The organism is Magnetovibrio sp., assembly GCF_036568125.1.
Classification (GTDB): Bacteria; Pseudomonadota; Alphaproteobacteria; order Rhodospirillales; family Magnetovibrionaceae; genus Magnetovibrio.
The window spans coordinates 1-230686 of sequence record NZ_DATCTF010000011.1; the positions used below are offsets into that span (position 1 = coordinate 1).

At 57.4% G+C, this 230686-nt stretch carries 215 protein-coding genes and 2 tRNA genes (1 of these 217 cut by a window edge); 111 read left to right on the forward strand and 106 right to left on the reverse strand.

Annotated features, from left to right (window positions below):
• The coding region (locus VIN96_RS08375) for a substrate-binding domain-containing protein (protein ID WP_331895384.1) at positions 1-327 on the reverse strand (327 nt) is incomplete at its 3' end.
• Positions 328-484: 157 nt separating this feature from the next.
• Positions 485-1726: an ATP-binding protein gene (locus tag VIN96_RS08380; protein WP_331895386.1), complete on the reverse strand. Its 1242-nt coding sequence runs from the start codon at positions 1724-1726 to the stop codon at positions 485-487.
• A gap of 224 nt (positions 1727-1950) precedes the next feature.
• Between VIN96_RS08380 and VIN96_RS08385 the strand changes: the two genes are divergently transcribed.
• The 3 genes from VIN96_RS08385 to VIN96_RS08395 all read left to right on the forward strand — a co-directional run bounded on the left by VIN96_RS08385 (position 1951) and on the right by VIN96_RS08395 (position 3604).
• Positions 1951-2265 carry a metalloregulator ArsR/SmtB family transcription factor gene (locus VIN96_RS08385; RefSeq protein ID WP_331895388.1) on the forward strand — a complete coding sequence of 105 codons (315 nt, stop codon included), beginning with the start codon at positions 1951-1953 and terminating at the stop codon, positions 2263-2265.
• A 5-nt stretch (positions 2266-2270) separates the two neighbouring features.
• Positions 2271-2738 (forward strand): hypothetical protein, encoded by a 468-nt coding sequence (locus VIN96_RS08390; protein ID WP_331895390.1) that lies wholly within the window; start codon positions 2271-2273, stop codon positions 2736-2738.
• 224 nt (positions 2739-2962) lie between these two features.
• Positions 2963-3604, forward strand: a complete 642-nt coding sequence (locus VIN96_RS08395) for a phosphoadenosine phosphosulfate reductase family protein (protein WP_331895392.1) — start codon at positions 2963-2965, stop codon at positions 3602-3604.
• 62 nt (positions 3605-3666) lie between these two features.
• Here the strand turns inward: VIN96_RS08395 and VIN96_RS08400 are convergent, their stop codons facing one another.
• Both VIN96_RS08400 and VIN96_RS08405 read right to left on the reverse strand, forming a co-directional pair.
• Positions 3667-4302, reverse strand: coding sequence for a transglutaminase family protein (locus VIN96_RS08400; protein ID WP_331895394.1), 636 nt, complete (start codon positions 4300-4302; stop codon positions 3667-3669).
• Positions 4303-4422: 120 nt separating this feature from the next.
• Positions 4423-5199: a metallophosphoesterase family protein gene (locus VIN96_RS08405; RefSeq protein WP_331895396.1), complete on the reverse strand. Its 777-nt coding sequence runs from the start codon at positions 5197-5199 to the stop codon at positions 4423-4425.
• Between the two features lie 157 nt (positions 5200-5356).
• Between VIN96_RS08405 and VIN96_RS08410 the strand changes: the two genes are divergently transcribed.
• Together VIN96_RS08410 and VIN96_RS08415 are read left to right on the forward strand one after the other, a co-directional pair.
• Entirely contained in the window at positions 5357-5713 is a 357-nt protein-coding gene (locus VIN96_RS08410) for a nucleotide pyrophosphohydrolase (protein WP_331895398.1), read from the forward strand.
• A 102-nt stretch (positions 5714-5815) separates the two neighbouring features.
• Positions 5816-6256: a hypothetical protein gene (locus VIN96_RS08415; RefSeq protein ID WP_331895400.1), complete on the forward strand. Its 441-nt coding sequence runs from the start codon at positions 5816-5818 to the stop codon at positions 6254-6256.
• 213 nt (positions 6257-6469) lie between these two features.
• Here the strand turns inward: VIN96_RS08415 and sat are convergent, their stop codons facing one another.
• On the reverse strand, positions 6470-7651 hold the full coding sequence (sat, locus tag VIN96_RS08420; protein ID WP_331895402.1) for a sulfate adenylyltransferase: 1182 nt from the start codon (positions 7649-7651) through the stop codon (positions 6470-6472).
• 846 nt (positions 7652-8497) lie between these two features.
• Here sat and VIN96_RS08425 point away from each other — a divergent pair.
• Positions 8498-8725, forward strand: a complete 228-nt coding sequence (locus VIN96_RS08425) for a hypothetical protein (RefSeq protein ID WP_331895404.1) — start codon at positions 8498-8500, stop codon at positions 8723-8725.
• Between the two features lie 61 nt (positions 8726-8786).
• A complete protein-coding gene (locus VIN96_RS08430) occupies positions 8787-8984 on the forward strand; it encodes a hypothetical protein (protein ID WP_331895405.1) in 198 nt (65 codons plus the stop codon).
• Positions 8985-9065: 81 nt separating this feature from the next.
• On the opposite strand, the gene VIN96_RS08435 is transcribed toward VIN96_RS08430, so the two are convergent.
• Complete coding sequence (locus VIN96_RS08435) at positions 9066-10325, reverse strand: hypothetical protein (protein WP_331895406.1); 1260 nt, start codon at positions 10323-10325, stop codon at positions 9066-9068.
• Between the two features lie 141 nt (positions 10326-10466).
• Between VIN96_RS08435 and VIN96_RS08440 the strand changes: the two genes are divergently transcribed.
• Entirely contained in the window at positions 10467-12083 is a 1617-nt protein-coding gene (locus VIN96_RS08440) for an MBL fold metallo-hydrolase (RefSeq protein ID WP_331895407.1), read from the forward strand.
• Between the two features lies 1 nt (position 12084).
• On the opposite strand, the gene VIN96_RS08445 is transcribed toward VIN96_RS08440, so the two are convergent.
• Both VIN96_RS08445 and VIN96_RS08450 read right to left on the reverse strand, forming a co-directional pair.
• Positions 12085-12537 (reverse strand): NfeD family protein, encoded by a 453-nt coding sequence (locus VIN96_RS08445; protein WP_331895408.1) that lies wholly within the window; start codon positions 12535-12537, stop codon positions 12085-12087.
• Positions 12538-12580: 43 nt separating this feature from the next.
• Positions 12581-13552: an SPFH domain-containing protein gene (locus VIN96_RS08450; RefSeq protein ID WP_331895409.1), complete on the reverse strand. Its 972-nt coding sequence runs from the start codon at positions 13550-13552 to the stop codon at positions 12581-12583.
• 148 nt (positions 13553-13700) lie between these two features.
• Here VIN96_RS08450 and VIN96_RS08455 point away from each other — a divergent pair, with 148 nt between their 5' ends.
• Positions 13701-14750 carry a hypothetical protein gene (locus VIN96_RS08455; RefSeq protein WP_331895410.1) on the forward strand — a complete coding sequence of 350 codons (1050 nt, stop codon included), beginning with the start codon at positions 13701-13703 and terminating at the stop codon, positions 14748-14750.
• Between the two features lie 8 nt (positions 14751-14758).
• On the opposite strand, the gene VIN96_RS08460 is transcribed toward VIN96_RS08455, so the two are convergent.
• The 8 genes from VIN96_RS08460 to VIN96_RS08495 form a co-directional block, all read right to left on the reverse strand.
• Positions 14759-17545: a sensor histidine kinase gene (locus VIN96_RS08460; RefSeq protein WP_331895411.1), complete on the reverse strand. Its 2787-nt coding sequence runs from the start codon at positions 17543-17545 to the stop codon at positions 14759-14761.
• A 3-nt stretch (positions 17546-17548) separates the two neighbouring features.
• Positions 17549-17839, reverse strand: coding sequence for a hypothetical protein (locus VIN96_RS08465; protein WP_331895413.1), 291 nt, complete (start codon positions 17837-17839; stop codon positions 17549-17551).
• 30 nt (positions 17840-17869) lie between these two features.
• Positions 17870-18259 (reverse strand): response regulator transcription factor, encoded by a 390-nt coding sequence (locus tag VIN96_RS08470; protein ID WP_331895415.1) that lies wholly within the window; start codon positions 18257-18259, stop codon positions 17870-17872.
• A gap of 200 nt (positions 18260-18459) precedes the next feature.
• Positions 18460-19248 carry an ABC transporter ATP-binding protein gene (locus VIN96_RS08475; protein WP_331895417.1) on the reverse strand — a complete coding sequence of 263 codons (789 nt, stop codon included), beginning with the start codon at positions 19246-19248 and terminating at the stop codon, positions 18460-18462.
• On the reverse strand, positions 19245-20006 hold the full coding sequence (locus VIN96_RS08480) for an ABC transporter ATP-binding protein (RefSeq protein WP_331895418.1): 762 nt from the start codon (positions 20004-20006) through the stop codon (positions 19245-19247). The genes VIN96_RS08475 and VIN96_RS08480 overlap by 4 nt, the downstream gene beginning before the upstream one ends.
• A 13-nt stretch (positions 20007-20019) precedes the next feature.
• Positions 20020-21168, reverse strand: coding sequence for a branched-chain amino acid ABC transporter permease (locus tag VIN96_RS08485; RefSeq protein ID WP_331895419.1), 1149 nt, complete (start codon positions 21166-21168; stop codon positions 20020-20022).
• A 3-nt stretch (positions 21169-21171) separates the two neighbouring features.
• A complete protein-coding gene (locus VIN96_RS08490; protein WP_331895420.1) occupies positions 21172-22188 on the reverse strand; it encodes a branched-chain amino acid ABC transporter permease in 1017 nt (338 codons plus the stop codon).
• A 134-nt stretch (positions 22189-22322) separates the two neighbouring features.
• Complete coding sequence (locus tag VIN96_RS08495) at positions 22323-23672, reverse strand: substrate-binding protein (protein WP_331895421.1); 1350 nt, start codon at positions 23670-23672, stop codon at positions 22323-22325.
• A gap of 261 nt (positions 23673-23933) precedes the next feature.
• Between VIN96_RS08495 and VIN96_RS08500 the strand changes: the two genes are divergently transcribed.
• Positions 23934-25553 carry a helix-turn-helix domain-containing protein gene (locus VIN96_RS08500; RefSeq protein WP_331895422.1) on the forward strand — a complete coding sequence of 540 codons (1620 nt, stop codon included), beginning with the start codon at positions 23934-23936 and terminating at the stop codon, positions 25551-25553.
• Here VIN96_RS08500 and VIN96_RS08505 read toward each other — a convergent pair.
• The 12 genes from VIN96_RS08505 to napF form a co-directional block, all read right to left on the reverse strand.
• The gene (locus VIN96_RS08505; RefSeq protein WP_331895424.1) at positions 25550-26653 is read right to left on the reverse strand and encodes a hydrogenase maturation protein HypF; all 1104 of its coding nucleotides are present in this window, start codon (positions 26651-26653) and stop codon (positions 25550-25552) included. The two genes, VIN96_RS08500 and VIN96_RS08505, sit on opposite strands and share 4 nt — an antisense overlap.
• A gap of 1 nt (position 26654) precedes the next feature.
• Entirely contained in the window at positions 26655-26996 is a 342-nt protein-coding gene (gene hypA / locus VIN96_RS08510) for a hydrogenase maturation nickel metallochaperone HypA (protein WP_331895426.1), read from the reverse strand.
• Entirely contained in the window at positions 26989-28032 is a 1044-nt protein-coding gene (locus VIN96_RS08515; RefSeq protein WP_331895428.1) for a hypothetical protein, read from the reverse strand. Before VIN96_RS08515 ends, hypA begins: the two co-directional genes overlap by 8 nt.
• Positions 28029-28409: a hypothetical protein gene (locus VIN96_RS08520; RefSeq protein WP_331895430.1), complete on the reverse strand. Its 381-nt coding sequence runs from the start codon at positions 28407-28409 to the stop codon at positions 28029-28031. The genes VIN96_RS08515 and VIN96_RS08520 overlap by 4 nt, the downstream gene beginning before the upstream one ends.
• Positions 28399-29154, reverse strand: a complete 756-nt coding sequence (locus tag VIN96_RS08525) for a glycerophosphodiester phosphodiesterase family protein (RefSeq protein ID WP_331895432.1) — start codon at positions 29152-29154, stop codon at positions 28399-28401. The genes VIN96_RS08520 and VIN96_RS08525 overlap by 11 nt, the downstream gene beginning before the upstream one ends.
• A 162-nt stretch (positions 29155-29316) precedes the next feature.
• Positions 29317-29955 (reverse strand): NapC/NirT family cytochrome c, encoded by a 639-nt coding sequence (locus VIN96_RS08530; protein WP_331895434.1) that lies wholly within the window; start codon positions 29953-29955, stop codon positions 29317-29319.
• A 73-nt stretch (positions 29956-30028) separates the two neighbouring features.
• Entirely contained in the window at positions 30029-30484 is a 456-nt protein-coding gene (locus VIN96_RS08535) for a nitrate reductase cytochrome c-type subunit (protein WP_331895436.1), read from the reverse strand.
• A gap of 51 nt (positions 30485-30535) precedes the next feature.
• A complete protein-coding gene (napH, locus tag VIN96_RS08540; RefSeq protein WP_331895438.1) occupies positions 30536-31453 on the reverse strand; it encodes a quinol dehydrogenase ferredoxin subunit NapH in 918 nt (305 codons plus the stop codon).
• Positions 31450-32223 carry a ferredoxin-type protein NapG gene (gene napG, locus VIN96_RS08545; RefSeq protein ID WP_331895440.1) on the reverse strand — a complete coding sequence of 258 codons (774 nt, stop codon included), beginning with the start codon at positions 32221-32223 and terminating at the stop codon, positions 31450-31452. The genes napH and napG overlap by 4 nt, the downstream gene beginning before the upstream one ends.
• Positions 32224-32246: 23 nt before the next feature.
• Positions 32247-34757, reverse strand: a complete 2511-nt coding sequence (napA, locus tag VIN96_RS08550; protein ID WP_331895442.1) for a nitrate reductase catalytic subunit NapA — start codon at positions 34755-34757, stop codon at positions 32247-32249.
• The gene (locus tag VIN96_RS08555) at positions 34754-35011 is read right to left on the reverse strand and encodes a chaperone NapD (RefSeq protein ID WP_331895444.1); all 258 of its coding nucleotides are present in this window, start codon (positions 35009-35011) and stop codon (positions 34754-34756) included. Before VIN96_RS08555 ends, napA begins: the two co-directional genes overlap by 4 nt.
• A complete protein-coding gene (gene napF / locus VIN96_RS08560; RefSeq protein WP_331895445.1) occupies positions 35008-35523 on the reverse strand; it encodes a ferredoxin-type protein NapF in 516 nt (171 codons plus the stop codon). Before napF ends, VIN96_RS08555 begins: the two co-directional genes overlap by 4 nt.
• A 404-nt stretch (positions 35524-35927) precedes the next feature.
• Here napF and phnD point away from each other — a divergent pair, with 404 nt between their 5' ends.
• Together phnD and VIN96_RS08570 are read left to right on the forward strand one after the other, a co-directional pair.
• Positions 35928-36785, forward strand: a complete 858-nt coding sequence (gene phnD, locus VIN96_RS08565; protein ID WP_331895447.1) for a phosphate/phosphite/phosphonate ABC transporter substrate-binding protein — start codon at positions 35928-35930, stop codon at positions 36783-36785.
• Entirely contained in the window at positions 36782-38077 is a 1296-nt protein-coding gene (locus tag VIN96_RS08570) for a HAMP domain-containing sensor histidine kinase (RefSeq protein WP_331895448.1), read from the forward strand. The genes phnD and VIN96_RS08570 overlap by 4 nt, the downstream gene beginning before the upstream one ends.
• A gap of 18 nt (positions 38078-38095) precedes the next feature.
• Here VIN96_RS08570 and VIN96_RS08575 read toward each other — a convergent pair.
• A tRNA-Leu gene (locus VIN96_RS08575) sits at positions 38096-38182 on the reverse strand.
• A gap of 165 nt (positions 38183-38347) precedes the next feature.
• Here VIN96_RS08575 and VIN96_RS08580 point away from each other — a divergent pair.
• Positions 38348-38965, forward strand: coding sequence for a YqaA family protein (locus tag VIN96_RS08580; RefSeq protein ID WP_331895449.1), 618 nt, complete (start codon positions 38348-38350; stop codon positions 38963-38965).
• Here the strand turns inward: VIN96_RS08580 and VIN96_RS08585 are convergent.
• Positions 38962-40956: an ATP-binding protein gene (locus VIN96_RS08585; RefSeq protein ID WP_331895451.1), complete on the reverse strand. Its 1995-nt coding sequence runs from the start codon at positions 40954-40956 to the stop codon at positions 38962-38964. The genes VIN96_RS08580 and VIN96_RS08585 overlap by 4 nt on opposite strands.
• 164 nt (positions 40957-41120) lie before the next feature.
• Here VIN96_RS08585 and VIN96_RS08590 point away from each other — a divergent pair, with 164 nt between their 5' ends.
• Both VIN96_RS08590 and VIN96_RS08595 read left to right on the forward strand, forming a co-directional pair.
• Positions 41121-41600 (forward strand): disulfide bond formation protein B, encoded by a 480-nt coding sequence (locus VIN96_RS08590; RefSeq protein ID WP_331895453.1) that lies wholly within the window; start codon positions 41121-41123, stop codon positions 41598-41600.
• Between the two features lie 3 nt (positions 41601-41603).
• Positions 41604-42170, forward strand: a complete 567-nt coding sequence (locus tag VIN96_RS08595; RefSeq protein ID WP_331895455.1) for a demethoxyubiquinone hydroxylase family protein — start codon at positions 41604-41606, stop codon at positions 42168-42170.
• 45 nt (positions 42171-42215) lie between these two features.
• On the opposite strand, the gene msrA is transcribed toward VIN96_RS08595, so the two are convergent.
• The 3 genes from msrA to cimA form a co-directional block, all read right to left on the reverse strand.
• Positions 42216-42701 carry a peptide-methionine (S)-S-oxide reductase MsrA gene (gene msrA, locus VIN96_RS08600; RefSeq protein ID WP_331895456.1) on the reverse strand — a complete coding sequence of 162 codons (486 nt, stop codon included), beginning with the start codon at positions 42699-42701 and terminating at the stop codon, positions 42216-42218.
• A gap of 85 nt (positions 42702-42786) precedes the next feature.
• Positions 42787-43584: an RNA methyltransferase gene (locus VIN96_RS08605; protein WP_331895457.1), complete on the reverse strand. Its 798-nt coding sequence runs from the start codon at positions 43582-43584 to the stop codon at positions 42787-42789.
• Positions 43585-43590: 6 nt separating this feature from the next.
• Positions 43591-45201, reverse strand: coding sequence for a citramalate synthase (gene cimA / locus VIN96_RS08610; RefSeq protein WP_331895459.1), 1611 nt, complete (start codon positions 45199-45201; stop codon positions 43591-43593).
• 208 nt (positions 45202-45409) lie between these two features.
• Here cimA and VIN96_RS08615 point away from each other — a divergent pair, with 208 nt between their 5' ends.
• Positions 45410-45970 carry a hypothetical protein gene (locus VIN96_RS08615; protein ID WP_331895460.1) on the forward strand — a complete coding sequence of 187 codons (561 nt, stop codon included), beginning with the start codon at positions 45410-45412 and terminating at the stop codon, positions 45968-45970.
• On the opposite strand, the gene VIN96_RS08620 is transcribed toward VIN96_RS08615, so the two are convergent.
• The 4 genes from VIN96_RS08620 to VIN96_RS08635 all read right to left on the reverse strand — a co-directional run bounded on the left by VIN96_RS08620 (position 45967) and on the right by VIN96_RS08635 (position 53079).
• Positions 45967-48339, reverse strand: coding sequence for an EAL domain-containing protein (locus VIN96_RS08620; protein ID WP_331895461.1), 2373 nt, complete (start codon positions 48337-48339; stop codon positions 45967-45969). The two genes, VIN96_RS08615 and VIN96_RS08620, sit on opposite strands and share 4 nt — an antisense overlap.
• A gap of 362 nt (positions 48340-48701) precedes the next feature.
• The gene (cysS, locus tag VIN96_RS08625; protein ID WP_331895463.1) at positions 48702-50087 is read right to left on the reverse strand and encodes a cysteine--tRNA ligase; all 1386 of its coding nucleotides are present in this window, start codon (positions 50085-50087) and stop codon (positions 48702-48704) included.
• A gap of 13 nt (positions 50088-50100) precedes the next feature.
• Complete coding sequence (gltX, locus tag VIN96_RS08630; protein WP_331895465.1) at positions 50101-51420, reverse strand: glutamate--tRNA ligase; 1320 nt, start codon at positions 51418-51420, stop codon at positions 50101-50103.
• A gap of 3 nt (positions 51421-51423) precedes the next feature.
• The gene (locus VIN96_RS08635; RefSeq protein WP_331895466.1) at positions 51424-53079 is read right to left on the reverse strand and encodes an NAD+ synthase; all 1656 of its coding nucleotides are present in this window, start codon (positions 53077-53079) and stop codon (positions 51424-51426) included.
• A 259-nt stretch (positions 53080-53338) separates the two neighbouring features.
• On the opposite strand from VIN96_RS08635, the gene VIN96_RS08640 reads away from it, so the two are divergent.
• A complete protein-coding gene (locus VIN96_RS08640) occupies positions 53339-54139 on the forward strand; it encodes a hypothetical protein (protein WP_331895468.1) in 801 nt (266 codons plus the stop codon).
• A 75-nt stretch (positions 54140-54214) separates the two neighbouring features.
• Here VIN96_RS08640 and VIN96_RS08645 read toward each other — a convergent pair whose 3' ends face one another.
• The 5 genes from VIN96_RS08645 to VIN96_RS08665 form a co-directional block, all read right to left on the reverse strand.
• Positions 54215-55579, reverse strand: a complete 1365-nt coding sequence (locus VIN96_RS08645; RefSeq protein WP_331895469.1) for a class II 3-deoxy-7-phosphoheptulonate synthase — start codon at positions 55577-55579, stop codon at positions 54215-54217.
• Between the two features lie 194 nt (positions 55580-55773).
• Positions 55774-56151, reverse strand: a complete 378-nt coding sequence (locus VIN96_RS08650) for a hypothetical protein (protein WP_331895471.1) — start codon at positions 56149-56151, stop codon at positions 55774-55776.
• A 16-nt stretch (positions 56152-56167) separates the two neighbouring features.
• Positions 56168-57139, reverse strand: coding sequence for a hypothetical protein (locus tag VIN96_RS08655; protein WP_331895473.1), 972 nt, complete (start codon positions 57137-57139; stop codon positions 56168-56170).
• A gap of 65 nt (positions 57140-57204) precedes the next feature.
• Positions 57205-58572, reverse strand: a complete 1368-nt coding sequence (gene gor, locus VIN96_RS08660; RefSeq protein WP_331895475.1) for a glutathione-disulfide reductase — start codon at positions 58570-58572, stop codon at positions 57205-57207.
• A 66-nt stretch (positions 58573-58638) separates the two neighbouring features.
• Positions 58639-60090 carry an NAD-dependent succinate-semialdehyde dehydrogenase gene (locus VIN96_RS08665; RefSeq protein WP_331895476.1) on the reverse strand — a complete coding sequence of 484 codons (1452 nt, stop codon included), beginning with the start codon at positions 60088-60090 and terminating at the stop codon, positions 58639-58641.
• A 195-nt stretch (positions 60091-60285) separates the two neighbouring features.
• On the opposite strand from VIN96_RS08665, the gene VIN96_RS08670 reads away from it, so the two are divergent.
• Entirely contained in the window at positions 60286-61701 is a 1416-nt protein-coding gene (locus VIN96_RS08670) for a multicopper oxidase family protein (protein WP_331895478.1), read from the forward strand.
• A gap of 25 nt (positions 61702-61726) precedes the next feature.
• Positions 61727-62161, forward strand: coding sequence for a c-type cytochrome (locus tag VIN96_RS08675; protein ID WP_331895480.1), 435 nt, complete (start codon positions 61727-61729; stop codon positions 62159-62161).
• Between the two features lie 185 nt (positions 62162-62346).
• Here the strand turns inward: VIN96_RS08675 and VIN96_RS08680 are convergent, their stop codons facing one another.
• From VIN96_RS08680 to glmU, 3 genes are read right to left on the reverse strand one after another with little or no spacing between them, the layout of a single operon-like run.
• On the reverse strand, positions 62347-62598 hold the full coding sequence (locus VIN96_RS08680) for a GIY-YIG nuclease family protein (RefSeq protein WP_331895482.1): 252 nt from the start codon (positions 62596-62598) through the stop codon (positions 62347-62349).
• Between the two features lie 23 nt (positions 62599-62621).
• Entirely contained in the window at positions 62622-64445 is a 1824-nt protein-coding gene (gene glmS, locus VIN96_RS08685; protein ID WP_331895483.1) for a glutamine--fructose-6-phosphate transaminase (isomerizing), read from the reverse strand.
• Between the two features lie 9 nt (positions 64446-64454).
• Positions 64455-65825 (reverse strand): bifunctional UDP-N-acetylglucosamine diphosphorylase/glucosamine-1-phosphate N-acetyltransferase GlmU, encoded by a 1371-nt coding sequence (glmU, locus tag VIN96_RS08690; protein ID WP_331895485.1) that lies wholly within the window; start codon positions 65823-65825, stop codon positions 64455-64457.
• Between the two features lie 114 nt (positions 65826-65939).
• On the opposite strand from glmU, the gene gph reads away from it, so the two are divergent.
• On the forward strand, positions 65940-66626 hold the full coding sequence (gene gph, locus VIN96_RS08695) for a phosphoglycolate phosphatase (RefSeq protein WP_331895487.1): 687 nt from the start codon (positions 65940-65942) through the stop codon (positions 66624-66626).
• 80 nt (positions 66627-66706) lie between these two features.
• Positions 66707-66781 (forward strand) — tRNA-Val (locus tag VIN96_RS08700).
• Between the two features lie 68 nt (positions 66782-66849).
• Here the strand turns inward: VIN96_RS08700 and VIN96_RS08705 are convergent.
• The 9 genes from VIN96_RS08705 to galE form a co-directional block, all read right to left on the reverse strand.
• Complete coding sequence (locus tag VIN96_RS08705) at positions 66850-67869, reverse strand: M23 family metallopeptidase (RefSeq protein WP_331895489.1); 1020 nt, start codon at positions 67867-67869, stop codon at positions 66850-66852.
• Entirely contained in the window at positions 67866-68450 is a 585-nt protein-coding gene (locus tag VIN96_RS08710) for a CatB-related O-acetyltransferase (RefSeq protein WP_331895490.1), read from the reverse strand. The genes VIN96_RS08705 and VIN96_RS08710 overlap by 4 nt, the downstream gene beginning before the upstream one ends.
• Positions 68450-69364 carry an NAD(P)-dependent oxidoreductase gene (locus VIN96_RS08715; protein WP_331895491.1) on the reverse strand — a complete coding sequence of 305 codons (915 nt, stop codon included), beginning with the start codon at positions 69362-69364 and terminating at the stop codon, positions 68450-68452. Before VIN96_RS08715 ends, VIN96_RS08710 begins: the two co-directional genes overlap by 1 nt.
• Positions 69361-69897, reverse strand: a complete 537-nt coding sequence (gene rfbC / locus VIN96_RS08720; protein ID WP_331895720.1) for a dTDP-4-dehydrorhamnose 3,5-epimerase — start codon at positions 69895-69897, stop codon at positions 69361-69363. The genes VIN96_RS08715 and rfbC overlap by 4 nt, the downstream gene beginning before the upstream one ends.
• Positions 69897-71132 (reverse strand): class I SAM-dependent methyltransferase, encoded by a 1236-nt coding sequence (locus VIN96_RS08725; protein WP_331895492.1) that lies wholly within the window; start codon positions 71130-71132, stop codon positions 69897-69899. Before VIN96_RS08725 ends, rfbC begins: the two co-directional genes overlap by 1 nt.
• Positions 71129-72193, reverse strand: coding sequence for a CDP-glucose 4,6-dehydratase (rfbG, locus tag VIN96_RS08730; RefSeq protein WP_331895494.1), 1065 nt, complete (start codon positions 72191-72193; stop codon positions 71129-71131). The genes VIN96_RS08725 and rfbG overlap by 4 nt, the downstream gene beginning before the upstream one ends.
• Positions 72193-73122, reverse strand: a complete 930-nt coding sequence (locus VIN96_RS08735; RefSeq protein WP_331895496.1) for a glycosyltransferase family 2 protein — start codon at positions 73120-73122, stop codon at positions 72193-72195. The genes rfbG and VIN96_RS08735 overlap by 1 nt, the downstream gene beginning before the upstream one ends.
• Positions 73123-73125: 3 nt before the next feature.
• Positions 73126-73899 (reverse strand): glucose-1-phosphate cytidylyltransferase, encoded by a 774-nt coding sequence (gene rfbF, locus VIN96_RS08740; RefSeq protein ID WP_331895497.1) that lies wholly within the window; start codon positions 73897-73899, stop codon positions 73126-73128.
• A gap of 106 nt (positions 73900-74005) precedes the next feature.
• On the reverse strand, positions 74006-74992 hold the full coding sequence (galE, locus tag VIN96_RS08745) for a UDP-glucose 4-epimerase GalE (protein ID WP_331895499.1): 987 nt from the start codon (positions 74990-74992) through the stop codon (positions 74006-74008).
• A 237-nt stretch (positions 74993-75229) separates the two neighbouring features.
• On the opposite strand from galE, the gene pseC reads away from it, so the two are divergent.
• The 10 genes from pseC to VIN96_RS08795 all read left to right on the forward strand — a co-directional run bounded on the left by pseC (position 75230) and on the right by VIN96_RS08795 (position 85573).
• The gene (pseC, locus tag VIN96_RS08750) at positions 75230-76507 is read left to right on the forward strand and encodes a UDP-4-amino-4,6-dideoxy-N-acetyl-beta-L-altrosamine transaminase (RefSeq protein WP_331895501.1); all 1278 of its coding nucleotides are present in this window, start codon (positions 75230-75232) and stop codon (positions 76505-76507) included.
• A gap of 157 nt (positions 76508-76664) precedes the next feature.
• Entirely contained in the window at positions 76665-77348 is a 684-nt protein-coding gene (locus tag VIN96_RS08755; RefSeq protein WP_331895503.1) for a winged helix-turn-helix transcriptional regulator, read from the forward strand.
• Between the two features lies 1 nt (position 77349).
• Entirely contained in the window at positions 77350-77850 is a 501-nt protein-coding gene (gene rfaH, locus VIN96_RS08760) for a transcription/translation regulatory transformer protein RfaH (protein ID WP_331895504.1), read from the forward strand.
• A gap of 388 nt (positions 77851-78238) precedes the next feature.
• Positions 78239-79255, forward strand: a complete 1017-nt coding sequence (pseB, locus tag VIN96_RS08765) for a UDP-N-acetylglucosamine 4,6-dehydratase (inverting) (RefSeq protein WP_331895505.1) — start codon at positions 78239-78241, stop codon at positions 79253-79255.
• A 28-nt stretch (positions 79256-79283) separates the two neighbouring features.
• Positions 79284-80147, forward strand: a complete 864-nt coding sequence (locus tag VIN96_RS08770; protein ID WP_331895506.1) for an SDR family oxidoreductase — start codon at positions 79284-79286, stop codon at positions 80145-80147.
• Between the two features lie 19 nt (positions 80148-80166).
• A complete protein-coding gene (locus VIN96_RS08775) occupies positions 80167-81360 on the forward strand; it encodes an N-acetyl sugar amidotransferase (RefSeq protein ID WP_331895508.1) in 1194 nt (397 codons plus the stop codon).
• Positions 81360-81986: an imidazole glycerol phosphate synthase subunit HisH gene (gene hisH / locus VIN96_RS08780; RefSeq protein ID WP_331895510.1), complete on the forward strand. Its 627-nt coding sequence runs from the start codon at positions 81360-81362 to the stop codon at positions 81984-81986. The genes VIN96_RS08775 and hisH overlap by 1 nt, the downstream gene beginning before the upstream one ends.
• Complete coding sequence (locus VIN96_RS08785; RefSeq protein ID WP_331895512.1) at positions 81986-82783, forward strand: imidazole glycerol phosphate synthase cyclase subunit; 798 nt, start codon at positions 81986-81988, stop codon at positions 82781-82783. The genes hisH and VIN96_RS08785 overlap by 1 nt, the downstream gene beginning before the upstream one ends.
• A gap of 15 nt (positions 82784-82798) precedes the next feature.
• The gene (pseG, locus tag VIN96_RS08790) at positions 82799-83842 is read left to right on the forward strand and encodes a UDP-2,4-diacetamido-2,4,6-trideoxy-beta-L-altropyranose hydrolase (RefSeq protein ID WP_331895514.1); all 1044 of its coding nucleotides are present in this window, start codon (positions 82799-82801) and stop codon (positions 83840-83842) included.
• A 45-nt stretch (positions 83843-83887) separates the two neighbouring features.
• Entirely contained in the window at positions 83888-85573 is a 1686-nt protein-coding gene (locus VIN96_RS08795) for a carbamoyltransferase C-terminal domain-containing protein (RefSeq protein ID WP_331895516.1), read from the forward strand.
• Positions 85574-85576: 3 nt separating this feature from the next.
• Here VIN96_RS08795 and VIN96_RS08800 read toward each other — a convergent pair whose 3' ends face one another.
• On the reverse strand, positions 85577-86146 hold the full coding sequence (locus tag VIN96_RS08800; protein WP_331895518.1) for a GNAT family protein: 570 nt from the start codon (positions 86144-86146) through the stop codon (positions 85577-85579).
• 208 nt (positions 86147-86354) lie between these two features.
• Here VIN96_RS08800 and VIN96_RS08805 point away from each other — a divergent pair, with 208 nt between their 5' ends.
• The 33 genes from VIN96_RS08805 to asnB all read left to right on the forward strand — a co-directional run bounded on the left by VIN96_RS08805 (position 86355) and on the right by asnB (position 126147).
• Entirely contained in the window at positions 86355-87323 is a 969-nt protein-coding gene (locus VIN96_RS08805; protein WP_331895520.1) for a Gfo/Idh/MocA family oxidoreductase, read from the forward strand.
• On the forward strand, positions 87313-89364 hold the full coding sequence (locus VIN96_RS08810) for an aminotransferase class III-fold pyridoxal phosphate-dependent enzyme (RefSeq protein ID WP_331895522.1): 2052 nt from the start codon (positions 87313-87315) through the stop codon (positions 89362-89364). Before VIN96_RS08805 ends, VIN96_RS08810 begins: the two co-directional genes overlap by 11 nt.
• A 4-nt stretch (positions 89365-89368) precedes the next feature.
• Entirely contained in the window at positions 89369-90652 is a 1284-nt protein-coding gene (locus VIN96_RS08815; protein WP_331895523.1) for a DegT/DnrJ/EryC1/StrS family aminotransferase, read from the forward strand.
• Complete coding sequence (pseI, locus tag VIN96_RS08820; RefSeq protein WP_331895524.1) at positions 90649-91698, forward strand: pseudaminic acid synthase; 1050 nt, start codon at positions 90649-90651, stop codon at positions 91696-91698. Before VIN96_RS08815 ends, pseI begins: the two co-directional genes overlap by 4 nt.
• A complete protein-coding gene (locus tag VIN96_RS08825) occupies positions 91695-92438 on the forward strand; it encodes a glycosyltransferase family protein (RefSeq protein ID WP_331895525.1) in 744 nt (247 codons plus the stop codon). The genes pseI and VIN96_RS08825 overlap by 4 nt, the downstream gene beginning before the upstream one ends.
• Positions 92428-93396: a Gfo/Idh/MocA family oxidoreductase gene (locus VIN96_RS08830; RefSeq protein WP_331895527.1), complete on the forward strand. Its 969-nt coding sequence runs from the start codon at positions 92428-92430 to the stop codon at positions 93394-93396. The genes VIN96_RS08825 and VIN96_RS08830 overlap by 11 nt, the downstream gene beginning before the upstream one ends.
• 9 nt (positions 93397-93405) lie before the next feature.
• Positions 93406-94548 (forward strand): hypothetical protein, encoded by a 1143-nt coding sequence (locus VIN96_RS08835; RefSeq protein ID WP_331895529.1) that lies wholly within the window; start codon positions 93406-93408, stop codon positions 94546-94548.
• Positions 94545-95315, forward strand: a complete 771-nt coding sequence (locus VIN96_RS08840) for a formyltransferase family protein (protein WP_331895530.1) — start codon at positions 94545-94547, stop codon at positions 95313-95315. Before VIN96_RS08835 ends, VIN96_RS08840 begins: the two co-directional genes overlap by 4 nt.
• 6 nt (positions 95316-95321) lie before the next feature.
• Positions 95322-96992, forward strand: a complete 1671-nt coding sequence (locus VIN96_RS08845) for a hypothetical protein (RefSeq protein ID WP_331895531.1) — start codon at positions 95322-95324, stop codon at positions 96990-96992.
• A 130-nt stretch (positions 96993-97122) separates the two neighbouring features.
• A complete protein-coding gene (locus VIN96_RS08850; protein ID WP_331895532.1) occupies positions 97123-98862 on the forward strand; it encodes an ABC transporter ATP-binding protein in 1740 nt (579 codons plus the stop codon).
• 26 nt (positions 98863-98888) lie between these two features.
• Positions 98889-99914, forward strand: coding sequence for an N-acetylneuraminate synthase family protein (locus VIN96_RS08855; RefSeq protein WP_331895533.1), 1026 nt, complete (start codon positions 98889-98891; stop codon positions 99912-99914).
• The gene (gene neuC / locus VIN96_RS08860) at positions 99911-101059 is read left to right on the forward strand and encodes a UDP-N-acetylglucosamine 2-epimerase (RefSeq protein WP_331895535.1); all 1149 of its coding nucleotides are present in this window, start codon (positions 99911-99913) and stop codon (positions 101057-101059) included. Before VIN96_RS08855 ends, neuC begins: the two co-directional genes overlap by 4 nt.
• 16 nt (positions 101060-101075) lie before the next feature.
• Positions 101076-102035 (forward strand): D-isomer specific 2-hydroxyacid dehydrogenase family protein, encoded by a 960-nt coding sequence (locus tag VIN96_RS08865; protein ID WP_331895537.1) that lies wholly within the window; start codon positions 101076-101078, stop codon positions 102033-102035.
• Positions 102032-102757: an acylneuraminate cytidylyltransferase family protein gene (locus VIN96_RS08870; RefSeq protein WP_331895539.1), complete on the forward strand. Its 726-nt coding sequence runs from the start codon at positions 102032-102034 to the stop codon at positions 102755-102757. Before VIN96_RS08865 ends, VIN96_RS08870 begins: the two co-directional genes overlap by 4 nt.
• 47 nt (positions 102758-102804) lie before the next feature.
• Positions 102805-103962 carry an NAD-dependent epimerase/dehydratase family protein gene (locus VIN96_RS08875; RefSeq protein ID WP_331895541.1) on the forward strand — a complete coding sequence of 386 codons (1158 nt, stop codon included), beginning with the start codon at positions 102805-102807 and terminating at the stop codon, positions 103960-103962.
• Between the two features lie 16 nt (positions 103963-103978).
• Positions 103979-105379, forward strand: coding sequence for a hypothetical protein (locus VIN96_RS08880; RefSeq protein ID WP_331895543.1), 1401 nt, complete (start codon positions 103979-103981; stop codon positions 105377-105379).
• Positions 105380-105459: 80 nt separating this feature from the next.
• Positions 105460-106353, forward strand: coding sequence for a class I SAM-dependent methyltransferase (locus VIN96_RS08885; protein ID WP_331895545.1), 894 nt, complete (start codon positions 105460-105462; stop codon positions 106351-106353).
• Positions 106354-106391: 38 nt separating this feature from the next.
• On the forward strand, positions 106392-107093 hold the full coding sequence (locus tag VIN96_RS08890; protein WP_331895547.1) for a class I SAM-dependent methyltransferase: 702 nt from the start codon (positions 106392-106394) through the stop codon (positions 107091-107093).
• An 80-nt stretch (positions 107094-107173) separates the two neighbouring features.
• Positions 107174-108187 (forward strand): polysaccharide deacetylase family protein, encoded by a 1014-nt coding sequence (locus VIN96_RS08895; protein WP_331895549.1) that lies wholly within the window; start codon positions 107174-107176, stop codon positions 108185-108187.
• 108 nt (positions 108188-108295) lie between these two features.
• The gene (locus VIN96_RS08900; RefSeq protein WP_331895551.1) at positions 108296-110401 is read left to right on the forward strand and encodes a B12-binding domain-containing radical SAM protein; all 2106 of its coding nucleotides are present in this window, start codon (positions 108296-108298) and stop codon (positions 110399-110401) included.
• A 217-nt stretch (positions 110402-110618) separates the two neighbouring features.
• Positions 110619-111578, forward strand: coding sequence for a phytanoyl-CoA dioxygenase family protein (locus VIN96_RS08905; protein WP_331895552.1), 960 nt, complete (start codon positions 110619-110621; stop codon positions 111576-111578).
• A 99-nt stretch (positions 111579-111677) separates the two neighbouring features.
• Positions 111678-113081 carry a GSCFA domain-containing protein gene (locus VIN96_RS08910; protein WP_331895553.1) on the forward strand — a complete coding sequence of 468 codons (1404 nt, stop codon included), beginning with the start codon at positions 111678-111680 and terminating at the stop codon, positions 113079-113081.
• Positions 113082-113157: 76 nt separating this feature from the next.
• Positions 113158-114246, forward strand: coding sequence for a glycosyltransferase family 4 protein (locus tag VIN96_RS08915; protein ID WP_331895555.1), 1089 nt, complete (start codon positions 113158-113160; stop codon positions 114244-114246).
• Between the two features lie 64 nt (positions 114247-114310).
• Entirely contained in the window at positions 114311-115816 is a 1506-nt protein-coding gene (locus tag VIN96_RS08920) for a hypothetical protein (RefSeq protein WP_331895557.1), read from the forward strand.
• Between the two features lie 118 nt (positions 115817-115934).
• Complete coding sequence (locus VIN96_RS08925; protein WP_331895558.1) at positions 115935-117521, forward strand: B12-binding domain-containing radical SAM protein; 1587 nt, start codon at positions 115935-115937, stop codon at positions 117519-117521.
• Positions 117522-117556: 35 nt separating this feature from the next.
• Positions 117557-118546 (forward strand): glycosyltransferase, encoded by a 990-nt coding sequence (locus VIN96_RS08930; RefSeq protein ID WP_331895560.1) that lies wholly within the window; start codon positions 117557-117559, stop codon positions 118544-118546.
• A 50-nt stretch (positions 118547-118596) separates the two neighbouring features.
• Positions 118597-119346: a hypothetical protein gene (locus tag VIN96_RS08935; protein ID WP_331895561.1), complete on the forward strand. Its 750-nt coding sequence runs from the start codon at positions 118597-118599 to the stop codon at positions 119344-119346.
• Positions 119347-119394: 48 nt separating this feature from the next.
• Positions 119395-120423, forward strand: a complete 1029-nt coding sequence (locus tag VIN96_RS08940; RefSeq protein WP_331895563.1) for a hypothetical protein — start codon at positions 119395-119397, stop codon at positions 120421-120423.
• Between the two features lie 16 nt (positions 120424-120439).
• On the forward strand, positions 120440-121240 hold the full coding sequence (locus VIN96_RS08945; RefSeq protein ID WP_331895565.1) for a class I SAM-dependent methyltransferase: 801 nt from the start codon (positions 120440-120442) through the stop codon (positions 121238-121240).
• A 27-nt stretch (positions 121241-121267) separates the two neighbouring features.
• The gene (locus VIN96_RS08950; RefSeq protein ID WP_331895567.1) at positions 121268-122260 is read left to right on the forward strand and encodes a GDP-mannose 4,6-dehydratase; all 993 of its coding nucleotides are present in this window, start codon (positions 121268-121270) and stop codon (positions 122258-122260) included.
• Positions 122257-123378 carry a glycosyltransferase family 4 protein gene (locus tag VIN96_RS08955; RefSeq protein ID WP_331895568.1) on the forward strand — a complete coding sequence of 374 codons (1122 nt, stop codon included), beginning with the start codon at positions 122257-122259 and terminating at the stop codon, positions 123376-123378. The genes VIN96_RS08950 and VIN96_RS08955 overlap by 4 nt, the downstream gene beginning before the upstream one ends.
• Positions 123375-124223, forward strand: coding sequence for a class I SAM-dependent methyltransferase (locus VIN96_RS08960; RefSeq protein WP_331895569.1), 849 nt, complete (start codon positions 123375-123377; stop codon positions 124221-124223). Before VIN96_RS08955 ends, VIN96_RS08960 begins: the two co-directional genes overlap by 4 nt.
• 1 nt (position 124224) lies before the next feature.
• Complete coding sequence (gene asnB / locus VIN96_RS08965; protein WP_331895570.1) at positions 124225-126147, forward strand: asparagine synthase (glutamine-hydrolyzing); 1923 nt, start codon at positions 124225-124227, stop codon at positions 126145-126147.
• Here the strand turns inward: asnB and VIN96_RS08970 are convergent.
• Positions 126144-126899 carry a class I SAM-dependent methyltransferase gene (locus VIN96_RS08970; protein ID WP_331895572.1) on the reverse strand — a complete coding sequence of 252 codons (756 nt, stop codon included), beginning with the start codon at positions 126897-126899 and terminating at the stop codon, positions 126144-126146. The two genes, asnB and VIN96_RS08970, sit on opposite strands and share 4 nt — an antisense overlap.
• A 4-nt stretch (positions 126900-126903) precedes the next feature.
• Positions 126904-128019 carry a glycosyltransferase family 4 protein gene (locus tag VIN96_RS08975; RefSeq protein WP_331895573.1) on the reverse strand — a complete coding sequence of 372 codons (1116 nt, stop codon included), beginning with the start codon at positions 128017-128019 and terminating at the stop codon, positions 126904-126906.
• A gap of 151 nt (positions 128020-128170) precedes the next feature.
• Here VIN96_RS08975 and VIN96_RS08980 point away from each other — a divergent pair, with 151 nt between their 5' ends.
• The 4 genes from VIN96_RS08980 to VIN96_RS08995 are packed head-to-tail and all read left to right on the forward strand — an operon-like array spanning position 128171 to position 132356.
• Positions 128171-129076 carry a glycosyltransferase family A protein gene (locus tag VIN96_RS08980; RefSeq protein ID WP_331895574.1) on the forward strand — a complete coding sequence of 302 codons (906 nt, stop codon included), beginning with the start codon at positions 128171-128173 and terminating at the stop codon, positions 129074-129076.
• 30 nt (positions 129077-129106) lie between these two features.
• Positions 129107-130174, forward strand: coding sequence for a GDP-mannose 4,6-dehydratase (gene gmd, locus VIN96_RS08985; RefSeq protein WP_331895576.1), 1068 nt, complete (start codon positions 129107-129109; stop codon positions 130172-130174).
• Complete coding sequence (gene fcl / locus VIN96_RS08990; RefSeq protein ID WP_331895577.1) at positions 130167-131111, forward strand: GDP-L-fucose synthase; 945 nt, start codon at positions 130167-130169, stop codon at positions 131109-131111. Before gmd ends, fcl begins: the two co-directional genes overlap by 8 nt.
• Before the next feature lie 3 nt (positions 131112-131114).
• Complete coding sequence (locus tag VIN96_RS08995; RefSeq protein WP_331895578.1) at positions 131115-132356, forward strand: O-antigen ligase family protein; 1242 nt, start codon at positions 131115-131117, stop codon at positions 132354-132356.
• 3 nt (positions 132357-132359) lie between these two features.
• On the opposite strand, the gene VIN96_RS09000 is transcribed toward VIN96_RS08995, so the two are convergent.
• From VIN96_RS09000 to cobA, 10 genes are all read right to left on the reverse strand, one after another.
• Entirely contained in the window at positions 132360-133778 is a 1419-nt protein-coding gene (locus VIN96_RS09000) for a mannose-1-phosphate guanylyltransferase/mannose-6-phosphate isomerase (protein WP_331895579.1), read from the reverse strand.
• 86 nt (positions 133779-133864) lie between these two features.
• Positions 133865-135427 carry a cytochrome D1 domain-containing protein gene (locus VIN96_RS09005; RefSeq protein WP_331895580.1) on the reverse strand — a complete coding sequence of 521 codons (1563 nt, stop codon included), beginning with the start codon at positions 135425-135427 and terminating at the stop codon, positions 133865-133867.
• Positions 135427-136632 (reverse strand): heme d1 biosynthesis radical SAM protein NirJ, encoded by a 1206-nt coding sequence (gene nirJ, locus VIN96_RS09010; protein WP_331895581.1) that lies wholly within the window; start codon positions 136630-136632, stop codon positions 135427-135429. The genes VIN96_RS09005 and nirJ overlap by 1 nt, the downstream gene beginning before the upstream one ends.
• Before the next feature lie 12 nt (positions 136633-136644).
• Positions 136645-137136, reverse strand: a complete 492-nt coding sequence (locus VIN96_RS09015; protein WP_331895582.1) for an Lrp/AsnC family transcriptional regulator — start codon at positions 137134-137136, stop codon at positions 136645-136647.
• The gene (locus VIN96_RS09020) at positions 137133-137603 is read right to left on the reverse strand and encodes an Lrp/AsnC family transcriptional regulator (RefSeq protein ID WP_331895583.1); all 471 of its coding nucleotides are present in this window, start codon (positions 137601-137603) and stop codon (positions 137133-137135) included. The genes VIN96_RS09015 and VIN96_RS09020 overlap by 4 nt, the downstream gene beginning before the upstream one ends.
• Entirely contained in the window at positions 137578-138096 is a 519-nt protein-coding gene (locus VIN96_RS09025; protein ID WP_331895584.1) for an AsnC family protein, read from the reverse strand. The genes VIN96_RS09020 and VIN96_RS09025 overlap by 26 nt, the downstream gene beginning before the upstream one ends.
• Positions 138093-138542 (reverse strand): Lrp/AsnC family transcriptional regulator, encoded by a 450-nt coding sequence (locus VIN96_RS09030; protein ID WP_331895585.1) that lies wholly within the window; start codon positions 138540-138542, stop codon positions 138093-138095. Before VIN96_RS09030 ends, VIN96_RS09025 begins: the two co-directional genes overlap by 4 nt.
• 16 nt (positions 138543-138558) lie before the next feature.
• Positions 138559-139722, reverse strand: a complete 1164-nt coding sequence (locus VIN96_RS09035; RefSeq protein WP_331895587.1) for a cytochrome D1 domain-containing protein — start codon at positions 139720-139722, stop codon at positions 138559-138561.
• Positions 139719-140090, reverse strand: a complete 372-nt coding sequence (locus VIN96_RS09040; RefSeq protein ID WP_331895589.1) for a cytochrome c — start codon at positions 140088-140090, stop codon at positions 139719-139721. Before VIN96_RS09040 ends, VIN96_RS09035 begins: the two co-directional genes overlap by 4 nt.
• The gene (gene cobA / locus VIN96_RS09045; protein ID WP_331895591.1) at positions 140044-140844 is read right to left on the reverse strand and encodes a uroporphyrinogen-III C-methyltransferase; all 801 of its coding nucleotides are present in this window, start codon (positions 140842-140844) and stop codon (positions 140044-140046) included. The genes VIN96_RS09040 and cobA overlap by 47 nt, the downstream gene beginning before the upstream one ends.
• Positions 140845-141260: 416 nt before the next feature.
• On the opposite strand from cobA, the gene VIN96_RS09050 reads away from it, so the two are divergent.
• The 6 genes from VIN96_RS09050 (at position 141261) to VIN96_RS09075 (ending at position 146556) form a co-directional block, all read left to right on the forward strand.
• Positions 141261-142868 (forward strand): cytochrome D1 domain-containing protein, encoded by a 1608-nt coding sequence (locus tag VIN96_RS09050; protein WP_331895593.1) that lies wholly within the window; start codon positions 141261-141263, stop codon positions 142866-142868.
• A gap of 115 nt (positions 142869-142983) precedes the next feature.
• Positions 142984-143634 (forward strand): NapC/NirT family cytochrome c, encoded by a 651-nt coding sequence (locus tag VIN96_RS09055; protein ID WP_331895595.1) that lies wholly within the window; start codon positions 142984-142986, stop codon positions 143632-143634.
• 48 nt (positions 143635-143682) lie between these two features.
• Positions 143683-144558, forward strand: a complete 876-nt coding sequence (locus tag VIN96_RS09060; protein WP_331895596.1) for a c-type cytochrome domain-containing protein — start codon at positions 143683-143685, stop codon at positions 144556-144558.
• Between the two features lie 32 nt (positions 144559-144590).
• Positions 144591-145262 carry a c-type cytochrome gene (locus VIN96_RS09065; RefSeq protein WP_331895597.1) on the forward strand — a complete coding sequence of 224 codons (672 nt, stop codon included), beginning with the start codon at positions 144591-144593 and terminating at the stop codon, positions 145260-145262.
• Between the two features lie 5 nt (positions 145263-145267).
• The gene (locus tag VIN96_RS09070) at positions 145268-145708 is read left to right on the forward strand and encodes a cupredoxin domain-containing protein (protein WP_331895599.1); all 441 of its coding nucleotides are present in this window, start codon (positions 145268-145270) and stop codon (positions 145706-145708) included.
• Between the two features lie 446 nt (positions 145709-146154).
• The gene (locus tag VIN96_RS09075) at positions 146155-146556 is read left to right on the forward strand and encodes a bacteriohemerythrin (RefSeq protein WP_331895600.1); all 402 of its coding nucleotides are present in this window, start codon (positions 146155-146157) and stop codon (positions 146554-146556) included.
• A 2-nt stretch (positions 146557-146558) separates the two neighbouring features.
• Here VIN96_RS09075 and VIN96_RS09080 read toward each other — a convergent pair whose 3' ends face one another.
• The 5 genes from VIN96_RS09080 to VIN96_RS09100 all read right to left on the reverse strand — a co-directional run bounded on the left by VIN96_RS09080 (position 146559) and on the right by VIN96_RS09100 (position 152142).
• Positions 146559-147290: a hypothetical protein gene (locus tag VIN96_RS09080; protein WP_331895601.1), complete on the reverse strand. Its 732-nt coding sequence runs from the start codon at positions 147288-147290 to the stop codon at positions 146559-146561.
• A complete protein-coding gene (locus VIN96_RS09085) occupies positions 147283-148719 on the reverse strand; it encodes a hydrogenase iron-sulfur subunit (RefSeq protein WP_331895602.1) in 1437 nt (478 codons plus the stop codon). The genes VIN96_RS09080 and VIN96_RS09085 overlap by 8 nt, the downstream gene beginning before the upstream one ends.
• 141 nt (positions 148720-148860) lie before the next feature.
• Positions 148861-149760: an SCO family protein gene (locus tag VIN96_RS09090; RefSeq protein ID WP_331895603.1), complete on the reverse strand. Its 900-nt coding sequence runs from the start codon at positions 149758-149760 to the stop codon at positions 148861-148863.
• 137 nt (positions 149761-149897) lie between these two features.
• Entirely contained in the window at positions 149898-151589 is a 1692-nt protein-coding gene (locus tag VIN96_RS09095; protein ID WP_331895604.1) for a cbb3-type cytochrome c oxidase subunit I, read from the reverse strand.
• A 10-nt stretch (positions 151590-151599) separates the two neighbouring features.
• On the reverse strand, positions 151600-152142 hold the full coding sequence (locus VIN96_RS09100) for a cytochrome C oxidase subunit II (protein WP_331895606.1): 543 nt from the start codon (positions 152140-152142) through the stop codon (positions 151600-151602).
• A 435-nt stretch (positions 152143-152577) separates the two neighbouring features.
• Here VIN96_RS09100 and VIN96_RS09105 point away from each other — a divergent pair, with 435 nt between their 5' ends.
• Complete coding sequence (locus tag VIN96_RS09105; protein WP_331895608.1) at positions 152578-153159, forward strand: hemerythrin domain-containing protein; 582 nt, start codon at positions 152578-152580, stop codon at positions 153157-153159.
• Between the two features lie 13 nt (positions 153160-153172).
• Here VIN96_RS09105 and VIN96_RS09110 read toward each other — a convergent pair whose 3' ends face one another.
• Positions 153173-153910: a Crp/Fnr family transcriptional regulator gene (locus VIN96_RS09110; RefSeq protein WP_331895610.1), complete on the reverse strand. Its 738-nt coding sequence runs from the start codon at positions 153908-153910 to the stop codon at positions 153173-153175.
• A 241-nt stretch (positions 153911-154151) separates the two neighbouring features.
• Between VIN96_RS09110 and VIN96_RS09115 the strand changes: the two genes are divergently transcribed.
• Positions 154152-154718 (forward strand): cyclic nucleotide-binding domain-containing protein, encoded by a 567-nt coding sequence (locus VIN96_RS09115; RefSeq protein ID WP_331895612.1) that lies wholly within the window; start codon positions 154152-154154, stop codon positions 154716-154718.
• Positions 154719-154792: 74 nt separating this feature from the next.
• Here VIN96_RS09115 and nifJ read toward each other — a convergent pair whose 3' ends face one another.
• On the reverse strand, positions 154793-158377 hold the full coding sequence (nifJ, locus tag VIN96_RS09120) for a pyruvate:ferredoxin (flavodoxin) oxidoreductase (RefSeq protein WP_331895614.1): 3585 nt from the start codon (positions 158375-158377) through the stop codon (positions 154793-154795).
• A 180-nt stretch (positions 158378-158557) separates the two neighbouring features.
• Positions 158558-160411 (reverse strand): adenylate/guanylate cyclase domain-containing protein, encoded by a 1854-nt coding sequence (locus tag VIN96_RS09125; protein WP_331895616.1) that lies wholly within the window; start codon positions 160409-160411, stop codon positions 158558-158560.
• 272 nt (positions 160412-160683) lie between these two features.
• Between VIN96_RS09125 and queA the strand changes: the two genes are divergently transcribed.
• From queA to VIN96_RS09145, 4 genes are all read left to right on the forward strand, one after another.
• A complete protein-coding gene (gene queA / locus VIN96_RS09130; RefSeq protein WP_331895618.1) occupies positions 160684-161739 on the forward strand; it encodes a tRNA preQ1(34) S-adenosylmethionine ribosyltransferase-isomerase QueA in 1056 nt (351 codons plus the stop codon).
• Positions 161739-162866 (forward strand): tRNA guanosine(34) transglycosylase Tgt, encoded by a 1128-nt coding sequence (tgt, locus tag VIN96_RS09135; protein WP_331895620.1) that lies wholly within the window; start codon positions 161739-161741, stop codon positions 162864-162866. The genes queA and tgt overlap by 1 nt, the downstream gene beginning before the upstream one ends.
• A gap of 20 nt (positions 162867-162886) precedes the next feature.
• Positions 162887-163342: a preQ(1) synthase gene (queF, locus tag VIN96_RS09140; RefSeq protein ID WP_331895721.1), complete on the forward strand. Its 456-nt coding sequence runs from the start codon at positions 162887-162889 to the stop codon at positions 163340-163342.
• A gap of 88 nt (positions 163343-163430) precedes the next feature.
• The gene (locus VIN96_RS09145) at positions 163431-164126 is read left to right on the forward strand and encodes a glutathione S-transferase family protein (protein WP_331895622.1); all 696 of its coding nucleotides are present in this window, start codon (positions 163431-163433) and stop codon (positions 164124-164126) included.
• Here VIN96_RS09145 and queD read toward each other — a convergent pair.
• From queD to queC, 3 genes are read right to left on the reverse strand one after another with little or no spacing between them, the layout of a single operon-like run.
• Positions 164123-164488: a 6-carboxytetrahydropterin synthase QueD gene (gene queD / locus VIN96_RS09150; RefSeq protein WP_331895623.1), complete on the reverse strand. Its 366-nt coding sequence runs from the start codon at positions 164486-164488 to the stop codon at positions 164123-164125. The genes VIN96_RS09145 and queD overlap by 4 nt on opposite strands.
• Before the next feature lie 23 nt (positions 164489-164511).
• Positions 164512-165165 carry a 7-carboxy-7-deazaguanine synthase gene (gene queE / locus VIN96_RS09155; protein ID WP_331895625.1) on the reverse strand — a complete coding sequence of 218 codons (654 nt, stop codon included), beginning with the start codon at positions 165163-165165 and terminating at the stop codon, positions 164512-164514.
• Positions 165162-165884, reverse strand: coding sequence for a 7-cyano-7-deazaguanine synthase QueC (gene queC, locus VIN96_RS09160; RefSeq protein ID WP_331895627.1), 723 nt, complete (start codon positions 165882-165884; stop codon positions 165162-165164). Before queC ends, queE begins: the two co-directional genes overlap by 4 nt.
• Before the next feature lie 92 nt (positions 165885-165976).
• Between queC and queG the strand changes: the two genes are divergently transcribed.
• From queG to VIN96_RS09175, 3 genes are read left to right on the forward strand one after another with little or no spacing between them, the layout of a single operon-like run.
• Positions 165977-167017: a tRNA epoxyqueuosine(34) reductase QueG gene (gene queG, locus VIN96_RS09165; RefSeq protein WP_331895629.1), complete on the forward strand. Its 1041-nt coding sequence runs from the start codon at positions 165977-165979 to the stop codon at positions 167015-167017.
• Positions 167018-167048: 31 nt separating this feature from the next.
• Complete coding sequence (locus VIN96_RS09170; protein WP_331895631.1) at positions 167049-167864, forward strand: formylglycine-generating enzyme family protein; 816 nt, start codon at positions 167049-167051, stop codon at positions 167862-167864.
• Between the two features lie 30 nt (positions 167865-167894).
• Positions 167895-168734 carry a mechanosensitive ion channel family protein gene (locus VIN96_RS09175; protein ID WP_331895632.1) on the forward strand — a complete coding sequence of 280 codons (840 nt, stop codon included), beginning with the start codon at positions 167895-167897 and terminating at the stop codon, positions 168732-168734.
• 95 nt (positions 168735-168829) lie between these two features.
• On the opposite strand, the gene VIN96_RS09180 is transcribed toward VIN96_RS09175, so the two are convergent.
• Together VIN96_RS09180 and phaR are read right to left on the reverse strand one after the other, a co-directional pair.
• The gene (locus VIN96_RS09180) at positions 168830-169204 is read right to left on the reverse strand and encodes an Hsp20/alpha crystallin family protein (protein ID WP_331895634.1); all 375 of its coding nucleotides are present in this window, start codon (positions 169202-169204) and stop codon (positions 168830-168832) included.
• 278 nt (positions 169205-169482) lie between these two features.
• Complete coding sequence (gene phaR, locus VIN96_RS09185; protein WP_331895635.1) at positions 169483-170079, reverse strand: polyhydroxyalkanoate synthesis repressor PhaR; 597 nt, start codon at positions 170077-170079, stop codon at positions 169483-169485.
• Positions 170080-170304: 225 nt separating this feature from the next.
• Here phaR and VIN96_RS09190 point away from each other — a divergent pair, with 225 nt between their 5' ends.
• From VIN96_RS09190 to VIN96_RS09205, 4 genes are all read left to right on the forward strand, one after another.
• Positions 170305-171480 carry an acetyl-CoA C-acetyltransferase gene (locus tag VIN96_RS09190; RefSeq protein WP_331895637.1) on the forward strand — a complete coding sequence of 392 codons (1176 nt, stop codon included), beginning with the start codon at positions 170305-170307 and terminating at the stop codon, positions 171478-171480.
• Positions 171481-171508: 28 nt separating this feature from the next.
• Positions 171509-172237, forward strand: a complete 729-nt coding sequence (gene phbB / locus VIN96_RS09195; RefSeq protein ID WP_331895639.1) for an acetoacetyl-CoA reductase — start codon at positions 171509-171511, stop codon at positions 172235-172237.
• Between the two features lie 185 nt (positions 172238-172422).
• Positions 172423-175005 (forward strand): transporter substrate-binding domain-containing protein, encoded by a 2583-nt coding sequence (locus tag VIN96_RS09200; protein ID WP_331895641.1) that lies wholly within the window; start codon positions 172423-172425, stop codon positions 175003-175005.
• A gap of 38 nt (positions 175006-175043) precedes the next feature.
• Positions 175044-175967: a glutathione S-transferase family protein gene (locus VIN96_RS09205; RefSeq protein WP_331895642.1), complete on the forward strand. Its 924-nt coding sequence runs from the start codon at positions 175044-175046 to the stop codon at positions 175965-175967.
• Here the strand turns inward: VIN96_RS09205 and VIN96_RS09210 are convergent.
• From VIN96_RS09210 to gloB, 4 genes are read right to left on the reverse strand one after another with little or no spacing between them, the layout of a single operon-like run.
• Positions 175964-177934, reverse strand: coding sequence for a carbohydrate kinase family protein (locus tag VIN96_RS09210; protein WP_331895643.1), 1971 nt, complete (start codon positions 177932-177934; stop codon positions 175964-175966). The two genes, VIN96_RS09205 and VIN96_RS09210, sit on opposite strands and share 4 nt — an antisense overlap.
• A gap of 31 nt (positions 177935-177965) precedes the next feature.
• Positions 177966-178415, reverse strand: a complete 450-nt coding sequence (locus tag VIN96_RS09215; protein ID WP_331895645.1) for a cupin domain-containing protein — start codon at positions 178413-178415, stop codon at positions 177966-177968.
• A 1-nt stretch (position 178416) separates the two neighbouring features.
• Complete coding sequence (locus tag VIN96_RS09220; RefSeq protein WP_331895646.1) at positions 178417-179019, reverse strand: glutathione S-transferase N-terminal domain-containing protein; 603 nt, start codon at positions 179017-179019, stop codon at positions 178417-178419.
• The gene (gene gloB, locus VIN96_RS09225; protein ID WP_331895647.1) at positions 179019-179789 is read right to left on the reverse strand and encodes a hydroxyacylglutathione hydrolase; all 771 of its coding nucleotides are present in this window, start codon (positions 179787-179789) and stop codon (positions 179019-179021) included. Before gloB ends, VIN96_RS09220 begins: the two co-directional genes overlap by 1 nt.
• An 81-nt stretch (positions 179790-179870) precedes the next feature.
• Between gloB and VIN96_RS09230 the strand changes: the two genes are divergently transcribed.
• Positions 179871-180635 carry a class I SAM-dependent methyltransferase gene (locus VIN96_RS09230; RefSeq protein ID WP_331895649.1) on the forward strand — a complete coding sequence of 255 codons (765 nt, stop codon included), beginning with the start codon at positions 179871-179873 and terminating at the stop codon, positions 180633-180635.
• A 42-nt stretch (positions 180636-180677) separates the two neighbouring features.
• Entirely contained in the window at positions 180678-181757 is a 1080-nt protein-coding gene (locus tag VIN96_RS09235; protein ID WP_331895650.1) for a dipeptidase, read from the forward strand.
• Here the strand turns inward: VIN96_RS09235 and metW are convergent, their stop codons facing one another.
• Entirely contained in the window at positions 181758-182390 is a 633-nt protein-coding gene (gene metW / locus VIN96_RS09240) for a methionine biosynthesis protein MetW (protein WP_414675604.1), read from the reverse strand.
• Positions 182391-182392: 2 nt separating this feature from the next.
• The gene (gene metX, locus VIN96_RS09245; RefSeq protein WP_331895651.1) at positions 182393-183565 is read right to left on the reverse strand and encodes a homoserine O-acetyltransferase MetX; all 1173 of its coding nucleotides are present in this window, start codon (positions 183563-183565) and stop codon (positions 182393-182395) included.
• Positions 183566-183747: 182 nt separating this feature from the next.
• On the opposite strand from metX, the gene VIN96_RS09250 reads away from it, so the two are divergent.
• From VIN96_RS09250 to VIN96_RS09260, 3 genes are read left to right on the forward strand one after another with little or no spacing between them, the layout of a single operon-like run.
• Positions 183748-184605 (forward strand): chorismate mutase, encoded by an 858-nt coding sequence (locus tag VIN96_RS09250; RefSeq protein ID WP_331895652.1) that lies wholly within the window; start codon positions 183748-183750, stop codon positions 184603-184605.
• 26 nt (positions 184606-184631) lie between these two features.
• A complete protein-coding gene (gene hisC, locus VIN96_RS09255; protein ID WP_331895654.1) occupies positions 184632-185720 on the forward strand; it encodes a histidinol-phosphate transaminase in 1089 nt (362 codons plus the stop codon).
• Between the two features lie 3 nt (positions 185721-185723).
• Positions 185724-186650: a prephenate/arogenate dehydrogenase family protein gene (locus VIN96_RS09260; RefSeq protein ID WP_331895656.1), complete on the forward strand. Its 927-nt coding sequence runs from the start codon at positions 185724-185726 to the stop codon at positions 186648-186650.
• On the opposite strand, the gene VIN96_RS09265 is transcribed toward VIN96_RS09260, so the two are convergent.
• Positions 186644-187825 (reverse strand): DUF2125 domain-containing protein, encoded by a 1182-nt coding sequence (locus VIN96_RS09265; RefSeq protein WP_331895658.1) that lies wholly within the window; start codon positions 187823-187825, stop codon positions 186644-186646. The genes VIN96_RS09260 and VIN96_RS09265 overlap by 7 nt on opposite strands.
• 138 nt (positions 187826-187963) lie before the next feature.
• Here VIN96_RS09265 and VIN96_RS09270 point away from each other — a divergent pair, with 138 nt between their 5' ends.
• Positions 187964-188539 (forward strand): gamma-glutamylcyclotransferase, encoded by a 576-nt coding sequence (locus VIN96_RS09270; RefSeq protein ID WP_331895660.1) that lies wholly within the window; start codon positions 187964-187966, stop codon positions 188537-188539.
• 4 nt (positions 188540-188543) lie between these two features.
• Here VIN96_RS09270 and VIN96_RS09275 read toward each other — a convergent pair whose 3' ends face one another.
• The 5 genes from VIN96_RS09275 to ftsE all read right to left on the reverse strand — a co-directional run bounded on the left by VIN96_RS09275 (position 188544) and on the right by ftsE (position 194385).
• Positions 188544-190937, reverse strand: a complete 2394-nt coding sequence (locus VIN96_RS09275) for an adenosylcobalamin-dependent ribonucleoside-diphosphate reductase (protein WP_331895662.1) — start codon at positions 190935-190937, stop codon at positions 188544-188546.
• 398 nt (positions 190938-191335) lie between these two features.
• Positions 191336-192106 (reverse strand): lysophospholipid acyltransferase family protein, encoded by a 771-nt coding sequence (locus VIN96_RS09280; protein ID WP_331895664.1) that lies wholly within the window; start codon positions 192104-192106, stop codon positions 191336-191338.
• 38 nt (positions 192107-192144) lie between these two features.
• A complete protein-coding gene (locus VIN96_RS09285) occupies positions 192145-192759 on the reverse strand; it encodes a YdcF family protein (RefSeq protein WP_331895666.1) in 615 nt (204 codons plus the stop codon).
• Position 192760: 1 nt separating this feature from the next.
• Positions 192761-193645, reverse strand: coding sequence for a cell division protein FtsX (locus tag VIN96_RS09290; protein WP_331895724.1), 885 nt, complete (start codon positions 193643-193645; stop codon positions 192761-192763).
• A complete protein-coding gene (gene ftsE / locus VIN96_RS09295; protein ID WP_331895668.1) occupies positions 193645-194385 on the reverse strand; it encodes a cell division ATP-binding protein FtsE in 741 nt (246 codons plus the stop codon). Before ftsE ends, VIN96_RS09290 begins: the two co-directional genes overlap by 1 nt.
• 211 nt (positions 194386-194596) lie before the next feature.
• On the opposite strand from ftsE, the gene VIN96_RS09300 reads away from it, so the two are divergent.
• Positions 194597-195667, forward strand: a complete 1071-nt coding sequence (locus VIN96_RS09300) for a DUF3426 domain-containing protein (RefSeq protein WP_331895670.1) — start codon at positions 194597-194599, stop codon at positions 195665-195667.
• Positions 195668-195722: 55 nt separating this feature from the next.
• Here the strand turns inward: VIN96_RS09300 and lysA are convergent, their stop codons facing one another.
• Genes lysA through argH form a run of 3 tightly spaced genes read right to left on the reverse strand, consistent with a single transcriptional unit; the run spans position 195723 to position 198569 of the window.
• Complete coding sequence (gene lysA, locus VIN96_RS09305; RefSeq protein ID WP_331895671.1) at positions 195723-196997, reverse strand: diaminopimelate decarboxylase; 1275 nt, start codon at positions 196995-196997, stop codon at positions 195723-195725.
• 25 nt (positions 196998-197022) lie between these two features.
• A complete protein-coding gene (gene lptM, locus VIN96_RS09310; RefSeq protein ID WP_331895672.1) occupies positions 197023-197151 on the reverse strand; it encodes an LPS translocon maturation chaperone LptM in 129 nt (42 codons plus the stop codon).
• Positions 197148-198569 (reverse strand): argininosuccinate lyase, encoded by a 1422-nt coding sequence (gene argH, locus VIN96_RS09315; RefSeq protein WP_414675603.1) that lies wholly within the window; start codon positions 198567-198569, stop codon positions 197148-197150. Before argH ends, lptM begins: the two co-directional genes overlap by 4 nt.
• A gap of 67 nt (positions 198570-198636) precedes the next feature.
• Between argH and VIN96_RS09320 the strand changes: the two genes are divergently transcribed.
• The 3 genes from VIN96_RS09320 (at position 198637) to VIN96_RS09330 (ending at position 203156) form a co-directional block, all read left to right on the forward strand.
• Positions 198637-199200 (forward strand): TlpA disulfide reductase family protein, encoded by a 564-nt coding sequence (locus tag VIN96_RS09320; RefSeq protein WP_331895675.1) that lies wholly within the window; start codon positions 198637-198639, stop codon positions 199198-199200.
• A 162-nt stretch (positions 199201-199362) separates the two neighbouring features.
• A complete protein-coding gene (locus VIN96_RS09325) occupies positions 199363-202125 on the forward strand; it encodes a PAS domain S-box protein (protein WP_331895677.1) in 2763 nt (920 codons plus the stop codon).
• Between the two features lie 17 nt (positions 202126-202142).
• A complete protein-coding gene (locus tag VIN96_RS09330) occupies positions 202143-203156 on the forward strand; it encodes an endonuclease/exonuclease/phosphatase family protein (RefSeq protein ID WP_331895678.1) in 1014 nt (337 codons plus the stop codon).
• 72 nt (positions 203157-203228) lie between these two features.
• Here VIN96_RS09330 and VIN96_RS09335 read toward each other — a convergent pair whose 3' ends face one another.
• On the reverse strand, positions 203229-203372 hold the full coding sequence (locus VIN96_RS09335; RefSeq protein ID WP_331895680.1) for a hypothetical protein: 144 nt from the start codon (positions 203370-203372) through the stop codon (positions 203229-203231).
• A gap of 212 nt (positions 203373-203584) precedes the next feature.
• Between VIN96_RS09335 and VIN96_RS09340 the strand changes: the two genes are divergently transcribed.
• Positions 203585-205402 carry an aminopeptidase P family protein gene (locus VIN96_RS09340; RefSeq protein ID WP_331895681.1) on the forward strand — a complete coding sequence of 606 codons (1818 nt, stop codon included), beginning with the start codon at positions 203585-203587 and terminating at the stop codon, positions 205400-205402.
• Between the two features lie 135 nt (positions 205403-205537).
• Positions 205538-205978 (forward strand): hypothetical protein, encoded by a 441-nt coding sequence (locus VIN96_RS09345; protein WP_331895683.1) that lies wholly within the window; start codon positions 205538-205540, stop codon positions 205976-205978.
• A 13-nt stretch (positions 205979-205991) separates the two neighbouring features.
• On the opposite strand, the gene VIN96_RS09350 is transcribed toward VIN96_RS09345, so the two are convergent.
• On the reverse strand, positions 205992-207995 hold the full coding sequence (locus tag VIN96_RS09350; RefSeq protein ID WP_331895684.1) for a protein meaA: 2004 nt from the start codon (positions 207993-207995) through the stop codon (positions 205992-205994).
• A 242-nt stretch (positions 207996-208237) separates the two neighbouring features.
• On the opposite strand from VIN96_RS09350, the gene ccrA reads away from it, so the two are divergent.
• Both ccrA and VIN96_RS09360 read left to right on the forward strand, forming a co-directional pair.
• A complete protein-coding gene (gene ccrA / locus VIN96_RS09355; protein WP_331895685.1) occupies positions 208238-209539 on the forward strand; it encodes a crotonyl-CoA carboxylase/reductase in 1302 nt (433 codons plus the stop codon).
• Positions 209540-209549: 10 nt separating this feature from the next.
• Entirely contained in the window at positions 209550-211214 is a 1665-nt protein-coding gene (locus tag VIN96_RS09360; protein WP_331895686.1) for an acyl-CoA dehydrogenase family protein, read from the forward strand.
• Here VIN96_RS09360 and VIN96_RS09365 read toward each other — a convergent pair.
• Entirely contained in the window at positions 211211-214078 is a 2868-nt protein-coding gene (locus tag VIN96_RS09365) for a PAS domain S-box protein (protein WP_331895687.1), read from the reverse strand. The genes VIN96_RS09360 and VIN96_RS09365 overlap by 4 nt on opposite strands.
• A 277-nt stretch (positions 214079-214355) precedes the next feature.
• On the opposite strand from VIN96_RS09365, the gene VIN96_RS09370 reads away from it, so the two are divergent.
• From VIN96_RS09370 to VIN96_RS09385, 4 genes are all read left to right on the forward strand, one after another.
• On the forward strand, positions 214356-214916 hold the full coding sequence (locus tag VIN96_RS09370; protein ID WP_331895689.1) for a cob(I)yrinic acid a,c-diamide adenosyltransferase: 561 nt from the start codon (positions 214356-214358) through the stop codon (positions 214914-214916).
• Between the two features lie 166 nt (positions 214917-215082).
• A complete protein-coding gene (locus VIN96_RS09375) occupies positions 215083-215832 on the forward strand; it encodes an electron transfer flavoprotein subunit beta/FixA family protein (protein ID WP_331895691.1) in 750 nt (249 codons plus the stop codon).
• Positions 215832-216773, forward strand: coding sequence for an electron transfer flavoprotein subunit alpha/FixB family protein (locus VIN96_RS09380; RefSeq protein WP_331895692.1), 942 nt, complete (start codon positions 215832-215834; stop codon positions 216771-216773). Before VIN96_RS09375 ends, VIN96_RS09380 begins: the two co-directional genes overlap by 1 nt.
• A gap of 93 nt (positions 216774-216866) precedes the next feature.
• On the forward strand, positions 216867-217751 hold the full coding sequence (locus tag VIN96_RS09385) for a 3-hydroxybutyryl-CoA dehydrogenase (RefSeq protein WP_331895693.1): 885 nt from the start codon (positions 216867-216869) through the stop codon (positions 217749-217751).
• A 79-nt stretch (positions 217752-217830) separates the two neighbouring features.
• On the opposite strand, the gene VIN96_RS09390 is transcribed toward VIN96_RS09385, so the two are convergent.
• Positions 217831-218796, reverse strand: a complete 966-nt coding sequence (locus VIN96_RS09390; RefSeq protein ID WP_331895694.1) for an MBL fold metallo-hydrolase — start codon at positions 218794-218796, stop codon at positions 217831-217833.
• A gap of 136 nt (positions 218797-218932) precedes the next feature.
• On the opposite strand from VIN96_RS09390, the gene VIN96_RS09395 reads away from it, so the two are divergent.
• The 3 genes from VIN96_RS09395 to VIN96_RS09405 all read left to right on the forward strand — a co-directional run bounded on the left by VIN96_RS09395 (position 218933) and on the right by VIN96_RS09405 (position 221677).
• On the forward strand, positions 218933-219841 hold the full coding sequence (locus VIN96_RS09395) for a LysR family transcriptional regulator (RefSeq protein WP_331895695.1): 909 nt from the start codon (positions 218933-218935) through the stop codon (positions 219839-219841).
• A gap of 130 nt (positions 219842-219971) precedes the next feature.
• Positions 219972-220823 carry a GNAT family N-acetyltransferase gene (locus VIN96_RS09400; RefSeq protein ID WP_331895696.1) on the forward strand — a complete coding sequence of 284 codons (852 nt, stop codon included), beginning with the start codon at positions 219972-219974 and terminating at the stop codon, positions 220821-220823.
• Positions 220820-221677, forward strand: a complete 858-nt coding sequence (locus VIN96_RS09405; RefSeq protein WP_331895698.1) for a lysophospholipid acyltransferase family protein — start codon at positions 220820-220822, stop codon at positions 221675-221677. Before VIN96_RS09400 ends, VIN96_RS09405 begins: the two co-directional genes overlap by 4 nt.
• Here VIN96_RS09405 and VIN96_RS09410 read toward each other — a convergent pair whose 3' ends face one another.
• The 4 genes from VIN96_RS09410 to VIN96_RS09425 form a co-directional block, all read right to left on the reverse strand.
• Positions 221678-222163, reverse strand: a complete 486-nt coding sequence (locus VIN96_RS09410) for a dCMP deaminase family protein (protein ID WP_331895699.1) — start codon at positions 222161-222163, stop codon at positions 221678-221680.
• A 152-nt stretch (positions 222164-222315) separates the two neighbouring features.
• Positions 222316-223395: a site-specific DNA-methyltransferase gene (locus tag VIN96_RS09415; protein WP_331895701.1), complete on the reverse strand. Its 1080-nt coding sequence runs from the start codon at positions 223393-223395 to the stop codon at positions 222316-222318.
• Between the two features lie 90 nt (positions 223396-223485).
• Positions 223486-224106, reverse strand: a complete 621-nt coding sequence (locus tag VIN96_RS09420) for a ribonuclease HII (RefSeq protein ID WP_331895702.1) — start codon at positions 224104-224106, stop codon at positions 223486-223488.
• A gap of 117 nt (positions 224107-224223) precedes the next feature.
• Positions 224224-225318: a PA0069 family radical SAM protein gene (locus VIN96_RS09425; protein WP_331895704.1), complete on the reverse strand. Its 1095-nt coding sequence runs from the start codon at positions 225316-225318 to the stop codon at positions 224224-224226.
• 84 nt (positions 225319-225402) lie between these two features.
• Between VIN96_RS09425 and VIN96_RS09430 the strand changes: the two genes are divergently transcribed.
• Together VIN96_RS09430 and VIN96_RS09435 are read left to right on the forward strand one after the other, a co-directional pair.
• Entirely contained in the window at positions 225403-226080 is a 678-nt protein-coding gene (locus VIN96_RS09430; RefSeq protein WP_331895706.1) for a TIGR04283 family arsenosugar biosynthesis glycosyltransferase, read from the forward strand.
• The gene (locus tag VIN96_RS09435) at positions 226077-226658 is read left to right on the forward strand and encodes a TIGR04282 family arsenosugar biosynthesis glycosyltransferase (protein WP_331895708.1); all 582 of its coding nucleotides are present in this window, start codon (positions 226077-226079) and stop codon (positions 226656-226658) included. The genes VIN96_RS09430 and VIN96_RS09435 overlap by 4 nt, the downstream gene beginning before the upstream one ends.
• On the opposite strand, the gene moaB is transcribed toward VIN96_RS09435, so the two are convergent.
• From moaB to VIN96_RS09450, 3 genes are all read right to left on the reverse strand, one after another.
• Positions 226639-227175, reverse strand: a complete 537-nt coding sequence (gene moaB / locus VIN96_RS09440) for a molybdenum cofactor biosynthesis protein B (RefSeq protein ID WP_331895710.1) — start codon at positions 227173-227175, stop codon at positions 226639-226641. The genes VIN96_RS09435 and moaB overlap by 20 nt on opposite strands.
• The gene (locus VIN96_RS09445; RefSeq protein WP_331895712.1) at positions 227162-228994 is read right to left on the reverse strand and encodes a lytic transglycosylase domain-containing protein; all 1833 of its coding nucleotides are present in this window, start codon (positions 228992-228994) and stop codon (positions 227162-227164) included. The genes moaB and VIN96_RS09445 overlap by 14 nt, the downstream gene beginning before the upstream one ends.
• Positions 228995-229174: 180 nt before the next feature.
• Complete coding sequence (locus tag VIN96_RS09450; RefSeq protein ID WP_331895714.1) at positions 229175-230068, reverse strand: uracil-DNA glycosylase; 894 nt, start codon at positions 230066-230068, stop codon at positions 229175-229177.
• Between the two features lie 176 nt (positions 230069-230244).
• Here VIN96_RS09450 and VIN96_RS09455 point away from each other — a divergent pair, with 176 nt between their 5' ends.
• Positions 230245-230686 carry the 5' end (the start) of an electron transfer flavoprotein-ubiquinone oxidoreductase gene (locus VIN96_RS09455; RefSeq protein ID WP_331895715.1) on the forward strand. The gene runs 1193 nt beyond the window's last position, so the window shows 442 of its 1635 coding nt (coding positions 1-442); the start codon lies at positions 230245-230247; its stop codon lies off the right edge, out of view.

Here is a 230686-nt window from a genome sequence, read left to right on the forward strand (position 1 = left end):
ATAGCCGAGCTTCACTTCGGTGATCGAGGTCACGCCGTTCTTCGCGCACTTCTCGACTTCGCTCTTCTTGATACGGCGAGAGGCGTTGGTGATGTCGGGGTGTTCGTCGCCGGCGCCGGCGCAGAACAATTTCAAACCGCCGCCGGAGCCGGTCGACTCGACAACGGGGGTCTTGAAGCTGCTGGTCTTGCCGAACTGTTCGGCGACAGCGGTGGAAAACGGAAACACCGTCGACGAACCGACGATGCGGATCTGGTCGCGGGCCTGGGCGGCGCCGGCAACAAATACACCGGCAATCGCGGCAACCGTAAGGGTCTTCTTGAACATCGCGTTCAAACTCCTAATTAAGGGCTTTCAAATTCTCAAACACGGCAAAACGCCGTTTCGCGAGCAAGCTAGAGCCCTGGCGAGTCCCTTTTATGACTGTTGTGTTACAAGTATGTGACACCCAACAAATCTAGGATTTGTGCGGACTTCAGCAGTCCTAAATGGGCAGTTGAACGCGAAACTCAGAGCCTTTGCCCTGTTCGCTCGTCACAATCAGGCGGCCGCGGTGGCGATTGACGATGTGTTTGACGATCGCCAGCCCCAGTCCGGTGCCGCCCATCGAGCGCGAACGCCCTTTGTCGACACGGTAAAAGCGCTCGGTCAGGCGCGGAATGTGTTCGGCTTCGATACCATCACCTTGGTCCGCGACGGCAATTTCGACCCCCGGGGTCTTGGTTTCGACCAGTTCGTCCAAAAGGCGCGCCTTGATGCGCACTGTACTGCGCGGCGCACCGTATTTGATGGCGTTGTCGACGAGATTTTGGAACACCTCACGCAGTTCGTCCTCATCGCCCAAGACCTCAGGCAGGTCAGCCGGTAGATCGACATCGAGGACCACTTCCTTTTGCTCGGCCTTGATGTGCACCGAATCCACGACGCCGGAAATGAGCGCGGAAAGCGACGTGCGCGCTGTCGGGCGAATGTGTTCGTTGACTTCGATTCGCGACAAAGACAGCAAATCGTCGATCAGCCGCGCCATGCGTCCGGCTTCACCGTTCATAATGTTCAAGAACCGTTCTTGCGCCGCGGGATCGTCTTTGGCCGAGGTCTGCAGCGTTTCGATAAAACCGCTCAACGCCGACAGCGGCGAGCGCAACTCGTGGCTGACGTTGGCGACAAAATCGGCACGCATGGTTTCTGCATTTTTAAGTGCCGTCACTTCGTGCAGCGCCACCACGGCGCGCACCGACAGGGCCTCGCTGCGCGGCACGCCCATGACTTGCAACTGATAACTTCTGCGCACCGGCGTTTCGAACACCACGTCGGCTTCGGCGCGCGACGCATTTCCGGCAACCGTTTTCTGCAAGGCCTCCTGAGCGGCAGGTTGGCGCAGACTCAAAATGATGTCGCGGCCATGCATGCCGCGGCCCAACAACTCGTCCGCCGCACGATTGGCGGCAAGCACGCGACGGCGCTTGTCCAAAAGCATCACCGGATCGGGCAAGGCATCCAAAATAACCGATGCCAACGTGGTGTCGACCTTGGTCACCGTTTCGGGAAAGGCCTGCGCCTGCTTCAACCCGGCCCACGCCGCGCCCATTGCGATCACGCCTGCACTCATCAAGGCCTCGCTGGCGGTGACGCTTTTGTCGATGGCAAACGCCGCCAAAACCGTAAAGCCCGGTATCAACGCCAACAACGGCGCAAATGAAAAATCAGCAGGGGGAAACCGGCGCATTGATTAAAAACTCGCTTTCACACGACCGTTACATTGTCGTCAGCATACTGGTCCATGTCACATCGTGCCAATGCTTTGCACACCTGTAACGTTCTTTAACAAATAGCGATGTAGGCAATGGATAGCACGGGTTAGCGGTAGGTCTGCACGTTCACTTGGTGTAGGTTAGGCCCGAACAGCAGGTTATTTATCATACTTTTATCCGTGCAGGAAAGTTCATCGTGATGGGACACATTATCCCGAACAAGGATTGTCTGTGCCGCCCAAATTTGGCGGAAGAGGCATGCCAGCTTTTAAGTGATCTGGCCAACACGGAACGTCTGATGATCGTCGCCTTGCTTCACGAGGTGGGTGAAATGCACGTCAACGACATGGTCGCGAAATTGGGTGCAAACCGCGCCAGCCTGTCGCGACAATTGGGCCGCTTGCGTGAACAATCCATCGTCACCACGCGGCGCAAACACAACCGCATCTATTACGCCCTCAGCCACGGCAAAGCCGCCGCACTCATCAAGACCATCGGAAATATCGTCAGGTAAAGCCCATGTCAGACGATACCTTTACATCGTGTACCGGTCCTTACACCCGCATTCCCCTTGCCCGCCCGGACCTCAAACCGATCCAAATTCTGCTTGAGGGGCTGGCAGCCGCCAACGCCACCTTTACGGTGCGCGCCCGCCCGTCCGGCAATGGCGGCACCGACGATTTCGAATTGCATGTCGATCTGCGAGATCCCAAGGCCGCCGACACGGTGTGGGATGTGCGCGCGGCGAAGTTTCTCGGTCCCAAACGGTTTTTCGGTCGCGGACATATCTATGAAATCGCGGTGCGCAAGCGAAATGCCGATAATGCGGTGGTGTGGGAAGGCTACAGATTCGATGTAAAATTCAAGACCTTAGCCACGCGTTTTCCCCACGACTGGCAAGGCCTTGTCGATAGCGAACCGACGGACGATTGGCTGCCCGCCGACCGCGCGCAAGCGGAACGCATTCGTCTGTGTACCGGCGGCTAATCGTTGCGCATTCAAGATGCCCCGTTCCGGTAACATTCTTTCGCCGCGACGGGATTAAATATACAGCCCAATCAACAACTTAATATCATGCTACTACACCGCGCCCTTTTGAGGGAAACTTTGTTTTGTGCGCCCCACCTCTTTTGATCTAATATTTTTTCGGTTATGCGACTTACAGCGATCCAACATATAAAATCAGACCCGAAAAGGGGGGTATCATAACAATGGACGGATGTGCCGCGCTCGAATGCGGAGAAATCAAAGAAGCCTGCCAGGAAATGGCCTGTACGCAGCTTCTCGAATACCTCATCAAAGATAAGTTTGCCGGAAAAATTGCCGTTACCGCGTCGCTACGCGCGCGTTCGGTGATCGTCCAGCACATGCTGTCCGAAATCGACCCCAACATTCCGATCATCTATTGCAATGCCGGCAAGGTGTTCCCCGAAAGTGAAGAATACAAGCGCGACATCATCCAGCGCTTTGGCTTCACCAACGTTTTGGACCCCATCGGCGAAGATGAGACCCTGGTGCGTCCCGGCGACCTCGACCATATCGAATGGGTCAAAGCCCAATATGATCGCAACCACGGCGCCACCCAGGAAGCCATGCATCTGAACAAGACCTTGGCGAACTACGACTGTTGGATCAGCGCGGTCTACCATTACGACCAAGACAGCACCGTGCGCTCGCGGGTCGAACGCGAAGGCTTGTTGGTGCGCGTCAACCCGATCCTCGATTGGGATGCGGAACGCGTTCAGGAATTCATGGAGCAGTTCGACCTGCCCTACCACAAGCTAGCCAAGGTTCAGTTGAACATGGACGAAAAGCACGGCGATGGCACCGATGTGATGACCTTTGCGTTCTAAGACGCATCTTATCTCAAACGGAAGCGGCCCCTGGTTCGACCAGAGGGCCGTTTTTTGTGCGCTTATGCTTCGAAGCTGTCGGGAAGATGGGCCCGCACGTCTTGCCATGTCGCAGCACCGTTCAACAGATCGACCACCTGGGTCAAAGGCGTTGCCCAGATTTCGCGGGCATTGACTTCGCCGTCCCCTTTTCCGTCCCAGGGCAATCGTTCGCGGGGCGGCGTGAATTCGGCTTGAACGCCGTCCTTGTTGCCACGCGCATCGAGCCTGTACCAACCGATCTGCGGCAGATGCACGACGTTCAACCCATGTATGAGGTAGCCGCCGCTGCGCCGGCGCAAGCGCTGATAGGTCAGTCCCGCAGGCACCCCGTTGGCGCGCAGCAATGCTGCCAACAGGTGGCTTTTGGCGAAGCAAAAACCGGTTCTGTGCGCCAGCACGTCGGACGCCTTACAGGTTACCGGGCCGCGTTCGAAATCCACGCTGTGCTGAATTTCATCGCGCACCCATTCGAAGCAAGCTTTCGCGATGGCTTCATCGCTGAAAAGACCATGAGCCAGCAGCGCGGCGCGGTCTTGAACCAGCGGATGGCCACAATCGATAACCGGACAAGCGGCGAGAAACGGATCGTACTTCGCCACGTCCAAGGGCTTGGGATGCGGTCGGACGAAGGGCTGTGAAGTTGCCTGTAAGGTCATATCGCTCATCTCGAAAAAGGCTGTCGGTCATCTGACGACGGCAAACAACCACATTTCCGTGACAAGCGTATGAATCCGGTCACAAAACCAGTTCCGTCGTCAAGGCGACCCGACTTGGCTTTAGGCGCCATCCACCGCGTGCAGGCTGGTCTCAAACGCGCCCGTGTCCGGGTTCCAGCGGTGCAGCTCGAAGAGCGGCTTATCGCGGATCGCCGGGTCGAAGTCGCCCAAACGGTTGTCGGGAACCAACGATGGCGTGATCGTCGCCACGCACGTCGGCAGATCAACCCGATAACTGCGATGCATGTGCCCACAGAACATATGCACCACCTGTTTATGCTGCGTAATCAGATCCAAAAACGCATCCGCCAACAACTGGTCATTGAACTGGAACGGATATTTCGATGTGGTGACTTCGAACGGCGGGTGGTGCATGTAGAGTGCCGTTGGCTTGTTCGGCTCGGCTTTAAGCATGGCGTCCAACGCATCGAGGCGTTCCGAACAGGTCGTGCCGATGTTTTCGCCCCTGTTCTGGGTGTCCATGGCGATCATACGCACGGGATATTGATCGACGCTGTAGATCAGGAACTTGCCAATGGTGCTTGCGCTGCCCAAGTCGCCCAAACCGGCCACCAGGTTGTCCGCCTTATCGCGGTTGCCCAGCGCGAAGTAAACGGGGACGTCCAAAACGCTCATGATGGCTTTGACGGTTGCGTAGTATTCCGGTTCGCCGCCGTGGGTCACGTCGCCGGTATGGATGATCAAGTCCGGTTTTTCCGCCATCAGGTTGATGTGCTTCACGAACGCCGTCAGCGCCTGAATCCGTGCATTCGATTGCGGCAGATCCGGATCGTCGTGGGTGGTGATGTGCGTGTCGGAAATATGGGCGATCAGCATATGTGGTGTTCCTTAGGCGCGGTCTTTTTCATTCGGCGAGGTGCGGTGTATCTATATCCAGGACTGGGCGGAAGCCACGGGCTGCCTGGAATATTACGATTGCTTCATATATAGTCTGATTCCAATCTTGAGACCACTTCAAACACGGGCCTATTTCATGACCGATTCCGTACTCGATTTGACCGCCCGCCTGATGAAGTTCCGCGACGACCGCGACTGGCGGCAGTTTCACAGTCTTAAGGACCTAATCGTGTCCGCCGGCATCGAAACGGGGGAGCTGCTTGAACTGATCCAATGGAAGGACACCCAGGCGGTCGAAGACGCCGTCACCGATCCGGATTTCCGCGAGCGGCTTGGTGAAGAGGTCTCCGACGTGTTCCTCTACCTGCTTTTGATCGCCGAACGCGCCGGAATCGATCTGGTCGAAGAGGCACACCGCAAGATCGACCAAAACGACGCCAAATACCCCGTCGACAAGGCTCGCGGCAACGCGAAGAAATACACGGAATTATAAGAATATTATTGAACCCAGCCGTCCCACTGCCGACATACTATTATAACTTATTATTTTACAACGGTGCCCAGACGAACGACAGGGGGATGGGAAAGATAAGTCATGCATGACAAGAATGACGAGGCCATGCGGCATCCGTTGATTGTTGATTTCGTTGATTTGGTCGATTCATCGACAACCGATGGCATACCGACATTCTCGCTGATTGAAACCCGCCCATTTATTAAATTCTGGAAGCATTTCATCATCCATAAATGGATCGAGGGTCAGCAAGATTTTCTAACCGTATTTTACGGGTCTCATATCTGCGAAATTTATCAACGCGACTGCACCGGCTTGTTGATGTCCGAAATGGGTTTCGGCGAAGCCTTGAACTCGGTCAAGGCCATGAACAAAGAAGCTCTCGATTCAAAAAAGAGAATTTACGCCACCAATTCTCTTTATTGGAAGGACGAGAAACACAAAGTGTTCCATCAAGTCAAAATGCCATTGAGGCGCAACCACGATATCAATGAAGTTCTGGTCTGCATGACGTTTGACTAGGCGGTTAGCGTCAACCACAACATAATCTTTGCGATGTTTTCAACTTCACCGCCAAGACGCGGGGATATTGCCCATGAAGTGGTTTCGAAAAAATTAGCGTGTCCGCAATGGGCGAACATCGAAATCGTGCCTTTCGATTTTCCACATACGGTTCCAAACAAACAAAGGGGAGAGGTTGCCCCTCTCCCCTTTGCATGCAAAGCCTTATGAAGCTTACTTCAAGCCTGCATAGTAAGCCTGCAGAACCTTGACCACTTCCGGACGCGAGAATTCGGGCGGAATGTCGACGCCCGCGCTGAGCATCTCGCGCTGCTTGGTGCCGGAAATCGACACGTGGTGTTCCTTGTCATGCGGGCAGGTCTTGGCGGTCGCCATACCCATGCACTTGCCGCAATAGAAGGTGATGTCGATCTTCAGCGGCTGGGTTTCCAGCGCGCCGTCCCACAGCTTGTCGAAGATGTGCTGGGCATCGAACGGGCCGTAGTAATCGCCAACGCCGGCGTGATCGCGACCGACGATGAGGTGCGAGCAGCCATAGTTCTGACGGATCAACGCGTGGAACAAAGCTTCGCGCGGACCGGCGTAACGCATTTCGATCGGATAGCCCGCCTGAATGACGGTGCCCGGAACGAAATAGTTGTCGATCATCGCCTGGATCGCCTTGGTGCGCGTTTCGGCGGGGATGTCGCCCGGCTTCAACTTGCCGAGTACCTGGTGAATGTAGACGCCGTCGGTGACTTCGACCGCGATCTTCGCCAAGTGTTCGTGGCTACGGTGCATCGGGTTGCGGGTTTGGAACGCCGCGACCTTGGACCAACCCTTGTCGGCGAATGCCGCACGCGCTTCGGCGGGGCGCTGGTACAAGTCGCCGAACAGGCTCGGGAATTCACCTTCGTCGATGACGCTGATGGGACCGGCCAGACAGACGTCCTTTTGTTCGTTGACCTTTTGCACGCCGGGATGTTCGCCGTCCGTGGTGGTGTAGACGTGCTGAGCTTCGAAAGCCTTGTCGTCGGCGGACATGGCGAACTTTTCGTTGACCGTCATGATCGCCATGACGGTGCCGCTTTCGGCGTCGTACAGCGCCACTTCCTCGCCGTCGCTGATGCTGTCGGCCAGCGCTTGATCGGCGGAAAGCGTGATGGGAATCGGCCAGAACAAACCGTTCTTCAGTTTCATGTCGGCGCAGACGCCATGCCAGTCGTCACGTCCCATGAACCCGTCCAACGGCGTGTAGGCACCCATGGAAAACATCAAAACGTCAGACATTTCCTTGCTGGACATCGGAACTTGCTTGAGTTTCTTGGCGCGTTCGATTTCGTCGGCACGCTCCGTTTCCGGTGCCAGCAACGGTTTCAGACCTTCCCCCCCGTGGGGCTCAACCAAATGAGACATTTTTTTTCCTTCTATCTCGGCTTCAGGCGAGGCGATCCCTGGCCTGAATGTGTGTCACGAACGTTTTACATATTTACGCAATTTTATTGAAGTTTATTTTTTTATTACGAATTAAATATGTAAATGAAGACGTAATCGCTATGGAGCGGCCAGCACGGCAGCGCTTGAAACGACACCATTTTGACGGTGACAGATCCGCTCGATGGACCCTTGGCGGCAACACGTGTGATGCACTTCGCCCCTCTCTATTCTAGATTGGCTCTAAGCCACATAATTGCGTCTAAATGCTTTGTAGCAAAACATTCGCGACTTTTGCCATCGAAAATTATAAAAAGTGAATATATCACGATGCTGATATGGGTTTGGGTGTAGCCATACTGCCCATCAATCATCATGACCACGGATATAGAGACCGAACGCATAATGAGCATTCGCCCCCCCTACGGCTTTGTTTCGAAAGGGCCTGCGGTCCGACCCACCAAGTATCGGAATTGAATGCAAAGCCGTTCTCCTGGCTGGCGGAGCTTCGCCGGAGGCACGGCGACTGTCGAAGACATAAAACCGGCTATGAGCTCGTTCACCGCGAAAAAGAACCAAGCCCGGTCGGTTCCATGACCAATCTCAACCGATAATTCTCAAAATTCGGCATTGAAGCGACCATCTCTGTGTCCCTTATTAGCAATATGCAAAAAGGGAAAGGTTCATTTTGCAAAAATAACATGCCCCCAAACCGCCCCCCTCAACAGGACTCTGCATTATCAAAGGGTTAGAAACCCCGCCTCCTGGCATGGCCTTTGCTTTGATATGTTTACCATCCGAAACAAATCAAAGCAGAGAGACCCAACCATGAACACTCAAGAAACCGACATCATTGACCAAGGTGCGCGCATTGCCGCTGTGTACAGCCACATCGATGAAACCTCGTCGAACTGCCGGGCTTTTGACATCATGTTGGCGGCGGATGCCTTGATTTACGCCCTGGATCGCGGGCGCGGATTGGAACGCGACAACCTCCAGGTTTCGGCCCTGCTCAAACAAGTCGAAGAATTCCGTCATACCTTGGCGGAAATCTGACCCGCCTTCTACTCCACCGCCCTAAAGAGCATCTGACGACACCACATGAAGGAGACGCATCATGGCCTTTCGCGTCGGCATCCGCATGAAAACCACCTCGCCCATCAGCGAGCTTGAAAAAATCTTGGAAACACGCTGCCAAGGCGAGTGGGATGTCGAACTCGACACCGTAAATGCGAAACAGCGTCAAAAGACCGTGGCCATCTATTTTGAAACCCACCGAGACCGCGACGCTTTCTTATCTGCCTGCGCGCTATAATCTTATCAGGACGATTGAAGTTACCTCGGAAAGGCCTTCGCCGTTTATCCGGTTTTGTCGTTCATCTATGAATTCCGCCCCCTAACTTGGTCCGATGCGTATCATCAGCGAACCATCCGCGCCCAAAGCCAATGGTGACACGTTCACGCCGACACCGGACGAAACGTAGGATGGTCGCTCCCCCCCCTCAGGTGTAAAAACGGCATCGTCCAGCGTAGGTGTCGATGGATTCCCATCAACGACCCGTGCAATGGGGCGACCGGAATGCGCACCTTCGTTACCCGCCAAATCAATTTCCATGACCAGCATGCCCGATGCGGGAATAGCCTGATCGGTTTGCCCAACTTGGCGATTCTCAATCAATACAAAGCGGCTTTTTGACAGGGGAATGCGGATCGCCAAAAATCCCTTTCCGCTGGCCAAGGGGTTCAGTGTTATGTCACGCGTTTCACCAGGGTGAACCGTAGCGATCTGACTGTCGTCGATCCATCCCAGCTGGTGACGGATGAAGACCGACGGCATCGGCGGCGGCATTCGAAGCTCAACAAAATGTTGGCTCATAATATCCCAAGGGCCGACATGAATGGCATACAGCGCAGGATGAGGCTTGGCTTTGGGTGGCGCACTCTGTAAGTCGAAATCGTAAAGATCGGGAACCGCTCTCAGGCCATTGGTCGAACCGCCCAGGGCGTGCAAGAGATCGTGAACAACGTGACCGACATGCGCATTTTCGGCCGACACGACCCCGGCCCCGGAAAACACGCCACCACCCGTGAGGTGAACGGTTTTCAGTTCGGGGCCTTCTCGGTAAAAGTTGGACAACATGCCCGGATTGATGGCGTAGGCGATCATGCCGTAGCCAACTCCGAAATTTGTGTTTACCCCCACCACAATCCAGATCACCTTAAAATTATCTAGATCGTGACGGGCGCGCGCAACGCCGAGCGCATCGGCAACCAGCTTTGTGACGCGCCGCTTATCGACACTGTAATTGTGTGGGCTGACCGCATACGCGCTCAACGGATCGGGCAAATCTACCCAGTCAGCAATCGTGGTTTCCAACCACGCCTTACCATAGGACGCGACCTGGATGTATCGGTCGATGCGTTTTGATTTGTCGAGAATATCCGCAAGGCTCTTTCCCGGAGCCGTTCCGGGAAAGCGCACAGGCACCACCAAAACGGATTGGGCTCCGGACACAAGCACCGGTTCGCCAACCCCAGCCAGGGTGCTTGTTGGCGCAAATAAAAACATTCCCAACAGAGCTGGAATGATCATCCACACGAAGCGTCGGAAAACCTTGACCAACGCATACTGATTTGGGTTTTGCAGCATCGTCATCTAGGCACCTACTTTACTGTGAATCATAGCAGTGCCCGCCTTTCCAGAAAATCTCAAAACGGTTTTGCGACGGGACTATGGCCAGTTTCATTTGGCTACCCCTCTGAAAAGGCGTAAAATTATCAGACGGAGGGAACGGCCATGAACAAACAACTCTCCAAAAACGTCGAACTCAAATTCCTTGGCGCGGCGGGTACGGTTACCGGGTCGTGCTATCTCGTCACCCATCCAGGTGGTAAATTTCTGGTCGATTGCGGGCTGTTTCAAGGCTCGAAATCGCTGCGTGAGTTGAACTACGGCAACTTCACCTTCCTGCCCAAAGAAATCGATTTCGTGGTGCTGACCCATGCCCACGTCGACCATTCGGGACTGGTGCCCAAGCTGGTCAAAATGGGCTTCGAGGGCCCGGTCTACGCCACCCGCGGCACCCGCGATCTGCTCACCTACATGCTACCCGACAGCGGCTACATCCACGAGACCGAAGTCAAGCGCGTCAACCGGCGCAATCAACGTCGCGGTCTGCCGACCATCGAACCCGTCTACACCAAGGTCCAGGCCGAAATGGCACTGGACAGCATTGTCATCCGGCCCTTTGACGAATGGTTCGAAGCTTCGCCGGGGGTACGGGTGCGGCTGTGGAACGCCGGACACATCTTGGGCTCGGCTTCGGTCGAAGTTGAGATCGATACAGAAGAACGGCCGCTGAAGGTCCTCTTTTCCGGCGATATCGGTCCGCAGGAAAAATCCTTCCAAGAGGTCCCGGAAAGCCCTTCCGGTCTCGACTATCTATTCGTCGAGAGCACCTATGGCGATCGCGACCGCATCGATCTTACCTTGGAAGCGCGGCGAGAAGTTTTGAAGCGCGAAATTCTCGACGGCCTCAACGCGGGCGGCAACGTCTTGATCCCCGCGTTCGCGGTCGAACGCACCCAGGAACTCCTTTACGACATCGGGCTGTTGCTCAAGGACAAGGAACTGCCGCCGGTGTCGGTCTACCTCGACAGTCCGCTGGCGATCCGCGCCACAGAGGTGTTCGAAGGTCACGCAGAAGACCTCAACGATATCGAGGGGCGTGGCGGCCTGTTTCGCAATCCACGCTTTGAATTCATCAACCGCGCCGAAGACAGCATGGCGCTGGACCGCATCGCATCGGGCGCGATCATCATCGCCGCCAGTGGCATGTGCGACGCCGGCCGCATCCGCTATCACCTCAAGGCCAATCTGTGGCGACCGCAGGCCACCGTCTTGTTCGTCGGCTATCAGGTGCCCGGCAGTTTAGGCGCGATGCTGTTGGAGGGTAAAAAACTGGTGCGTATCCACGGCCAGGAAGTCGCAGTGCGCGCGCGCATCCGCATGATCGACCACTATTCGGCCCACGCCGATCAACAAGAGTTGGTAAAATGGGCATGCGATCGCATGCCGGTCAAGCGCGGCATTTTCCTCACCCATGGCGACGACCCGGCCTTGGCAACGTTGCGCGATCATCTGATCGCACACGGTTGCGAGGCGGCGCGGGTCTTCATTCCCCGTCTGGATGAGACCTTCGTGCTGAGCCTGAAAGGCAAGATCAATCACAGCGTGGTCAAGGCCCGCATCGAGCAATCAGAACTTTACAGCCGCGATTGGCACAACGACTATGCGTCGTTCCTGGTTAGCCTATCGGAAAAACTGCGCGACCAAGAAAGCGACCACATGCGCCATCGTGCGCTCAACAAGTTGCGCGATGTATTGGAGAAAATCGAAGTCGAAGGCCGCTAACTCAGTCGCGCGCTTCGACCTTCAGCACCACGCCGTCGACGGCGACGACTTCGACCTTGGCGCCTTGGGGCATGTCTTCGCCCGCGACTTTCCAGGTGCTGTCGTCGACCTTGATTTTGCCGAACCCACCGACGATGGGTTCCGACAGGGTGAAGTGGCGACCGACATATTGTTCGCCACGACGGTTGAGCTTGGGGTGATCCGATTGCAGTGGATGGCGTTTAAGATACGTCCGCCCCAGCACCACGCTGAGCACCGACAAGACCGCAAAGATGATCAGCAGCCATTCGAACGCCAGGTCGGGCGAGGCCCAGGCCACCCCACCGGTGATGATCGCGGCGATGCCGATCCACATAAACACCACGCCGGGCACCGCCATCTCGAGCGCAATCAAAATCACGCCCGCAATCAGCCAATGCCAAAAGGTGATTTCATCGAAAAACGTCACAGACATATCGAGTTGCCTTTCCGTCGGCCGCGGCGGGCTGATCAATACACTAGCGTACAGGGGGAACACTGCCGCCCCCACTGTCGCCGCCGCTGTCCTTGCCGCCGCCGAACGCGCCCTTGCCCAGCTCTGCGATGCCCGCCAGCGAGCTGAGGATGCCGGTGGCCTCCATCGGCATGAATAGAACCTTTTGATTGCGCGCCGATGCGATGTCCTTCAAGGCTTCGACATATTTCTGCGCGACGAAGTAATTGATGGCTTGCACGTCACCGCTGGCGATGGCGTCGGAAACCACCGCAGTAGCCTTGGCTTCAGCTTCGGCTTCGCGTTCACGGGCCTCGGCGTCGCGGTAGGCGGCTTCGCGACGGCCTTCGGCTTCCAAGATGGCGGACTGTTTTTCACCTTCGGCGCGCAAGATCGCGGACTGGCGCGAACCTTCGGCTTCCAAAATTTGTGCACGTTTTTCGCGTTCCGCCTTCATCTGACGGGCCATGGAATCGACCAGATCGCGCGGCGGCGAGATGTCCTTGATTTCGATGCGCGTCACTTTCACGCCCCAAGGCGAAGTGGCCTCGTCAACCACCATCAACAGTTTTGCGTTGATGTTGTCACGTTGGGACAATAGCTCGTCCAAGTCCATTGACCCCATCACGGTACGGATGTTGGTCATGGTCAGGTTCAAGATCGCGCGTTGCAGATCGCTGACTTCGTACGCCGCCGATGCGGCATCGAGAATTTGATAAAACACCACGCCATCGACCGTTACCATGGCGTTGTCCTTGGTGATGACTTCCTGGCTGGGTACGTCGAGGACCTGTTCCATCATATTCAGCTCGGCGCCGATACGATCCACCACCGGCATGATGATGTGCAGCCCCGGCTTCAGCGTCGCGGTATAACGACCGAAACGTTCCACCGTGTACTCCATGCCCTGGGGCACCACCTTGACGCCCATGAACACCATCGCCAGCGCAAACAGCAGCAGCGCGCCCGCAAATCCAGCAAATCCAGCGAGTTCCATGCTAATCCCCTAAGATCTCATCAACCTTTGATACTTAGACTATGGCGTAAGAATGGAAAATCGCGCAAGGCTTTCCTATGTGTTGGGGAATTCGTCATATCCGGGTAACATGATTTAAATCCTTTAATCGATTAAGGTTTTTCGTTTTATGGCAGAGATGAACGCCAATATGGGCAAGGCCGCATGGCCTAAAACGCCGGATGGCACCACGGACTGGGAAGTCGTCTTCGAAGACCCGCAGTCGGGCTTCGTTCAACTGATCGCACAATCGCCATCGGCTGAAACCCTACGTCTCACCACCACCGTCGTCATCGACAAGCTGTTCACCCGCCGGGGCGACGAAACGGAAGTCACGCGGCTCAAAAATCAGCTGGAATCGATCCTCGCCGAACCCGTCGACATCGCCGCGAAGCAAAAAGGCGTCAGCGGCCTGTTGCGCCAGATTAAAGACGCCCGTATCGAAAAAGCCCGCGTCTATGTCGAACGCAAGCGCGCCGGCGCGGCCATCGACCGTCGTGCCGGCTTGCTGTGGAAAATCGACTTTCTGCTCAAACCCAAGGTTCTGTTGCCGGTCGGGATCACCTTCATCTTATTACTATCGGGGATCGTGTACGCCTTGTTGCAATCGACCATCGGACCGTCGCGCCCCGCGCAGCTTGCCCAGGCCCCTGCCGCCGTCAGCGAGCCCGAGACAGCCCCCACCCCGGAACCGCAAGCACCGAAACCCGAAGAACCCGCAAAAGTTCAAGACGCTCAACCGGACACTGTGGCACCAAGTCAGCCCGCGCCGGAAGTCGTGCCGGAAGAACCGGGGCCGATCCATATATGGCTGAAAACCATGCGCTGGCCTTTGACGTCGCACAGCACGAAAGACCGTCCTCAATATTACGCGGTGATTTTGACCGTCGAAGATTGGGACACCAAGGTCGCCGTATGCCGACGCGTCGCCAATGTGATGGACAAGCTCTATCAGGGTTTCAATCGGGTTCTGCCGCAAGACCGCAATGCGACCGATACTGAATTGGGCGAATTTGAACGCATCGCACCCAATATCCTCAATCAAATATTTAAAATGGATTTGATCAAATCGGTCGACATCTTGCGTTACGGCGAGGCCGGTTTCAACGTCGCCAATCGGGCGCCATACTGTAAGTCACCCGAAAAAGGCAAACGCAGGGACGATCCGCCCCCTGAATAAACGGGGGGCTAGACCGTCAAGGCCTGAGACGGTTTATCGACTTCATCCTCAACGGCGAAATAACCATCGGCCCTGGCCATCGGCACGGTGAAGGAAAAACGCGCCCCCACACCTGCGGGGTTGTCATCCACCCATATTTGGCCACCGAGGAACGTGACGATCTGCCGACAGATCGCCAAACCCAACCCCGTGCCACGGGGCATTTTGTCGTTGCCTTGATTGAACTGGTGGAATTTCTCGAACACCTCGGCCTTCTTTTCGTCCGGCACGCCTTCGCCATTGTCGCTGACGCTGATACACAGTTGTCCATTGCGCACCTTTGCCGTCACGCCCACGTAACCGCCAGGGTGGCGGCAGAACTTGACTGCGTTGGAAAGTAGGTTCACCAGAACCTGAACCAGTTGATCGTGGTCGGCCTTGATCATCGGCATACCTGCCGGCAATTCGACCTTCAAAGTGACGCCTCGTTCGTGCATCAGCGCCGACATGGTGGCCACCGCCGCTTCGATAACGGGGCGGGAATCGATGTTGGCCAGCGCCCAGTCCATTTGACCGGATTCCATTTTCGCCAAATCCAGGATTTGATCGATCAGGCGGGTCAGGCGCTCGCTTTCTTTGCGGATCACCATCAAAAACCGTGAGCTTTCCTCTTCCGTAATATCGGGCGTTTCCGACAGAATTTCCGAAAACGCACGGATCGAGGTCAGGGGCGTGCGCAGCTCATGGGAAATGGTGTTGAGGAAATCGTCCTTGAGCGAGTCCAGTTCCTTGAGGCGTTCGTTGGCCGCTTGCAACTGGGTGGTGGTGTCTTCCAATTCCCGCGATTTGGTTTCCAGCATGCGCGAGTACTGAATGGCTTGGGAGGTCTCGTCCAAAATCTTGTACATCTCATCAAGACTGACGATGCCGCCCTTGACCACCGATCCAATCATCACGCGCGCCGTGGCCGAGCCCACCGCACCGGCAAGCATTTTTTCCGCGCGGTCCAGCCATGCCGTATCGGCGGCCTGACTGGGGCGCAACGGCACGCCCAATTCCATGGCAAAAACCTGAAATGCTTTTTCGGCGCGGTCGTCGCCGACGAAACGGCCGACCAGATCGCGCAAGTCGCCAATCGATGCGGTGCCCTGGAGAAAACGGGAATCCTTGAGGCCTTCGGTATAGAGAAACACATCCACGAAGACCGCGCCCTGAATACGTTCGATGGTGCTTTGCCGGGTCAACAGCGACACCACCACATAGACGCCGACATTGGCCAGCATGCTCCAGAACAGAGCGTGCGACAGATTGTCGAACCCTTCCAATCCGAACAGGGCGTACGGTTTCAAGAACGTCAGACCGAAGGGGCCGTAATCGATAAAGCTGATGGGCAACCACCCCGATTGCGCAAATGACGGCAACAGCAAGGTGTAAGCCCACACCCCAAAACCCAAGGCCAGACCGGTCATGGCGCCTTTCAGCGACGCGCCTTTCCAAAAAATCCCGCCGATGATTGCCGGGGCGAACTGGGCGGCGGCGGCAAACGACACCAAACCGATGGTCACCAGAGAATACGATCCCGACGCAAGACGAAAATAGCCATAACCCAGGATCAAAATCGCAATGATCGATGCGCGGCGCGTCAGCAGCAAAAGACCGGTCAGATCGCGACGTTTGCCCAAATCGACCCACCGCCAGTTGACCAGCATCGGCACCACGATGTTGTTACACACCATGGTGCTGAGCGCGATGGCGGCGACGATCACCATCGATGTGGCGGCGGACAGCCCACCGATAAACGCCAACAACGCCAGTGCGCCTTGTCCGTAAAAAATCGGCACGGTGAGCATGTACATATCGGCATCCACGCCACCGTGGGAAAACGCCATGCGTCCACTGATGGCGATCGGCAAAACGAAGATATTGATCGCCAAAAGATACAGCGGGAACAGCCACACGGCGGTGCGCAGATGGTTCTCATCGGTGTTTTCGACCGCCGTGATGTAGAACTGGCGCGGCAAGCAGATGATCGCCAACATCGACAGCAAAATCATCGTTACCCAGGTGGCGTAATCGCCGGTGGGATTGATGGTGAACAGATGCTGCAATTCGGCCTCTGTTGCCTTGGCGAACAAATCGGCGAACCCGCCATAAACGCCGAAGGTGACGAAGAAGCCCACCGCCAAGAACGCGAACAGCTTGACGATGGATTCAAACGCAATTGCGGCAACGATGCCTTCGTGATGTTCACTGGCGTCGATGTGGCGGGTGCCGAACAGGATCGAGAAAATCGCCAGCGCCAAGGCAATCAGGAACGTTGAATCCAGGCCGTACTGCCCCAGAACCGGGCTAATTGCGCTGCTCTCGCCCGATGAATTGGTGATGATTTCAAAGCTGGTGGCGATGGATTTGAGTTGCAGCGAAATGTACGGCGTGGTGCCGATCACCGCGATCAACGCCACCAGCCCGCCCAGGCGCGAGCTCTTGCCATAACGCGACGAAATAAAGTCGGCGATTGAGGTGATGCGGTTGAGCTTGCAGATGCGCACGATCTTCACCCACACCACCGACCACACCACGAACACCAGCGTCGGGCCAAGATAGATCGGCAAAAAATCCAACCCAGAGCGGGCCGCCAATCCGACCGATCCATAAAACGTCCACGAGGTGCAGAACACCGCAATCGACAGCGTATAGATATATGGGTTTTGCGTCAGGCTGCGGCCCTGTTCGGCGCGTTTGTCACCAAAATACGCAATGGCGAACAGCGTGCCCAGATAGGCGATCGAGACAATGGCGATCAGACCACCTTGCATGATCTATCCCCGCTCCGTTTCTTTACCGACCGATTGCGCTGTATCCACGATTGTATCGCGCGGGTTCTGGTCTGTAACAACAAGCGTATCGCCGCGTAAGGGTATGGGGCGCGCACCCAGCCAGATGCCGAATATGATCAGCCCCCACATGCCGAACATGACCAAATACGCAAGCGGCACCCCCAACACCACGTAAGGCTTGTCGAATATACTGACAAGTGGAGGGAAGAAGAACAACACGCCGAACACAAACATCGTCAGCGACCATTCCTGTTTGCGCCCGGAGCGTTTCATCGGGTTCGCCTTTGTCTATGGAATATGGCGTCAGGGCACCTGGGGGCATCCATCGATGCCCAGCATGGCGTTGACCCGTTCGCAAACTTCACGTGTTGAATAGGGTTTGGTGATGTAATCGTCCGCACCCAACGACAATGCCCGTTCTTTATCCGATTCCCGGCTTTTGGCACTCAGAACCAAGATCTTCACCCCCGCCCAATCGGGGTTGGCACGCACCGCTTCGCAGACCGACAGTCCATCACGCTTGGGCAGCATGATATCGAGCAGCACCACGTCGGGTGTTTTTTCTTTCATTGCGAGCAAAGCAGCTTCGCCGTCCTCGGCGATGCGTACCTCGTGCCCAGAGCGTTTCATGATGAATTGAAGCGATAGGACGATGTTCGGCTCGTCTTCCACCACCAGCACCGAATAGGTCATGGCGCTTTCGTCTCCCCTAACCAGCGGGCCAATCCACTGTACAGGCATCCTAGCCATTCACATGCAAAATGTCATCTTTGTCTTCACACCATGCCCCCCAAACGCAACAAGGCCCCGGACGTGCCGGGGCCTTGTGCTATCTGACGAACAAGGGGGTAGGAGTGATGAGCGCCCAGTCCCCGCCTGTGCGGATGTGGACTTTAGATCGCCAGATATTCGTCTCTGAGTTCTTTGTTATCGAGGACTTCCTGTGCAAGGCCGTTAAACACGACTTCGCCCATGTCCAAAATGATTGCGCGGTCCGCCAAGTGCAGTGCGGCGATGGCGTTTTGCTCGACGATAATGGTGGTGATACCGAGCTTTTTGACGCCTTCGAGGATGCTCTCGATTTCGTGCACGATCACCGGGGCCAAGCCTTCATAGGGCTCGTCCAACAACAGCAGCTTGATGTCGCGGGCCAAGGCGCGGGCCACCGCCAGCATCTGCTGTTCGCCGCCCGACAACGTCACGCCTTCTTGATTGCGGCGTTCGGCCAATCGGGGAAAGTGTTCGTAAATGCGTTCCAACGACCAGCCGATGGGCGGAGCAATCTGCGACAGAACAAGATTTTCTTCAACCGTCAAACCGGAAATGATGCGCCGATCTTCAGGCACCAATCCAACGCCAAGACGCGCGGCCTGCCACGCCTGCATGGTATGCAGCGGCTGGTGGTCCAGCCAGATTTCACCATGACGCAATTCCGGATTGTCCATGCGCGCAATGGTGCGCAGGGTCGACGTCTTGCCCGCGCCGTTTCGGCCGAGCAGCGCGACGATTTCGCCTTCGTGGATATCAAAGCTGACGCCTTGCACGATGTAGCTTTCGCCGTAATACGAGTGCATGTCCCAGGCCGAGAAAAACGCCGTGGCCGCACCTTCGTTGACGGGCTTTTCCGCGGTCGGCTTGGTGCCCACGTTGCCCAAATCGATGCCGAGAGATTGATCGTTCATAGGTGCGCTCCACCAAGATATGCTTCTTGAACCTTCGGGTTGCCGCGAACTTCGTCGGGGGTGCCGTCGGCGATGATCGCGCCTTGCGCCAAAACCGAAATGTGATCGGCCAAACTGAACACCACGTGCATGTCGTGTTCGATGATCACTTTGGTCATGCCGCGGCTTTTGATGCGCTTGAGAATGTCGATGGTGCGGTTGGTATCGTGACGCGCCATACCGGCGGTGGGTTCGTCCAACAGCAGCAGCTTGGGATGCTGGATCAGGCACATGGCCAGTTCCAACCGCCGCTTGTCGCCACGCGACATGCTCGCCGAGAGATCATGCATCTGGTTTTCCAGACCCAAGTCCTCAAGGACGTGCTTGGCTTCGTCGACGAGTTCCTTTTCGTCGGCCAACGCTTTGAAAGCATTGAACCGGAACTCGCCGTCGCGCTTGGCCAAAGCCGGGATGATGACGTTTTGCAGCAGCGTCAACTCGGGAAAGATTTCCGGAGTTTGAAACACGCGCACAACGCCCAACTGATTGATTTCGTAAGGTGTTTTACCCGTAAGATTGACGTCGCCGAACTTGACCGATCCGGAATCAGGAGCCAGCAGTCCGACGCAAACGTTCAACAGCGTCGATTTGCCTGCACCGTTGGGACCGATAATGGCGTGGGTCTTGCCTTCTTCGATCTTCAAGTTGATGTCGCTGAGCGCCTGCAGACCGCCGAAGGTCTTTTGCACGCCGGAGACGTTCAGAACGATATTTTCCACGTTGTCCATCTCCTTAGCCCTCGCTCGGCCTGGTTTTGACCTTCGGTCCCGCATCGTCGGCAGACTTCGAACGGTCCTTCTTGATCCACGCCAGGGTGCGGCTGAATCCTTCCATGATTCCGCCGGGCAGGAAGATCACGACCACCATGAACAGTGCGCCCAAGGTCAGGTGCCAGCCCTCGCCAACGAAAGGATTGACGATGAACACCATGATCTTTTCCAGGAAGTCCGGAAGAAAACTGAAAATCTGATGCAAAACTTGTTCGTTGTAGGACGAGAAAATGTTCTCGAAGTACTTGATCAAGCCCGCGCCGAGCAACGGCCCGATCAGCGTGCCGACACCGCCCAAGATGGTCATCAAAACGACCTCGCCCGATGCCGTCCACTGCATGCGTTCGGCGCCAGCCAGGGGATCGGTGACTGCCATCAACGACCCTGCCAAGCCCGCGTACATGCCTGAGATGACAAACGCCACCAACAGATACGGGCGCGGATTGAAGCCGGTATAGTTCATGCGCTTTTGGTTGGATTTGATCGCCGCCAACTTGAGGCCGAACGGAGAGCGGAAGATGCGCAAGGAAATGTAGAACCCGATGATCAGCAACACTGCGCAGAAATAGAAGCCCGGATAGCCGCTCAACTTCATGCCGAACAGTTCCGTCGAGGGCAAACCGGTGCCCACCGCGGCGGCGTCAAGGATGCGCGGATCGTTTTGCGTCAACTGCAAACCCGTTTCACCGTTGGTGATCGGCGTGAGCACCGAATACGCCATGTTGTAAGACATCTGCGCAAACGCCAACGTCAGGATCGAGAAATAAATCCCTGACCGGCGCAGGCTGATGAAACCGATCAACACCGCGAAGACGCCGGCGATCAAGGTGCCGAACACAATCGCGGGAATGACGTTCATCGTCAGCAGCTTGAACGACCACACCGCGGCGTAGGAACCGACCCCCAAAAACGCGGCGTGACCGAACGACAGATAGCCCGTCAATCCGAACAGAATGTTGAAGCCGATGGCGAAGATGCCGAAGATTGCGAACTTCTGCAAAAGGTCAGGGTATGCTGCACCGATCGGCGACAACCAAATCGGCATGGTCAGCACCGCCACCGTGAAGACGGCCATGAGCAGAAGGTCTTTGCGTGTACTGTGAATGCTCATATCTTAGCTCTCCATCACGCCTTTGCGACCCATCAGACCACGCGGACGGACCAAGAGAATAACCACGGCGACCAGATAGATGATGATTTGGTCGATGCCGGGAATGAGTTCTTTGATTTCGTTCATCGATGAGAACGATTGTAAAATGCCAAGCATGAAGCCCGCCGCGACGGCGCCGGGCAGAGAGCCCATGCCGCCGACCACGACCACCACGAACGACAGAACCAAGAAGTCCATGCCCATGTGGTAATCCGGAGGCAGAACCGGCGTGTACATCACGCCCGCCAAACCTGCGACCACGGCCGCCAAGGCGAACACGATGGTGAAACGACGCTGAATGTTGATGCCCAACAGCCCAACGGTGTCGCGATCGGCCATGCCGGCACGCACCACCATGCCGTAGGTGGTGTATTGCAAGAATGCAAACACGCCGCCGATCACGACCATGGCAAAGGCGAAATAGATCAGCCGCCACCACGGATAGACCAGCGTATCGCTGAGCCCCAGCATGGCACCGACATTGGCACTGCCCGAAACAAAATCGGGCGCGGCTTGTGGAATTGGGTTAGCGCCAAAGAAATGGCGGATGATTTCCTGGATCACGATCGCCAGGCCAAACGTAACGAGAATCTGTTCCGCATGGCTGCGCTTGTAAAAGAAGCGGATCAAACCGCGTTCCATCGCAATGCCAATGACCACCATGATCGGGATCGCCAGCAAGATGGACAGCGGCACGGAATACTCGATGATCTTTGTGCCGGTATCGCCCCACCAGATTTCCAGATAGGGGGTCTCTTTGTACGCTTCGAAAAACGTGATGCTCTCATCGCGAACGCGCTGAGAAATCGTCAGGATTTTTTGCAGCGATACCGCACAAAACGCACCCAGCATGAACAACGCGCCGTGCGCGAAGTTCACGATGCCGAGCGTACCGAATGCAAGTGTCAGGCCCAGGGCGATCAGCGCATACGCTCCGCCTTTATCCAAGCCATTGAGAATCTGTAGAACGATAGCGTCCATGATAAACCAACCGCCTCTTCAGCGTGTAGAATTTCTATTTTTCAGAAGCCCGGCGCGCCGCCAATTTTTTATTGTTTTTGGGGCGATGATGCCGACCGCCGGTGCGGTCGGCATCACACGTCGCCTGTTGTGGCTTAGACCTCGTACGGGCCCAACTCACCGCCAAAGATTTTGGCGTCGTACTCGACCTGAGCACGCGGCACTTCTTTGACGACCTTGAGAAGGTCGAACTGAGACGTCGGGTTTTCGTTACCACGCACGACCAGAACGTCCTTGAAGCACTGGTGATCTTCGGCGCGGTACAAGGTCGCACCGTTGCCCATGCCGTCGAACTCGAAGCCTTCCAAGGCCTTGATCACCTGAACCGGGTTGAAGGTTCCGGCCATTTCGCAAGCGTTTGCATAGAGCAGCGCCTGAACGTAGCAGGTGTGCGCAGCCATCGACGGCGGTGCACCGTATTCGGCGCCGAAGGACTTAACGAAAGCCTGCGAGCCGGCGTCCTGCAAGGACCAGTTCCAGTTGGTGGTGCCCAAGATGCCTTTGATGTTTTCGCCCGCACCCTGCGCCATCAGACGCGAGAACAGCGGAACGATGATTTCAAAGTTCTTGCCGTTGACCTGCTTGTCGCGCAGACCGAACTGCACGGCCTGGGTCAGCGAGTTGATCATGTCCTTACCGTAGTGGTTCAGGATCAACACGTCGGCGCCGGAGTTCAGAACCGGGGTGATGTACTGCGAGAAGTCGCCAGCACCAACCGGGGTGCGAACCGTGTTGACGGTTTCCCAACCCAATCCTTCGGTGGTGTTTTTGATCGATTCTTCCTGCGTCCAGCCCCAGGTGTAGTCGGCGGTCAGGTGATAGGCGCGACGCTGCGTGCCGTACTCTTCCTTCAGCACCGGGCCGAGCGCGGCGCCCGACATGTAAGCGTTGAAGAAGTGACGGAAGCCATAACGCTTCTTGTCTTTACCCGTGGTGTCGTTGGAGTGGGTCAAGCCGGCCATGAAGATGGTGCCCATTTCTTGGCACAGGCCCTGAACGGCGACAGCCACACCCGACGAAGAACCGCCGGTGACCATCAACACGCCATCTTTTTCGATCATGCGCTTGGCCGATGCGCGCGCGGCGTCGGACTTGGTCTGCGTATCGCCGGTCACGTATTCGACTTTTTTGCCCAAAACGCCGTTGCCCTTGAGCGACAGCGGCTTCATGGTGTTGAGCATACCGCCGTCGCCTTCACCGTTGAGGTGCTTGACGGCCAGTTTGTAAGCGCGCAGTTCGTCAGCGCCTTCGTCGGCATACGGGCCGGACTGCGGCACGTTGAAACCGAACTTGACGCTTTTGGCGCTGCCCGGATCGTTGCGGAAGGCGTGAGCCTGGCTGGCAAAAATAGCAGGTGAGGCAAGAACCACACCGGTCGCCGCGCCGGCTTTCAACACACCGCGACGAGAAACGCCTCCGGATTTACCCCGAGATTGATCAGACATGTTTTAACTCCCTGATTGTTATGTCTCCGCCCCCGGCCCAATCCGGGGAGTACGGCTGTGACATTTCGAAGGAAGGCCTTGGGGAGGTCCGTCTTTTTTCTTTTCGCCCGAAATCCCTCTGTCACAGTGACGGTTAAGAATTTTCATCAAAGACTGTTGGAAGTCGACAACATTTTGCTTTTTAGTGCTTTTTTATGTTAACGTTGAAAAGATAAGAGTTGTAAATTTGTTAATCTTGTAAACATTCTTGGGCGAGCAAAAATGGTCAAAAACATCATGCTGGGCACGCGTTTGCGTCGATTGCGTAACGATCGCGGCCTCAGCCAAGTCAAGCTGGCGGACCAGTTGGGCATCTCGGCCAGTTATCTCAACCTGATCGAACACAATCGCCGCACTTTGACCGTGCCTTTGCTGCTGCGTCTCAGCCAAATCCTCGAAGTCGACCCGCAGGTTTTCTCCCCCCAGCAAGAAAATCTGCTCAGCGCGGAAATCTCCGAAGTCCTGCAAGATCCCATGTTCGAGGATTTGCAACTCAGCGACAGTGACATCGGCGCGTTGGTCGCCGACACCCCTGAATTGTGCCAAGCCGTGCTCAAAGCCTTTGGCGCATACCGCAAAGCCCATGACGATTTACAAATGGTCAGCGAGCGCCTCGCCCAAGATCCGGTGATTTCGAACGCCGGGTACCGCCTGCGCATGCTGTTGACGTCGATCCTGTCGTTTTCGGAAATTCTTCACGACACCGACGATTTGAGCGAGAACGAACGTCACGACTTTTCGAAAATCGTGATGAACGAGTCGGAGAATTTATCCGAGGCCGTCACCGACATGCTGGGCCTGATCACCGGCGATGGGCTGATGGACGTGGCCGGCGGGTTGTCGCCCACCGAAGCCGTGACGGACTTCATACAGGCCAACAACAATTACTTTCTGGATTTGGAAGAGGCTGCGACCGAGTTGCGTCGCGAAGCCGGACTGGACAGTCCCGCCCCGCACATGCGTCTTGCCGGGTTCTTGCTGGAAAAGCACGGTGTCAGCGTCGAGACCGCCGCCCCCGACATTCACGAGACCACCGCCACCGTTTACGACAGCGAGCGGCGGCAGTTGATCGTGTCGCGTGCCTTGCCGCTTTCCAGCCTGAACTTCCATCTCGCCTTGTTTGCCGGAAAATTGTCGTTCGGTGCGCAGTTCGAAAAGCTCGTCAACGTACCCGAATTGCCCAACGAAGCGGCGCGCCGGCGTGGCATTGCAGCGCTGGCAAACTATTTCGCCGGGGCGTGCCTGATGCCGTATGACGACATGTTGGCGGCAGCGGAAGCAACACGATACGACATCGGCCAGCTGCGCCAGCAATTCGGGGCCAGTTACGAACAGATTTGCCACCGTCTCACCACATTGCGCAGCCCCACCGCGTCAGGCATTCCGCTGCACATCATCCGCGTTGACGTGGCGGGCAACATTTCCAAACGCTTCAGCGCGTCGGGTTTGCGCATTCCCAAATACGGAAGCGCTTGCCCGCGCTGGGCCGTTCATCACGCGTTCATGACGCCGGGACAAATCCGCACGCAGCTGGACCGCATGCCGGACGGGTCGCGCTATTTCAACGTCGCGCGCACGGTGAGCAAGCCGGTGTTGCACCATGGACAACCGCAAAGCCATTATTCGGTGAGCATCGGATGCGAAGTCAGCGATGCGCGGCGCATGGTCTATGCGAACGGCATCGACATCGACCACGCCGACACCGCCGTGCCGGTGGGCGTGGCATGCCGATTGTGCGAACGTCTCGACTGTGCCCAACGCGCCGCACCGCCACCGCCGCAGGCCACCGCCGCAAACGCCCAACGCGCCCGCAACATTTCACCGGGCATCGGCGATATCTAAGGCTTTGGCGGCATAACGCTCAGTGCCGCGACCATCGCCTGACCGAAACTCAATCCTGCGTCACCCGGTGAAAGGAGCTCGGGCGACAACACCTTCATCCCTTGACCCTCAAGCGCGACCGTCAGCCCTTGTTTGACGACGGCGTTGAAAAAGCATCCGCCACTTAAGCCGACCGCGTTCAAGCCGGTTCGTTCCCGCGCGCGAAGAACCCAATCGCTCAGCGCTGCGATCAATGTACCGTGAAAAAGGTTTGCCCCGGCGGGGGCCTCCATTCCGACCAATGCCGCCAACAATCCTCGCATATCGAGATGATTGTCCGCCGTAACCGCCCACCCGCCGTCGAGAACGTCCGGCGATGCAACCATTGCCTCCAGCGCCATCGGCGCCTGGCCTTCAAATTCGGAGACTTCACACACTTTGAGAAGCCCGCACGCGGCGTCGAACAAACGTCCGCAACTCGACGTTTTTGGACTGTTCAAGTTGCGTTCAATCATTTCGGACAACATCGCCGCATGCGGCTGGTGGGGATAGTAGGCGGCGATCTCGTCACCCCGACCCAAGGCGTACAAAGCCGCAGCCCCCATGCGCCACGGCTCGCGTGCAGCAACGTCCCCGCCAGGTTGAGCCAAAAGATGCAATCCGCCGAACCGCTCATAGGCAGCCCCGTCCACAACCAACAACTCGCCCCCCCACGACTGGTCGCCCGGCCCCAAGCCGAACCCATCCAGCGCCAATCCCAAAAGCGGTTCATCGCAACCGTGCTCCGCCGTGACCGACGCGATGTGCGCATGGTGATGTTGCACCGCTATGGTGGGACAGCCCAATCTTTGCGCAGATTGAGTTGAGTGAAAATCGCGATGCAAGTCATGTGCGCAAGCGGCGACTTCGCTGTTACCGCCTGCCATATCCAGAAGCTTGTTCAACAAGCGCTCATACAGCTCGACCGCTTCGAGCGTTTCCATGTCACCGGCTGGCACGGTGACGAACGCCTTGTCACCCTTGATCAAACACAAGCTCGCCTTGAGATGCGCGCCCACACCCAACACCGTCGAATAGGACCGGTCCAGATCGATCACCGTGGCGATGTCCGCGTCGACCATGTCAATCGACCTCCAATTCCTTGACCCGCATGTCGTCGCCATCCGTCACCTGGATGCGATGCCCGCCGCATTTGGGACACGGATCGACAAGGCTCGAAATCGCGATGTGCTCCATGCAGTCATGACACCAAGCCTGACCGGGGGTTCGGATGATTTCCAATTTTGCGCCATCGGCGAGCGTGTCGCGAATCACGGCATCGAAGCAAAACGCGATTGCATCCGGATCGACGTGCGACAGTTCGCCGATTTCCAGCCACACGGTTTTGACCTTGGTGTAGTTCTGGGTGGCGGCTTGGTCTTGCAAGATTTGCAGCACGCCCTCGGCCAGCGACATTTCATGCATTGCGGACCTCCAACGTGCAACGGACACAAGGATCGACCGCCAAGACGTGCAGCTCCGCCGCCGCGTTCAAAGCATCGGGATCGACTGCCGCGGCCCCCAAGAGCCCAGTCGCCACCACGCCATCATTTAAAAAATTCAAATCGGTCGGCGCATCGATCACGTAGGTTGATATCTTGCCGTCCTTGACGCTTACAGTATGGGTCAATGCGCCACGCGCCGTTTCCACCGTCGCCGTACCTGCACCGTTCGCGTTCGGATTGAATTCTCGACCAGAGCATGGATGAAGCTCCCCCACCGCGTTCAACAACGACACCGGCAGACTCCGCATGTCGGCAAACCGCGCCAACAGCCGCGCACGCAACCCCGCGCCGAACGCGATCCGTGCGGCGGCGACATCCGCGTCGTTCCAGTGACGCGACAACGCCCCGCTTTCGGGCGCGACACCCTCGCCGAGCGCGCCAAAACCGTTGAGACCGCGACGGTCCAAAGCCGCCACCAGGGTCTCGGCAAGACCGCCTGGATCGAACGTCTTTGCCACGACATCCTGCAGATCGCACAAACGCGTGCGCAACGCATCTTCGTCCGGGCTCATCGCCACGCCACCAATGACCTTCCAATTTTGTCCATCAAATAGATCGGCTTCCAATCCGGCCTGCGCGGACAATGCCGCGCGTGCCACTTCGACGGCGGGGGGCATGTCGAGCACGCGCGGCCAATCCATGCATACGCGTAAAAGCGTTTGGGTGAGCATTTCGGCTTCGCGCAGAATATCACGCGCCGCGCGGTGCGGTGCGGCGACGTTCACGCCGCACGCGTCTTCCAAGGCTTCGAGCCCGGCCACGGTTTGCGCCATGGCGCACAGTGAAAACACCCGCCCCAACAGGCCAACCGTTTCTTCGGGCGTACGCCCGGCGAAGACCTTGGCGACGCCGCGCGGACGGGTGCTGTCAATCTTAACCGCAGAGACCTGGCCCGCAAGGGTAAGGAGGCGCACGTTGATGTGCCCTGCGAAATCGCTGCCGATGGCGTTGGTCATTTGCCTCGCTCCGGCAATTGAATGTGCTGCGTCCTACCACCCAAGCCGTGAACCATGTCGTGAGCGCGCACAGCGACGGTCGTCACGTTTGGGGGAATGCGCACCCCGCCCAACGAGCGAGTGAACGGCTGTTCGTCGACGTGTGGGTGCGCCAAAATCCGTGTGCCCAAAACCGTGCCATCGGGGGCAACGATATCATAAGCATCGGCGTAGTGATCCCAGCCTTCGTCGGCGTGGCGTACGGTGACATCGAAACGATAGATACCGCCCGGCGCCGGCGCCGCGCGCACGTCGAGCACATCGGCTTCGCCCGCCCAAGCCTGAGCACCATACAGCAACGCGAGCAAACTTACTGTCGCAACGCGATCAGCCTTCATCGTCAAGGGCCTCCAACATGACATCGGGACAATCCGTAAACACCGCATCCACCCCCCAGGCGAACAAGTCCTTCGCTTGATCGGGGTCGTTGACGGTGAACACGTGCAGCCGCGCACCATGAGCACGCACATCGCGCACCAGATCGGGGGTCACGAACGGCGCATAACAATGCAGATTGACGCACCCAAACCGAGCCAAACGCGCACGCCAATCGGGCGGCACGGCATCGCATAGATAGCCCAGATCAACGCCCGGCATCTCGGCCGCAAATTGTTCCAGGGCCAACGGATTGAACGACGACACCACCAGCGCCATGTCCGCGCGCCAGACGTTTTTAAGTGTGTCGCAAATGGCGGAGACCGTTGGCGCTTCCCAACCCAGCGTCGGCTTGAGTTCCAAGTTCACACTGAAACCGCGATCTGCGGCAAGTTCCAACGCTTGTTCCAAGGTCGGGATCCGTTCGCCCGCGAACCTGACGTCGAACCAACCACCGGCGTCCAACGCCTGAAGCTCGGCCAGGGTTTTCAAGATCACCGGCCCTTGGCCGTCGCTACACCGGTTGAGTGTTTCGTCGTGCATCAGCACCGGCACGCCGTCGGCGCTGATGGTGACGTCGAATTCCACCGCCCGTGCGCCCAGCGTGGCGGCCTCGGCGATGGCCGCCAGGGTGTTTTCCGGCGCACGCTTACTGGCGCCGCGATGGGCGATGATTTTGGGCAGGTAGCCAGGGCGGTGGTCGGACATATCGGGGTCTCGTCAATTCAGGCCAACGTTGACCCGAGTATGACGGACAACTGCACCACAGAGCAAATCTTATAGGCGGAAAAAACCCGCCGGATGCGTACCGCACCCGACGGGTTCAAAAGGAAGACCGTACACGTCAAACAGTCCCGTTTCAGGCCCTGGTCAATTGGCCAAATTCGGGTTGCCGACGTTGGGCACACCCTCCACACCGACAATGCCGGCGGGCAGTTCGTGGGCGATACCTTTGTGGCAATCGATGCAGGTCATGCCGTTATCGATGGCTTCTTCGTGACGTCCACGAGAACGTTTTTCTTGCACCACGAAGTCCATGAATTCGAAGTTATGGCAGTTGCGGCATTCGCGGGAATCCGTTTCCTTCATCACCTTCCACACGTTCTTGGCCAACTCCAGTCGCTTGGCTTCATACTTTTCGCGGGTGTCGATGGTGCCGAGGAAATGGTGCAGCAACTCGTTGGAAGCTTTGATCTTACGCGCCATTTTGTGCACCCAGGTTTTCGGCACGTGGCAATCGGGACACGTCGCGCGCACCCCGGTGCGGTTTGAATAGTGAACCGTTTCCTTGTATTCGCGGTACACGTTGGCTTCCATCTCGTGGCACGTTACGCAGAACGTTTCCGTGTTGGTAAGTTCCAACGACCAGTTGAAGCCACCCCAAAACATGATGCCGACAAAAAAGCCGGAGACCAGGAGTGTGCCCATGGCGTATCGGGCCGTGGGGCGGCGAAGCTGTTGCCACATCCGGCCCAGGAAGGAGTTCGGTTCTTCGTTCGAGGCGCTCATGGCTCAATCCCCTCTCGCAAGTGTGTGCTGCCCCCTATGCGGGGCGTCATCTCGAATATCGCTACGGCGCGTGTCACTTCAGGTCGATCGACGACGTAAACGTGTTCGGCACCAGCGCATTGGTTTCGGCCTGCGGAACATGGCACTGGTTGCAGAACCAGCGGCTTCCGGACACCTTGTTCAGGCGCACGCCCGTCGGGCTGACGTAATGCGTTTCACTGATCTTCGGTGCGTTGGCTTCAACGTTCTGCGGCCAGTCGTGACACCCCAGACACTGATTGGCCTTCAGATCGATTTGATACTTTTCGATCTTGTGTGGAATCAGCGGCGGTTGCTGACGATAATTGCGCGTAAACCGCTTGCCGGTATCTTGTTTGGTGATATCGGCCGCGCCCGGTTCTTCGTCGAGCGCCGTCTGCCCGCGCAACGACGTCACCCCTTCTTCGGCGTATGCGGCGTGGTTCATGCCAAACGCCGACACGGCCACAACAGCTATCCCCACCGCCATCACCTTGATCCAAGTCTTCATGACCAGTCTCCCTTTCTAGCCTAAGTAGGCAAAACCTCTCCGGCCGGGTTTTCACGCCGCGTGCCGGTCCGTTGAAATTGGTATGCTTTCCTCATCCACCTCGCCCTTGGGCGGGTCGTTGCGAAAGCGGACATCAAACGAAAAAACATCTTTGGCGCACACATCGATGCAGCGCCCGCAGTTGGTGCAATCGCCAGACAAGATCACCGGCCCGATAGCCGAGCCTGCGCCGCGTAACGCTGGGGTGATCACGTGGGGTTCGGGGCACACCGCGAAGCAATCCATGCAATCGTTACAGGCTTTGCGGTTTTGCGCCGAAACCCGCGTCAAGCTAACCGACCCGATCAAACCGTAAAACGCCCCCATGGGGCACAAATGCCCGCACCAGCCGCGCCGGCTGACCACCAAGTCGAACAGGAAGATCGCCAGCGCCACGGTCCAAACATAGCTGCTGCCGAACACCAAACCGCGATGCAGAATGGTGACCGGATTGAGCATTTCCCAAGCCATCACCCCGGTAATCAAGGCCGTGACCATAACCGAAGCCAAAATCCACAACCGTGTTTCGCGCACAGGCTGCCAGCCCTTGGGCAGGTCGAGGCGCTTGGCCGCCCACCGCGACGCATCGGTGACGATGTTCATCGGACACACGAACGAACAGTAACTGCGTCCGCCGACCAAGACGTAAACCGCCAACACGACTGCGGCACCGATCAGTGCGCTTGCGGCGGCGACGTGGCCCGCCAGCAAACTCTGCACCAAAATAAACGGATCGCTCAGCGGCAACACGCCTAAGGTGAGGCTAGACGTCAGGTTGCCTTTGACGATCCACACACCCGCAAGCGGGCCAGCCAGAAACAAGCCCAAGATGCCGAACTGCACCGCGCGGCGGATCAGCAGCCACTTGTGTGCGACCAACCAGCCTTTCGATTTCACCGCATCGCGTCCGGGATAGGCTTTGGTACTCATTTGAGACCTCCCCCCAAATTACCCGGCATCCGGTCGGGAAGATCGACGATGCCTTGAATCAGGGCTTCACCCTTGTTTTCCTTTTCCACCCAGCCGAGACGATAGTGCTCACCGATGCGGCCCTTGGCCAAATGACGGGGAAAGACGCGGATGGCGGCAGTTTCCAAAACACATGAGCGTTCACACTTACCGCACCCGGTGCACTTGTCCGAATGCACCGTGGGAATGAAGACAGCGTGCTTGCCGGTGCGCGGGTTGTGCAGCATCTCCAACGTGATCGCTTGGTCAATGGCCGGGCACACCCGATAGCACACGTCGCAACGCAATCCTTGGAAATTCAGGCAGGTTTCCTCGTCCACCAACACCGCCAGCCCCATGTCGGCGTCGTCGATGTTGGTGAGGTTCGGATCCAGTGCGCCGGTCGGGCACGCCTTGACGCACGGAATGTCGTCGCACATCTCGCACGGTGCGCGACGGGCAACGAAATAGGGCGTGCCCACCGGCACATCTTCGCCGACATCGGCCAACCCCAAAGTCGGATAGGGGCAATCGCGCACGCACAACCCACAACGGATACACGCGGCGAGAAAGTCGCTTTCCGCCCCCGCCCCTGGTGGACGCAAAGCCTGCGCGGGCAGTGATTGAGCCTGACGGGCGAACAATCCCACCACCAAGCTGAGCGCACCCACGCCCCCGGCGGCCCTGGCGACATTGGCCAAAAACCGGCGGCGCGACTGCACGCTCTTGGTGGATGTGGATGGTTCGCCCATAATCGAGCCCTACCCCTTAGCCGTTAAGCCCGCACCACGCGGCACGCGCACTTTTTGTAATCCGTTTCCTTGGAAAGCGGATCTGTGGCGTCGAGCGTGAGCTTGTTGACCAATTGCCCCGCATCGAACCATGGCATGAACACCAAGCCCCGAGGCGGTTTGTTGCGGCCGCGCGTTTCGACGCGGGTGGTCACTTCGCCACGTCGCGTCTGCACCTTGACTTCCTGACCGCGTTTCAGGCCGCGATCCTTGGCGTCGTCCGGATGCATGTAGATCTTCGCATCCGGGAAGGCGCGATAGAGTTCCGGCACACGCCGAGTCATAGAGCCGGAATGCCAGTGTTCCAACACACGCCCGGTGCTGAGCCACAGATTGTATTCGTCATCCGGGCTTTCGGCAGGTGGTTCGTACGGCGCAAAGATGATCGCCGCACGGCCATCGGGCTTGCCATAGAACTGCACGCCCGTTCCGGCTTCGACATGCTTGTCGTAACCTTCGCGGAACCGCCACAGGGTTTCCTGACCGTCCAACACCGGCCAGCGTAGACCGCGAGCGTTGTGATAGGCGTCGAACGGCGCCATCTCGTGACCCTTTTTGGGTCCTTTGTACTGGAACTCGCGATATTCCTCGAACAGGCCCTTTTGCAGGTAGAAACCGAAGTCCTTGGATTCCGAGTTGTTGTACACATTGCCTGCGTTGTCGGTGATGTCTTGCAGCGGAAATTTGTCCGTGTGGCCATTTCTGAACAACACTTCATAGAGCGTCTTGCCGCGATGTTCCGGCTTCAACGCCAGCAGTTCCTCGGGCCAAACCTCCTCGACCTTGAAGCGTTTGGAGAATTCGACCACTTGCCAGACGTCGGATTTCGCCTCGCCCGGGGCATCGACTTGTTGACGCCAGAACTGGGTGCGTCGTTCGGCGTTGCCGTAAGCGCCTTCTTTTTCCATCCACATCGCCGTGGGCAGTATCAAGTCGGCGGCCATCGCGGTAACGGTCGGATACGGGTCGGATACGGTGATGAAGTTTTCCGGGTTGCGATAGCCGGGATAACCTTCTTCGTTCATGTTCGGCGCCGCTTGCATGTTGTTGTTGCACTGGACCCAGTAAGCGTTGAGCTTGCCGTCCTTCAACATGCGATTTTGCAGCACGGCGTGGTAGCCGGGCTTGGGCGGAATCGTGCCTTTGGGCAAGTCCCAGGTGGCCTCGGCGAAATCGCGGTGCTTTTCGTTCATTACCACCAAATCGGCCGGCAAGCGATGAGCGAAGGTGCCGACCTCGCGCGCCGTGCCGCATGCCGACGGCTGACCGGTAAGCGAGAACGGGCTGTTGCCCGGCTCGGCGATTTTGCCCATCAACAGGTGAACGTTGTACAGCAGACCGTTCACCCACACACCACGGGTGTGCTGGTTGAACCCCATGGTCCAATACGACGTGACCTTCTTGTTGGGGTCGGCATAGAGCTGCGCCAACTTCTCAAGCTTTTCAGCCGGAACACCGGACATTTCGCTGGCTTTTTCCAACGTATATTCCGACACCATGGCGGCGTATTCGTCGAACGAAATTTTGTTGAACTTACCTTTATCCGGATTCTTCGCGGCCTTTTGCAGCGGATGTTCGGGACGCAGCCCATAGCCGATGTCGGTGGTGGTGGCGTTGAAGTTGACGTGCTTGTCGATGAAGTCCTGATTGTAGGCTTTGTTCTGGATGATGTAATTGGCGATGTAGTTGAGGATCGCCAGATCGGTTTGCGGGGTGAAGATCATGCCGTTGTCGGCCAGTTCGAAACAACGATGTTCGAAGGTCGACAGCACGTGCACTTCGCAACCCGGACGCGTCAGGCGCGTGTCGGTCAGGCGCGACCATAAGATCGGGTGCATTTCCGCCATATTGGCGCCCCACAGCACGAACGCGTCGGCGTGCTCAAGGTCATCGTAGCAACCCATCGGTTCGTCAATGCCGAACGCCCGCATGAACGCACCCACCGCGGACGCCATGCAATGGCGCGCGTTGGGATCGATGTTGTTGGAACGCATGCCCGCCTTCATGAACTTGGACGCGGCGTAGCCTTCCCAGATGGTCCACTGGCCGGAGCCGAACATACCCACCGAGGTCGGGCCTTTTTTCTTCAGGGCCTCTTTCCACTTTTCGGCCATGACGTCGAAGGCCTCGTCCCACGAGACTTCTTCAAAATTGCCTTCTTTGTCGTATACGCCGTTGGTCTTGCGCAACAGCGGCTTGGTGAGGCGATCCTTGCCGTACATGATTTTGGACAGGAAATAGCCCTTGATGCAGTTCAGGCCCTTGTTGACCGGTGCGTCGGGATCGCCCTGGGTGGCGACGACGCGGCCTTTCTTGGTGCCGACCAGAACGCCGCAACCGGTTCCGCAAAAGCGGCACACGCCCTTGTCCCAGCGGATGTCATCATCGGGAGATGCCGCCGTGGCGACATTGACGCCCGTTAACGTGGTGCCCGCCGCGGTTGCTGCGGCCAGGGCGGCTTGGGTCTTGATGAAGTCCCGCCTTGTGATGCTCATGATACGTGCTCCCCTTCGCCGTGATCTTCTTCGAAATGGGTGTAAACAAGAGAGGCGCTCAGCACCCCTGCGATGGTTCTGAAGGAATCAAAAACTTGTGCCGCCTTGCCGTCGTCCGGATTGTCGACGGTGACGACCAAGCGGCCGTCCTCCGTGACTTTGTGCACCTCAGCGCCGTCCAAAGCCTCGACGGCGGCTTGAACCGATGCGGCGTTTTCCGGTACGGCATGGATAACCAGACCCGTTATGCTCACGACTGTTCCTCCCGTTGAACTGAAACGACTTCGACCGCGCCAACCGGGCACGGCGCAACACACGCCCCGCACCCTGTGCAGGCGGATGGATTGACAATGGGGTGGGCAACGCCGCCCACGGCCAATTGAAAGCGAATAGCGCGGGCATCGCAGCGATCGCCGCAAACCCGGCAGGTGACTCCGTTTTGCGACAAACATTCCGCCCCGAAACGCGCCACGATGGCCCAGGGTTCCGCGCGATAGATGTCGTCTGCGACAATCGCGCCCGGCTCGCACACCTGCGCACAATCGCCGCAAAACGTGCAAGCGCCATTTTGAAAATCGATTTCGGGAAAGCCGCCGCCACCCTGCACAATCACGCCCTCAGCGCAAACGCTGAGGCATTCGTTGCATTGGTCACATGCGTCGAGAAAGGTTGCTTGCGGTGCTGACCACGGCGGTCGTATCACTGGACGGGCCGGATTGGCCAAACGCCCCGTAAACAACGCCCTACGGGATATCGACACCTGCATGGATGGCTCCCTGGTCATGCCCACAATGACTTGGTTCCATACGCGCTGGCGTCCTGAAACCGTTTCCCGTTTTTTCCTGAGGATTGCGACTTTGTCGTTCAGACCAACAGGATTCCCGAACATTCAATCTTTATAATATTCAAGACCGCGCCGCCTTGACCACGGTCAATATTACCCTCAATTTTAATGTGGAAACTATACAAAAATAGAACACGCCATCACCTAAGCTACTCATGGATGCATATTCCCGGTTCACATGGAGCGAGAGCGTGTTTTAGAGGCGCGACCTTTCTGCAATTGGTTGTTCGCCCACATAATATTGTATTATTATAGAGCCACGCGGGGGCGCATCCATAACAGTGGGGGCTGAAGGGATAAGCGCAATGCGAAATACATGTCGCACGATGCGTCATATTTGGCGTAACGCGTTTGCCGCGATCTCGTTCTTCATCGCAACGCTGATTTCCACTGTCGCTCTGGCCCAAGACGTCCCCATGACCTTGGGACTGATTCCGCATATGGCAGCCACGGACATGGCCCATCGCTTCAAGCCCTTGTCCGATTATCTGAGCCAAAAAATCGGTCGATCTGTCGAACTCAAGCTCTACAAACATTTTGAAGGGCTGATGGGCGACATTGGCGAAGGAAAGGTCGACATCGCCTTCCTTGGCCCCGTCCCTTATATCCAAATCACAAAACGCTATGGCCCCGTGCCCATCTTGGCACGAACCGAAATTTCAGGCCTGACGGGTTTCCACGGTGTGATCTTCGTTCGCAACGACAGCCCGGCACGCACCATTTCGGATTTGCGTGGTGCGCACTTTGCGTCCGTCAGCCGTTTCTCCACGATGGACTTGCTGGCGCAGGCGATGATGATCGACGTCGGCGTTCCTATTTCGGAACTTCCCCCACAACAATCCTTGGGCAGCCATCAAAATGTTGCCCTAGGGGTGCTGGTCGGCGACTTCGACGCGGGCTGTGTGAAACAGGATGTATTTGACCGGTACGCCGATCGCGGACTGCGCAAGCTGGCCGACACGTCCACCGTGCCGGAACACATTTTTGCGACCAACAACCACATGCCGCAACAACTGGTTCAAGCGCTGCGTCAGGCGTTTCTTGATATGAATGACAGCGCTGAAGGACGCTCGGTCATGCGGCAAGTGAACACGGAAATGACAGCGATGCGGCCCGCGAGCGATCCAGATTATGACGAATTGCGCCGCCTCCTGAGCTTGCTTGAAGGGAACCTCCTCCATTGAAACGCTATGTTTCGAATTGGCGCCTCAGAGCCGTATCAGCGCTGGCGGTATTGGTGTTGGTGCTTCTCTCCGCGTTTGTGTTTTTCATGGCCGGCCACTTCAAGTCCGTCATCACCGAACGCGAGCACCTTGCTGCGTCTCATGAGTTGGAGTTGATTGGGTCGTTGATGCGTGAGTCCTTGCTCAAACACGATTATGTGGTCGCGGAACGGTTCGTCACCGATTGGGGCAAACAACACCCTGAGGTGATTCAACTCGAAGCGCGCACCGCAAACAATTTCGTCCTGGCCGAATTTTCCCGCGAACAGATGCCCCCCATGACGCTCACCGTTCATCGTGACGTGATTTGGAACGGGGCATTGTTGGGTAAGCTCGAAATGATCAAGGATGCGCAACTGGTGTCGAGACGGCTGCACGAAATCACCTTTCCGCTTTATCTCGCCGCCATCGTCTTCACCCTCACTCTTGGCGGGGCGGCGTGGATGCTTTTGACCCGCATTGCCGTGTATCCATTGGAACACGAAATCGCCGAACGCCAAAAAATCGAAAGAGAACTGGTTCTTGCAAAAGAGGCCGCCGAAATCGCCAGCCAAGCAAAGACCGAACTGCAAGCCAACATGAGCCATGAGCTGCGCACGCCGCTTAACGCCATCATCGGTTTTTCAAGCACCATGAAGTCGGAAATTTTCGGCCCGCTGAATGAAAAGTATCTGGAATATGCGACCGACATTCACAGTTCCGGCACGCACCTGCTTGATCTCATCAACGACATTCTCGACGTTTCCGCGGTCGAGGCTGGAAAAATGGAACTGTCCGAAGAAAACATCGATGTTGGCGAAGCCCTGGCATCGACCGTAAGCATGGTGCGCAACCGCGCCGACGAGGGCAATGTCCGCCTCACCAGCGAGACGAACAACCGTGGCGACATGCTGTTTGCCGACAAACGGCGCACAACGCAGATTATTCTCAACCTGTTGTCCAACGCGATTAAGTTCACCCCTGCAGGCGGTCACGTATCCATCACTGCGTCACAAGATGAACTGGGGGCCCACGTCTTCGTCGTAGCGGACACCGGCGTCGGCATGGACGAGCAAGACCTCGCCAAGGCCATGACGCGCTTTGGTCAAGTGAACAACGCCGTGGGCAAGAAACACGAAGGCACCGGCATCGGCCTACCCTTGACCCAAGGCTTGGTCGAACTGCACGGCGGAACTTTCGACATTCAAAGTCAAAAGGGCAAAGGCACGACCGTAACGGTGCGCTTCCCGCCACAAAGAACGGTTACAGCCTAATTGATTGTTTTTGGAAAATGGTGCCCCCAGCCGGAATCGAACCGGCACTCCCTTGCAGGAACGGGATTTTGAATCCCGCGCGTCTACCAGTTCCGCCACAGGGGCACTGTGATGTTTGGTGAACGGACGACATAATACTCAGAGACGCGCGCGGGTCAACACATATAGATATGATATTGAACATGCCCGCGCAGAGGCGAAACGACGGCCAATTGCCCAACGCGCCCAGGGCTGCTATGACCATTGCCGGGCGGGGGAAATTCGCTCGATTTGAACCAACAGCCCAACACCTGGGGAGTTTCCGCCTTGCTGCGCAGCGTCTATGACTGGACCATGAATTTTGCCGCCCACCGCAATGCCTTGTGGGCGCTGTTCATCATTTCGTTTATCGAAAGTTCGGTGTTCCCCATCCCCCCCGACATCCTGCTCATCCCGATGATTCTCGCAAGTCGTGAGAAAGCCTGGAAAATAGCAGCCGTTTGCACCGTGGGCAGCGTGCTGGGCGGCATCGCCGGATACGGCATCGGCTTTTTCCTGTTCGAGCAAATCGGCCGTCCGCTGTTGGAGTTCTATGGAAAAGCCGGAAAATTCGCCGAATTTCAGGAAATGTACAACGCCTGGGGTGCATGGGTGGTCGCCATGGCCGGCCTGACGCCGTTCCCTTACAAGGTCATCACCATCGCCAGCGGCGTGACGGCGCTGAACCTTGGCACCTTCGTCATCGCGTCGGTGCTGTCGCGCGGCATTCGCTTTTTCCTCGAAGCGTGGTTGCTGTGGTATTTCGGCGACCCGATCCGCGAGTTCGTCGAAAAATATCTCGGCATTTTGGTGACAGGCGGATTCGTGGTGCTGTTCGGCGGCTTTATCGCGGTCAAGTTTCTGTTTTAAACGGCCGTTTTTAAGGGAAACGTCACCCAGAAGGTCGAGCCTTCGCCTTCGATGCTGGTGAAGCCGATTTCACCGCCCATTGCTTCGACCAGTTGCTTGGTGACCACCAACCCGATACCGGTGCCTTCGGTCGCCGTTTCCTCGGCACCCAGACGATTGAACACCTCGAACATATGCGTTTGTTTATTTTCCGGAATACCCACACCGGTATCGCGGACCGACAACGTGATAAAGCCGTCGGCACCATGCGCGCACTTGACCTCGACCTCACCGCCTTCGCGATTGTATTTGACGGCGTTCGACAGCAGGTTCAACAGCACTTGGCGGGTGCGCGTTGAATCGACGTAAATAGCCGTTTCGGCATCGACACCGGCACAATCGCTATGCATTTGGATGTTGCGTTGCGCGCCTTGCGTCTGGGTCAAGGCGAGACAGCTTTCGATCAGTTCGTGGACGTTCACGTCCGTCGGTGACAGCTGCAAATGACCGGCTTCGATCCGGGCGAGATCGAGAATTTGGTTGATCAACTCCAGCAAATGCTGTCCCGCGGCAATGATCGTATTGACATGCTCGTCCTGACGTTCCGTCAACGGCGTTTTGGGATCGTATTGCAAAAGCTGAGAAAATCCCAAAATCGCGTTCAACGGTGTGCGCAATTCGTGGCTCATGCTCGACAGAAACTCGGATTTAGCGCGACTGGCCTCTTCGGCTTCGCTCTTAGCGATCTTAAGTTCTCTGAAAACCTGCTCACGTTCGACCAGCGTTTTGCGGAAATCTTCCAAGCCTTCGCTGAGATGACCGATTTCATCTTGGCGGCGGCTCCAGGGAAATTGCACGTTGTAGTGACCTTGGCGAAAGCTGTTGACGAGTTCGCTCATCCCTTCAAGCGGGCGCACCAATCGCACCGAGACGAACACAACGGCGCCGATCATCAAGATCACGTCAACAACGATGATCAGGCTGTAAATCAGCAGCTGACGCAAGGCCCAGTCTTTGTTTTGAAGCGTCAGGGCATGACTGACCTCGACGACCTTGTCCATCGCGACCGAAAGCGTCTTGAACGTCGGCATCGCCACGCCAAGGTACTCTTGTTCGCTAACATCATAACCGCCAAACGACGCATTTTTGAGAATGCTGGCCTGTAGGGGACGTAGCCGGTCTATCAGGTAACGTCGGACATTTTCGATTTGCGCGGAGACCTCGGGATGATCCACGGCTTTTGCATGCTGCTCGACAAACGCCCACAACGCTTCGCCACGTCCACGGAATTCATAAATTTGGCGCAGGGCGTCTATGCTGATCGGCTTGCCCGAGCGCACCCCCATATGAATGCGCGACGATTCCCCGACACCATATTTACGCAACTGCGATCCGTAAAACCGCAACATTTGAAGTCGTGAAACCGTTAAAAGTTCCTCGTTCTCAGCGCCAATTTGACGCTCAATCAGCTGCAACACTTCGGACTCGATGACCGAAAGCAATCGCGATGTTGCCGCCGACCATTCCAACAATATGTTGGTATCGCGCATTGCCAAGGGTTTGGTCAGATTATCGTCCGCGCGGGCACGCACATCTTCCAATTGATCGCACAGCTTTGCCACGCTTTGCGCCAATGGCACTTTAAACGCCTGTTTTTGATTGCCTTCAATGCGCGCCCGCAACTCACCCAAAATCTTGCGGTTTTGATCGATGAATTTCCGGTCCTGTGCAGATATCGGGTGCGGATTGCGCAATATGATGGCGGTCCGCGAGCGTTCGAAATCAAGCGCGCCGAGGGCTTTCATCAGCGTATCGAAAGTTTCTTCCGAAATCTCTGCCTGAATCGCCGCTTGATAGACCTTCCAGGCATCGAACGCACGGTAGCTGCCGTTCACCAACTGCACCAAGCCCAACACCAAGACGATGCCGATCAGGACAAATCGAACGGACGAAAAAAAGCCTGATTTGGCTGGTGTTTTCAGTGTCGAAGTGGGGGTCTTTTGTTCAGTCATGCTTGCTCAGCCATGCCTCGTGTTCATCGCCTTGGCCCCCCGACCAAGTTGTCTCACCACCGCCCCTGCAATACAATTGTATGTGCGTCTGACCTAATATATCAATCAATCGTTTATTGAAATGATTTTCTTCCCGCCGGCTAAGTGGTCTATAGAGATACACCATGAAAAATATCCATCTCTATCCCACCTTCTTGATCTTGGTTGGCGTCGGTTCTCTCGCTGCCGCCTACACTGCGCAGTACGGCTTCGACCTGGAACCCTGCGTGTTGTGCCTTTATCAGCGCGTACCGTTCGCCGTGGCGATCGTACTGGGTTTTGTCGGATTGCTGCGCCCTCGATGGCTGGGCGTTGTGTTCGTACTTGCAGCCGCTGTATTCGCCATCAATGGCGCCATCGCGTTTTATCATGTCGGTGTCGAACAGCATTGGTGGTCGTCGGCCGTTGGCTGCGGCGGTAAACTGCCGACCCAGGTTTCCACCGCCGATCTGCTTGCCAGTCTGGAGCGCAAAGCGCCAAAATCCTGCGATGCGGTGGACTGGACGATGTTGGGCATTTCCATGGCGGGGTGGAATATACTATTCTCAAACGGGCTTGCGCTGGCATCTCTCTACGTGCTGCGCACCCGCAAGTGGGAGACCTGAACGATGAGCAAAACCGTATCCACCACCCCTGTCGGCGGCCGCATGCCCGGCGATCCGACCAAGGATGAGCTGATCGAACGCATAATCCGCGTCGACCAGGCTGGCGAGTACGGCGCGGTGCGCATCTATCAAGGTCAGTTGGCGGTGTTGGGCAAAGGCCCCAAGGGCGACATGATCCGCCACATGAAAGAACAAGAGGACGTCCATCTGGAAACCTTTTCCAAGATGGTGTCGAACCGACGCGTTCGCCCCACGGCGCTGATGCCGCTGTGGCACGTTGCCGGTTTCGCGCTTGGCGCGGGCACCGCGCTGCTCGGTGAAAAGGCCGCCATGGCCTGCACGGTTGCGGTCGAGGAAACCATCGACGAGCATTACCAAGCGCAGATCGCAAAGCTCGGCGACGACGAAAAAGACCTACGCGACACCTGCGCGAAATTCCGCGAGGAAGAGCTGGAACACCGTGACATCGGTTACGAGCATGGCGCCGAAAACGCCCCTGCGTACCCCCTGCTCAGCCGCGCCATCAAATTCGGCACCAAACTGGCGATTAATCTGTCGGAAAAAATTTAAAAAATTTCGGCCTAAGATTCGAAACCAGCAATCCCTGCCTTCTCGCTACAACACCCAACCCGGTCGCACGAAATGGCAGGTGTAGCCATTCGGCACCCGTTCCAGATAATCCTGGTGCTCAGGCTCGGCTTCCCAGAAATCGCCAACCGGTTCGACTTCGGTGACCACCTTACCCGGCCAATGTCCGGAAGCCTCTACATCAGCGATGGTGGCGCGTGCGATTTGTTCTTGCTCATCGTTCACAAAATAGATCGCGGATCGATACGACATCCCCCGATCATTGCCTTGGCGGTTTGGGGTGCTCGGGTCGTGGATCTGGAAAAAGAATTCGAGAAGTTTGCGATACGAAATCTGCTCGGGGTCGAAGATGATTTCGATCCCCTCGGCATGGGTGCCGTGATTGCGGTACGTCGCATGCGCCACATCGCCGCCGGTATATCCAACCCGGGTGGACACGACACCAGGCAACTTGCGGATCAAATCCTGCATGCCCCAAAAGCAGCCCCCGGCCAAAACGGCGCGTTCGGTCATTCGCTGTCCTCCACTCGGTTCACGGTCGATGTATCTGATAGAGGATTTAGGATCGCAAGGGATCCAATACGATCAAAATCTGCGATCAGCTTTTGCGTTTCTTCACCAAGCCCGAGATCACGCCGCGCATGGTGCGGACTTCCTGTTCGGTCATCCGGGCGCGTTGGAACATGTTGCGCAGATTGCGGATCATGCCAGGCTTTTTCGCTTCGACGCCGAGGAACCCGCAGTCAGTGAGTTCGCGTTCCAGATGTTCGAACATGCCGACCAACTCTTCCTTGGTAGCACGACGCGTATCTAAGCGCACTTCGTAGACTTCGTCCGGCTGGTCGGCCGCGACCTGAAACCACTCATAGCCCATCAACAGCACCGCTTGGGCCAAGTTCAGCGACGTGAACCCGGGGTTCAACGGCACCATCAAGATGCTGTCGGCCAGCGCGATGTCGTCGTTGTGCAAGCCCACCGCCTCTTTGCCGAACAACACCCCGCACTGCACCTCTTGGGCACGCAGGTCGCGCATTTCTTTGGCGGCGGCGCGCGGCGTCAGCACATCCTTGGACATATCGCGCGCCCGCGCCGTGGTGGCGAACACGTGGCCCAAATCGGCGATGGCCTCGGCGGTGCTGTCGAACACCCGGGCGTTGTCGAGCACTACGTCTGCGCCGGATGCGGTTTTATACGCCAACGGATTGGGCCAGCCGTCGCGCGGTGCGACGATGCGCAAATCCAAAAGCGCGCAGTTGAGCATCGCGCGCGCCACCATGCCGATGTTTTCGCCCAATTGCGGCTGCACCAAGATCACCGCGGGGCCACCTTCGGCAGCCGAGGACGCAGTTTGTTTGGCGGGACGGCGGTGTTTGGTCGAAGAAGGTGTCGGGGTCATATCTCTTTAAGCGGCCGAAGCGCCGTCGCAAAACAGTTTGTAGATGATGGAATCGCGCAGCGCGTTGTACGACGCGTCGATGACGTTGGCGGACACCCCGACCGTCGCCCAGGTGCGGCCGCTGGTGTCGGTGCTTTCGATCATAACCCGCGTGACGGCGGCTGTTGCATCGCCGGGGGTCAGGATGCGCACCTTGTAATCGACCAGACGCAAATCGCTCAAGGAGGGGTAGAGCGGCAGTAAGACTTTGCGCAACGCCGCGTCCAGGGCGTTGACGGGGCCGTTGCCCTCAGCCACCGCCATGCGCTGATCACTTTCGTGTTTGTCGCTGCTCAACGCCAACTTGACGGTGGCTTCCGACAGGGTCACCAAATCGCCTTTGGCATTCCAGCGCCGCTCGTCGATGACGCGAAAACTCGAACAATGAAAATATTCGGGCACGCTACCCATGGCGCGACGCGCCAACAGCTCGAAGCTGGCTTCCGCCCCGTCGTAGGCGTAGCCCTGCTTTTCCTTTTCCTTGACCTTGTCGAGCAGCGCATTGATGCGCGGGTCCTTATCGTCGACCTCTAGCCCGATTTCGCGAAAACGCGCCAAGATGTTGGACCGCCCGGCTTGGTCGGACACCAGGATCTGGCGGTGATTGCCGACGCTTTCGGGATCGATGTGCTCATAACAGCGCGGGTCTTTCTCCACCGCCGAAACATGCAATCCGCCTTTGTGGGCGAACGCCGACTCGCCGACATAAGGGCGATGGCGGTCCGGCGCGCGGTTGAGACGTTCGTCTAGCGCGTTGGACACGTGGCTGAGATGTTTGAGGCCGCCCGCCCCGACCGCGGTTTCAAAGCCCATTTTGAGCATCAACGTCGGGATCACGCTGACCAGGTTGGCGTTGCCGCAGCGTTCGCCCAAACCGTTGATAGTGCCTTGAACCATGCGCGCCCCCGCGCGTACCGCAGCCAAAGAATTGGCCACCGCATTGCCCGTGTCGTCATGGCAGTGGATGCCGATTTTATCGCCGGGCACAGTTTCGCAAACCTTGGCGACGATGTCTTCGATTTCAAACGGCAGCGTGCCACCGTTGGTGTCGCACAACACCACCCAGCGGGCACCACCGTCTATGGCGGCGTGCAGACATTCCATGGCGAATTCGGGATTGGCTTTGTAGCCGTCGAAAAAATGCTCGGCATCGAACATCACCTCGTCCACCTTGCTCGCCGCATAGGCGATGCTGTCTCGGATCATGGCGATGTTTTCGCTGCGCTCGATCCCCAATGCCACGTCGACGTGATAGTCCCAAGTCTTGCCGACCATGCACACCACCCGCGCATCGGTGCCGAGCAGCGCATTGAGGCCCGGGTCGTTGTCGGCGCTACGCCCGGCGCGGCGCGTCATGCCGAACGCGGCGATGCGCGCCGTTTTCATCTTCGGCAGGTTATCGAAAAAGCTGTCGTCGGTGGGGTTTGCGCCGGGCCAGCCGCCTTCGATGTAATCCACGCCCAGATCGTCAAGATCGCGCGCAATGACGTCCTTGTCCACGGGGCCGAAATCAACGCCCGATGTCTGGGCGCCGTCGCGCAGCGTGGTGTCGTAGATGTAGACGCGGTTGGCGCTCATAAGATTGACGTATCCTCATATGTAAAGAAGAGCGGAGCATGCCCAATTTCGCGCCTGCACACAAGATTTTCCGCGCTGTTTCTGGCGGCGCTGCAAAAGCGACCTTTCCAGTTTAATGACGCTGGGCTTGGAGATATACACGCTTGCGTATATTCTCCAGATAGAATGATTCGACACGGCGCACCGATTAGGGCTTAAACCGATACACATGAGCGGCGACTTCGATTTTGAACATGACGACCAGTACCCGGCACTCCGTGAACGGTGCATGGGAACGAACGTCAATGAGCAGACGCTTCTGGCCACCGATTATTTAAATCATTTCAACGAAGTCGTGATGACTTTGGAAATGCTGGCCGACATGCCCGAACTGCTCGAAGAAGCGCAAATGTGGGCGCCCAAAGATTACAAAGACCACTTTCGCGACAGCACCATCGCCGACAAAGAGCTCGCCATCGAAGCTTATGATCACGCGCCGCCGAAGTTCAAAGAGCCGTTCGAACAAAACATCGAAAAAATCAACAAGCTGATCACCACCTCGGTGGAACGACTGACCAGCGATTTGGAAACCGGCGATATGGATTTGGTGCGCGCCAACGCCAAGGCGTTGAGTCAGGTTATTCAGCGTTTGATGGATATGTGCAGCGCCAACATTCACGGCTCTGGTGCGACCATGGATCAATCGGAAATCGACAGCATCATCGGCGCAGCCCCCAGCGATCAACCCGCCGGTGCCAATCAAGCCGACATCGACGCGCTTTTCGATTAGCCTTTCACCAACGGTTTGCGCACCTGATCGATGGGGAACGGCGTGACGTTGCCTCCGGCTAAGCGCACGAAATCCTCGAACGGGACCGGACGGCTGAACAAGTAGCCTTGTCCGATGTCGCTGCCCAGTCCATGCAAAAAGGTGCTTTGGCGCTCGTTTTCCACACCCTCGGCAATCACTTTCAGCCCTAGATTTTGCGCCATGTTGACGATCGCCTTGGCCATGGTTACGGCGTCGGGATTGTCGGGAAGCCCCGTCACGAAGGACCGGTCGACCTTGAGCGCATCCAAGGGGAAGCGGGTCAGATAGCTGAGCGACGAATACCCTGTGCCGAAATCGTCGATACTCAGCGACACGCCCACCGCCTTCAATTCCTTGAGTACCCTCACGGTTTCTTCGGCGTTTTCGACCAACATGCTTTCGGTCAATTCCAGATCCAGGCAATGACTGGGCAAGGCCGTCAATTCCAAGACCTCCTGCACCCGCTCCGCCAAATTCCCCTGACGGAATTGGCGTACGGACAAGTTCACTGCGACGCTGACGTCAGTGAGTCCCATGTCCGACCATTCCTTGGCTTGGCGGCAGGCGTTTTCCAAAATCCAATCGCCGATCGGCACGATCAGGCCGGTTTCTTCGCAAACAGGCACAAACTCGACCGGCGAGACCGGCCCCAGGTCGGGGTTCGACCACCGTGCCAACGCCTCCGCACCGACGATGCGTCCGGTGCTGAGATCGACTTTGGGCTGATAAGCGATGTGGAATTCATCGTTTTCTAAGGCATGACGCAAACCGTGTTCGACCGCCATACGGCGCAATGCATTGGCGCTGAGGGTCGACGAATAAAATTGAAAATTGTTGCGTCCCTGTTTTTTGGCATGGTGGGATGCTGTGTAAACGTTCTTCAACAGATCATCGACGCTGTCGCAACTGTCTGGATAAATGATCACGCCGATGGAACCGGAGCTATAGAGTTCCTTCCCGTCCACATGGAACGGCTGGCTCAAGGCCCGCAACATTCGGGTGGCGACCACCTCGACCTCTTCTTCTTCGGTGACGTTTTCCAAGATGACGGTGAATTCATCGCCGGAAAGACGCGCCACCGTATCCTTGCCACGCACACACGATTCCAAGCGCTTACCAGCCAATTGCAACACCACGTCGCCGGCCGCATGGCCCATGGCGTCATTGATGTGTTTGAAGTTGTCCAGATCGATGAACAAAATCGCCGATTTTGTCCCATCCGCATCGGCCTTGGCTGTGCTTTCCTTCAATCGTTCGCTGAACAAATAACGATTGGGCAAATGCGTCAACGGATCGCGGGTGGCCAAAAAGGTCAGGCGGTCCTCGGCCTTTTTTCGTTCCGTAATGTCACGCACCACGGCGATGTAATGCAGTCGGCCGCGCAGATTGAAATCGCTCAGGCTGACTTCCAGCGGAAACCCGGAGCCGTCCTTGCGCACGCCCGCAACTTCGCGGCCGCTCTCGGGCCGGGCCAGGTCGACTTCTAGATTTTTTAAGATCGTCGCGGAATCCGACTGTCGCCGGCCACGCGTATCGGGGATGATTTCCGCAATGCTGACCCCGGCAAGGCCGCCGACAGGGAAAGCAAAGATTCGTTCCGCCGCCGGGTTCGCCGTTTCGATGATCCCCATCTCATTGATGGTGATCAGACCATCCACGGTGGTGTCCATGATGGTGCGCAGAAATTCCTCGCGCTCCGTCACTTCGCGTATACGGCGGTTCTTTTCCGTGACGTCCCGCGCCACGAGAATCACTTCCCGCACGTTCCCGTCGGATTCGTCATAGACCGAAGCGGCGATTTCGACATCGACCTCACGCCCATCGTCGGCCATCAGTTTCATCGCCGTGCGGCGCGTTTCCTGCAGCAGGGGGGTGAAGTGATCGTCCAGAAGCGTTTCGAAATCGGGATGGACGAAATCTTTCATGGAGTGCAACTGCGCCTGCTCTTGATCCACCGCCAGCAGCGCGCAACCCGCTGGATTAAGCAAATGTATCGCCCCGTCCACCGAGCAGATGGCGATCAAATCCGGCGCCAAATCGATCAGGCTGGCTTGGTGCTCGTCGCTGCGCGCCAAGGCTTCGTAGCGTCGGTCTTCCAAAAGCTCATTGAGCAGATCGAGAATGCTTTGTCCCGATTTGCGAATGTCTTCGGCGTATTCACGGTATTGGGGATGAGACATGGGCCCGAGCATCTCGGCGCTCATCATATCAGCAAAGCCGATGATGTTGTTGAGCGGGGTGCGCATCTCGTGCGAAAGCGTGCGCAAAACACCGCGCCCTTCACGCATTTGCGGACTGTCTAGCGGACTCCCCGTCCGGTCCAAGCTGAGATCGTCGTTTTGCCCCATGGTCCTGCCAAGTATCCTGCTTCATCTACGTCGGCGTCATACCGTCGGCGTCTTCCTCAATGGGCGCGGGCTAATTGGGCGTAACCTCACCCGTCACAGCCACACAACGATGCATCCAAGCGATTGCCCACCACGCACAAAACCATGTTAGTGGTGGGGTGACCTTTATTCTACATGTAAACAACCGGAAAATGAAAATCATAATCCAATCCGACTACAAACCATCAGCAAAACACCCTTATTGGTTGTTTTTCCGCAAAGCAAAGGCTTATTACCGAGACTGTAAATGGACATGGGGGGTGCTGCCTTCGCCCTCAAGGGAAAACACTCAATACACCTGCAATCATTAGATGTGATCAGACTTATTGCCGCCGCCACGTGGTGCCGTTGGCGCCATCTTCGAGAATGATGCCTTGGGCCATCAACTCGTCGCGGATGCGATCGGACGTAGCGAAGTCCTTGTCGACGCGGGCTTGTTTGCGCTGGGCGATCAAGACATCGATATCCGCGTCGGAAAGACCGTCTGTTGTGTCGCTGGCGCCGCGCAGCCACACCTCGGGGTTTTGTCCCAGCAGGCCGAGCAGGTCTCCCGCCAATAACAGCTCACCTTTCAGGCGCGCTTTTTCATCCTTGTCCGTCGCCGCATTGAGTTTGCTTTTGATTTCGAACAAATGAGCAATGGCCTTAGGCGTGTTGATGTCGTCGCATAGCGCCGCCATCACGTTCGCCGGCACCTGATCGGGCACATCGGCTTTCACGTCGGCATTGCGCAGAGCCAGATAAAACTCGTCGAGCTCCTTTTTCGCTTCGCGAATGCCTTCTTTGCGAAAGTCCAAAGGTTGCCGGTAGTGGGTTTTCAGCAGCGTCAGGCGAATCGCTTCGCCAGGGAATTCGTCGAGCAGATCGTGCACGGTGTAGAAGTTGCCCAACGACTTGGACATCTTTTCACCTTCCGACATCAGATAGCCATTGTGCAGCCAATAATTGACGAATTTCGAACCGCCATGGGCGCAGGTCGACTGGGCGATTTCGTTTTCGTGATGGGGGAAAATCAAATCCTGGCCGCCCCCGTGAATGTCGAAAGTCGGGCCGAGGTGCTTTTCGCTCATCGCCGAGCATTCGATATGCCAGCCCGGGCGGCCGCGGCCCCACGGGCTGTCCCAACCGGGCTGGTCGTCGGCAGACGGTTTCCACAACACGAAATCGGCGGGATCTTTTTTATACGGCGCGACCTCGACCCGCGCCCCGGCCACCATTTCGTCGCGGTTGCGGCCCGACAGGTGGCCGTATTCGCGATAGCTGGGCACATCGAACAACACATGGCCGTCGGCGGCATAGGCATGCCCTGCCGCGATCAGCTTGCCGATCATGGTGATCATGTTGGCGATATGCTCGGTGGCGCGCGGCATCACATCGGGATGCATCGCGCCCAGAGCGCCCATATCATCGAGATAGGCTTGTTCGGTGCGCTTGGTGATATCGGAAATGCTTTCGCCGCTTTCCTTGGCACGGTTGATGATCTTGTCGTCAACGTCGGTGATGTTGCGGGCATAGATCACGTGCTCTTCGCCATAGACGTCGCGCAGCAAACGATACAACACGTCGAACACCACCACCGGGCGTGCGTTACCGATATGGGCATAGTCGTAAACGGTCGGGCCGCACACATACATGCGCACGCGTTTTTGATCGATGGGGACGAATTCATCCTTGGCGCGTTTGAGCGTATTGAACAGCTGAATGGTCACGACGTTGCCCTCTTTACCCTCGTTTGCCCTGCAGACGGTTCGCCGCGCGCATTCGACCGATCAGCGGCAAAAACGCTTTTAGCTCCGGCCCGTGCTCAAGCCCCGTCAGCGCCTTGCGCAACGGCATGAACAGATCCTTGCCCTTGCGCCCGGTCGCGTCTTTGACAGCCTTGGTCCACGCGCCCCAGGTTTCCTCATTCCAATCGCCATCCGGCAGCAAGCCGGCCGCAGCAGCAAGAAAATCGACGTCGCCCGCGTCGATCACCGGGTCGATGTCTGCGTCTGCGATGTTCATCCAAGTCCGCACGTCGGTGATCCGTTCCAGGTTGACGCGCACGACATTCCACAGTTCTTCCGTCGCGCCATCGGGCAAGCGCGCGGCGACGTCGGCGTAATCCGTGGCGTGCAAAACCTGGGCGTTGAGCCGCGCCAATTGCGCCGGATCGAATTTCGGCGTGGCGCGCGAAAAATGAGAGAAGTCGAACGCTTCGACCAGCGCGCTCAAATCCTTTTCCGCTTTGATGTCGTCGGAGGTGCCCAAATGCGCGAGATAACTGGCCAATGCCAACGGCTCGACCCCGTCCGTGCGCAGATCGCGCAGCGCAAGCGAACCTAAGCGCTTGGACAATCCGCCGCCTTCAATGTCGGTCATCAACGGCAAATGCGCGAATGTCGGAACCGCCGCTTCCATGGCCTCGAACATCTGCACCTGCAGCGCGGTGTTGGCGACATGGTCTTCACCGCGAATGACGTGGGTGACCCCCAGGTCGCGATCGTCCACGGCGCTCGGCAACATGTACAGCCATGATCCGTCGTGGCGGCGCACCACCGGGTCGGACAGCTTTTCGGCATCGAAATGGACCGGGCCGCGGACCAGATCCTCAAATTCGATGGCGCCCGGCGTCAGTTTGAAACGCCAGTGGGCTTCGCGGCCCTCATCGATAAAGCTTTGCAGTTTTTCGGCGCTGGGCGGGGTGTAGATCGGTGGCAACCCGCGGCTGCGCAGCCGTTTGCGCATATAATCCAATTCTTCCGGCGTCTCGTAGCACGGATAGACCCGGCCTGCGGCCTGCAACTGCTCGAACGCACGATCATACGCCGCAAGACGTTCCGATTGCTTTTCCTCGACATCCCAGTCCATGCCCAACCAGCGCATGTCTTCGCGAATGCCCTCGGCGTATTCTTCGCGCGAGCGTTCCTTGTCGGTATCGTCGAGGCGCAAAATAAACCGCCCGCCCATGTGCTTGGCGGCAAGCCAGTTGATCAGCGCCAAGCGCGCATTGCCGACGTGAAGGTAGCCCGTGGGGCTGGGTGCGAAGCGAAATGAGGTCATTTTTTAAGCCGTAAAACCATTGGTGAGCGGGTAGCGCCGATCGCGACCGAACGCGCGCGACGTGATCTTAACGCCGGGCGGCGCTTGGCGACGTTTGTACTCCGCCCGGTCCAGCATACGCCAGACCCTTTGCACCGTTTCCAGGTCATAGCCGCGCGCCGCAATGTCGGCAACCGGCATTTCCTTTTCGATCAAGCAATAGAGCATGTCGTCGAGATCTGCATATGGCGGCAGCGTGTCCTGATCGGTCTGATCGGGTTTCAACTCGGCGCTGGGGGCCTTGGTGATGATCCGTTCGGGCACCACCGTCCCTTGCGGACCCAGCAACCCGCCGGTGTAGTGGGCATTGCGCCACGCGCACAATTGATAAACCCGGGTCTTGTAGACGTCCTTGAGCACGTTGTAGCCGCCGCACATGTCGCCATAAAGCGTCGCGTACCCCACCGACATTTCCGATTTGTTGCCGGTTGAAACCACCATGTAGCCGAACTTGTTGGACATCGCCATCAAGATCAGCCCGCGCGAACGGGCCTGAATGTTTTCTTCGGTGGTGTCGGCCGCGTGCTGAACGAACTGTTCGCGCAGCAAACCGTCGAACGCGTCCATGGCCGGTTGAATGGGAATGGTGTCCAACTTCACGCCCAGCAGTTGGGCTGCCTCTGCGGCGTCTTCCAGACTTTCCTTAGAAGTATAGGGCGACGGCATCATCACGCAGTGAACTCGATCCGGTCCCAGCGCATCAACCGCCACGGCGGCGGTGATGGCACTGTCGACGCCGCCCGACAAACCGATCATCACGCCGGGAAAGTAGTTCTTATTGACGTAATCCTTAAGCCCCAACACCAATGCTTTGTAGATGGCTTCGTTGTCGTCGAGGATATCGACCATCATCCCAGGCTGGGGCGCCAGGGTATCGTTGTCCCAACCGAACGACACCGGCTCGATCCGGCTTTCAAACACCGGCAATTGGACTTTGATTTCGCCGCTTTCGTTCATCACGAACGATCCGCCGTCGAACACCAATTCGTCCTGACCGCCGACTTGGTTGACATAGACCACCGGCAAGCCGGTTTCACGCGCGCGTTCGCGGGCCAAATCGATGCGGATGTGCGATTTCCCCAACTCGAAGGGTGAACCGTTCAGCACCAACAGAGCTTCAGCACCGTCCTTCATCAAGGTTTGCGCGACGTCCGGCACCCACATGTCTTCGCACGTCATCACGCCCAGTTTGATGCCGCGAAAGGTCACCGCACCCGGCTGATCGCCGGGGGTGAACAGGCGTTTTTCGTCAAAAACACCGTAATTGGGTAGCGCGCATTTGGGCACCACCGCCTTGATCTTTCCGCCGTCGAGCAGCAAGGCCGCATTGTACAAATGCGCATCGTCGATCCACGGCGCGCTGATCAAAAGCCCCGGCCCGCCATCGAGGGTCAACTGCGCCAAATCCAAAACCGCATCTTTCACCGCAGTCTGAAAGCTCTTTTTCAGCACCAAATCTTCGGGCGGATAGCCCGATACCACCAATTCGCCGGTCATCACCAGATCGCAGCCCAGTTCTTGCGCTTTCGCACGGGCATCACGTATCAGCTCGACATTGGCGGCAATGTCGCCCACGGTGGGATTGATCTGGGCAATGGCGATGGTTGGCTGGTCTGTCATGGGGGCTTTTTAGGGTCCTGTTTGGCTGATGTAGGCCGTTGATTGCGGGCAAGGCGGGAGGGTAGGCTCCGCCCCCAACCCTGTCAACGCGGCAACATGTCTGTCTTAACAGAGAATTTCAAGGCTTCACACCGCGCAATAGTCGTATCCACAATTGTTCATACCAATTAAGATTGGAATTTAGGGTTTAGAATCGGTATTTTTGGGGGCATTCTCCAACTTTGATCGCAGAAGTGACCAAGAAGGGACGACACACGGAATGACACCCATGCCACCCGAAGAACTCGGCCAAAAGCTTCGCAGAGACCGCTCGCGTGCGCTGGCTCAGGCTGTGGTGACGGCGTTTACCGAACGGCTCAAGGAAGAGGCCGCGAAACAAGGCGGTTTCCTGTCGCAGCGCCACATCGATGAGCTGAACGTTGAGTTCCAAACCAAATCCGAGCAACTGACCGCCGTGTTCGAGCAAGCGCTGCTCGACGCCACGCGCGAACAGGAAGAATTGAAGTGGCACGCCATCAAGCGACCGGCCTTCGACCGTCTGATGGTCAAGCGGTTCGAACATTTGCTGTTGCACCGCGGCGCGAACGGCATTGTCCACGGAACCATATCCCGGCGCATGCTGCCGGGCTTTTTTCTCGCCCTACATATGATGATGGGCCCGCAGGAACGCGAACGCTATCACTGGCGCTGCGACGCGGCGGTCGAGCGCATCATGAAAGGCCGCGTTCCGGTCGATTGGAACCTGATCGACAAAGATGAGGCTGTGCACGACATCGTGCTTGACGCCCAATATTCGATCGCCATGCATTTCGAAGACATCGCCCGGCGGACCGATTGGTTCATCAACATCACCAATTCCCACTTGGCGCCGCCCGCCCACAAAGACGCCGGCGACGCCAATTGGGAGCTCACGCCGCCCGCTTTGCAGGGGTTGCTGCAAAGCTTACTGGCCGATCTTGGCGAAGCCGTCAGCGATGACGCGGCTTGGCACCGCCTCGCCCAGCGTCATCCGGATGCGGACCGCAACAAGCTCGCCCTGATTCTCGATCACTTGCGCTAAGCCACCAACAAAAAACGCGCCCCGTACATGGGCGCGTTTTGATGTTTGACGGTCACGACGCCGAAGTCGGAGACTTCAGCCCTGATCGGCCTGGCGCTCCGTTTTCAACTGTTCGGCCAACAAGAACGCCAGTTCCAAAGCCTGGGTGGCGTTCAAGCGCGGATCGCAGTGCGTGTGGTAGCGTTCCGACAGGTCGGATTCACCGATTTCCTGACCGCCGCCAACGCATTCCGTCACGTCTTGTCCGGTCATTTCGAAATGCACGCCGCCAGCGTGGCTGCCTTCGGCTTTGTGAACCTCGAAAAAGGCGCGTACTTCCTGCAAAATCGCATCAACATGGCGGGTTTTGTAGCCGACCGAGCTTTTCACCGTATTGGCGTGCATCGGATCGCACGACCACACCACGTGACGACCTTCGCGTTTGACGGCGCGGATCAAGCCCGGCAGAACGGTGCCGATGTGGTCCGATCCCATGCGCGTGATCAAGGTCAAGCGACCCGGTTCGTTTTTCGGATTCAAGGCGTCGATCAAGCGAATCAACTCATCCGGCTCGATGGTCGGGCCGACCTTGCAGCCGACCGGGTTGTGAATGCCCTTGAGGAACTCGACATGCGCGCCGTCCAATTGACGGGTGCGCTCGCCGATCCACAGCATGTGCGCCGAGGTATCGTACCAGTCGCCCGACAGGGAATCGACGCGCGTCATGGCTTGTTCGTAGTTCAGCAGCAACGCTTCGTGCGAAGTGAAGAACGACGTTTCGCGGATTTGCTTGGTGGTTTCCGCCGTCATCCCGCATGCCGCCATGAATTCCAGCGCTTCTTGAATGCGCACCGACATGTCGCGATAGCGCTCACCCAACGGGCTGTTTTCAACGAAGCTCAAGTTCCAGCGTTGCACCTTGTGCAAATCGGCAAAGCCGCCCGAGGCGAACGCGCGCAGCAAATTCAGCGTCGCCGCCGACTGGTTGAACGCTTGAACCAAGCGTTCGGGATCGGGGATTCGCGCTTCCGACGTGAAGTCCATACCGTTGACCATGTCGCCACGGTACGCCGGCAATTCGACGCCGCCGATGGTTTCGGTGTCGGCCGAACGCGGCTTGGCGAACTGACCGGCCATGCGGCCGACCTTGACTACGGGACAAGCCGCGCCGAAGGTGAGCACGATCGCCATCTGCAACAGAACGCGGAAGGTATCACGAATGTTGTCGGGGTGAAATTCGGCGAAGCTTTCCGCGCAGTCGCCGCCTTGCAGCAAAAAGGCCTTGCCGGCGGAGACGTCCGCCAGCTTGGCTTTCAAACTGCGTGCTTCGCCTGCAAACACCAGCGGCGGGAAGTTGCGAATGCGCTCTTCGACCTTTGCCAAAGCCTCCTGATCGGGGTAATTCGGCATTTGGATGGCTTTTTTGCTTCTCCAGCTCGCGGGCGTCCATTGTTCGGACATGGGCGATGATCCTCTTTATCGTTCAGCCTACTACTCGTGCCTTGTTTAAACCGGGGAGGTCCTAAGGCTTGAACGCAGGGTGATACGCTGAATCGCGCTCATTTTCCAGGGCAAACGTACAAAAAACGAATTTTTGCGCCAAACGAGCGGCCCATAGTGTCCGTGTCGGCAAGAGGTCCCGTACAGGTCGCCTGTCAGCTCTTTTGCTTGGTGAATTTCAAGACAATGCTGGCTTCCGCCGTCGTCGAGGCGATGCCGATCGTGCCCTCGGCCGAAATCCCGAGATTGAATTCAAGCTCGCTGAGCTCCAATTTGCCGAAAGAGCCCGAGGTCATGTCCTTAGCCAATTTCGCCACCCGTTCGCGGGTTTCCTGCCAGCTTGCTAAGACATCATCGAATTTCGCTTTCGACGACTTTGATCCGCTGGAAAAACCAAAGGCATGCAAATTCGCACCCTGCGCGCCGGGTATGGTCGCAACCTCCGCCTGGGTCTCCATACCGGGCAGGTGCATATCCCTGGATATAATCGTGATCAATTGGTCTTCGACCTTACCCGCCTTTTTCTTAGCCATGATATCCATTCCTTCGTTATCTGAATAAATCGAGATCAAGCAGTGCTTGCGCCTGAGGCAGATATTGACACTCCCCCAACTGGCCGCCATTTGTCGCAAAGCTCGAAGTGTAGATGCCGACACCTCGCCCATCGGACGTATCGCGAACAAGCCCCCCGCTGTCGCCGGGCTGTCCATGGTCGTCAAGATAGACCCGCCAACTGTTATATGGGTTCAGGTTGTCGGCAAAATACATGGCGTTGGCGACGCGCGTTTGTACACGCCCGGAAACATCGCCCCGCAACTCAACCACGTCCCCGGTGACAGGATTGGGGTTCACCACGAGAGGCCTGGCGGACGAGGGCATGGCGTCTGGTACCGAAATGAACGCCGCGTCGACGCTGCCGGCGCAAAAGTCCTCAAGTGTCCCGTATCCGGCCTGCTTCAACGGAATGCTCGCACCGCGCGTTTGTCCGATGATGGCGTGTTTGGCCGTCAAGATGCCGACACGGCTTGTGGACCGCGACACCGCCCAGCTCGCACTGGAAGCGTTGAGAGGCGAGGGCAGAACGTGCAACTCACGGCGGACGGAAATCGGGTAGAGCTTGAGCGGAAAATCAGAAATTCCTGACAGATCGATGGGTGGCAAGTCATCGTCCACCCCCAACCTGTCGTAATAGAAGGCAATAGCGAAGTCCCACCCCAGTTCGCGAACCTCCGGACGCAGGTCCCACCGCTCTCGCCCCTCCGGCCCGACCGGCACGAACCCGATGCCAAGCCCCAGATAGCCTTGTGTCAACGGCAAGGGAATGGGAAACCGGAAGCTCACCTCTTGAAGCAACTTGCGCAAATCGTTACGCACCCGCATGAACCACAAAAAGCTCCGTTCAAGCACGGGTTCTTCGCGACTTAAGAGCTCTTCACGGCTCAAGGCCTCCGATGGCGACAGCTCGGTTTCCGGCATGCCTGGGGGCAATAAATGTTCGATTTGATCATAGGGTAACGCCATGCGCTAAATGGTAGCACACCACAACATAAAATCTCTTATAAATATCAACGACGGGATGCAACTGCCTACTGATCTTCATCGTGATCGGGCAGTTTTTCGCGCATGGTGACGAATTCTTCCGCCGCCGTGGGGTGAATGCCCACCGTGGCGTCGAACTGGGCCTTGGTGGCGCCGCATTTCAGCGCCACGGCAAAACCCTGCACGATTTCCGGGGCGTCGTCGCCGACCATGTGACACCCCACCACGCGCTGGCTGGCGCGGTCCACGATCAACTTCATCATGGCATGGGATTCGCGCCCCGACAGGGTGTGTTTCATGGGGCGAAAGCGCGACATGTAGATGTCCACGTCTCCGCGCTCGCGGGCTTCAACCTCCGTCAGTCCAACGGTGCCGACCGGCGGCTGGCTGAACACGGCGGCGGGCACGTTTTCGTAATCCATCGGCGTCGGGCGGCCTTCGAACTGGGTGGCGACAAAAGCCATGCCTTCGTTGATCGCTACCGGCGTCAGTTCGATGCGCGAGATCACGTCGCCGAGCGCAAAGATCGACGGCACCGAGGTCTGGAAATATTCATCCACCACCACCGCGCCCTTGTCGGTGAGCGTCACGCCCACTTCTTCAAGGCCCAGGCCCTTGGTGTTGGGGGTGCGCCCGGTGGCGTAAAAGACCTTATCGCAGTCGATGATTTCGGTGCCGTGCAGACGCACGGAATATCCATCCCCTTCGGGTTCGATCGAGCGTACCACGCATTCGCGGTGGATGGTGATGCCTTGCTTTTCCATTTCGGCGGCCAAGGCTTCACGGATGTCTTCGTCGAAACCGCGCAGGATATTGCCCGCGCGAATGATGATGGTGACGTCCGCGCCGAGCGCATTGAACAGACCCGCGAACTCGACCGCGATGTAGCCGCCGCCGACGATGACGATGCGCTTGGGCAATTCGTCCAGATCCAACGCCTCGTTGGACGTGATGGCGTGCTCGATCCCCGGCACGTCCGGCAAGTGCGGCCAGCCGCCGGTGGCGATGAGGATGCGTTTCGCCGTATAGCTCTTGCCGCCCACCTCGACAGAATTGGGGCCGGTGACCACGCCGCGCCCGTCCAGCAGATCGACATTGTTTTCGCGCAGGATGCGCCCATAGATGCCTTCCAAGCGATTGAGCTCGGCGTTTTTATTGGCAATCAGCTCGCCCCAATCGAACGACGGTTCCGCCACGTCCCAACCGAACCCACGTGCGTCGCCGAAGCTGTGAGCGAACGACGATGCGTACACCAGCAACTTTTTGGGCACGCACCCGCGCATCACGCAGGTGCCGCCGACGCGGCTTTCTTCCACCACCGCGACTTTCGCGCCGGTGCGCGCCGCCATGCGCGACGCGCGCACCCCGCCGGAACCGGCGCCGATGGTGATCAGATCGTAATCGAATTTGGACATGTCGTTGTTCTCAACTGTTCGGGGATTGAGCGTTCGGTATCTTTATATAGTCCCGTGCGGCGATCTTTAAATGCCGCCGATGCACAGGTATTTGACCTCGACGAATTCTTCGATGCCGTACTTGCCGCCTTCACGCCCCAGACCGGATTCCTTGACCCCGCCGAACGGCGCGACTTCGGTCGAGATGATGCCTTCGTTGATGCCGACGATGCCGTATTCCAGTTCTTCGGCGACTCGGTAGACGCGCCCGACATCACGAGCATAGAAATACGCCGCCAGGCCGTATTGGGTGTCGTTGGCCTTGGCGATGACATCGGCTTCATCGCTAAAGCGGTACAGCGGCGCCACCGGGCCGAAAATTTCTTCGCGCGCACAGGCCATGTCGCCGGTCACGTCGGTCAAGATGGTCGGGGTGTAGAAGGTGCCGCCCAGTTCATGGCGCGCACCTCCGACCACCACCTTGGCGCCTTTGGCCACCGCATCGGCGACCAGCTTTTCGACCTTTTCAATCGCGGCGGCGTTGATCAGCGGGCCTTGGGAAATACCGTCGTCAAAGCCGGAACCGACTTTCAACTCGCCCACCGCGACAGCCATCTTTTGCGCAAACGCGTCATAAACGCCGTCTTGTACGTAAATGCGGTTGGCGCAGACGCAGGTTTGCCCGGCGTTACGATATTTCGACGCCATCACCCCGGCCACCGCCGCGTCCAGGTCGGCATCGTCGAACACGATGAACGGCGCATTGCCGCCCAATTCCAACGAGACTTTTTTGACCGTGTCGGCGCACTGCTTCATCAACAGTTTGCCCACCGCGGTGGAGCCGGTGAACGACACCTTGCGAACGGTCGGGTTAGAAGTGATCTCTGCGCCGATCTCTTGGGGAATACCGGTAACCACGTTGAACACGCCTTTGGGAATGCCCGCGCGTTCCGCCAGCACCGCCAAGGCCAGCGCCGAATAGGGCGTGTCTTCGGCGGGTTTGGCGACCACGGTGCAGCCCGCCGCCATCGCCGGGGCACACTTGCGCGTGATCATGGCGTTGGGGAAGTTCCACGGCGTAATCGACGCCACCACACCGATCGGCTGCTTGATCACCTGAATGCGGCGGTTGGGGGCGTTGGTCGGCACGGTTTCACCGTACAGGCGCTTGGCCTCTTCGGCGAACCACTCGATAAAAGAAGCCCCGTAAACGATTTCGCCCATCGCCTCGGTTAACGGCTTGCCTTGCTCGGCGGTCATCAGGCGGGCCAAATCTTCTTGGTTTTCCATCACCAGATCGAACCACTTTTTGAGCAGTCCCGCACGTTCCTTGGCCGTCTTGGCACGCCACGCGGGCAGCGCGGCATCGGCGGCGGCAATAGCGCGCGCGGTTTCCGCCCGGCCCATTTCGGGCACGGTACCCAACACATCGCCGTTGGCAGGATTGGTCACGGCAAAAGTCGCGGTGTTGTCCGCATCGACCCAAACGCCGTTGATGTAGGCTTGTTGGCGGAACAGGGCGGTGTCTTTCAAGTCCATGGGAATCTCCGGGGAGGTTGTGGTGCCGACTGAATGTGCGCCGCAGTATAGCCCCGCAGAGAGCGCCTGTTAACCACGCACGCGCGACCTTTTCCACTATCAAAGCGTATTAATTTGTATTTCACACGGCCATGCTCGAATGTGGCTTGAGGTTCTAGCTTGTGGAACGTTTAGGCTCGCGAAATGGAACCTCATTTGAACGCATTTTTATTGTCCCGTCGCCAACTGCTGCTCAGCGGCGGAGCGTTCGCGCTTTCTACAGTGGCCCCGCGCCTCTCGCGCGCCGCACCGCACAGCATCTTGCGCGCCGCGCCGCACACTTCGCAAATTCTTCCCAGCGATTGGCCTGCGACGCCAACGTGGGCGTATTCGGCACAAAATCCAGGGCCCGTCTTGCGCATCAAGCAAGGCGAACGTCTGCGCGTCCTGCTGCAAAACGACCTGGACCAACCGACCACCGTGCACTGGCACGGCCTGCGTCTTCCCCACGCCATGGACGGCGTGCCGGACGTCACCCAAGCGCCGGTTCAACCGGGCGAAACGTTCCTCTACGATTTCATCGCCCCGGATGCGGGAACCTATTGGTACCACCCCCATGTCAACAGTTCCGAACAAGTCGGACGCGGTCTGCATGGCGCACTGATCGTCGAAGAACCCAATCCTCCCGAAGTCGACCGCGATGAGGTGTGGGTGCTCGACGACTGGCGTCTGGATCGCGATGGCGCCATTCGCAACGATTTTCAACGCGCCATGGACATCAGCCACGGCGGTCGCTCAGGCAATGTTGTGACCGTCAACGGGCGCATACCCGAACCTTTACAGGTGCGCAAGAACGAACGCATCCGCCTGCGTTTGATCAATGTCGCCAACGCCCGCATTTTCGGCCTCAATTTCGAAAATCACGATGTCCACGTGATCGCCATCGACGGCCAACCGGTGACACCGCATACGCCGCAGTACGATATGGTCCTGCTCGCCCCCGGCCAGCGCGCCGATGTCATCTTGGACTGTACGGGCGAGGCCGGGTCCAGCCACCGCATCATCGACGCCGCCTACCAAGACGATGCGTCGCTCCTGCAAAACATCGTCTATGACCCAGGCGCACCGGTGCGCGAAAACGCCCCCGGGGCGGTGCCGACGCTTGCGCCCAATCCCTTGGCGGAACCGGACCTCAACAACGCCGAACATCACGACATCACCATCAGCGGCGGGGCCATGGGCGCGATGCAGGGCGCAATCTACAAAGGAAAATATCTGCCCATCGACGAACTGGTTCAAGACATGCGCATCTGGGCGCTCAACGGGGTCGCCGCGCACACCACCGCGATGCCCCCGATGCTGAATTTCACCTTGGGTAAAAGCCACATCATCACGGTCAAAAACGACACCGTGTTTCCCCACCCCATGCATCTGCATGGGCATGCATTCCGCATTCTGTCTCAAGACGGCGCACCCGTCCCCCACACACCATGGGCCGATACGGTCTTGCTCAACGGACGCGGCACCGCAGAAATCGCGTTGGTCGCCGACAATCCCGGCGATTGGCTGTTTCACTGTCACGTGCTGGCCCATGTTCAGGGCGGCATGACATCCATTATTCGTGTCGCTTAAAGATACCGCAGGAAAGAAGAAAACCATGAACGTCTTACGCTTGCCCTTGATCGCGATCACCACCGCCGTTGCGTTGAGCGCGTGCGGCGACAACCTGGACCGTGCCGACGCGGGCAATTCCGAAGCGGTGGCGCTGGGTGAAAAGCTCTACGCCGAAAATTGCGCCGAATGCCACGGCGCGGACCTCAAGGGCCAGCCCAACTGGCGCGAAACCAAAGCCGATGGCACCCTGCCCGCACCGCCCCACGACGACAGCGGTCACACCTGGCACCATGACGATCAGTTGTTGTTCAAGTACACCAAACTGGGCGGGGCCGGGGTCGCGCCACCGAACTTCAAAAGCGCCATGCCAGGGTTCGGCGCCAACTTGTCGGATCACGAGATTTGGGCGGTGTTGAGCTACATCAAAAGCCGCTGGAGCCTCCAGGCTCAGGCGCGCCAAGCAGGTCTCAACAAATAAGAACCATTCCAGGTTTCTATGGTTTTCAACAGCTTGCTTGACCTTACAGCAACTGTAACCCCTACGCTTTAAGGATCGGAGCTCCAGTGAGTTCCAGCGACAAGGTTCGGAATCTGGCCTCAGATCCCCCCCCTTGTCCCCCTTGCAAACTTTCGACGCGCTGGTTCGCCAGCGCGTCTTTTTTTTCAGCTCAACCCATCCAGCAGCGTTTTCCGCAGTTTTCGATCGCGCTTCAGATGCCATTCGCGGCTCATCGCTTCGCCGCGATTGACATAGCGTTCGGCGTACAACAAGGACCACGTGCGGCCGCGTGTGGACTTGGCGCCTTTGCCAGCATTGTGGGTTTGCAGCCGCGCATCCAGATCGGTGGTCCACCCCACATAGGTACGCGGACCACCGATGCCGTTGCTGCCGAGAACGTAAACGAAGCTGCTCATCCCATCAGCTTAGCGGTGATGGGTTATTCAACCGTTACCGATTTGGCGAGATTGCGCGGTTGATCCACGTCGGTGCCTTTGATGCATGCGGTGTGATACGCCAACAGCTGCACCGGGATGGCGTAGAGGATCGGCGCGACGAACGGATCGACTTGCGGCAACGCGATGGTCGCGGCGGCAAGCTTGCCGAGTTTTTCCGCCCCCGGCCCGTCGGACAGGAAAATCACCCGCCCACCGCGCGCGATCACCTCCTGCATGTTCGAGGCGGTTTTTTCGAACAATTCATCGGTCGGTGCGATCACGATCACCGGGACGTTTTCGTCGATCAAGGCAATGGGGCCGTGTTTCATTTCGCCCGCCGCGTAGCCTTCGGCGTGGATGTAACTGATCTCTTTGAGCTTCAACGCGCCTTCCATGGCGATGGGATACATGCTGCCGCGTCCCAGATACAGGACGTCGCGGGCTTCGGCCACTTCGGCGGCCAGTTCCTTGAGCCGCTCGTCATGGTTCAACACATCGGCGGCAATGGCCGGAACCTCGATCAAGGCTTCCATCAAACGCGCTTCGCAGTCGTGCTCGATGGTTTTCTTGGCGCGGCCCATGGCGATGGCAAGGCACGCCAACACCACCAACTGGGTTGTGAAGGCCTTGGTCGAAGCCACGCCGACTTCCGGCCCCGCGTACGTCAGCAGCGTGCCGTCGCTTTCGCGGCTGATGGTGCTGTCGGGCACGTTGACGATGGACAGAATATGCTGCCCCTTATCGCGCGCATGGCGCAATGCGGCCAAGGTGTCCGCCGTTTCGCCCGATTGCGACACGAACAGCGCCGCGCCGCCCTCGGCCAAGGGCGCATCGCGGTAACGGAATTCGGATGCGACATCGACCTCGACCGGAATGCGCGCCAACTTTTCGATCCAATAGCGCGCCGTCTGGCATGCATAATAAGAGGTTCCGCACGCGATCATCGTCAGGCGCGTGACGCCCGCCAGGTCGAACGGCAATTCCGGCATGGTGATGGTGCGATCGGCCGGGTTGATAAAGCCCGACAGCGTGTCGCCGATGACCTGGGGCTGCTCGTAGATTTCCTTGAGCATGAAATGGCGATAACCGCCCTTGCCGACCGAGGCGTTGGAAAGATCGCTGATGCGCACCGCGCGTTCGACCGGTTCATCGGCGGCGTTGAAGATCTCCGCCCCATCCTTGCCAAGCACCGCCCAGTCACCGTCTTCGATGTACATCACCTTGTTGGTCAGATGAGAAAGCGCGATGGCGTCGGAGCCCAGATACATCTCGCCCTCGCCCACGCCGATGGCCAGCGGACTGCCGCGCCGCGCGCCGATCATCAGGTCGTGCTCGCCGGCGAAAATGATCGCCAACGCGAACGCTCCGTGCAGACGTTTCAGCGCCTTGGCGGTCGCGTCTTTCGGGCTCAGTCCTTCTTCCAGATACGCGGTGATCAGATGCACCACCGCTTCGGTGTCGGTGTCGGATGCGAACACATGGCCTTTGGCGGTTAGCTCTTCTTTTAATTCCTGAAAGTTTTCGATGATGCCGTTGTGCACCATCGCGACCCGGTCGGTAATGTGGGGGTGGGCATTGGCTTCATTGGGGATGCCATGGGTGGCCCAACGGGTGTGACCGATGCCGACCGCGCCGCTCAACGGTCGCGCTTGCAAAACCTCTTCCAGGTTCTTGAGCTTGCCCTCGGCGCGGCGGCGGTCGATGCCGCCGTCCACCAACGTCGCGATACCGGCGGAATCGTAGCCGCGATATTCCAGACGTCTCAAGCCTTCAAAAATCTGCGAGGTCGCTACGTTCTTGCCGATGATGCCGATGATGCCGCACATGTGCCGGGGTCAGTCTTTCTTCTGTTGGTCTTTTTGGGATTGCTTGCGCTCGCGATAACGTTGCGCCGCGCCGCGAGCGTTCTTTTGTTCAGCGCGGGTGGTGACGATATCGTTTTCGCCGACATCGCGGGTGATGGTCGAGCCCGCGCCAACGATGGCGCCCGCGCCGACGTTGACCGGCGCGACCAGCGCGGTGTTGGAGCCGATGAACGCCCCCGCACCGATGATGGTTTTCGATTTCAAAAAGCCGTCGTAATTGCAGGTGATGGTACCCGCCCCGATGTTGGCCCCCGCGCCAATGTGCGCATCGCCGATGTAAGTCAGGTGGTTGACCTTGCCGCCCGCATCCACGGCAGCGTTTTTGATTTCGACGAAATTACCGACCCGCGCGCCTTCGCCCAAGGTGGTGCCGGGACGCAAGCGCGCGAACGGCCCGATGATCGCTCCCGCTTCGATGTGCGCGCCTTCGAAATGGCAAAAGGCTTTGATGTGCACATTGTTGCCGACCGTCACGCCGGGGCCGAAAAACACATTAGGCTCGATCAACACTTCTTTGCCGATGCGGGTGTCATAAGAAAAATAGACCGTCGACGGATCGACCAGGCTCGCGCCGCCCTTCATGGCTTTTTCGCGCAAGCGGTCCTGGGCGATGGTTTCGACCAAGGCCAGTTCGATGCGGGAATTCACGCCGATCAGTTCTTCTTCCTCACCCTCGACCACGGCGCAATTGAAACCGTCTTCGCGCGCCAGGGCAACGCAATCGGTCAGGTAATATTCGCCTTTAGCATTGTCGTTGTTCAGTCGCGACAGCAGAGACGGCAAAAACTCGCCGTCGAAACACATCACCCCGGAATTGCACAACGGAATATCAAGCTGTTCGGGCGTGGCGTCGTTGGCTTCGACGATGGCCAGCAGGTCGCCGTCTTCTTCATCCACGATCAGGCGGCCATAAGCCCCCGGCTCGCCGGGCATGAAGCCCAACACCACCACGGTGGGGGCGAAACGGCCCTCGATGGGCTGGCGGGCTTCGAGCATGGCGTTGAGCGTTTGCTCGGAAATCAGCGGCGTATCACCGTAAAGAACCAAGACGTTGCCCTTAAACGAATCCAGCGCGTCCATGCCCGCCTTGACCGCATCGCCGGTACCCAGACGTTCGTATTGCACGGCGGTGGCGTGCGGGGCCACGGCGGCTTCCAGTTCCGGCATATCCGGGCCCACCACCACCACGATCTTTTCCAGGCTCAGTTTCGCCAGGGTGTCCAACAGATGATTGACCATCGGATGCCCGGCCACCGGATGCATAACCTTGGGCAGTTCGGACTTCATGCGCGTGCCGAGACCGGCGGCGAGAACGATGGCGGCAGTTTTCTTATTTGACATTCGTGGCGACCCACCTACATATCCGGGGAAGTTTTCGATCATATTGTATGGGGCGCAAGGTGCCACATGCTGGGCCTCCCCGCCAAGTCAAAGATTACTACGGATTATTTCATTATGAATGAACAAAAATTGGGGGCCATCAGCGCCCTGATCTTCGACCTCGACGGGACCCTCATCGACAGCGCCCCCGATTTGCAAGCCGCCGGCAACCGCATGCTGGTCCCCTTGGGGCGGCGCGAGGTCAGCGTTGAAGAAGTGCAGATGATGATTGGCGACGGGGTGCCCAAGCTGGTGGAGCGCTGTTTCGAAGCCACCGGCGACATCCCGCCCGAAGACGAGTTTCAAAAACACGTCGCGGCGTTCATCAAGGATTATGAGCCCCGCTCCGCCGAACTGACGGTGGCCTTCGACGGTGCCGTGGACATCCTGGAAAAGCTCAAGGCGACCGGCATCAAGCTGTCGATCTGCACCAACAAACCCTATGGCGCGACCATGGAAATTCTTTCCAAACTGGGTTTGGCGCACTATTTTGACGTGGTCATCGGCGGCGACACCCTGCCCGGCATCAAAAAGCCAGATCCGCGTCACTTGTTGGCCGCGCTGGATAAAATGGGCGTCGAGCCCGCCCGGGCGGCCATGGTCGGCGACAACGGCAACGATGTGCAAGCTTCGCACGCAGCGGGCCTTCCCGTGGTCTTGTTGAGCCACGGCTACACCAAGATCCCGGTGGCGGAACTGGGCGCGGAAGCCGTAATCGACCGTTTCGCGGACCTGGAAGCGGCGCTGGCGAACCTCGCTTAAACCACCCGCACAGCCAAAGGCCCGAAACCCACCTTGACAGGGGAAACATAGGGCCTTATACCGCCGGAACCGACACCATCGGGCGCGTAGCTCAGCGGGAGAGCACTCCCTTCACACGGGAGGGGTCACTGGTTCAATCCCAGTCGTGCCCACCATCGAAACCCCAAGGGAAACCTTGGGGTTTTGTTTTGCCTGACACATCAGGCGATGAGATGGCGTTTTTTCATCGCACATCAGTTTCACGAGAAACCGTGATGGTTTCATTGTTGCGGATCAGCGAAACATATCCTCGGTACGTTCCCGACTGCCACCTCGGCGTTTTCAAGCGCAAGCCGCTGAACGCGAAATAGCGGGCCTTGTTGGCCTTGAGTGGAATGCGCTGATTGTGGATTTGGTGCCCCTCTGGATCGGTAATCGTGATGACGATTTCATCACCGGCGCGGATCCTGAAAAATTCCGCCCACACAACCATGGCCGACGACGACGCATCGAACGCCTGATCTTGATATTGCCCGTCGCGGATGGCCTTCAGATCCGGTTTTCCCGGCGCAAATCCGACGTTATAGATCGCGGTCGGTTGGTAGGGCAATTTCGCCAGAGTTTGCGCATCCCACAGCGTGTTTTCTCCAATACCGCAAGTTTGGGTGCGATCCAGACCGGCAAAGGGATCGACGATTTCAGCCCCCCGCTCGACCTGAAAATGCAGATGGGGAAACACGGTCTGGCCGGACAAACCCACCATGCCCAATTGCTGTCCGCGTTCCACACGATCGCCGGTATTGGCCATCACGCTGTTTTGACGCATGTGACAGTATTGGGTGATGAGGCCGTTATCGTGGCGGATTCGCAGACCGTTGCCGCACTCTTGATTGGCGACGGAGGCGTCTTTGACGCCTTCGAAACTGATGTCTGCCATCCCGTCGCGCTTGCCGATGACCTGTCCGGATGCGGCGGCGAACACCGCCACCCCCTTGCGCACTGCGGCCATGTCGCGAACCGCGAAATCGGTGCCTTTGTGCTGGTCACCGGGGGGGGCGTCGTAGGTGGCGTCGCCACAATTGTAATCTAACGTCCCCGGGCCGGGTTTGAGATCGACATAATTCACGACCCAGCACGTCGCACCCGGCTGACAATCGACGGGCAGGGCGAGCGTAAAATGATCTTCACCAGCCTGAACCGCCAAAACCGGCATGCCAACAAGGCAAGCAACAACGGCGAACACGCGGATGAAATGATGGCTCATGAGGCCTCTGCGGCTTTGATGAAGGACTCGATATCGCCGTAAAACCGGCTTTCAAAGGCGCGAATCTTGTCGTCGGGCCAGTTCCACCACTGGGTCTTTTCCAATGCGGCGATCTGCGGGGCGCTGAAACGCTTTCTCACCACCTTGGCCGGATTGCCAACCACAATGGCATAAGGCTCGACATCCTTGGCGACCACCGCACCCGCGCCGATCACCGCACCGTTGCCGATGGTCACGCCGCTCAAGATCATCGCCCGTGCGCCGACCCACACATCGTGGCCGATGGTGACGCCACCTTTGCTCACCGCGTCCTGATCGCCGTGTCCGGGATGCAGGAGCATGGTGCGCAGAGGATATGTCGATGGCAAATCAAGAGGGTGATCGGCCTTGGAAAAAATCACCACGCCGAAACCGAACGAACAAAAATTGCCGATGGAAATCGGCGCGTCCGGCGACAGCCCCTGAAAGGCGTTGCGGTCCAAGCCGTAAGTGCCCCGGCCGATGGAAACGTAATCGGGCAAGATGTCGCGGCTGCGTTTGCCGCCGAACAGTCGTTTGAGTTTTCGCATCAGCTTCGACATCAATCCGCTCCGTTTCGGATTTGATCGTACGCTTGTTTGAGCGCATTGCGAAAGCCCATTGCTGGGCTAAAACCGACCTCATCGCGCAAGCGGGTCGCATCCGCCACCAGCACCGGCGGGTCGTCCGGGCGGTCTGCAAACGCCCCCAGGCGCACCAGTTCTGGGTGGCCGGAAAACTCACCCAGCGTCGTGGCGACCTCGGCGATGGTGTGCGGCTCGCCGGTGGCGACGTTGACCGCGCCTTCGACGTCGCTCATCAACAAAGCACTGAACCCCCAACCAACGTCGCGCGCAGACATGAAATCGCGCACCTGAACCCCCGACGAACATTTCGCCTCGCGCCCGGCGTTCAGCGCCAAGACGATCGACGGGACCAGACGGTTTTCGTTTTCGCCGACACCGTAAAGCAAGAACACCCGCCCCCAGGCCTGGCTTAATCCCGTCTCTGCCGCATACGCCGCCAGCCAACGCGAAAATTCCAGCTTGCTCTGCCCATATAAGGTGTGGGGCTTAAGCGGTGTTTCGTTTTCTCGGCACACACCATCGCCCAACCGGGTCCAATCGTATTCGGCGCACGATCCTGCCATCACCACACGGGTGCCGCCTTGGCTGCGAAATGCTTCAACCAAACGCTGGGACGCCAATTGCCAATCGTGATTTTGCGGTGCGTTCCAAAATTGCCCGTGCTCCGTCACCCATGCCAAATGCAGCAAGTGTGTCGCCTTCACCTCTTCGGCCAAACGTTCCACGGCTCCCGGCGTCAACAGATCGCAATTGTGCCAAATCACACCCGGCGGTGACGATGCCGGCCGGGCGCGCGCCACACCGTGAACCTCAAGCCCTCGCGCCACCAATGCCGCGATCGCGTGTTTGCCGATCAAGCCCGTCGCACCAGTGACCAATACGCGTGTCATGTGTCATCTCTAAAGTCGGGAAAAGTTGCGTCGCGATCCGAGATTATGCTGGGGGGCAGTGGCCACTCAACGCCAAACGCCGGATCATTCCAACGCACGCCGCGCGCCAAACCGGGAACGAAGGTCTCGCCCATTTGGTACTGCACCAAGGCGTCATCGCAGAGCGTGATGAAACCGTGCGCACAGCCGGGTGGGACGAACAAAGCCTTGTGATTGTCGGCCGTAAGCTCAATGCCGAACCACTGGCAAAATGTCTTTGAGCCTTCGCGGATGTCCACCACCACGTCGAAGATAGCACCCTGGATGCAACTGACCAGCTTCGGGTCTGGGTTCGGTTGAGCCTGGTAATGCATCCCGCGCAACGTGCCTTTTTGGGCGTTGTACGACAGATTACTCTGCACGATATTCAGCGTCAGTCCGGCATCCGCGAATGCTTGGCGGCAAAAACTGCGCGCAAAAAAACCCCGCTCGTCATGAATGGGCTCGATCTCGATAAGCGCCGCGCCTTCAATTTCCAGCGGAGTTAATTTCATCACCACACCTCGATTTCCGGTACGGCGACGACGAACTTTCCGCCCCAAGCTTGAATATGGCTGAGTTGGGCTGAAACTTCGGCGCGGATATTCCACGGTAAGATCAACACGTAATCGGGTTGAGCAGAGTCGATGTGATCGGGGGCAAGGATCGGGATCCGACTGCCAGGCAGGTACTTGCCTTGTTTGGCGGGGTTACCGTCGCACACGAACTCGATGAGGGCCGTATCGACATTGGCGTAATTTAGCAACGTGTTGCCTTTGGCCGCCGCACCGTAAGCTGCCACAGTTTTGCCGTCCAATGCCGCCGCATCGAGAAACGCCAACAGCCCTTCGCGCACGCCTTCGCATTTGGCCTCGAAGCCTTCGTAGGTTGCCCGCGCGTTCAGACCGGCAACGCGTTCCTTAACGCGCACGAATTCCACGCCCGGCTGTTCGGCGTGCGCGGCGCTGTTTGATTTGCACGCGTACACTCTGAGTGAACCGCCGTGGGTGGTCAGTTCTTCGACGTCAAAAACCTTCAGCCCACACTCACCGAAGATCCGCTCCACCGCCAACAGCGACAAATACGAATAGTGTTCGTGATAGATGGTGTCGAACTGCACCAGATTGAGCAGGTTCAAAAGGTGCGGGAACTCAACCGTCATCACACCGTCGTCGTTGAGCAAAATCGCAAAGCCTTCGACGAAACTGCGGATGTCGGGGACATGGGCAAGAACATTGTTCGCCGCCATCAGGTCCGCGCCGTGACCGGCCGATTTGAGACGCGTCGCGGTTTCGGCGTTGAAGAACGCAACTTCGGTTTGCACGCCCTTTGCTCGCGCCGCTTCGGCGCAGCCCGCCGCCGGATCGACCCCCAAAACCTGAACGCCTGCGTTCACGAAGTGTTGCAACAAATAGCCGTCGTTGCTGGCGATCTCGACCACCTTGCTGCCGGCTCCCAGCCCGAAGCGATCGATCATGGCGTCGGCATAGGCCTTCGCGTGTGCCACCCAGCTCGCGGAATACGATGAAAAATAGGCGTAATCGGCGGTGAAGATCTGGTCAGCCGGCACGTCGTCGGCCAACTGCACCAGATGACAGTCCTCACACACCACGGCGTGCAGCGGGAAGGCTTTTTCCTCCGCTTCGGCGCTCGGCAGATAACTGTTCGATGGCGGTTGATGGCCCAAGTCGACCAAGCTCAAGGTGATGTCGGAACCGCAGAACCGGCACGTGCAAAGGGGGGTGGTCATAGTTCGGCTCCGTACTCTTTCAATTGACGAGCGGTCAACTCACGCGCATCCGCACCGTTCAAAAATGCCCCATACCAATCGGCGGTGAGACGCACCGCGTCGTCCACATCCAAACGCGCCGACCAGCCCAACACTTCGCGCGCCAAGGTCGCGTCCACCGACAGCAAGGTCTTTTCCTTCAGCTTCGACGGCTGAACATCGGGATCCATATCTTGGCCCAAAGCCGCCATCATCTTATCCGTGATCGCGCCGACCGTGGCACTGGGGCCCGGTGGCGGACCGAAGTTGATGGCGCGCGGGGTCGCGTCGGGTTGGCTCATCAAGCGTTCGATGTACATCAGATAGCCCGCGTTTAAATCCAATACGTGCTGCCACGGCCGGGTCGCATCGGGACTGCGCAAGGTCAGTTTCTCGCCGCCGGCCAAGGCACGATAAATGTCGGGAATCAGCCGGTCTTCGGAAAAATCACCGCCGCCGATGACGTTGCCCGCACGCGCCGTGGCGATCACCGCGTCGCGATCGTAAAAATAGCTTTTCGCCCACGACTGGGTGACGATCTCCTGGCACGCCTTAGACGCCGAATAGGGATCGTCCCCGCCTAACGGCGCGTCTTCGGCGAACGCTTCGCCGTCATCGGTATTTTGATAGACCTTGTCGCTGGTGATGATCAACGCCGCACGCAAATGGTTTGCATCCCGCAGGGCCTCCAACAAATTGATTGTGCCCATGACGTTTGACGCCACCGTGTCCACCGGTTCGCGGTACGACCGCCGCACCAAGGCTTGGGCCGCCATGTGGATGACGATTTCCGGATCAGCCTCAGCCACCGCGGCACGAACCGCTGCACCGTCGCGTACGTCGCCGATGGTGGATCTGAGCCCCGACCACGGCGACAACAAATCGAACAGGCTTGGATCCGTTTCCGGCGCCAGCCCATAACACCAAACCTGAGCGCCCAGACTTTCCAGCCACAGCGCCATCCAGGTGCCCTTGAAACCCGTGTGCCCCGTCAAAAACACCCGCTTGCCGCGCCAAAACTCCGGGGTGATATGGATACTCATCAAACGGTTCCTTCCGGTCGCGCACGGGTGGTGGTTTTCGATGCGGGCCTGCCCCGCATGTAGGCCAGAGCCCCACAAAAACGCGCCGCATCGCGGTACGCCTTTTGAGGCCGAAATAGCAACAGGGCCTTGAGCCCAAACCTTAGCACTTGCCGCCAGCCCAGCACCCGCGCGGCGGCGGGACTGTGGTGCTTGGCCTCGAAATATAACCGAGACCACGACAAGTTGTAGAATTTTTCCCAAAGGCGATCCCGGCCGCTGCCGATGGATCCGCCACCGATGTGATGCGCCACAGCATCGGGCACGACCAAGACCTTGAAACCTGCTGCCATCAAACGCAAACAGATGTCGTCGTCTTCATGATAAAGAAAAATGGCGTCGTCAAAAAAGCCCACCGACTTGAGCGCAGACATGCGCACCAAGTTCACCGCACCCGATACCACCCAGGTACAAAAGCTGCCTTCCGGTTTGGGCTCGGATTTACGGTTGCCGGGCATTAAATCGCGCTGAAACAGCGGCCCGTTCCACGCTCTGTCGAAATCGCCGTCGGTGCCGACCAAAAGCGGCGACAACAGGCCTGCATCGGCATTGACGTCGGCTTCGGCCACCAAGCTTGCAAGCGCTTCGTCGACAAATTCGGCGTCCGGATTCATCAGCAGCGCGAATTCGGTTTGCACCAGGGCCAGCCCTTGGTTGGCTGCATTCCCGTATCCGACGCCAACCGGGTTTTCGATGATTTCGGCCCTGGGCATGCGCTGGCGTACGATATCGAGGGTATCGTCGGCGCTTTCATTGTCGATCACAATGATGCGCGTAGCGCGCGCTACGCTGTCAAGACACGGCCCAATGACGGCGCCGGAATGGTGGGTGACGATGATGGTCGTCGTCCGCGCCCAGGCTTCCTCGGCACCGCCCTCAACAGATGTCATGCTTCAGTCCCAGGTTTTCCAGGGCGCTCGGCCACTGGTCCACAAATCATCGAGCATGCGTTTTTCGCGCAACGTGTCCATCGGCTGCCAAAAGCCCTCATGATGGAATGCACTAAGTTGGCCGTCTTTGGCGAGACCTTCCAGCGGTTCGCGCTCCCATATGGTGTCGTCGCCGACTATGCGGTCCAGGACACCGGGCTCCAAAACGAAAAAGCCACCGTTGATGAAGTCGCCTTCACCGGCCGGCTTTTCGACGAAGGCTGTAACTTGATCGCCATCCAGGCGTGTTGCGCCAAAACGCCCCGACGGGCGCACCACCGTCACAGTGGCGTCGCGGCCTTGTTTTTTGTGAAAGGCCAGCAACTCGGTGATGTCCACGTCCGACAAGCCGTCTCCGTAGGTCATGCAGAACGGCTGGTCGGCATCGAGATAGCGCGCAACACGCTTAACCCGGCCACCGGTCATACTGTTGGGGCCGGTATCAACCAACGTCACGCGCCAGTCTTCGGCATCTGTGGCGTGATAGGTGATTTCGTTCTTCGCCAAATCCAACGTCACATCGGAACGGTGCAGGACATAGTTGGCGAAGTACTCCTTGATCATGTAGCCCTTATAGCCCAGACAGATGATGAAATCCGTCAAACCGTGAGAGGCATACATCTTCATGATGTGCCACAAGACCGGCATACCGCCAACTTCAACCATTGGCTTGGGCCGCAGGTCGGATTCTTCAGCTATACGGGTCCCAAATCCCCCGGCGAGAATGACGACTTTCATGAACGATCCCCAGATCAAAATAAAAAACAAATTGGCCGCAAACCCGTAAGCCTTGCGAAACCTTGCCTCCTTTTAACGAACTCCGGCTTGGCTCACAAGCGTGTGCTCAGGCTTTTGCCTGGCTTTTGTGCCAATTCCAGGCCGTTTCGACGATGACATCGAGATCGCTGCGCTCAGGGGTCCAATTCAGAACCGACTGCGCCTTGCCTACATTCGCCACCAACATCGGCGCATCACCGGGACGGCGGGGTTGTATTTGGACATCGAAATCAGCGCCTGAAACGCGTTTCACGGAATCGAGAACTTGGCGCACGCTGGTCCCCACGCCCCCGCCGAGACAAAACGCTTCGAGCCCCGCTTGTCCGGCGAGCAACCGATCCAAAGCCTTGACGTGCGCGGTCGCTAGGTCCGATACGTGAATATAATCGCGCACACAGGTGCCATCAGGAGTGGCGTAATCGTCGCCGTAAATGAACATCCCCGCTCGCTGCCCCAAAGCAGCCTGGCAGGCGATGGGGATCAGATGGCTTTCCGGGTCATGGGCTTCGCCGAGTTCGCCGTCGGGGTCAGCGCCAGATGCGTTGAAATAGCGCAGCGCCGTCGCGTTCAACCCGTGGGCGGCGGCGAAATCCGCCAACATTCCCTCCACCACCGCTTTGGTCTTGGCATAGGGGCTGATCGGTGCGATCGGCGAAGTTTCTGTGATCAACGCGTCGCCGACATCGCCGTGCACCGCACAGGTGCTGGAAAAAACTATGTCGCGAACGCCTGCGCGGCTCATCGCTTCCAACAGATTGAGGGTACCGGTGACGTTGGTGCGGTAGAAATCCTCAGGCCGCTTGACGGATTCACCCACCTCGATCAAAGCCGCGAAGTGCATCACCGCAGCGGGTTTGTGCGCCGCGATCACGGCGTCCAGTGCCGCCGGGTCGAGCACGTCGCCCACCACCAACGGCCCCCATTTGGCCGCCCAATCGTGGCCGTTGCTGAGATTATCGAAACTGACCGGGGTGTAGCCCGCCGCCGCCAGCGCCTTACACGCATGAGAGCCGACATATCCGGCGCCGCCAGTGACGATCACTTTAGTATTCATCGTGCCTCACAACCCTTTAATTCGGACAACATTCTATATCCCACGGACGTAGACAATCTCAATCATTTACCCATTTTTTCTGCTCTAAACGCCCCCCGACAAACCACCGCCTCAGCTTGACGTTCTAACACTATTCACGTAACGTATCAGTCACGATCGAGAAATGATCGTTTTGATTTTTTTTCAAAATCCCCTCCACCTACATGAGGGATGAGAGCAAGAAGGCTCGACCATATTATGACTGGCACTCATGGCAAAACCCATAAGCCTGTTCCATCCACGCTTGGGCCCGCGCCTGTTAACGACGCCGCCTCATTAGCGCCCCTCTCATATGGCCGCCAATCCATTGACCAAGCGGACGTTCAGGCCGTCGTCGATGCCTTGAACTCCAACTGGCTGACCACGGGCCCCGAGGTTCAACGCTTTGAACAAGAGTTCGCACATGCCACTGGCGCCAAGTACGCCGTTGCCTGCTCCAGCGGCACAGCTGGTTTGCATTTGGCGACCATGGCTCTAAATCTGGGCTCAGGTGACAAAGTCATCGTCCCGACGATGACTTTTCTGGCCACAGCGAATGCCGCCCTTTATGTCAACGCAGACGTTGTGTTTTGCGATGTCGATCCGACCACGGGCCTTATGACTGCAGATACCTTTCGCGCGGCCCTGGACGGTGTGGACAACGTCAAGGCCGTGATTCCGGTTCACCTAGCTGGGCAATGCGTGGACATGCCGGCAATCCGTAAACTCGCGCAGCAACATGGTATCGCCGTCATCGAAGACGCCTGCCACGCACTTGGCGCGAACATATTCGACGCCATGGGCGCCATCACCCCGACTGGATCGTGTGCGATGAGCGAGATGTCGGTATTCTCGCTGCATCCTGTAAAGACCATCACCACCGGCGAAGGCGGCATGGTCACCACCAATGACGAAGAACTCTATAAGCGTCTTAAAAGCATGCGCATCCATGGCGTAACGAAAGACGCCAATGAGTTCAAAAACCCCCACCTGGGACTGGACGCTTCCGGCGCGCCCAACCCCTGGTATTACGAAATGCACGAACTGGGCTACAACTTGAGAATTAGCGACATCAACTGCGCATTGGGGCGCAGCCAATTGAAAAAGCTATTTAGATTTGTCCAGCGCCGCCAGCAACTTACATCACTATACGATGAACTTATCGCCCCCCTGAATCCGGCGGTCAGGCCACTCACACATATGAACAATGGCACCCCGGCCTGGCATCTTTACGTGGTCTTAATTGACTTCGAAAAAATCGGCGTCAGTCGTTCCACCGTTATGCATAGGATGTCTGACATGGGGGTTGGAACTCAGGTACATTATCTACCGGTTCATCACCAGCCCTACTATCAAGAACGGTATGGCGTGAAAGATTTTCCGGGGGCTGATGCGTATTACGCGCAATGCCTATCCATTCCCCTTTACCCCGATCTACAGGATGAAGATGTTGTGAGGGTTGTTGAGGCTTTAAAGGCCGCCACCGGCTTGCGCTAATCCCCCCCTGAAAATCCCTTCGTTTTTATTGCGCACAAGGTCTCAGTTCTATTTGTCTTCCGCATTCTTTCCGGCGTCATAAAGGTCTGCCCCATACCACACCGGCGACTTGACGCCATATGTTCGAAAGCTATATGCTCGGCATAACGTTCAGGGTGTGAACGGTGCAATTTTGCAATTGATTGCAATCACTATCAAAGGTGAAATTCGACAAGCCATGTCAGATGCCCCAATGAAACACGAAGATGAAATCACCCTTAACGTTCTATCTTCCGTGCATGAAAATCATGAGGTTACGCAACGCAATTTGGCGAATGAGCTCGGTATCGCTCTTGGCCTGACCAACGCTTATCTTAAGCGGTGTATTCGTAAGGGCTTGATCAAAGCTCAGCAAATTCCTCGCAATAGATATGCCTACTATCTCACTGCCGAAGGCTTTTCAGAGAAAAGCCGCCTTACAGCGCAGTACTTAACAACATCCTTTAATTTTTACCGACGCGCGCGATCTCAATGCGAAGATATCTTTATGCTCTGCGTCGAAAATGGCTGGCATCGCGTCGCATTGCATTCAATCAGCGATCTGACGGAAATCGCACTGCTTTGCGCAAACAATCACGACGTTCACCTTCAATGCGTCATTGATCCGGATTGCACACAAGATCTTTACCACAACGTGCCTGTTTTGGCGGATCTGCCGGAACAGGACAGTTTTGATACCATTGTCATCACCAACTTGACCAACGCTCAAGGCACGTACGATGACTTAGTGGCACGCTTCCCCCAAAAGCCCATCTTGGCCCCCGAGTTTATGTGTATCAGCAAAAACAAAAGAGATCTTTGACATGCTGCGCTGGTATGTCGCGTACACCAAGCCCAACTCCGAGCACAAAGCCCAAATAAACATCAATGCGCAAAATTTTACGGTTTTTTTGCCGCAGTATCTCAAAAAGCGTCGGCATGCCCGCAAAACGGAAACCGTCGCCACCCCTCTTTTCCCCCGATATATTTTTATTCAATTTGATATCGAGTGTCATCAATGGCGCAAATTGGCGTCTACCATTGGCATAAGCCATATCGTAAGCGAGGGCGACCGTCCGACACCGATCCCCGATTCGGTCATTGAATACATTCGCGCTCGCACGAATTCCGAAGGCTACATCGACATGTTGCCCGAAAAACCTTTAGCCAAAGGTGACAAGGTTCGCATTACAGAAGGCCCGTTTAGCGACATGGAAGGCATTTTCGACAGTTATAGCGCGAACAATAGAATCCACATTCTACTCAACATCTTAGGCCAAAATACGCGGGTCAAAATCTCATCGTCGTTTATCGCCGACCCATGAAAAACGTTTCTTGTGCTCGACATGCCAAGGCATCCACACTCACCCCCTGCAAGCCCGACCCAAGACATTGATTTAATTTAATATTTAGCTTGTTTTTGAGCACACAAACATACCCCTTGACTTGACCGTTCGCAGCATGAACACTGGCGCAATTGCAGCTGGAAAGCGCCTTCAGGCGCTTTCACCCGGCCTGCGGTAGCTTGCCTGGAACCTTGCTTGGCCTGCACATCGCCCCTGTCGCTTACGCACGTTTCGTCACGCGCAATGCCGCACTCCCCGTGCAGGCATATCATGGCTGTAGCGTGCCCACACAATGTACAGTGCGGTTCATTTGCGTTACTCCTTGAGCGCATATTCTTTTGAAATAGACACAAATCACGAGAGTTAGATGCACACCATCATGCACAATTTTGAAACGCCGCAGCCCGATTTGAATGGTAAGAACATACTGGTTACAGGGGGCACAGGCTCATTTGGCAAAGCGTTCAGTCACGCTGTGCTCAAAAAGTATAAACCCAACAAGCTCATCATTTATTCGCGTGATGAACTCAAGCAATATGAAATGGCGCAAGAGTTCAGCCAGTACGACACCAACATCTTGCGTTTCTTTATTGGCGATATTCGAGACCTCGACCGCCTCGAAATGGCGATGCGCGACGTTGATATTGTTATCCACGCCGCAGCGTTGAAACACGTCCCCGCCGCCGAATACAATCCCTTTGAGTGCATCCATACCAACGTCATTGGTGCCGAAAACCTTGTCAAAGCGGCGATCCGGTGTGGCGTAGACAAGGTCGTCGCATTGTCGACTGATAAAGCAGCAAGTCCGCTAAACTTGTACGGCGCGAGCAAACTTGCTTCCGACAAAATTTTTGTTGCCGCAAACCACTTAAGCGCCGGCATGACTAAATTCTCCGTCGTGCGCTACGGCAACGTCTTTGGCTCACGCGGCAGTGTGATTCCCTTCTTCCAAAAACTGATCGACGAAGGCGCCGATCACCTGCCCATTACCGACCCAAGAATGACGCGTTTTTGGATTACACTGGAACAAGGCATAAACTTTGTTATCTCCAGCATGGCGATGATGAAGGGCCGCGAGCTGTTCATCCCCAAAATCCCCAGCATGAAAGTGGTCGATATCGCAACCGCGATGGCCCCCAACCTGGAACAACGCGTCATCGGCATTCGCCCCGGTGAAAAACTTCACGAAATCATGATCACCGAAGATGACGCCCGCAACACCGTGATGCTGACCGACCGCTTTATCATTAAGCCAACGATCATGTTTGACAGCGAAGTTGAATGTTATGAAAACGAAATTCCCGTTGCGGAAGACTTTTCGTACTCGAGTGACAACAACACTGAATGGCTCAGCGTTGAAGATTTTGCATCCTTACTCGATTAACAAAAACTGAAACGTCAAAACTCTCGTTGTGAACACGATACTCATCACTGGCGCCACAGGCCTTCTCGCACCATATCTTGCCGAAACCATGCAAAGCATGGGCAGGGTCGTTACCACGTCGCGTAGCGGTGGTGATGTTTCGTGCGACCTGACCGACACTTTGGCCGTTCAGCAGCTGTTTCAAAACTTACGCCCCAACATTGTCATACATACTGCGGCGTTGACCGACGTTGACCGATGTGAGGCGGAACCTGAAGAAGCAAAACGCCTCAACCATGTCGCCTGCGAAACATTGGCCGCATTATCGTCAGAACATAAGGCGCGACTGGTATATATCTCCACCGACCAAGTGTACTCGGGACGGCATAAAGACAATTCAGAAACCGATCAACCTGCCCCGGTCAATGTGTATGGTTCGTCAAAACTTGCCGGTGAACAGGCCGTGATGTCCAACGGGCGCAACCTTGTTTTTCGGACCAATATGTTTGGCCCATCGCGAACTCCCGGACGTATGAGTCTCAGTGATTTCTTTTTCGCCAAACTCAAACGTCAAGAACCTCTGATGCTGTTCGCCGATATGTACTTTTCCCCTTTGCACATGCAAACGCTAAGCGACTATGTCGCACAGAGCATTCGCAAAGAAATCCACGGGACATACAATCTGGGCAGCCGTTGCGGGTTATCGAAAAAAGACTTCTGTATCGCAATTGCCCGCCTTTTCGGTTTCGATACCGCCAACACCCGGGCGGCCAGCGGCCTCGACAATTCTGACCGCGCGCCCCGCCCCGCGGACCTCCGCCTAAATGTCGAGCGAATTGAAAAGGCCCTTGGCGTACAAATGCCGACACTCATAGACGAAATCGAAAAGCTGACCGAGCAAGCCTCTCAATAGACCCACCAGGAAATACGAAATGCGCACGTGCACAAAATGCGTCATGCCGGAAACCGCTGAAACTCTTGAATATGATGACAGTGGTCAATGCTCGGTATGCAGTCAAATCGAATATAAAAACACCAAAGTCGACTGGGACGCGAAAGGGCGTGAACTGGACGAAATCATCGAGTCCGTTCGCGGCAAGTACGATTACGACTGCATCGTGCCGTTCTCTGGCGGCAAAGACTCAACGTTTCAACTGTGGTATTTGGTGCGCGTCAAGAAACTCAAGCCGCTGGTCGTACGCTTTGACCATTCGTTCATGCGTCCGAAACTGATTGAGAACAACCTGCGCACTTTGCGCACGCTTGGCGTCGATTGCCAAACCTTCACGCCAAACTGGCAAGTCGTTCGCAAGTTGATGTATGAATCCCTCAAGCGTCGCGGGGACTTCTGCTGGCACTGTCATACCGGTATTTTCGCATATCCCATGTGGGTTTCCGTATGGCAGAACATCCCCCTGGTGATTTGGGGAGAACCTTCGTCTGAATACACCTCGTTTTATGAATATGGCGAAGATGAGGAAGTCGATGAGCGGCGCTTCAACACCCTCGTCAATCTCGGCATCAATGCCGAAGACATGCTCGGCATGTTGAATGACAAAGTGTCTGACTACCCCATTACCGAACGCGATTTAAAGCCTTACACCTTCCCGCCAGCACGCGAAATTCGCTCGCGCAACATCCGTTCGATCTGTCTTGGTTCGTACATTCCTTGGGATGTCAAAAAGCAGGTGAAAATCATTGAGGATGAGTTGGGCTGGGAAGGCGACGAAGTCGAAGGCGTTCCGCCTGGGTATGAGTACGAAAAAATTGAGTGCTATATGCAGGGACTGCGTGATTACACCAAGCATCTTAAACGTGGTTTCGGGCGCACCGCGCATTTGACGTCGATCGATATTCGAAATGGACGGATGACGCGCGACGAAGCCGTGGAGCTTACGGAAAAATACGACGGCAAGCGCCCCTTCGCTCTCGACCTTTTTTTGCATTATCTTGGCATCACAGAGGAAGAGTATTTCGAGCTCGTGCGGCCGCACCTCGTGCCGCCACATGAATTCCCGGACGAAGAGACACGTCAACGCAATCGTGCCGAAAAGCCCCCTTCGGACTTCGACAAGTGGACCCGCATCACCGGCGATCGAAAAAAAGACGGTAAATCGAAACCATAATGAACATTTCGATTGTTGACTACGGTGCGGGCAACATCGCATCCGTCCAAAACGCCGTTTACATGGCGGGTTATGAGGCAGATGTCGCGCACACCCCGGAAGATGTCCTGAAGGCCGACCGCATTATTTTGCCGGGTGTCGGCGCCGCTGGAAAAGCCCTCGCGCACCTTCGCGCCACTGGCCTTGCCGCAGCCTTGACCGAAACGGTACGGGGCAAGGGGCGTCCTATGCTCGGCATCTGCTTGGGCATGCAACTTCTGGCCACGACCTTGCACGAATATGGTGAGCATGAAGGCTTGGGGTGGATCGAAGGCGATGTCGTGGACCTTCACAGCATCCCCGGCGCAGGCCCTCATATCCCCCATACCGGCTGGAACGTGGTGACGCCCACGGAACACGCCGCCTTCATGTTTCAGCGTATACGCCGCGATGCAACGTTCTACTTCAATCATTCGTTCACATTGCGCACACCAAACGACGACGTTGTCGCCGGCATCACGTCCCATGGGGTTCCTTTGGTCGCAGCCATTCAAACCGAGACGGTTTTCGCTGTGCAATTTCATCCTGAAAAAAGCCAATTGAACGGCGACCATTTGATTTCCGCCTTTCTGTCTTGGGCCCCATGATGAACTTTCCCACTTCAACCTCGGCGCCCTTGGCGCAAAGCACCGTCAAAAAGCGGCTCATCCCCAGCCTGCTGCTCCAAAAAGGCCGTTTGGCAAAAGGCGTGCGTTTTGCGGATTGGCAGGATGCGGGACGCGCGGACACCACCGCAAAAGCCCACAACGCCCAAGGCGCAGACGAGCTTATAATCCTCGACATCGAAGCCTCGCGAGAAGGTCGGGGCCCTGACCTCGAGACCATCGAAAAGGTATCGCAGGAATGTTTCATGCCCCTCACCATCGGCGGAGGGATTTCATCACTCGACATCGCCCAGCAGTGTTTTGCCAGAGGCGCCGATAAAATATGCGTAACGACAACTGCCTTGCGCAATCCTGAACTGATTTCCGAGCTTGCTGAAACGTTCGGCCGTCAGGCGATCGTGCTCGGCATCGATGTTATGCAAGACGGTGACACCTGGAGCCTCTACGACTTTTGCGAACACGCTCCCGTGAAAGATCGCGACTGGAAAGATTGGCTTGTCGAGGGCGTGGCCCGTGGTGCAGGCGAAGTCCGCCTGATGTCGGTGGGACGGGAAGGCACCCGTAGCGGGATGGATATCAGCCTGTTGAAACAGGCCCGCCCCCTGGTGGACGTCCCCATTATCTTGGATGGTGGGGCCGGAACGCTGGACCATCTGGAAGAAGCCTTGCGCGCGGACGCAGATGCCGTTTGCGCCGGCACCATGTTGGTTTTCTCCGATAACAATCTGGTCAAGGTCAAACGATATCTGGCCTCGAAAAACATCGATATGCGGCTTTAGCCCCGTCTAACGGACATGACAAAAAGTGAAACTCTCACGGCCATTTTTCGTTGCGACGCGGGTCCCCGTCTCGGTGGCGGCCATGTTATCCGCTGCTTAACGCTGGCCCATGCGCTCAAGCAGGAAGGCTGGAATATACGGTTTGCCGTGTCCCCGCAAACCCTAGACATCGTGCCGCAACTCGCCCAAAGCGACATGACTTACGTCGAAGTTGATAAAACACCCGACGCCTTCATGGCTCCATTTCAAAACGGCTGCCACTTGGCCGTCATAGATCACTACGAATGGAACGGCGAGCATCACCGGCGTTGCAAGGGATGGGCGCAACGTATCTTGGTGATCGACGACATGGCGAACCGGTCTTACGAAGCCGACTTTCTGCTGGATCAAACCATTGGCCGCGCGCCGCAAGAATATATCGGCAAAGTTCCATCCGCCTGCCGGGTGATGACTGGGGCTAATTACGCGCTGCTACGACCAGAGTTCGCCGAAAACCGACAAACAGCTATCACGTATCACACGACCCCAAGGGACAAACGGAAGATTCTCATCAGCATGGGCATGATGGATGCCGATGACCTGACCTCTACCGCGCTTCGGGGACTAGCCCAATTGACGGCGGATATCGAAGTCGATGTCGTACTGTCCAAAAGGGCTCCGAATATCGATAAGGTTCGCTCTCTCTCACTACCGAATCACATCCGCATGACCATCCACGCCGACGGGGGTGACATGGCGCAATTGATGTCGGCCGCAGATATCTCAATTGGCGCATCGGGTGTGACTTCGTTGGAACGGTGCAGCCTAGGCCTGCCTTCCGTCACGGTTGTGCTGGCGGACAATCAAGCGCGCATCGCCGAAGAAGTGGCCGAGGCTGGCGCTTCGATCAATTTGGGTTGGCACGGCGACGTCACCCCTGGCGACATTGCCGAAGCCGTCCGGCGATTGATGTCCGATGAGCCTCTGTATCTGCACATGGTGGACAAAGCCGCTGGGTTGTGCGATGGAACCGGTACTGCGCGCACAATTCAGACCATCCTGAGCGGTTTCGCCCAATAGCGTGGTTATCCTTAGGTTTTCTATGAAACGGATCAATAAAAGCCCATGTCTTTGAATATCATTGGCATCGCCTTTACAGCTGATGCAACAGCGGCACTTCTGTGTGACGGGAAATTGATCGCGGCCATCGGGGAAGAGCGCCTGAACCGCGAGAAGTTATGCAAAGGGATCCCCAAGTTGGCCATCTCCAAAGTCTTGGAAATTGGCGGCCTGTCCATTGATGACATAGATTTCTTTGCCGTCCATGGCGCTGCTGATGAACCGGACACGGGCCCATTTGAAGCCGCGCAGAAACGCATTGATGCTGCGGACCTGCCCGATGATGTGCGCGCCATCCAGACTCAACAAATTCAACAGCGCCTGGAACATGAACGTTTCGTTTGCAACACCCGCACGCCGAAAATTCTTGAGGAACTGAAAAAGTACGGTCGCCCTGTCATAGAATTCCCCCATCATGAGGCCCATGCGGCGAGCGCTTATTACGGATCGGGATGGGAAGAGTGTTTGACGCTCACGGCCGACGGCTGGGGCGAAGATGCATCTGCGACCCTGTGGAAATGCGCCAACGGCCGCATGGAACGAATTGGTCACACGCCAACGATCGACTCCCTGGGCTACTTCTACGGCAGCATCACCAAATCCCTGGGGTTTATTCCCCACCGACACGAAGGCAAGGTTCTCGGCTTGGCCGCTTATTGCCAAAAGCCCAATTCCTATTCACGCATTCGCGACATGGTTGGCGTCGACACGGCCCGCTCTCAATTCATTGGTCATGTGGAAAACGGCCTCTTCGCCCCAACCTACGACAGCCCGCCCTTGGTCGAGTTCGTCAAGGACTACCCCCGCGAAGACATTTCCGCTGCCGCACAAATCCGCTTGGAAGAGGTGGTGTGCGAGTTGATCGATAGCCTCAGCGATGAGCCGGTCAAACTCGCCTTGGCAGGCGGCATCTTCGCCAACGTCAAACTCAATCAACGCATTGGCGCACTGAAGAACATTTCGGATGTCTACGTGTTCCCGTGCATGGGGGACGGCGGTTTGGCCGTGGGCACAGCATGGCTAGCGCACGTAGAGCAAACCAAACAGTCACCCATACCTGCCAAATCCATGCTGTTGGGCATGACGATTGAACCGGATGACGCCCGGAAAGCGCTGGAGAATAGTCAGTTGCCGTATTCCAAGCCGGACAACATGGCTGCAACGGTGGCGCAATTGCTTGCCGACGACAATGTCGTGGCACGGTGCAGCGGGGCGATGGAATACGGCCCCCGGTCTTTGGGCAATCGCAGCATTTTATATAAAGCCAATGACCCATCAGCCAATGACTGGTTGAACGAGCGCCTGCACAGGTCCGAATTCATGCCCTTTGCCCCCGCAAGCTTGGTCGAGGACGCTGAAGAGCTTTATCTCAACTTGGCGCCGGGCCGTGGGCCCGCCAATTACATGACCATGACTTTTGACTGCACCGAACGCATGCGTAAGGAAGCTCCCGCTGCTGTTCACGTGGATGGCACCGCGCGACCACAGTTGGTAAGCCGCGAACTCTACCCTGAATTCCACGATATTCTCAGCCATTACAAAGAGCTGACCGGTTATTCCAGTGTCATCAACACCAGCTTCAACATGCATGAAGAACCCATCGTCGGAAGCGCCGATGACGCTATTCGCGCTTTTGTGGCGAGCGGTCTTCCCTACCTCGTTCTCGGAGAGTTTTTGGTCGAACAGAAATAAGTTTCAAGCGCCACGCGGGGCAGATAGATTTTCCCATTCGTCGCGCAACAGCGCGAGCCAGCGATTGTCTTGATAGTCGTCCCGCCACTTGAACGCACGCCGCATCAAGCCTTCTTCCCGAAAGCCGTTTCGCAAAAATGCCTTCAAGCTTGCGCTGTTTCCATCGACCACGCCTGCCTCGAGCCGGTTCAGTCCCAGCTTGGTAAAACCATACGAAACAACTAGGGAAATCGCTTGGCTCGCATATCCCTTACCCCAGAATTCTCTTTCACCGATAAACAAGCTGACGTGAGAAGATTCGTTGCTCCAATCGATCGGTCCGATCTTAATATTGCCAATGTGACGATTGCTCTGCCGATCGACAATGGCGAACAGGATGGCATTTTCGCTTTCAAGCACACTTTGAACGAAACGGCGAACACCGTCCAAATCATGAACGTGGTTTCGCACCCCGACCAGAAACCCCGTAATTTCGGGATTGTTCAACCAATCGACATATGTAGCGTTGCAGTCCTCAATGGATATCGTGCGCAAGATCAAGTCCGAGCCGGAGAGATCACATTCTGCTTTCATAAGTCACCCTTATTGCCATAGTCATTGGGTCAATTTGACTATAGTATCTGGAAAAATCGGTTTACGCATACCATCGCTTTGAAGCGCTTAATGTTCTCAATACCGAATATACGAATCCCGTTTTGAACACACCAACTTCAGCCTGTCTCAGCGGCGACATGTTTTATACTCACGCTATCTTCATCCGTAACATAGGAATTGCGAAACCGTGCTCATAACGGTCCTGGGCTTGGGCTCAATTGGTCTTCGACACGCTCGAAATCTCATTTCTGCCGGCATCGAGGTGCGTGGTTTCGATCCAGATCAAACCAGACGCGACCTCATGAACGACCTTGGCGGGAAGGCCTATGCGTCTCGGGAAGAAGCTCTTTCTGGGGCCAGCGCCGTCCTGATTTGTTCGCCGAGCCAGCACCATTTGGCCGATTTGCGCCACGTCGTCGAGCTTGGGCTGCATGCCTTCGTCGAAAAACCCCTTGCGCATACGACCGACGGATTGGCGGATGTCTTTGCCCAAGCCGATGACAAAGGTCTGGTGATCTTTCATGGCTTCTTTTTGCGCTTTCACCCGTGCGTGCGACGCGCAAAAGAGCTGATCGATACGGGAAAGCTCGGTGATCCGCTGTGGGCGCGGGCGCTATGTTCCGGATACCTTCCCGGTTGGCGACCGCATCAAGATTACACCCAAGGATACGCAGCGGACCCCACCAGCGGCGGCACGCTTTTGGACAACATCCACGAATTCGACGTGCTGTACGCCTTGCTTGGGCCCTCCCAAGTGCGCGCGTCCGTGCCGGGCCACAGTGGCACACTCGAGATTCCTAGCGAAGATATCGCCGATGTGATTTTGGTCCATGACACTGGCGCACAAAGCTCCGTCCACGTCGATTACGTGACCCGCCCCGCTAAGCGCGTCACCGAAGTCTCCGGCACTCAGGGCCGAATAGAAATAGACCTCATCAAACGCCAATTGATTTTTGTGGATACAAACGGCGAAACCGTAGAGGAACAGACGTACGACGGAACCTTTTCCGACGATTACGTTGCCGAGATGCAGGCTTTCCTCGCTTGCATCGATGGAACCGAAGTACCGCAATGTTCCAATGAGGATTCGGCCCATGTTCTCAATCAGATTTTGTCAGCTCGCCAACTAGGTGGATTATCGTCTCATGGCCAATAACGTTGTCATCATTCAAGCCCGCCTGGGCTCAACCCGTCTTCCCGGAAAAGTCCTCTTGGACCTGGGAAACCGCCCGGTTATCGCCTGGGGCATCGACGCTGCCCGGAAAATCCCCGGTGTCAGCAAGGTTGTCATCGCAACAACCGACCAGGACTCCGACGATCCGATTGTCGAGTGGTGCCAGAAAAATGACGTCGCCTGCCATCGTGGCCCCGAAAATGATGTCCTCAAGCGTTACGCCTTGGCTGCCCGGGCTGAAAACGCCGACAACATCCTGCGCATCACCTCCGATTGCCCATTGATCGATCCCCACGTTTGCGGGCAGGTCCTCGCTTTGCATCAGCGCACGGCGGCCGACTTCACCACCAACAACGATCCGCCGACGTGGCCAGATGGCCTGGATTGCGAAGTCATGACCCGCGAAGCATTGGAGACTGCGGACCGCGAGGCGACTCGTCCATCAGATCGCGAACACGTCGCGACCTTTATCCGCAACACACGAAATCGCTTTCACGTGGAAACGCTCATCTGTTCTTTGCCTGGTTTGAGCGCGGAACGCTGGACTCTCGACACACCTCAAGACCTCGATTTCCTGCGCGAAATCGCCGCACGTGTTCCCTGCGACACCCCATCGTTTGTGGATATTTTGAGCATCCTCGACAATGAGCCTGAGATCCGTGCGAAAAACGCCGGGCAGCAACGCGATGCAGGGTTGGCCAAATCCATCGCCGCCGAATCCCCCGACATTGAACGGTGTTTCGATGTTAGCAATGCAATGCTGGAGCGGGCGAAGAAAGTTATTCCCTTAGGCTCGCAAACCTTCAGCAAATCTTGGCTGCAATTTCCGCGCAAAACTGCGCCGATGTTTTTGACCCATGGGCAAGGCGCGCGCGTTTGGGACGTGGATGGCAACGAATACGTCGACTTGGTCTCCGGCCTGTTGCCGGTGCTGCTGGGCTATCGAGATGCCGATGTCGACCAAGCCGTACGCAATCAACTAAACCAGGGCGTCAGCTTCAGCTTGTCGACCGAACTCGAAGTTCGGCTCGCAGAAGAATTGATCGATATGATCCCGTGTGCCGAAGCCGTGCGCTTCGGTAAAAACGGCACCGATGCGACATCTGCGGCGATCCGTATCGCACGCGCCAAAACCGGTCGCGACCGGGTGGCCGTCGGCGGGTACCACGGCTGGCAAGATTGGTATGTCGGCGTCACTACGCGCAACAAAGGCATCCCCAAAGCCGTATGTGAATTGACCCACAGCTTCCCCTTTAACAATCTCGAAGCTCTTGACGCGCTGTTGAGCCAGTACCCCAACGAATTCGCGGCTATCATTCTCGAACCGGCTGGGGCCAATCTGCCGCAGGATGGCTATTTGAAAGCCGTGCGTGATCTCGCTCACCGCCACGGCGCATTGTTGGTTTTCGACGAAGTCGTCACCGGCTTTCGTTGGGCCGCAGGCGGTGCGCAGGAATATTACGGCGTCACCCCCGACCTTTCCTCTTTCGGCAAAGCCCTCGGCAATGGCTTACCTATCGCGGCCGTGGTCGGACGCGCCGATATCATGAAGGAAATGGAAGAGGTCTTTTTCTCTTCGACCTTCGGCGGCGAAACCCTCTCTCTTGCAGCATCCTTGGCGGTCTTGAAAAAAATCAGAACCGAACCTGTCATCCCCCGTATTTGGGAAGTCGGCGGCCTGATCGCGGATCATGCCCGGGCAAGCATCCAACGCCTGGGGCTGGACAACGTCATCTCTCTGATCGGGGCTGCCCCTTGGACCGTGCTGGCCTACAAGGACACAGAAACGACCCGCAAAGAAGCCATCAAGACGCTGTTCATACGTGAGATGCTCAAGGCTGGCGTACTCTTGAACGCCAGCAACAACGTCACCGCCGCGTTCACCGAAGGCGATATCGCTCGGGTGTTCGGCGCGTACGATTATGCTTTGGGCAACGTTGCCGATGCCCTTGAACGTGGTGACCTGGAAGCCCAACTCGGCGATCAGATCATCGAACCCGTTTTTTCCATTAGGTCCAACTAGTCCGATGAGCAAGCTTGCCATACTTGGGGGTTCCCCAACCGTTACCGGTTCGGTTTCCCCCTTCATCACGGTCGGCGCCGAAGAACGTCAAGCCGTGTGTGACGTGATCGACAGCGGTTTGCTGTCTGGATTTTACGGATCATGGAGCGAAGAGTTCTGGGGCGGGCCAAAAATAAAAGCCCTGGAAACAGCCTGGATCGAACGTTTCGGCTGCAAACACGCCGTATCCGTGAATTCCAATACCAGCGGCTTGATCGCTTGCATGGGCGCAATCGGCCTCACGCCGGGAGACGAAGTGATCGTACCGCCGTACACGATGTCGGCGACCGCAATGGCGCCTTTGTTTTACGGCGGCGTTCCGGTTTTTGCCGATATTCGCGACGATGACTTTTGTATCGATCCCAGCCAGGTCGAACGATTGATCAGCAACAAAACGCGCGCAATCATCGCCGTCAACCTGTTTGGTCATCCCGCCCGCATGCACGAATTGCGCAAGCTTGCCGATCAACATGGCATCCATCTCATTGAAGACAATGCCCAAGCCCCCACGGCCACAGAAGACGGCCGTTACACCGGCACCATCGGCCACATCGGTGTGTTTAGCCTCAATTGCCACAAACACATCCAAACCGGCGAAGGCGGAATATGCACTACCGATGACGACGACCTGGCGCTACGCCTGCAAATGATCCGCAATCACGGTGAAAATGTCGTCAGGGACACAAATACGGCCGATATCACCAACCTCATCGGTCAAAACTACCGCATGACTGAATTGAGTGCCGCTGTCGGCGTGGAGCAATTGAAGAAAACCGATCAATTGATCACTCCGCGGATCGAATTGGCCGAATATCTCAGTGCCGGCATTGGTGGCTTGAGCGGCTTGACCGTCCCCCAGGTGCGGGACGGCTGTCGACACGTCTATTACGTTTGGGCGTTGCGCATGGATCCTGATGTGCTGGGCATCTCCAGGGCGACTTTTGTCAAGGCCTTGGCTGCGGAAGGTGTCAGGGTCTCGCCGGGATACTTGTCGCCCTTGTATAAGCTGCCGGTATTTCAGAACCGCCACGCCATCGGAAACGCGGGCTTTCCATTCACATTGTCCGATCGCACATATGAGAATGTCTCCTGCCCTGTTGTAGAACGATTGCAAAATCACGAACTCATCATGTTCGAAATTTGTGCTTACGACTATTCGGATGAACAAAAAGCTCAGATCGTCGCTGCAGTGCATAAGGTGCATGACAACTTGGCTCAACTTCAAGATCTGGATTTGGCTGAACAATGAAAGATACTGTTGTCATCAACGGTCGCAAAATCGGACCGGCGCATCCTCCATATGTCATCGCCGAAATGTCAGGCAATCATCTCGGCGATATCAATCATGCATTTTCCATCATGGAGGCAGCCAAAGCGGCAGGCGCGGACGCCATCAAGTTGCAGACATATACGGCCGACACCATCACCATCAAACATGACGGCCCAGAATTCACCATCCACGGTGGCTTATGGGATGGACGTACGCTGCACGATCTTTACGACGAGGCACATACTCCATGGGAATGGCACGAAGCATTATTTGCCAAAGCCAAGGAACTGGACATTACGACTTTCAGTTCCCCGTTCGACCACACCGCTGTCGACTTTCTGGAACAGCTCGGATGCCCTGCATATAAAATCGCATCGTTCGAAATCGTCGACCATCCCCTCATTGAAAAGTGCGCCGAAACCGGCAAGCCGTTGATCATGTCCACAGGCATGGCCAACGCCGATGAAATCGAAGCCGCCGTAAAGGTTGCCCGCAATGTCGGATGCGAAGACCTCATCTTGCTCCATTGCACCAGCGGTTACCCCACGCCGGTGGACGATTGCAATTTGCTAACCATTCCCGACATGTCCAAGAGATATGATGTTTTAACCGGCTTGTCCGACCACACTCACGGCTCTGCCGTTCCGCTGGCCGCGATCGCCTTAGGCGCAGTGGTCGTGGAAAAACACCTGACGCTCAAGCGTGCCGATGGCGGTCCCGACGCCGCGTTCTCTCTTGAACCAGACGAACTGAAGACACTCACCGAGGGCTGCGCAATCGCCTTCCAGGCCCTAGGTCACGTGAACTACGATCTTAAGCCATCCGAACAAGCGAGTTTGATTTTTCGCCGATCCCTCTACGCCGTCGAAAACATCGAGGCCGGGGAAGAGCTGACCGAACGCAATGTTCGTTCGATCCGTCCGTCACTGGGATTGGCTCCATCCCACCTCAAGGATGTCATTGGTCGTAGGGCATCGCAGGACATCGCATATGGAACGCCACTGGCCTGGAACCTGATCGAGTGAGCAAGTCGCCGAAAATATGCGCAACCATCGAAGCGCGCATGACATCATCGCGTCTACCGGGAAAAGTCCTCAAGCCGATCCAGGACAAGCCCGTACTGGAGTTGATGGTCGAACGATTAAAACAGGTGCCATCCTTGGACGGCATCATTCTCGCCACGACCACCAATGCAGACGACGAACCGCTGGTTGATTTGGCATCGCGCCTCGGCATCGATTGCTATCGCGGCAGTGAAGACGATGTCTTACAACGCGTTCTGGGTGCAGCCCAAAGCCATGGCGCGGACGTCATCGTCGAAACGCTTGGCGATTGCCCGCTGATCGATCCGGCGCTGGTCGAGCAATGCGTGCAGGAGTGGAACAAAGGCGACGTCGATCATGTCTGCAACTTTCATCCCTATACCTATCCCATCGGCATGGAAATCGAGGTCTTTGCCACTGACGTCCTTGCTGACGTGGCGCGCAGAACCGATGATCCGGCGCACCATGAACATGTGACCACGTTTATTTGGGAACACCCCGACCTGTATCGTCTGCGCAGTGTACAAGGACCGCCGGAGCTGTCTGCGCCTGACATCCACATCACACTCGACACCCAAAACGATTTCGAGTTGATCAAAAGCATTTTCGATGCCCTGTACCCCAACAACCCCGCTTTTGATTTGGGGGATATCCTCACCCTATTGCGAAATCGCCCCGAACTGTTGAACCTGGTGAAAGACGTTCATCGCAATGTCTTCTGACGTGTTGAATGCGATTATCATAGGCTGTGGCCGCATCGGCGGCGGCGACAAGACCTTTTCCCATGCCGCGGCTTACAGCGCTCACGCCGGCTATCGTCTTATCGGCTGCGTTGAACGCAATGACGAGACCCGTACCCACTTCATGGATCAGTGGAAGGTCAACCAGGGCTTTTCATCCATTGAAGAACTTATTGAAAGCAATATCGTTTTCGACGTTGCCAGCATTTGCACACCAACGCCATTTCATGCGGAAGCGCTAACGAAATTGCTTGATACAAATGTACGCGCGGTCTTTTGCGAAAAACCCCTGACCGACGATCTTGGCCAAGCTCAAGCCTTAACCGCAGCTTACGCCCATCGCAACATCGCCTTGGCCGTCAACTACCACCGGCGTTGGGACTCATCGATGCAAACGCTGAAACGCGAATTGAGTGATGGCGAATGGGGACGCGTTTTATCGATTTCGGCACACTACATGAAGGGCCTTTTCAACAGCGGCAGTCACATGTTGGATTTGATCTCCGCATTGGTCGGTCCTTTACGCCCGGTAAGCGCGATACGCAGCTGCGATGGCTTTGGCCCAAACGATCCGACGATCGATGCCGTTCTCAAAACACCCGATCAAACCATCGTTCATTTGATGGGCATCGAGGCCCATGCTCATTTTATGTTCGAGGTCACAATCGTCACCGAACGGGGCGTCATCGCTATTGAGGACGCAGGCTTTCGCATCAGAACCCGACGCGTCCAAGATGATCCGATGTTCGCCAACGATCGCAACCTGGACGAAGGTCAATTCACGTCGACCGCTCAAGACAATGCTTTCGCCGCGGCCGTGGATAATATCCGCAATGCCGTTTTGCACGCAGAGCCGATCAAGTGTGATGGTGAAACGGCTTTGCAAACGCAAGTCCTGTGCACCACCCTCTTGGATATGAGCACGCGCGCCCAAGCGTAAAACACCCAGATGACCAACCGAACCGAGTCCCCCCGCATCTTGGTTGCCGCGCACGATCCCGGTGGCGGAAATATGCTGCTCCCCATCATCACGCAGTTACAGCGGACAAACGCGAACGTACATCTGTGCGCTCATGGACCGAGCGCCCAATTATGGCGTGCTGAAGGTTGGTCCGTGTCATCATCGTTTGAAACATGCGAATCTGTCTTCAGTTTCGTTGAGGACTTTCAACCAGACCTCGTCCTTACGGGAACCAGCATCGCCGTCGGTGACGGTTATCGCGCGGACCTTGAGATCGATTTTTGCCAAGCCGCCAAAGACAAAGAGATCCCCACAGCTGCGGGCATTGACGCCCGGATGAATTTACAGGCTCGATTCACGCACACCGGAACCGGTGCGTTGGTCGTACCAGACGACCTTTGCGCGCCTGACCAATGGACTCGAGACCAACTCGCCAAAGAAGCTTGGTGCACTGCCCGCATCCACACGGTTGGACAGCCACACTTGGAGCGCGTCATAAAAAATATTCGTGAAAGCCGAAATAAAATTCCTTCGAACGCCCGTCCCCTGATGGTCTTTTTTTCCGAGCCGGTGGGGCTTGGCATCACCGAAGAGCAGCACCCCGGCTTCACCCAATACGAGGTCGTCAAACTGTTGTTGCACTCTTTGTCCGGTTTAGCGATTGATCTCTTGATCCAACCTCATCCCTTGGAAAATAGTGCCGACTGGCGGACCTTTCTCGAGAGCGTGGATATCTCGCCACCTTTGCAAGTCGATGTTTCAACGCAGACGACACCGGCACTCCAAACCCATGCCGATGTGATTTTCGGCATCGGCTCCATTGCGTTGATCGAGACCGCGATGGCCGGGATCCCGACGGCGGCCTTGCAACCCAATCGGAAACACTCCGTCAACCCGCGCATTGACGCCATGAGCAACATCCAGAAATTCTATAGCCGTGACGGAATCGAGGGTGCCGTGCGCACATTCGCAACCACGTGCACCGCGCCTGTTTCCGATCCCATTTTAGCCGCAGAAATTTCTCACAGCTGCGAACGCTTTCTTTCCGTTATTGCGGCCATATTGCGTGAGACCTGTCCACATAAACCCCTGCAATCGCCAACAGCTGGTTCCCTTGAGCTTCAATCATGAGCCATCCTAAAACACCCCAGAGACGCTTGCGCGTTGGCCTGTTGATGACTGTCGATGCTCCTATGGGAGGCTATGTCATTCAGGCGATGCTGGAGCGCGGCGTCACAATTGACGCCCTGATATTCGATTCAAAAATAATCTCACAAGTCGATTTGGATCTTCATGAAGAACGTACCGGCGGCCGTCTACCGCCGATAGGACTGCACACTTTCGAACATCATAAGATTCCAGGATACTTTGTCGCCAACCACAACTCAGCAGCCACGCTTTCTTTGCTGGAGCAGCTAGATTTAGACATTCTTGTCAATGCAGGAACGCCGCGAATTCTCAAGAACCCAATCCTCAATGCCCCGCGCATTGGTGTTTTGAATTGCCATCCAGGCCTTCTACCGCACTATCGGGGATGCAGTTGCGTCGAGTGGGCGATCTTCAACGACGAACCGGTGGGTAATTCCGTTCATCTCATGACCGAGGAAATCGACGAAGGTGACGTGCTGATGACCGAGCCTTTGTCGTTTGCCTCTGACGCCACCTATCAAGATATTCGCATAGGCGTTTATCAAGCCGGATTTGAATTGCTGGCCGAGGCCACCCACAAACTCAACACCTTCGTCTTGGATCGTGCATCGTTCAAACCTCAAGATGAGGGCCGATACTACGGACCCATCGATGAGGACAGCATGGCCGAGGTCCTGACAAAAGTGCGCGAGGGACGTTACCAATATCAATCCCTCTCAGCCTCCAATCCGCCACCAAAGAGTCAATAGCGCCCGATGGACAGAACATCTTCACACGGGCTCCCGTCCCTACTTAGCCGCTTCGAGGTCCACGCCAAGAAAGCTGTCGCGTACGCACAGATCGAGGCAAAACGCATCCTCGACCGCCAAGCGCGCGCCGAACGTCTACGTGCTATTGAAAGCATGAACGCCATCGAGCCTCTCTCTCAAGAGCCACTCGCGAAATGTGTGCTTATCGATGGGATGTTCGATAATCCGAACCTATGGCTGCGATTTAGCTTGATCCGCGCGGCACTGGGCTTAAAGCATGCCCGTGAAATTGGCTTGGTTGGTCCCCATAACACCAAAAATGCCATTTTGACTTTCAAGAAATTCGGCATTCCCGATTCCGATATTGTCAGGGTGGACGCCGTGAACCAAGATCACGCGGCGGCACGGCACATTGTCCACGAACTCTTGGCGCAAACGCGAACCGCTGCAGATATTTTAAATTGGCAAATGCCCCACGGGTATCCAACCACTACGACGTACGACATTCTGCTCAAACGTCAACGCAAGGCGCAGGTGGACCTCACCGATCCACTACTTGAAGACCACTTGCTGGAAATTGTCGAAGCCCTGCAATCCGCCCAAACGATCTTGGACACCTATCAGCCCGATCTCCTGTTGCTGTCCCACGCCATCACGCCACGGGATTCCGCACTTGCTTGGTTGGGGCAGTTACGTGGCATAGATAGCATCATCATGTACGGCAACTACGGCACTCCGCGATATTGGCGCGTGCACAATGCCACCGATTTCACGCACTCAGCGCTGTATCCGACTTTGTCTGAACTCGATGCCCTGCCCAGTGAGATGATCGAACGGCTAAGACGCTGCGGAGCAGAACATCTGGAACGGCGTTTCCAGGGCCAAACAAACGATATTGGCGCCACTTATGCCTTTCAGAAAAATATCGCAAAAGTATCACGTCAAGAATTAGCGAACGTGTATGGATGGACCACTGACCGTCCTGTGGTCACTGTTTACGCCTCAAACTGGTTCGATTATCCGCATGGATGCGGGATGTCCCTGTTTCTCGATTTTCTCGATTGGATTCAGACAACCCTGGACTGCGCAAAGGCGAATGACGATGTTTACTGGATTTTCAAACCGCACCCCTGCGACAAGTGGTATGGTGGGGTCACGCTGAAAGATCTGATGCCGGAAAGTATTCCGCCACACATGATCCTCGCCCACGAAGATTGGAATGCTCTTGACGTTATGAATATGACGGATGCCATTGTCACCTATCACGGCACCGCCGGCATCGAATACGCCACCATCGAGAAACCTGTTTTGGTCGCAGATCGGGGTTGGTACGATCAGGCCGGTTTCGTTCTTCGCCCCGATAGCAGGACACAATACCAAGAGTTTCTATCGCAACCGTGGTGGAATGAAATCGATGTAAAAACCGCCAAGGCCCGGGCAGATGTGTTTGCCGGTTTGTATTTCGGTGTTCCGGAGTGGCAAGACGACTTTATGATGAAAGACGATTCACAAAGCCAAAATTTGATGAAGCATATCCCCGATCTGCTTGGCAACAACACAGCGGCGCTCGCGACTGAACTGGGAACCATCCAACGCTGGTACTTCACATCTCATGGCCAGTACCACACGTACAAAATGTTTTCGGCAAGCTCCTTTAAATCCTCAGCAGCGACCTGACGCCCCCCCTCCATAGGCATCTTCAAACGTGAAACAAAGTAGTTCTCCCCTCAATAGCTTTTACAACGGCATACGGCTCCTGACCCCTGTGGAAAGAGTTCGCGCCGCGATGTTGGTTGGACTGTCTTTTGTGACCTCACTCATCGACATGACAGCCTTGGGCTCGGTCATGCCCGTCGTCTCTTTGGTGATCGATCCCAGCACGATCGACCAAAACGTCTATTTTATTAAAGCCATGGATTTCATCGGCGCGACCACTCATACAGATAAGGTCATTGTCACGTCCTCGACATCGATTGCACTACTGTTTGTGGCCGCTTTGCTCAAACTGTTTAACCAATACGCCATCAACATTTTCAGCGCCCGTTGCCAAAACAGATTAGCCAACGATCTCATGACGGCATGCATTGCGGCACCCTATTCGTGGTTTTTGAAAGCCAACACGGCCTTGACGACCCGCATGTTTCAAAACGACATCAACGTATGGGGTCGCAACTTCATCAACCAGCTGCTGATTCTGTTCGACAACCTGATCATTACGCTGATCGCCATCGTGGCCGTCGTTTCCTTGATGCCGCTTGCAGGTGTTTTCGGACTGCTGACCATCGGCTTCATCGCCGCGTTGGCGCTATACTCTATCCGTCCGCACCTCAATCGCTTGATCCATCAAAAGAAGCGTGCGGAAGGCCTGACCATGCTCGCGGCCTATCAGACTATTTCCGGAATCAGAGAAGTTAAATTTTCCGGAGAAACTTCGTTTTTTCGAAAAGCCTTCAATAAAGCCTTTTCCTCTTTCAGCTTTAGCCACCACATGTCATCGGTTTTGCATATCCTGCCAAGCACGTCCGTTCTGGCCATAGGCCAGATCGGGCTTGTGGCCATCGTCGCCATCCTAGGCACGTCGGAAACGAATACGGGAACGCTGGCCTCGACACTGGCTTTATTGCTGCTGATTGCTTCGCGTGTCGTTCCCGCCGTCAACCAAATCACGGCCCGGGTAACCTCGCTGTGGAGCTTCATTCCATGGATGGACGGGCTGCTTGACTTTCAAAAAAGTCTGGACGCGGCTCTGCGCGAAAGCGCTTTGCACACCGCCGATCAAAAAAAGCCCATAGAAGCATGGGACAGTCTTTCACTGTCCGACGTCGAGTTTGTCTATCCCGGCACCGATCAAACGGTGATTAAGAATATCAACCTTCGCATTGAAAAGGGGCGCTCGTACGGCATTGTCGGCGCGTCCGGTTCGGGCAAAAGCACCTTGGTCGGCATCATCGTCGGCTTGTTGGAACCGACACACGGCGTCATGCGCATTTCCGGCGAAGACATGAGCACTTTCGACCTGACGACTTGGCAACACAAAATTGGCTATGTCACACAAGAGCCGTTTATCGCTGACGACACGCTTTTGGCGAACGTCGCTTTCGGTCGGGAAAGACATCAAGTCGACATCGACTTTGTGATGAATTGCCTGCACAAAGCCAACTTAGACAAGTATGTCGAGGATCTGCCCCAGGGACTGGATACCTCGCTTGGCGATCGAGGCAAGGGCCTGTCGGGGGGGCAACGTCAACGTGTCGCCATTGCCCGCGCCATTTTCAAGAAGCCGGAAATTCTTGTTTTGGATGAAGCGACCAGCGCGCTGGATACAATGGCTGAGCAAAAGGTGCAGCACGCGATCGAAAACCTTCATGGCGAAATGACCATCATTTCCATTGCCCATCGCCTTTCGACCCTTAAAAACATGGATCAAATCATCGTGATGGATGGGGGGAAGATTGTCGATCAAGGAACGTTTGCAGAGTTGTCCGCGAGGAGTTCGTCCTTCCAGGATCTTTTGTCGAGCGGCGACAGCTCCAAGCAAGCTTCCTGACATTTTAATTTATTTGGTGTGTGCATATGAAGTTTAAACATACGTTCGAAATTGCCTCTCGCCCCATTGGCGGCGATGCACCGGTCTTCATCATTGCCGAGGCCGGCGTTGCCCATTTTGGAGATATGGATCTGGCGCGACAGTTGGTCGATCTGGCCGCAGATGGCGGGGCAGATGCTTTCAAAACTCAGTTTTTTGATGTCGAAGCTTTGATTTCAAATCGTTCACAAGAATGGCAAGACCGCCTGCGCCCACGCAACCTAACCTTGGAACAAGCCGCTGAATTAAAGGACCGTTGCGATAGCAAAGGCCTCATCTTTATGGCGACGGCTCATGACGAGACCCGTATTCCCTGGCTCGAGGAACTCGATGTGCCCGCGGTCAAGGTCGGCTCGGGCGAACGCAACAACCTGCCCTTCCTGTCGCGCCTCGCCAAGCTCGGAAAGCCCATGATCATTTCCACCGGCATGTCGAGCATGAGCGATGTCGAAGAGGTTATCTCAACCTGTGCCGATGCTGACAACGATCGCCTGGCCCTGTTGCATTGCGTAACGAGCTATCCAACACCGAACGAAGACGTCAATCTCGCCGCCATGGACAGATTGCGCGATGTCTATGACGGGCCGGTCGGATATTCGGATCACACCGTCGACGATCTGGCCGTATATTTAGCCGTCGCCCGCGGCGCAAAGATCATTGAAAAACACATCACGATTCTGCGCGACATTCCCAATGCACAAGACTGGAAAGTTTCCGCCGACCCCACCACCCTACGCCCAATGGTCGACAATATCCGTCGCGCGGAACAAATGATCGGTCACGGACGAAAAGAAGCCGCGCCATGCGAACAACCCGGCATCGCCTGGGCCCTGAAATCTCTGGTCGCAGCAAAGGACTTCCCCGCAGGGCATACGCTTAGCGAAAGCGATCTGCTCGCGAAACGTCCTGGCGACGGCATCTCGCCCAATCGCATCGACACCTTAATTGGCCGGACGTTGGCTCACAACGTAGCCGCCGACGACCTGATTTTGGAGAAGGACCTGCTTCCGTGACGAAACGCCACATTGCCGTACTGACGGGCAAACGGGGCGGTTACGGCGCTATGAAGCCGTTGCTGTACGCCCTTGATCAGTCGCCGGATACCCGCCTGTCGCTGATCGTCACCGATCAACACGTAAATCCCAAGTTTGGCTCGACCATTTCGGAAGTCGAGCAAGACTTCACCGTTGCCGCCGCCGTCGACATGGAGCAAAAAGACGGATCCGCGGTCAGCCGTTCTCGTGCATTGGGGGTTTGTCTGACGCGCATGGGCGATGTGTTGCATGATCTCAAGCCCGACATCTTGGTGCTTTACGGGGACCGGGGGGAGGTTCTGTCCACCGCGGTCAGCGCCATTCATCTCGGTATTCCGATTGCACACCTTCAAGGGGGCGACATCACCGGCAACGTCGATGAATTGATCCGCCATGCCTTGACCAAATTATCCCATCTACATTTTCCTTCGAATGAGCAAAGCGGTGAACGCATCCGTCGCATGGGCGAAGAAGTATGGCGCGTTCATGTCGTTGGCGACAACCATGTTGACCCGATCGTTGCCAAAAACTTTGCGGATGAGGCAACCATCCGACAGACCTTCGGACTCGATGCAGAAACTGCGCCGATTGTCATTTTGCAACACCCGGAAACGGTGCGGGACCGAGACCATTTCGCGGACATGAAAGCGACCCTTGACGCCGCGCTTGAACAGCAGCGCCCAACGATTATCGTTTACCCATGTTCAGATCACGGTTACGAAGAGGTCATTCAAGCTATAGAAACGGTCCGGAACCACCCGTTGGTATCCGTTCACAAAAACATCGATGCACCGTTCTTCTGGGGATTGCTCAACATTGCCGGCGTAATGCTCGGCAACTCTTCCGCCGGTTTAATCGAAACGCCCTATTTCCGAATTCCGGCGATCAACCTAGGTGATCGCCAGACCGGGCGCCTTCATGCACAAAACGTGATCCATGCCCCCTTTGACAAAGACGCCATTGCCACCGCATTGCATAAGGCTCTTAAAGATCCCGCTTTTCGCAACACGGTCGCATCATGCGATCAACCCTTTGGCGATGGACAAGCCTGGAAACGCACATTCGATGTGTTGCGCACCATCGAACTCGGACATTCTCTCTTTAACAAACGCATGACCTATTGAAATCGAGCTGAACGCCATGGGCAAACCAATCGCCATTTATTACCGCATCATGAAGTATTGCCCTGAAAACAGGTCATTGCTCGATCAACTGTTCGAGGTCGTCGAGTTGGAGGATCCCCGTGAGGACACGCCGGAGATTCTCGCACGCGCCGCCGTGTTGTTCGCGCCACTCGGCTTTCTGGTCGATCAAACTAAAATCGATCTTTGCCCAAACTTGCGCGCCATCGTATCCAACACGACCGGCATTCCGCATATCGACGCAACATCTGCTGCACAACGTGATATTGCAGTCTGTGCATTACATGATGAACAAGCATTTCTAGATACCATTACACCAACGGCGGAACACACCATCGCCCTGATGCTCGCGGCTTGGCGGCGTATCCCCGCCTGCCACGATGCCGCCGCACATGGTCAGTGGGACCGGCGCAACTGGGGTGCGCCACGGATGTTTTCACGCATGCGGCTTGGTCTAGTGGGTTACGGTCGGCTCGGACGCAAAGTTTCCGAAATCGCGACCGCAATGGGAATGAAAGTTGCGTACTTCGACCCTTACCAAAGCGGGTCGGTTGAAAACATCCATGTCTTGGCGCGACAGTCTGATATTCTCAGCCTTCATGCCCCGGCTAATGATGAAACCCGCAATCTTGTCAGTCGTGAGGTTCTACGCGAACTGCCCCACGGGGCAATGGTGGTCAACACGGCCCGTGGAGAATTGCTCGATACCGAAGCGCTTTTGGATATGCTTGAAGATGGTTCCATATATGCGGCGGGTCTCGACACCATCGACGGTGAATACGATCCCGATTTTGGCAAAACCTTTGCGGACAGCCGTATCGCACAATATGCCCGGACCCACACAAATTTGGTTTTGACCCCACATATTGGCGGGTCAACCTCTGACGCATGGCTTGAAACCGAGCGTTTTGTTATCATCAAAGCTGCGAAATCATTAAAGATAGATGTGATGCAATGAACGTTTGGGGCCTTATACCCGCACGAGGGGGCTCAAAGAGCATTCCCCTCAAAAATCTCGTCCCGCTCAACGGACGTCCCTTGATCGACTACGGTGCGAAAGCTGCGTTGGCCAGCGGTCGCCTCGAGCGCATCGTTTGTTCGACAGATCATGATGAAATTGCCCAACGCGCTATACAGCTTGGGTTGGAGGTTGACCGGCGTCCGGATGCACTGGCCGATGATCATGCCAAAGTAGACAATGTCGCCCAAGACTTTATCAGACGAAGTCAAAATGACGGCTATGCATTGCCCGATGCCATCGTACTCATCCAGCCGACCAGTCCGTTTTTGCTCCCCCAACACGTTATCGACCTGATCGATCTCCTTGAACGCTCCCCCTGGGCTCAATCCGCACACAATATCTGTCCTGTCGCTCACAACACCCATGCCTGGAATCAACGAACAGTCGATGAGAGAGGAGAAGTTTCCTTTCTTTTTAGAGATGAACGACAATCCGCGCGCAATAAACAAGAGAAGCCCAAGCTTCAGGTGTTTGGAAATCTGATCGCCGTAAAAACGACGGCTCTTTTAAGCGGTGGCGGGTTTTACGCGGAACCATGCGTGGCATGTCAGATCAAACGTCCTTATGAATTTGATCTCGACGAACCTCTTGATCTTGTGTTAGCTCATGCACTCATGAACGCAGGTGCGGTAGAACTTCCGCACATGAAAAGTGAGTAAGTCGTGGGCTTACGTAACCAATCACCCTTAGAAGGTATCTTAGTACAATGAAAATCCTCATTCTTGGCGGCGACGGTTATCTTGGCTGGCCGACTGCAATGCACTTTTCTGCGCGTGGCGACGAAGTCTGGATCATCGATAATTTTGCAAAACGTCGTTGGGAAATGGAAGAAGGCATCGAACCCCTTCTGCCGATTGCCCCCCTCCACACCAGGGTGAACCTTTGGAATGAAAGCTCCGAACACAAAATGCATCTGCGGATCGTCGATCTCGTCGACGACCGAGCGGTGTACAAGTTGATCGAAGAATGCGTTCCTGACACCATTATTCACTATGCGGAACAGCCTTCCGCGCCTTATTCGATGCAAGGCCGAACCACGGCGGTGAACACCCAAGTGAACAACATCGTCGGCAATCTGAACCTGTTGTTCGCAATGCAAAAATATTGCCCTGACGCGCATCTCGTCAAATTGGGCACAATGGGTGAATACGGCACGCCGAACATCGATATTGAAGAAGGCTGGCTGGAATTGGAACATAACGGGCGCAAGGACCGTGTCCTGTACCCCAAGAAACCGCACAGCTTTTATCATCTCTCAAAAGTTCACGACAGCCATAACATCGAGTTTGCCTGCCGCGTTTGGGGCACCCGCGCAACCGACCTAAATCAAGGTGTGGTGTATGGCATCGACACAGATGAAACGCTGCTGAAATCTGAGTTCCGTACGTCTTTCCATTATGACGATGTGTTTGGAACCGTCTTAAACCGCTTCTTGGTTCAGGCAGCTTCCGGGCATCCCTTGACCGTATATGGATCAGGCACCCAGACCCGCGGATTTTTGAATTTGCGTGATACCATCAAGTGCGTCGAGATTGCCGCTGACAATACCCCCGATGCTGGCGAATTCAGGGTCTTCAACCAATTTACGGAACAGTTCTCGGTCATGGACCTGGCAGAGAAAGTCAAAAGCGCGGGTGAACGCGCGGGCCTGAATGTGACCATCAATCACATCGCCAACCCCCGTGTTGAGCAAGAGGACCATTACTACAACGCCAAACATACAAAATTGGTAGATATGGGGCTGGATCCCATTCTTCTGACCGACGAGGTCACTGACAGCATGCTCAAATCCGTTCTCGCCAATTGCGGCCATGTCGATCCCAATGTGTTCCTGCCACGGATCACATGGACGCATCGAAACTAAGCCGCTTATGAGCTTCATGACCAAACGAAAAAAAGCCCTCGTCTTCATCGATTTTGACATGCTCATTCGACATTTCGTGTCGAATGAAACATTTGCCGAACTCGAAAAGAGCTACGAAGTTCTGTATGTCTTTCATAAGGGTCAGAAGGGACAACGCCAGGGCATCAATGCCGACGTTTCCAAATTGGGCCTTAAGAACTTTATCGAGTTCGAAGTGACCCGCACACGCATGGGGGAATGGGACCACTTTCAAACAATAGCTATGGTTCACAATCTACGCGGCACTCGTAACTATCAGCCGCGTATGGAGTTGTTGCGGCTTTTTCGTTCCCATAAACTCGTGAACTTATATTGGTTCCTGTCGCTGCCCTTCATTTATCCCTTGGTACGCAAATTCCTTACATGGAAAATCGGCGTGCATCAGGGACTTCAGGATCTGATCGACCGAGAAGCGCCAGATATTGTTTTCCATCCGACCGTTCTGGCGGGTTATTTCATCAACGACCTTCTTGCGATCTGTCCGCGCAAAAAAATCCCCCTGGTTGCGCTCATGAACTCTTGGGACAATCCTTCCGGCAAAGCCGCGACGGTCAACACGCCCGATTATCTGGCTGTGTGGGGCGATCAAACGCGCAGCCATGCGATTGAGTTCATGAAAATGCCTGCCGATAGGGTTTTAAAGTTCGGTTCGGCTCAATTCCAAGTCTATCGAAACCCGGTTCAGGAAAGTGATGATGAACTCAGGGTGATGTTCGGTGTCCCCAAGGACATTCCGATCGTCCTTTATGGAGGAACAAGTAAGAGTGTCATCGAGTCCGAACATCTCAAGTTGCTGGATACGTTGATCGAATCCGGCAAGCTTCCGCGATGCCACATACTGTATCGACCGCACCCTTGGCGTGGTTCTTTGATGGATCGCGAAGAATCCCTATATGACATGAACCTTAAGCATGTCACCCTTGATCCGCACATGAAAGATTATTACGACCAAGTGATCAGCAAGGGGTTCACAGGTTTTTATCTGGCCGATTACAGCGACACGCAAAAATTGATGCACCTTGCCAGTGCCATCATATCGCCGCTTTCCACGATTCTATTAGAGGGCGTCATGCACGGATTGCCCGTGCTGATTCTACGTGTGGATGCATTTGGCGATAATGAAGAGGCCCGAAAATTAGATGACTTAGTCAACCGTGCTGCGCACTTTCAGGACCTTCGTGGACCGTATGTTTTGCGCTGCGATGATAACGACAAACTGCCCGAGCAAGTTGATCATTTGATGAACTTGATTGGAAAGGAAGAAGTTACAACCGCCCAGCTCGAACTCGCCCGTTCATTTGTGGAAATGGAGGGGCCGTCGTACGGAGAACGTCTCAAACAACTTGCAGACAAGATCACCGGCGCGACCACTCAATAAAACCCTCCTTATCTGAGTGCTGTGACCAAGTATGGAGCAACAGCTACTTATGATCATTTTCCTGAGAAGGCTTTAACTAAATGTCTGATCAACAACGACAAACACAAGAATACTTTCGAAACGCCGCTGCTGAATGGCAAAATAAAAGCGTCCAAGCGGAAAAAGGGCGTGGCGTCATCGCAGACCGCAAACAGGCTGTCCTCACGACTATTGAACAAATGGACTCGCCGAAAAGCCTGCTGGACGTAGGCTGCGGCAGTGGCCAGCTCGTGATAGCCTCCGCCGGCCTTGGCCTCGAATCGATTGGCATCGACTTTGCCGAAGAAATGATTCAGCAGTGCGAAACCAACGCTCGCGAAGCCGGCATAGAAGCGAAATTCATCTGTAAGTCCTTTTTCGACATGCCTGTCGAAGAGAACCGCTATGACATCATCAGCGCTCAGGGCTTCATCGAATACATTTCCCTGGAAGAACTGCACGAATTCTTCGTCCGCGCACACACCATGCTCAAACCTGGCGGTGCGCTGCTGGTGGGATCCAGAAACCGCCTTCTAAATGCACTTTCCCTGAACGCGTTCACGGAATTTGAAATGGAAATGGGTACGATCAATCAGCTCCTTGCCGAAGCTATCGTCTTCAATGGGATGGAAAACCAGGAAGCCTTGTTCGACACCCTGAAAAGTCATGAGCGAATTGACCCGCAACCGGATAAAAAGCATCCGACAACGTTCGTCACGGTCGACTTCCGCTATCAGTTTACGCCAGCAGACCTTATTTGCCGGACCCGAAAGCTCGGCTTCACCCCTCATACTATTCATGCTGTCAACTTCCACCCGATGTCACCATCGCTACGCGGAACTTTCCCGCGCTTGCACGACGAAGTGGCGACCTTCATGAGTCAGTATGCCCACCTTGACCCGCGTTTGGTGCCCAGTTCATCTACTTTCGTGCTTGATCTGCGCAAAAACGCCTAACGCGAAGGCCCCTACTTTTGAAGTGTTGTGAATAGCCTATGACGGACAAATATAAACGCTGGTACGATCAAGATTGCATTCGCAGTTTTGACAGCAAGGGCGCACAGGATTTTTTTGAATCCGAGGTGCGTTTTCTCAAAACCATCGCTCCTAATGTTCACAGCGTTCTGGATATCGGGTGCGCCAGCGGGCGTATGATTGAACTTCTAAACGACATCTTGCCGCAGTACACGTACTGCGGCATAGATATCGTTCAGCAAAGCATTGAAAACGCACAAAAAAGCTACCCAGACAGCACCTTTCACCACTGCAATGCACTGGAGTTTGAGTGCGAGGACACATTCGATCTCATCAACGCCACTGGCGTCATGCAACATGAGGTGAAATTCGAAGAGCTTGTCCACCGTATGATCGGGTGGTCCAACCGTTATGTTCTGTTCGACGTCAAATTTGCCAATATTGACGCACACGAAGTCGATATCAAACGCTCTTATTGCGGCACGGAACATAAACTCAATTTTGTTCTGCTATCGCCAACACTGTTTGTGGATTTTTTGAAACGCCAAAAAAACGTCAAAAAAATCTCTATGTTTGGCTATGAAACCGGCCTTAACAGCCGCACCGTGGTTCCTGCTGGCGTTGATCGTGTGATTTCCGCTGGCGTCTTGTTAGAGCTTGGTCAAGTAACCGGGGCCGCCCCCACCGTAGAGGTCGATATTCCTCTCCTTGATCTCTCTTGATAATCCCTCTCCCGCCACCCAACTATGTGTGCAAATTTGAAACAATCGTGCCCATTTGAGTTCGAGGACCTTCCAAGCATATGACCGACCGCACTCCCTCCCCCTCATCGCCACAAGACGCACATCTTGCCGGAATTTCGATTATCTATCATTACAGCCACCCCAAAGAGGGATACGCCTTTCCCGGCTTGCACGGTGTTGAATCCAAAGTTTTCGAGCGCCACGTCGAAGCGCTCAAGGAAAACTTCGAAATGGTCAATTGCTCGGAATTGGTGGCAGGCACAAAAAAAACGGATCGGATCAGCGCCTGCATCACGTACGACGATGGCGTCGTCGACGTTGACCTTTACGTCCGCCCCACACTAAAAAAAGCCGGCGTACCGGCCATTGTGTTTTGCTGCTCCTTACCGCTGATGGAGCAGAAGGTTCTCAATGTTCAAAAAATTCATCTGATAATCGGCAAAATTGGCTTTGCACAATTTTTGAAGGAATTCAAAGCCGCCGCCGATACCCTGGGTTACGACCTTGACGCAGCCAGGGATGACATCAGCCACTTAGGGCTTAAGGGAAGTCACCGCTTTGACAACAAAGAGGTTGGTGATTTCAAACGTATGCTCAACTTTGAACTTCAATATGATGTTCTTGATCACATACTGGAGGTTTTGTTCGCGCATCATTTCGGTGATGAAAAAGAGGTGGTGAAACATCTGTACATGTCTCTTGACGATTTGCGTCGCTGTCAAGATGACGGGATTGAAATTGGTCTGCACACGCATTCTCACCGGGTTCTGAGCCGGCTAAATAAAGAACAACAAAAGCAAGAAATTGAACTTTGCGCCGACTTCTTTGCGCATCACCTGGATATTAAGGATCTCCATATCGCCTATCCGTATGGCGTCAACGGCACTTGGAACAAAGACACTGTCGAAATCATGGAAAATCGAAAGCTTCGCAGCGGTCACGCCTTGTATCCCAAGCCGATTGTGCAAAAAGAATTGGAAGAACGCTGGGGAATCCCCAGATATGTAACCAATGATGTATTTTCCGACGAGGGTGATATGAAATTAGATATTGCCAAGCTCAAAAACTATTAATTTCTCTTTGACTTGACACTTTTCTTTTTTCTGTAAGAGCAAAATGCTGTATCCAAAGGGTTGCAGCGCTGTTTGCTAAATCAGTTGTACGATTGGAGAAGTTTTTCGATGTCCCCCTCACAATACGACACCCTGCCCCATGATGACATCGGGCCGAAGAAAAAGCTCAATAAAACCGTATGGCTGATCGACCCTACCTACACTCAACAGCAAGTTTCTGCTGAACTGATCCCCTACGCGATGGGACTTTTGGCGTGTTACGCTGAAAAATGTATTGATTTCGACACTCCGGTCCGAATTTTCAAATACCCTGAAAAGCTTGTCGAAGCGATCGCGCAAGACGGCGCGCCGGACATCATTGGCTTTAGTCACTTCGTATGGAACGGTTATTTTGGCTATGAATTCGCCAAACGCCTCAAAGAAATCTCTCCCCAGATCATCACAATCTTTGGCGGCCCCAGCTATCCTGTTGACCGCGATGAACAAGTTGAATTTCTCGAGCACCACCCCGAAATAGACTTTTATGTCATCAAGGAAGGGGAAGTTCCCTTCGTACGCTTGCTTCAGGCCCTCATTGACGCCGATTTCAACGCCGACGCTGTAAAGCAACTTTCGATCCCGTCAGTCCACGCGATCGATGCCGCAGGAAAACCTTTCCTTGGAAATTCCAGCATTCGGTTGCGTGATCTCACGGTCATTCCATCGCCGTATCTGACGGGCCGTCTTGATGAGTTTTTCGACGGCACCTTGCTGCCGATCATGCAAGTTCGTCGGGGCTGCCCGTTTGGCTGTACCTATTGCGTAGAAGGCGACGCTTTCTATACGAAAGTCACCTCGCATGCAGAAGATAAGATCGAAGCTGAACTGAATTACATCGGCGCCATGATGGAAAAAACGCGTGGTGACAAAGGCCGCAATGACCTGTCCATCGCCGACTCCAACTTTGGCATGTACAAAGGTGACGTTGGAATAGCCAAAGCCATTGCCTCCGTGCAGGAAAAGTACAACTTCCCGGAATACATTCATGTCGCCATGGGCAAAAACCAAAAGCACCGCATTTTGGAAGTAGCCGGCATGGTCAACGGAGCTCTGCGTTTGTCCGGGTCGGTGCAAACCCTCGACCCAACGGCTCTGGAAAACGTCAACCGTGCAAACATTTCCACTGATGAAATGATGGTTTTGGCTCTTGAGGGCCGCAAAATCGACGCGAATTCCTACAGTGAAGTCATTCTCGGTTTGCCAGGCGAAACCAAGGAAGGACACTTCCATACCTTGCGCACCCTTATGGAAGCTGGCTTCAATCGCGTCATCACATATCAATTGATGATGCTGCCGGGTAGTGAACTGGCTACGCGCGCAACAATCGAGAAACACGGCATGGAACTCCGATACCGTGTTTTACCGCGCTGCTTTGGCCATTTTGATGTCGCCGGCAAACGCATCAACGCCGCCGAAGTTGAAGGTATCTGCGTATCCAACAACACGTTGTCATTTGAGGAGTATCTTGAATGTCGGCGCATGCACCTCATGATTTCGGTGTTCCACAATGACGCCGTGTTCGGAACACTGCTTAAGTTCTTAAAGTCTCTGGGCGTGCCAATCTTTCGTTGGCTTGAGCTTTTGTCTGAAACGGAGCCCGAGGGGCGCCTGAAGCAACTCCTTGCCGATTTCATGAACGACACCAGCAATGAGTTGTGGACAGATCGCGAAGCACTGGAGGCGTTCATTCAAGAAGGCGATACAGTTGAGCGCTACATCAAAGGTGAAATCGGCAACAATCTTATGCTGACCTATAAAGCATACAGCATGACCGAGTACCTTCCGGAAATTCGCGATCATGCAAAAACAACGGCTCAGACGTTGTTGCGTGAGATTGGAAAAGATACGCCGGAAAACGTTCGTTTTGTGGATGAAGCCGTTGATTTTGATGCCAGCAAAATGAGCAACATCTGGCAAAACAATGATCAAGTGATTACAGGGGTCTTCAACTACGACATCGCTCGATTCAGTTCTGAAATTGATGTCTCTGACTCGGTTAACAGCTATCTGCTCAACCAGCCGACGGACTTTCAGTTCGTTCTTCAAGAAAGTCAGAAACAGGCCATCGAGCGCAACCTTGCCGTTTTTGGAAACGATTTTAAAGGAATTGCGCGCGCATTGACGAAAACACACACCAAAAAGTTGCTACGCCAACCCCTTCGCGTAGACGCATAATTGGTTCGTGTTAAAACGTCTTGGCGCATGGAGCGTCTCGTTCACAACCTTTTCTTTGCTAAAGTTGTGTGATCAAGAATACATTTTACGCTAAATCTCCACGCTCGATCTCAAGTCGGGCGTGGAGATTGTGCGGCACTCTTCGGCTCGTTATTCCTTCCCAAATACTATTGCGGCCGACACGATAATTATTAATCAAACGACGGTACGATCGATCATGGGACTCGCAAGCTTAAAGTCAAAAATCTCAAAGCACCTAAATTTTCGTGCTCAGAAAAAGCATTATTCAAAACTTGGGTGGCGAAATGCTCCCAAATATTCGAAATATGCGAAATATTGCGCCTCTGTTTACAAGGGCGTTTTCCCATACGAAGACGAACTGCGCGATCAGGAAACCCAGTTTAACGAGCTTGGCTTCACCGTTTTCTGGGACGAGGAAATGGAAAGCATTGCCAACTCGATGTACCAGCGCATTCGGGCGTGGGAGGATGAAGGTCGCGATCTATGGAAGATCCCAACGGGTGACGATTACGGCGCTCACCAAGGCTACAAAGGTGACCTGTGGCGCGACTTTCCCGAGTTAGAACGTGCCTTTCAAGGTAAGCTGGGCGAACTCGTCAAGCAGATCTATCGTGCTGATTATAAGATTTTCTTCGGTTTGATGGTAAAGTCCGAAGGTGTCAACGTCGAGCCCGTCGGCTCGCAGTTGTGGCACAATGATGCCGGCCCCGGAAGCTGCATCATCATCGCCAACTACCTCCATGAAACAGACGAGACCAACGGCTGTCTTCAAGTTCTGCCGTGGAAGGATTCACTGGAGATCTATCGCGATGAGTGGGATGCAGACGACCGCTTGCAAGCGCAGTATTGCAAGGAACATGGCCTCCAGCGGCATGAAATCGACAAAACCACAGCGAAAACCATTCGCCATCACTGGTACGACGAAACCATCCAGTCCAAATACAAATCAAAAGTACAAATGCCGTTCGGCAAGGCTGGATCGACGGTTCTGTTTCGCAACAACATTTTGCACCGCGGCGGTCATCCCGCCCCCGGTAAAAAGCGCTATGCACTGCTGATTCATTGTTATCCCGCGAACACTCCGGCGCCGTTTGATCACTATCGTGAACACGGCATCGCCAAAACGCATCCCTACCCGGTTGATCCGGGATATTGATGCGATAAACGCGTACACCGTCGCACGCGCATCGCAGTCGCAACCGACACCCAAGTCAATTCGTTATTTGTGATCGCAATCAGCCCCGAGGCTCCAACCATGGCCCACCAGCCCGCCCCGTCCGCATCGCAAAAGTTTAATGAATCTGCGATTATCGACCTGTCTTCGAGCAACACCTGGAACGACCAGACTTTGCTCGGCTTGATGATTGAAGGGTTGCGCAAAGACGGTTTTGAAGAAAGCACTCTGGCGCACGCCGAACGTCTTCTCCACCAGCACGCCCCCAAATCATCGGAAGAGTTCATCAAAATTCTGAATGACGATGCACAAAGCTGCGACGCGAAACTCGGGGATGAAATCAAACGCATCGCGGCGTTTCACACGGCCACGGTGACGGCTAACAGCACTTGCTACTTACGCGAATCCCCTGAAAAAACCCGAACCATTCAATGGCCGAACAACCAATCCGCCAAAGTCAACGACCCATCGAACTACTTCGATATTTATGAAGACTTTTTCTACAAAACCCCACACAGGTTTATCACCAAAGACACTCCCATTGGCAGTCTAGGTTCGTGTTTCGCGCTACGCATCGCGCATCAACTTCAGGCATGGAACTACAACTATGTCATTGAAGAAGACGACCTTCCGGCTGAGATTCCCTTGGAAGAACTTCACAAGACTTCCTATCGCATGGCCCCTGCGAGAACCGGCACGCTGTTTAACACACCCAGCATGCGCCAAGTCATTCAACGGGGATTTGGCGAATGGATGCCGGATTTCTTGATTACGCGCAAAGCCAATGGGGGCATTTCAGATCCCTTTCGCACGGTCCCTGTCCCATCCGAGATCGATGCGTATATCGCCGACCAAAAAACCCACAATGCAGCGCTGCAACGGGCCATGCAAAAATGCGATGTCATGGTTCTCACGCTTGGCTTAACCGAAGCGTGGCATTTTGCGCATTCCGGTGATTATCTCAGCATCTCGCCTTGGCAGATTGATCCAGCCCTGATCCGGCAAAAAAATTTAACTGTTGAGGAAAATGTCGCCGAACTAGAAACTATCCTCGCCACGTACAAGCGACACAAACCGGATATCAAATTGATCATCAGTGTGTCACCGGTTCCGTTGAACAAAACTTTTTCAAAAGATTCGCACGTGGTTTCGGCCAACTGCCATTCCAAGTCCGTTTTGCGCGTTGCCGCAGAACAGTTTGTCCGGAACAACCCCGACCATGCATTTTATTTCCCCTCATACGAGATGGTAACCTATGGCACCCGTTCGCCGTGGGAATCCGACATGCGTCATGTGTCAAATGAAGCCGTAGGTCGGGTGATGGCGCTGTTTCAGAAGATGTTCTTTGTCGAACAAACGCCGTTGCCGCTGCTGCAACACGCGGAACCTCCGATGCCCAAAAAACAGCATGTCAAATCGCTCCTGCGCAAAGCAGCGGGGCCCTTGCTTCCAACGATCCGCCGAGTCCGGCGCGGCCTCAAATAAAATGACAACTTCACCTTCGCGGCCAGTGTTGCCATCCGTCATCTTTATCTATCCCGGCGAAGCGCGTCGTGCGCGATTGAAAGAAATCGAAACGGGCGACGCGCCTAAGGATTTCTTTTATGGCTATCCCCATATTCGCGATGCTGGTTTCAAGGTCTCCATTGGCAACAGCCGCAAGGACCCTGGCGGAATATTTGGTCAAACGTTGCTCGCCTATGAACGCCTGCGTAACCGTACTCTCAACTTCGGCCTAGCCTCGTCGCGGGTGATCGCCTTGGCCGATGAAATATCGGCCCATGACATGGCGCTTAGCTTCAACGATTTTTTCAGCCTGTCGATGGGGCTCTATCGCTCCCACATCAAGGGCAACACTCGTTTGCTCGGTGGATTTCACGGACTTTCGGATTTGGTCGATCGCGTGCCCCCCCTGCTTCGCGGCTATGCCAAATCACGCATTGCGCGCGCTATCGACGGCCTCGACCACCTGTTTTTTTCCGGAGAAGTCGATCGCGAGGTGGCCATCGAGATGTATGGCATTGATCGCGACAAAACCACTTACTATCCCTTCGGCGTCGACACTGAGTTTTGGCATCCTGCCGCTGAAGCCCGTGCTGGCACGGGTGTATTGTCCATCGGCAGCGACCCTAGCCGTGACTTCGCCACCTTGATCCAGGCCGATATTGCATGCCCCGTGCGGATCATCACACGGCTAAATGTTGCAGCACCGGGAAATCGCCCGAACGTCGAAATCGTGCGCGGCAGCTTGTTCGGTTCCGAAATTACCGACGTCATGCTGCGGGAGCTGTATCAACATGCACAGGTGATCGTGGTGCCACTCAAAAACGTCTGGCAACCGACGGGGTGTAGCGTGTCCCTGCAGGCTATGGCTTGCGGAAAACCTGTCGTGATCTCCAACATCAAGGGCCTTTGGGACCAAGCCTTAATGAAGTCCGGCGAAAATTGCCTGCTTGTTCCACCGGGTGACCCCCAAGCCTTAAGCGAAGCCATCCGCACGTTGGAACAAGACGCGCAATTGCGCCTCCGGCTGGGTGCGGCCGCCCGCGAAACGGCTGTAAAGCATTTCGCGATCTCGCGGATGAACACTGCGCTGGAAGCTATGATCCGGCAGCAAGCCGATAGGACAGGGCGCGTTTTTGCCGTATAACGCAGAGCCCGCTTCGCCACTTATATTTTGAAGATATCCACGCCAGAGTTACGACCCAACCGCCATGAATAAATTTTTATCCACGCCATGGCTATCGAGCCTGACCATCTTGCTGTTTATCGCGAGCATGTGGATCGCGGTTCACGCCCATATCGTTTCGCACCACAGCGAAGACGACCAGCAATTTTTGTATTACGCGGCCTCGAAATTGGTGAACACCGAGCAACACAACGCGATGGTGGATACGGTCAGCACATTCCTGAAATCTGAACCGGATGCTGACTTTTATTCGTTTCGATACGACGAACGTCAGCGCGTCACCGGCAATTACCCACTCATGAGCCACACCATTACTTTGGTTCGAGACGCTCTTGCCGCTGATTTAACAGATCAAAACGGCCAATACCCCTATGTGCTGAGCAGCATCTACAACATTGCCCTTCACTTCAATGTCACTTTCATCTTCCTGATTTTCGCCATCGTCCTTTTCGCCGTACGCCGGGATTACCTGCCTGCGATCGCTTTCGGATTGATGATGATTCTGGCCATAGACTGGCTCTTACCATGGAAGGTGCCGTCTTGGATCCTGCACGTCCGTCCACACAATTTCACAGAAGTGGTCGAGCGCGCCTTTCAGGCCGTCAGCTTGATCGTCACCTCGGGCGGCATGGAATCCTTCTTCCCGCGTGGCCACTTCATTGTCCTCACCATACCCGTGTTCTTGCTGCGTTGGAGTGACCGCTACAAGACCGCATATGCGCTCGCTGCATTCAGTTGCCTAGTGCACATTTCCATGGGTGCGTTGCTGCTCGTCTGTCTGATGTCGATCGACTTTTTGATGCGCCCGAAAATCTTGAAGTCGCCGCTCATTCTATCGATCATTTCCATCGCACTGGCCGTGATGGGTTCTTTAGGCATTTTGACCGATACCGGCACCCTGACATCGATACCGATCATCCTGGCCATTTCTGCAGGCGTTGCAGGCTGCTTGTACGTTGGGGCGCGTTACATCGAACGCCTAACCCCTTTCATCATTCGTGAAAGAGTTTTGCTCCCTTTAAAAGGCACCGGGCCGATTGCATCTGATTTGATTATTCTTTATGCCTTGTGGGCGCTTTTGGTGCCTTTTGCCGCGGCCATGTATTTCATAATCGGCGCGCCGCAAAATGCCTGGACGTGGGGTGAGTTGCCAGGGCGTTATCTGATGATCGTTCGCGGTCCCTTGATTGTGGCCCTGGCTATTGGCCTCTTTGCTTACCTGGACCGAAAAAAACCACGGTGGGCGACAGGAGCCACGTTTGCGGGCGTCGCCCTGGGCGTTGGCCTCTTTGTCCTTGCCCTCAACAAGCCCGGGGCATTTCAAACGTTCCCCGACCAACTTGCGGTTGGGTTCGCCGAACGGGAAAAAACCGCCATTGCCGCCTCGAATGGCACCCCCTTCGAATACGTCGAGGCCGATATTTATTTCTCCATTGCCCGCAGCATCGATTTGAATTTGCCGCTGCCAATGGGTTTGCTGAACTTCACGCCCGAGGCCTGCCATCGCCGATACCATGCCTGCGAACCTTAAAACCATGACCAAAAGGCGGTTTATTCCCCAGCATTTTCGTTCACAATATGCTGGTGTTCATCCTTTACAAACGTCACGATGCAATCGTTCGCACCATTTAATCTGAGAATTTAGAACTATGACCACGCAAGTCTGCCTCGTTCGCCCGCCGATTTTGGTCCCCAAGAGCCATCCTATCGTGCAATTTACGCCGCCCATCGGCATTGCGTACATTGCCGGCAGCTTGCGCAATGCCGATATCGATGTCTTGGTTGTCGACGGCTTGGGCGAAGCGCTGGACAATCGCCACCATGCGGACAATGATTGCTATATTTACGGGCTCCACCCCGACGAGGTGGTCGCGCGCATACCTGAAACGGCAGACGTCATTGGTATTTCCGCATCATTTTCTTTTGAGTGGCCGACCTGCCGCGATCTGATCGGACGCATCCGCAAACGTTTTCCATCCGCGTTGTTGGTTGGCGGCGGCGAACATATCACAGCTTTGCCGGAACTGAGCTTGACGGAGAGCGCTCTCGACGTTGCGGTCATGGGTGAGGGCGAAGAAACGTTTCTCAATGTCGTCAACCTTCGTCTGTCAGGCGGACAGGACCTATCATCGATAAACGGCATTCTTTTCCAAAGCGCGGACGGCGAAATTCACAAGACGCCCCCTCACGGTCGAATTCGCGACCTCGACGCCATCCCTCTGCCAGCGTGGGACAAGATCCCGATCGAGGAATACCTTGACCGTGGCATGGGATTCGGCGTCAACCGTGGCCGGTCCATGCCCGTTCTGGCCAGCCGCGGCTGTCCGTTCCAGTGTACGTTTTGTTCCAGCCCACAAATGTGGACGACCCGTTGGGTTCCGCGCGACGCCGATCTGTTGCTGGACGAATTGGCTTATTATCAAGAACGTTACGGAGTCACCAATTTCGACTTCTACGACCTAACTGCAATCGTGAAGAAAAGCTGGATCGTCGATTTCTGTAAAAAAATCGAAGAACGCGGCATGACCTTTACTTGGCAGTTGCCCAGCGGCACGCGCTCCGAAGCGATCGACCGGGAAGTAGCGGACTACCTCTATAAGTCAGGATGTCGAAATCTTTCATATTCCCCGGAAAGTGGCTCGCCGACTGTTTTGACGCGCATCAAAAAACGCATCAAAACGAAATCCGTATCGGATTCCATTCGTTCCAGCGTCGAAGCCGGTCTGAACGTCAAATGTAACCTGATCATCGGGTTCCCCGATGAGACCTATAAGGAAGTCTTCGAAACCCTTGCCTATGCCGTCGAACTGGCCATGGCTGGAGCACACGACCTCAGCATCTGGGTATTCTCGCCCTATCCAGGCTCGGAGTTGTTCGAGGAACTGACCACTTCAGGCGTGATCAGCATGAACGACGCCTATTATGACGACCTGCGCTCGTACGCCGACACCAACCGGACAAAATCATTCACCACCCATGTCACAAGCGAACGCCTGAAACTGCTGCGCCGCGTCGGCACATTGGCGTTTTACCTTGCATCATGGGCACGCAGGCCCTGGCGACCGTTTGCCATGTTGCGAAATGTGATTTCCGGCAAGCAAGAATCACGCGCCGAACTGGCGCTGTCGACCATGTTCAAACGATCGACCATGGAAACCAGCGACAAACTTGCATCCGAATCATACACTGGCAAAGTGAGTGCCCCGTCCGAGATATCATCCTCGAACAAGCCATAAAATATGAATACCCGTCGCCCAGTGAAAGTCCGGCCATGACAGAAATCTCAAAATTTAAAATAGCCGTGGTGATCCCTTGTTATCGAGTGACCGACCACATCGAAGGCGTGGTGGCGGAAATCGGGCCGGCGGTTGACCGTATTTTTTGCGTTGATGACCATTGCCCCGACCAGTCTGGCGCATACATCGAAAAAAACATCGCCGACAAACGTGTCATGGTTATCTTTCACGATCACAACCAGGGTGTCGGCGGCGCCACCATCACCGGGTATAAGGCGGCGCTGGAATACGGTGCTCACATTGTGATCAAGATCGACGGTGACGGGCAGATGAACCCACGTGAGATCGGAACCCTGATCAACCCGATCCTGGATGGCAACGCCGATTATGCCAAAGGCAATCGTTTCTTCCGCCCGGAAGATCTCGTTGGCATGCCGCGACTGCGTTTGTTCGGCAACGCCGTGCTATCGTTTTTGGCGAAATTTTCGACGGGATATTGGAATATTTTTGACCCCACCAATGGGTACACGGCAATCCATCATCATGCCTTGAGGAACATCAATCTCGACAAAGTCAGTCGCGATTATTTTTTCGAATCCGACATGCTGTTTCGCCTGAGAACCATCGGTGCCGTGACTTTGGATGTACCGCTGATGGCGCGCTATGCCGATGAAAAAAGCAATCTCAAAATCGCCAAGGTCATATTCCCTTTTCTGGCCAAACACGGCATCAACCTAGCGAAGCGGATCATCTATAATTATTACATTCGGGACTTCAGCATTGCCTCTATTCAACTGCCGCTAGGGATAGCGTTGCTTATTTTCGGCACAGTTTTTGGGCTGAGCAGTTGGATACACGGTGCTGAAACGGGCATCCCCGCAACCCCTGGCACGGTTATGATCGCGGCGTTCTCTGCATTTGCGGGCTTTCAACTGCTTTTGGGGTTCTTAAATTTTGACATGCAAAATGTTCCAAATTTACCGCTGCAAAAACTGTTCCGCGACAGGTCCGAAAGACATAACTAGTCGTTAGTTTTTTTGCATCTCCCAACTTCATCGACAAGGCTGTTCCGCCTATGGCGCAAACCGACATAACAGAGCTTCTCGCATCGTATCCACGCGCCCATCCGCCTCTATCTCCAGAATGGCAGAAAATTTACGTCGAGACTTATAAGAGCAGCCGTGACGGCAAAACGCTTCTCTATAAACTGACGCAAAAACTCGAGAGCTGGATGCACCATAGCGTTGCCTCCAAATCGCACATCCCGCGCTTGCTTGAAATTGGTGCCGGAACGCTCAATCACGTTCCTTATGAAACACAAACGGATCAATACGACATTGCCGAGCCGTTCAGCGAACTGTTCGCGGACAAGCCCAACCTGAAGAGCATTCATACCGCCTATGGGGACCTATTCGATGTGCCGTTGGAAAACCGCTATGACCGCATCATTTCCATCGCTGCACTTGAACACATCACCAATCTGCCCAACGTCGTCGCCCGGTCGGGTTTAATGCTGAACGAGGGCGGCGAGTTTCGCGCAGGAATTCCGTCTGAGGGTGGTTTTCTGTGGGGCCTGAGTTGGCGCGCCTCGGTAGGCTTGATGGCGCGCCTTAAATACGGCCTGGACTATGGCGAATTGATGCGACACGAACATGTCAGCACAGCGCCAGACATCATTGCCGTGGTGCGACACTTCTATCGCAATTGCACAATCACGCGTTTTCCGACCCCACTTCACAGCTTAAGTTTATATGCCTGCATTCGGGCATCCGACCCAGACCTGGAGCGATGTGAACAATTTGCTAACCAAGCTGGTGATGCGTGAATGCACGGTTCCAATGAGCATTCAATCTGTACGCCGTAAGGAAATACCGTGAAAATTGCCATCGGCTACAAGGTCATTGAGGGCCCATGGGGCGGCGGCAACCGTTTCGTTGGTGCGTTGAGCAATGCGCTCATGACTGCGGGACACTCGGTCGTCCACGACTTGAACGACGCCGACATCGACGTCATCTTGATCATTGATCCGCGCACCCGCATTCCCAACATCCCGTTCGGCGCGGGCGGTATCTTACGCTACCTGGCGTTTCGCAATCCCCGCGCCGTGGTCGTTCACCGCATCAACGAATGCGATGAACGCAAGAACACCCGCGGCGTCAATTTCCGCTTGAGACTTGCCAACTACGCCGCCGATCACACCGTGTTCGTCGGTTCGTGGCTCAAGGACTTGGCCGTCTGGCGCAAAGGCGACGGGCATGGCAGCAGCGTGATCCTCAACGGTGCGGACCCGGCGGTGTTCAACGCCAACGGCTCCCAATCTTGGAACGGGACCGAGCCTCTGAAGCTGGTTACCCACCACTGGGGTGGCAACTGGATGAAGGGCTTCGACATCTATCAAAAGCTCGACCGTATGATGGGCGATCCGGCATGGGCGGGTAAAATAGAATTCACCTATATCGGCAACGTCCCCAAAGGCTTCGTGTTTGAAAACGCCCGCTTGCTCGCGCCCATGGACGCAGAACACCTGGCGAGCGAACTGCGTTCCCACCATGTGTACGTGACCGGTTCGATCAACGAGCCCGGAGGAAACCACCAGAACGAAGGCGCGCTGTGCGGTTTGCCGCTTTTGTATCGCAATTCCGGTTGCATGCCCGAATATTGCGACGGCTTTGGACTGATGTTCGACGGTCCGAACGACTTCGAACCCGCCTTGTCACGCATGATCCATGAGTATGAAACGTGGCGCGCGCGGGTTGCTGCGTATCCCTGCACCACCGAACGTACGGTTCAAAGCTACCTTACACTGATACAAACCCTTCACCACGACCGCGATAAACTGGTACAAAGTCGCCACATCTGGCGGAACCCCATCGCGTTCCTCCTCAACCAATTTCCGTTTTGAGCGGCAGGCAGCGACGATGCGCAAAGACTACATGAAAGCCGAAGACAGCCAAGGTGGCGATGAAACCACGTTCATAGAAAATTACTGGACCGAGGTCTGGAACCGTCAGGGCGGCCCCAAGGGTGAAATCGATAAAATCCCCACCAAGGACGAATACAAAGTCATCAAGCCGTTCATGGACCAGTTGCCCAAAGGTGCGCGCATTCTCGACGGCGGCTGCGGCCTGGGTGATTGGACCGCGTTCTTCACCCAACAAGGCTATGACTGCGTCGGTCTGGACCTGTCTCGCGAAACGGTCGCCAAGCTGCACACGATCTTTCCCGACGTGACGTTCAAGGCCGGCGACATTCGCCACACCGAATTCGAAGACAATTCCTTCGACGCCTATTTTTCCTGGGGCGTGTTCGAACATTTCGAAGAAGGCATGCGGCCGTGCATCGACGAGGCTTACCGGGTGTTGAAGCCCGGCGGGCGTTTGTTCATTTCGGTGCCTTACGACAACCTGCGCCATGCCTTGCGCGCCGCGGGCGACTGGACGGAACGCAAAGCCGCTCAACGCCACAACCGGCGCTTTTACCAGTGGCGCTTGACCAAGGGCGAGTTGCGCGACGAACTCAGCGCCGGTGGCTTCGACGTCGATAAGGTCGCGACCATCCACAAACGTCAAGGCGTGCTGCGCAGCCTGCATCATGAATTCAAACTCAACTACAGCTGGTTCGTCACCCGCGGCGCAAGCTTGGTTCTGGCCCCGGTCCTACCGGGTGGGCTGATGGCGCACATGATCCTGGCAGTGGCGCAAAAACCGCTTGAGGGTTAAGCTCGGCACACACTTTCGGAAACGGGTATGACGACACAAACGAAACGCGCATTGATTTTTGGGATTTCCGGTCAAGACGGAGCCTATTTGGCGCGGCTGTTGCTCGACAAGGGCTATACGGTCTTCGGCACCTCGCGCGATGCGGAAATGACCAGCGCCGCCAATTTGGTGCGTTTGGGCGTGCGCGAGCGCGTCACGCTGATTTCATCTGTTCCTTCCGATTACCACAGCGCCACCAAGGCCATCACCCAAGCCAGACCGGACGAAATCTATAATCTTAGCGGTCAAAGCTCGGTGGGGTTGTCGTTCGAACAACCGGCCGAAACGCTCAATTCAATCGCGCTTGGCACACTCAACATTTTGGATGCTGTGCGCGCCACCAACCCCGACATCCGCTTTTACAACGCCAGTTCCGGCGAATGCTTTGGCGACACCAACGGTGTGCCTGCCAACGAAAAAACCGCGTTCAATCCGTGCAGTCCATACGCCATCGCCAAGGCGGCGGCTTATTGGGAGGTCGCCAATTACCGCGCCGCTTACGGGCTCTATGCGTGTTCGGGAATCTTGTTCAATCACGAATCGCCCCTGCGACCAGCACGCTTCGTGACGCAAAAAATTATCCAAGGCGCGGTCAAAGCGGCACGTGGGCAGACCGATAAGCTGCATCTGGGTGATTTGACCATCCGCCGCGACTGGGGCTGGGCGCCCGAATACGTAGATGCCATGTGGCGCATGCTGCAACAGGACAGTCCCGACGATTTCGTCATCGCCACCGGCCGCAGCTATCCATTGGAAGATTTCGTCAAGTTCGCCTATGCGCATTTCGACTTGGATTATCGCGACCATGTCGTCGCCAATGAACAGCTTTTACGCCCAACGGAACTTATGCATGGCCTAGGCGATGCCTCGAAAGCTGCCCAGCATTTAAACTGGCGTCCGAGCAAGGAAATGCCCGATGTGGTCAACGCCATGGCCGACGCGGAAATGGCCCGACAAAAAGGCGAGGACGAGCATTTATGAGCGGCGTGACCGACAGCTTGCGTGTATTGCGCAACACCGCCAAGTGCCTGCCTACACGTATTTTATCCTCCATCGGCATCAGCACGCCGAAGGGCGCACCGGTGCGCTTCATCATCGAGGACGCCAACTGGGCGATCCGCTGGGTAGGCGAAAACATCCGCGACGAAATCAACAAGCTGCACGGCGAGACGTGCGAAGTCTCCATCACACCGGTCGGCGCAATTGATCGCGTGGTGCATTTTGGCTCACAGTACATGTGGCTGAATTGGGGTGGGGCTGCGGGGCCTTCCAACAAATATGTGGTGTCGTTCTTTCACGGCAAGCGCGAGGACGGTCCCGATGTATCGCGGCACATCGACGATTTTTTAGCCTCGGAACCGAAGCTCGCGCGCATCGTCGCGTCCAACAGCTTGGTGCATGACCGCCTACTGTCGTGGGGCGTTTCGGCGGATAAAATCGTGCGCATCCCCATCGGCGTGAACACCAACGTGTTCGTCCCGCCCAGCGCCGAACAACGCCAAGCAGCCCGCACCAAGTTCAACATCCCCGACGACGCCATCGTCATCGGCTCGTTCCAAAAGGACGGCGTCGGTTGGGGTGACGGAATGGAACCCAAACTTATCAAAGGTCCCGATATCTACGTCGATACCATGAGGGAGCTGGCCAAAGACCTGCCGGTATTCGCCATGTTGACGGGACCGGCGCGCGGCTACGTCAAAGCGCGGCTCGAAGAGGCTGGTATTCCTTACGCCCACGCTTACCCCGATGCGCACGCCGACTTGGTGCAGTGCTATCACGCGCTCGATCTATATACCGTCAGCTCCCGCGAAGAAGGCGGACCCATGGGTTTGATGGAAAGCATGGCGACCCATGTTCCTGTGGTCTCGACCAATGTCGGCATGGCCCCGGACCTGATCGATGACGGGGTTACCGGCGGGCTTGATCTCACCGTCACGCCTTCAGGCTTGGCGGCCAAGGTTCGCGCCATCCTTGCCCCATCCATTGATCGCGCCGCACTGACACAGCGCGCGCGCCAAGCGGTGATGGTGTGCGACTGGGCGGTGGTCGGCAAGCGCCACTACGAAGAAGTTTATCTGCCCTTGATGGCTGATCGATGAAACCAGACGCCTCAGACCCCGGCCTGGAAATCAGCGGCGACGGACACATGTCCGTCACGGACCGCTTGAGGTATCTTTATCGCAACGCGCTGCGCAACATGCGCCCTCGCCGCCGCACGATCCGGGCCGAGACTTATCATCCACGCACGATGACAGACGCCATGGCGATGGCCTCGCCGAGCCGCGCATTGACCTTGTCTTTCCTCGAAACCAAGCTTCCCACCGTTCAGCCACACACCACGGTGCGAGTCCTCGACGTTGGCTGCGGCAGCGGCTTCATGAGCGACACCCTGGCGGCACTCGGCTATGGCGGCGTTTACACCGGCATCGATATCGGTGATCGTTTTCGCACAAACGTTGCGCACCCCGATGCGTTCGAACGCAGTTTCGTCAACGCCGACGCGCATACCTTCGAAACCGACGAACCGTACGATCTGATCCTTTCGTTTTCCGCGTTGGAGCACATTCCCGACGATCAAAAGCTGATCGCGCACTTGGACACGATTTTGGCCGAGGACGGCGCGCACCTGCACATTGTTCCGGCAGCGTGGGGCTTGCCTTTATATTTGTGGCACGGGTTTCGTCAGTACAGCCTTGCCGACATCGAACAACGTTTTGGCTCATCCGGTCTCAAGGTTTACGCCCTGGGCGGTTTGTTCAGTTTCATGTTGCACTTCATCTTCATCACGGTTTTGGAAATGCTATTGCGCTTGCCGGCGCGCAAGGCGCTCCGTCGCCCATACATGGCCTTGCATCGCGCCTGTTTGCGCCTGGACCGGTTCGCACCTCTGGTCCCATCGGCTTACGTTATTTGCAAAACCAAGTTAACCGAGGGGCTTACATAACATGTGCGGCATCTCGGGTCTGTTGACGCAAACGGCGGTGGACCTCGAAGGTCTGGCTGTCGCCATGAGCGACAGCATGGATCACCGCGGTCCCGACGACCAAGGGGTTTGGAGCGACCGCGATGCCGGTATCGCACTCAGCCATCGCCGTCTTTCGATCATTGATTGCAGCCCTGCCGGACATCAGCCGATGGCGTCGGCCAGCGGCCGCTTTGTGATTTCCTACAACGGTGAAATCTATAATTTCGCCGACATCGCCAAGGACCTGCACGCCGCCGGACATAGCGTCAAAGGCGGATCGGATACCGCCGTGTTGTTGGAAGCCTGCGCCGCATGGGGGGTAGAGGCTACCCTGGAACGCTGCATCGGCATGTTCGCCTTCGCCCTTTGGGACCGTGACACCCGCACCCTCACCTTGGCGCGCGACCGGCTCGGCATCAAGCCGCTGTATTGGGCCCATGTCGACGGAACATATCTATTCGCATCCGAGCTCAAGGCCCTGCGCGCGACGAAGCTTGTCGACGAACGGATCGACCGCGATGCGCTGGCAGGATATCTGCGCCACGCCTACGTGCCCGCGCCGCAAACCATTTTCAAAGATGTCTTCAAGCTGCCGCCCGGTCACACCCTGACGGTCCGCGCCGACGATGAGGCCGAGTTGCGCCCCTACTGGGATCTGCGCGCCATCGCGCGTCACGGGTTCAACACCCCCTTTTCCGGCACCTACGACGAAGCCCTCACCGAACTCGAACGTCACCTTTCCGATGCCGTTGCAAAACGCATGGTCGCCGACGTACCGCTGGGGGCTTTTTTATCGGGTGGCGTCGACTCATCGACCGTCGTCGCCCTGATGCAGGCCGCCAGCTCGCGCCCGGTTAAAAGCTTTTCCATCGGCTTTCACGACAAGACCTTCGACGAATCCGCCCATGCCAAGGCTGTTGCGGATCATCTGGGCACGGATCACACCGAACTGTTCGTCACCCCGCAAGATGCGCTGGACGCGGTCGTCGAGTTGCCCCGCTGGTACGACGAGCCGTTCGCCGACAGCTCGCAAATCCCCACCCTGTTGCTGTCGCGTCTGACTCGCCAACACGTCACCGTGGCGCTGTCGGGCGACGGCGGGGACGAGGTATTCGCCGGTTACAACCGCCACTTTTGGGCCTCCCGCATTTGGAACAACGCCGAACGCATTCCCGGTTTTGCGCGCACCATGGCCGCAGGGTTGATCACCGCCGTTCCACCCAGCGCGTGGGATAGCCTCGCCAAGGCGGTGCCGGTAAGCGGTATTCCGCCGCAGCTGGGCGATAAGCTGCACAAGGTCGCCAACATCTTGGGCGCGGATGACATCGACGGCGTCTATCGCCGCTTGGTCAGCCAATGGCAGGACCCGTCCAGCGCGTTGCTCAACGCCCATGAACGTCAAGGGGTGCTGTGGGACGAGACCACCGCCCATGACCGCCCCGATGCCATCGGCCGCATGCAGATGTTGGATATGTTGACGTATTTACCCGATGACATTTTGACCAAGGTCGATCGCGCTTCGATGGCGGCATCTTTGGAAGCGCGGGTGCCGTTGCTCGATCATCGGGTGGTGGAATTCGCCTGGACCCTGCCGCGCGATTTCATGGTGCGTGACGGTCGAGGCAAGGCGATCTTGCGCGACGTACTGTATCGCCATGTGCCCCGCGAGTTGATCGAACGCCCCAAGATGGGCTTCGGCGTACCACTGGCCGATTGGCTGCGCGGCGATCTGCGCGAATGGGCGGAAGATTTGTTGTCCGCCGAACGTCTCAACGCCGACGGTTATTTCAACGTTGCGGTCGTGCGCAACCTCTGGGCGGACCATCTATCGGGCAAGCGCAACGCCCAACACGCGTTATGGGCGGTTTTGATGTTCCAGGCGTGGCGTGTGTCTAAGCCTTAAGCGGGCGTGCACACAGCCCAAATTTCGCCCCACCGCACATCTTGGCTTTCGATCTGAAGGCCCGCGCGCGCGGTTTCGTCGGCGAATTCCTCCAACGTATGTTCGATGTAGTGGGTGGTGTCGGAAAAATAGCCGATGCCCAATTCCTTACGCATGGGCAAATGCCAGGAGCGTTCGAACACAGGCACGCGGATCAGCACCTTTTTGGGTTGAACCTTGCTCAGCAATCCCCGCATGAACGCGACCCGGTCTTCGATGTGTTCCCACACGTTGGACAGCACCATCACGTCCCATTGACCGGACGGTAGATCACGCAAGGCGTCGCCGAGAACGAACGTCAGATTGGCGGGGTTGTCGGCGTTTTGCGCTTGGGCCAGACGCGGCCCGTCGCTATCGATGCCCGTCACCTTGGCCCCGTCCACCCGCGCAGCGATGGAGCGCGCCAACGCCCCATAACCACAGCCGATGTCCACCACTGCGCTGCCGGGCGCGATGTTGTCGACGAAGAAGTCGTGGTAGCGGGTCAAGCGGTGCTTGGGATGCACGCCGTCACCCAACGCCATGGCACGTTCCGAAATCACCTTTTCCGCCATATCGAGAATTTGAAACTGACGGCGCAACGCGTCCGCAGGCGCGCCGACACGCGAATCCAAAACCATCAGGCCTTTGATCAATCCCAATCGCGCCTTTGCAGGGATCAGGTACAACGGCCACGACAACACGCGGATCAAGGCAAGCAGCAGGGGTCTCATTCGTTCAGGCTCTTTCTTCGATTAAGCGGGCAAACACCTCACCGTGGCGCTGTTCCCAATGGCGAATGTCGAACCGTTCGACGGCGCGGGTGCGCGCGATACGGCTGTAGTCGTCGTGCTTGGCGGCAATATCGACCATGCCTTGGGCAATCGCTTGCGGATCCGGCGCGTGGGGCTCGTCCCAGCTTTGTACGCAATCCAGACCTATGCCCGCATCGCCGACCAACTCGCCGACCCCGCCGGTGTCGGAATACAACACCGGCAGGCCGCTGGCCAGGGCTTCCAACACGGTATTGGGGCACGGGTCGTTGTGCTTGGTCATGATGTAGGCGTCGGCACTTTGATAAATCGCCGGGGCTTGTTCTTGGGTGTACGCCCCGCTGAGGCGCACCCGATCTGCGATGCCGAGCTCGACGGCCAAAGCCATGGTGCGCGCAACTGCGTCGGGGGCAACCCAGCCCGCGATCTCCAACACCGCGTCCAACCCCAATTCCACCGCCAGCGCCAAGCCGCGCACGGAGCTGTCGATGCGGTAAAACAGGTGGTTGTCGATTTTTCCGGTGAGCAAGAACCGGTACGCCTGCCCGCCAACCAGCGTCGGTGCAGTTGTGGGGCGATAAAAATTGGTGTCCACGGCGTTGTAGAGGACCTCCCCAGCTCCTTCACGGTGTCCGAGGTACTTTTCCGCCGAACGACGGCAAAATTCGCTTTGGAAAAACACGTGGTCGGCCTTGTGGAAGGTACGTGCCATGCGGCGGTTTTGCGCCTGCCAGTCGCCATCGTACCAGCCTGGATAAAACACCCCGTTTTGATTGTGCACGATGGGCACGCCGCGCAATTTCAGCAGCGCCAAGGCAAAATCAGGCAAGTAGGGGGTGTTGGACAGCACGTACACAACGTTGTAGCGCCACAACCGTTCGGGAAACAACGCCCGCAGACGCTTGACCTTGACCAACGGCCCGCCCACATCGCCGGGCCTGGCACCGCCGTAAAACACCCGCACACCGCCCGCACGGTTGGAAAACGGCATGCTGAAAACGGCATGAACCGCCAAAGCGGTCGACCAGCCCCAACGGAGGATTTTCTTGGATACGGGATCGTGCAACATGGCCCTATACATGGCATATCTTAAGCGCCAGGGGAATCCGTCTCTTAAGCGTGGATAATGGGGGCGAAAAGGTTGGTTTTCGGGCCAAATCTTTTTCCCCATACCGCAACAGAGCGACTATAATCCGCTACCTTTCAGCTTAGAGACCGCGACTGACCGATTCATGTCCGAATCCGCACACCAATCCCACGATGCACCCGCACCGGAAATCTCGGTCATTTTGCCGTGCTACAACAGCCACCTGCACCTGCAGCAGACGCTGGACAGCCTGCGCGCCCAGACCTATCGCGATTTCGAAATCGTGCTGGTGGATGACGGTTCCAATGATCCCGACACCATTGCCTATCTCGACGCGCTGCCCGACGACGTGCGCATGATTCGCCAAGAAAATCTGGGGTTGCCCGGTGCGCGTAACACCGCGTTTCGCAACGCGCGCGGCACCTACGTGCTGCCGCTCGACTGCGACGACTGGCTGGAACCGACCTATTTGGAACGCGCCATCGCCACCCTCAAGACCGGCCCGGATAAAACCGTGGTTTACAGCCATCTGGTCGTGTTCGGCGATGTCAGCGGCGTTTTGCGCAAGAATTATAACTTTTTCGAACAGTTGTTCCTCAACCAGCTGCCTTATTGCCTATTGATGCCCAAGTCGGCGTGGCAAGAGATCGGCGGCTATGACGAAACCATGCGCCAGGGCTACGAAGACTGGGAATTCAACATCCGTCTCGGCATTCATGGCTATTTCGGCGAGGCAATAGACGAGCCGCTGTTTCATTACCGGGTCAGCCAGACCGGCATGCTCAAAAGCATCTCACGCAGCAAACACGGCCGTCTTTGGGCGAGCATTCAAGAAAAGAACCCCGCGGCCTACACGCCGTCGCAATTGTTCAAGACATGGCGGATTTGGCGCAAAAAGCCATCCACATACCCATTGTGGCTCTATTTCGGCTGGATCTTGCTGCATTGGTTGCTGCCCAACGCTATATTTGCCAAGCTGTTTCAGGCTCTTTTACCCTATTCCCATTCCGCCCGTGAAAACACCGGGCAGGAAACCGGGGCACCCGCTTAACTATCATTTCTAACAAAACGGAATCACCTTATGTCAGGCAAAACCGCGCTCATCACCGGCATCACCGGCCAAGACGGCGCTCTTCTCGCAGAGCTGTTGTTGTCGAAGGGATATACGGTTCACGGCGTCAAGCGCCGCTCGTCGTCGTTCAACACCGGGCGCGTGGACCATCTGTATCATGATCCGCACGAGCAAGATGTCCGGTTTTTCATGCATTACGGTGATCTCACCGACGCCACCAACCTGATCCGCCTGATCCAAGAAACTCAGCCTGACGAAGTTTATAACTTGGCGGCGCAAAGCCACGTGCAGGTCAGTTTCGAAACGCCGGAATACACCGCCAACTCCGATGCCTTGGGCACCCTGCGCTTGTTGGAGGCGATCCGCATTTTGGGCCTGGAAAAAACCACCCGTTTTTATCAAGCCTCGACCTCGGAACTGTTCGGTGACGCCCCTGCGCCGCAAAGCGAAACCACCCCGTTTCAACCGCGTAGCCCGTATGCGGCGGCCAAGCTTTACGCTTACTGGATCGTGCGCAATTACCGCGAAGCCTATGGTATGCACGCGTCCAACGGCATTTTGTTCAACCACGAAGGCCCGACCCGAGGCGAAACGTTCGTCACGCGCAAGATTTCACGTGCCGTGGCCGCGATCAAACACGGTCTGCAAGACCGCATCTATCTGGGCAACCTGGATGCATGCCGCGACTGGGGCCATGCGCGCGATTACGTCGAAGGCATGTGGCGCATCGTCCAACACGATGAGCCCGACGATTTCGTTCTGTGCACCGAAGAAACGCACTCGGTGCGCGAATTCGTGGAACTGAGCTTCTCACACATTGGACGCACCATCGAATGGCGCGGCGAAGGCGTCGATCAAAAGGGCGTCGATGCACAAACCGGCGACGTGCTGGTCGAGATCGATCCGCGCTACTTCCGCCCGACCGAGGTCGAATACCTGCTCGGCGACGCCACCAAGGCCCACACTGTTTTGGGCTGGAAACACACCACTCCGTTCACCGAACTGGTGCGCGAAATGGTCGAATACGACCTGGAACTCTTAACGAAGGACAGCAATCGCCACAACCGCCATGACTGATCTGCTCTATCCTCTCAAAGGCAAACGCATCTGGGTGGCTGGCCATCGCGGCATGGTTGGCGCCGCCCTTGTTCGACGCCTCGCCAATGAGGATTGCGAAGTCATCACCGCGGGACGGGACGTAATGGATCTGTTGCGCCAGCAAGAGGTCGAAGATTGGATGGCGGCCACCCGCCCCGACGCCGTGATCATTGCAGCGGCCAAGGTCGGCGGCATCTACGCCAACGACACCTACCCGGTCGATTTTCTCTACAACAACCTGATGATCGAATCGAACATCATCCACGCCGCACATTTGAACGGCGTGGAAAAATTGATGCTGCTCGGCTCGTCGTGCATATACCCCAAGCTCGCCCCTCAGCCGATACCCGAAGACGCTTTGCTGACCGGACCGCTGGAGCCCACCAACGAATGGTATGCGGTGGCGAAGATCGCCGGCATCAAATTGTGCCAAGCGCACCGCAAGCAATACGGCTGCGATTACATTTCCGCCATGCCCACAAATCTTTATGGCCCCGGCGACAATTTCGATTTGCTCAGCAGCCACGTCGCCCCTGCATTGATGGTAAAAACCCATAACGCCAAGCTTGCAGGAGACAAGAACGTCGAAATTTGGGGCACGGGAACGCCGAAGCGCGAGTTCCTCCATGTCGACGACCTCGCCGACGGACTGGTTTTTTTGATGCAGAACTACTCCGATTATGACCACATCAATATCGGACGCGGCGATGAGGTGACCATTCGCGAATTGGCCGAGACCATTGCCGAAGTGGTCGGTTACGAGGGCGGCTATGTCTACAACACCGACAAACCGGATGGCACGCCGCGCAAGTTGATGGACAGCTCGCGCATTCACAATCTGGGCTGGAGTGCGCCGACGTCTTTGCGCCAAGGCATGGCATCCACCTATGCGTGGTTTATGGAAAACGTGGCCTAAACGATGACCTTGGCGAACCAACCGACGATGCGCGCGGCGACCTTAGGCTTGTTCGCCGCTGTCTTCATCGGGGCCGGTGTGCCGTTGATGATGTTCGGTCGCGCGGTGATGCAAGCGGACTTGGCCATTGCACTCCTGATGGCCTTGGGCCTCGCTTATGTCCGTACCGGCACATATGCCCACGCAATGAACGCTGGTCGCAACATATTCGGGCTGGCTTTGCTATTGACAGCAACCTCATGGCTTCCGGGGCTTTTACATTCGGTTGATCCCGCCAGTTCCTTCAAGGCCTGGGCCCGTAGCTTTGCATTTATTGCCGGTGCGGGTGTGATCTGGGCCCTGTTGAACGACAACGAAAAAGAACGTGCACTCAGTCTGAAAGCGTTTATGACCATCAGCTGCGCGACCCTAGGCGCGGCTGCGATCAGCTTGCTGATCTGGCCCGGTTTCGTGAATATCTTGCGTGGCCTTGGCGATGTGATCCCCCGTCCAGAGTTGGTGCTCAAATCGTTCGGCGCAACGGCGATGTGTCTGGTGCCCGTTCTTGTATGGGGTGGGCGGCGCCTTGGCGGCCGATGGATTGCTGCTGGATTGATTGCAACGGCTTTGGCGGTGATCGTCATTTTCCAAACCTCCAACCGCGCCTCCATCGCCGGGTTGATGGCGATGATTCTGGTCTGCGCCCTGGTTTTGGGCATCCGCGACAAACGTACCCGATTGCCGATGCTGATCGGCGCGCCGATCGTGGTCGCGGGGATGTTTGCATGGCTGCAAATCTTCGGACCATCTTGGTTACAAACCAAATCCACCTACTTGCCCACTTGGCTTGTCGACCCTCATCGCCAAATGATTTGGCAGTTCACGTTCGAACACGCCATGCAGGCGCCATGGTTCGGCCACGGCATCGACACCATCAACCTGTTGCCCGGCGCGGACATCAACATCCGCGGCATGGGGCAATCGTACATTCCGTCCCATCCGCACAACTGGACCATGGAAATCCTCGCCGAAACGGGCTGGATTGGATTGTCGGTATTTGTCGCAACGCTGCTGATTTTGGCCGTGAGGTTGGCGCGCGCGACGTTGGCCAATCAAAGCCCGGCCGTCAATCTCACCTTATTGGCGTTGAGCACCGGATTTTGGACCTCGGCGCTGTTCAATTTTTCGATCTGGTCGACGTGGTGGTTGCTGACATACTTCGTCTTGTTCGCCCTCGTCGCGGCTTGGCGCGAGCCGAAAACTTAAAAATCAGCTGCGCCCGTAGAGGTCTTCGAACCGCTCGATATCGTCTTCACCCAGGTAGCTGCCTGTTTGCACCTCGATGATGAACAGCGGCGCATCACCCTTGTTTTCCAAACGGTGCTTCGTACCAGCCGGAATGTAGGTGGACTCGTTGACGCCCAAGGTGATGGTTTCATCGCCGCGCACCACGCTGGCGCTGCCGGACACCACCACCCAATGCTCGGAACGATGTTGGTGGCTTTGCAGGCTAAGCACGCCGCCCGGGTGAATCATCAACTGCTTGACCTGAAAATGGTTGGCGGCGTCCATACATTGGTACCACCCCCACGGACGGTAGACACGCTTGTGGATTTGATGTTCGGTGCGGCCTTCGCTTTCCAAAACGGCGACCACGTCCTTGACGTCTTGGGCGCGGCTTTTGTCGGCGATCAGCACCACGTCGTCGGTGGTCACGACGATGGTGTCGCTGAGACCGATGGTCGCCACCAACTGGCCCGAACTGCGCACATACGAGCCATTGACGTCATGCGCGATCACATCGCCGAGCAAGATGTTGCCCTGTTCGTCTTTTTCACCGACGCTCCACAGCGCCGACCAAGAACCGACGTCGTCCCAGCCCATATCCACCGGAACCACCACGGCATTAGCGGTTTTTTCCATCACGGCATAGTCGATGGAATCTCCCTTGATGTCGCGAAACCGTTCTTCGTGGAGACGGAAAAAGTCCATATCCCGCTGGCCATCCTCGATCGACCGACGGCACCCTTCGACCATGTCGGGGTGGGTGCGTGTCAATTCGGTCAAAAAGTCGCTGGCCTTGAACAGGAAAATCCCGCTGTTCCAGAAATACCCGCCGTCCGCGAGGTAGCCCTCCGCAGTTGGCTTGTCGGGCTTTTCGACGAAGCGGTCGATCCGAAAGCATCCGTCCACATCGGTGAACGGCTGGCCTTGATGGATATAGCCGAAGCCCGTTTCCGGTGCGTTGGGAATAATGCCGAACGTCACCAGCGCACCCGTCGCCGCGGCGGACCGGGCTTGGGCACAGGCCGTCAAGAAGGCCTCGGGCTTGGTGATCAGGTGATCGGACGGCATCAACAGCATCAAAGCATCGGGATCATCCTGGACAAGCATCAACGCCGCCACCGCCGCCGCCGGGGCGGTGTTGCGGCCCACCGGCTCCAACACGATGGAATGCGGACCGAGGCCGGCTTCGTGCAGTTGTTCGGCAATAACGAAGCGGTGCTCGGCGTTGCAGATCACGATGGGCGCGGCAAAATCATCCCCCGATACACGTCCCGCCGTTTCCACCAGCATTGAGCGCTCGGAATAGAGCGACTGCAGCTGCTTGGGGTACAGGGTCCGCGACATCGGCCACAGCCGTGTGCCGGAACCGCCGGAAAGAATGACAGGTACGATGGAGGCCATAAGCGATGATATCCCGGTGAACGTCTGCGCCAACATAAGCCATAGGGGTTAACGCTTTCAAACCGAAAAATCCCGCAGCCGGGAAATCAGTGGCTGGTACCCGCCGAATAGGTGATTTTGTTGTAAACGTTGTATTTGCCCACCGGCTTTTTCATCGGAATGCGTTTGACCTCTTCGAGCGTCGCGGCGTCGTACACCACCAATGCTCCGTCCATTTCCCACACACTGACTAGGGCATGTTTGCCGTCGCGGTCGAATTCAACATGCGCGCCGGTTTTGCCCGGTTCCGGACGGATGGTTTTGACGATATCCAAGGTGCGCTTGTCGATAACATGCAAAGCATCCTTGTCGGGGCCAAAAAACACATCGACCCAGGCGTAAGGGGTGTTGTCGTGGCTACGCATGAAAAATCCCGGCCCCAGGGTTTCGATTTTCTTGATGGTCTTCCAGCTTTGCATGTCGATAACGCTGACCGTGCCGCCCTTCAAGTGCGGGGTGGCTAGAACCGGGCGGCCTTGGTATTCGAAGGTGATGCCGGAACCCAAATGCGGCATGCCCGCGAGATCGATGGTTGCGATCTTGCGGCTCACGTCCAAGTTCACCACCTGGCCTGACTTTCCGTCGCGCGCCGCGCCGACCACGTGCTCATAACTTTGGTCGAAAAAGAAATCGTCGAGATAATCGTTCAGAACGATGCGCCTTACCGGAAAAGGTCCGTAGTCGAAGTCGCCTTCTTCCTGACCTGGTGTCCAATTGTGCACCATCCCTTTGGCGACGGGGCGCGGGTTATCTGAATATTCGATTTCCCAAATTTCCGGGATGTCCTTGAGCGCCACCACGAAGCTGTTGCGCGGGGGTGCGGTGTAGACGGCGCTGACCCGTGACGAGGTGCCGTCCTTGCCCAACACATCGAAGCTTTTGATTGGACTCAAGTCCGAAGCGTTGAGCAGCGTCAGTGTATGGGGCAGATAATTCGCCGCCATCACATACCGCCCATCCGCGGAAACCGCAATGTTACGCATGTTGATGCCGGCGCGAATTTCCGCGACGATTTGAAAACTGTGCAGGTCGTACTTGCTGACCCAGCCGTCACGCGAACCCAAATACATGAACCGCCCGTCCGGCGAATACTTGGCCCCGCCATGAAGTGCATAACGCGAAGGGAACCGCCACAGGGGCTCGAACGCGTCGCCATCCAAAATGGTCACATGATGATCACCTGTTTCCACCACCGTGAACAGGTTCAGCGGATCGGCTTTGTGCAACGGTTTGTCCGGCAACGCGGAAAGCGGTGTGTGGATGATGTGACTGGCAGAAATATCGGCCATGGTCCAGGTCGGCGGCGCCGCAGGTGGCTGATAAATAAAATCGGCAAGCGCGGCAATCTGCTCATCGTTCAAGACTTCGCCAAAGCCCTGCATCTGCGTCGCGGGACGGCCAGACTTGATGACCTGGACGGCGCTTTTCTTGCGCAAGCGGCTGAGGTTTTCGGGCAGCAAGGCCGGACCGATGCCCCCCAGGCGATTGAGGCCATGACATTCGCTGCAATGGGTTTTAAACAGGCTTTCGGTATCTTCCGCTGCGGCAGGAACGCCACTCATCACACCCGCCGTCACCAGTGCAAGAAGCGCCCACTTCTTCTTGGTCATCACACCTGCTCCATCGCTTTGGTTTTTGAAAAAGTCGTCACGGCAACACGCTCGGCCCCGTTCGCATCAATGCCCAGTTCATCGTCGTCGATATAACAGCCGGGGTCTTCCGCCCACGGATCGCCGGTGATCTGTTCTGCGCGCACCCGGGTGTTGCCGCCGCAAATGTCGAACTGCCGACACAACGCGCATCGCCCTTTGACCGCGCGCGGCGATGCTTTGAGGCCCGCCATCAACGGATCGGAAAGATCCGACCAAATTTCCGAAAACGGGCGCTCCTTGACGTTGCCCAAGGTGTGGTGCCACCACATGGTGTCGGGGTGCACGTCGCCGATGTTGTCGATGTTGGCGACATTGACGCCCGACGCATTACCGCCCCATTGCACCAACTTGGCCCGCATGTGCCCAGCGTGTTCGGGAAAATTACGCTCGACCCATTTGAGCATGAACACCCCGTCTGCATCATTATTGCCGGTGACGAATTCCTTTTCCTGACCCGACTGCATGTAGCCCCAGCACCTTGCGAACAGTTTCTCCATCGCCTCGCGGGTCATGTTGAAAAAGGCGTCGTCGCGACGGTTGTGATTGCCGCGCCCGGCATAATTCAAGTGCGAGAAATAAAACCGCTCGATTCCTTCGCGCTCCAGCAGGTCCATAACGTCGTCGAGTTCATGGGCATTGTCTTGGGTCATGGTGAAACGCAGCCCGACCTTAAGCCTGCGTTCAACGCACAGGCGCACGGCGTGCATCGACGCATCGAACGCCCCTTCCAGACGGCGAAACCGGTCATGGGTTTCGCGCAGGCCATCGATGGAAATGCCGATGTAATCGTAGCCGATGTCTTCGATGGCTTGAATATCGTCGTCGCCGATCAGCGTGCCGTTGGTCGATAGCGCGGTGTAAAAACCCATCTCTTTCGCACGCGCCGCGATGGTGTGAATGTCGGTGCGCAACAAAGGCTCGCCACCCGACAAAATCAACGCGGGCACGCGAAACGATTTGAGATCGTCGAGAACGCTGAACGCTTCTTCGGTGCTCAGCTCACCGGGAAATTCCTTGTCCACGGCCAAAGCGTAACAATGTTTGCAGGTTAGGTTACAGCGCCGGGTCAGGTTCCAGATCACCACCGGTCCGGGCGGGTTGCGGCGCGGCCCGGCTGGGGTGGGGTTTTCGATCTCGTGCAAAAACTTGGTGATGCGAAACATGCCCGCTCTCCCTCACGCCACCAATCGGAGGCCGGTTTTTTTCAAGATGCGGGTGGAAAACAATATCTCCCCACCGCGACAATGCGGACCCAACAGGGTGCGGATGGTGTCGGCTTTGGCTTCGACTTCGGCGCGGTCGCGACCGTGCGCCATGGCGAACAGGTTATAGGGCCACCCCGGCAAATGACGCGGGCGCAAGTAAGCATGGCTGACAAAATCAAGCTCGCCGACGAGGCGCCCGAGATCCAGCGCATGCGCGTCATCCACGTCCCACACCGTCATCCCGTTGCCGCGAAATCCCAGGGCGTAGTGATTGGGCACCGCGCCGATGCGACGGATCACGCCGCTTTCCAGCATCCGCGTCATGCGCGTCACAACCTCATCGGCGCTAATCCCCACAACCTCGCCCACTGCCGCATAAGGCGCACGGACCAGCGGCAAGCCGTCTTGGGTGGCGCGAATGATGGCGCGATCGATGTCGTCGATAGGTGCCGGGCTGCTCATAGCTCCAACCTCAATCCGATATAGAACTCTTGCGACTTAGGCATGTCGTAGACCTTGTGCCCGGTCGCGGCTTCGATCTCAGCCAGGGTCTCGCCGATGCGTTCGGGCGTTTCGGTGGCGAGTACGAACCACATGTTGAAATCGTGATCGCGGGCGTAATTGTGCGCGACCTCGGGAAAGCTGTTGACGATGGCGTTGACGCGCTCGAAATCATCATCGGGCAGCTGCATCGCCGCCAAGGTCAACCCACCGCCCAGACGTTCGGCATGATACATCGGGCCGAAGCGGCTCAGCGCACCGCTTTCGAGCAATGCCTGCAGCCGCTCGATCAACTCATCTTCTTGAAGGCCAAGCTCGGTTGCCGCCACCGCGTACGGGTGTTCGCAAATGGGTAGCCCGCCTTGCAAGGCATTGATGATTTGGCGATCCGTCGCGTCGAGATCAATTGAGCGTGCAGGGTTCGTCATCGACCTTCCCCTTGCAGCCGTAGCGCGCGCCGCATTGCTTGAACTGGCGGCGGCTGAACAACACGTCGTGTTGAACGTTTTTCAACTCCAGACGCTCGGCGATTTCGCCCACTTGTTCCAACACCTTTTCACGTGCTGCACCATGCACCATTGCGAACAGGTTGTAAGGCCAGTCCGGAAGATGACGCGGACGGCTGTAACACAGCGTGACATAAGGAAGACGCCCCATCGCCTGCCCGATCTCGCGCACCCGCTGGTCGGGTACGTTCCACACCGACATGCCGTTGGCGGTATAGCCCAAACGGCGATGTTGGACGATCACGCCGAAGCGCCGGATCACGCCGCCGTCGATGAGATTTTGCAACCGCCGAATGACCTCGTCTTCCGACATGCCGATGCGTTCGCCCAAAACCTGATAGGGCCGCGCCGCCAGCGGCAAGCCACCGCAGATAATTTCGATCAAGGCTAGGTCTTCGCTGCTGACGTCCATCATGACCATTCCAACTTGAACCCAAGATCGAGGTGATAGTCTTCGATGATGGGCAAGCTCATCACCGATATGTCGGTCTGCGCTTCGATCCGGTCTAGCACCGCGCCGACGCGCATGACGTTGTCGGCCGCGACCACGAACCACAAATTGATGTCGTGTTCGCGCTCGTAGTTGTGGTTCACCTCATCAAATGACGATACCAGTTCAGCGACCTCCTCCAAGCGGTCTTGCGGCACGCTCATCGCCGCCAAGGTGCTGGCGCCGACACGGTTGGGCGCAACCACGGCCCCGATACGACTGATGTATTTCTGGTCCATCAGGTTCGCATAGGCTTGAATGACGTCATCCTCGCTCATGCCCAAGTGCTTGCCGATTTCCGCATAGGGGCGCGCCACCAACGGGAAATCCCGTTGGAAATCGTCAAGCAGGCGTTTGTCGGCGTCGTTCATAACACTCCCCCCCTACCTACAGGCCGATCCGCCCGGCGCGCCATGTGAAGAAAATGCCGCTGGGCTTGGCTGCGGGAAGCTCAACTTTCTGCGCGAAGCTGGCGGTGTCGAGGACCTTGATGACGTCCAGATCGCGCACGCTCATCCACACCTCTTCACCACGCGGGGTGAACTCCATGTGCAACACGCCCTTGCCGGGGGTCAACGTTTGGATGATCTGCTGTGACTGGGTGTCGATCACCTGAATGGTGTCGTTGAGGGGAAAGGCGAAATTCACCCACACCTGGCGGCCGTCGGGTTGGGCCATCACGAACACCGGCTGACCGTGAGCGGGAATGCGCCCGACCTCTTTCCAGGTGTTCGTATCCACCACCAGAACTTCATGACGCCCGACGGCGGGCACGAACGCCTTGTCGCCGGCAATCGCCCAACCTTCGAGATGGGGCATCTTGTAGACCGGCAGTTTTTCTTCACCGCGGCCATACCCGTCGAGAATGCGCCGTGGGCCCTTGTCGACGTTCCACAGGTCCACCAGAACCATGCCGTCTTCGCCGAACAGACCGGCGATGTAATAGCGTCCGTCCGGCGTCACCAGCGCGTCATAAGGTTGCGAACCTACGTCGGGAAATTTGGTGATCTTGGGCGTCGCTGGGTCGCCCATATCCGCGACCCAAATCTCGCCCGCATCGTACAGCGAAAAAACGAAGCGGTTGCCCGGCGCATCGACCAAGCCGACGGTTTTCGAACCGGTGGGAATGTCGGCAACCAAATCCAGCGTTTGCGCGTCGAATACCTTAACCCCACCGGGTTCGTAATTCGACACCGCGACCAAACGGCCATCTTGCGAGATCGCTCCGCCGATGGAGTTGCCGCCTTGAATAACACGTTTCACCACCTTGGCGGTGAGGATATCGACCTTGCTCAACCCGCCGTCACGACCGAACACGAAAGCGTATCTGGCATCGCGCGAATACACCACCGAAGCGTGACTGAGATCGCCTAAACCCTCGACACGTGCCAACTGGCTGCGCGCGGTGTTTTCCACCACCAACAGCGAGCCGCTGGCGCGTTCGATCACCACCCCCATGTCACCGGTACCGCGCAGTTCACCCGCTTGCGCCGAAATCACCGTCGCCATCGCGACCAGCATTCCGGCTGTTAAATGCGCCCACAATTTCATTTAACACGCGCTCCTGATTTCAAAACATGCGCCAACCACGTGGCTTCTTGAGGTTCCAGCAACGGACGCCACGGCGGCATCGGCGTGCCCGGCACGCCATCCAAGATGATCGCCGCCAAGTCGTCCACATGACGGTCGGACAGTCGGTCCGGCAACAGCGCGGGCCCCAGCCCGCCTTTCAGCGTCAGGCCGTGGCATGAGCCACAGTCTTGCTCCAACACATACATAAGCTCGGCTTGGCGGGCCGTTGAGATGTCGCTCGCGACCGACGCCGCGCTCAATGAGCCCACACACACAAGCGGAACGGCGAAGACCGCGCGTTTAAGCGCTGACCTTGGCGTCCAGGGTTTCAAGCCCCAGGTTTTCATAGGTCAATCCCTGCCAGTTGAGTTCATGCGCAAGCGACACCACGCGCCCGATCAGGCACAGCACCGGCGGCGTAAAATCGATGTCCTTGAGCGCGAGGGGCAGTTGCTCCAGTGTCGAAACGCACTGGCGCTGCTTCGCGGTGGTGCCGTTGGCCACGGCGGCGGCCGGGGTGTCGGGGGACAAGCCCGCCGCGATCAAGCGGCGGCTCAACTCCGGCAATTTGGCAAGTCCCATGTAAATGACCAAGGTGGTCGATCCATCGGCCAGCGAACGCCAGTCGAGATCCAATTCTTCATCGCCTTTGCCGTGGCCGGTGACGAACCTCACCCCGGTGGCGAGACCACGATGGGTCAACGGAATACCGGTCGAGGCACTGATCCCTGCGGCGGCCGTGATGCCCGGAATAATTTCAAAACACACTTGGTGACGCGACAAATGCATCGCTTCTTCGCTGCCGCGCCCGAAAATGTAAGGATCACCGCCCTTTAGGCGCACCACCGAATGGTTGGTGCGCGCCAATTTAACCAAAAGTTCATTGATTTCATCTTGCGGAAGGGTGTGATTGCCCGAGGCCTTGCCGACAAAAATTCGCGTACAACCTGGCGGCACGATATCGACGATTTCTTGAGACACCAACCGGTCGTAGACCACCGCATCGGCGTTCTGCAAGACCCGGTAGGCCTTGCGCGTCAACAATTCGGGATCCCCTGGCCCCGCTCCGACCAAATACACACAACTGCTTGTTTTGCCCACGGTCTCGGCTCCGTCCTGACAACGCCCGGCGTTGCTCCCCATCACACGTGCCCCAGCTCTGCGGCACAGTCAAAATATGGCACAAGATTACGCGCCCATTATTGACGCCAGTCAATAATCGCGGCCGAAATGGAAAATGGCCGTTTACTGCTTATCGCGGGCACTCATTATATCTGCACCGAATTCCGAATTTCGGCTCTTGAAACGAATATTAGAATTTTACCCTTTTTTTTCGTGTGGATTTGACACTCGTCAAGGTGGCCGATCCGCCAAGCACCCGATAATGACGCCAGCGCACGGAATTTGCCGAGCGTTGCGTGTCGTGAGCATAGATAAATCAGCTCTCGATTCGGAGGGAAACACACTTTGGGGCGTAATTTCGTGTGGGCCGTCTCAATTTGGACAGGGGTAAATCAATGAAGTTGGCATTGTCCCTTTCAGCCATAAGTATGGCGGCAGGCGCAGTCCTGTTGGGTTCGGGGGGAGCCTTGGCTGCGGAGCCGACACTCTCCGAGAAGGATTTCGAGGAAGCTAAGGTTTTGTATTTCCAGCGTTGTGCTGGTTGCCACGGTGTCCTTCGCAAGGGTGCTACGGGCAAAAACCTCGAACCGGAAAACACCAAAAAACTCGGGCAGAAGCGGCTTGAGAAGATCATCACGCTCGGCACCGAAGGCGGTATGAACAATTTTGACGATACCTTCAGCAAAGAAGAGATCGCGAAGTTGGCCACCTACATCCAAATGGATGTTCCGCCGCCGGCTGAAATGTCTTTGGCCGAGATGAAAAAACGCTGGAAAGTGTACATCAAGCCCGAAGAATACCCAACCAAACCCATGCACGGGCGTAATTGGCAGAACTTCTTCGTGGTTATTTTGCGCGATGCCGGCAAAATGGGCATCATCGACGGCGATACCAAGGAAATCGTCACCAAGGTCAACACCGGCTATGCGGTGCACGTGACCAAGGAATCGTCCGATGGGCGTTTCTGGTACACCCAAGGTCGCGACGGAAAAATGACCAAAATCGATTTGTGGATGGACCCGCCGCAGGTGGTTGCCGAAACACAGATCGCATCCGATGCCCGTGACGTCGCCGTTTCCCACTACGGGGAATGGAAAGACAAATACGTGATCGGTGGCGGGTATTGGCCGCCGCACTTCGTGATCCTCGACGCCGTGACCATGGAGCCGCTGAAAGTGGTTTCCACCCGCGGCATCAACGTGGATGGCGAATACGTCAACGAAGCCCGCGTTGCGGCCGTTTACAATACGCCCAACGCACCGACGTGGATCGTCGCGGTTAAGGAACTCGGCCAGCTTTGGCAGGTCGATTATTCCGATCTCGACAACCTGCGCATCGAGCAGATCAACTCTCACAAGTTCCTGCACGATGGCTTCTTCGATCCGACCCAGAAGTATTTCCAAATCGCTGCAAACGCGTCGAACCGTATGGAAGTGATGGATTCCGAATCTCGTAAATTCGTCGCTTCGATCGAAACCGGCACCAAGCCGCACCCGGGACCGGGCGCGAACTGGGTCGATCCGAAATGCGGCCCGGTGGGCGGCACGGTTCACTTGGGCGAAGGCAAGGTCACCGTTTGGGGCAACGATCCCAAGGGCCATCCCGACAACGCCTGGAAGATCTGCTACAAGACGGCAACCGACGGGCCGGGGCTGTTCATTCGCACGCACCCGAACTCGCCGTACGTCTTCGCCGATCAGACCTTGCATCCCGATCCTGATGTTCAACAGTCCATCAAGGTCATCGACAAGAAGACCGGCAAGGTCGTCAAAACCATCCGTGTGACGGACATCGAAAAGTCCGTGGCCGTGCACAGCGAATTCAACCAAGACGGTTCCGAAGTTTGGGTTTCCGTTTGGGTTCGCGGCGGCAAGAAGACTTGGCTGGATGGTCACATCGTCGTCTACGATTCCACAACCCTCGAGAAGAAGGCTGTGATCAAGGGCCTCGAGACGCCGACAGGCAAGTTCAATGTGTACAATCGCGTACATCATAACACCTAAGGCCATATGAGTGAGGGGGAAGAAGGCGTTGTCCTTTTTCCCCCTACATTCCTCTACTCAAATGAAACACAAATCAGCACATTAAGTTTCTTCACCATATGGGGCTTAGATGGTTATGCACGGCTTATGGAAAGTATTTTGGTCGCCTACCTCGCGTTTTAGCCTGGGCGCCATCCTGATCGCCGGTGGGTTTGCGGGCATTGTTTTCTGGGGTGGTTTCAACACCTTCATGGAATACACCAATACCCTGGAATTCTGCGTCTCGTGTCACGAGATGGAGCAGAAGGTTTATCAGGAATACAAAAAAAGCGTTCACTACAGCAACCCATCGGGTGTGCGCGCCATCTGTTCCGACTGTCACGTGCCCAAAGAGTGGCTGCCCAAGGTCGTGCGTAAGATCAAAGCATCCAACGAATTGCTGCACAAAGTCCTAGGCACCATCGACACGCCCGAAAAATTCGAAGCCAAACGATTCGAGCTGGCCAAGAATGTCTGGGCCTCCATGGAAGCCAACGATTCACACGAATGCCGCAACTGCCATTCCTACGGCGCGATGCACTGGGAAAAACAGCGTCCGCGCTCCAAGGAAAAGATGCAAGTGGCGTTTAAGGAAAAGAAGACCTGTATCGAATGCCACAAGGGCATCGCCCATTCGCTGCCTGCCGAGGCCATGATGCAGGAAGAAGACGATGCGCCGCGCCCCGCTCAGGTGGAAGCCGCACCGAAAACCACAAAGTCGATGGATAAGTTTCTCGAAGAAGAATAATGCTATGGTAAGGCGACAAGCTTGAAGAAAATGAGGAGAGATCGCCCCATGCGCATATCGCAACTTGGCCGAGGACTCATACTTCGCGCGGCGCTGGGCGCACTGGTTGCGTTCAGTATGTCGCCGTCCGCCATCCAGGCCCAGGATCCAGCCAGCGTCACCCACCAGATGTATCTGGATATGAAGCTGGGCAAGCTCAACATCCATGGCGACAATGCGGTGGTCGAAGCGCTGATCTTGCAGCGCGACATTCCCATTCCCTACGACTACATCGCCACGCTGATGCGCACGCCCAACGCCTTTGGCGAAGGCCCGGCGTGCGTGGTGTGTCACAGTTCCAACGAGCAAAGCAAAAGCTATCGCGGTTTGGACTTGTCTAGTTGCGAGGGTATTTTGCGCGGCGCAACGGAGGAACCGGCCCGCGTCATCGTGCATCCGGGCGACCCAAGCCAAAGTTTTCTGGCCAAGCGCATTCGCGACAATCGCATGCCTTTGGGGGTGCCGTTCTTCGCCTCGGTGGACTCGGACAGCATCACCGCCGTGAAATCGTGGATCGACGCCGGCGCGCACAATGACGAAAGCTTCGCCACCAAGGTCCTGCCGCTGTTGTCGGAACCAACCGCATTCGGATCCGACACCGCCTGCATCGATTGCCACAAATCGTTTCGCGACCCGCCAAGCTTCAACGAGGTCAACCTCACCAGTTTCGATGCCATCATGACCGGGGCGTTTTCGCGCACCCGAAAGAAGGAAGGCCTGCCCGGATTACCGATCGTGGTGCCAGGTGACGCCGAGGCCAGCCCGCTCTACCAACGCCTGACTATGAACCGCATGCCCCCCGGCATTGACCCGGGATCACCCCAAGATCACCCCAATACGCTTTTGCTGATGCGTTGGATTGAACAAGGCGCACCATGCAATTAAAATTATCCAATTCCTAGGAGGAGGGATACGTCATGAAAATCAACGTAACACTTGTGAAAGGCGCACTTACCGGGCTCACCGTCATGGCTGGTTTGGTGGCGTATTCATCTCAGGCTCAGGCACTGACCCCGGAAGGCATGATGGTGCGCGGTGGCCAACTCTACGACTGGTACTACCAGATCACCACCGGCGACATACAGACCGGAACCCACGTATCCATGCCGGCCGATGCCGGCCAAACGGGCAAAAAGACATGGCGTTGCTCGGCCTGTCATGGCTTCAATTACGCTGGCGACTTAGGAATCGGCGGTATCCTCGGCGCGAGCGGGAAATCCGCCGATGAAATTATCGCCATCATCAAGGACGCCAAGCACAACTACACATCGGATATGTTCACCGACGAAGATTTCCAATCGTTGGCGATGTTCGTGTCCAAAGGCGCCGTGGATATCTCTAAGCTGTCCGGCGACGTGAAGAAGGGCCAAGGCTACTTCGAAACCATTTGCGCCGCGTGTCACGGCAATGATGGCAAGAAAATTACCGACATGCCGCCGGTCGGCGCGGTGGTGAACAAACTGCCGGACCGCTCGTTGCACCGCATCCGCTTCTCCAAACCCGGCGACAGTATGCCTGCGCTTTCGGCACTGCCGCTCGACGTGTCGGTGGATGTGTGGAGCTACACCAAGACCCTGCCGCAGGAGTAAACGCTGTGGCCGCCTGGCGTGTTATTTCTTTCCTCGTCGGCATGGCCGTCCCCGCCTTCGCGGGGGCGGCTTTTGCCGCTGACGAAGCCGAGCAGGCTGCCATATGCGCCGCCGCCCAAGAGCGGTTCGAAGCCTTTAAAGATTTGCCTGCTGACGAAGCCCTTCCCCCTGCTGCGCCCGGCACCGTTCATGTTTTGATGCACAAATACACCTTCTGCCCGCCCCAATTGACGGTCGTGAAAGGCACCACAGTACGCTTCGTCAACGTCGACAAGCGCACCAGCCACAGCGTTTGGTTCAAAGAGGCCGGAAAAGAAGAAAGCACGCGTCTGTTCCCGGTCGAGTTTTGGGAAGAAACTTTTACCGAACTCGGTCGCTATCCCTATCTGTGCGGACCACATTGGGAACAAAACGGCATGAAGGGCGTCATTGAGGTGATGCCTTAGGCTCCCCCCTCCATCGTCACTAACCTGAAAGTCACAACGAACACTGCGACAACCAAAGTCGCGCTCTCTTTGCGTTACCCGCAGATTACGTTTCTGTATATGTCCGCGAAGAGGGACGGAGGGAGGGGAGAGATTTGATTTCGCACCCTCCGTCCCGATGGCGCAGATGTTTGCGGCTCATCGTCATGAGCGGCAATTTCACTGTGACCATTTGAATAACGAGCCGTTCCCTCGTCATCCAGATTTAGCTAGCCGCCATTTATAACAGCAGCCGAGCCCGATTCCTCATCTTGTCAACAAGGTGAAACAAGTGGGAAACTTCACGATGACAATTTGAACGATTGTCGCCGCTGCGTCCTTGATCAAAATCAATCCGCATTTGGACGCAAACCGATACACTCTTTCCCATACCCCGAATACGCATTCATCCGAGGAGACCCCTGAGCGTGGCTTTAATCAAATGGGATGACACCATGAAGGTCGGCATACCGTCTGTCGATCACGAACACGAAACATTGATCGGCGAAATCAACGCCTTGGGAGACGTGATAACGGGCGACATGATCAAACATGCCGAAGTCACGGCTCTGCTCGGTAAAATCCATGCCCAGATCGAAGCGCACTTCGCATTGGAAGAAAAGATCATGCTCGACAGGGGCTACACCGGCTATCATGCCCACAAGGAAGATCACGACCGCCTGCTCGAAGACATCCGCGACATCATGGATGACACGCTCAACGCCGATCCCAAAGACATCTCCGACACCCTGGGCGCGCGTCTCGACACCTGGTTCTCAGAGCACTTCCGCACCTTGGACCGTAGCTTCCATACCTTTTTGGAACACTGAACTTATTTGAAGTAGAAAACGTGGTCGTTTTCGTGAAAGCCGACGATCAGGTTTTGCGTCGGCTTCACGTCGACGATTGCGCTCTGTTCGTGGGTGTAGGGTTTGCTCGGATCACCGTCGTTCATGCGTACGGTCATCCGGTGGGTTCCCGCCGCGATGAAAAACTTTTTGTAAAAACTCGACGCGCCATCGCTACGCAGCCCCGTGGCTTTCGCTTCACCCTTGAAAAGCAGCTCGCCGTCCATTTCCAATTCAAGCAGAACCGCTGAGCGTTCGCGCGAGCATTTCATCTTCGCACGCATGTTCGGCGGCAAGGCCGCCAGCTCTTCCTTGGTGCGTTTGACGCAGGCCTCGACACGCTGGCCTGGATGACTCAAATTGAGCTTAATCTGCGCTTCCCCTGCACCCAAGTAGCTGTACGTGGGATACGCCGAAAACACCCCGACCACCGCCATGAACAATCCATAAACCGCCGCTTGGGCGATCCAGTACTTAGACGGCATGGTGGCGGCGTGGGCTTCGCGCTGGCGGGTGCCGGCCTTGGCTTCGCGGCGCTTGTTGATGCGCTCCAGATGCTCGCGTTGAAGACGTTTACGCTCGCGTTTTTCCTCATCGACGCGAAAGAGGTTTTTGACGCCGATGTGCCAAACGAATGAAAAGTAGATCGGAGCGAACACCGCGAACGGCACCGCATAGAACCACACCGCATTTTCGCCATCGAAGAAATCAAACATCAGCGCTCTCCCCACCCGGCAGCGCGTCAAGGTCAGCCTTGAACTCGGCCACAGTGTCGTGCAGCAACTCAACATCCAGCGGCGATGCCCACAAGGTGCGGATACGCTCACGCGGGACGCGTTTTCTCAAATACGGATCACGCCGCCCTTCCAAACGGTCTTGCATCCACTGCACCCCATAGCGGAATCGGCAGCCGCAATCGGGACAACCGGCGATCAACACCCCTTTGGCGCCTTGGCTGATCATGTAATCAATGAACGACGGCGGCATATGCGATACGCACGGCAGCACCACCGCTGCCGTACCTTTGATGCCATCGACCTTTTGGCCATGATCGCATCCGACCAGAACGATGCCATCGCTGGCATTTTGCAACGCTTCATCGACCGATTTGCGCATCGCCTTCAACGGCAAATTCACAAGGTCAATGCCGGTGATAAGTTCATCCTCGGCGCGAAACGGCGTCGAGGTCGGGCACGCGCCGACACAAATTCCGCAACGCGTACACATAGACGGTTCGACCACGGCCTGTTGCTCGTAGGGCAAGCCGTCGGTACGCGGCACCATGGTGATCGCGCCATAAGGACAGTCTTCGTAACAGCGCTTACAGCCGTTGCACATATCCAAGGTCACCACGGCGGCCTTGGGCAACTTCATCGGCGGCAACCACGGCATGATCGCCAGAAACAACGAACCGCCGATGGCCAGCCCCCACAACACCGCAGGCCCCCAAATGTCGAACAGCGGATAAAAGGCCATGTAAAACCAATCGAGCGCCAAATCGGTCGGTATCACGTCCAAGTTCGCTTTGGCGTGACTGATGGCAGGCTGAACGAGGGACAGAACCGTCAGCGCCACGGTCGTGCCGATGGCCAGACCGCGCGGCGGGTTGATCTTCGGCTGGGTGACGCGGATCACGTGGATCCACATCATGAACAGCAAAAACAGCGGTGCGAAAATGTGCATAAACACCAGCAGCGTGAAGAACCGATCGGTGAGCGATCCTTCGGCCAAGAAGTTACTGGCGACGGGTTTCCCGAAAATGCCCAACCAGTCAATCCATTCCATCGAACCGATGGCGACGTACTGCGCCAGTTCGTCCCATACCAGCCAGTAGCCAGACAGGCCCGACACATACAAAAGCCAAATCACCGGCACGCCGGTGAACCACGCATACCAGCGAACCCCGCGATAGCGATCGAACGACCATTCACGCACCAGATGCAGCGCCATCGTCAACACCATGCCATCAGACGAATAACGATGCAGGCTGCGCATGACGCCGCCGAACCACCACTGATCGTTGGTCAGGTATTCAACCGATTCATACGCACCGTTCACCGAGGTTTCAAAAAACACGTACAACACGATGCCGGTGATGGCCGCGACGAAGAACAGGTAAAACGCTAACGTGCCCAACTGACGCATGGGGTTCCACTCGGGCCCGAAAGCCTGGTCAAATCCCTTTTCAGCTCGCAAAAAGAAATTTTGGATAAAAATACGGATCGAGGTGAGAGCGTTCACGGCCAGGGTCTTCTTCTATTTTATGGTTTTTCGGGGATGCTTTTTTCAAAGACTGGGACGAATATTCGCACGCCCATGCGTGAGCAGGCGACGCTTTCGTTTGCGGTCTTGCCACACCCAATTGAGCAAAAATGCAATCATCGAAAGGATGATGGTGCCGCCCACGATCAGACGGAAGAATATCGCATATTCGAAGCGGTACTGATCAGCAACCGGATCGTAGATGGTGCAAAACAGCCGTACTTTGTTAACCAGGTCGCCAAGGCTGGCGAACGGCGTCTCGGTGCCGAAGGTTAAGTTTTTCAAAGGTTCGACGAAATGCGGGGTTTCGAAGCTTTCGCCATAAATCTGTCTGTAGACCACGCCGTTCTTATCCAAGATGGTGGTCTGGGTCAGATGATCGAATCCTTTTGGCGATTCGAAAAACTGAAAACCCAAATCCTCGCTAAGCCCGGTGACGGACATCAAGTCGCCGCTCAAAAAGCGCCAGTGGTCGCTGATCGGCACGCCGTACTTGGCGGCGAAACTTTTCATCCGCACGGGGTTGTCTTCGGCAATGTCGAAGCCGATGGTGACGATATTGTAGCTATCGTCACCCAACGCATCGCGCGCGGTTTCATCGACGCTTTCCAAGGTTGAGGTGATCACCGGACAGACATCCGCACAACTGGAATAGATCAGCGAAATCACCAACGGTTTACCGCGAAAATCCGACAGTTTGACCCGATGGCCAGCGGTGTCACGAAAACTGTAATCGCCGACCTCTCGTCCAATCGCTGCTTGCGAAATGGCCAGCGCTTTCTTTTCATCCAATGCGCCCGGCTCGGCGTTGGATAACGTCGGCTGGGCGTGCGCCTCGAACGACGCCGCCACGCCCGCCATCATGAGCGTCGTGGCGAACATCGTGCAAACTCTACGCAACAGGGTCATGTTTGTTTCGATCATCAGGCTTCACCCACAAGAGCCTACCCACAAGACGAAAAGGCCAAGGACACACAGGCCCGGTAAGAAAGGGGCGGATGCCATTCTGTGGGCATCGTAGCATCCGCCCCCCCGGAGCACCCTCGAAAGAGTGCTTGCGGTTAGCTCAGTCCCCACACACTCGCCAAGTATTTCCAGTTGACGAAGTAGTAGAGGACGAAAGCTGTCAGGAACACCAGCGCCAGCACGAAGGTTCCGGGAACCTCCATGGTTCCGGCGCTGCCGTATTCGGTTGCAGCACCGCTGATGGCCGGTTCCGGCGTCGACGTTTCCGCAGCCGCGGGCGCCGGTACCTTGGCTTTACCCCACAGCAACGTGCCGACCATGTTGAGGATGAAGATACCCCCACCGACACCGCCGATCACACCGGAGATGCCTGCCAGCCCCATCATCAGATAGGCCGATTCTGGGAACTCGTGGACCATCATGGCATCAGCAAACGAGATGTCCCAGTGACGACGGGGAACGCCCAGCGTGCCCGCGCCCATCATGAAGGTCGAAGCCAAACCCATGCCGATACCGAAAATATACGGCTGCCATTTGGCGAGACCCGGGAACACCAGTTCCTTTTGCCACAACACCGGCACCAGCCAGTAGCTCAGCGCCATGAACGCCAAGGTCGTACCGACCACGACGGTGCCGTGGAAGTGGCCTGGAACGTACATGGTGTTGTGCACGATGATGTTGAGCTGTTCGGTGCCCATCATCACGCCCGTGATGCCGCCCAAGAAGCCGAACATCACCACCGACAAAGCAAACCCGGAGAACACCGGATTACCCCACGGCGCTTTGCGCAGCCACTCGAACATACCCCGGTTGAAGCCTTTTTTGCGTTGTGCGGCTTCGACCGCGCCCGGAACCGTAAGGCCATGCAACATGGAACCCAAAACGGCGAGATACAGAGCGTAGGACGTATTGAAGATCTTCCATTCTGAGCTCATGCCCGGATCAACCAGAATGTGGTGAGCCGAAGCCAGTTGCAGGAACAGAATGTAGAACAGGAACGCCGTACGGCTGACCTTTTCCGACAACGGTTGAGCGTTGAACAAGATCGCCGCGATCGCGTACCAGCACGAGATTTGTGCCGCCACGTTGATCTGCTGCGACGAGTGTCCCATACCCCACCAGATGACGCGATACATCAAGGTGTCGATGTTGGCGATGAAGCCCATGGACCAGAACATGGTCGGAACCAAAATCACCGCGCCCGCCAAGATGGTGAACACCGCGATGATCGCCGCCGTCATGGCGCCGAAGGTCACCAACGGGATCGAGCCCTCATAGGTCTTGTCACGCTTGGCGATATACAGCGTGGCGAAAAACACCAAGCACCCCAGCAGCGCACCCACGGCAAACAAAATGATGCCGAGGTAGAAGTGCGGCGCCGCCATCATCGGGACGTACGACGTGAACATCACGCTGCTTTCGCCTTGCAGAACGGCGACGTTGGTGATCGCCGCGCCGACCAGCATCAAAATGTATTGAAGCCAACCGACCCAAGGGAGCGCCAAACGCGTCTTGAGCAAAATGGACGATGTAAAATACAGCAACGCCATTTCAAAGAAGATGATCCACACCAGCAAGACGTCCAGTCCGTGCGCGGTGAGAGCAAGATAAAACAAATCGGGATCCAGCAGGTGGACGGCGGGCCAGCGCGTCAGCGCGACCAGAATGCCGAACAAGCCGCCGACCAGCAGAAACACAACGGCCGTAACCGCATTCCACTTGATCAGCTTGTCTGCCGCTAGATCGATTGCGAACCCGGTGTCCGGGCAAGTTCTAAATTCAGCCATGACACGTTCCTCACTTATCGACTACGTGAATTTTGCCGACCATCGTGTGATGGCCAATGCCGCAAAATTCGTTACAGACAACACTGAATTCGCCGGAGCTGGTCGGCGTCACCGTCAGCACCATGTCGTATCCAGGATGAACCTGAATGTTGATGTTTTCAGGCTGAAGCGAAAAACCGTGCAGCCAATCGACTGAAGACAGGTGCAGGCGATAGGACTGCCCTTTCTCCAATTCCAGAACCGGCCACCATTCCCACAACCGCGCCAACATATAGACGTCGCTGCCTGCAGGCGGATGGACCACCGGAACGCCGGTATCGCCCTCTTCGCGGACTTTATATTTGGCGGCCATTTCTTCGGTGCGTTGCGCATAAACTTCTGGACGAATTTTATACGCTTCGTTGGAAAGGTTCTGTTCGCCGTTGATGTGCCAATACGGCATCATGAAAAACATCACCAGCGCCCAAAGCAACGCGATGAAGATCCATAGAACTTCCGATTTCTCAACCGGCTCGTTCCACCAGATCCGAGACTTTGGAGGTGTAATACCCATTTATCCAGTCCCCCCCTCTTACGGTGCGACGGGAATGGATACGATCTCCATCACGCCCCAGATGATGTAAATAACCGTCGGCAATGCGACGCCGAGAAACAGAAGGATGAATGTGGAATCCAATAACTTCTGCATAAACGGGATGCTCTCACCATCCCCCGCATGTGTACTGTCATGATCTGACATACAAGTTCCTCCCAATCAGCGATCACCATGGACTGAATTCAGGTGTGGCTGATGATCGACCCACGTAGGACTCCCCAAATTCACGGACAATTGCGCCAGAGAACCGATTTCCATTCCTTGACCAAGGTCAAATGCCTGTGATTGACGCCCGTCAATGCGGTTCCCATCGAACCGGAGCACAATCGCCCCAATCGACTTGCGAGCATAAAAAAACGCCGCAATTGCCGTTATGAACATGGGGGGTAATGCATGCAGGCCAAAGCCGATCATCCGCCGCCTGAAATCTTCGGCGTGCAGATCGAACGTATTCCCGACAATTTATTGTTGGAGCCGATCGAGTACATTTTCGCCGATCATTGCCGCCAGCGCGACATGTGTAGTGCGCTCAAATCGCTAACAAAAATGGACTTGTCCACCGACATCGCCATCGAAGCAGCGGAAATGATCCTCGCGTGCCTGCAGCACGATCTTGCGCGCCATATCGAAGACGAAGAACGCGACTTGTTTCCTTTGCTGAAGAAACGCGCAAAACCCGAAGACAAATTCGACGACACTTTGCGTTTATTGGGTTCTGAACATACCCGTGACCGTGAATTGGCGAACGACGTCATCGCAGGTCTCGAGCAGATCGCGCACGCCAAACCGTTGCCCGACCTCTACAGGTTTCGCACCTCGGCCGAAATGCTCTCGGAAATTCATCTGTCGCATTTGAATTGGGAAAACAACGTGGTGCTGGAACTGGCGCGTCTTAGGCTTACGGACGATGACCAGCGCAAGATGGCCAAAAGCATGGCCGCCCGGCGCGGCATCACGTTACCGCCATTCGACTGAACGTGAGCGTATCTCAGCAGCTGAGTGGGCCACTGCTGACCATCGCGCGCAAGGCATCCAAATCCTTGATCATAATGTCGTGACCGACACTCTGCACGCCGACACCTTTGAGTTTCGCCAACGCGCGCGAAAAAGTTTCCGGCTGCATGCCCAGACGCGCCGCAATCAGCGACTTGTCTAACGGCAGCGTGATGCGCGTAGTGCCATTATGAGAATGCGATAAGCCGATGAGGAAATCCGCCAGGCGTTCAGTGGACGACATCGAACACATCTGATGCAACTTGGTGACATTGCGCCGCATCTGGCGCGACATCGACGCCAACATGTTGAAGGTGAAATTCATGTTTTCGCTCAGCTGGCGCATGAGGCTTTCCGCGCTGATCACCAAAAGGCGTACATCCGTGATCGCCACGGCGCTGACGGGAAAAATGCTGCTGTCGAAGATCGCCGCCTCGGCAAAACTTTCACCCGGCGAGCTCACCGAAATAACCACTTCCTGACCGTTTTCGCTAAGACGGTACAACTTGACCCAACCATCCATAACGACAAAAAAACGATCCGCAGGATCGCCTTCCATAAACAATGTCGTGTGATCGGGATAACGTCGGATGGAACTGGTCGCCAGCAACTTGCGTAAATCGTCAGGCACCAATCCCGAAAACAAATGCACCTGACCTAACCGGCGGATGTCTTCGCGCGTGATGCCGGTGCGCAGTTCAAAGTCGTCCACGTCCTTCGTCATTTGCCCCATATCCAAGGTCCCCATTGCCCACAGCCTTCCAGCCCGTCCAAAGACAGTTGAAAATACTTCCCTGCAAAAACCTACACCATTCGCCTGTAAAAGACGAGTTCCAAGAATGCCAACACCGAATTTGACATATAATTAATTGATAATAATAAATAAATTTCCCTTTCTTCTCGCTAGTCGGCACCAGTACACTACCCTGATAACTGTCCACACCTAATATATCGGACTGGGAAAGGCTGCATTAATGGCGAACGATGGTTTTGAAGTCGGCATAGACAACGCGCTGCCTCAAAATAAGGGGAAATCCGGTGAAGACAGCTCGACACCGGATCACTTGGCAAAGTTTCGCCTGTTCGAAACTGGTGAGGTGATCTTTCGCGAAGGCGAACGTGGGTCCGAAGCTTACGTGATCAAATCGGGCAAGGTCAGCATCGCCCAATCACCGTCGCGCGAACTGGGCACCATCGGCCCCGGCCAGATCATCGGCGAAATGGCGGTGATTTCGGATATGGAGCGAATCGCCACCGCCACCGCCACCGAAGAGACCGTCTGCGTCGCGCTGTCGCGCTTGGCCATGCGGCGCATGATGGACAGCGTCGATTTGGAAATGCGCACCATCATAGAATTCCTGGTCGATTACATCCGCGACAAAACCGAAGGCGCGCAAGTTGATGTCGAAGAAGGTCGACGTAACCAGAGGATCTTGGAAATTCTCATGGCCAATCCCGACACGCAAACCAAGCTGGCCCTGCAAGAGCCGTTTTTCCGCATGCTGTGCAATTCACTTGTGGAACGCGCCAAAACTGCGTGAGTGCGAACCAAAAGATCTAACGGCAAAAAAGCCCCCATGTCGGGGGCTTTTTTTCGAGACTGCTCGGCTTGTGATTATTCTGCGGCGTCCGCATCCGTATCTGCGCCTGCCTCGACTTTGGGTTCGGTCTTGACCGTGGCCAAAGCTTCGTACACTTGACGGCGATGACGCAGTTCCTCTTCCAACTTACCCACCAACATGGCGAAGCGTTCAGGGTCCTTACGCTTCACTTGCATGAAGCGGTTTTCCTGCTCCAAAAAGTCGGAGACCGAACGGACCGGTGCTTTGCTGTCGAGTTGCAACGCCGCCTTGCCTTGTTCCATCAGGCGCGGATCGAAACGATACAAAGGCCAGTACCCACTTTCGACCGCTAGGGTCTGATGTTCCAGACTGTGTTCCAACTCGTAGCCGTGTTCGCCGCACGGCGAATTGGCGATGATCAACGACGGACCGTCGAACTGCTCGGCTTCTTGGAACGCCTTGATGGTCTGCGCATCCTTTGCCCCCAACGCCACCGATGCCACGTAGACGTGACCGTAACTCATTGCGATCAGGCCCAGGTCTTTCTTCGGCAACGCCTTGCCGGCGCTGGCGAACTTGGCCGCCGCCGCCAACGGCGTCGCTTTGGACTGCTGACCGCCGGTGTTGGAATAGACTTCGGTGTCCAGAACCAAAATGTTGACGTTGGCGCCCGACGCCAGAACGTGATCGACGCCGCCAAAGCCGATGTCGTAGGCCCAACCGTCTCCGCCCAAGATCCACAAGGTCTTTTTGACCAAGTGATCGGCGATGATGCCTAAGCGTTCTGCCAGCTCACCGTCGATCCCGGCAAGCTTATCCTTCAGCGTTTGCACCCGGTGGCGTTGGGCGAGAATTCCCGCTTCGTCGGATTGGTCTGATGACAGCAAGGCGTTCACCAACTCATCGTCGCCCAGTTCGCCGCGTAATTGTTCGAGCAATTCCATGGCGATTTGGTGATGCTTGTCGAGCCCCAAACGAAGACCCAAACCGAACTCGGCGTTGTCTTCGAACAACGAATTCGCCCATGCCGGACCGCGCCCATTGCGGTCGCAGGCATACGGCGTGGTCGGCAGGTTGCCGCCGTAGATCGACGAGCACCCGGTGGCGTTGGCGATCACCGCACGGTCGCCGTACAGCTGGGTCAGCAACTTGATGTAGGGCGTTTCTCCACACCCCGAACACGCGCCGGAAAACTCGAACAGCGGTTCGGCGAACTGGGTCATCTTGACGTTGCCGCGCATCAACGTGCGATCCGCTTCGGGCAGGTCGAGGAAGAACTGAAAGTTTTCGCGTTCCGGCATGCGCAGGGGCGCTTGCGGCTGCATCACAAGGGACAGGCGTTCGGGATTTTTCTTGTCCTTGCCCGGGCACACCATCACGCACAGCTTGCAACCGGTACAGTCTTCCGATGCAACCTGCACCGTGTATTTGGCATCGTCGCCGAATTCTTTGCCTTTGTAGTCCATCGATTTGAACGTCGCGGGGGCGCCGTCCAGCGCAGCACCGTCGTAGGCTTTGACCCGGATGGCGGCGTGCGGGCAAACCAGTGCGCACTTGTTGCACTGGATGCATAGATCTTCGATCCAAGTGGGAATTTCGGCCGCCAGATTGCGCTTTTCCCACTGCGCGGTGTCGGTCGGCCAAGTGCCGTCCACGGGGAACGCGCTAACCGGCAACAGATCGCCATGGCCCGCCAACATCTTGGCGGTAACGTTTTGTACGAAGTCGGGTGCCGCTTCAGACACGATCGGCGGCACGTCGAAACCGGAGCTGACGGCGGACGGCACATCGATCTGTTCCAGATGCGCCAGGGACGAATCGACCACGGCGAAGTTCATCTCCACCACCTTGCGGCCTTTGGAACCGTAACTCTTTTCGATGGCGTCCTTAATGTGGCGGATCGATTGATCGTGATCGAGGAAGTCCGATAGCGCGAAGAAACACACCATCATCACGGTGTTGATGCGCTTGCCCATGCCCGCGTCCGCGGCAATGCGGCGCGCGTCGATGACGTAGAATTTAAGCTCTTTTTCGACGATCGCGCTCTGCACCGAACGGGGTAGCTTGTCCCAGACCTCGTCCTTGCCATACGGCGCGTTGAGCAAAAACGTTCCGCCTTTGGCGGCGTGGCTGAGCACATCCAGGGTGTCGAGAAAATGGAACTGGTGACAGGCGAGAAACTCCGCCTCGTGGATCAGATAGCTGGAGCGGATCGGCTCGGTCGAAAAACGCAAATGCGAAATCGTCACCGCGCCGGCTTTTTTGGAATCGTAAACGAAGTAGCCCTGCACATAATTGTCGGTGTTGTCGGCGACGATCTTGATGGCGTTTTTGTTCGCACCCACCGTGCCGTCAGAACCAAGGCCGAAGAACAGCGCCCGATGCATGGTACCCGGCTCGTAACAATTGCCGCATTCGTCCCAATCCAACGACAAACCCGACACGTCGTCGTAAATGCCAATGGTGAACGTCGGCTTGGGCGCGGCCTTGCTCAATTCGTCGAACACCGCCTTGGCCATGGATGCGGTGAAGTCCTTGCTCGACAAACCGTAGCGGCCACCGATGACCTTGATGGCACGGCCCGCACGATTGAGCGCGGCGACCACGTCCAGATACAACGGCTCGCCCAGCGCACCGCTTTCCTTGGTGCGGTCCAGGACCGCAACGGATTTCACGCTCGCGGGCAGCGCGTCACTGAAGCGCTCCAGGTTGAAAGGCCGATAAAGACGCACCTGCAACACGCCGACCTTTTCTCCGCCAGTATTGAGTACATCGACGGTTTCGCGCACGGTTTCACCGGACGAGCCCATGATGATGACCACGCGCTGAGCATCCGGCGCGCCGTGGTATTCGTACAGGGCGTACTTGCGACCCGTGAGGGTTTCGAATTTGGCGAACGCCTGCTCCACAAATCCCGGCACCGCATCGTGATAGATGTTGCGGGCTTCTTGCATTTGAAAGAACGTGTCGGGATTTTGGCTGGTGCCGCGCACCACCGGCTTGTCGGGGCTGAGGCCGTGTTTGCGATGCGCCTCGATCAAACCGTCGGGTAGCATCGCCTGCAGCACATCGTCTTCAAGGTATTCGATTTTGGACACTTCGTGCGAGGTGCGAAAGCCGTCGAAGAAGTGCATGAACGGCACCCGCGAGGCATAGCTCGCCACTTGGCCGATACAAGCGAAATCCTGAGCCTCCTGCACCGTTCCGCTCGACAGCATCGCCATACCGGTCTGACGACACGCCATCACATCGGAATGATCGCCGAAAATCGACAGCGCATGCGTGGCCACGGTGCGCGCCGCAACGTGCATGCAAAACGGCAGCAACTCGCCCGCAATCTTGTACAGATTGGGGATCATCAACAACAAGCCTTGCGACGACGTGAACGTCGTGGTCAGCGCGCCCGATTGCAAACTGCCGTGAACCGCGCCCGCAGCGCCCGCTTCGGACTGCATCTCGATCACTTGTGGAACGGAGCCCCAAATGTTGGTGCGCCCCGCCGCCGACCAGGCGTCTGCATGTTCGCCCATCGCCGATGACGGCGTGATGGGATAGATCGCGATAACTTCGTTCATGCGATGGGCAACGGAAGCAACAGCCTCGTTACCATCGACGGCAACCATGCGTTTTTGCGACATGTGATTGAGCTCCGGGGTTATTTGTACGATCACATTATGTATATTTATGCGCCGACTCGGGGACTTCGCAAATCGTAGCGGAGTTTCGCGCTCACCCAGTCTGTTGAGAGGAACTTTTAGTTTAATCCAGCGGACCGCTCACGGCTAGTCCTTGCGCCAACCATTTGGCACAAAGGCCGTTTATTTTGTGTTGGCGTTCTTTGACATCATGTCTTGGGGGGCATTTTCAGCCTTCTGCGATGGTTTCTCCCCATTTTTCACGGCATCTTTCCCTTCCGCTTTCGACGCCTCCGCCTTTGGCGGCGTCGCTGGCGCGTCGTCTGGATTCCAGACAACACTGTAAACCGTCACCGGGTCGTCGAAACCCTTCATATCCAAGTCCGCGAAACGTTCGAACTTGAGGCTTTTGCCCTGGCTTAAACCGTGCACCGAACTCGACACCAATATTTGCCCTGCACTGGCCTTGTCGACGATGCGCGCCGCCAGTTGCACGGTGGTGCCGAACAGGTCGTCGTCTTCGGAAATCGGTTCGCCGGCGTTCAAGCCGATCTTCAGCCCCAAGGGATGGTTGGGATCGGATTCGTTGTGCGACCTGGTGCGTTTTTGCATTTCCATCGCCGCCTCGACTCCTGCGGCGGCGGAGGGAAACGACGCCATAATGCCGTCGCCTGTGTGCTTGATTTCCTTACCGGAAAAACCTTGGATCGCTTCGCGTACGATGCTGTTGTGACTGCGCACCACCGCCTGTGCGCCCTCGTCGCCCAATTTCTGGGTCATCGCGGTCGAACCCGCGATATCGGTGAACAAAACCGTGACCGGTTGGGTGCTGCCTTCCGATTTCGATTTTGGCTTATCCCACGCAACCAAAGCGTCCGACAGCGCGCCGCGCGGTCCGGTATCGCTTTTCAGATACTCGCCCATGGCGGAACGGCCGTTTTGGAACATCTCCGAATAACGCGGATTGGAAATCAGATATTCGTCGATGTGTTGGGAAAAGTGCTCGGCGCGCTCTTTGCTCAGGCCTAAGCCGCTCAAGGTTTGCGCCATCACCGAATTGCTCACCGTTTCAGACAATTTGTGCTGGTGGCGCAAGGCCTGCACCGCGCCGACCAAGAACAACACCAATCCGAATACGGTGTGGGCGTCTTGTTTGGACTTGTCATCTTGCAACACGTCGAAGGCGTCTTCGGCGAACGCATTCATTGTGACGAGTTCCGACAATGCATCGGCTTCGGCTTTCTTGGCCGCCTCGGCTTCGGCTTTGCGGCGAGCCTCCTCTTCGGCCAGACGGGCTTCTTCCTCCGCTTTCTTGCGCTCTTCTTCTTGGGTAGCAAGCGATTGCGCTTCGCTCTCCAAGCGTTCTTCCCTAAAACTGTCGACGGACGGTGTCAGGCGTTGAAGGCGTGTGCGTTTGGCGGGTTTGGCCGTAGGCGCGGGCCGCGTTTTCAAAATCGGCGCAATGTTCTTCATGGTCACCAATATGCGTGTGATCAATGCCAGCGCCATGATGACGAAAACCAAAATGAAGACCAGATTGAGGAAATCGGCCTTGCCGAACAGTCCGACGGAATGCACGCCTTGCAGCGCGAGCGACACCAACTGCGTCACCACCATCGCGGCAGCCAAAGAAAACAGCAGCGACACCAAAATCTTGATGAAGGCCCCCAACAGAGAGCCGCCTTTTTTGGGGCTCTCGGCCTTTTGGCCGTGGTCCTCCCGGACATCGCCCGTTTGGGATGCCTTGGAAGCCTTCTTTTCCTTGGCGGGCGCAGGCGATTTTTTCGGCGCGGACGCTTTCGCTGGGGCTGACTCTTGGGGTTTGTATTCGTAAACCGTGAACGACCGGCTTGCGCCCGCCTTTTGGTCAAAGGATTCCTTGACCACTTTTACGCCTTTGACGGTGGACACTTTGGCCAAGGATTTTGCATCCGCGACCGCCGTGTGATGTTCGTTCGCCGCATAGACGCCTTGGGTTTCCCAACGGCCAGCAGTGAAGAGCAAAAGCTCGTACGTTACGTCATCTTTCTGCGCCATGCAGAGAACCCACGGTCTAGAGCACACCAATACCGGCGGGTTGGTCCCGCCGTGCAAATTCTATCACTTATCCCAATTTACGCTGAAAATGTCGAAATCCCAAGGGGTTGCATGCATAAATCGTCACACTAGCGTATCGGGAACAAATATCGTGCGATTATCGGGGTTTGCCAAAGCGCGCGCTTTTGCCTAACCTCCGCCCGATTTCGCCAGACCCCGCCCACGCAGGGGCCGAAATGACTTGAAAACGCACCGCTAAAGGACACCCCCTAGTGCACGTCGATCTGTTCGATTTCGATCTGCCGCAAACGTGCATCGCACAGCACCCGGCGAACCCCAAAGACAGCGCCCGCCTGCTGATCGTGGGCGAAGACGCGTTCACGGACAAAACCGTCCTGGATTTGGCCGCATCCTTGCGCCCCGGCGACATCGTGGTGTTCAACGACACCAAGGTGATCCCCGCGCGCCTTTCGGGGCGGCGGATCGACAATGGCGTCGAGGCTGGAATCGAACTGACCTTGCACAAGCGCGAAGATCCCAACACCTGGTACGCCTTCGCCCGCCCAGCCAAGAAGCTCAAGGTCGGTCACACCATCCAGTTCGATGGCGGTTTACAGGCGAACGTGCTCGACAAACAAGACGGCGGCGAAGTGCTGCTCGGCTTCAATCGCTCGGGCGACGAGTTGATGGCGGCGCTCGAAGACATCGGTGCGATGCCCTTGCCGCCCTACATCAAGCGCGCCAAAGGCGGCAATGCGCATGACCTCAAGGATTACCAGACCCTGTTCGCCGACCGCCCCGGCGCGGTCGCCGCGCCCACGGCGGGCCTGCACTTCACCGAACGCATGATGGCGTCCTTGGAAACACGCGGGGTGAAGACCGCCCGCGTCACCTTGCACGTCGGCGCAGGCACCTTCCTGCCGGTCAAGGTTGAAGACACCGCCGATCACAAGATGCACGCCGAATGGGGCGAGGTATCCGAAGCCACCGCCCACGCCGTCAACGCCGCCCGCAGCGGTGGTGGCCGGGTGGTCGCCATCGGCACCACCTCATTGCGTTTGCTCGAAAGCGCCGCCGATGACGACGGCGTGCTGCACCCGTTCATGGCCGACACCGACATCTTCATCACGCCCGGCTACCGCTTTAAGATCGTCGATGTGCTGATGACCAATTTCCACCTGCCGAAATCGACCCTCTTCATGCTGGTCAGCGCCTTTGCCGGACTGAAGCGCATGAAGGCCGCGTACCGATACGCAATCGACAGCGGCTACCGCTTTTATTCTTACGGCGACGCCTGCCTGCTTACCCGTTCTGAGGACGACCATTGATGACCGCTTTCGGCTTCGAGCTTTTCACCACCGACGGACAAGCCCGCACCGGGCGCGTCGACACCGCGCACGGCCCGGTGCACACGCCCGCGTTCATGCCGGTCGGCACCGCGGCGACGGTCAAGGCGATGATGCCCGAAAGCGTCAAGGCGACGGGCGCGGAAATTCTGCTCGGCAACACCTATCACTTGATGCTGCGCCCGGGGGCGGAACGCATCGCCAAGCTCGGCGGGCTGCACGAATTCATGAACTGGGACCTGCCGATCCTGACCGACAGCGGCGGCTATCAGGTGATGAGCCTGACGGACCTGCGCAAGCTCGATGAGGACGGCGTGACCTTTCGCAGCCACATCGACGGCAGCTATCACAAGCTGACCCCCGAACGTTCGATCGAGGTGCAGCACCTGCTCGATGCCGACATCACCATGTGCTTCGACGAATGCCCGCCGTTTCCGTGCGAAAAGGACGAGGTCGCCCGCGCCACCGAACTTTCCATGCGCTGGGCGCAGCGCTCCCGCGATGCCTTCGTCGACCGACCCGGCTACGGCCTGTTCGGCATCTGCCAGGGCGGCGTTCACGAAGACCTGCGCGAACAATCGGCCAAGGCGCTGATCGACATCGGCTTCGACGGTTACGCGGTCGGTGGTCTGGCGGTGGGCGAAGGGCGCGAACGGATGTTCGCCGCGCTCGACGTCACCACGCCGCATCTGCCGACGGACAAGCCGCGTTACCTGATGGGCGTGGGCAAGCCCGAAGACATCGTCGGTGCGGTGGCGCGCGGCATCGACATGTTCGATTGCGTGCTGCCGACGCGCTCGGGCCGCACCGGTCAGGCCTGGACGTCGCGCGGCTCGATCAACATCCGCAACGCGCGCCACAACGAAGACCCGCGCCCGCTGGACGAAAACTGCGCCTGCCCGGCGTGCACCAACCATTCACGCGCCTATCTGCATCACTTGAACAAGGCCGACGAAATTCTCGGCGCGATGCTTTTGACCTGGCACAACCTGCACTATTATCAAGACTTGATGAAGGGCATCCGCGCCGCGATCACCCAAGGCCGCTTCGCGGACTTTCAGGCGCAATTCGCCGCCACCCGCGCGTTGGGCGATATCGACGCCCTTTGAGGACAGAAAAAATGAGCGACATGAAAACCGAAACGCTGGGCCAACTGGGCCACCAGGTCGACGCCCCCAACTCGCCGGAAGAGGCGGTTCTGGAAACGGTCCCCAACCCGCAAGCGGGCACCGATTACGTCACGCGCTTCGTCGCGCCGGAATTCACCTCGGTCTGTCCCGTCACCGGCCAGCCCGACTTCGCGCACATCGTCATCGATTACATCCCCGCCGACGTGTTGGTGGAAAGCAAGTCGTTGAAGCTCTACCTCACCAGCTTCCGCAATCACGGCGCGTTCCACGAAGACTGCACCATTTCCATCGCCAAGAAATTCATCGCCGCCGCCAAGCCCAAATGGCTGCGCATCGGCGGCTACTGGTACCCGCGCGGCGGCATCCCCATCGACGTCTTCTACCAAACCGGAACCCCGCCCGAAGGCGTGTGGATCCCGGATCAAGGCGTTCAGCCCTATCGCGGGCGGGGCTGATTGTCCCGGGACATTATTTCTCTTTACCTCACGTCGCGATGAGCTAATCATTTCGCGCATTGCACCACGGAGTTGAGGAGTGTTTCCCATGTCCAAGCCGCTTTTGATCATTGGCAACAAGAATTATTCGAGCTGGTCATTGCGCCCGTGGCTGGCGCTGACGGTCGGCGGCGTCGATTTCGATGAAAAGATGGTGCCGCTGTTCGAAGACGATTGGGCCGAACGCAAGGCCGAACTGCCGAGCGGCACCGTGCCGGTGTTGGAACACGACGGCAACGTGATTTGGGAAACCCTGGCGATCTTGGAATACGCCGCCGAAACTTGGCCGGACGCCCGGCTGTGGCCCTCTGACAAGGCCGCCCGGGCGCGGGCGCGGGCGGTGAGCAACGAAATGCACGCCAATTTCACCGCCGTTCGCGGCAATATGCCGATGAACATCCGTGCGTCCCACCCCGGACGCGGGCGCGGCTTGACGACAGACGCACAAGCCGCCGTAAAACGCGACATCCGCCGCATCGAACAGGTGTGGACCGAGTGCCGGGAAACCTATGGCGCGGACGGCGACTTTCTGTTCGGCGCGTTTTCCATCGCCGACGCCATGTTCGCCCCGGTGGTCAGCCGCTTCACCACCTACGCCGTGGAACTGAACCCCACCTGCCAAGCGTACATGGACGCGGTGCAAGCGCTGCCGGCGATGATCGAATGGTCCGACGCCGGGCGCGCGGAAACGTGGGTCATTGCCGAAGACGAAGTCGATACCATCGAAGGCAAGCCGAAAGATTAAGCTTCGTCTTCGCCTCGGTACACGCACCCTGCGGTGCAGGTTTCTTTCACCGCGACCTTGCTGAGCCCCGGCAATGCCGTTTTGACTTTGCGCCAAATCCACCGCGCGATGTTTTCGCTGGTGGGATTTTCCAGGCCGTCGATTTCGTTGAGGTAATAGTGATCAAGCTGGTTAAGATACGGCTTGAACGCGGCTTTGACATCGGCGAAATCGACCACCCATCCGGTGTGATCGTCAACCGGACCGGCAACGTACAGGGTGACCTCGAACGAATGGCCATGCAATCGTGCGCACTTGTGACCGTCGGGCACGTTGGGCAAACGGTGGGCGGCTTCGAAGGTGAAGATTTTATAGATTTCCATAGGGCGTCGTCCGTCTCTTGGCCTCAGCGAATGCCGAGCAGTTTATGGGTTTGCAGGCTCAAACGCCATTTCGGATGGCGGCGGCAGTAATCCAGCGCCATCAAGGTATTTTGGTGGTGGTTCTCATCGTCCTTTGGCTGCAAGTATAAGTGATCGAAGGCCAAGTCGGTGAAAATTGCAGGATCAATGCCGTTTTGTGGATAGACCAATTTCAGCTCATCGCCTTCGGTCACTTTCAAGGCCTCGAAGGCGCCGTGGCCCTTGGGCGACACGGTGATCCAGTGAAGGCCCTGGGGTAGGTCGAGCGTACCGTTGGTCTCGATCGCGACCTCGAAGCGGCGTGCGCGTAACGCATCGATCAAGGCCTCATCCACCTGCAAGGCCGGCTCGCCGCCGGTGAGGATGACGAAGCGTTGACCTTCCCCCGCCATGCCGGGCACCGGCCAGAACTTTTCCACCGCATCGGCGACGGCATCGGCATCGGCGAATTTTGCACCGCCATCGCCATCTACGCCGACAAAATCGGTATCGCAAAAATCGCACTGCGCTTCGGCACGGTCCTGTTCACGTCCCGACCACAGGTTGCACCCGGCGAACCGGCAAAACACTGCGGCGCGGCCGGTGTTGCCACCTTCGCCTTGAAGGGAATAGAACATTTCCTTGACGCTGTAACTCATGCGTCCGCGCCCTGTTGATAAGCAGACGGATCGCTGAGCCCCGCTTCACGGAACCCTTTCAACCGCAGCTGACACGCATCGCAATGGCCGCACGCCGCACCATCCGGCGCGGGATCGTAGCAACTGGTCGTCATGGCGTAATCAACGCCAAGTTCGAGACCCTTTTCAATGATCTGGGCCTTGGTCAGGTCGATCAGCGGGGTGTGGATGGTCACCGGCAGGGTGCCTTCAACCCCACCACGGGTGGCCAGATTGGCCATGGCCTCAAACGCTTGAATGTATTCGGGGCGACAATCGGGATAGCCGGAATAGTCCAGCGCGTTAACTCCGATGAAAATGTCGCCGGTCTCCAACGTTTCCGCCCACGCCAGCGCGCACGATAAAAACACCGTGTTGCGCGCAGGCACATAGGTCACCGGAATATCGCTCGCCATCTGGGTTTCGTCGCGATCCTTAGGCACCGGCATGTCGGTGGTCAGTGCCGAGCCGCCGAATTGCGATAGGTTAAGATCCAAAATCACGTGTCGCACGCCCGCCTTGGCGGCGATTGCGGTGGCGCATTCAAGCTCCAGACCATGGCGCTGGCCGTAGCGGAAGCTCAACGCATGAACGTCGTAGCCCGCCGCTTGGGCGATAGCCACAACGGTTGAACTGTCCAGCCCACCGCTCAACAGAACCACTGCGGCTTTGGCGGCTTTTTTCTGCGTTTCGACGCTCATGCGGGTCTCCGATCATCGCGAGCCTTGCCTGGGGCGCGCGTTTGGCCCAGGATTTAGACATCTTTGACGACCAACGCAAGGCTCGCCTGTTTATGACCTCCCCCGCCCTCACAAAGGACGCAATCCGCGCCAAGGCTCTTGAGCTTGGTTTCGACGCCGTCGGCTTTGCGCCCGCGACGCTCGATCCCAAGCATGGCGAGCGCCTGCACGCGTACCTGGACGACGGCCGCCATGGAACCATGGCGTGGATGGAAAGCCGCGCCGAGCAGCGCATCAGCCCCGACGCCCTATGGCCGGATGCGCGCACGGTGATCGTGTTGGGGACCAATTACGGCCCCCGCACCGATCCCACCGCGATCCACGCGCTCAAGGATCGCGCCGCCATCAGCGTCTACGCCCAGGGCAAGGACTATCACGACGTGGTGAAAAAACGCCTCAAGGCGCTGGGCCGCTGGATGGTCGAAGAACTGGCGTGCCAAATCAAAGTGTTCGTCGACACCGCCCCGGTGATGGAAAAGCCGTTGGCGCAAATGGCCGGGATCGGCTGGCAAGGCAAACACACCAACGTGGTCAGCCGCGAATTCGGCTCGTGGCTGTTCCTGGGCGAGGTGTTCACCACGCTTGATCTGGAGCCCGACCGCGCCGAGGTTGATCACTGCGGCACCTGCACCGCGTGCCTGGACGCGTGCCCGACCGGGGCGATCACGCCGTACCAGATGGATGCGCGCAAATGCATCTCGTATCTGACCATCGAACACAAGGGCACGTTGGATCCCGACTTGATGGCCGCGATGGGCAACCACGTTTACGGCTGCGACGATTGCCTGGCAGCATGCCCGTGGACCAAGTTCACCAAGCTGCACACCGAACCCAATTTTCTGCCACGGGTGGAATTGACCGCGCCCCGGCTCGCCGATTTGGCCGCGCTGGACGACACGGAATTTCGCCAAGTGTTCGCCGGCAGCCCCATCAAACGCACGCGCCGCAACCCTATGGTGCGCAACGTGCTGATTGCCATCGGCAATTCCAAAGCCCGCCGATTGAAGGAAGTCGCCGAAGCCCTGAGCGAGGATCTGAACGAAAGCGTCCGCGAGACCGCACGCTGGGCTTTGCAGCGCCTTGAAAAGCCATGACAGAAGCCTCTAGTTTTTCTACACTCCGCCCATGCGCTTGAAATTCACCCACATTCCGCTCGTCGCCTTGCTATTGGCCGTTGCCCTGGCAGGAACGGCATGTGCGGAAAATTTGGCGCCGCAACGTTATGCCGGCATCCAAGATTGCGACACCTGCCCCGAACTGGCGATCATCCCGCCCGGCAGCTACATCATGGGTTCCGATGGTCGGCATAAGAACGAAAGTCCAGCCCACAAAGTCACCATCGACAAGCCGTTCGCCATCGGCATGTTCGAAGTCACCTTCGACGAGTGGCAGGCGTGTTTCGACGCGGGCGCGTGCGGCACCGAACTGCCCAGCGACCACAATTGGGGTCGCGGCAAACGCCCAGTGGTCAACATCACTTGGTTCGACGCCAAAATGTATCTGAAATGGTTGAGCGACAAGACCGGCAAGACCTACCGCCTGCCCAGTGAAAGCGAATGGGAATACGCGGCGCGCGCGGGCACCCAGACGGATTTCTGGTGGGGCGACGACGTCGGCCAGAAAAAAGCCAACTGCCGAAACTGCGGCCCGACCATCAGCCATCAATCCGAGCCCGTGGACAGCTTCGAACCCAATCCGTGGGGCCTGTACAACGTCCACGGCAATGTCTGGGAATGGGTCGAAGACTGCTGGAACCCGACCCATGACGGCGCACCGTCCGATGCGTCGCCGCGGCTTGAAGGCGATTGCCGCCAGCGGGTGATGCGCAGCGGGTCGTGGTATTATTTCTCGAAAAACATCCGTTCGCCGTGGCGGTTTAAAAACGACGGACGGGTGAAAAGCTATGGCATCGGCTTTCGCGTGTTGCGGGAGCTGCCGTAAAAGAAGCCAAAATAATGAAGGAATCCGAAGATGGATGATCCCGAACAGATCTCCCAACAGCTGCAAGAAATCATCGACCAAGTGATCTCGGTCATCACCACCTATGGCCTCAACGTGCTGGGCGCAATCGCGATCTTGGTTGTCGGTTGGACGATCGCCGGATGGGCCAAGGGCGCGATGGCAAAAACGCTGGGGCGCATCAAAGCCGTCGATGCGATGCTCACCAGCTTCTTCTCCAGCTTGGTCAAATACGTCATCTTGGCTTTCACCGTGGTCGCGGTGCTCAACCGCTTCGGGGTCGAAACCACCAGCTTCGTCGCCGTTATCGGTGCCGCCGGTTTGGCCATCGGCTTGGCGTTGCAAGGCACGCTGTCCAACGTCGCGGCGGGCGTGATGCTGTTGCTGTTTCGCCCCTTCAAGGTCGGCGATTTCATCGAAGGCGCGGGCTTGTCCGGGACCATCAAGGAAGCGGGGCTGTTCACCACCAAAATGGCCACCGGCGACAACATCCACATTGTGGTGCCCAATTCACAGCTGTGGGGTGCTGCGATCCGTAACTTCAGCCACCACCCCACGCGTCGCGTCGACATGACCGTCGGCATCGGGTACGGCGACGATATAGACAAGGCCATGGACGTGATCAAGCGCATCGCATCCGAGGACGAGCGCATCCACGCCGACCCGGCCCCGTTCGTTGAAGTCGCCAACCTGGGCGACAACGCGGTTGAGCTGGTGGTACGGGTGTGGACGAACAACGGCGATTACTGGGGCGTAAAATTCGCCATGACCAAAGCCATCAAGCAGACGTTTGATAAGGAAGGTATATCCTTCCCTTATCCGCAACGCGACGTGCATATCCATCAAGCGTGACGAAAAAGGGCTCACCACCGGGTGAGCCACATAAGCAAATGAGCAAGGGTATGGAGACGATCATGATTTGTCTCCATACCCAAAGCAAAAGAACCCTATACCGACTTGGTGATCTTGATCTTTTTCCCCGTCGCACCGACGGCTTTTTTGGGCACCGTGATGCTGAGCACGCCGTCCGTATACGTTGCCTTCACATGATCTTCATCCGCATCTTCCGGCAAGCGGAACGAACGCTGAAATTTGCCGTATGAAAATTCGGAGAAAAAGAAATCTTGTCCGTCATGCAGGCGATGAAACTTTTTTTCACCCGATACGGTCAGCATGTTGCGTTCGATACGGATGGCAATGTTTTCCTCCGGAACACCCGGCAATTCGAGGCTGATTTCGTAGTGATCTTGGGTGTGGGACGCTTCGGCGGCAGGCGCGAAAAAATCTGCGACCTTTGCCGCCAACTGTCTTAACGGATCCATGACGTTGCCCCACCAAGCATCACCGAAATGCATTGGGGTGCGACCTGAGTTCTCGACCATAATGGCACCTCGCATTTATGTGTTGTATCCAACTCGGCGCCGCCTGAAGCGGCCCCCTATTTATTATATATAGCTTCCCCAAAAGCCCATACTGCCCAGATCACCCTCACGCGAACAGGCGCGACGAAAAGGGAGCCAACGCGCATTGCGATGGCTCCCTACATAGAGGTGATGGCTCGCCCGAGCGGGAGCCTTTTTCTTTTCAAAGCTGCGCTAGCTTAACTGCGCTTGCTCAATTCGTTCAGTTGCTTTTGCAGCTGGTCGAGTTGGGCGCGCATTTCTTCCATGTCGCCTTCGTCTTGAGGTGGGGCGGATTTCGCCGTGCCGCCGTAGCTCGTCCCCTCACCGCCGCTCGCGGCCATGGGATTGAACATCTTCATGGCGTTTTCGAACATCGCCATGTTTTGCCGCGCGATCTCTTCGAACGGTTTCAGCGCGGCGTTCGCACCGAAAGCCTGATCCATCAACTCGCGCATCTGGTCCTGATTGCCTGAAAAGGCTTTCATGGTCTGTTCCAGATAGCTCGGCACCATCGATTGCAGGCTGTCGCCATAAAGCGAAATCAGCTGACGCAAGAAACTCAGCGGCAGCATGCTGTCGCCCTTGGCTTCTTCTTCCACGATGATGTGGGTGAGAACCTGGCGGGTGATGTCCTCGCCGGATTTTGCGTCGTGGACGACAAAATCCACACCGTCGCGCACCATTTGCGCCAAGTGGTCCAAGGTCACATAGCTGCTGGTCGCGGTGTTGTAGAGACGCCGATTGGCGTACTTTTTAATTGTAATGGGCCCATCGGCCCGATTGGCATCTGCCATAACCGCCCCTTTGTTAGATTGGCGTAGTCCTTCGCACCTGCCTTCACTTTGTGCGCGTGTTTGCTGCATTGCAATGAAAAAATGCTGCAACCGCCGTAGATTTTTTTGTGCACTGCAACATTATGTATTGCACGCCCGCCGCGAGTCCCTCTAAGCTAACGGGAGATTAAGAACAGGCTATGGGCTGCGGCAAACATGCTCGGCCCGCATTTGGGAGAAGCAACCATGACCGACATCGTCATCGCCAGCGCCGTGCGCACGCCCATCGGGGCTTTTTCGGGGGCACTGTCCACCGTTCCGGCGCAACAGCTCGGCCAAATCGCCATTACCGAGGCTTTGAGCCGCGCGGGCGTCAGTGCCGAGGATGTCTCCGAAGTCATCATGGGCCATGTGCTCACCGCGGGCGCGGGACAGAACACCGCTCGTCAAGCCGCCGTCGGCGCGGGCATTCCGGTCGAACGCACCGCCTACACCATCAATCAGGTGTGCGGCTCCGGCCTGCGCACCGTGGCCTTGGGCAGCCAAGCCATTCAATGCGGCGACAGCTCCATCGTGGTCGCGGGCGGGATGGAAAACATGAGCCTGTCCAATCACTGCACCTATTTGCGCTCCGGCACCAAAATGGGCCCGACCGAATTGGTCGACACCATGATCAAGGACGGCCTGTGGGATGCCTTCAACGGCTACCACATGGGCACCACGGCGGAAAACGTCGCGTCCAAGTTCCAGCTCAGCCGCGACACCCAAGACGCGTTCGCCGCGAGCTCCCAGCAAAAAGCCGAAGCCGCGCAAAAGGCCGGTAAGTTCAAGGACGAAATCGTTCCCGTAACGGTCAAGGGCCGCAAGGGCGACACCATCGTCGACACCGACGAATATCCGCGCCACGGCACCACCACCGAAACCCTCGCCGGTCTGCGTCCGGCATTTTCCAAGGACGGCACCGTAACGGCAGGCAACGCATCGGGCATCAACGACGGCGCCGCCGCAGTGGTGCTGATGACGGCCGAAGAAGCGCAAAAGCGCGGCATCGAACCGATGGCGACCATCAAGTCCTGGGCGACCAGCGGCGTCGATCCGGAAATCATGGGCACCGGGCCGATCCCGGCCTCTAGCGCTGCGCTGGAAAAAGCCGGGTGGAGCGTTTCCGACCTCGACCTCATCGAAGCCAACGAAGCGTTTGCCGCCCAGGCGTGCGCGGTCAACCAATCCATGGGCTGGGATACGGCCAAGGTCAACGTCAATGGCGGCGCGATCGCTTTGGGCCACCCCATCGGCGCCAGCGGCACCCGTGTGCTGGTGACGTTGTTGCACGAAATGAAACGCACCGACGCCAAAAAAGGCCTCGCCACGCTGTGCATCGGCGGCGGCATGGGCATCGCCATGTGCGTCGAACGCGCCTAACTCAAGCCCCGGAATCAGGAGAAATATCATGTCCCGTACAGCACTCGTCACCGGCGGCACCCGCGGCATCGGCGCAGCCGTTTCCATCGCCCTCAAAGAAGCGGGCTATGAAGTCTGCGCGTCCTACGCCGGAAACGACGAAGCCGCCGCGACGTTCAAGGAACTGACCGGCATCCGCGTGCAGAAGTTCGATGTTTCCGACTACGACAGCTGCCACGCTGCCATCTTGGAAATCGAAGGCCATCTCGGCCCGATCGATATTTTGGTCAACAACGCCGGCATCACCCGCGACGCCATGTTGCATAAAATGTCGTTCGAGCAGTGGAACGAGGTCATCAACACCAACCTCAACTCCCTGTTCAACACCACCAAGAACGTGATCGAGAGCATGCGCGAACGCAATTTCGGACGCATCATCAACATCAGCTCGATCAACGGTCAAAAGGGCCAGATGGGCCAGACCAACTATTCCGCCGCCAAAGCCGGCGTGATCGGGTTCACCAAGGCGCTGGCCCAAGAAGGCGCGCGCAAGGGCATCACCGTGAACTGCGTCGCCCCCGGCTACGTCGCCACGGAAATGGTCAAGGCCATCCCCGAAGACGTTCTGACCACGCAAATCCTGCCGCAAATCCCTGTGGGCCGCTTGGGCGAACCGGCGGAGATCGCGCGCTGCGTGACCTTCCTGGCATCCGAAGAAGCTGGCTTTATCACCGGCGCGACCATCACCGTCAACGGCGGGCAATACATCACCACCTAAGACCAAAGCACACTCCTGCGCTTTAGCGAAAACCGCTTCGGGAATTCCGGAGCGGTTTTTTTGCTGTTGGAGCCCCCCCTTATCAAACCGAGCAACGTACAAGACTGACGGTCATTTTTCGTTTGGTCGCCCCGCACCGCCACCCCACATAATACTATTATATGCAGTCGGGATGACGGTTGATCATGATGACCCACAACGGCATTTGCCGCGCAGGCTTCAAAAGGCCATTGGCGCGAGGATACTCCGGCGTGCTTGCGCTGAGCTTTTTGCTTTTGGTTTTCCTGTCTCCAGGACGTGCATGGGCGGAATCCGAAATAACAGCCGCCGTCACAAGCAATTTCCCCCCCTATTATACACTTAACGACAAAGGTCAACCCGAAGGGTTCGCCATCGACATCATGAACGCCATCGCGAAACGCAGTGGCTTTCGGGTGCGATATATCATCAAAAACTCATGGCCCGAGGCCACCAAGGCCCTTCAGGACGGTGAAGTCGATGTGATCCCCAATGCCGGCATCACGGAGCAACGAGAAGCCTTTGCAAAATTCACCCCGCCCGTGGAGACCTTCCCCGTATCGATCTTCGTGCGCACGGAAACCCAGAATATTTTTGGCCTTCGGGATCTAGACGGTAAGACCGTCGCCGTTGTCACGAATAATGTGGGCTACTCCCTGCTCAAACAACGAAACAACATCAACCTCAAAGTCTTCGATGACAAGGTGAACGCCTTATTCGCCCTGACCGCGGGCGAGGTTGATGCGCTTGTCTATCCCGAACCCGTCGCCATGCAAATTGCGCGCAAGGCAAAGATCGACCATCGCATCCATGTCGTGGGCATGCCGCTCACGGAAATCACCCGCGCCATTGCGGTGAGAAAAGACGCCCCGGAACTCCATGCGACGCTTTCGCAAGCTGTGGCGTGGTTCGTCCGCTCGCCTGAATATCGAGCCATTTACGTCAAGTGGTTTGGCACACCGACGCCGTACTGGACGAAACAACGCATCGTTTGGACGATCCTCTTTGTCAGTGCAGCCTTTTTGCTCGTCATCGTCATCGCGGCGTATTTCGCCCGATTGAACAGGAACCTGCGCCTTGAGGTGATCAACCGCACCCAAGCCGAACAACGCCTGCAACAGACCAAGCAAGATCTCATCTCGGCGCAAGAGATCGCCCGTCTGGGCAGCTGGCGACTTGATATCGCAAGCGGCGAGCTATGGTGGTCGGATGAAATCTATCGCATTTTCGGCATCCCCTACGACGAGTTCGGTGCAAGTTACGAAGCCTTTCTGGATGCCATTCATCCTGACGACAAGGCTTATGTCGCTCAGCAATACGAAGGCAGCATGCAAGGGACATTCCCCTATGACATCGAACATCGCATCATCCGTCACGACACGGCAGAGGTGCGCTGGGTGCACGAAAAATGCGAACACATTCGCAACGCTCAAGGTGAAGTCATCCGCTCCAAAGGCACTGTGCAGGACATCACCGAACGTAAACTGGTGTCTGATCGTCTAACGCAAGAGCTTGAGGCCCGAAAAATTGCCGAAGAAAAACTGCAAGAAACGCTGGACCAACTGGAAGTGCGTGTCGAAGAACGCACCCGTGACCTGTCCAATGAAGTGATCGCACGGCAAAAAAGCGAAGCGGAATTGCGCAAACTGTCGCGAGCCGTCGAGCAAAGCTCCAGCGTCATCTACATCACCGACATTGATGCAACGATCGAGTATGTGAACCCGAAATTTTCGGAACTGCTCGGCTACACACCCGACGAGGCGATCGGACGGAACGCCAAGTTGCTGCAATCCGGCAACACCCCGACCGAAGTATATCAAGACATGTGGCAAGCCATTTTGTCCGGAGACGAATGGCGCGGTGAGTTGGAAGACCGCACAAAGAGCGGCGAGGTGTTTTGGGCTGCGGTTTCCATTTCCCCGGTGCGCGACGAGCACAACGCCATCACCCACTTTATCGCCATGCACGAAAACATCACCGCACGCAAAAACACCGAAATCGCCATGGCCAATGCGCGACAAGCCGCGGAACTTGCCAACAAGGCCAAGACCGACCTGATGGCCAACATGAGCCATGAGTTGCGCACACCGCTGAACGCCATCATCGGTTTTTCCGAAACGATGAAGCATTCCGTCTTCGGCCCGCTGGGCAATGCACAATACGAAGAATACGCCGGCTTCATCCATTCTTCCGGCACGCACCTTTTGCAGCTCATCAACGACATTTTGGATGTATCTGCGGTGGAAGCCGGCAAGCTCAACCTCCGGGAAGAGGAAGTCATCGTTCAAGACATCTGTGCCGCAGCGATGCAAATCATCAGCCCCAAAGCGGATGAAAAATGCATTTCCCTCAAACCCATCGACACGCCCGATTTGCCGATGTTGATGGCCGACCCGCTGCGCCTCAAACAGATCTTCATCAACCTTCTGTCCAACGCCGTCAAATTCACCCCCGAAAACGGTAACATTTCGTGCGATGCGCACATCGACGAACAAAACAAAATGGTTCTCACCATCACGGACACCGGCATCGGCATGGATCATGACGGCCTCGACAAAGCCATGACGAAATTTGGTCAAGTCGACAGTTCTCTTTCGCGTACGCACGAAGGAACCGGGCTCGGGCTGCCCTTGACACAAGGCCTTGTCGAATTGCACGGTGGCACCATGGAGTTGGAAAGCGCAATCGGCAAAGGCACCAAGGTCAGCCTCACCTTCCCCGCCGAAAGAGTCCTGACCCTGGAACTCTGACGAAAAGCCGAGACCGCCACATGAGAAAGGCACCCCACGTGAGCAGCGAACCGATCATCCTCCACCACTATCCGCAATCGCCAGTGACGGAAAAGGTCCGCGTGGTGCTGGGCATGAAGGGCCTGAGTTGGCGCTCCGTGATGATCCCGCGCCTGCCGCCCAGGCCGAACTTGATGCCCTTGACCGGTGGTTATCGCCTCACCCCGGTGATGCAGATCGGCGCAGATATTTACTGCGACACCAAATGCATCATCGACGAGATCGAACGCCGCGTCCCCACGCCGACCTTGTTTCCCTCGGCTCGCCCTGGGCTGTCCTGGGCCTTGGGCCAATGGACCGATGGCCCACTGTTCAAGGACGTGGTCACCGTCGCGTTGGTCGAAATGAGCCCCAACATGCCGCCAGAATTTCTCGCCGACCGCGGGCCGCTGTATTTCGGCCAGGACTTTTCGCTCGACGGCATCAAAGCCAAATACGCAAATGCGCTCGCGAACGTGCGCACCCAGTTCGCCTGGATCGACGACGGGGTCAAAGCTCAAAATTTCCTGATGGGTGCGCAGCCCGGATTGGCCGATGCACTGGCCTATTACCTGGTGTGGTTTTTGCGCGACCGCATGGCCGACGGCGAAACGTTTTTAAGCCAATTTGAAAACCTGATCCGCTGGGAACAGCGCATCAAAGCCATCGGCCACGGTAGTCCTGTAGAATTGAGCGACCTCGACGCGCTGGATATCGCCAAGAACGCTCAGCCGCAAACGCCCCAACTCATAGACTCCGCCGATCCCCTGGGGCTCAAGGCGGGCGACACCATCGGCGTGCAGCCCGCAAGCGGCGGCCCCGAGGTCGTCGGTACGCTGCACAGCCTCACCGCCGAACGCGTCACCCTGGTGCGCAATGACGACCGCGCCGGAACCGTCGCCGTACACTTCCCGCGTTTGGGCTACGACGTGAAACCTGTCTAAGACCTGGCGCGAAACACCCCAGCCAGCAAGGCATCGAGACGCAAGATCAACTGATCGGTCATTTCGTCTTCGAAGTCTTCGCGGGTGGTGGCGCGCACGCGGCCGAAACGAAACTGCGGGCGTTGCGCCTGAACCACGTAATCGCGCAACGACTGGCGGATGATTTCCAGGCTTTGTTCACGCGACACGCCCCAGGTCTTGGTGTTCCACACCAAGCGCTCGTCCACGTCTTCGGTCGGAAAGTGCCAAAACTTGATGTCGCCGAACAATTCTGCGAAGTCTTCGGACGACAGAATTTCCAGCGTTTCCAGCAACGTCACACGCAACAGATAGACGCCTTCGAAACCGCTCAAATCTTCTTTCAACACCCCATGGCGCACGGCGGAATCGTTTTCCAGATCGCCGATTTCCTTGCAGAACTTTCCGGTGTCGACCAAGCGGGTCATGTCCTCGGCGCTGATCGCCTGCATGTCGGGCCGCCCCTTGGCGGCAGAGTGGGTGATCTGGCGCGGCACCACGCGCACCAGCGGGCTGAGGCTATAGCTACCGTCTTGGCATTTGCCCGCCAAATTGGCCAGCGCCGCACCCGCGCCGGTGATGCGCGGATGTTCCGGGTCGCCGGGATTGCCGCCGATCAACAACACCAAGACGTTGCGGCTCGGCCCGCGCGGCGGGATCGGCGCGGGACGGATTTGGCATTCGTCGCGATCGAACGTTTCATGCTTACCTACGAACGCGCCCGAGCTTTCGGCCTTGTGCAGCGCGTATTCGACGAAGCCACGATCCTTGTCGGTCAAATTTGGCCGGGCGCGTTGGAAGATGATGCCCGCGATGTAGTGGGCGAAGTTGGCCGCTTGGTTTAGCTTCAGGCTTGAGCCCGCCATCAGGTAATAGGCCGCGATGGACGCGGCGAAGCTGTCGCCGCAGCCGGTGTCTTCTTGAACGCTGCGGTCGACCTCGATGGCGTTTTCCTGGATCAACGGCGAGTAGACGAATTCGACCCGCCCGCCGCGGGCCTTGCGCGCCAACGCCGCGCCCTTGGCGCCGTCGGTGATGACGACGTGGTTGGCGCCGTCTTCCAAAACCCGGCGGCTGATTTCGCGCGCGTACATGACCCGCAGCTCGGCGGCGTCCTTGTGCTTGCGGCGTAGCGGCTCGAAGCCGAAAAACTGCGCCGCCTCGGCGAGGTTGAGGCTGACCACATCGGCAATGGACAGAAAGTGACGATACTCGGTGTAGAGCTTTTTCAGCTGATTGCCGCCGACCAGCCAAAAGACCTTGAGACCCTTGTTCTTGAGTTTACGCTGCCAGATCAGATCAAACTTTTCGGAATCCGCGGGCTCTTGGCCGACGAAGATGAAATCGTCGCCCGCGCCCAAGAAATCCTTTTCCGTTTGCCACAAATCGATGGCGTCCGAATCATAAGACGGACCACGTTCGGTCAAGATCAGCTTGTCGAAACCGTCACCGCGAAAAATCATCGAGGTGCGCGAGGTCCCCGCGACCATCTGGCCGGGAAACGAATCTGCGGCGTCCGCCCACGTCAGATAGTCGATGTCAGGGCGTTTCGGCGCTGCGTCTTCTTCGCCCCCCTCGCCGACATCGCCAAGCACGTCGAGGATGATTTCAAGATCCTTGGCCAAATTGCACAAGCCGCCGCCCAAGGTGCGCTTGAACGGCCCCGCATCGGAATCCGATATCACCAAACGTTCACCGCGCGCCGCATCCAAAACCACCTCGTAACCATCTTCCGCCGCCGTTCGGCGGATCGCGTCGACCGCGACCTTGACCGCGTCGGGCGCGCGACCGCGCAAGGTTTCCAAGGTCGCGCGCAAACCGTCCGAAAGCCCGCCCGCGAACAAATCGATGGTTTGCGACCGCACCAGGGAAATCAGCACCCGCTCGGGCACGCCGTTGATTTCCGCGATGGCCGCTGTGCGGGCATTTGAAGGATCGCCGTCGCTCATGGTGCTCAGTCCTTTTCGTGTCGAAACTTAATCAGATCTGCCCCGGATCGAACCCCGGCGGGGCCAATTCGAAACTGGAAAACTCAAACGCCGGGGCGACTTGGCAGCCGACCAAGGTCCAATCGCCCAAAGCGCGGGCGGCCTGCCAGCCGTTGATCGGCACCACCGCTTGGGGTCGCTGCCCGGCACGCAGATCGAGGCCGAGAATGTGGGTTCGGCGCGAACCGCCCGCAGGGTGAATCTGCAACTCCAACGCCGCGCCCGCGTGCCAGCACCAGATTTCTTCCGCGTCCAAGACCCGGTGCCAGTGCGAGCTTTCCCCGGCCTTGAGCAGGAAGTAAATGGAGGTCACCGCGCCGCGTGTTCCATCGCCGGGATCATGGCGATGGATTTCCTTGAAGTGACCGCCTTCGGGATGGGGAGCGAGATCCAAGATCTCGATCACCTCATCCGCCGTCAGACCGTGAAACGCGCCGTCCATATCACGCATCCGGCGGCGGCGCGGTGGCGGTCATAAAGTCCTCGGTGGCGACCCGATCCAGCCATGCCGACAGGTGTGGGCGGTTTGTGCGGATGTCAGGTACGACGCTGCGAAATTCCAGCCAGCCGACCGCCGCCGCCACCGCCAAGATACCGATCTGGGTGCTGTCGCCGAATTCCCCCGCCACCGCGTCGATGGCGTCGAGGCCGTGATTGATCTTGCTCGCCTGAGCGTCGATCCAGCCTTGCGATCGATGCTCTTCGCGGCGCTTGTTTTCCATGAAGATCAAGATGCCCGCATCGGTGATACCGTCGGCCAACGCTTCCAGACACAAGGCCTGCCAGCGGGCTTCGGGGTTTTCTGGATACACCGCCGCTTCGTCGCCGAGGCTGGCGAGGTAAGCGGAAATCAACGGCGAATCGATCAACACCGTGTCGTCGTCCCGCGCCAACGCCGGAACCTTGCCGAGCGGATTGAGCTTGCGATAGGCCTCGGCCTTGTAATCGATTTCGGTGACCTCGACCCGGTTTGCGATGCCCGCGACATGCGCGACCATGCGGCACTTGCGCCCGAACGGCGAGGTCAGCGACGTATACAGCTTCATCAAAAACGGTCCTTTCGTGAACGGATTTCGGCGAACACTTCTTCGGCCTCGCGATCGGCCATGCCCAGCATGGTTTTGAAGGCCGGGATGTCGCAACGCAAAAACGGATTGGTGCGTACCTCTTGCTCCAAAGTGCTCGGCACTGTCGACCGGCCCTGTTCGCGCAGACGAATAACCTCGTCGGCGCGGGCCTGCAGATCGGCGTTATCGGGGTCGATGCTCAACGCGAAGTCGGCGTTGGCGTTGGTGTATTCGTGGGCGCAATAAACCTGCGTCTGGGTGGGCAGGTCGCGCAGCTTTTTCAGGCTGTTCCACATCTGCGTGGCGGACCCGCCGAACAGCCGCCCGCAACCGAGCGAAAACAACGTATCGCCGACGAACACCGCGTTCTCCGCATCGAAACTATACGCCAGATGGTTTTTGGTGTGGCCCGGCACTTCCATCACCCGGGCCGTGGTTCCGCCCAATTCAATCAGATCGCCGTCCAGCACGCCGTGATCGCACTTGGGGATTTGGCCGAAATCGTGACGGTTGCCGTAAACCACCGACCCGAAGGCCTCGACGATTTCCGGGATACCGTCGGTGTGATCGTAATGGGGGTGAGTTACCAAGATGTGAGAAATCGTCCAGCCGAGCTTATTCGCCGCGTCGATCACCGGTCCTGCGACTGCGGGATCCACGCAAGCGGTTTTCCCGCTCTGCACATCGTGGATCAGATAGACATAGTTGTCGTTCAGGACCGGCACCTGCCGGATATCGAGACCGCTCATGGGATGGTGCGCCTCATTCTGTTCTGTCGTTGCGCTGAAGGTATCATCCCTGAAACGTCTTCGCATCCGTGATTTCACTTTTTGCCCACGCCTTTAGGCCCTAAACTGCCGCCCATGTGGATGGATGCCGTCGATCTTCGAGAATTTTACGCCACGACCACCGGTCGGGTGGCGCGTAGCGTGATCCGCCAAAATCTGCGCCAGATGTGGCCGGATGTGGCGGGTTTGGACGTGTTGGGCATTGGCTACACCACGCCTTATCTGGGCCTGTTCCGTCCCGAAGCCGCGCGTACCGTCGCCGCCATGCCCGCCCGCCAGGGGGTGTTGCACTGGCCGCCCAACGAACCGGGCCTGACCGCGCTGGTCAATGAAAGCGAACTGCCGTTCGCGGACCTGTCCATGGACCGCATCTTGATGGTTCATGCGGTGGAATCGTCCGAACAACTGCGTCACATGCTGCGCGAGGTGTGGCGGGTGCTGTCCGACAGCGGGCGGCTGATCGTGGTCGCGCCCAATCGCCGCGGCATCTGGGCGCGCTTGGAACGCAGCCCCTTCGCTCACGGCCAGCCTTACTCGCCGTCGCAATTGTCGCGGCTTTTGCGCGACAACATGTTCACGCCGATCCGCTCGCAGGTCGGGCTGTACATGCCGCCCAGCCATTCGCGCCTGCTGCTCGGCGCCGCGCCGGCGTGGGAACAGATCGGGCGGCGACTGTTTCCGGCATTCGGCGGGGTGGTGATGGTCGAAGCGGCCAAGGAAATCTACGCCGGACAACTGACCGCCAAACGCGAGACGCGGCGCGCCTTCGCCCTCGCCCCGCCCGGACGCGGCACCAACCGCGGCTAAACGTTCACCCTCGGTTCATGTGCTGCGCGCTAGAGTGAGGGCATGGCCTCTCATGTCCTCACCCGCCGCACGTTCTGTTTCACGGCCGCCGCGACCGCGCTCGCCCCTTGGGCCGCCCTGGCGCGCACGGAACCGCAAAACCTCGAACGCGCGCTCGATATGATCGCGCGCCACGTGGTGGTCGATCTGCATGCCCATCCGGGCAAACTTTACGACGGCGGCGATCCTTTGCCCCGGCTGCGCGATCTGGCCCTGGCCAAGATCACCGCGTTCGGCTTCGCCATTCCCACCGACGCGCCGATTCTTGGCACGCGGGGCGGATTGCCACAGCCCGTGCGTCCGCCCGAACCCGGTGAGCTGTACGATTTCACCGTTCAACACCTCACCACCTTGCGCAATGCCCTACACCTCGCCGACATGTCGGTTTTGAAAAAACCTGCCGACATTTTGCGCGCCAAGCAAATCGGACGGCCCGGCGCGCTGATCGCGTTGGAAGGCGGCGATTTCCTCGCAGGACGGTTGGAGCGCGTGGCCGCCGTCCATGCCTTGGGCGTGCATTCCATCCAACTGGTGCACTTCACCCCCAACGCGCTGGGCACGGTGCGCACCCAAGCCCCGAATGGCCCGGCCTTGAGCGATTTTGGCCATGCGGTGGTGCGCGAACAAAACCGTCTCGGCCTGATCGTCGATGTGACCCACATGACCCGCGAGGGCGTCGAGGCCGTGGCCGCAACCAGCCGCGCCCCGGTGATGCTGTCGCACACCGGTTTCGAAGGCCATTACATGCACGGTCGCGGCGTGCACCTCGCAACCACCCTGGCGGTGAAAGCCACCGGCGGGGTCATCGGCCTGCGGCCGCTGGGCGATGTAGACGGTCACAAGAACCTGGGCGCGTTCGCCGATGAAATGATGCATTTGATCGAACATGTAGGCATCGACTATGTGGCGCTGGGCACCGACATGGACGGTGCGAAAAGCCCCTTCAAGGGCTATGGCGCGATGGCGTTGTTCATCGACGAACTGTTCCGGCGCGACCTCGGCGAGGAAGAAATCGCCAAGATCATCGGCGGCAACTTCGTGCGCCTGTTCAGCAAAGTCATGAACGTCGCCGAAACCGGCTGATCATTTTCGGAGCAAGAACACACCCTGTTCGCCGAACCAGTTGGCGACGGCGACCGAATTGCCGATGGTTTTGGACGAGCCTTCTTCGTCCAAGAACAAGCTGCGTTCGATGGTCAGGTTCATCTCTTGGGTCAACGCGACGAAATCGCGAATGGTGCAAAAGTGGATGTTGGGGGTGTTGTACCATTCGTAGGGCAGGTTTTCGCTCACCGGCATGCGCCCCTTGAACATCATATAGAGCCGCAATCGCCAATAGCCGAAGTTGGGAAGCGACACGATGGCGCGTTTGCCGATGCGCATCATCTGTTCGAGAACTTCGCGCGGCTCGTGCATGGCTTGCAGGGTTTGGCTGAGGATCACATAGTCGAAAGCCCCGTCGGGATAATCCTTGAGGTCGGTTTCGACGTCGCCTTGCACCACCGACAATCCCGATGACACGCACGCCTGCACACCCTGGGTGCTGATTTCGATGCCGCGCGCGTCGACTTGCTTGAACCGCCACAGGTAATCCAGCAGCATGCCGTTGCCGCACCCCGCGTCGAGCACACGGGTGCCCGGCTCGATCATGTCGGCGATCAATTGCAGATCGACGCGGATGCCCTTGGGATTGTTTTCAAGGTCGGCGGGGGTCATCATCACGGCTCTTTCCTTTTCAAACCGCGATGCTCCGCGCAGCCTTCGAGAAAGCCCTCAAACACCTTGTGAAATTCCGGTTCGTCGAGCAAGAACGCGTCGTGGCCCTTGTCCGATTCTATCTCGACGAAGCTGACGTTGGCCGCCCCGGCGTTGAGCGCATGAACGATGTCGCGATTTTCGCGGGTCGGATACAGCCAGTCGGAGGTGAACGACATCACCAAAAAGCGCACCGGGGTGTTCTTGAACGCGTGCGCCAGATGCCCATCGTGGCGTTGGGCGACGTCAAAATAGTCCATTGCACGGGTGATGTAGAGGTATGCGTTGGCGTCGAAGCGGTCGACAAAGGTGCTGCCTTGATGGCGCAGATAGCTTTCCACCTGGAAATCCGCGTCGAACCCGTACGTGACCGCGTCGCGATCTTGCAGATTGCGGCCGAATTTGCGCGTCAGCGCGGTTTCCGACAGATAGGTGATGTGCGCAGCCATGCGCGCCACCGCCAAGCCGCGGTGCGGACGCTTGCCTTGGGCGTGATAATCGCCGCCGCACCAATCCGGGTCGGACATAATCGATTGGCGCCCAACTTCGTTGAACGCGATGTTTTGCGCCGAATGACGCGCCGCCGTGGCGATGGGCACCGCGGCGAAGACGTTTTCGGGATATTGACAGGCCCATTCCAGAACCTGCATGCCGCCCATCGATCCGCCGACCACGGCAAACAGGCTTTCGATGCCCAAATGATCGATCAGCAGCTTTTGCGTGCGCACCATGTCGCCGATGGTGATCACCGGGAAATCCAGTGCCCATTCCTTGCCCGTGTCGGGATTGATGTCGCTGGGCCCCGTGGTTCCCATGCATCCACCCAAGATATTGGAACAAATGACAAAATATCGGTCGGTGTCGATCACCTTCCCCGGCCCGATGACCTGTTGCCACCATCCGGATTTTCCGGTCACCGGGTGATTTTCAACGGCGTATTGATCGCCGGTCAGCGCATGGCACACCAAGATGGCGTTGGATTTTTCCGCGTTCAGCTGCCCCCAGGTTTGATAGGCTACATGTACGTCGTGCAGCTCCACCCCGCTGTCCAGGCGCAGGGGTTCATCCTGCGCCAGACACACGCGGTGTCCGGGCAGGGTCCACTCAGCATTTACGGCGGCCTCGTCAGCACTCATACTCGCGGATCGTCCTTCTTGGATTGCATAAGCCTCATTGCTATGGTTGCGTCTTGGAAGTGTCAATGTTTTCTTTGATTTCTCTAGGATTACTCTTTAATTTCCGCCCCAGAGATATTGAAGAGACATTGAGTTGTTAGCGACCTTCATCATAAGCGAATCATACCCTTTTAGGACCCCTCATGGCGCGTGACTTAACAGACCTCCGGCGCGAAATCGACGCCATCGACGATCAGATTCACGATCTGCTCAAACAGCGGACCAAAATCGTCGAGGAAGTACGCCTGTACAAGAAGGACGAACGGGTCAAGATTCGCCCCGCCCGCGAGGCCGAGATCATTTACCGCCTGTTCGCCCAGCACGATGGCAAATTCCCCAAACGCGAACTGTTTCGCATTTGGCGCGAACTGATCGTCGCGACGCTGAGCCTCGAAGGGCCGTTTTCGGCGGGCGTGTTCATGGACGACGAAGGCAACAGTTTCTGGGATCTGGCCCGCGACCAGTACGGCAGCTACACGCCGATGACGCCGTTCCCATCGACCCGGCGCATCATCGAAGCGGTGCAAAAGCAGGAGGTCACCGTCGGCATCGTGCCGATGCCCGAACGCGCCGAACAGGACCCGTGGTGGCGACGCATGGCGTTCGAGGGTGAGCACGTGCCGCGGGTGATCGCCCGCCTTCCCTTCGTCAGCGGTTCCAACGCCCGCCCGCGCGACCAGGAAGCGTTGGTCGTTTCCCCGGTGCCCCAAGAACCCACCGGACGCGACCGCACCTATTTGGTGATCGAAAGCGCCGAGCAACTGGCCCCCAGCCAAATCAACGCCGCCTTGCGCGACGTCGGTCTGGGCATGGTGTTTTCCACCGAATGCCACGACGACCATCGCCCCAGCGTGTGGCAGATCTTGATCGAGTTGGACGATTTCGTCGCCTCCGACGATCCGCGCATCGAACAATTCAAAAACGCATTCGACGGCGCGGTGCAATTCGCCGTCACCATCGGTGGCTACGCCGTCCCTGTCGCGGATGACGAGCTGGCTTAAGGACATTACGTCATGAGGATCTTGAAATGAGCCCGGCCATTGCGCCGCGTCCCGGCATCTTGGACATCAGCCCCTATGTCGGGGGTGAATCCAAATTATCCGGTGTTGAACGCATCATCAAACTGTCGTCGAACGAAGGCGCGTTCGGGCCTTCGCCCAAGGCCATCGCAGCCATGGAAGACGCCGCCAAGACCATGCACCGCTACCCCGACGGCGGGGCCATTAAATTGCGCGAAGCCATCGCCAGGCGGTTCGGCCTGGATGCGGAACGGATCGTGTGCGGCGCGGGTTCGGACGAGTTGTTGAGCCTGCTGACCTACAGCTACGCCGGTCCGGGCGACGAGGTGCTGTATACCGAGCACGGTTTTTTGATCTATCCGATTGCCGCGAAAGCGGCCGGTGCAACCCCGGTCAAGGCACCCGAAAGCAACCTGCGCACCGATGTCGAGGCGTTGTTGGACGCGGTGACGGACAAAACCCGCATCGTGTTCATCGCCAACCCCAACAACCCCACCGGCACGTACTTGAGCCACGCGGAACTGAACATGTTGCGCGCGGGCCTGCCCGACGATGTGTTGTTGGTGATCGACGCCGCGTACGCCGAATTCGTTGGCCGCAACGATTACAGTCCCGGCGTCGAACTGGTCAACGCGGGACAAAACACCGTCATGACGCGGACCTTTTCAAAAATGTTCGGGCTTGGCGGCATGCGCGTGGGTTGGGGCTATTTCCCCACCGAAATCGCCGATGTGCTCAACCGTGTGCGCGGACCGTTCAACGTTTCCGCCGCCGGGCAAGCCGCCGCGATCGCATCGATCGAAGATCTGGCTTTCCAGGAAAAATGCTTCGAGCACAACCTCGCCTGGATCGCCAAGACCGAAGCCGCCCTGCACGAAATGGGCATCGACACCACCGCCAGCGTCGCCAATTTCGTTCTGGCGCGTTTCGGCGAAACCAGCACGGCGGAAAAAGCCGACGCGTTCTTGCGCGAACGCGGCATCATCGTACGCCGGGTCGCCAGTTACGACCTGCCCGATTGCCTGCGCATTTCCATCGGCGCGGCGGACGAGATGGAAGCCTTCCTCGCCGCCATGCGCGAATTCACGGGAACCTGATCGATGGCCAACGGCGCACCCATTTTCGACCGCGTGGCCCTGATCGGCATCGGCCTGATCGGTTCCAGCCTTGCCTTGGCCATGCGCCTGCACGGCCTGAGCCGCCATATCGCCGTTTCGACACGCAGCGCGCCGACGTTGGCGACGGCCGAGAAACTGAACCTCGGCGACAGTTATACGCTCGACGCCGCCGAAGCGGTGCGCGGCGCGGATCTTGTGGTGATCTGCACGCCGATGGGCGCACAAGGCGCGGTCGCCCAGTCGATCCGCGATAGCTTGAAGCCCGGCGCCATCGTCACCGATGTCGGCTCGGTCAAAGCCACCACCGTGCGCGACATCGCCCCACACCTGCCCGACGGCGTTCATCTGGTGCCGGGCCACCCCATCGCGGGAACCGAGCATTCGGGCCCCGAAGCGGGATTCGCCGCCCTGTTCCCTGGGCGCTGGACCATCCTCACCCCCTCGCCCCAAACCGATGCCGGGGCCGTCGATAAAGTCCGGCGGTTGTGGGAAGGCTGCGGTTCCAACGTCGAAATCATGACCCCCGAACATCACGACCGGGTGCTGGCCATCACCTCGCATCTGCCCCACTTGATCGCCTACACCATCGTCGACACCGCCGATCAGATGGAAGATGAAACCAAGGAAGAAGTGATCAAGTTTTCCGCTTCGGGCTTTCGCGACTTCACCCGCATCGCTGCGGGCGATCCGGTGATGTGGCGCGATGTGTTCTTGACCAACCGCGATGCGGTTTTGGAAATACTCGGCCGTTTCAACGAAGACCTCACCGCCTTGCAGCGCGCCATTCGTAAAGGCGACGGCGAGATGTTGGAAACCACCTTTGCGCGCGCGCGCGCGGTGCGCCGTTCGATCATCGACGCCAAACAACATATTCCCGATGTGAAGCCGGGCGACGAATCTGCTCAGTAAATCGGTTTGACGTCTTTGTAATCGCGCGGCGGCGGCGGCGGTTCCACGGCAGGCACGGGCGCCGACGGCGCCACTTGACCTGGAAAGCCCCAATCCAGCGTCGGCATTTTCATCACCTTGAGCGGCCCCAGGCTGAGTTCGCCATCTTGCAGGGTGACCGAAACATTGATGAAGGGCGCCCCGCCGCCTTGAGGCTTTTTGCTCAGCGCCGACAGGGCCATGGTCGTCATCACCGCGTCGCTGTCACGCATCACGCCGCGCGCGCGGAGAATTTCCAACACCTGGAATAAACCTTCGATCTTGGCCGTAAACGCGCCTTGAGGCTGGAGGTTCTTGTCAAACGCCAAGGTTCCACCCGCAGCCAATCCAAGCGGGCCGCTACGAAACTTCAGGCGTTCAAACTCGACCGCGCCGCCACTGTCGCGCCAGGCCGGAATGCTCACCTTGGCCGGGCCGGGCACCACCGATCCGGTGACGCGGGCGATCATATCGATGCTTTGCACGTGGTCGCCGAGCGGCTGGGGCAAGACATCGGGCAGCACGAGATTGCTACCAACGACGTTGAGCTTCAGTCCCGTACCCCCCGCCTGCGTGGCAGGATCATGGGACATTTGAATGTGTAATTGTTCAGCCGACAGCGGTGCGGTGCCGTTCATCGACAGTCCGCTCATCACGGCATTCAGGCTTTGAGGCCAGGCATCGCCCAACACCACATCGGCCACCAGTTTTTCGACGGCCCCGTTAAAACGCAACGCGCCGTCGCCCAGCGTCAGTTCGTGGTGGCCCGACGCGAGTAGGTGCAGCTTCCATGGCGTCCAGGGCCGCGCGCTGACCGTCACGCTGTCGCTTTTCCATCCGATCACGTTGGCGAAAGCGCTGCCCTCATAATGTGGCTCGCTCAAAGTCACGGTGATGCGCGTTGGGAACCCGGCGGTTTGCATCTCGGCAAAATCGACGATAGCGCCCTGGGCGCGCTGTTGATCGACCCAGCCGGTGATCTCGGCCTTGGCCCAGGCCGACGCCGCGTACCACACGAACGACCACAAACCGAACACCAGCGCCGCACTAGCGATAAATGCCACCACGGTCTGAAATCTTCTCAGCTCTTTGGGTTTTTGGTAGGTGAGCGCGGGATGATTGTAGTGATCCCAGTCGCGATCGGGTCGTTTGGCCATCCGGTTTCTCCGAAACATGCACGCGTGGGATACTCTATAACCCACTGTGGGACCAACGTACAGAAAGACCTAATACAATTTATGCTGTCGCTGAAATGTATCGTTGTGACTGCGCCGCGTTGAAGTTAGCATGCCCGCATGAGCGACCCGACGACTCTCCCCTCCGTTTGGCCCGATGAATTTTGGGTGTACGCCTATGGTTCGTTGATGTGGGATCCGGGCTTTCCCTACGAGGAAGCGATGCCCGGCCTGATTCACGGCTATCACCGCAGCCTGTGCATCTTGTCGACCATTTATCGCGGCACATCCGAACACCCAGGCCTAGTCATGGGACTGGATAGGGGCGGGTCGTGCTGTGGACGGGCGTTTCGCGTCGCGTCTGAGCATGTCGAGGCCACCGTCGCCTATCTCGATGAACGCGAACAGGTGACCAAGGTCTATTGCCCGCATTTTCTCGAAACCCAGCTCAGCGACGGCCGCATGGTATCCGCCTACACGTTTGTCGTGCGCCGCGAACACGAACAGTTCGCCGGGACCTTAAGCTTGGAGGAGCAAGCGCGACTGGTCGCCCAAGGCGTCGGCGCGCGCGGCGCGGCCATCGACTATCTGGCCAATGCCGTCGAACACATCGATGCGCTGGGCATTCCCGACACGCAACTGCATAAGGTCCTGAAGCTGGCGCGGGACTTTCAATCGACCGCCCAAAACGCCTAACCCATCAGCCGCACTTCGAATAGCTGCATTCCAGGCAGGTGTCGCAGCCTTCTTGCTTGATCAGCGCAGGCTGATTGCACTTGGGGCAAAAGCGCATACGCGAATCGCGCGTATGGTCATGGCCGTGCTTATGGTCCAGTTCGGCGTGCTCGTCAAAGCTGTGACCGGGCGCCGGTTCGAGGTTGACCACTTTGGCTTCGGATTGTGGTTCATGGAAGGGCTCGCTGCCTTTCAAGAAACCGATGGCGATCATGTGGCGTTCGATCACTTCGCCCAAAGCCGCCAACAACGACGGCACATACTTCCCGCCGACCCAGTGGCCGCCGCGCGGATCGAACACGTTTTTCAGTTCTTCGACCACGAACGACACGTCGCCGCCACGGCGGAACACCGCCGAAATCATCCGGCACAGCGCCACCGTCCAAGCGTAGTGGTCCATGTTCTTGGAATTGATGAACACCTCGAACGGACGCTCGCGGCCATCGTCGAGATAGTCGTTGATGGTGACGTAGAGCGCGTGCTCGCTTTCCGGCCAGTTGAGCTTGTAGGTGTGCCCTTTGAGAAATTCCGGGCGTTCCAGCGGTTCGAACATGCGATGAATCGCACCGCTGTCGCCTTGGTCCTTGGGCTTGGCCGCGGCGGAGGGCTTGTCGAACGGCAACGACGGCTGTTCGGGTTCCTTGGCGGACGGACTTTTCTTTTTGCCTTTGACCTCCAACACCGCCCCGGTGACGTCGTTGGGACGGTATGTGGTGCAGCCTTTGAGCCCCAAATCGTAGGCTTCCATGTAAATGTCTTTGAAAGCGTCGAAGCTGATTTCCTCGGGACAATTGATGGTCTTGGAAATGGAGCTGTCGACATACTTCTGCACCGCCGCCTGCATCACCAGATGGTCGCGTGGGCTGAGCTGCTGGGCGTCGACGAAGGCGTCGGTCAGCGATGCGTCTTCGCCGCGCATCTTGCGATACAGCCGATAGGCGTAATCGGAAACTTCTTCTTCCTTGCGGCTGCCGTCGGGCTGCAGGACGTGGCGGGTGTATTTGAAGCTGAACACCGGTTCCAAGCCGCTCGAAACGTTGTCGGCGAACAGCGAAATGGTGCCGGTCGGCGCGATCGAGGTGATCAGCGCGTTGCGGATGCCATGGGCGCGAATGGCGTCTTGCACATCGGCGTCCAAACGCTGGATCATTTCACCTTTGAGGTATTGTTCCGCGTCGTAAAGCGGGAACGCGCCCTTTTCCGCAGCCAGTTCGGCGGATGCCAGATAGGCCGCGCGCTCGATCGCTTTCATCCACGTTTCGGTCAGGCGCACTGCGGTCGCACCGCCGTAACGCGCGCCGCACAGGATCAGCGCGTCGGCCAGGCCGGTAACGCCGAGGCCGATGCGGCGCTTGGCCTTGGCTTCATTTTCCTGTTCGACCAGTGGAAAGCGCGACACGTCGATGACGTTGTCCATCAAACGCACCGCCGTCTTGACCTGGGCGCTCAACGCGTCGAGGTCGATGGCGGCCGCCTCAGAAAACGGATCGGTCACCATCCGCGCCAGATTGAGCGAACCCAGCAAGCACGCGCCGTAAGGCGGCAGCGGCTGTTCGCCGCAGGGATTGGTGGCGTGAATGGTTTCGCAGTAGCTGAGATTGTTGAGGCGGTTGATGCGGTCGATGAAAATCACGCCCGGTTCCGCGTAAGCGTAGGTCGCACGCATGATCTTGTCCCACAGCTCACGCGCAGGCAGGGTTTTGTAGACCTCCCCATCGAATTTCAAGTTCCAGCTATCGCCCGCCTTGACCGCGTCCATGAACGGGTCGGTGACCAACACCGACAGATTGAACATGCGCAGCCGTCCGGGCTCTTGTTTGGCTTCGATGAACGCTTCGATGTCGGGATGGTCGCAGCGGATCACGCCCATCATCGCGCCGCGCCGCGACCCGGCGCTCATGATGGTGCGGCACATCGCGTCCCACACGTCCATGAAGCTCAACGGACCGGATGCGTCCGCGCCGATCTTTTTGACGTGCGCGCCCTTGGGCCGCAGGGTCGAGAAATCGTAGCCGATGCCGCCGCCCTGCTGCATGGTCAGCGCAGCTTCCTTGAGGCTGTCGAAGATGCCGCTCATGGAATCGGGGATATCGCCCATGACGAAGCAATTGAACAGCGTCACTTTGCGTTCCGCCCCCGCGCCGGCGATGATGCGCCCGGCGGGCAGGAACTGAAATGCGTTCATCATTTCGAAAAAACGCTGTTCCCATTGTTGCGGGTCTTTTTCCACCGCTGCCAACGCTTTAGCCACACGCCGCCAGGTGTCTTCGATGTTCTTGTCCACAGGCCGACCGTCCGTCCCTTTGAGGCGGTACTTCATATCCCAGATATGTTGGGAAATCGGGGTCATCGGCACCATGGTTTCCATCGCTCCTGCCTACAGGGTTATGTCGCAAATGCGCGCACACCCGACCGACCCGTGCGTGTCGGCCTTGATATTCTTAAAGTTACGTTTAGTAAGCTATTGATATTGAATAATAATCAAAAGCTTCCATCCCCTTAGTGTACGCTTGAGTCGTTTTACGGTCAACGCCATGTTCACGTTACGTTTCCATCGCCGATTTGACCCGACCTCTTGAGCCCCCGCATCCTACACAACCGCGCCTGGATGGCACGCATTGTCTTATGCACATATCCCGAGAGATCTGTGGAAAACCCTCAATGGGCCGTCACAAAATAGTCCACGATTTTATCCACAGGGGAAAATCAGGCTAGATTCAAGAGCTTGCTGTGGTGTGTTGAGACCCGCTGGGAGCTTCAGGCCGTATCTTCGGAAGGCTCGGTTTCGCGTTCCGGCAACGCATGAGGATAGACCGCGCGGGCCTCTGCGATGAGCGCGTTGGACGCCCCCTCAATGCCCGTTTGCAACTCGCGCATGAACGCCTTGCGGTCCTGATCGGGGGCGACGGCGGGCAAAAACTCGATGGTGATGCGGCCGGGGCGTTTGAGGAAACTGCGCCGCTGCCAGAACAAACCCGAGTTCAGTGCCACCGGCACCAACGGCGCATCGACGCCTTTGTAGAGCGCCGCCACACCGGGATGGTAGGTTCCGGGTTTGCCGGGTGCGGAACGCGTGCCTTCGGGAAAGATCACCACGTTCTGGCCGCGCGCCAAACGATCCTGCGCGCCCGTGATCATCAACTTCAGCGCCGACGCACCGGCTTTGCGGTCGATGGCGATGGCGCCGCCCTTGGCCAGATACCAGCCAAAGAACGGGATCGATAGAAGCTCTTTCTTGAGGATGTATGACGGGTCATCGACCAGCAGATAAAAGATCCCCGTTTCCCAGGCGCTTTGATGCTTGCAGGCAAAGATGCACGGGCGGTCGGGCACGTTTTCCAACCCGCGCACCTCCCAGCTCAGTCCCGCGATCAGCTTGAGGGCCTGCATCATCACCGCGGCCCAAAATTTCAAGCCCCACTGCATGGCGCGGCGCGGCAACACCAAGCACGGCAACAGCAACAGCGCCAGCACCAAGCCGCCAGCGAAAAACACGGTATTGAACAAAAAGGATCGGATCGCGGTCATCTGTGCCCCACAATGAAAGTGCAGTTGCGCTTACCCGGCTATTTCAGCACGGACATCAACTTGTGACGCGACCACGCCAACAAGAATTTATTGTATTCGCCCACAATCAGTCCCGTGGTGCCCGGCCACGCCCACCATTGGCGCTGCTTGACGTGCGGCGGAAACACCGGGTGTTGAATCAGGGTAACTTTGGGCAACGCGTTCTCGAACTCCAAAACCGAACGCGGCATGTGATAGCCCGACGTCACCAAGCGCACGCTGGTAACTTGATTCTTGCGCACCCAATCGCGGGTTTCGGTGGCGTTGGAAATGGTGTCGACGGCATGGCCGATGCTGACGCAGCAGTTCAGGTCTTGCGGATTGCGGCGGTACGCTTCAAGCAAGTTTTGAATATCGATGCCTTGATAGACGCCTGAAATGTAGAGCTTCTTCGCCACCCCGCGTTCCAACAGCTTCAGTCCTTCGTCGAGCCGCCCGCTGCCGCCGGTCAAAACCACGATGGCGTCCGTGTGGGTGTCGGGGTCCAACACTTCGGTGGGAATGGCGTCGGCGAACTTGAACAGTCCCGCGCCCCAGATTCCAGCCAGCAAAATCAAGGCGCCGCCGAAGCGACTGATGGTGTGGCCCGGACGGCGATGCGGTGGGCGGGGCATTTCAAATCATCCTTCTGAGTGTGCGCATCACGGTAAAACGCGCCGTCAATCCCGCCACCAGACCCGCGGCCAACGGCAGCACCGCCAAGGATGCCCAACCCGCGACGGGCATCGACAGATCCGGCAGAATGCCCGCCTGCAGCCGACTGGCGACGTAGCCGAGAATTAACAGCGTCAATGCGGCCAGAACAAGGCCGATCAACCCACCCTTGAACCCCATCGCCCAAGCGCGGCCGGCGAATTGCTTGGCGATGTAGCTGTCTTGCGCACCGGTCAGGTGCAAAACCTCGATCGCTTCGGCGTGCACCGTCAGGCCGGTTCGGGTGGTGAAAATCACTGTGCCCATCGCCGCCGAAACGATCAAGGCCAAAACGCCCGCCGCCAAGGCCTCCAACGTGCGCACCATTTCGATCAGACGCGCCAGCCACACACCGTGGTCGTCGACCTGCGCGCCCTCGATGGTGCGCGCCAGCTTTTGCTGCAAAACCCGGGCGTCCACGTCGGCCTCGGGATCGGTTTCGACGTCGATCAAGCGCGGCAGGGGCACGTCGATGGCTTGCACCTCGCCCAGCCAGGGGCTTAGCAATTCCAAGACCTTGCCTTCGCTCACCACCGACGTACGCATCACGCCCGGCGTTTCCGACAACATATTCAGCGTCGATTGCAGCACCCGTGCGTTGGCCGCTTCGGTGGCGTCCGGGTCGGAAGGTATTTGCACCGTCAAGGTCGCCGCCATGCCGGTGTCCCAACGGCGCGCCAGTTCGTCCAATCCGATCAGGCCCGATTGTGCCAGCGCCGCCAAATACACCATGAACGCGATCAGCCACGGCAAAAAGCGGCTCAGCGCGTCGCGGTCCAAGGGCAGGTCGGTGCGGCGCGAAAACATCACGACAAGCCTCCGCCGCTGCGGTTTGCCGCACGTGAATTGATGGCGTGTTTGGTTCCCGCAATGACATGCATGCGCCCACCGTCCAGGCGCATCACCGGGTGGCCCAGTTCGCGCACCATGGCCTCATTGTGGGTGGCCACGACAATGGTGGTGCCCAGTTTATTGAGTTCTTCGAACAGGTGCATCAATCGATAGCCCATGCGGTCGTCGACGTTGCCGGTCGGTTCATCCGCCATCAACAAGCTGGGCCGCGCGATCACCGCGCGCGCGATCGAGGCGCGCTGCTTTTGCCCGCCCGACAAGGTCGGAGGACGGGCGGTCATGTGATCCTTGAGGCCGACCCACACCAGCAGCTCTTCCACATGGCGCTTGATGTCGGCTTCGCGCATGCCCGCAACGCGCAGCGGCAACGCCACGTTGTCGAAGGTCGACAGGTGTTCGAGCAGGCGGTATTCCTGAAACACCACGCCGATCGACCGGCGCAACGCTGGCAGCGCATCGCGCGGCGCGGTGGCGATGTCGTGGCCGAACAGATGCACCAAGCCCCGCGAAGGTCTGTGGGCGAGATACATCAGCTTCAAGAGCGACGATTTGCCCGCGCCCGACGGCCCCACCAAAAAGTGGTATGAACCCGGTTTCAGTTCAAAAGTGACGTCTTGCAGCACCTCGGGCCCCAGGCCGTAGCGCAGGCCGACGTTTTCGAATCGGGCGATGGAAGTGGCGGGATCGATATCCACGGAAGTTTAAGTCCTTAAATTCATGGTCCATTGCGCCCTTACCAGGCCGTTTTTTGCGCCATATTCAGCCGATCCGGGGCGATTTTCATAGCAACGGCGCATACGATGGCACGAGCAGGCCCGAGAAGTCCACAACAAGACTGACCGCCTTGCTTGCGTTGAATCGTGCAAACACCTATAAAGGCAAGAGGTTAACACATACTGTGTCGCGATGATTATCACCTGTCCAAACTGCGCAACTCACTACGACATCAAGCCCGAGGCCATCAAGCCGACCGGGTCCATGATGCGTTGCGCGCGCTGTGGCTTCACTTGGCAGCAGTCCGTGATCCATTCGGTCGAGGTCCGCGAACAGCAAATCACCATTCCCGTTGCCGCCGCCGCCGCGCCTGCGGCACCCATGCCCGCCGCGCCGCCGCCCCCTCCGCCGCCGCCCGCGCCGGAACCGGAACCCATTCCCGAACCGGAACCGGAACCCGAGCCGGAACCAATCCCCGAGCCTGAACCGGAACCGACGCCGGAACCGGAGCCCGAGCCCGAGCCGGAATCGGAACCGCTGTCCCAAGACGAGCTGGATAACCTGTTCGGCGACGACGAAACCACGGTTCCGCCGATCGAATCGATGATCGACACCAATCTCGATCACGACGAACCGGAAACCATTCAGGTCGAAGACGACGACATTGAGCCGATTCCCGACGGCCTGTCCGAACCTATGCCTCGCCCCGACGACGATGAAATTCCCGTCGGTCGCCCGCGTTTCAAAAAACCGCCGCCGGAAAACAAAAAGCCGGTCGCCTTGATCGTCGCCAGCGTGATTGTTGTGCTGTTGGTCGGTGTCGCCTTGACCAGCGTTTTGGCCAAAAACGCGATCATGAAGGCCATTCCGATGACCAAGGACTATTACGTCATGTTGGGCATCCATCACCCAGAACCCGGCGAAGGACTTGCACCGCAAAACGTCAGTGGACGGCGCGACGTGCGCAACGCCATCGACTATCTGATCGTCGAAGGTATCGTCGCCAATGTGGAACAGCAACCGATCCACGTTCCGCTTTTGAAAGTGGCGCTGACCAACGCCGACGGCAAGGAAATCCGGGTCATGACCCAGGAACTGCCGAAAACCCAATTGGAACCGGGTGAAACCGTGCCGTTCAAGGTCGAGTTCGAAAACCCGCCCGGCACCGCGCGCTCGATGGTGGTCGGCTTCGTCAACCCCGAAGACGCCGCAGCGGCCGAAAACGGCGGTGGCGAAAATGGCAATGGCGGCGACGGGCACTAAAAGCACCCGCCTCGCATAGCTGCCTCACACCAGCTCAAACTGATTTCTTTTTCCGCTAGTCTTCCAGCCAATCGGGCAGACGATCCATTGCGATGATCTGTTCAACGCTGAGCGGCGCGCGCACCACCGCGAACTGATCGCCGTTGACCATCACCTCGGCCACCAACGGGCGGGTGTTGTAGGTCGAGGACTGCACCGCGCCGTAAGCGCCCGCGGTGCGCATCACCAGCAAATCGCCGGCCTTGACGGCGGGCAGACGGCGGCCCTTGGCGAAGGTGTCGCCGGTTTCGCAAATCGGTCCGACAATGTCGACGTCGATCAAATCGGCACCCTTGGCCGGTTCGATTTCCGGCACGATGGCGTGATAGGCGCCGTACAGGGTTGGCCGGATCAGATCGTTCATACCGGCGTCGACGATCAGGAAGGTACGGGTCGCGCCTTCTTTGACGTAAATCACCCGGGTGACCATAATGCCGGAATTGCCGGTGATCATGCGTCCCGGTTCCAAGATCAGCTCAACGTCCAAACCGCTCAGGGTTTCACGCACCACTTGGGCGTACTCTTCGGGGTTCGGCGCCACGGCTTCGTCTTCGCTGCCGTAAGGGATGCCCAGTCCGCCGCCGATATCGAGAACCTCGACGCTCAGCCCGTCGGCGCGCAGCATCGCGACCAAATCGCCCGCGCGCACGTAAGCGTCGCGAAACGGCTGCAAGTCGAGCAACTGCGAACCGATGTGCATCGCCAGGCCGCGCACCTTGATGCCAGGCAGATTGGCGGCTTTGGCGTAGACTTCGTGCACGCGGGTCCATTCGATGCCGAACTTGTTTTCCAGCTTGCCAGTGCTGATTTTTTCATGGGTATGGGCGTCTACGTCCGGATTGACGCGTAGCGCCACCGGAGCCTCGACGCCCATGTCGGAGGCCACCGCGCTGATGCGCTCCAACTCGGGTTCCGATTCGACGTTGATCTGCTTGATGCCCGCGCCCAGCGCCATGCGGATTTCGGCTTCGGACTTGCCGACGCCGGAAAAGACGATGTTGCGCGCCTTCACGCCCGCCTTCAACGCGCGCGTCAACTCGCCGCCAGACACCACGTCCGCGCCCGCGCCCAATCCGGCCAACGTGCGGATCACGGCTTGGTTGGAGTTGGCTTTGACCGCGTAGCACACCAACGCATTGAGGCCGCGCAAGGCATCGGCGAAGACATTGAAGTGACGCGTCAGCGTGGCGGTGGAATAGGTGTAAAACGGCGTGCCGACCTGTTCGGCGATGGCGCTGAGCGCCACGTCTTCGGCATGCAGATGGCCGTTCTTGTAAGTAAAGTGATCCATCGAAGGAGCCTTATTGGTTGGAACCTTATTGGTTGGGATAGGTGCGCGGATACGTCGAGCCCGGCGGCGCGTCGGGATCGCCCTTGCGTCCGCACGCGCTCAACGCGCCCGCAATCAACAGCATCGCCACGGCTATGGTCAGAAAACGGGTCATTTCAAAAACCTTTCGCGCGCATGGGTCACCTGAGCCAAAACGTTTGCCGGCGAGGTGCCGCCCAAGCTGGTGCGGCTGGACACCGAATTGTCGACGCCCAGCACGGTGAAGATCTCGTCCGTCAGGCCCGCATCGACGCTTTGCATATCAGCAAGCGACAGGTCTTCCAGGCCGCAGCCTTTGTCTTCGGCCATTTTCACCAACGCGCCGGTGACGTGATGGGCATCGCGAAACGGCATGCCCAGCACCCGCACCAGCCAGTCGGCCAGATCGGTCGCGGTGGTGAAGCCTTTACCGGCATCGGCCTTCATGCGTTCGACGTTGAATGTCGCGGACTTGAACATTCCGGTCATGGCGGTGACGCACAGTTCGGCGGTGTCGGATGCGTCGAACACCGGCTCTTTGTCTTCCTGCATGTCCTTGCCATACGTCAGCGGCAGACCTTTCATCACCGTCAGCAGGCCCATCAACGCGCCGAACACCCGGCCCGCTTTGCCGCGCACCAATTCCGATGCGTCGGGATTGCGTTTTTGCGGCATGATCGAACTGCCCGACGAAAAATCGTCAGACACGCGGATGAAGCCGAACTGCTGCGACGCCCAAATGACCATTTCTTCGGCCATGCGCGACAAGTGCACGCTGAGGATCGACAATAAGCCCAGATATTCCAGCGCGAAATCGCGATCCGAAACCGAATCCAGCGAATTCTGCGTCGGCCGGTCGAAGCCCAGCGCCGCCGCCGTGGCTTCGCGGTCGATGGGGAACGAGGTCCCCGCCAACGCCGCAGCACCGAGCGGGCATTCGTTCAGCCGCGCCCGGCAATCGCGCACGCGCGAGCGATCGCGGCCCAACATTTCGGTATAAGCCAGCAGATGGTGGCCCAACGTCACCGGCTGGGCGGCTTGCAGATGGGTGAAGCCCGGCATCACCGTGGCGGCGTGTTCCTCGGCCCGGCTGATCAGGGTTTCCTGCAAATCCTTGAGCGCCCCGTCGAGCCCGTCGAGTGCGTCGCGCACCCACAGCTTGAGGTCCGTCGCCACTTGGTCGTTGCGCGAACGGGCGGTGTGCAGACGCCCCGCCGCATCGCCGATTTTATCGCGCAAGCGGCTTTCGACGTTCATGTGAATGTCTTCCAGCGCGCGCGAAAATTCGAACGTACCTTGGTTGATTTCAGCCTCAACCGCATCCAGGCCTTCAAGGATGGATTTGCCGTCTTGTTCGGTTATGATGCCCTGAGCAACCAGCATCCGAGCGTGCGCACGCGACCCCCGGATGTCCTGGGCGTACAGGCGCTTGTCAAAGCCGATGGAAGCATTGATTTCTTCCATAACGGCTGATGGCCCGGCCTCGAAACGTCCGCCCCAAATGGTGCTGGTGGTGCTGTTGTCGTCGTTGTTGCTCATGGTATTTGGACCCAAGAAGAACCGAAAAATGCTTCAGTCTAAAGTTAAGAACACGCACACCCGCCTTCGTTCCCGGCTTGGCATGGTGCTTCACACAGCCGCAGTGGGCTTTGCCGCCATTTTGGTGATATCCGGCCATGTTGCAAGTGCTCAGGCCGATCCGGTCGAAATTCCCCTGGAATTGGCCAATAAATTGCGCCCGGCCGTCACCGGCGAAGGTGCGCTTGATACGCCCTTTTTCAACGCTGCGGAAGAAGAAATCACCATTGCTTCACTCAAGGGCCGTGGTGTGGTGTTGAATTTTTGGGCCACTTGGTGCGCGCCGTGCGTGCGCGAAATGCCCGCCCTGGATCGCTTGGCCGCCGCTTTGAAAGATCAGGGCGTCGATGTGATCGCGGTTTCCGAGGACCGCAAGGCGCTTAAGAAGGTGCCGCCGTTTTTTGAAGCCAACGCCATCGCCAATCTCGACGTTTATTATGACCTCAAAGGCCAATTGTCGCGCAAAGTCGGCGTCGAAGGGCTACCCACCACGGTTTTGATCGACGCCGAAGGCCAACTGGTCGGGCGTGTGCTGGGTGTTTTGGAATGGGATGCGCCGCAAACCGTCAACTACCTGGCGCAGACTCTCACCACTCAAAAACCATAGGATGTCGGCGCGCGTATTTTCCTCAGCCAAACCTGCTTTTGCGCCGATTGCTTACCCAGATCGTACGCCAGATTGGTTGATTGCAGGGAAGCTTCCCTGATACAACAAAAGTATAATGGCGAAACGATGGCCCCAACAAAGGCTCTTGGGCCAAGGACTTGAATGACCCGCAGAAAACCAACCCTTACAGCCGCTGGGCGCGACCCGTTGCCCCGGCGCATCAAAATGCCGCCGCGCCCTGATAGTCCTGAGCAGCGCTTGCACGATATTGTCTCGACCGTGGGGGATTGGATTTGGGAAACCAATGAAATTCTCGAACTCACATTCATTTCCGACCGTTTCATGGAAACGACCGGCTTGCCGCCCGAGGCCCTCAAAGGCCGGACCTTGCAGCAAGTCGTGCTGGCCGACGACCGCATCGGCGTAAAAGACGCCAATGCCAGTCCGGTCTCGTTCACCTTGGATCATCGCGAACCATTTAGAGACATCGCCTGCTCGCTGATCGCTGCCGACGGCAGCATTTTGCATTTCACCCTTTCGGGCATCCCGTTTTACAGCGACAACAACATGTTTCGCGGCTATCGCGGGGCCGCGCATAACATCACCCCGCAACTGGAAAGCCAGCGCAAGTACCACCACGCCAAAAAGAAAGCCGTCCCCTATCAACTGGCCGAAGTCAGCCGTTCTGATGCGTTGAAGCACGCCGCCAAAGCCAAAAGCCACGACGAAGCGTTTGTCATTTACGATCAAAACGGCAACCTCATGGCGGCCAGCGAGGGTTACGCCAAGCTCTATCCCGCATTGGACGACGTGATCATCCCCGGCGCGACCTTGAAGGATATTCTGACCGAAGCCGCCCGCCGCCTGGAAATCAAGGAAGCCCAGGGACGCATGGGACAATGGGTTGACGAGAAACTGGCCGAACGTCTGAACCCACAACCGACGCACCAAGAAATATATCGCGGCGGGCGCTGGTGGCGCATACACGAACAACGCACCCGCGAAGGCCAGGTACTGAGCCTGCACACCGACATCACCCACATCAAAGACATGGAAGCCTCGCTTTTGGATGCGGAAACCCGCTACCGCAAGCTTGTCGAGATGGCTCCGGACCTGACGTGCGTGGTCACCGACGGGATCATCACGCTGATGAATTCTGCCGGGGCGGAGATGTTGAGAGCTGATGACCCGCGCTCCTTTATCGGCAAATCCTTCGACGTCTTCGTCCACCCTGATTTTCGCGAAATCCTCCACGATGAAATCGAACAATTGTTCGAAGAAAAATGGATGCCGATGCGTTTGGTGCGCACCGATGGCGTGGTCATCGATGCGGAACTATCGGCACTGCCGTTTTCCGAACGCGGCCTGAAAACTGTGATGCTGGTGGCGCGCGACACTTCGGACCGCAAACGCGCGGCGGAAGCCCTCATTCATCGCGACGTGCAGCTTCAGGGCATCATGGAAACGGTGGTCGACGGCATCATCACCATCGATCAGCGCGGGATCGTGCAATCGTTCAATCCGGCCGCGGAAAAAATCTTTGGCTACCGCGCACATGAAGTGATCGGCAACAACGTCAAGATGCTGATGCCTGCGCCGTATGCAGAGGCCCACGATGGGTACTTGGATCGCTATCGCGAAACCAAAAACCCCACCATCATCGGCAAGGGCCGTGAAGTCTCGGGCTTGCGCAAAAACGGCTCGCAGTTCCCGTTGGACCTATCCGTCAGCGAACTCCGCCGCGATGGAAAGTCTCTCTACATCGGTGTGGTGCGCGACATTACCGAGCGCAAAAAGAACGAGCAGGCCCTGCAAGAAAGCCGCGCGCGCTACGAACTCGCCATCAGTGGTGCAGGCGAAGGCATCTGGGATTGGGACATGCATTCCGATCAGCTTTACATCTCCGCCAAGATCCGTGACCTGACCGGCTACAAAACGAATTTCATCAAGGCCAAATCGTGGCTGCGTCTGATCCATCGCGAAGATCGCGGGGAATATCAACGGCGCCTGACACGACACCTTAAGGGCGAAACGCCATCGTTCTTTTCCGAATGTCGGCTCTGTCACAAGGATGGCAGTTGGCGTTGGATCCGAATTTCCGGCATGGCGTTACGCGACAAGGCGGGGTGGGTTTACCGCATGGCGGGTTCGGTCGGCGATATCACCCAGCGCATCGAATTCCAGCATCAACTGATCGAAGCCAAGGAACGCGCTGAAATCGCCAGCCGCGTCAAAACCGAATTTCTCGCCAACATGTCGCACGAATTGCGCACGCCTTTGAACGCCATCATCGGATTTTCCGATGTGATGTTGTCGGGGTTGTTTGGCGGATTGGAGCCACGCTATCAGGAATACATCGAAAACATTCGCGATTCCGGCTCGCACCTGCTGGCGGTGATCAACGACATCTTGGATGTCTCACGCATCGAAGCGGGGCGTATGGACCTGCGGCCAGAGCGCATTTCCATTGCAGAATTGATCGAATCGGCTACCCGCTTGATCCGCGACCGCGCGACCGAAGCCGGTTTGTCGATGAACCGCCGGGTACCCAAAGACTTGCCCGACCTGATGGTCGATAGTCAGCGCATCAAGCAGGTGTTGCTCAATATTTTGTCCAATGCAGTCAAATTCACCCCCGAAGGCGGCAAGGTCACGGTTAAGGCAAACCTTTCCAAGTCCAACGAATTGACCATCTCGGTTTCTGATACCGGCATCGGCATGAGCGAGGCTGAAATCGCCACCGCGTTGACCCCGTTCGGCCAAGTCGATAGCAAGCTTGCGCGCAAATTCGACGGTACCGGCCTGGGTTTGCCATTGACCAAAAGCTTTGTCGAATTGCATGGTGGGATACTGTCGATCAAATCCACCCCCAAACAAGGCACGACCGTATCCGTGCGGTTCCCGACCGACCGTTTGGTCCGCTGAAAGAGCGAGGCTCGCCCATGACCAGCGCATCCGCAGCCCAGCCCAGCCCCATCCGCATCGCCACGTTCAACATGGAAAGCTTGGACGAACCGCCCCGCGCGCGGTGCTCGTTGGACGACCGCATTCGTGCACTGCGCCCGCAGCTGCTTCGTTTACGGGCCGATATCTTGTGTCTTCAGGAAGTGAACGGACAGTTGAACGCGGACGGCTCCGAGCGCAGCCTCAGCGCGCTGGACGCGGTACTTAAAGGCACGCCATACGAAACCTATCACCGAGCCGTCACCAAGAGCCCCTCGGGGCGGGGCGTGCGCGACCGCCACAATCTGGTGACCCTTTCGAAGTTTCCGATTCTCGGCGCCGACGAAGTGTGGAACCATTTGGTCCAAGCGCCGCTGTTTCGTTGCGCCACATCCGATCCGCCGCAAACCGAACCGATGCCGGTCGAATGGGATCGCCCGTTTTTGTATGCCGATCTAGATTTGGGCGATGGTCGCAAGTTGGTGGTGGTGAATGTCCACCTGCGTGCGCCGCGCGCGGCGTTCGTCGCAGGGCAAAAACGCGATCGCTACAGCTGGAAAAGCATGCCGGGCTGGGCGGAAGGTTTTTTCCTCGCCACCATCAAGGCCGCCGGACAAGCATTGGAAGTCCGTACCTTCCTCGACCGTCTGTTCGACATGGAAGCGGACGCCTTGGTGGCGGTGGTGGGGGATTTCAATTCCGACGACACCGAAGCGCCGGTGCGCATCATCAGGGGCGATGAGGAAGATTCGGGCGACGGCGCTTTGGCTGCGCGCATGTTGATCGCCGCCGAGCGCGGCTTGCCCGAAAGCCAGCGCTTTTCCGTGATCCACCGGGGGCGACCCCACATGGCCGATCACATTTTGCTGTCAGCACAACTGCTTGGCTGGTTGGGTCATGTGGAGTGTCATAACGAAGCGCTCCACGATGAAGTCGGCAGCCCCGCCGCCGTGGCGGGCGCGCCGGAATCCTACCATGCGCCGGTGGTCGCTGAACTGCAAAGGCCAGACTAAGCCATAACGTCTGAACCAAAACATCTGAACTTTATCAGTCGCGTCCGGTCCGTCTCGGCCGCATCTGCCGTGTTAGGCAGTGTGGCCGAGATTCGCGGATGCGTTCAGTTGGCTTTTGATTGCCGCGACGCTGTGCTTAACCCATGCAGCGACGTCTTTGATCGCTTGCAAAAAGGCCTGGGCGCGCAATTCGTGGGCATCGATGTTGTAGTACATGTTTCATACTCCTGTTGTGGTCGGCCTTGTGGCCGATCCGTTTCTCGGGGGAGACATATGCACTATACGCATTTTACCCCGGGTGAATATTGCCATTATTCCGCACCTGATATGCAAAAAACGCATAACACAATGAATGCGCGCACTCTTGTCATCGGCGCTTCGGCCCCCTAGCTTCTAGGGACGCATCTTCTTCAACAAAAAGGCCCGCAATGTCCCTCGATCCCCTGGACGTCCCCATCGCCCGCGACCCGGAATTGTGCACAAAATTGCGCGCACGCTTGCGCGCCGACGACTTTGTCGGCTTTGTGGTGCCTCACTCCGATGCAAACCAAAGTGAATACCTACCGCCCAGCGCGGAACGATTGGCGCGGCTGACGGGCTTTGGCGGCTCGGCCGGACTGGCCATCGTGATGCAGGACGAAGCGGCGATTTTTGTCGATGGCCGTTACACCTTGCAGGTGCGCGACGAAGTCGATGCTACGGTTTTCGCCCCCCAACCCATCGCCACCGTAAAACCGGAAGAATGGCTGCGCACGCGCCTGAAACCGGGTGATCGCCTGGCATACGATCCATGGCTGCACACACCCGGACAGTTGGAACCCTACGCCCAGGTCTGCGCCGACACCCAGTCGCACTTGGTCGCGGTCGCGGAAAACCCCATCGATGCGCTGTGGCCGGATCGCCCCGCCCCGCCGTCCAGTCCGTTGGTGGTTCTCGACACGCCGTTCGCGCCGCTGACCTCCAAGGCCAAACGTGCCCTCGTCGGTGCGGATCTGCAAAAGGCTGGCGTTGATGCTGCCGTCATCAGCGCGGGCGATTCCATCGCTTGGTTGTTCAACATCCGCGCCAACGACGTGCCGTTCACCCCGCTGGTTTTGGCTTACGCCCTGATAAACGCAGACGGCACCGCTAAGTTGTTCATCGACGATGCACGGGTCGATGCTGCGACGCGCGCGCACTTGGGCCCCGATGTCGAGATCGTTGCTTCCGATCGCCTCAGCGATGTTTTGGATGCGCTGGGACGCGACAAAAAAGCGGTGCGCATCGCCACGCGCGCGACCCCGGCGTGGATCGTCGAACGGGTCACCAAGGCCGGCGCGCGTATTCTGCCCGGCGACGACCCCTGCCAACTGCCCAAGGCCAAAAAGACCCCTGCGGAAATCGACGGTATCAAACGCGCCCACAAACGCGACGGCGCGGCGCTGGTGCGTTTTTTGGCGTGGCTCAGCGTTGAAGGCCCCAAAGGCGGCGTGACGGAATTGTCCGCCGCCGCAAAGCTGGACGGCCAGCGCGCCGCCAACGAACATTTTCGCGGCCTCAGCTTCCCGACCATTTCCGGTTCCGGTCCCAACGGTGCGATCGTGCATTATCGGGTCAGCGAACAATCTGACCGCGCGCTGCGTTCCGGCGAACTCTATCTGGTCGATTCCGGCGCGCAATACTTGGACGGCACCACGGACGTAACACGCACGGTTGCCATCGGCAAACCGACCGCCGAGATGCGCGACCGGTTCACCCGCGTGCTCAAAGGCCACATTGCCATTTCCAGCCAGACCTTTCCACGCGGCACCCGCGGCCAGGAGCTCGATGTACTGGCGCGCCGGGCGTTGTGGGAAGCGGGCATCGATTACGATCACGGCACCGGTCACGGGGTGGGCACCTATTTGGGCGTGCACGAAGGCCCACAGGGCATCTCCAAACGCGGCCAGGGTCCGGAACTGGCCGCAGGCATGGTTTTGTCGAACGAGCCCGGCTATTATAAGGAGGGCGCGTTCGGCATTCGCATTGAAAACCTGATTTATGTGCGCGACATCCCTGCACCGCGAGGCGCCGAGCGCGAAATGCTGGGCTTCGAACCTCTGACCCTGGCCCCGATCGACCGCACATTGATCGACGCCGATCTGTTGACGCCATCTGAACGCGCCTGGATCAACGCTTATCATGCACGGGTGTTCGCGGAACTGTCAGCGCTGGTGGACGGCGAGACGCACGTTTGGCTTGCGGCGGCCACCGCACCATTGCTTTAAATATTAACGATTTTGAAGTTCATGCGGATGTACATATAATCCTGCGAGCATATGCCCTTTACGGACCTTATGCTCAGGATCGTCAACCGACGACCTAAACATTTTTGACGTAGCGATACGCTAGGACTGAAGACGATGGGGCTGTTTGGTTTTGGTGACAAAGAAGAACCGGAGCGGATCACCGCGCCGGTGGATCCCAATTGGGTGCGCCTGCCCAACGGGGCCTTCCCACCGCTCCTGTCTATGGACCCGGAAGAAATGGGCCTCAACAACGTCGGCGGAGTGTATCTGATCTGGCACGCAGGCGTGCGCCCCGAATGGGTCTATGCCGGACACAGCAAAGATCTCGCCGCCGCCCTTCACCATGCCGGCAACAATCGCGACATCAACTACTACGAAAAAAACGGCGGCTTGTTCGTAGCCTGGGCTTTGGTCAAAGAGCAATATCGCGCCGGTGTGGTCAAATACCTGCAAGAGACCTTCAAAACCCAGGTCGACAACCCCGGCGACTTCAACGACAAAACCGTGCCGGTACCGGTCATCGCACCGGTGGCGAAACGCAAGTCGGCGACATGACCGAGCGGCCCCGTTAAGCAGCCATCACCTTTGCAACCTCGCTCAGCATCGCGCTCATCTCGAAATCCTTGGGCGTGAATACTCGCGTCACCCCCATGTCCTTAAGCGCCTGCATATCGCGTTCGGGAATGATGCCGCCGACGATCACCGGAATGTCGTCCGCGCCGCGCTCTTTCAGCCCACTCATCACGTCCGCGACCAAGCTCAGGTGCGAGCCCGACAGCACCGACAAGCCCACCGCATGCACGCCTTCTTGCACCGCAGCGGCGACGATTTCGGCCGGGGTTTGACGGATGCCTTCGTAGATCACCTCAAAACCTGCATCGCGCGCGGCCAAGGCCACTTGTTCGGCACCATTGGAATGACCGTCCAACCCCGGCTTCGCCACCAGCAGACGTGGATGCGTGCCCAGTTGTTCGGTAAGTGCCTTGACCGCGCCCCGAAGTCCATCTGCGTTCGCCATCGGTGCGCGCGCCGCGCCCGCGATTCCGGTGGGGGCACGATATTCACCGAACACGCTGCGCAGTTTGTCGCCCCACTCGCCGGTGGTGACGCCCGCTTTGGCGCAGGCGATCGAACTGTCCATGATGTTGCGGCCGTCTTTGGCGGCGGCTTCCAGGTCCTTCAGCGCAGTCTCGACGGCAGCATTGTCGCGCGCGGCGCGCCAAGCCTTGAGGTTCTCAATCTGGCTGATTTCGGCTTGCGGATCGGGGGTGAGGAACGTTTCCGCGCCTGACACCAACGGCGACGCTTCGCCTTCGGTAAACTTGTTGACGCCGACCACCACCTGCTCGCCGGACTGAATCGCGGCCAAGCGCTTGGCGTTCGATTCCACCAGACGCTGTTTCATATAGCCCTGTTCGACGGCGCGAATCACACCGCCCATCTTTTCCAACCCGGCCAGTTCCGTGCGCGCCAGATCTTTGAGCTGATCGACCTTGGCGGTGATTTCCGCCGAACCGTCGAAGATGTCACCGTATTCCAACAGGTCGGTTTCAAACGCCATGATCTGCTGCAAACGGAGCGACCACTGCTGGTCCCACGGACGCGGCAGGCCCAAGGCTTCGTTCCACGCCGGAAGTTGCACTGCGCGCGCACGGGCGTTTTTCGACAGCACCACCGACAACATTTCGATCATGATGCGGTAAACGTTGTTTTCCGGCTGGGCTTCGGTCAAGCCCAACGAGTTCACCTGCACGCCGTACCGAAAGCGGCGCAGCTTGGGATCTTCGACTCCGTACCGGTGCAATGCGATTTCATCCCACAATTCGGCGAACGCGCGGGCTTTGCACAGTTCCGTCACAAAACGGATTCCGGCGTTGAGAAAAAAGCTGATGCTGCCCACGACCTTGGGGAAGTCCTCCGGCGCGATGTCGCCGCGCGCTTTCACCATGTCCAGCACGGTGATGGCGTTGGCCATGGCGAAGGCCAGTTCCTCGGCGGGCTCGGCGCCGGCTTCTTGCAAATGATAGGAACACACGTTCATCGGATTCCATTTAGGCATTTCGCGCGCCGTGAACGAAATCACGTCCGTTTCCAAACGCATCGACGGCGCAGGCGGAAACACGTAGGTGCCGCGCGACAGGTACTCTTTGATGATGTCGTTTTGCGTCGTGCCCGCAAGTTGGCGGCGATCCGCCCCTTGGGCCTCGGCGGCGGCGATATACAGCGCCAGCAACCACGGCGCTGCGGCGTTGATGGTCATCGAGGTGTTCATCTGGTCCAGCGGGATGCCGTCGAACAGCTGCTTCATGTCGCCAAGATGGGAAATCGGCACACCCACTTTGCCCACTTCGCCGCGCGCCAGCACGTCGTCGGCATCCAGCGCGGTCTGCGTCGGCAAGTCGAAAGCCACCGACAGGCCGCTTTGGCCGCGACTCAGGTTGGTGCGAAACAGCGCGTTCGACGCCGCCGCCGACGAGTGGCCGGAATAGGTGCGAAACAGCCACGGACGATCCTTTTTGATCGCCGGCTCGGTGTCGGCCTTAGCTTTCGCATCTGCAATATTGTCGGTCATCGCGATCTCCCTGATCCATCGGCCCGCCTTTTATGGTTTGGCGGTTTTCCGCACAGATTGTCCCCCAACCCTCATAATTTCGCAAGTGCGGAAAAATTTGTGCATTGCAATATTTTTTCAGATGCGCCCATACTTATCACCAGAACAAAAAGGCCAAAGCCCATTCGGTCGCAACAGACCGGACGATACGCTGGGATCAAAACTGGGCGGGCCGAAGAGACAGGGCAAAAATGGAGGCCAACATGGCTGAAGCAAAAATCGACGAAAGCACTGGCGGCATTGCCGAGGTGCTTTCCGGACAACCGGTAAAAGATTTGTACGAGTTGGGCGAAATTCCGCCGCTCGGTCACACGCCCAAGCAGATGTACGCGTGGGCGATTCGCCGCGAACGCCATGGCGAACCCGACACCGCGATGCAGGTCGAGGTGGTGGATACCCCGACAATCGACAGCCACGAAGTTCTGGTCATGGTGATGGCTGCGGGTGTCAACTACAACGGCGTGTGGGCTGCGTTGGGCTTGCCGATTTCGCCGTTCGATGTGCACAAGCAACCCTTTCACATCGCCGGGTCCGACGCGGCGGGCATCGTGTGGGCCGTGGGCTCGAAGGTCAAGCGCTGGAAAGTCGGCGACGAAGTGGTGGTCCATTGTAACCAAGATGACGGCGACGACGAGGAATGCAACGGCGGCGATCCGATGTTTTCACCCAGCCAGCGCATCTGGGGCTACGAAACCCCGGACGGTTCGTTCGCCCAGTTCACCCGCGTGCAAGCGCAACAATTGATGGTCCGACCCAAGCACCTGACGTGGGAAGAAAGCGCGTGCTACACGCTGACCTTGGCGACCGCGTACCGCATGCTGTTCGGTCATCGCCCGCACATTCTGCGTCCCGGTCACAACGTTTTGGTTTGGGGTGCATCGGGCGGCCTGGGGTCCATGGCGATCCAGTTGATCGCCACCGCCGGCGCCAACGCCATCGGCGTGATCTCCGAAGAAGACAAGCGCGATTTCGTCATGCGCCTGGGCGCCAAGGGCGTCATCAACCGCAAGGAATTCGATTGCTGGGGACAACTGCCCGACGTCGACGACCAGGAAGGTTATGGCGAATATATGAAGCGCTGCCGCAAATTCGGCAAGGCCATCTGGGACATCACCGGCAAAGGCGTGGATGTCGACATGGTGTTCGAACATCCCGGCGAAATGACCTTCCCGGTTTCGGCCTTCGTGGTCAAACGCGGCGGCATGGTGGTGTTTTGCGCCGGCACGACGGGTTTCAACATCACGTTCGATGCGCGCTTCGTATGGATGCGCCAAAAGCGCATTCAAGGCAGCCACTTCGCCCACCTGCGCCAGGCATCTCAGGCCAACAAGCTGGTGTGCGAACGACGCATCGACCCGTGCATGAGCGAGGTGTTCCCTTGGGACGACATCCCCGAAGCACACATGAAAATGCGCCGCAACGAACACAAACCCGGCAACATGGCGGTGTTGGTGCAAGCGGTGCATCCGGGACGACGCACCATCGAAGATTGCCTGGAAGGCTGAGGAGATCATCATGAGCACCACACATGACGCCCTTCTCGACGATGCCCTGAGCTTGTGCAAACAGGCCGCCAGCGACTGCACGTCGCTGGTCGCAGCCGCACGCGCCAGCGTGCAGGCGAAAATCGTGCGCGACGGCAAGATCGATGCTGCCCTGTTGGATGCCGAGCAATTCGCCGCCCACGGTTTTTCGTGGCTGAGCACCTACGCCGTGGCCATCGAACATCTGGTCGGCTGGGCCGAACGCTTAGAAGAAGCCGGACAATTGGGCGAGCTGGAACACTTGATCCTGCAGGTCGGCACGGCGGAATATCTGTCGCAAATGGTCGGCGGCATTCCCATCAGCCAAGTCGAAATCGTCCGTCCGCGCGATCTGGGCGTCGCCCCGGAAACGGTGCGCGGCTTTTACACCGACGCGATCAAGACCCTGATCCAAGACGGCAACACCAACCACGCCCGCGTCCGCATCGCCGAGCTGTTGGACATCAACACCGCGATGTTTGGCAACGACGGATTGGGTGACGAAACCCTCGACATGGTGCAAGAGCAGTTTCGCCGTTTCGCCGCCGAAGAGGTCGCGCCCAACGCACCGACGTGGCATGACAACGACATCCTGATCCCCGACGAGATCGTCAACCAAATGGCTGAGCTTGGCGTGTTCGGCCTGACCATCGCCGAGCAGTTCGGCGGGTTGGAGATGGGCAAGACCGCCATGTGCGTGGTCACCGAAGAACTGTCGCGTGGCTACATCGGCGTCGGCTCGCTCGGCACCCGTTCGGAAATCGCGGCGGAATTGATCGCACTGGGTGGTACCGACGAACAAAAGCAAAAGTATCTGCCCGCGATTGCGAGCGGCGAGATTTTACCGACCGCGGTGTTCACCGAACCCAACACCGGATCGGACCTAGCGTCGCTCAAGACCCGCGCGGTGCGCGACGGCGACGTTTACCGCATCACCGGCAACAAGACCTGGATCACCCACGCGTCGCGTTCCGACGTGATGACGCTGCTGGCGCGCACCAATCCCGACGAACCCGGTTACAAGGGTCTGTCGATGTTCGTCATCGAAAAACCGCGCGGCACGGACAGCAACCCCTTCCCGCTTGAAGGCATGACCGGAACCGAGATCGAAGTGCTCGGCTATCGGGGTATGAAAGAGTACGAACTGGCATTCGACAATTTGGAAGTTCCGGCGTCGGCATTGTTGGGCGCGCAAGAAGGCCAAGGCTTCAAGCAATTGATGGCGACGTTCGAAGCCGCGCGCATTCAAACGGCGGCGCGCGCCGTCGGCGTGGCGACCAACGCGTTGGAACTGGGCCTGCGTTATGCCCACGATCGCATCCAATTCGGCCAGCCCATCGTCAACTTCCCACGCGTCGCGGGCAAGCTCGGCTGGATGGCGGTGGAAACGCAGATCGCACGGCAACTGACGTATTTCGCGGCGCGCGAAAAGGACCTAGAGCACCGCTCCGATATCGAGGCGGGCATGGCCAAACTGCTCGCTGCACGGGTCGCGTGGTCCAATGCCGACAATGCCTTGCAGGTGCACGGCGGCAACGGTTATGCGTTGGAATACCCGGTGTCGCGGGTGTTGGTGGATGCGCGCATCCTCAATATTTTCGAAGGTGCCGCCGAGATCCAAGCCCACGTCATCGCGCGCGGACTTCTCAAGCCTTAGTCCGTATGCGCGAGCGGCACGACGACCGTAAACGTCGAGCCTAGACCCGGCGCGCTGGTGACGCGCACATCGCCGCCCATGGCGTCGATCATGCGTTTCGCCAGCACTAGGCCGAGCCCGGTGCCTTCAACGTCCGTGCGTTCCGCGCCCAGGCGCTGAAAAGGCTCGAACAGTTGCGCACACTCGTCCGCGCTCAAGCCCTGCCCGGTGTCGGTGACATCGATGCGCAAGCCACCGGCGCCGTCATTTCTGGCGGATATTTCAACGCGACCGCCTTGAACGTTGTACTTCACCGCATTGCTCATCAAGTTGAGCAGGACTTGCTTGAACTTCATCCGGTCCACTTGGATCTGGACCTGCGGACCGGCGATCTCTGCAACGGCGAAGCGCACCGACCGCTTCAACGCCAACGGCTGAACCAACGTCACGCATTCATCGATCACACCGGCCGCAGACACGGGTTTGAGATGCACATGCATGCGCCCTGCCTCGACACTGGCGAGATCCAGAATTTCATTGATCAACGTCAGGAGATGCTCGCCGGACGTTCTGATGATGTCGAGATATTCTTGCTGCTTGTCCGACAAAAGCGTTGCGCTGTGCAGTTCCAACATTTGAGAAAATCCGATGATCGAATTCAATGGCGTGCGCAACTCGTGGCTCATGCCAGATAAAAACTCGGTCTTCGCCGCCGAGGCTTGCTCCGCCTGTTCCTTGGCCAGCAACAGTTCATGTTCGGCTTTTTTACGCCGGGTGATATCGCGTGTCGTGCCTTCCAGGCCAACCACGTTATCGTCGCGGTCATAGATGTAATGGCCGCTTGACGCCGCCCAGATCTCCGAGCCGTCTTTGCGCTGCAAACGCACTTCGTAATCTCGCACCCGCCCGCGGTTTTTCTTCAATGCTTGCAGGTAGCCCTCACGATCATTTGGGTCGACATAGAGTTCCCGCGCTTGGACGCCAATCAGTTCGTCCGGCTTGTAACCGAGTAGATTTTCAATTGCAGCAGAACACATCGTTATCCTGCCCTCGTTGTCGGTTCGATAGAAGGCTTCAACGATATTGTCGAGGATGGTGCGCACCTCTTGCTCGGAATTCTTTAATGCACGCTCCATAGTCTTGCGTTCGGTGATGTCATGGTAAACCAAAAGCATCGCATCTTCGCCGTCGACCGGCATGCGCACACCCGAAATCAGCAAGTCGCGCATCTTGCCGCTGCGGGTTCTTAAGCGAGTTTCGAAATTGGTCAGAACGCCGTTGTCGTCAAACATCTCCAGCATGCGTTTTCGCGTCTCAACCGACGGCCATACCTTCAATTCTGCGGCCGTCTTGCCGACGGCTTCACCATAGTCATAACCAATCACCTCGACCCACTTGGCATTGACGTCGATGAAGCGGCCGTTTTGGGCGTTCGTTATGGTCATCAAGCTTGGACTGGCGTGAAAAACGCTCCAGAACTTTCGTTCCGACGTGCGCAGCGCTTCTTCCGTCTGCTTGATTTTCGTGATGTCGGTTTGCACGCTGACCAATCCACCTGACGATGTGCGGCGATCGCGCGTCATCAAATGACGACCGTCTTTGAGCACCACCGGGAAGGTGCCTTCGAGTTTGAGACGATACTTCAGTTTGGTCTGCAGGTATGTTTCGGCGTCCTTGTAACCGTCCGGCACGACGACTGTGCCCGACTGCACATCTATGCGCCCCAAGTCCGTGAAGTGAACGCCGGGTCGGGTCTGTTCTTCGCTATAGTTGTAATCGTTGCGAAAGCGCGAATTGCAGATCACCAGTTTGCCGTCGTGGTCATACAGCACGAAACCCTCAGGCATGCTTTCAATGGCATCGGTGAGGTTTTGCTCTGCGCGATAAGCACGGTCGCGGGTTTCGCGCAATTCCTCTTCTGCGTCCATGCGCAGCAGCGCCAGGCCGACAATCTCTGCGCCGCGCTCAAGATGGCGGATGTCGTCAGCACTCCAGACGCGCGGGGCTTGATCGACATCGACACCGATGAAGCCGATAAACTTCCCTCCCATTTGTATGGGTGCGGTGATCGTGGCCTGAACGTCGGTGCTCAACAAAATACTTTTCAGTTCCGCCGCCTCGTCGGGTAGATGGGCGGCGTTATCGACGGCGATGCTTTTGCCTACGCGAAATTGATCCAAGCACCATCCGAAATTCTCACACGCCAAGCCCATCAAGTGTTCGCGCCGCGATTGCCCGCCATCTTGCACCCATTCGTAGGTGTTGCTGATGGTCTGTTCGTCAGGCGACAGGCGAAACAGAAATCCGCGCTCCGCGTTTAGGCCTTGGCACAGAATCTTCAGGGCCTCTTCCATCCCGTCCGTCGAGGCCTCGGCCAATAGCACCCGCGTGACGTCGGCGAGAATGGCGTCGCGTTCCTGACGGCGTTGCAAAGCGCTTTCAGCGTGACGGCGTGCCGTGATGTCTTCCTTGACCGCGACGAAGTGGGTGATTTCACCGTCAGCGCCGAAAATCGGCGCAATGGCCGTGGCTTCCCAATAGTGTTCTCCCGTGCGTTTACGGTTGCACATTTCACCGCGCCAGATTTTTCCGGCGTTGATGGTGCTCCATAAATCTTCATAAACTTCAGGAGGCGTACGCCCCGACTTCAATAAGCTGGGCTTGCGTCCAACGGCTTGCTCGCGGCTGTAGGCCGTGCTGGCGATGAACCGTTCGTTGACGTATTCGATCACCCCGTCCCGGTTCGTGATGACCACGCTGGACGGGCTGGCCTCCACCGCTTGAAAGAATTTTTTGTATTCGCTTTCGAGGTCTGAGCGCTCACCGGCTTCACCATCGTGCACAGACGAGCCGCAGGCGCACGGAATTGGGCTGCCCCGCCTCATGCCAACCGTTCGCATCAGACGATGTCTGACGCGCTGTCCAGTTGTCTGCTTATCGTTTGTGTTATCGGACGCCATGCCGGCTCCATATTCTCGTTTCAGTGTCCTCCAGGCGCACCAAACGGCAACCCTACAACTTGAAGAATAGTTGTCATGGTCTGTCAGGCTCATTACGTTACCTCTCGACCCCCCTCCACGCAACTTGTCCATTTGGATGAGACTCCTTGCAAACCGGGACGTTATCAAACATTTCTAACTCATCAAATTCAGGAGAAGCTGCATGGTCAAGCTGACCAAAATCTACACCGGGGGCGGAGACGGCGGCGAAAGCGGCTTGGTGGACGGCTCCCGGCTGACCAAAAGCCACGACCGGTTCATGGCCATCGGCGATGTCGATGAAGCCAACGCCGCCATCGGGCTGGCGCGGGCCGCTCTAAAGCCCGATAGCCATAGCGCACACCTTCTGGCGCGGGTGCAAAACGATCTGTTCGATTTGGGCGCGGACCTGGCCACCCCCGGCGAGATCGAGGGTGCCTTGCGTCTTGCGGACGGACGCGCGGCGGCGCTGGAAGCGGAAATCGACACCCTTTCCGATCAATTGGGGCCGCTGACCAGTTTCGTGTTGCCCGGCGGCAGCGAAGCATCGGCGCGTCTGCACATGGCCCGCGCCCAGGTGCGCCGCGCCGAACGCCGCGTCGTGCAGTTGCATGCCGAAAGCCCGCTCAACCCAGAAATTCTGAAATATTTGAACCGCTTGTCCGATTTATTGTTTCAGTTGTCGCGGGCTGAAAACGACATGGGCAAAGCCGACATTCTGTGGCAACCGGGCGGCAGCGATTAATTTCGCCCGGCGCACCACGATCCCTTATGCAAATCGCCCTTCGCACCTGCGAAAAGAGTTTGCAGGTGCGGCAAAACTTGCCTAAGCTCAGGGCTTGGCTGTGGCGTCTAGACTGTAGCCGCACGGGAAGCCGGATAACCATCAAACAGATACCGGAACAAAGAATATGAAGGTTTTGGTCGCCGTCAAACGGGTGGTCGACTACAACGTCAAAATCCGCGTCAAAACGGATGGGACGGGTGTCGAAACCCAGGGCGTGAAAATGTCCATGAACCCCTTTGACGAAATCGCCGTCGAAGAGGCCGTACGCTTGAAAGAAGCCGGCGCGGCTGAGGAAATTGTCGTCGTGTCCTTGGGCGTCGCCCAAGCTCAAGAAACCATCCGCACCGCCCTCGCCATGGGTGCGGACCGCGGCATCCACGTCGAAACCGACGCAGTTTTGGAGCCGCTGGCGGTCGCCAAGCTGCTCAAAGCCATCGTCGAGCGGGAAAAACCAGATCTGGTGGTGCTCGGCAAACAGGCCATCGACGACGACAGCAATCAGACCGGCCAGATGCTCGCCGCCTTGTTGGGCTGGCCGCAAGGCACCTTCGCATCCAAGCTGGCGATTGCAGAGGGTAAAGCCACCGTCACCCGCGAAGTCGATGGCGGCCTGGAAACGCTCAGCCTCGCCATCCCCGCAGTGGTGACCACCGATCTTCGTTTGAACGAGCCGCGCTATGCGTCGCTGCCCAACATCATGAAGGCGAAGAAAAAAACCATCGACAAGCTCACCACCGATGAGCTCGGCGTCGATGTGAGCGCACGCCTGCACATCGTCAGCGTCGAAGAACCCGCCACCCGCCAAGCCGGCGTCAAGGTCGCAGACGTGGCCGAATTGGTGGAAAAACTCAAGACCGAGGCAAAGGTGATCTGATGAGCGTCCTGGTTCTTGCCGAACACGACAACAGCGAACTGAAACCGCAAACCCTCAACGCCGTCGCGGCCGCCAAGCAACTGTGCGCTGCCGCCGGGGGCGATGTCGCCGTGCTGGTGGTTGGCGCCGACTGCGCCGGCGTTAGTGATGCCGCCGCCAAAATCGACGGCGTCGCCAAGGTGCTGGTCGCCGACGCGCCCGCGTTGCAAAACGCGCTGGCTGAAAACGTGGCTCCGATCCTGGTTCAGCTTGCGGGTGATTACAGCGCCTTGATGGCCGCGGCCACCACCACCGGCAAAAACATCATGCCGCGCGCCGCCGCCTTGTTGGACGTGCAGCAAATTTCCGACATCTCGGCGGTGATCGATGCCGACACCTTTAAGCGCCCCATCTATGCCGGCAATGCCATCGCCACGGTCAAAAGCAGCGATGCGGTGAAAGTCATCACCGTGCGCACCACGGCGTTCGAAGCCGCCAGCGCCGAAGGCGGCACCGCTGCAGTCGATACCATCACTGCAGTTGATGGCCCTGGCACGTCGTCCTTTGTCGGCGCTGAACTGACCAAGTCGGAACGCCCCGAACTGACCGCCGCATCCGTGATTATTTCCGGTGGCCGTGGCATGGCCTCGGGCGAGAATTTCCATTTGTTGGAAGCGGTCGCGGACAAACTGGGCGCCGCCGTCGGCGCATCGCGCGCGGCCGTGGATGCGGGCTTTGCCCCCAACGACTATCAAGTCGGCCAAACCGGCAAGGTTGTTGCCCCGGAACTTTACATCGCGGTCGGCATTTCCGGCGCCATTCAACATCTGGCCGGCATGAAAGACAGCAAAGTCATCGTCGCCATCAACAAAGACGAAGAAGCGCCAATCTTCCAAGTCGCCGATTACGGCTTGGTCGGGGATCTGTTCGACGTGTTGCCGGAACTCGCACAAAAACTATAACAGCGTTCGACGCCACGCCAAATTCGGGCTAAAAAGTTGGCTTCGCGGTTTCAAATCACCGTGGTGGGCCATTGCAAGGGAACGAGGAATATTATGTCTGTGGAAAACATCAAGAAGATCGGCGTGATCGGTGCGGGCCAAATGGGGCGCGGCATCGCCCATGTTTCGGCGCTCGCGGGATACGACGTCCATCTGCTGGATAGCAACGCGGATGCCTTGGCCGTGGCGCTCGATACCATCAAATCCTACATGGACCGCCAAGTCGAAAAAGGCAAAGCCGAACAGGCCGACGTCGATGCCGCGCTGCCGCGCATCTCGATCGGCAGCGAAATGAGCGCGTTCTCCGACGCCGATCTGGTGATCGAAGCGGCGACCGAGGACGAAGAGGTCAAAAAGGCCATCCTCCAAGATCTCTGCCCGGTCTTGAAACCCGAAGCGATCATCGCGTCCAACACCTCATCCATTTCCATCACCCGCCTGGCGGCCAAGACCGACCGCCCCGGGCAATTCGTCGGCATGCATTTCATGAACCCGGTTCCGGCGATGGAGCTGGTGGAAATGATCCGCGGCATCGCCACCAACGAAGAAACCTTCAAGACGGTTTCCGCCTTAGCGGTGAAGATGGGCAAGACACCCGTTCCGGCCGAAGATTTCCCGGCCTTCATCGTCAACCGCATGCTGATGCCGATGATCAACGAAGCCGTCTACACCCTGTACGAAGGGGTCGGCACCGTGGCCGCCATCGACAATGCCATGCGCATGGGCGCGCACCATCCGATGGGCCCGTTGCAGCTGGCCGACTTCATCGGTTTGGACACCTGCCTGGCGGTGATGAACGTGCTGCACGACGGCTTGGCCGATTCCAAGTACCGCCCCTGCCCGTTGCTGGTGAAATACGTCGAAGCCGGGTGGCTGGGTAAAAAGACCGGCAAAGGCTTCTACGACTATTCCGGCGATGAGCCTGTGCCGACGCGTTAAGTGCGTTCAGGAAGAAATGAAAAGGGCGTGAGACCGGTTCGGTCTCGCGCCCTTTTTTTTGGCGATACGCAAAGACCGACTACAGGCTGTTGTAGACAAACGTGATCCACGTTTCCGTCGACACGAACGACCATGACCACGACGCCCACTGCATGTCGAGGCCCTGCTTTTTTACATCGTCCAAGCTCAGCCCCGCTTGCTTTGCCGTCGCCACCGCTTTGGTGGTGGATTTCAGCATGCCCAAGTAGGCCTTAACCTCTTTCATATCCGAGACCGGGCCGTGACCGGGAATGACCTTGGTGTCGGCCGGGTACTGTTCGAGCACGGCCTCGATGCTCGCGATCATGCCTTGCACACTGCCGCCGTGCTCCAGATCAATCACCGGGAACATGCCGTTGAAATACAGATCGCCCAAATGCAGCACTTTAGAGTCCTTGAAGTACGCAACAATGTCACCCGAGGTGTGACTTTTGGGGAAATGGGTCAGCTCGATCTCTTCACCATTGAAGAACACCGATGCTTTTTGCGTAAACGTTACATCCGGCAAACCGGCGCGGCTTTTGGCGGGAAAATGCATCGCAAACATCTTGAATTCTTGCGGCTCAGCCAACAACGGCCGCACGGTTTCGTGTGCGATCACCACCGGCGCACCGCCAAAGTGTTCGTTATTGCCGACGTGATCGAAGTGCCAATGAGTGTTGATCAGGTATTTGAGTTCACCGCATTCGGCACAGGTTTTCATGGTGCTCAGCACATCTTCCAGCTTGTGCTCGAAACCGGGCAGCAAATCATCGACGATCAACAGTCCGTCCGGCCCCGCCGACACCCCGACATTGCCGCCTGCAAATCCGTTCAGCCCCATCACCACCGAAACGTTGCCGCCAACGCTGATCGGACCGATCGCGATGTTCGGGCCCGGCGTATGGCTATGGTCCGGGTGATCGGGCTGCACCGGCGCGGGCCCCGCGCCCGCCAGCGCCGCAACGCTCAGCGTGGACGCCAGCAGTGCAGTACACATCCCGGCGACTATTTTCTGAACAATCATGGTGTGTTCTCCTGTCAACACCATCCCGTATTGGGATGCCTGAGAACACCATATATATTCCATAAACACATTTAAATTGCCAAATAGTCATGATACTTTTTCCAATATGGAAATATTATAATCTTAAGGAAACCGAATGGACACCCTCACGTGTATGCACACCTTCGTTCGGGTGGTGGAAACGCAAAGTTTCACCAAGGCCGCCCATGAGATCGCAATCTCGCCGTCTCTGGCCAGCAAGCAGATTTCCTGGCTGGAAGGACGTTTGGGCGCCAAATTACTGAGCCGTTCGACGCGCCGCCTCAGCCTCACCGAGACAGGTGAAGCGTATTACACCCAAAGCCTCAAGGTTCTTGCCGAAGCCGATGTCGCAACCAACATCGTTTCCGAACTGCATGGCGAACCCAAGGGAACGTTGCGCATCACCTGCCCCTCGGGCCTCGGCGCGACGGTCCTTAATCAGGCTTTTGCACAATTCTCCCTTCAGTATCCCGCGATCACGCTGGAAACGCGTCTTACGGACGAAAACGTCGATTTCACCGAAGGGCGCATCGACTTCGCCCTGCGACTGGCGCCGTCGTTGCCCGATTCCAGTTTGGTGGCGAGCGAGATCGCCCGCATCAAATTGAATGTCTGCGCCGCACCGTCGTATCTGGCGCGACACGGCACGCCACAAACGCCTCAAGACCTGAAGCATCACAACTGCCTGCGCTATGTCCACACACGGATCGGTTCAGACATCTGGAACTTGAACAATGCGGCGGGCAGCCACTCCATCGCGGTCAGTGGCAACTACCGCGCCAACAACCCGAACTTTATGAAAGAAGCCGTCGCCCAGGGTGTCGGCATCGCGATTTTGCCGTCCTACATTCACGCCTGTGAACGCGAGAAAGACCGCATCACCGTGCTATTGAACGAATATGAACTCGACGAACTGAAGCTCTATCTGATCCGCGAACAGCGCGAATATATGCCGCTGAAAATGAAATTGTTTTCGTCGTTTATCAAGGATTGGGTGCGCGCCTTCATGGCTCAATGCCGTTGACACCCGGGCGCTTTCGCAACAAATCCGAAACCGAAGCGACAAAGAATTTTCACGCCCTCGTCATGCGCTCATCATGAGATTGGCCGATCCTTTCCTGGTTTTTATGAGACCCGGAAAAGGACGTGGCGCTGTGAAGCCTCTGATCGTAAACAATCTCGAGATTCGGTTGGCCGAATCTGACCACGAAGTCGACGCCTCTCAGGCGCTGCGCTATCGCATCTTTTATGAAGAGATGGGCGCGAAAGCCAGCCCGCGCGTGCTGAAGACCGAGCGCGACTTCGACCCGTATGATGAATTCTGCGATCACCTGCTGGTGATCGACCGCGAGCGTGGCTCTGCGGCGAACCCCTGCGTGGTCGGCACCTATCGTTTGTTGCGCGGCGATGTCGCCGACCAATACGCCGGCTTTTATTCGGAAAGCGAGTTTGAACTGGGTCCGCTGATCCATCGCTCCGGCCCGGTTTTGGAATTGGGCCGCAGCTGCATCGACAGCGACTATCGTTCACGCGGCACCATGCAGCTGTTATGGCGCGGTATCGCCGATTATGTGTTCAAGCACCAGATCCGATACATGTTCGGCTGCGCCTCGATCCCCGGCACCAATCCCGGCGACATGAAGCTGCCGCTGTCGTATCTCTATCACCACCACCTGGCGCCGCGCCATATCCGCACGCACGCCCTGGACAGCCGCTTCGTCGATATGAACATGATGGCCAAAGACACCATCGATGCCGGTCAGGCGCTGCGTGAGTTGCCGCCGCTGATCAAAGGCTACTTGCGTGTCGGCGGCGTGATCGGCGATGGCGCCGTGATCGATTACGATTTCAATACGGTCGATGTGAACATCATCGTGGAAACCGAAAACGTCACGTCCAAATACCTCAACCATTACACCCGCGACAGCGACAAAGCCGCTGCCGAAGGCCATGCGCAAACCACGGCACAGTCCGGTGCCACAACCAAACGGGACGCGGCTGCATGAGGTTCTCCCCCCTTCGTGCGGGTGTGAAGCTCGGTTTATTCGTGGTGTTGGTCGGCGTGCTTTTGGGGCCTTATGCCCTGCTGCTCGCCGCCGCACCCGGCAAACGTCACCATATCGCCAGGCTTTTTTTCAAAGGATGCGCAGTACTGACCGGCTTGCGCCTCAAGGTGCGTGGCATGCCCGGCGCAGACATCGCCTTGTTCGCCGCCAACCACAGCTCGTATCTCGACATTCCAGTGTTGGGCGCAGCCGTCGGCGGCGGCGTGTTCGTGGCCAAAAGCGAGGTCGCGGACTGGCCGTTGTTCGGTTTTCTGGCACGCATTTCGCGCACCGTGTTCATCAGCCGCAACGGCGCGGATGCTGCCCAACAGCGTGAGCTTCTCGCGGCGCGTATGAACAAAGGCGCCAGCCTGATCTTGTTTCCCGAAGGCACCTCGACCGACGGCTCGCACGTCAAACGGTTCAAGAGCTCACTGTTTTCTGCGCTTGAGGACGTCACCCGCGAAGCCTGGGTGCAGCCCGTCAGCATCGTTTACGCGCGCCATAAACAGGGCCGGGCGCTCAGTCAGGGAGAACGCGAAAACTACACCTGGTTCGGCGATATGACCCTGGCCCCGCATCTGCTCAACGTGTTCGGCATCAGCGGCTGCGAAGTCGAGGTGGTTTTTCACCCCCCGCTGCTGGCGAGCGCCTTCAGAGACCGCAAGCATCTCGCTACAGCATGCGAAACCGTGGTCGCAAACGCTTTGCAAAAATCGCTCGGCGCACCCCACAACGAGGACGTCTTTGATCTGGAATTCGACCCGATGTTGGATCCCTTAATGGAACCGGTGCCCCACGTCAGCGGCGAATAATCATTTCGTTTCGCGGATCTGCTCTTCAGTGAGCGCTTCGCTGTAATCCATCACCACGCCGGCTTCCTTGAACATGCGTTCGGAAAATTGGCCCTTTTCATCCCAGCGCTTTTGAAAATCGGCATCCGAGACCGAGGCTTTGTCGACCACCACGCGCTTGATGCCAACCTGCAAGATGGCGCGGGCGCAATCGGGGCATGGAATGTGGGTCACGTAGATGGTGTTGTTGAGCAGCGTCTGACCGGTACGGGTGGCGTTGTAGATGGCGTTGCGTTCGGCGTGTTCGGTCCAGTCGTATTTGTCGGGACGTTCGTGGCGTTCCGCCGCATCATCGTCTATATCGCGGGGAAAACCGTTGTAACCGTACGAGCTGGGCGTCTTGTCCTCGGCCACGATCACCGCGCCGACACGGGTGGAGCGATCCTTGGACCACGACGCGATTTCACGCGCCAAGCGGATAAAGCGGGAATCCCATTTTAGCGACATTGCGGCCCTCACAAAAAAGCGTTCCCTTTGTTTCTAGGGAACGCTCCTGCTCAACGCAAGTGAAGATAAAATGGGCCCCCGGAATCATGTTCGAGTGCGACCTGGAACAATGTGAAATACCGGGAGCCCTGGAGGTCACCCCCCAAATTTGTTCAGTGCATTTCAGCGCGGATTTTTTCGCGGAAGGCGTCGATGCACACCAGCTGACCTTTTTGCTCGACGTGCCAGAACTGCCAGCCGTTGCAACTGGGCGCTTTTTGCACAAACGCCCCGGCCTGATGAATCGAGCCCTGAAATTCCGCCGTCACCAGCGTGCCGTCGGCGCGTACCCGTGCGGAAAAGCGGCGGCGGTTGTCGTACAGCACATCGCCGGGCTTGAGCAGTCCGCGTTCAACCACGGTGCCGAACGGAATGCGCGGCGCGGTGCGCTTACTGTGGGTGCGCAGAAGCTCGAGATCCTGTTGCGCTTTGACGCGTTTGATGCGGGCCTCTGCGATCTCGGCGTATTCGGGGTCTTGTTCCAGGCCGATCCAGTTGCGGCCCAATTTACGGGCGACCGCGCCGGTGGTGCCGGTGCCGAAAAACGGATCCAAGATCACGTCGCCGGGTTCGGACGAACTCAAAATCACGCGATACAGCAGGCTTTCCGGCTTTTGCGTCGGATGGGCTTTTTTGCCGTCTTTCTTCAACCGCTCGCCACCCGAACAGATTGGCAAGGTCCAGTCCGATCGCATCTGCAAATCGTCGTTCAGCGCTTTCATCGCTTCGTAATTAAAGCGGTAGCGCGCGTCCTTGTCCTTGGCCACCCAAATCATGGTTTCGTGGGCGTTGGTAAAGCGCCGTCCCCGGAAATTGGGCATCGGGTTGGTTTTACGCCAAATCACGTCGTTGAGCATCCAGAACCCCAGGTCCTGCAACACCGCGCCGACGCGGAAAATATTGTGATAGCTGCCAATCACCCACAAGGTGCCATCGGGCTTCAACACCCGGCGCGCGGCTTTCAACCAGCGACGGGAAAACTCGTCGTAGGCCTGAAAACTTTCAAATTGGTCCCAATCGTCATCGACGGCGTCGACCTTGGTGTTGTTGGGGCGATGCAGATCACCCCCCAATTGAAGGTTATACGGCGGGTCGGCAAAGATCATATCGACGGAGCCTTCGGGAAGGCTTTCCATGTTTTCGATACAGTCCCCGACCAGGATCTTGTTCAGCGGTAAGATTGAATTGCTCATGTGGGCAACATGACCGACACATGAATCGCCGTCAAGGAATTAAATAGAATCAATATGTTAGTAGATTTTGTTAGACCTACATATTGAGTCTCAGGAATCTGCTGGACTCAACATCTTGCGAATTGGGGCAAAACTTTTTCTGTGCTCAGGGGTGATACCAAGACGCTTGAGACCGTCTTGATGGGCTTTGGTGCCATAGCCCGCATTGGCCGCCCACCCGTAGCCCGGGTACAGGCGGTCGAGTTCGGCCATCATGCGGTCGCGGCTGACCTTGGCGACGATGGATGCGGCGGCAATGGACAGCGAGCGCCCGTCGCCTTTGACCACCGCCTCGGCCGCGCACGGCAAGCCGCTCGGCACGCGGTTGCCGTCAATCAAGGCGTAATCGGGCACCACGGCCAAATCCACCACCGCCCGGCGCATCGCCAACATGGTCGCTTGCAAGATGTTCAGTTCATCGATTTCAGCGACGCTCGCCACGCCAACGCCCAGCACCGCGTCGGATTGCCGCAAACGCAACAACAGCGCTTCACGCTTTTCAGCCTTAAGTTTTTTGGAATCGTCCAAGCCGTCGATCAGGTCTTGCGGCAAGGTTTTCGGGTTGAGAATCGCCGCCCCCGCCACCACCGGCCCGGCCCATGGACCGCGCCCCGCCTCATCGACCCCGGCGACAAGGCCGGGCTTGCTCAATTCGAAGGAAAAGTCAGGCACGGCTTTGGTCTTTCGGATGATCGTCGAAGAGGAAACAGGCTATCGCGAAACGCATTGTTGTCCGACGGCTGCAGTTTGCCAAGGGGCGTTCTTCAGACCTTGTGATCCCGACGCCTGTTAGAGTAAGGCCAGTTGGTCTCCGACCTGCGGCGGCCGGGAAAAAGCATCGACGTTCAGCTTAAACTCACCGGGATCGGCGGGTGCCAATCCCAATTTCTTACACGCCAAGCAAAACCGCTGGCTCAACAACTTGGCGTGCACCCCGGTGCCGGTCATGCGCGTACCGAAGTTGGGATCGTTGTGCCCGCCGCCCCGCGACTGGCTCAGCAAGCTCATCACCCGCTTGGCTTTGCCTGGGGCGTGTGTCTGCAGCCATTCTCCAAACAGGCCTTTAAGTTCGCGTGGCAACCGCAACAAGATGTAGGTTGCGACCCGCGCCCCAGCCTCCGCGCTCGACTGCAAGATGGCTTCCAACTCGTGGTCGTTCAGCGTCGGCACCATCGGGGCGGCGAGCACCGCCACCGGAACACCGGCACCAGACAGAACTTCCATTGCCTCAAGACGTCTGGCCGGTGTCGCGGCGCGCGGTTCCATGGTGCGGGCAAGATCGCGGTCCAAGGTGGTCAACGAGATGCCCACAGAAACCAGATTGCGCGCCGCCATGTCGGCCAAGATATCCACATCGCGCGTGATCAAATGCGATTTGGTGATGATCACGGCGGGGTGGCGATAGGCGTGCAGAATTTCCAGAACTTGGCGGGTGATGCGCCGTTCCCGTTCGATCGGCTGGTAGGGATCGGTGTTGGCGCCAATCATCACCGGGGCGGGGCTATAGCTGGGCTTGCGCAGTTCCACTTCCAACACTGTCGCCAGATTGTCTTTGACGAACAGTTTGCTTTCGAAATCCAATCCCGGCGACAGGTTCATGTAGGCGTGCGAGGGCCTCGCGTAACAGTACACGCAGCCGTGTTCGCAGCCTCGATAAGGATTGAGCGATCGGTCAAAGGGCAGATCCGGCGAGGCGTTGCGCGTCAACGCCGACTTGGCACATTCAACCGTCACCTCGGTCTTGAGCTTATCGAGCTCGGCCCCCTCACCAGCCAAATCCCAACCATCGTCGACGGCGACGCGGGCGTGCGGCTCGAACCGCCCGGCATGGTTGGACACGGCGCCCCGGCCTTTTTTGGGCTGATTCGGTACGATATCGATCATCGTCGAAGCATAAGCGAATGGACGGAACATTACAAGAACACCGAAGTCTCTTTTCAACCGCCTAGAGCATGCTAATCTTTGCCCATGCTGTCGGTCATCATCCCCACCCTCAACGCCGGACAAACCTTGGGCCGCACCTTGCACAGCGTCCAGGCGTCGGCGCCGCCACTGCTGGACGTGCTGGTGGTCGATGGCGGTTCCAGCGACGACACCGCCCGCATCGCCGCCGATCAAGGCGCCAAACTGATCGAGACCCAGCCCGGACGCGGCCGCCAACTGGCCCACGGCGCTGAGGTGGCGAAGGGACCGTGGCTCTTGTTTCTACACGCCGACACCGTGTTGCCCGATGATTGGGAAGCGGATCTCAGCCGCTTCATCACCCTTGAACGCAACCAAAACCTAGCTGGCTATTTTCGCCTTCGCTTCGACATCCAAAGTCGCGCCGCCCGCCGTGTCGCGGCGTTGGCCAATTGGCGCGCCGATGTGTTGGGCTTGCCTTACGGCGACCAAGGCCTGCTGATCCACCGCGACCTTTACGAAGCTGTCGGCGGTTTTCGCGCCGAGCAAAATTTGATGGAAGATGTCGACTTGGTACGCCGCATCGGGCCGATGCGCCTCAAACGCATCAACCGCACCGTCACCACGTCGGCTACGCGCTACCAATCCGGTGGCTGGTGGGCGCGCCCGACGCGCAACGTGCTGTGTTTGGCGTTGTATCTGTTGGGCGCACCCCCACGCTGGATCGAAAGCCTGTATCGATGAGGCATCTGGTTTTGATGGCCAAAGCGCCACGCATCGGTCGGGTCAAATCCCGCCTTGCCAAAGATATCGGGCAAGTCGGGGCGTGGGCGTTTCAGCGTCGCACCCTGTTTGATGTCGCCCGCAAGTTGAAAGATGACCGTTGGCGATGTTGGCTGAGCGTCACGCCGGACCGATCGCGGTTCGAGCCGCGCATGTGGCCCAAGGGTTGGACGCTGATCTCCCAAGGCGACGGCGATTTGGGCGATCGCATGCTTAGGCCGTGGCTAGATCTGCCGCCTGGCCCTGTTGTCATCGTCGGCAGCGACATCCCCGACATCACCGCGACGCACATCGCGGCGGCGTTCGAAGCGTTGGGTGAAAACGACCTGGTGTTCGGCCCCGCCACCGACGGCGGTTATTGGCTGGTCGGCGCGAAACGCCGTCCGTGCCCGATCAACCCGTTTGCAGGCGTGCGCTGGTCGAGCGAACACGCGCTCAATGACACCATCGCCAATGTGCCGGTCGGCGCAAAGATCGGTTTTATCGAAACGCTCAGCGACGTCGACGACGAAGCCGACCTTAAACGAGGTGCTCTTTAAGGCGCGGCATCAGTTCGACCATGTTGCACGGCCGCGTGCGGGCGTCGAGTTGATGGACCAAGATGTCATCCCACGCGTCCTTGCACGCCCCGGTCGAACCCGGCAGCGCAAACAGATAGGTGCCGTTGGCGAGACCCGCGGTGGCGCGGGACTGAATGGTCGAGGTCTTGATCTTTTGATAGCTGATCCAGCGGAACAACTCACCAAAACCCGGAATTTCTTTTTCCTGCACCTGGGCGAACGCTTCGGGCGTCACGTCGCGGCCGGTCAGGCCGGTGCCGCCGGTGGCGATGACCACGTCGATGTCGTCGTCCGCGATCCAGACCTTAAGCTGTTCGACCAACATCGGCACGTCGTCCTTGATGATTTCGCGCGCGGCGACGATGTGGTTCGCGCCTTCGATGCGTTGCACCAAGGTGTCGCCCGATTTATCGGTTTCCAACGTGCGGGTGTCCGACACCGTCAACACCGCGATGCGCACCGGTAAAAATACGCGCTCCCCTTCAATTTTGGACATTGGCGGCGACCTCTTGCGGTTGTTGGCTTTGACCTGCACCCAACGCGCTGTAGCTGGGCCAAACACCCGAGGCGACAGCGTCCAGGGACGGCGCGCTTTGACCTAAGCGATTGCGATAAATCCACAAGTTGGTCAGCACGCGTTCGATAAAAATACGGGTTTCACGCGACGGCAGGCTTTCGATGAAAAACAACGCATCGTCCATGTCATCGACGTTGCGCCGCCATTTGTTGAGATTGCCCGGACCGCCGTTCCAAGCCGCAGCCATCAAGAACAGGTCGCCTTGGATTTTGTCGTCGCTGAGCAACAGCGAAATGTATTTTTGCCCCAGCTGCAAATTAAACTGCGGATCGAACAGTTCCGAACGCTTGTTCCAGCGCAAGGTTCGGTCGCGCGCGACGAAGCTCGCGGTGCCCGGCATCAACTGCATCAAACCGCGTGCGCCCGCGCCGGATTTGGCGTTGGGGTTGAAGCGCGATTCCTGACGCACCAGGGCGTAAATCAACGCTCGGTCGACCTTGAACCCGTCCGCCGGTTCCCACGACGGCAACGGATAGGACGCACCGTCGAAACCGCCGCCGTTGGGATAGAGCATCGCGTCCAGGCGCATGGTTAGTTCCGCCATGCCGGTGTGCGCGGCGATGGCGAGCATGCCGCGCGACAGCTCACGCGGGGCCAACCGCGCGGTTTGGCGCATTTCTTTTTCGGCAATAACGTCTTCGCCAATTTGCAGCAAAGCCAGGGCGCGCCGCCCGCCGTTGTGTTGCAGCAGCGCTTGCACCTCGGTGCCATCCATTGGCGGCAGGTCCCAGTTGAACGCCGGCTCGCGGCCCAACAGCTTGCTCGCCAACATGCCGTAGAACGTGCGCGGGTGTTCGGCGGCCTGTTCCAGCAACGCCATGACCTTTTCCGGACGACGCGAAATCAAATGCGCGCGCGCGGCCCAAAACGCGCTGGCGGAATGGGACCAGGGTGAAGCGTCATACTTTGCCGACAATTCGAAGTGTTCCGCGGCTTTGTCCAGCTGCCCCAGACGCCATTGCGCCAAGCCCGCCGTCCAGTGCAGCCCCGACTGATATTTGCCTGAACGGCTGGCGGCTTTTTCAGCCCACTCGACCGCCCACTGGTCGCGCCCGGCCATGAAATAACCATGGGCGAGACGTCCACGCGCCCAGTCCATGTTGTAATCGTCGAACAGCTTTTTGACCTCGGCCGTTTCGATCAGCTTTTTCACCGCCAAGGTATGGCCTTTGCGCAGGTGGCTTTTGATGGTGACCTTCAGGCGCGCAACGCGGCGGCGCTGTTCGCGGTTCAGGTGCTTGCGCTTGGGCCCTTCGGCGGCGTCGGACGACGTCGCGGGTTGATACAGCCCACGGCCGATGATCGGCTTGTCCGGATATTTGTAATTCGCCGGACGGCGTTTGAGCGCCAGTTTGTAGATCTGCTGAGCATCGTGGTGATCGGCGTATTCGGCCAGCCACGCCTTGAGTTCTTTGTATTTCGAACGGTACTTGGTGGGATGCAGATAGCGCTGCGCCAACACGTGGCCCATCAGCAGCCGGTCGGTGAGCTTTTTGATTTCACGATCGGCTTTGGCCCAATCGCCTTTTTCCTGCAGGGCGAAAATGGTGCGATAGAGCTCGGCGTCATCGGCGCTCAACACGCTGGGTAGGGCGACCTGGCCGACTTGCATCGCGGGCAGCGACGCCAGCTCGGGCGCGGCCTCTTGGGCGGCACTTACCGATGGCATCGACACAACCGCGCCCGCCACGGACGCGGCGAACGTCATCGCACGCAAAACCAGTCTTATGGAAGGCATAATGTTTTAAACAACCCCACTCACGGCACAGCGGATCGGACACCGCGCGTTTCTGACTTTATGCATATGGAAGACAACGCCCGAATCGGGTTTTATCATCCCCCCTAAATATTGATAAATCTTATACGTCACAGCCGCACATGTGGCAACGGGGGCCGCCAAACGGCGCGCGACGCAACGTTAGGCAAGCTCGGCCAGCTTAGCCTTGATCGCTATCAAATCGGACCAGGCCTCGCGTTTGTGCGCCGGCGTGCGCAGCAAATAAGCCGGATGATAGATCGCACTGGCGGCGATGGGATGTGACATTCGTCCGGTTTCATAAGTGAACCAGCGGCCACGCAAGCGGGACACACTGCCTTGCTGCGCCAAAAGCGAATGCGTCGCCGGTCCGCCAACGGTGATCAAGATGGCCGGATCGATCAGCTCGATCATGCGTTCGACGAACGGCAGACAGACCGCGATTTCGCCGGAATTGGGCGTTCGATTGCCTGGCGGGCGCCAGAACACGGTGTTGGAAATAAACACGTCCGAGCGATTTAAGCCGATGGACGCCAGCATCTTGTCCAAAAGCTGACCGCTGGCGCCGACGAACGGCACGCCTTGGCGATCTTCATCCGCGCCCGGTGCTTCGCCGATCAACACAAGCCGCGCATCGGGGTTGCCGTCACCGAACACCAGGTTCATCGCGGTCTTTTTCAACGGACAGCCGTCGAAATCTTGCAAAACCGCACGTAGCTCATCCAGGTTCTTAGCTTCACGGGCCAATTTGACGGCGCTTTTCATCGCCTCTTCGCCGACGCCGCCATCGCTCGGTCGGACCTGCGCGGGTCCGGCGCGACCGGCGGGCGTCGGCACCCCTCCGGTCTGTGCACTGTGCGCAGCGTGGTGTGCGGCATGTCCGGCGTTGGCGTCTTTCAGCAACGCTTGCGCCTCGGCGTCACGCTGGGCCTGGGCTTCGCGCACCAGGGCGTAACGGTCCAGAGGTTCTTCACCCACGGCCTCGTCCACCCCGGCATCGAGATACCAGGCCAAAACGTCGGCGGGATGGTGCAGAGCGTCTTCAAATGCGTTCATGGCCACACCATACCATCGTCACCGGGCAAGGAAAGCCTTGCTGCACCGCAAATCATTATTTCGCAGTTGCAGCATTTCCAATCCTGAGGTTTAATTTCAAGAATGTAACCGGGCGCAAAACCCGGGCCGAGAATTATAATGGCCAAGACACAGGGCAGAGCAGGAGCGCAAAGCGCATGGAACGGGAATCGATGGAATTCGACGTGGTCGTGGTCGGGGGCGGCCCGGCGGGCCTGACGGCGGCGATCCGCATCAAGCAACAGGCGCAAGTGGCGGGTAAAGACATTTCCGTGTGCGTGCTGGAAAAGGGTTCCGAAATCGGCGCGCATATCCTGTCCGGCGCGGTGATCGACCCGATCGCGCTGACCGAACTGTTTCCCGACTGGCAAGACAAAGGTGCGCCGCTCACCACCCCGGTCACGGACGACCAATTCCTGTTTTTGACCTCCCAATCCGCGTTCAAGCTGCCGACACCGCCACAAATGCACAACGCGGGTAATTTCGTCGCTTCGCTGGGCGCGCTGACGCGCTGGTTGGGCGAACAGGCCGAAACGCTGGAGATCGAGGTGTTCGCGGGGTTCGCAGCGGCCGAAATCCTCTATCACGACGACGGCCGCG

Excerpts from the sequence above, each read along its gene's own strand:
- VIN96_RS08380 (WP_331895386.1), bottom strand. The coding sequence starts at position 1,726 with ATGCGCCGGTTTCCCCCTGCTGATTTTTCATTTGCGCCGTTGTTGGCG.
- VIN96_RS08385 (WP_331895388.1), top strand. The coding sequence starts at position 1,951 with ATGGGACACATTATCCCGAACAAGGATTGTCTGTGCCGCCCAAATTTG.
- VIN96_RS08390 (WP_331895390.1), top strand. The coding sequence starts at position 2,271 with ATGTCAGACGATACCTTTACATCGTGTACCGGTCCTTACACCCGCATT.
- VIN96_RS08395 (WP_331895392.1), top strand. The coding sequence starts at position 2,963 with ATGGACGGATGTGCCGCGCTCGAATGCGGAGAAATCAAAGAAGCCTGC.
- VIN96_RS08400 (WP_331895394.1), bottom strand. The coding sequence starts at position 4,302 with ATGACCTTACAGGCAACTTCACAGCCCTTCGTCCGACCGCATCCCAAG.
- VIN96_RS08405 (WP_331895396.1), bottom strand. The coding sequence starts at position 5,199 with ATGCTGATCGCCCATATTTCCGACACGCACATCACCACCCACGACGAT.
- VIN96_RS08410 (WP_331895398.1), top strand. The coding sequence starts at position 5,357 with ATGACCGATTCCGTACTCGATTTGACCGCCCGCCTGATGAAGTTCCGC.
- VIN96_RS08415 (WP_331895400.1), top strand. The coding sequence starts at position 5,816 with ATGCATGACAAGAATGACGAGGCCATGCGGCATCCGTTGATTGTTGAT.
- sat (WP_331895402.1), bottom strand. The coding sequence starts at position 7,651 with ATGTCTCATTTGGTTGAGCCCCACGGGGGGGAAGGTCTGAAACCGTTG.
- VIN96_RS08425 (WP_331895404.1), top strand. The coding sequence starts at position 8,498 with ATGAACACTCAAGAAACCGACATCATTGACCAAGGTGCGCGCATTGCC.
- VIN96_RS08430 (WP_331895405.1), top strand. The coding sequence starts at position 8,787 with ATGGCCTTTCGCGTCGGCATCCGCATGAAAACCACCTCGCCCATCAGC.
- VIN96_RS08435 (WP_331895406.1), bottom strand. The coding sequence starts at position 10,325 with ATGACGATGCTGCAAAACCCAAATCAGTATGCGTTGGTCAAGGTTTTC.
- VIN96_RS08440 (WP_331895407.1), top strand. The coding sequence starts at position 10,467 with ATGAACAAACAACTCTCCAAAAACGTCGAACTCAAATTCCTTGGCGCG.
- VIN96_RS08445 (WP_331895408.1), bottom strand. The coding sequence starts at position 12,537 with ATGTCTGTGACGTTTTTCGATGAAATCACCTTTTGGCATTGGCTGATT.
- VIN96_RS08450 (WP_331895409.1), bottom strand. The coding sequence starts at position 13,552 with ATGGAACTCGCTGGATTTGCTGGATTTGCGGGCGCGCTGCTGCTGTTT.
- VIN96_RS08455 (WP_331895410.1), top strand. The coding sequence starts at position 13,701 with ATGGCAGAGATGAACGCCAATATGGGCAAGGCCGCATGGCCTAAAACG.
- VIN96_RS08460 (WP_331895411.1), bottom strand. The coding sequence starts at position 17,545 with ATGCAAGGTGGTCTGATCGCCATTGTCTCGATCGCCTATCTGGGCACG.
- VIN96_RS08465 (WP_331895413.1), bottom strand. The coding sequence starts at position 17,839 with ATGAAACGCTCCGGGCGCAAACAGGAATGGTCGCTGACGATGTTTGTG.
- VIN96_RS08470 (WP_331895415.1), bottom strand. The coding sequence starts at position 18,259 with ATGACCTATTCGGTGCTGGTGGTGGAAGACGAGCCGAACATCGTCCTA.
- VIN96_RS08475 (WP_331895417.1), bottom strand. The coding sequence starts at position 19,248 with ATGAACGATCAATCTCTCGGCATCGATTTGGGCAACGTGGGCACCAAG.
- VIN96_RS08485 (WP_331895419.1), bottom strand. The coding sequence starts at position 21,168 with ATGAGCATTCACAGTACACGCAAAGACCTTCTGCTCATGGCCGTCTTC.
- VIN96_RS08490 (WP_331895420.1), bottom strand. The coding sequence starts at position 22,188 with ATGGACGCTATCGTTCTACAGATTCTCAATGGCTTGGATAAAGGCGGA.
- VIN96_RS08495 (WP_331895421.1), bottom strand. The coding sequence starts at position 23,672 with ATGTCTGATCAATCTCGGGGTAAATCCGGAGGCGTTTCTCGTCGCGGT.
- VIN96_RS08500 (WP_331895422.1), top strand. The coding sequence starts at position 23,934 with ATGGTCAAAAACATCATGCTGGGCACGCGTTTGCGTCGATTGCGTAAC.
- VIN96_RS08505 (WP_331895424.1), bottom strand. The coding sequence starts at position 26,653 with ATGGTCGACGCGGACATCGCCACGGTGATCGATCTGGACCGGTCCTAT.
- hypA (WP_331895426.1), bottom strand. The coding sequence starts at position 26,996 with ATGCATGAAATGTCGCTGGCCGAGGGCGTGCTGCAAATCTTGCAAGAC.
- VIN96_RS08515 (WP_331895428.1), bottom strand. The coding sequence starts at position 28,032 with ATGACCAACGCCATCGGCAGCGATTTCGCAGGGCACATCAACGTGCGC.
- VIN96_RS08520 (WP_331895430.1), bottom strand. The coding sequence starts at position 28,409 with ATGAAGGCTGATCGCGTTGCGACAGTAAGTTTGCTCGCGTTGCTGTAT.
- VIN96_RS08525 (WP_331895432.1), bottom strand. The coding sequence starts at position 29,154 with ATGTCCGACCACCGCCCTGGCTACCTGCCCAAAATCATCGCCCATCGC.
- VIN96_RS08530 (WP_331895434.1), bottom strand. The coding sequence starts at position 29,955 with ATGAGCGCCTCGAACGAAGAACCGAACTCCTTCCTGGGCCGGATGTGG.
- VIN96_RS08535 (WP_331895436.1), bottom strand. The coding sequence starts at position 30,484 with ATGAAGACTTGGATCAAGGTGATGGCGGTGGGGATAGCTGTTGTGGCC.
- napH (WP_331895438.1), bottom strand. The coding sequence starts at position 31,453 with ATGAGTACCAAAGCCTATCCCGGACGCGATGCGGTGAAATCGAAAGGC.
- napG (WP_331895440.1), bottom strand. The coding sequence starts at position 32,223 with ATGGGCGAACCATCCACATCCACCAAGAGCGTGCAGTCGCGCCGCCGG.
- napA (WP_331895442.1), bottom strand. The coding sequence starts at position 34,757 with ATGAGCATCACAAGGCGGGACTTCATCAAGACCCAAGCCGCCCTGGCC.
- napF (WP_331895445.1), bottom strand. The coding sequence starts at position 35,523 with ATGCAGGTGTCGATATCCCGTAGGGCGTTGTTTACGGGGCGTTTGGCC.
- phnD (WP_331895447.1), top strand. The coding sequence starts at position 35,928 with ATGCGTCATATTTGGCGTAACGCGTTTGCCGCGATCTCGTTCTTCATC.
- VIN96_RS08585 (WP_331895451.1), bottom strand. The coding sequence starts at position 40,956 with ATGACTGAACAAAAGACCCCCACTTCGACACTGAAAACACCAGCCAAA.
- VIN96_RS08590 (WP_331895453.1), top strand. The coding sequence starts at position 41,121 with ATGAAAAATATCCATCTCTATCCCACCTTCTTGATCTTGGTTGGCGTC.
- VIN96_RS08595 (WP_331895455.1), top strand. The coding sequence starts at position 41,604 with ATGAGCAAAACCGTATCCACCACCCCTGTCGGCGGCCGCATGCCCGGC.
- msrA (WP_331895456.1), bottom strand. The coding sequence starts at position 42,701 with ATGACCGAACGCGCCGTTTTGGCCGGGGGCTGCTTTTGGGGCATGCAG.
- VIN96_RS08605 (WP_331895457.1), bottom strand. The coding sequence starts at position 43,584 with ATGACCCCGACACCTTCTTCGACCAAACACCGCCGTCCCGCCAAACAA.
- cimA (WP_331895459.1), bottom strand. The coding sequence starts at position 45,201 with ATGAGCGCCAACCGCGTCTACATCTACGACACCACGCTGCGCGACGGC.
- VIN96_RS08615 (WP_331895460.1), top strand. The coding sequence starts at position 45,410 with ATGAGCGGCGACTTCGATTTTGAACATGACGACCAGTACCCGGCACTC.
- VIN96_RS08620 (WP_331895461.1), bottom strand. The coding sequence starts at position 48,339 with ATGGGGCAAAACGACGATCTCAGCTTGGACCGGACGGGGAGTCCGCTA.
- gltX (WP_331895465.1), bottom strand. The coding sequence starts at position 51,420 with ATGACCTCATTTCGCTTCGCACCCAGCCCCACGGGCTACCTTCACGTC.
- VIN96_RS08635 (WP_331895466.1), bottom strand. The coding sequence starts at position 53,079 with ATGACAGACCAGCCAACCATCGCCATTGCCCAGATCAATCCCACCGTG.
- VIN96_RS08640 (WP_331895468.1), top strand. The coding sequence starts at position 53,339 with ATGACACCCATGCCACCCGAAGAACTCGGCCAAAAGCTTCGCAGAGAC.
- VIN96_RS08645 (WP_331895469.1), bottom strand. The coding sequence starts at position 55,579 with ATGTCCGAACAATGGACGCCCGCGAGCTGGAGAAGCAAAAAAGCCATC.
- VIN96_RS08650 (WP_331895471.1), bottom strand. The coding sequence starts at position 56,151 with ATGGCTAAGAAAAAGGCGGGTAAGGTCGAAGACCAATTGATCACGATT.
- VIN96_RS08655 (WP_331895473.1), bottom strand. The coding sequence starts at position 57,139 with ATGGCGTTACCCTATGATCAAATCGAACATTTATTGCCCCCAGGCATG.
- gor (WP_331895475.1), bottom strand. The coding sequence starts at position 58,572 with ATGTCCAAATTCGATTACGATCTGATCACCATCGGCGCCGGTTCCGGC.
- VIN96_RS08665 (WP_331895476.1), bottom strand. The coding sequence starts at position 60,090 with ATGGACTTGAAAGACACCGCCCTGTTCCGCCAACAAGCCTACATCAAC.
- VIN96_RS08675 (WP_331895480.1), top strand. The coding sequence starts at position 61,727 with ATGAACGTCTTACGCTTGCCCTTGATCGCGATCACCACCGCCGTTGCG.
- VIN96_RS08680 (WP_331895482.1), bottom strand. The coding sequence starts at position 62,598 with ATGAGCAGCTTCGTTTACGTTCTCGGCAGCAACGGCATCGGTGGTCCG.
- glmS (WP_331895483.1), bottom strand. The coding sequence starts at position 64,445 with ATGTGCGGCATCATCGGCATCATCGGCAAGAACGTAGCGACCTCGCAG.
- glmU (WP_331895485.1), bottom strand. The coding sequence starts at position 65,825 with ATGTCAAATAAGAAAACTGCCGCCATCGTTCTCGCCGCCGGTCTCGGC.
- gph (WP_331895487.1), top strand. The coding sequence starts at position 65,940 with ATGAATGAACAAAAATTGGGGGCCATCAGCGCCCTGATCTTCGACCTC.
- VIN96_RS08705 (WP_331895489.1), bottom strand. The coding sequence starts at position 67,869 with ATGAGCCATCATTTCATCCGCGTGTTCGCCGTTGTTGCTTGCCTTGTT.
- VIN96_RS08710 (WP_331895490.1), bottom strand. The coding sequence starts at position 68,450 with ATGTCGAAGCTGATGCGAAAACTCAAACGACTGTTCGGCGGCAAACGC.
- VIN96_RS08715 (WP_331895491.1), bottom strand. The coding sequence starts at position 69,364 with ATGACACGCGTATTGGTCACTGGTGCGACGGGCTTGATCGGCAAACAC.
- rfbC (WP_331895720.1), bottom strand. The coding sequence starts at position 69,897 with ATGAAATTAACTCCGCTGGAAATTGAAGGCGCGGCGCTTATCGAGATC.
- VIN96_RS08725 (WP_331895492.1), bottom strand. The coding sequence starts at position 71,132 with ATGACCACCCCCCTTTGCACGTGCCGGTTCTGCGGTTCCGACATCACC.
- rfbG (WP_331895494.1), bottom strand. The coding sequence starts at position 72,193 with ATGAGTATCCATATCACCCCGGAGTTTTGGCGCGGCAAGCGGGTGTTT.
- VIN96_RS08735 (WP_331895496.1), bottom strand. The coding sequence starts at position 73,122 with ATGACATCTGTTGAGGGCGGTGCCGAGGAAGCCTGGGCGCGGACGACG.
- rfbF (WP_331895497.1), bottom strand. The coding sequence starts at position 73,899 with ATGAAAGTCGTCATTCTCGCCGGGGGATTTGGGACCCGTATAGCTGAA.
- galE (WP_331895499.1), bottom strand. The coding sequence starts at position 74,992 with ATGAATACTAAAGTGATCGTCACTGGCGGCGCCGGATATGTCGGCTCT.
- pseC (WP_331895501.1), top strand. The coding sequence starts at position 75,230 with ATGACTGGCACTCATGGCAAAACCCATAAGCCTGTTCCATCCACGCTT.
- rfaH (WP_331895504.1), top strand. The coding sequence starts at position 77,350 with ATGCTGCGCTGGTATGTCGCGTACACCAAGCCCAACTCCGAGCACAAA.
- pseB (WP_331895505.1), top strand. The coding sequence starts at position 78,239 with ATGCACACCATCATGCACAATTTTGAAACGCCGCAGCCCGATTTGAAT.
- VIN96_RS08775 (WP_331895508.1), top strand. The coding sequence starts at position 80,167 with ATGCGCACGTGCACAAAATGCGTCATGCCGGAAACCGCTGAAACTCTT.
- hisH (WP_331895510.1), top strand. The coding sequence starts at position 81,360 with ATGAACATTTCGATTGTTGACTACGGTGCGGGCAACATCGCATCCGTC.
- VIN96_RS08785 (WP_331895512.1), top strand. The coding sequence starts at position 81,986 with ATGAACTTTCCCACTTCAACCTCGGCGCCCTTGGCGCAAAGCACCGTC.
- pseG (WP_331895514.1), top strand. The coding sequence starts at position 82,799 with ATGACAAAAAGTGAAACTCTCACGGCCATTTTTCGTTGCGACGCGGGT.
- VIN96_RS08795 (WP_331895516.1), top strand. The coding sequence starts at position 83,888 with ATGTCTTTGAATATCATTGGCATCGCCTTTACAGCTGATGCAACAGCG.
- VIN96_RS08800 (WP_331895518.1), bottom strand. The coding sequence starts at position 86,146 with ATGAAAGCAGAATGTGATCTCTCCGGCTCGGACTTGATCTTGCGCACG.
- VIN96_RS08810 (WP_331895522.1), top strand. The coding sequence starts at position 87,313 with ATGGCCAATAACGTTGTCATCATTCAAGCCCGCCTGGGCTCAACCCGT.
- VIN96_RS08815 (WP_331895523.1), top strand. The coding sequence starts at position 89,369 with ATGAGCAAGCTTGCCATACTTGGGGGTTCCCCAACCGTTACCGGTTCG.
- pseI (WP_331895524.1), top strand. The coding sequence starts at position 90,649 with ATGAAAGATACTGTTGTCATCAACGGTCGCAAAATCGGACCGGCGCAT.
- VIN96_RS08830 (WP_331895527.1), top strand. The coding sequence starts at position 92,428 with ATGTCTTCTGACGTGTTGAATGCGATTATCATAGGCTGTGGCCGCATC.
- VIN96_RS08835 (WP_331895529.1), top strand. The coding sequence starts at position 93,406 with ATGACCAACCGAACCGAGTCCCCCCGCATCTTGGTTGCCGCGCACGAT.
- VIN96_RS08840 (WP_331895530.1), top strand. The coding sequence starts at position 94,545 with ATGAGCCATCCTAAAACACCCCAGAGACGCTTGCGCGTTGGCCTGTTG.
- VIN96_RS08845 (WP_331895531.1), top strand. The coding sequence starts at position 95,322 with ATGGACAGAACATCTTCACACGGGCTCCCGTCCCTACTTAGCCGCTTC.
- VIN96_RS08855 (WP_331895533.1), top strand. The coding sequence starts at position 98,889 with ATGAAGTTTAAACATACGTTCGAAATTGCCTCTCGCCCCATTGGCGGC.
- VIN96_RS08865 (WP_331895537.1), top strand. The coding sequence starts at position 101,076 with ATGGGCAAACCAATCGCCATTTATTACCGCATCATGAAGTATTGCCCT.
- VIN96_RS08870 (WP_331895539.1), top strand. The coding sequence starts at position 102,032 with ATGAACGTTTGGGGCCTTATACCCGCACGAGGGGGCTCAAAGAGCATT.
- VIN96_RS08875 (WP_331895541.1), top strand. The coding sequence starts at position 102,805 with ATGAAAATCCTCATTCTTGGCGGCGACGGTTATCTTGGCTGGCCGACT.
- VIN96_RS08880 (WP_331895543.1), top strand. The coding sequence starts at position 103,979 with ATGACCAAACGAAAAAAAGCCCTCGTCTTCATCGATTTTGACATGCTC.
- VIN96_RS08885 (WP_331895545.1), top strand. The coding sequence starts at position 105,460 with ATGTCTGATCAACAACGACAAACACAAGAATACTTTCGAAACGCCGCT.
- VIN96_RS08890 (WP_331895547.1), top strand. The coding sequence starts at position 106,392 with ATGACGGACAAATATAAACGCTGGTACGATCAAGATTGCATTCGCAGT.
- VIN96_RS08895 (WP_331895549.1), top strand. The coding sequence starts at position 107,174 with ATGACCGACCGCACTCCCTCCCCCTCATCGCCACAAGACGCACATCTT.
- VIN96_RS08900 (WP_331895551.1), top strand. The coding sequence starts at position 108,296 with ATGTCCCCCTCACAATACGACACCCTGCCCCATGATGACATCGGGCCG.
- VIN96_RS08905 (WP_331895552.1), top strand. The coding sequence starts at position 110,619 with ATGGGACTCGCAAGCTTAAAGTCAAAAATCTCAAAGCACCTAAATTTT.
- VIN96_RS08910 (WP_331895553.1), top strand. The coding sequence starts at position 111,678 with ATGGCCCACCAGCCCGCCCCGTCCGCATCGCAAAAGTTTAATGAATCT.
- VIN96_RS08920 (WP_331895557.1), top strand. The coding sequence starts at position 114,311 with ATGAATAAATTTTTATCCACGCCATGGCTATCGAGCCTGACCATCTTG.
- VIN96_RS08925 (WP_331895558.1), top strand. The coding sequence starts at position 115,935 with ATGACCACGCAAGTCTGCCTCGTTCGCCCGCCGATTTTGGTCCCCAAG.
- VIN96_RS08930 (WP_331895560.1), top strand. The coding sequence starts at position 117,557 with ATGACAGAAATCTCAAAATTTAAAATAGCCGTGGTGATCCCTTGTTAT.
- VIN96_RS08935 (WP_331895561.1), top strand. The coding sequence starts at position 118,597 with ATGGCGCAAACCGACATAACAGAGCTTCTCGCATCGTATCCACGCGCC.
- VIN96_RS08945 (WP_331895565.1), top strand. The coding sequence starts at position 120,440 with ATGCGCAAAGACTACATGAAAGCCGAAGACAGCCAAGGTGGCGATGAA.
- VIN96_RS08950 (WP_331895567.1), top strand. The coding sequence starts at position 121,268 with ATGACGACACAAACGAAACGCGCATTGATTTTTGGGATTTCCGGTCAA.
- VIN96_RS08955 (WP_331895568.1), top strand. The coding sequence starts at position 122,257 with ATGAGCGGCGTGACCGACAGCTTGCGTGTATTGCGCAACACCGCCAAG.
- VIN96_RS08960 (WP_331895569.1), top strand. The coding sequence starts at position 123,375 with ATGAAACCAGACGCCTCAGACCCCGGCCTGGAAATCAGCGGCGACGGA.
- asnB (WP_331895570.1), top strand. The coding sequence starts at position 124,225 with ATGTGCGGCATCTCGGGTCTGTTGACGCAAACGGCGGTGGACCTCGAA.
- VIN96_RS08970 (WP_331895572.1), bottom strand. The coding sequence starts at position 126,899 with ATGAGACCCCTGCTGCTTGCCTTGATCCGCGTGTTGTCGTGGCCGTTG.
- VIN96_RS08975 (WP_331895573.1), bottom strand. The coding sequence starts at position 128,019 with ATGTATAGGGCCATGTTGCACGATCCCGTATCCAAGAAAATCCTCCGT.
- VIN96_RS08980 (WP_331895574.1), top strand. The coding sequence starts at position 128,171 with ATGTCCGAATCCGCACACCAATCCCACGATGCACCCGCACCGGAAATC.
- gmd (WP_331895576.1), top strand. The coding sequence starts at position 129,107 with ATGTCAGGCAAAACCGCGCTCATCACCGGCATCACCGGCCAAGACGGC.
- fcl (WP_331895577.1), top strand. The coding sequence starts at position 130,167 with ATGACTGATCTGCTCTATCCTCTCAAAGGCAAACGCATCTGGGTGGCT.
- VIN96_RS08995 (WP_331895578.1), top strand. The coding sequence starts at position 131,115 with ATGACCTTGGCGAACCAACCGACGATGCGCGCGGCGACCTTAGGCTTG.
- VIN96_RS09000 (WP_331895579.1), bottom strand. The coding sequence starts at position 133,778 with ATGGCCTCCATCGTACCTGTCATTCTTTCCGGCGGTTCCGGCACACGG.
- VIN96_RS09005 (WP_331895580.1), bottom strand. The coding sequence starts at position 135,427 with ATGACCAAGAAGAAGTGGGCGCTTCTTGCACTGGTGACGGCGGGTGTG.
- nirJ (WP_331895581.1), bottom strand. The coding sequence starts at position 136,632 with ATGTTTCGCATCACCAAGTTTTTGCACGAGATCGAAAACCCCACCCCA.
- VIN96_RS09015 (WP_331895582.1), bottom strand. The coding sequence starts at position 137,136 with ATGAGCAGCCCGGCACCTATCGACGACATCGATCGCGCCATCATTCGC.
- VIN96_RS09020 (WP_331895583.1), bottom strand. The coding sequence starts at position 137,603 with ATGACGAACCCTGCACGCTCAATTGATCTCGACGCGACGGATCGCCAA.
- VIN96_RS09025 (WP_331895584.1), bottom strand. The coding sequence starts at position 138,096 with ATGATGGACGTCAGCAGCGAAGACCTAGCCTTGATCGAAATTATCTGC.
- VIN96_RS09030 (WP_331895585.1), bottom strand. The coding sequence starts at position 138,542 with ATGAACGACGCCGACAAACGCCTGCTTGACGATTTCCAACGGGATTTC.
- VIN96_RS09035 (WP_331895587.1), bottom strand. The coding sequence starts at position 139,722 with ATGAAATTGTGGGCGCATTTAACAGCCGGAATGCTGGTCGCGATGGCG.
- VIN96_RS09040 (WP_331895589.1), bottom strand. The coding sequence starts at position 140,090 with ATGAAAACCTGGGGCTTGAAACCCTGGACGCCAAGGTCAGCGCTTAAA.
- VIN96_RS09050 (WP_331895593.1), top strand. The coding sequence starts at position 141,261 with ATGAAGTTGGCATTGTCCCTTTCAGCCATAAGTATGGCGGCAGGCGCA.
- VIN96_RS09055 (WP_331895595.1), top strand. The coding sequence starts at position 142,984 with ATGCACGGCTTATGGAAAGTATTTTGGTCGCCTACCTCGCGTTTTAGC.
- VIN96_RS09060 (WP_331895596.1), top strand. The coding sequence starts at position 143,683 with ATGCGCATATCGCAACTTGGCCGAGGACTCATACTTCGCGCGGCGCTG.
- VIN96_RS09065 (WP_331895597.1), top strand. The coding sequence starts at position 144,591 with ATGAAAATCAACGTAACACTTGTGAAAGGCGCACTTACCGGGCTCACC.
- VIN96_RS09080 (WP_331895601.1), bottom strand. The coding sequence starts at position 147,290 with ATGTTTGATTTCTTCGATGGCGAAAATGCGGTGTGGTTCTATGCGGTG.
- VIN96_RS09085 (WP_331895602.1), bottom strand. The coding sequence starts at position 148,719 with ATGCGTCAGTTGGGCACGTTAGCGTTTTACCTGTTCTTCGTCGCGGCC.
- VIN96_RS09090 (WP_331895603.1), bottom strand. The coding sequence starts at position 149,760 with ATGATCGAAACAAACATGACCCTGTTGCGTAGAGTTTGCACGATGTTC.
- VIN96_RS09095 (WP_331895604.1), bottom strand. The coding sequence starts at position 151,589 with ATGGCTGAATTTAGAACTTGCCCGGACACCGGGTTCGCAATCGATCTA.
- VIN96_RS09100 (WP_331895606.1), bottom strand. The coding sequence starts at position 152,142 with ATGGGTATTACACCTCCAAAGTCTCGGATCTGGTGGAACGAGCCGGTT.
- VIN96_RS09105 (WP_331895608.1), top strand. The coding sequence starts at position 152,578 with ATGCAGGCCAAAGCCGATCATCCGCCGCCTGAAATCTTCGGCGTGCAG.
- VIN96_RS09110 (WP_331895610.1), bottom strand. The coding sequence starts at position 153,910 with ATGGGGCAAATGACGAAGGACGTGGACGACTTTGAACTGCGCACCGGC.
- VIN96_RS09115 (WP_331895612.1), top strand. The coding sequence starts at position 154,152 with ATGGCGAACGATGGTTTTGAAGTCGGCATAGACAACGCGCTGCCTCAA.
- nifJ (WP_331895614.1), bottom strand. The coding sequence starts at position 158,377 with ATGTCGCAAAAACGCATGGTTGCCGTCGATGGTAACGAGGCTGTTGCT.
- VIN96_RS09125 (WP_331895616.1), bottom strand. The coding sequence starts at position 160,411 with ATGGCGCAGAAAGATGACGTAACGTACGAGCTTTTGCTCTTCACTGCT.
- tgt (WP_331895620.1), top strand. The coding sequence starts at position 161,739 with ATGACCGCTTTCGGCTTCGAGCTTTTCACCACCGACGGACAAGCCCGC.
- queF (WP_331895721.1), top strand. The coding sequence starts at position 162,887 with ATGAAAACCGAAACGCTGGGCCAACTGGGCCACCAGGTCGACGCCCCC.
- VIN96_RS09145 (WP_331895622.1), top strand. The coding sequence starts at position 163,431 with ATGTCCAAGCCGCTTTTGATCATTGGCAACAAGAATTATTCGAGCTGG.
- queD (WP_331895623.1), bottom strand. The coding sequence starts at position 164,488 with ATGGAAATCTATAAAATCTTCACCTTCGAAGCCGCCCACCGTTTGCCC.
- queE (WP_331895625.1), bottom strand. The coding sequence starts at position 165,165 with ATGAGTTACAGCGTCAAGGAAATGTTCTATTCCCTTCAAGGCGAAGGT.
- queC (WP_331895627.1), bottom strand. The coding sequence starts at position 165,884 with ATGAGCGTCGAAACGCAGAAAAAAGCCGCCAAAGCCGCAGTGGTTCTG.
- queG (WP_331895629.1), top strand. The coding sequence starts at position 165,977 with ATGACCTCCCCCGCCCTCACAAAGGACGCAATCCGCGCCAAGGCTCTT.
- VIN96_RS09170 (WP_331895631.1), top strand. The coding sequence starts at position 167,049 with ATGCGCTTGAAATTCACCCACATTCCGCTCGTCGCCTTGCTATTGGCC.
- VIN96_RS09175 (WP_331895632.1), top strand. The coding sequence starts at position 167,895 with ATGGATGATCCCGAACAGATCTCCCAACAGCTGCAAGAAATCATCGAC.
- VIN96_RS09180 (WP_331895634.1), bottom strand. The coding sequence starts at position 169,204 with ATGGATCCGTTAAGACAGTTGGCGGCAAAGGTCGCAGATTTTTTCGCG.
- phaR (WP_331895635.1), bottom strand. The coding sequence starts at position 170,079 with ATGGCAGATGCCAATCGGGCCGATGGGCCCATTACAATTAAAAAGTAC.
- VIN96_RS09190 (WP_331895637.1), top strand. The coding sequence starts at position 170,305 with ATGACCGACATCGTCATCGCCAGCGCCGTGCGCACGCCCATCGGGGCT.
- phbB (WP_331895639.1), top strand. The coding sequence starts at position 171,509 with ATGTCCCGTACAGCACTCGTCACCGGCGGCACCCGCGGCATCGGCGCA.
- VIN96_RS09200 (WP_331895641.1), top strand. The coding sequence starts at position 172,423 with ATGATGACCCACAACGGCATTTGCCGCGCAGGCTTCAAAAGGCCATTG.
- VIN96_RS09210 (WP_331895643.1), bottom strand. The coding sequence starts at position 177,934 with ATGAGCGACGGCGATCCTTCAAATGCCCGCACAGCGGCCATCGCGGAA.
- VIN96_RS09215 (WP_331895645.1), bottom strand. The coding sequence starts at position 178,415 with ATGGACGGCGCGTTTCACGGTCTGACGGCGGATGAGGTGATCGAGATC.
- VIN96_RS09220 (WP_331895646.1), bottom strand. The coding sequence starts at position 179,019 with ATGAAGCTGTATACGTCGCTGACCTCGCCGTTCGGGCGCAAGTGCCGC.
- gloB (WP_331895647.1), bottom strand. The coding sequence starts at position 179,789 with ATGAGCGGTCTCGATATCCGGCAGGTGCCGGTCCTGAACGACAACTAT.
- VIN96_RS09235 (WP_331895650.1), top strand. The coding sequence starts at position 180,678 with ATGGCCTCTCATGTCCTCACCCGCCGCACGTTCTGTTTCACGGCCGCC.
- metW (WP_414675604.1), bottom strand. The coding sequence starts at position 182,390 with ATGACCCCCGCCGACCTTGAAAACAATCCCAAGGGCATCCGCGTCGAT.
- metX (WP_331895651.1), bottom strand. The coding sequence starts at position 183,565 with ATGAGTGCTGACGAGGCCGCCGTAAATGCTGAGTGGACCCTGCCCGGA.
- VIN96_RS09250 (WP_331895652.1), top strand. The coding sequence starts at position 183,748 with ATGGCGCGTGACTTAACAGACCTCCGGCGCGAAATCGACGCCATCGAC.
- hisC (WP_331895654.1), top strand. The coding sequence starts at position 184,632 with ATGAGCCCGGCCATTGCGCCGCGTCCCGGCATCTTGGACATCAGCCCC.
- VIN96_RS09260 (WP_331895656.1), top strand. The coding sequence starts at position 185,724 with ATGGCCAACGGCGCACCCATTTTCGACCGCGTGGCCCTGATCGGCATC.
- VIN96_RS09265 (WP_331895658.1), bottom strand. The coding sequence starts at position 187,825 with ATGGCCAAACGACCCGATCGCGACTGGGATCACTACAATCATCCCGCG.
- VIN96_RS09270 (WP_331895660.1), top strand. The coding sequence starts at position 187,964 with ATGAGCGACCCGACGACTCTCCCCTCCGTTTGGCCCGATGAATTTTGG.
- VIN96_RS09275 (WP_331895662.1), bottom strand. The coding sequence starts at position 190,937 with ATGGTGCCGATGACCCCGATTTCCCAACATATCTGGGATATGAAGTAC.
- VIN96_RS09280 (WP_331895664.1), bottom strand. The coding sequence starts at position 192,106 with ATGACCGCGATCCGATCCTTTTTGTTCAATACCGTGTTTTTCGCTGGC.
- VIN96_RS09285 (WP_331895666.1), bottom strand. The coding sequence starts at position 192,759 with ATGCCCCGCCCACCGCATCGCCGTCCGGGCCACACCATCAGTCGCTTC.
- VIN96_RS09290 (WP_331895724.1), bottom strand. The coding sequence starts at position 193,645 with ATGTTTTCGCGCCGCACCGACCTGCCCTTGGACCGCGACGCGCTGAGC.
- VIN96_RS09300 (WP_331895670.1), top strand. The coding sequence starts at position 194,597 with ATGATTATCACCTGTCCAAACTGCGCAACTCACTACGACATCAAGCCC.
- lysA (WP_331895671.1), bottom strand. The coding sequence starts at position 196,997 with ATGGATCACTTTACTTACAAGAACGGCCATCTGCATGCCGAAGACGTG.
- lptM (WP_331895672.1), bottom strand. The coding sequence starts at position 197,151 with ATGACCCGTTTTCTGACCATAGCCGTGGCGATGCTGTTGATTGCGGGC.
- VIN96_RS09320 (WP_331895675.1), top strand. The coding sequence starts at position 198,637 with ATGGTGCTTCACACAGCCGCAGTGGGCTTTGCCGCCATTTTGGTGATA.
- VIN96_RS09325 (WP_331895677.1), top strand. The coding sequence starts at position 199,363 with ATGACCCGCAGAAAACCAACCCTTACAGCCGCTGGGCGCGACCCGTTG.
- VIN96_RS09330 (WP_331895678.1), top strand. The coding sequence starts at position 202,143 with ATGACCAGCGCATCCGCAGCCCAGCCCAGCCCCATCCGCATCGCCACG.
- VIN96_RS09335 (WP_331895680.1), bottom strand. The coding sequence starts at position 203,372 with ATGTACTACAACATCGATGCCCACGAATTGCGCGCCCAGGCCTTTTTG.
- VIN96_RS09340 (WP_331895681.1), top strand. The coding sequence starts at position 203,585 with ATGTCCCTCGATCCCCTGGACGTCCCCATCGCCCGCGACCCGGAATTG.
- VIN96_RS09345 (WP_331895683.1), top strand. The coding sequence starts at position 205,538 with ATGGGGCTGTTTGGTTTTGGTGACAAAGAAGAACCGGAGCGGATCACC.
- VIN96_RS09350 (WP_331895684.1), bottom strand. The coding sequence starts at position 207,995 with ATGACCGACAATATTGCAGATGCGAAAGCTAAGGCCGACACCGAGCCG.
- ccrA (WP_331895685.1), top strand. The coding sequence starts at position 208,238 with ATGGCTGAAGCAAAAATCGACGAAAGCACTGGCGGCATTGCCGAGGTG.
- VIN96_RS09360 (WP_331895686.1), top strand. The coding sequence starts at position 209,550 with ATGAGCACCACACATGACGCCCTTCTCGACGATGCCCTGAGCTTGTGC.
- VIN96_RS09365 (WP_331895687.1), bottom strand. The coding sequence starts at position 214,078 with ATGAGGCGGGGCAGCCCAATTCCGTGCGCCTGCGGCTCGTCTGTGCAC.
- VIN96_RS09370 (WP_331895689.1), top strand. The coding sequence starts at position 214,356 with ATGGTCAAGCTGACCAAAATCTACACCGGGGGCGGAGACGGCGGCGAA.
- VIN96_RS09375 (WP_331895691.1), top strand. The coding sequence starts at position 215,083 with ATGAAGGTTTTGGTCGCCGTCAAACGGGTGGTCGACTACAACGTCAAA.
- VIN96_RS09380 (WP_331895692.1), top strand. The coding sequence starts at position 215,832 with ATGAGCGTCCTGGTTCTTGCCGAACACGACAACAGCGAACTGAAACCG.
- VIN96_RS09385 (WP_331895693.1), top strand. The coding sequence starts at position 216,867 with ATGTCTGTGGAAAACATCAAGAAGATCGGCGTGATCGGTGCGGGCCAA.
- VIN96_RS09390 (WP_331895694.1), bottom strand. The coding sequence starts at position 218,796 with ATGATTGTTCAGAAAATAGTCGCCGGGATGTGTACTGCACTGCTGGCG.
- VIN96_RS09395 (WP_331895695.1), top strand. The coding sequence starts at position 218,933 with ATGGACACCCTCACGTGTATGCACACCTTCGTTCGGGTGGTGGAAACG.
- VIN96_RS09405 (WP_331895698.1), top strand. The coding sequence starts at position 220,820 with ATGAGGTTCTCCCCCCTTCGTGCGGGTGTGAAGCTCGGTTTATTCGTG.
- VIN96_RS09410 (WP_331895699.1), bottom strand. The coding sequence starts at position 222,163 with ATGTCGCTAAAATGGGATTCCCGCTTTATCCGCTTGGCGCGTGAAATC.
- VIN96_RS09415 (WP_331895701.1), bottom strand. The coding sequence starts at position 223,395 with ATGAGCAATTCAATCTTACCGCTGAACAAGATCCTGGTCGGGGACTGT.
- VIN96_RS09425 (WP_331895704.1), bottom strand. The coding sequence starts at position 225,318 with ATGATCGATATCGTACCGAATCAGCCCAAAAAAGGCCGGGGCGCCGTG.
- VIN96_RS09430 (WP_331895706.1), top strand. The coding sequence starts at position 225,403 with ATGCTGTCGGTCATCATCCCCACCCTCAACGCCGGACAAACCTTGGGC.
- VIN96_RS09435 (WP_331895708.1), top strand. The coding sequence starts at position 226,077 with ATGAGGCATCTGGTTTTGATGGCCAAAGCGCCACGCATCGGTCGGGTC.
- moaB (WP_331895710.1), bottom strand. The coding sequence starts at position 227,175 with ATGTCCAAAATTGAAGGGGAGCGCGTATTTTTACCGGTGCGCATCGCG.
- VIN96_RS09445 (WP_331895712.1), bottom strand. The coding sequence starts at position 228,994 with ATGCCTTCCATAAGACTGGTTTTGCGTGCGATGACGTTCGCCGCGTCC.
- VIN96_RS09450 (WP_331895714.1), bottom strand. The coding sequence starts at position 230,068 with ATGAACGCATTTGAAGACGCTCTGCACCATCCCGCCGACGTTTTGGCC.